A 165,157-nucleotide genomic window follows, 5' to 3' on the forward strand; every position below is an offset into this window, starting at 1 on the left:
TTGACAATGAAACCGGTGATGGTGGGGATATGGATGATAATGTTAGAAATCCAAAAACCAAAGTGGAAGCCAAAGACAATGTAGTAAAAGTGTTAGAAGTAGTACGTGCTACCAAACATTTATACAAATCCAAAGAAATTGTTTTTACCTTAATGGGTAAAATAAATGCTGTTATCAAGGCACACAAAACGGATACTTTATCATTGTTTGGATGTGGAAAAGACCATGACGAACGCTACTGGATGGCATTAATCAGACAAGTATTAGTGGAAGGATTGCTTACCAAAGATATTGAAACTTATGGTATTTTGAAGTTGTCTGAAAAAGGAGCAAATTACATTAAAAATCCTACCTCTTTTTTCATGACCGAAGATCATGAATACAGTGAAGAAGAAGATGAAGCTATTGTAACTGCTTCAAAATTTACCGGAACTGCCGATGAAGCTTTGATGGCTATACTTAAAGACTTAAGAAAAAAAGAAGCCAAAAAATTAGGTGTCCCACCTTTTGTGGTTTTTCAAGACCCTTCACTAGAAGATATGGCTCTAAAATATCCGATATCTATTGAAGAGTTGAGCAATGTTCACGGAGTAGGTGAGGGTAAAGCAAAAAAATACGGCAAACCTTTTGTAGATATAATTGCTCGTTATGTTGAGGAAAATGATATTATTCGTCCGGATGATTTAGTGGTAAAATCAACAGGAGCCAATTCTGCCAATAAATTATACATTATTCAAAACATTGACAGAAAATTGTCTTTAGAAGATATTGCTAAAGCAAAAGGTCTATCTATGGATAATTTGCTGAAAGAAATGGAGCAGATTGTATATTCCGGCACCAAGTTAAATATCAAATATTGGATTGATGAAATTTTGGATGAAGACCAACAAGAGGAAATTCACGATTATTTTATGGATTCACAAACTGATAAAATTGAAGAAGCTTTAAAAGAATTTGACGGAGATTACGATATTGAAGAATTGCGTTTGATGCGGATTAAATTTATTAGTGAAGTAGCGAATTAGTTGACAGTAAGCAGTTTTTAATTGGCGGTGTTGAATACTAAAAACTGCTTACTACTCACTAAAAATCTCCCCTCGATGTGGTTTCAAAGCATCTCGAACAGCAATCATGTTTTCTTCGAATACGACCATAAAAGCACTAGCTTGCATTTCGTGATACACTTCAAATCCGGTTATATTTATTGGTAATTTTTCAGCTTCTATGAATTCTTTTAAATGAATTTCATGATGTTCTGCTGTTTTTGCGGAAGCGGGTCCTCTAAAGTCCCAAATTAATTTTATCTTTCTGGACATTTTTTTATTGCAAAAATAAATTCATTTTTATGAAAAACATCCTAATTGGATTACTTTTATTTACAAACGGAATAATTGCCCAAAAACTTTCTTTGGAACAAGCCAATCATTTGGCAACGCTTCCGCTAAAATGTTTGCAACAAGAATACCCTAACAAATTAGGACAACTGCTTTTGAATGAAACCGAAATTCATTCACCCAAAAAATTACACCCTGCTTTTTACGGTTGTTTTGATTGGCATTCTTCTGTTCATGGTCATTGGAGTTTGGTGTATTTGTTGAATAATTTTCCGGATTTAAATAATAAAGAGGAGATAATTCAAAAATTACAAACCAATCTTTCCAAAGAAAATATTCAAGTTGAAATTGATTATTTCTCTAAAAATCACGAAAAATCATTTGAACGAACCTATGGTTGGAATTGGTTATTGAAATTACAATTAGAATTAGAAATCAGTGCAGCACCTTTTGCAAAAGAACTGGCTCAAAATCTAAAGCCACTGACGGATTTATTAGTTACACGTTATCATGAGTTTTTGCCTAAATTACTTTATCCCGTTCGAGCCGGAACGCATAATAACACTGCCTTCGGACTCACATTTGCATGGGATTATGCTGTCTATTCAAACGATAAAGAGTTTCAATATCTACTAATTGATAATGCGAAACGATTATTTTTATCCGATGAAAATTGTCCAATCAATTGGGAACCCAGCGGCACCGATTTCCTCTCGCCATGCATGGAAGAAATTGGAATAATGTGTCGGATTTTACCGGAGAAGGAATTTTTATCGTGGTTGAAAAAGTTTAGTAAAAACATTTTTAAGAAAGATTTCAGTTGGCAAGTCGCTCGAGTTTCAGACCGAACCGATGGCCATTTAGTGCATTTGGATGGTTTAAATTTTAGTCGTGCCTGGAATTTTTATCATTTGATAACCTTATATCCAAAACAATTTTCTCACTTAAAACCATTAGCAGAAAAACACCTCAATTTTTCACTTCCTTCTGTTGTTGATGGGAATTATGAAGGCGAGCATTGGTTGGCTTCGTTTGCATTGAGAGCGTTTGAGGAAATAAAATAGATTTCTTTTAATTACTTTTGCCAAAAAAATAACAATGCCTAAAGAGCTTCTCATTCAAGTTGCACCCGAAGTTGCTGCCAATGATTTTTTACTAAAAGATCATGTAGCAAAAATCATTCGGACTTCAGTATCAGAAGTTCAACATATTTCCATTCTTAAACGTTCGATTGATGCTCGTCAAAAAGCCATTAAAGTCAATTTAAAATTGCTGATTTTCTTTCAAGACGAACCTTTTTCTGAACAAAAAATCGAATTACCTAATTATCCGAATGTTGCCAATCAACAAGAAGTGATTGTTATAGGTGCTGGTCCGGCCGGACTTTTTGCAGCTCTTCAACTCATTGAAGTTGGTTTAAAACCCATCGTTATCGAACGTGGAAAAGATGTTCGTGGTCGCCGTCGTGATTTAAAAGCCATCAACGTTGATCATATCGTCAACGAAGACTCCAATTATTGTTTTGGTGAAGGTGGGGCAGGAACCTATTCTGATGGAAAATTATACACGCGTTCCAAAAAACGAGGGGATGTGGATAGAATTTTAGCATTATTAGTCGGTTTCGGAGCTTCTCCGGATATTTTAGTAGAAGCACATCCACATATTGGAACTAATAAATTGCCACAAATTATTCAAGATATTCGAGAAAAAATCATTGAATGTGGCGGACAAGTTTTGTTTGAAACCCGTGTCACCGATTTTATTGTCAAAAACAATGAAATGCAAGGAATTGTTACCCAAAAAGGAGAAACAATTTCAGCTAATAAAGTAATTTTAGCCACGGGACATTCGGCTCGTGATATTTTTGAATTATTGGATAGAAAAAAAATACTTATCGAAGCCAAACCTTTCGCATTAGGTGTTCGTGCCGAGCATCCTCAAGAACTGATAGACAGCATTCAATACAGTTGTGATTTTCGCGGGGACTATTTACCACCGGCTCCGTATTCCATCGTAAAGCAAGTAAATGGTCGTGGTATGTATTCATTTTGTATGTGTCCCGGCGGCGTGATTGCTCCGTGTGCCACAAGTCCGGGCGAAGTGGTAACGAATGGTTGGTCGCCATCCAAAAGAGATCAAGCCACCGCCAATTCCGGAATTGTGGTCGAATTAAAATTAGAAGATTTTAAACCATTTGCCAAATTCGGACCGTTAGCCGGAATGGAATTTCAAAAAGCTATCGAACAAAAAGCGTGGCATTTGGCGGGACAAACACAAAAAGTTCCGGCTCAACGGATGATTGATTTTACACAAAATAAAATTTCTTCATCAATTCCCAAAACATCTTATGTTCCCGGAACAACTTCAGTGGAAATGGGTCAAGTTTTCCCCGGGTTTTTAACTCAAATTATGCGAGAAGGATTTTTGCAATTCGGGAAATCAATGAGAGGTTATTTAACTAACGAAGCCATTTTGCACGCACCGGAAAGCAGAACATCATCACCCGTTCGAATTCCGAGAGATACTCAAACCTTAGAACATCCTCAAATTAAAGGTTTGTACCCTTGTGGAGAAGGAGCAGGATTTGCCGGCGGAATTGTTTCTGCAGCTATTGATGGCGAAAAATGTGCGTTGAAAATTAAAGAGTGTTTAACGCAGTAAAATTCTCTTCAACACCCGTTAAACTTTTCACAAATCCATATAAATCCAAATAAAAACGAACTTTTTCATACCTTTGAAGAGCTTAAAAAACGCTATGACAGAAGAAAAAGTAATTTTAGTCAATGAAAATGACGAGCCTATTGGCTTGATGAATAAATTGGAAGCTCACGAAAAGGCTGTTTTGCATCGTGCATTTTCTGTATTTATTTTGAATGATAAAAACGAAGTGATGTTGCAACAACGAGCACATCAAAAATACCATTCACCTTTGTTATGGACCAATACGTGTTGTAGTCACCAACGAGAAGGTGAAACAAATATTCAAGCCGGAACCAGAAGATTATATGAAGAAATGGGTTTTACGGCTGAATTGAAAGAATTGTTTCATTTTATTTACAAAGCTCCCTTTGACAATGGTTTAACTGAACACGAACTCGATCATGTGATGATTGGATATTATAATGATGAACCAAAAATAAATCCCGATGAGGTGGAAAGTTGGAAGTGGATGAGCATTGAAGCCATTAGAGACGATATTCAAACCCAATCTGAAAATTATACCGTTTGGTTTAAAATTATTTTTGACGAGTTTTACCATTACCTTGAAGAACACAAACTTTAAAATATCAAATTCAAAAATCAATTTCAACTTCAAAAAAAAATGAAAGTTACGGTCTCCAGAAAAGCTCACTTTAATGCTGCTCATCGATTGTATCGAAAAGATTGGTCGATGGAAAAAAACGACTTGGTTTTTGGTAAATGCAATAACCCAAACTATCACGGACACAATTATGAATTGATTGTGAGTGTAACCGGTGAAATTGATCCCGAAACAGGTTTTGTAATGGATGTAAAAATTCTGTCTGACCTAATAAAAGAACATATTGAAAATGCTTTTGATCATAAAAACTTAAATTTAGACGTTACTGATTTTGCCAATTTGAATCCGACAGCTGAAAATATTGCCGTTGTAATTTGGAATAAATTGCGTAAACATATCAAGGAATCTTTAGATTTAGAAGTTGTTTTATACGAAACACCACGAAATTTTGTAACGTATAAAGGAAATTAATATGGCTTTAAAAGTTGGAGATATTGTTCCGAATTTCAAAGCAAAAGATTCCAATGGTAACATTTTTGAGAGTTCAGCTGTGATTGGAAAAAAGCCTGCGGTCATTTATTTCTATCCAAAAGATGATACACGGGTTTGCACAGAACAAGCATGTAGTTTCAGAGATTCTTATCAAGATTTTACCGATTTAGGTACCGAAGTTATCGGTGTAAGTGGTGATTCAGCCACTTCGCATCAAAAATTTTCTAAAAAACACCAACTCCCTTTTACCCTTTTATCGGATGATGATAAAAAATTACGCAATTTATTTGGTGTTCCCACGGCTTTATTTGGTCTCATTCCGGGTCGTGTGACCTATGTGATTGACGAAAAAGGAATTGTTCGATTGATTTTTGATAACTTATCAGGCAAAATTCACATTGAAAAAGCATTGCAAATGCTGAAGAAAATAGTATAATTTTTGAGCGACTAAAGTATTAATACAATTGATTATTTTTGCTTAATTAATTAAATATATGAAATCACTTTATCCACTCACGTTTGAACCTATTTTCAAAGAACGCATTTGGGGCGGAACTAAGTTGAAAACGTATTTGAACAAGCCTATTACTTCTAAAATTACAGGTGAAAGTTGGGAATTGTCAACAGTTCCCGAATCAATAAGTGTGGTCAATAATGGTGAATTTAAAGGTAAAAACCTCAATGAATTAATTGATTTATATCCCGAAGAAATTTTAGGAAAGAGAGTTTTCAATCATTTTGGAAAACAATTTCCATTACTTTTTAAATATTTGGATGCTAAAGAAGATTTATCGATTCAATTGCATCCCAATAATGAATTGGCAAAAGCTCGTCACAATTCTTTTGGGAAAACCGAAATGTGGTATGTGATGCAAGCTGATGAAAATGCTCGTTTGATTGTTGGTTTCAAAGAAGATTCATCCAGAGAAGACTATTTACAGCATTTAGAATCCAATTCTATTCTTTCTTTATTGAAAGAAATTCCGGTAAAAAAAGGCGATGTTTTCTTATTGGAAACCGGGACGATTCACGCTATTGGAGCCGGAATTGTGATTGCAGAAATTCAACAAACCAGTGATGTCACTTATCGAATATATGATTGGGATAGGGTAGATGCTACTGGTAAAGAACGTGAATTGCACACCGAGTTAGCGGTAGATGCTATCAATTATAAAACAACTGCTGCTAAAAAAGAATATGCTGCTCCGGAAAATAAAAGTACGCCAATAGTTCATTGCCCTTATTTTAAAACCAATATTCTTCCACTTAACGGAGAAATAGTTATTGATAAAAATGACAACTCATTTTTGGTTTTAATGTGTACTGAAGGTAGTTTTGAATTGCATTTAAAGGATGAAAAATATAGGTATAGAACGGGAGATACTGTTTTATTACCCGCAATACTAACTTCCTTTTTGTTAAAGGGAACGGCAACAGTTCTTGAAATTACGGTTTAGGTTTTTAAAACTAATTCATTTAATTCTAAATTTTTACGTACTTTTGCACCGCAATTAAAATTAAAATAAAAATGGCAAGTATTAGAAATTTGAAAAAGGACATCAATTATGTGATGGGTGATATTATCGAGGCGGTTTATATCCACGAGATGACAACAACAGGAAAACCAACTGATTCTTCAAATGCATTGATTGATGAAGCAATAACAACTTTTGATGCTTTGATCGCTAAAGTTAACGATAAAACAGCAGAAGACAGAAGAGCTCATTTAAAGCAAGTAGAAAAAGATTTGGAAGCGGCTGCGATTCAATTAGTTGAAAAAGTAAACGCACTTTAATCTTTTTTTTTTGATAAAAAAAGTGTTTTTTGTTTTGGAATATTGATTTTCAAAATTATATTTGCACTCGTAATTGAGACGCCGGTGTAGCTCAGCTGGCTAGAGCAGCTGATTTGTAATCAGCAGGTCGTGGGTTCGAGTCCCTCTATCGGCTCAATTGTTAAGGACAACTTTAGGGTTGTCCTTTTTTTATTTTAAGAAGCCAATCTTTCAAACGCAATATAATGAACTAATTTTCCAGAAGAGTCAAATTTTGGATAGGCTTCGATTTCACAATGATATACAGTGCCATCTTTTCTGTAGTTTAAAATAACTTCTTTAAAAGGAAGATTTTTAGCCAGAGCTTTTCTAATGTTGTTTTTTGAAGTTTCAGAAGTTAATTCGCCTTGAAACATATTGGGAGATTTGCCCATTACTTCATTCGGATGGTATCCGTTCATTTGTTGAATGCCATGTGTAGCAAAAACAATTTTAAATTTTGCATCGGTAATTACAATTTCTCTTTTGGGTTTAGAAAGTAGTATGCTTTCAAAAGTAACTTTATCTTTCCATTGATTTTGTAACGAATTAAAAACACTGATTTCTAAATCATTGCTAGAGAAAACATTCCAAGATACAAGAGGTAATGGAAGTAGGTTTAGTTTTCCGTGATATTTTGCAATGGCTTTTTCAAATTCTGCTGTCATAGTATTTCATTTAAAAGTTTTTAAAATGAATAAACCAGACAACCTTTCATTAGTTATGAAAAGTTTTAGGTTTAAGCATTTTCGTGATGCTCAAACAAAACCAATTTTATGTATCTGACTTATTCCTTTTGTATCAGGAAAACACAGTTGCACGACAGTTTAAGATTTTCACTTAATTCCATATTGAAGTAAAATTTACTTCTAAATTGATTTTATTTTAGGAGTCAAATATAGTATTTTTTTACCACAACGTTAGTTTGATTGTTCTTTTCTTCGTTCCTCAATATGTTCTTTTAAAAGCTTACCATATTTGGAAGTTTTTATTTTCTCCGTATAGGAATTATTAATAGAATCCAAATATTTTAAGTTGGCGTCGTAAACATCATACAAAAGCACATAAGGTGAAACTTCATATTCTTTGTTGTTTAAAGCAAAATTAATTACCCGCAAATACCTGCGTTTGGTCATCAAATCTTTTTGTTTAATTAAACTGTCAACAACTGTTTTTTGTTCAAGCTTACTTGCTTTTAATTCATTTTGAATGAGGTCAAGATTAAGATTGACAAATGGTTCGTTTATTTTTTTGTATTCTAAATACAGCTCGTGATTTTTGGAACCGGTAACTTTTACATTTTTGTAAAAAGATTCCAATGTGGTTTCAATCGTCATGTTTCCGGGTTCTGCAAATACAAATAAGCTATTGTCTATAGAATTCGTAACACCTTTGTCCAAATAAAGATAGAGCATTTCCGGGGAGTCAATTGTTAGATGACTTTCAAAAGTTGATTTTCCGTCAATTGCAATAGAATCAACCATTACTAAAGTGGAGTCTGAAAATTTTTGAATGTAAAGCGTTCCTTTTTTTAGTCCTTTGATTGTTCCTGAAAGGTGTAAGTTGGCCTCGGATTTTTTATCGTTGGTACATGATATGCCTACTAGTAAAAGCAATAATCCGAAAAATGTTTGTTTCATGAAGTTGTTTAATTAGGTATAATATAAATTTATAAAGGAGAAGCGATTTCCATAAGATAGGCACAAAGTAACGCACCATAGGTTCCTACTACATAGCCAAAAACTGCTAATAAAACGCCTACACTTGCCAGCGATGGATGGAAAGCAGAAGCGATAATTGGTGCGGAAGCAGCACCTCCTACATTGGCTTTGCTACCAACAGCCAAGAAAAAGAAAGGTGCTTTTATGATTTTGGCAACAATAACCAGTAATAAAACGTGAATGGCCATCCAAACTAACCCTACAACCAAAAGACCGGGATTGCTCAAAACGGAACCTAAATCCATTTTCATACCAATTGATGCGACTAAAATATAGATAAAAACACTCCCTATTTTACTCGCACCAGCACCTTCGTATTGTTTGAGTTTTGTAAACGAAAAGAAGATGCCTAAGGCGGTTGCAAAGGTTACCATCCAAAAGAAGCGATCACCAAATGTAGATACAAAACTAGTAGGGTCGTTAACGGCTTCAAAATTGGCTTTCAGAAAATCAGAAATGGAGTTGCTTCCCCAATGCGAAAGTCCAACTGCCGTAAAGGCAATGCCCAGAATAATCATAAAATCAGTTAAACTCGGATTTCGGGTTACGCTAGCAGCATAATTGGAAACTTTGTTTTTTAGTTCTTCAATCGAACTGTTGTCGGCTTTTAACCATTTGTCAATTCGTTCTTTTCTGCCAATTCCAAATAATAAAACAGCCATCCATATGTTGGCAACCACAATATCTACTAATACCATGGCTCCGTATTTTTCTTGGTTGTATTTGAAGATTTCTAGCATTGCCGCTTGGTTGGCTCCTCCGCCAATCCAACTTCCTGCCAAGGTAGACAATCCTCTCCAAACCGCATCCGGTCCGGCTCCACCAATAGTTTCGGGGGAAAATACAGAAATGATTAATATGGCAATAGGTCCACCAATAATGATTCCGATGGTTCCTGTGAAAAACATGATTAACGCTTTTGGGCCTAATTTAAACATGGCTTTTAAATCAATGCTTAACGTCATTAAAACCAAGGCTGCAGGTAGTAAAAAACGACTAGCCACATAGTAAACCGATGATTTTTTTGTAATGACTTCACCATTTTCTGCAACCTCTTTCCATTCAGGAGCAATAATATTTAACGAACTGAAAATTGAAGGCAACAAATAGCACATTAACAGTGATGGGAAAATCACATAGAATTTTTTCCAAAAACCTTCTTTTTGGGAAGAAGTATAAAAAACAAAACCCAATAAGAGCATTAATAATCCAAAAACTATGGTGTCGTCTGTAAAAAAAGGTGGGTTTTTCATTCGTATATATTTGTGTGCAAAATAATGATTTTTTGAAAAACACAATAGGTTTTTGAAGCTTACTTTTATTCAAAAAAAAATCCCTGAATCTTTAGAATCAGGGATGTAGTATTTTTTAATGATTTTAACCTCTTAACCAAGCTTCCAACAATTCTTTTTTGGACGCATCTGTGGCTTGATAACCATCCATTTCTTCATAAGGAATTTTTACAGTCCCTTTCAAATCCATTTCTTTGTCGTTACGTTTGACTTTAAAAACAATAAGGTCGTTTTCTTTCCAAGACATACTTCCCACCAACATGTCATAAATATTGTCTAAATTATATGCGGTATTGTCAACAGCCAAAATGATATCACCGCCTTGTAATCCTAATTCTTTCATGAACGGATTCAGTTCAATACCCGGAATTATAATGATTTCTTTCGTATTTGGATTTACAGTGATATAAGGAGATTGTCCTTTTAAAAAAACATTGCCGGGAACTTGAATTTTTGATTTAGTCACCCCCATTTTTTCAAAATAGGTTTCATATGGAATTGGCGTTGAACCGGAAACATATGTTTCTAAAAAGGTTCTGATTTCCGGATAGGTTAACGAAACAATTTTGTCAAACAATTCATGGTCTTCAAATGGCTTGGTGTTTCCATATTCTTTTGAAAGTTTTTGCATTAGGTCTAAAATTCCGCTTTCGCCATTACTGCTTTCTCTAATTTGAATGTCTAAACACATGGCAATTAATGCTCCTTTTTCATAAACATTCAAATAAGCGTCTTTGTATTGTTTGCTTAAAATTTCTGCACTCATTTTTGTAAAAGGCATGGTATCATCAAAGCGTTTTGAGTTGTTTACTTTGGTTGCAATGCGTTCAAAAAATTCGGTGTCACTGATTAAATCTTGATTGACTTGAAATAAGTTGGCAAAATATTCTGTAATTCCTTCATACATCCACAAATGTTGTGACATTTTTGGGGTATTAAAATCGAAATAGTGAATTTCTTTAGAATGCACACTTAAAGGAGTCACGATATGAAAAAATTCGTGCGAAACAACATCCACCATGCTTTTGATTAATTCTTCAATTGGCATTGCTTCCGGCATAACGACCACGGTTGACGTGTTGTGTTCTAAGGCTCCAAAACCTTTGGCATCCTCTTTTTCAAAGTCAGATAAATAGAGTAAAATAGCATAACGTTTGGTGTTGTCAATTGGCCCTAAAAATCTTTTTTGAGCGATCATCATGGTTTCCATCGCTTCTTTAAAATCGACCTCTGAGTAGCGATTGTTTGGGGAGTAAACACTCAAGATGATTTCCATATCATCGACCATGAATGTTTTAAACTGCGATTTTGTATATAAGATAGGATTATCCACCAATTCCGCATAACGCGAAGCAAGAAAAACATCTTTTGTTGCACTTTTATCCAAGTTATCCATTGCTGTAGCCCCATGCAAATTTTCAGGTTTTGTAACGGATAAACGATAGGGAAGTTCTTTTAAGTCTTTGAAATACCCCACAAAGGCATGGTTGTTAATTACAAAATTAACGCCTTCTTCGATGTTGGTACCTGCTGGAGAAAAAATATCCCCTTGACCAAATTCGGTACCGGTTTCTGAATCATAAGTATCATTGACTAAGTAGGTTACTTTAGCCAACTTTTTGGCATCTTTTATGACCCAAGAGTTTTCGTCCATTTTTGCTACCGGAAGTTCTTTTCCTTTGGCATCATAGGCTTTGAAGTTGTCCAAATAGCGGCCATAATTATCCTCTGAATAGGTTCCCGGAATTATTTTCGGAACATAAAAAGTGGTTTCATTTGTGTTGATTTTTGGAGGTGTAACAGTCACCGCAACACGATCTTTATTGATGTTAACCAAATCCATTGTCACTTGAATTTCATTGGTTTTAGACTGTCCAAATGAAAAAGAAACCGAAAAAAGCAATAGGCTTGTTAAGTAAAATGAGGCAAAGTAATTTTTCATAGTTATTGTTTTATCTGTATGTATGATTTAGGGCTTTAAAGTTACAAGTAGCTTTAAAAATAGTGTTACAACTTTTTGAACCAATTTATTTTTGAAGCAGTATCCAGTTTTTAATATCTTTTAGAACTTCAGGAGAAAAAGTTTGTTCTAATGTTTCATATTCTTCAATTTTACCGGTTTCGCTTTCTTGAAAAAGGTGGTTCAAATTGGGGTATTCCTTAATAGTGCTATTTTTGTGACCTGCTTTTTTTACTGCTTCAGCAATGGCGGTTAAGTTCGATTCAGCAATAACTTGAAGGTCTTTGTCTCCATTTAAGGCAAGAATCGGGCATTTTATTTTTTCGATATAGTCACTCGGATTGAAACGCATAAAATATCTGAACCAAGGCACCGTAATTCCTTGCGTTTGTTGTGTTAGTGTTTTCTCTTTTTCTTCCGGGCTTTGCATTTGAAACAGCATGTTTTCTTTCAAGTTTTCAGACATCACAGCATTCAATTGAGCTACCAAATCACTTTGGTTCAAATCACTTTTTACTAAATTATAAATAGTTTCATTGGTTTTTCCGGCTTTAACAAGTTCTTCTTCAGTCATTCCGGCAGCTTTACCAATTCGATGAGCTTGTTCTTTCAATAACTCATTCCCTGGAATTCCTGGAGAGGCAAGGAGTACAATAAAAGCGATTGATTTGTCTTTTGAAGCGACAATTTGAGCAATCATTCCGCCTTCACTATGACCAATTAAACCAATTTTTTTTGGGTCAATTTGCTTTTTTGTTTTTAAAAAAGAAATTGCAGCTTCAACATCAGTAGCAAAATCGTTTGAAGTTGCCAGTTTGCGATCACCGGTTGATTTGCCAACACCTCGGTCGTCATAACGCAAAACGGCAATGCCATTTTTGGTCAAATAATCCGCTATCACCCAAAAAGGTTTGTGATGGAAAATTTCTGAATTTCTATCTTGTGGTCCGCTTCCCGAAATTAAAATTACTGTTGGAAAGGATTTTTTATTTTTAGGATAGGTTAGTGTACCTGATAAAGTGGCATTGTCTTTTTTATTTTCAAAAATAACTTCTTCAATGGTATAATCAAAAGGAGCTTTGGGTTCTTGTGGTCTGTTTGGTTTTATTATTTCAGTAAAACCTTTAACTAAAGTTAAATCAAATTCTTGACCTCTTTGAGAAAATTTGCCAACCAGTTCGTTGTTTGCATTTAATTTTGCTGAATAGGTAATGGTTGCATCTTCAATAAAAATATCTAATGTATTGTTTTCAAATTTAACCGCTGTAAGTTGAATTCCCATTGCTTTTTGTTGTGGGACACTCAAATTACCCACATAATTCTCATTGTTTTTTGCAAAGTTGAATTGGAGTTCTAAGTCAGTTCCCATCACTTTTAGTGTTCCTTTCCAGTCTCCAACAATATCTTGAGCAAAAGTGATGTATGAACATAAAAAGGCAAAAAGCACCAATGATTTTTTCATTTTTAAATAGAATTAGGCCATAAATGTACTAAAAATTACATAATAGTTTAGCTCTAAGAAATGGTCTTATCTTTTTGAAATTTTGTTGTGTGTGATTTGTCTTTGCAAAGTACATTTGAATCTGTCAATGCCATTACCACGCAGTTTGGCATGTTTGGTGGTTCTTCCTTGAACGCGTTCTCGCCACATTTTGAAACTGGAAGGTTTCATCTCACGACGCATGATTGCAATGGTTTCTTGTTCAGAAATACCAAATTGGAAGGTTATGGCTTCAAAAGGCGTTCTGTCTTCCCAAGCCATTTCTATAATGCGATCTATTTCAATTTCGGTAAACTCTTTTTTAATTGAAAGCATTAAATTGAATTTTATGCAAAGTAAAGGTTAAAACAAAAAAACTCTTGCTGAACAAGAGTTAAAATTAGTTAATCAAATTTATTTTTAATGTAATATTTACTGTCTAAATCATCAAAATCATCAATAATGGGTTTTGGTTTGGGTTTACTGGCCGTAACTTTCTTTTTCCAAAGTTCAAAATTATCCTTTGAAAGTTTTTTTCTCATTATCTCGGTGACTTCATTTTCGGAAATACCAAATTCCACTTTAATCACCTCAAAAGGTTTTTTTTCTTCTTGAGCCATGCTGACAACGCGTTCTGTTTGTTCGTTATCTAATTCCACTCTTTTACTTTTTTTCATTAGTTCAAAAGCACTGATGTTGTTTTAAAATTTTTAATAGTCAAATTCTAACTCAATATTAATAAAAAAATAAATTACTTTTTAATTACGGTTCTTTTTTTTTGGTTTTTAACTTTTAGGGTTTCTATACTTTTGAAAAGGAATTTTTAAAAGATTTTCCAGTTGGTTGTTTTCTTCCGGTTTCATGTGTGTATCTACACCATAAACAATTTGTTCTCTTTCTAAGTATTTGTAAGTTCCAAAAAGGCGATCCCAAAAAGAAAAAATGTTGCCATAATTGCTGTCCGTATAAGGCAGCTTGTAATGATGATGCACTTTATGCATGTCTGGCGAAATGATAAAATAACTTAAAAATTTATCAATTTTTTTTGGCAAGGGAATATTTGCATGATTAAATTGTGAAAAAACTACAGACAGCGATTGGTATAAGAAAACCATCCACATCGGACTCCCAACAATTAGAACTCCTAAAACCGTAAAAGCAAAACGAATCACACTTTCTCCGGGATGATGGCGGTTTGCCGAAGTGGTGTCAATCCAAGTATCTGTGTGATGTATCAGATGAAATCGCCATAAAAATTTTACTTTGTGTTCTACCAAATGAACAAGATAAGCTCCAATTAAATCTAAAAGCAACAATCCAAGAATGGTATATACCCAGATATTCATAGATGGTAACCATTGTAGAATTCCAATATTTTGTTGAATGGTGAAATCTGCGGCCAACAATAAGATGAATGCCATCACAAAGTTGACCACAATTGTTGTAGCCGTAAAAAAAATATTGATTCCGGCATGTTCAACTTTATTGTATTGCATCTTAAAAAGCGGGAAAGCATTTTCGATAAGCCAAAAAATGGCAATGCCACCAACCAAAATTAAACCTCTGTGGAAAGAGGAAATCGTTTCAAAATAATCAATTATAGCATTCATTGTGGATGAATTATTAAACTAAAATACTAAAATTTAGAATAGAAAAGTTTATTTAACGCAACTTTTAATGTTGTTTATTTTATAATTCTAAAAGTTAAATTAACCCGTTCTTCTATTGGTTTAGCCGTTTTCGGAATTTGATGTTTCCAAAAATGCTGTGTTGTTCCTTTCATTATTAATAAACTACCATGCTCTAAAATTATTTTTTGTTTGGCTTCTTTAATAGCATTGTGTTGTAAGTGAAAACTTCTTTCTGCTCCAAAACTTACAGAAGCAATCACCGGATTTTTGCCTAATTCTTTTTCATTGTCAGCATGCCATCCGTTACTGTCTTTTCCGTCTCGATATAAATTGAGTAAAACAGTGGTAAAGTTTTCTGAACAAATTTCTTCAATTTCATTTTTTATATACAATAGCAATGCGTTCCATTTGTGAGGACGCATGATGATGTTTGAATACGAATATGTTTTTCCGTCATTACCGTATAAAGCGGTAAGACGTGGTTGCAAATGAGTTTTTCCAAAAACGGTGATGTGATCTTGTTGCCAGGGAATTTCGGTTTTTAATTTTTGAAATAGCAAATCTGCTTTTTCAACATCGAAAAATTCGGGATAATACTCGATTTGGGCATCAGGTAAATCAAAAACAATTTTTTCTTTCGGGAATAATGATTTCATGATGTAAAAATAAAAAAAGCAACAGATTTATACTATCGTTTTGAAATGCTATGTTGGAGCTTTTTTATTTATAATTTCCTTTTAGGTGCTGTTAAAGATTTAGAATAGACTAGTGTATTGATAGGCCCAAAAAATCAGACCTAGCTGTAATGGCAATCGGACTAAGCGAAACCACTTTGGTAAACCTAAAGCGGCTTTTTCGTTTTGATACATATATAAATTAGCAGGAAAAACAGCCACTAAGAGTGCAATAATTCCCCATGCTGCGATTGATGTAAATAAAGGAAGGCATAGAAAAATTCCCAGAATTATTTCAAAAAATCCGGAAAGTTTGTTCAATAACTTAGGATTTTTAAAATAAGGGGGAATGATTTTTAAATAAAGTTTGGGATTTCTGAAATGATTTAGCCCTGCTATCACATAAATAGCAGCCATTACATACAAGTGCCAAGGTAAATTCATTGTTGAATGATTGTTTTCAAAACGAATTTATAAAAAAAGAATAATAAAATGCTTATTGTAGAGCTTTAATGGCAGCTTAAGACGTAATTTTTTTACGGAAATTTATGTTCATTATAATAATGGCAATAAGAATTAGAATAATTCCAAGCCATTGTGTAAAGTTAACTATTTCATTTAGAAGAAAATAAGCCATCAAAACGGATACAGGAAGTTCTAATGACGCCACGATGCTTCCTAATCCAATTCCGGTATGTGGGAAACCTGCATTCAACAGCATTGGGGGGATTATCGTTCCGAAAAGAGCTAAAATAATCCCCCATTTCATGAATATTTCAAAACTGAAAGGTGTTGTTTGCGTGCTAAGTGCAAAAATTAAAACAATTACAGCACCACCCAAAAGCATGTACAAGCTTCGTTGAGCAGATGATATTCCTAGTGAAATACGATTGGCGGTAAACATGGTTGTTGTAAACGAGGTGGCGGCCAACATTCCCCAGAGTAAACCTCTCCAATCCAATTCGATTTCATTTTTTAGTAAGTTGGTTGCCAAAACAGTTCCAATTAAAACGATGATAACTGCAACTATTTTTTGAACGGATGGTAGTTTTTTATCCAAAATCATTTCCAGTAAAACGCCCATCCAAACCGTTTGCATTAATAAAACGATAGCAATGGAAACGTCAATATAGCGAACACATAAATAATAAAAAACACTCGTCATTCCCAAAGAAGTTCCGGCAAGCATCAAATGAAAAATATTTTTTTTTGTTGCTTTTGTTGCTGTATTTTTATTTTTAATGCGTTGATAAAAATTAATAATCAGAACACCTAGGATACCTAATATAAATTGTGCAGTAGTTACCTCGGCAGTAGTGTACTTTTCTTGGTAGGCTAATTTTACAAAAGTGGCTAACATGCCATAGCTTGAGGCTCCTAAACCTACAAGAAAAACTCCTTTTAATAGGCTGTTTCCAAACATATTTTAAATTTTAAAAAGCCGGCAAAGATAGGGAAAAGTTGTGAGTTGAAGGTTTCAAGTTTCAGGTTTCAAGTTTTTTTTGAGGTATTATACTAATTTGATTATTTCTCAGTTTAAAAATAAAAAAAGCCAGTGAGAAAATTGTTTGTACTCTTTGTTTTATCTTTTGTGAATTGCAATCATACTGCTCCGCTTGAATTAGCAAAAGAGTATACTTCTATTCATAATGAAGCTTTGGCTTATTGCAAAGCGAACCAATTCAATCAGGATTTTTATTTCTTAATTGATATGAGTATCCATTCAGGTAAAAATCGCTTTTTTATATATGATTTTAAAACTAAAAATAGCATTGATAAAAATATAGTTACCCATGGCACTTGTGATGTTTTTGAAGACAATCCCGAAAAATATAAGAAAGCCAAATTCAGCAATACAATCAATAGTCATTGTTCAATGAAGGGTAAATTTAAGGTTGGGAAACGGGATTACAGTTCATGGGGAATCAACATCAAATACTGGTTACATGGTTTAGAAACCACTAACGCGAATGCGGTGAAAAGAGTAGTGGTGTTGCATTCATGGCTAGCCGTTTCCAACGAAGAAATTTATCCAAGATATTCGCCATTAAGTTGGGGTTGTCCCGCTGTTTCTGATGCATTCATGCAGATTTTGGATGGAAAATTAAAAGCAGTGGACAAACCGGTTTTGATGTGGATTATAGAATAAAATATTAAATCCAAGCAAATTTTTCAGCCATTATTTTATTTTTATTTACCAATAAATAATCAGTAAATGCCTTGGCAACCGGGGATAGGTTTTTTTGCTTTAACCATATCAAACTCCAGGTGGACTTTAATGGTAACCCTTTTATGGGGATGATATGTAAGTCACCATTATTTAATTCGTTTTTGAGTCCTATCAAAGGCATGATGGAGCAGCCAATTCCTGCAATTAATGCTTGTTTTACTGCTTCGTTTGAAGTTAATTCCATTTTTTTGACCAATTGTAATTTATTACTTTCAAGAAATTGTTCCATTACTTGTCTGGTTCCAGATCCTTTTTCTCTATAAATTATAGGGATATTTTCAATTATTGATTTGTTGTTGTGCTCATTTGGGAAGTCAAATTCTTTGTTTCCTACCAAATACAGTTTGTTTTCCATTAGGTCGATTTTTTCTACATCTATTTTTTCAGGAAGTAAGGAAACAAGAGAAAAATCAACATCATTATTTTGTAAACTTTTAATTACTTTTGACTTGTTGGTTACATCAAGTTCCAATTCAACTGCTTTATTTTCTTTTAAAAAATCAGTTATAAAGTAGGGTATAACATACTTGCCGGTGGATACAACAGATATTTTTAGTCGTCCTGTTAATTGGCCTTTGAATGCCATAGTTTTATAGTTTATCTTCTGCAATTCATTTAAAATTTTTTCAGCAGCAATAGCAATTTCTTTTCCAAAATCTGTTACATACAGTTGTCTTCCAATGACTTCCGTTAATGGAATGTCAAATTGATCTTGAAATTTTTTAAGTTGAATGGATATTGCAGGTTGGGTTAGGTGCATCTCCTCTGCAGCCTTGGTAATACTTTTGGTTTCTGTTATTTTCAAGAAAATAAGCAATTGATGTAAGGTGTAATTCATAAGTTTTGTTTATGTATATCATTACAAATATAAATAAAAATATATGAAATAATTTTTTGAGCTTTGCAAAATAAAATTCTAGTCAATGAAAAATATACTTCAGAAATACGGTTTGATTTATGCTACTATATGGTTACTAACCGGTTTTATTGCATCTGTTTTATTTCCTAAAAATATCATTTTTCATTTTTATTTAGGATTAGGAATTTTGTTTACTCTTTATTTTTTGAAATCAAATAATCTAAAAATCAAATAATCTAAAAATCAACAATAATGACAACAAATTTAACTTTCGACCTGATTGATGGATCCTTCAAATCTGCTGAGGCTAAGAGGATCTTATTTACTTTAATTAAGGATAAAATTAATTTTCATGAATTGGAAATGTTCAGTGCTTACGAAAAATATGGTATAGAATTACCGCATTCTAAGAAAAGAATTGTGGCATTAAAAGAAGCTCTAGTAAGCATAGATCGTTTGATAACAGAATCTGCAAAAGATGATTTAGACATTCAAATTTCCGGAGCAATTCAAATTATTTCTGTTGCAAAGAAAGAAACAAATGAAGTTTTTTGAAGGTAGAAAACTTATTATAGCCACCAAGCATCAGAAGGAAAAAGTTATTTCTCCGCTCATTGAAGAGCATTTGGGTTTAGAAGTTTTTGTGCCAAATGATTATGATACAGATAAGTTTGGCACATTTACAGGAGAAATTTCAAGACTGGATAATGCACTAGAAGCAGTACGCAATAAATGCCTTGAGGCTATGGATTATTATGGCTATGATTTGGGAATTGCATCTGAGGGTTCTTTTGGCCCACATCCTAGTATGTTTTTTGCACATGCCGATGATGAGTTAATAGTATTGATTGATAAAAAAAACAATCTTGAAGTTGTAGCCCGTGAATTAAGTATTGAAACTAATTTCAATGCAGAAAAAGTAACTACATTCTCTGAATTACTTGAGTTTGCTAAACAAGCAAATTTTCCTTCGCATGGTTTGATTCTAAAAGATTCTGAAAATGATTTTTCAAAAATAATTAAAGATATTTTGGATTGGGAACAATTAAAATTGAGTTATGAGTCACTCTCTGCACAGTCAGACGAAGTTTGGGTAGAAACGGATATGAGAGCTCATAGAAATCCGACACGAATGAAGATTATTGAGAAAGCAACACAAAAATTAGTAGCTAAGTTAGCAACGCTTTGTCCGAGTTGTCAAACACCTGGTTTTGATATCAATAAAGTTATTAAAGGCCTGCCATGTAAATGGTGTAAATATCCCACAGAATCTACTTTTGCTTTTCAGTATTCTTGTCAAAAATGTAAGCACACCATATTAGAAAAATATCCAAAAGGTAAACATTATGAGTCACCCGAGTTTTGCTACCACTGCAATCCCTAATAAGCGAGGGATAATAACAAAATCTGTCAAAAAAGCCGCTTTTTATATTAATAAAGGGGAGGTTGTTGCTATACCTACTGAAACAGTATATGGATTAGCGGCATCTATCTACAATGAAAATGCCATTAAAAAAATTTTCGAAATCAAGGAAAGACCTTTTTTTAATCCGCTTATCGTTCATGTTGATTCCATCGAATCTTTAGAAAAACTTGCGGTTTCTATACCTGAAAAAGCATATGTGTTGGCACAAAATTTTTGGCCTGGCCCTCTAACTATGATTTTTGAGAAGAGGAAATCAATTTCAGATTTAGTTACCGGAGGTAAAAATACTGTTGCGGTTAGAATGCCTAATCACAAGTTGACTTTAGAATTAATAAAAATGACTGATACCCCCTTAGCGGCACCAAGTGCTAATCCTTTTGGTTCTATTAGTCCTACTTCTGCTAAACATGTAGAAAAGTATTTTAAAAACAAACTAGATGTAATTCTTGATGGCGGTTCTTGTTCAAAAGGAATAGAGTCAACAATTATAGGTTTCAAAAATAATGAAGTTATAGTTTATCGTTTAGGGTCGCTCTCTTTGGAAAAGATAGAAACAGTAGTTGGAAAAGTAAAATTTGTAAAAAACTCTAACAAAAATCCAATAGCTCCTGGTATGTTAGATAAACATTACGCACCTAAAACACCAATGATTCTGTGTGAGAATCCTTTGCAAACAGCTTTCAATTTAATTGGTAAAAATATTGGAATAATTGTTTTTGATAAAAAAGATTTTTATTCTGATTACTTTGTTGAGGTTTTATCACCTAAAAGTAATTTAGAAGAAGCAGCAAAAAATCTTTATGCTGCTATGCATAAACTCGATGAAAAAGGTTTTGATCTATTGATAGCTGAAAAATTTCCAGATGTTGGTATAGGAAAAACTATCAATGATCGACTTACAAGGGCCTGCAAAAAAGAAACCAATTTTACACCTAATAACATATTTATTTAATGAATTTAGATTTATTACTTCAAAATTTAACCAATCCGGCTTTATTGTTTTTTGTATTAGGTATTTTAGCGGTAAAGTTTAAAAGCGATCTTCAAATACCGCCAAATTCTTCAAAATTTATTTCACTTTATCTCTTGTTTTCAATTGGTTTTAAAGGTGGACAAGAATTGGTTCACAGCGAGTTGAATCTTTCAATTTTTTGGGCGTTACTTTTTGGAGTTGTTATAGCTTCTATAATCCCATTATACACCTTTTTTATACTGAAAAGAAAACTTAGCACAGAAAATTCTGGAGCCATTGCGGCAGCTTATGGTTCCGTGAGTGCAGTAACATTTGTTACGGCTGTTTCTTTTTTAGAAATTCAAAACATTCTGTTCAGCGGGCATATGGTTGCTGTAATGGCATTGATGGAAGCACCGGCTATAATTATTGGTGTTATTTTAATTCGTTCATTTGGCACAAAAGAATCTTGCAACAGCTCTATGGGTTCCATAATCAAACATTCATTCACTAATGGAAGTGTATTTTTAATTTTAGGAAGCTTATTGATTGGTTTTTTGACAAGTGACAAAGAGGCCATGGGAATCAAACCTTTTACTACTGATATTTTTAAAGGCTTTTTAGCTATTTTTTTATTAGATATGGGAATTGTGTGCGGTAAAAAAATCAATGATTTTTTAAAGAGTGGATGGTTTACAGCCGTTTTTGCCGTTGTCATACCCTTGTTTAACGGATGCTTGGTAGCGTTACTCAGTCAATTTGTTACCAATGATGTGGGTGATAGATTTATGTTTGCTGTACTGGCGGCAAGTGCCTCTTATATCGCTGTGCCTGCTGCAATGAAAATGGCTGTTCCTAAAGCAAATCCCGGATTGTTCGTTCCAATGGCTTTGGCAGTTTCATTTCCTTTTAATATTACCTTGGGAATGCCAATTTATTTGGCAGTAATAAATTATTTTTAATCCACCAAATCCTTTAAATGTACTCGCAACGCTTTTACGGAAATACTAATTTCCCAAAATGAAATGCCTAACGAAATCAACAATGCCAATAAACTTCCTCCAAAAAGAATAATGCCAAGCAATTGGTATTCAAAAAATAAAACTAACATAGAAAAAACGGATAAAAACAAACTCAACACACCTGCCAATTGCATATAACGAATTAGTGTTAATCGTAAATTTAAATTTGAAATTTCAATCAAAATGCTTTTGTTCTCTTTTTCATCATAGGTCTTTTTTAAACCTCGCACAATTTGAGCAATGGTTAAAAAACGATTCGTATAAGCCAATAAAATCAAAGAGGTGGCAGAAAAGAGTAGGGCGGGTGTGTCAATGGTAAGGGTCATATGAAGGTTTCGGGTTTCGGGTTGCGAGTTCAAAGTTCGTGATTTCTTGAATACATTGATTAAAAGATTTCAGATTTGAACGTTTTTTCAAAACATTACTTGGGCCATTTGACTTCATAACCTTTAAATTCCTTTAAAGTAGGAATTGAAATCACCGTAAAAGGTTTTGAAAAAGTATCCCAGTTGTCGGCATTTGGTTTTAATTGACTAACAGATAATTTGCCGGATTTCAAGTTTAAATACCTGAAGGTTTGTGTGTCATTTTCTCGTATGGATTCTCCATAATACAGCAGTTCAAAATCATTTTCATTGTATTCAAAAAACCAATAATAATTAGTAGCGTCTTTCCTGAAAACCAAATTAAGACTGTTTTCACTAAAAGTAAAGGAATAACAAAGCAGATAATCATCAGAATTGGTTTTGTAAAAAATTATCTTCTCGGTTTTTATTTCATGCAAAATACCTTCGCTTCCCATCAGATGAACTTCAATTTGAATTGAGTCATAATCTGATGATGTTTCTTGGGTTAAATAGGCAATGTCTTCAATGCCATTTTCGTCAAAATCAGCTTTTACTACTTTTTCTAATGATATGCCATCTTGTGCACAACAAATGCCAAACCAAAAAAAACTTAAGATTGTAATAATACATCGCATGCTAAACTCTAATTACAATCTAATTACGTAAAATCTTATAATTTATTGCACAAAAAAAACCTGCAAGTTTGCACTCACAGGTCTTTCCTCTTTCCTCTTTCCTCTTTCCTCTTTCTTCTTTCTTCTATTTTCTATTCTCTCTTACTTAATCATCTCAAAACTTCGCTTCACAAAAGCCGTCAATTCCTCACCTTTCAACAATCCTTGAGAAATTTTTGCCAAATCCATCGCTTGTTTTACTAAATGTTCCTGAGCTGATTTGTCTTCTGTTGTAAGAATGGTTGTGGCTAAATTAGAATTCGTATTCACTACCAAATTATACATCTCCGGGAAGTTACCCATACCAAACATGCCGCCACCGCCGGATTGACTCATTTCTTTCATGCGTCGCATAAATTCCGGTTGTGTAATCATGAATGGTGCCGCATTGCTATCCATAGCTTCCAATTGAACCGTGTAGGTTGCTTTTGGTACCATTTCCTCTAAAACGGTTTTCAATTTGGTTGCTTCTTCTTCTGATAATTTTGAAATTTGTGTGTCTTCTTTTTGGATTAATTTGTCAATATGATCCGAATCGACACGAACAAACGTCAGGTTTTCATTATCCGATTCTAATTTTTGAATTAAATGTGAAACAATCGGACTGTCCAATAACAACACTTCATAACCTTTTTCTTTGGCAATGTCGATGTAGCCATGTTGTGCTTCTTTGTTGGAAGCATATAAAACCACCAATTTTCCGTTTTTGTCCGTTTGATTGGCGGATATTTTTTCTTTTAATTCGGTTAAAGTGTAATATTTCTCATCTACGCTTGGATATAATACAAAATCGCCTGCTTTTTCATAGAATTTAGCTTCCGAAAGCATTCCGTATTCCAAAACGATTTTGATGTCATTCCATTTTTGTTCAAAATCTTCACGGTTTTCGTTGAATAACGATTTTAATTTATCCGCTACTTTTCTGGTAATGTAATTCGAAATCTTTTTCACATTGCCATCCGATTGCAAATACGAACGCGAAACATTCAACGGAATATCCGGCGAATCAATCACTCCGCGTAACATCACTAAAAATTCAGGAACAATTCCTTCTACATTATCGGTTACATAAACCTGATTTTGGTACAATTGAATTTTGTCTTTTTGAATTTGTAAATCCGCAGACATTTTTGGGAAATATAAAATTCCGGTCAAATTAAACGGATAATCCACGTTCAAATGTATGCTGAACAACGGATCTTCAAATTGCATGGGATATAATTCTCTGTAAAATTCTTTATAATCCTCATCTTTCAATTCCGTTGGAGCTTTTGTCCAGGCCGGAGTTGGGTTATTGATGATGTTATCTACTTCAATTTCTTCTGCTTTGTAATCTTCAGGAGCATCTTCCGGTTTTGGAAGTGTTTCTTTTTTGGTTCCAAATTTAATGGGCACCGGCATGAATTTGTTGTATTTTTTCAACAATTCACGGATTTTAAATTCTTCTAAAAATTCTAAAGAATCTTCAGCAATATGAAGGATGATTTCTGTTCCACGGTCAGTTTTATCGCTTGGAACTAACGTGAATTCAGGACTTCCGTCACACGTCCAATGAGCTGCCGGTTCGTCTTTAAACGATTTAGTAATGATTTCCACTTTGGAAGCCACCATAAAGGCAGAGTAGAAACCTAAACCAAAATGGCCGATGATTCCTGAGTCTTTTGCTGAATCTTTATATTTTTCTAAAAATTCTTCTGCACCAGAAAAAGCCACTTGGTTGATGTATTTTTCCACTTCTTCGGCGGTCATACCCAAACCTTGATCGATAATATGTAATTTTTTATTCTCCTTATCGATTTTTACTTCAATAATGGGATTGCCATATTCTACTTTGGCCTCACCAATGCTCGTTAAGTGTTTTAGTTTTAGTGTAGCATCTGTTGCATTGGACACTAACTCACGAAGAAAAATTTCGTGATCGCTGTATAAAAACTTTTTAATTAAAGGAAAGATGTTTTCTACAGAAACATTAATTTTTCCGGTTGTCATATGTATTTTATTTTAGTTAAACGTTTGTTATTTTCTATTGAGCAAAAGCGATACCAAAAATAAATTATGACAAAATGTCGTAAAATTATTCTATAATTATGTAACTTTATGATTCAATTTTGGTGTTATATTTGTAAGTCAAAATTTATAAAAATTTTAAAAACATGAAAAAAGTAATTATTTTAAGTATTTTAAGTGTTGTGATTTTCGCTTGTAAAACCAATACAGCTACAAAATTGGACAACAAGACAGAAGTGGCTATGAAAGGGAATTGGGTAGTTTCTTCAGTAAACTATCCCGGTTCTGAAGTTATCAAAGTTAATTCGTTTGATTTAGCAGATTCCCAATGTTTTGTGGGAAGTACTTGGAGATTTATTTCCAACAATAACAAAGGTGATATGGCTTTGACTAAAATGGGTTGTCCTGCTTTTAGTTCACCAATTACTTGGTTTGTTAATAAAGAAGGAAATTTTGTAATGAAAGTTCTAGACGCAGGAGAAAAAGCTAAAAGAGTGCGTGAAGGTTATGTACTCAAAGTGGCAAATGTATCTGAAAATGCATTTCAATTGGTTGACAGAATTAACGTTGGCGGAACAATTGCTGATGTGGTTTATCAATTTCAAAGAGTTAATTAATACTATAATTAAATATAAATTCATATGAAAAAATCAGTAAGCTTATTATTGACGGGAGTTTTTGCAGTTGCAAGTTTATCAACGGGTTGTGAGGCTGCAAAAAATACAAATAGAACACAACGAGGTGCCGGAATCGGTGCGGTTGCCGGTGCTGTTATTGGTGGTGTTTTAGGAAACAACTTAGGAAAAGGCGGAAATACTGCAGTAGGTGCCGTTATAGGCGGTGTTGTGGGTGGAGCCGTTGGGGGTTCTATTGGTAACAAAATGGACAAACAAGCTCGTGAAATTGAACAAGCGTTACCGGGTGCCGAAGTAAATAGAGTAGGAGAAGGGGTAGTATTGGTATTGGGTGAAAACTCTGTAAACTTTGAAACCAATAAATCAGTTTTGACCAATGTGGCAAAAGCTAATTTAGATAAAGTGGTGCCTGTTTTTCAAAGCTATCCTGATACGGATATTGTGATTTATGGGTATACAGACAGTACAGGAAGATTGGAGTTCAATCAAAAACTTTCTGAAGATAGAGCTGCTTCCGTTAGATCTTATTTGGTAAGCAAAGGATTAGCAACTTCTCGTTTCCAAACGAAAGGAATGGGACCAAACGACCCTATAGCAACAAATGAAACGGTTGAAGGTAGAAGCAAAAATCGTCGTGTTGAGTTTACCATCACGGCAAATGAAAAAATGATTAAAGATACCGAAGCAGAGTTAAAAAACTAAGAAGTATTTTTTGATATTCAAGACCATTGCGAAAGTAATGGTCTTTTTTTTTGAACGATTTTTAACAAATATTTGTTTAATTATTTTTGATAAAGATTAAACAAGTCAGTATCTTTGAATCGGATTTAAATAAATCTATTATGACCACAACCAAGAAAAGTACAACAAAGAAAAAAACAATCACTGACGATCACATTATCAGTGTTTTTATGGACAATGTGTTGCAGCACAATGCAGAGCCCAAAAACGTTTACCTGTTTTGCAAAGACAATAAAATTGATGAGAGTGACTTTTACGCTTTTTACGGTTCGCTAGAAGCCTTGAAGCAAGACATCTGGGTAAAATTCTTTGACAATGTCAAAGGAACCATTGAAGCCGACGAAAATTATTTGACCTATTCGAATAAAAATAAATTGCTCACCCTATATTTTTCTTTAATCGAAATACTGACACTTAACAGAAGTTATGTCATGTTTGCTTTGAAAGAAGAAAAAAATATGTTGAAAAATTTACAACAATTGAAAACTTTTAGAAACCATTTCAAAAGTTTTATCGTAGATATGATAGACACGCAAACTTCTGAAGAGGATTTTAAAGTTAATAAAATTGCAAAACCACTGTATGTAGAAGGTGCTTGGGTGGAGTTCTTATTTATATTGAAATTCTGGTTGGATGATACTTCCAAAGGATTTGAAAAAACAGATGTGATGATTGAAAAAGCGGTGAAAGCTACTTTTGATGTATTGAACACCACACCTTTGGATAGTTTAGTAGATTTGGGAAAATTTGTTTGGAAAGAAAAATTTAAATAAAAGCCATTGAAAACATTAGACAAAATACCGACCAACAAAATTGAAAGAGCCGGACAATTAGTAAAAACCGGTTTAAAAGTGGGCGGAAATTACATTGCTTACTATGGCGAAAAGGTGGTAAACCCATCGCTAACAAAAGATAAGTTAAATGAAAACAATGCAGAAGATATTTATGACGGACTAAAAAACCTGAAAGGGAGTGCGTTGAAAGTGGCTCAAATGCTTAGCATGGAAAAAAACATCATGCCTCGAGCCTATGTAGAGAAATTTTCACTAGCCCAATTTTCGGTGCCACCATTGAGTGCTCCGCTGGTTAGAAAAACATTTAAAAATTATTTGGGAAAATTTCCTGAACAACTATACGATTCGTTCACGCCTGATTCTATAAATGCGGCGAGTATCGGCCAGGTACACAAAGCAACCAAAGATGGGAAAAATTTAGCTGTGAAAATCCAATACCCGGGCGTGGCGGATAGTATTAGTTCAGACTTGGCAATTGTGAAACCTTTTGCAATTAAAATGTTCAACCTCCAAGGAAAAGACTCTGAGAAATATTTTAAGGAGGTTGAACATAAATTAATGGAAGAAACCGATTATGATTTGGAGTTAAAACAAGGAAAGTTTATTGCCGAAGCTTGTTCCACTATTCCAAATTTGCGTTTCCCCATTTATTACGAAGACCTGTCTTCAAAGAGAATTCTAACCATGGATTGGATGGAAGGCGAGCATTTGTCGGAGTTTACGGCCCACAATACCGATAGAGCAAAAGGAGATAAATTAGGTCAAGCCTTGTGGGATTTTTATATGTATCAAATGCACCATTTGCGTCAAGTGCATGCGGATCCGCATCCCGGTAATTTTTTAATAGACAAGGATGCCAATTTGATTGCGATTGATTTTGGTTGTATCAAGCAAGTTCCGGAAGAGTTTTATGTCCCTTATTTCGAATTGGCACGGCCTGAAGTAATTGGCAACCCAAAATTGTTCAATGAAAAGTTATTTGAATTGGAAATATTACGAAGCGACGATTCGCCTAAAGAGATTGCATATTTCACAGGCTTATTTCATCAGTTACTGAGCTTGTTTACAAAACCGTTTCACGGTGATTTCTTTGATTTTTCAGATGAAGAGTTCTTTGGAAACATTGCTAAAATGGGTGAAGAATTTTCAAAAGACACCCAATTGCGAAAAATGAACGGCAACAGAGGTTCAAAACATTTTTTATACATCAACAGAACGTTCTTTGGTTTGTATAATCTCCTGCACGATTTAAAAGCAAGAGTGAACACTAAAGACTTCGAGAAATATATTACTAACTAATGCCATACATTAGTTTTTAAATTAGTTTGTTTATTTATTGGTTAGGTTGATAAGAGCGACACTCCACGTTTGAGTTTTGTCGCTCTTATTCTTTTTAATTATTTTGTATTTAACGCCTCATTTTTTCTCCTTTAGCAACAAACTTTCTAATCTGCTTATGGAGTCCGAACACTTTTTATGTGCGTCAGGATATTTTACCGGAGTGAACACTTTTAATGCATTTTGATAACTACCAATAGCGTTCTAAAGATTCGTAAATTTGTTTTTACTAATTAAAGTAGTTTTGGTGCAGCCAAAACTACTTTTGATTACTACTTTTCATATATTCCAATTAAGTAAGTATCGAACCAACCATCTGGATGATGATAAAATCTTTGAGTACAATCTACACGAATTTGATTATTTGGAAGTATTTTTATGTCTTTGATAATAGGTGATCCATGTAGAAGTTGATATTCCTCATCATTCCCTACACTATAAATAAGCTGATTTTTATTTTTTCTATAAGTAATATAAGCATTATGACCTCTACTTAAATAAGTAATATCATAATCGTTGTATTCTGGATAAAATGAAGGTTTAGGGATGATAATTTCTAATAAATAATCGTTAGGTGCTTCTTTTACTCTCATTGCGGGGTGAAAATAAGTAGTGTAAAAATCTTCCAATTCAGTTTTAAAATCTGTTGTTGCCAAACCATCTAAATTTAGATCTAGTGCTGTGTCTGAAGTTAGGGAAACAAATTTATAGTTTCCCACTAGTTCACTTGTTTGTTCGGTGATTTTATCATTATTATCACACGATAAAAGTAATATAAGTGTAAATAAGATTAAATTTTTCATAATAAAGTGTATTAGTTAAAAGCGTTTAAACGCCCGCTTAAAACATTGTAATATTAAACCATGCAGAATCGAATTCTCATTAAACGAAACCCCCGCTTTTGCAAACCGGATTGTTCAGCGACGTATTTTATTTAATTTTGTTTTTTATATATGTTAAAATTTCGTTTTTCTTTTTCCAAAAACTGTAATATGGCTCTGTACCAATTTTTATACTACTTCCATCATGCAAATCAATTATAATTAATTCCTCTTTTTCATTTTCATAAATGTTTTTTACTTCTTTCCAAAATATTTTAGAAAACTTTTTTCCTGGCTTTTTAATAAACTCTTCACCAAAGTAATAATAATCATAATTATCTTTTTTCCAATTTATGAATGTAGTTACAATCAAAGTTAGAATAAAATAAATATAATCGATATCGTCCAATTCTTTTGTCTTAAGTGGGATATAATAAATAACTGAAAAAATTATTATCAATACAACAAAGGAGTATAAATATCTTAAAAACTGATTATTTTCATATTCTCTTATATAAAATTCAAATTTGTTATTTTCTAATTGTCTTTTAAAATTATTTGTTTCTTTTAAATTAATACATATTAAACCTATTGTTAGAAAACTATAAAAAACAAAAAAATACGGGATTACTATATAGTAGTTCGTAATAAAAATCGCTAGATAGATTAATGATAAAATTCTTAAAAGCATCTATATTAAATTATAATTATTAATTGAAAATTATCTCTGTAAATATTCTCTCCTAAGTTGTTGTTATATATTACCCAACTTTTCATCCCATTCAAAACAACCTATTCTAATTGATGTGAGAGGCTCTCCCTGTCAGTTTCTAGCAGGGCAGTCTACTCGATTACCCAACGTTTTTTATCATTTCCTTTATTCTATTTTCAGCTTCTGTTTTTAAAATTCCGTCGTAATAATCTCGAACAAATGGATGGTCAAAATCTTCGTGAGGAAAAATTTCAGGTCTGTTATTTCCGCTTTTTGTCATTACATCGCAAGGAATTAAAGATGTGTTTCCATATTCAGGAATATTGCTACATAACCAACCAAAATATCCAGTTTTGTGATTCGGATTATTATAATTTTCTTTATAATCTACATAGCTTTTTTCGCTTAATGAAACCCAAAGTCCATATTCCAGAGTTTCACAAGCGTCTTTTAGTTTTTGAGTAAGTGTTACTTTTATAAAACGGTCGATTTGGTCTGTGTAATGAATTTCGCAAAAGTCCGAATCCAGTTTTCCAAGTTCCGTTTTTTCTTTGTCAGACAGAAAGTCGTAATTCGCAGGTGATTTAAAGGTCAAAGCAGGCCATTCCAAATGGACTTGTCCACATTCAGAGCATTTAAATTCCGTTGATTTATTTTTCTTTTTATTCCAGAACATTGTTGGTTTAGTCAAATGTTGGGTAATCACTAAATATCCTCAAATATAACCAACTTTCCCCTCCCTTTCAAAAAATAACCAAGCTTTTTCCTATCTATATCCCTAAAAAACACAAATCAATAACGTTATAATCAATAAACTAAAGAATTAAATAATCTAAATAACCAAAAAACTAAAAGAACTAAAAAAATCAATAAACTAAAGAATCATAAACTTCCTAAAAACAAACAAAAAGTACCACATCAAAATAAAAATTCAAACAGTAATCCCGCAAAATGGTGAAGACAAAATTTAAGCTGCTGCATCTGAAAGAACAAATTCCTACTCAGTAGACAAAAACCCCTAACTCGCAACCCTTAAACGTCCGGTCATTCCGAGGGATGTCGAAGACGAAATTTTATCCCGCCGCGGTGGAAGGAACCTTCGGCGTAGCAGGCAACAACTCACAACACCAAAATCAATCCGCTTCCAAGCTCATTCAATTCGTTTACAAGCCCATCCAATTCGTTCCAAAGCCCAATCGATTCGCTTCCAAGCCCATTCGGTTCGCTCTAAAGCCTAATCGATTTGCTCCAAAGCCCATTCGATTCGCTCGCAAGCCTATCCAATTCGCTCCAAAGCCCAATCGATTCGCTCACAAGCCGATTCAATTCGTTTGCAAGCCCAATCGATTCGCTCCAAAGCCCATCCAATTCGCTCCAAAGCCCAATCGATTCGCTTCCAAGCCCATTCGATTCGCTCACAAGCCGATTCAATTCGCCACCAACCAAAATCTAAATCACCCCAACCACCTCAAAATCCCCCCAATCCGAAGCCAATAAAACAATACCTCACCAAAACCGACAGCCGACAACCGACAACACATAACAGACAACCGACAACAGAAACCAGACAACCGCCATCCAATCCAAAAAAACGTTAAATTTGCACCAAACCACACCAACAACACATGTTAAAAGTCAATAACGCCACATTCTCCTACCAAAAAGCACCCGTCATCAAACAAATCCGCTTTGAACTACCCAAAGCACAAAACCTCGCCATCATTGGAGAAAGCGGCTGCGGCAAAAGCACCCTCCTCAAACTCCTATACGGCCTCCACGACCTCGATAACGGAACCATCTTTTGGAAAGAAACACAAGTGCAAGGCCCAAAATTCCACCTCATCCCCGGAATGCCCTTCATGAAATACCTCGCACAAGACTTTGATTTAATGCCCTTCATCACCGTAGCCGAAAACGTCGGCAAATACCTCTCTAATTTCTACCCCGAAGAAAAAAAGCAACGCATCGCAGAGCTTCTCGAAATTGTAGAAATGACATCGTATGCCAACATAAAAGCAAAATACCTCAGCGGTGGCCAAATGCAACGTGTAGCCCTCGCAAGAGTACTAGCCCTGGAACCTGAAGTCCTCCTCCTCGACGAACCCTTCAGCCACATCGACAATTTCAGAAAAAACAGCCTTCGCCGAAAGCTATTTGCCTATTTAAAACAAAAAGAAATCACCACCATAGTCGCCACTCACGACAGCACTGACGTACTCTCTTTCGCCGATGAAGTCCTCGTCATGCAAAACGGTGCAGTCGCCACCACAGGTCAACCCAAAGACCTCTATAACAACCCAACCGATATATACACCGCCTCCCTCTTTGGGGATATAAACGAAATACCAGGAAAGTACTTCAAGGAAGAAAACACACAATTGCTTTACCCACACCAATTGCAAATCGTAGCAAACGCTCCTTTGAAAGTTACCGTAACCGCAGCCTACTTCAGAGGCAACCACTACCTCATCGAAGCCACATACCCCGACGGAACCCTCTATTTTGAAAATGACACACACCTAGCCGAAGGCACCACCATCCATTTATCCAAAAAATAAACCCCGAAATCTCTCGACTTCGGGGCTATTTCTATTTTTCTATTCTTGTAAATCCCATCTTCCATCTTCCATCTCCAACTACTTCAAATACTTCTCCAAAAACTGATCCTGTTCCCAAAGCAAATGCAGAATGTTATCCTTCGCAGCATAACCATGCGATTCTTTAGGTAAAATAACCATACGAACCGGAGCTCCAAGGTTTTTCAACGCCTGAAAGTAACGTTCCGTTTGTAAAGTAAACGTCCCCGGATTGTTATCCGCTTCGCCGTGTGTTAAAAGCATCGGTGTTTTCATCTTATGAGCATTCATAAATGGCGACATACCGTTATAAATCTGAGGCACATCCCAGTAATTACGTTGCTCACTTTGAAATCCAAAAGGAGTTAACGTTCGATTGTAAGCTCCACTTCTGGCAATACCACAAGCAAACAAATTCGAATGCGTTAACAAGTTAGCCGTCATAAACGCACCATACGAATGGCCGCCAACACCCACTTTATTTCTGTTGATGTACCCTAATTTATCCACCGCATCAATAGCAGCTTCTGCATTGGCAACCAATTGTTCAATAAATGTATCGTTAGGTTCTGTATCACCTTCACCCACAATCGGGAACGCAGCATCATCCAAAACCGCATAACCTCTTGTTACCCAAAACACAAACGAACCATAGTTTGGAAACGTAAACGTATTTGGATTGGCACTTGATTGACCTGCCGTGCTCTTATCTTTAAATTCTCTTGGGTAAGCCCAAATCAACAGCGGCAGCTTCTCTTTCTTCGTTTTATCATAACCTGCAGGCAAATAAAGTGTTCCTGATAATTCCACACCATCTTTACGTTTGTAGTTAATCACTTCCTTGTGCACATTCTTCAAACTTTCAAACGGATTTTTAAAGTTGGTGATTTGCGTTAATTTGTTTTTAGACTTAATGTTGCGGATATAATAATTCGGATATTCGTTTTTAGACTGAAGCATCACCAAAACATCACCGGTTTTTGCATTCATAATGGAATACAAATCTTCTTTTTTATCTTTCAAAGTAGATTGATACAAACGTTTGGTTTGAAGTGTTTTAAAGTTCATTTCATCAATAAACGGAAACTGACCTTCTTTAGTAAAACCATCGCCAATCAAGTGAGCAATATCATTTTCAATAGCAATAACATTTCTGCCAAAATCATTTCTTTTCGTTTCAAAATCTCCCGGATCAGAATAGATATCCTGATAATTTCTATCCGATAATACCTTAGGAGCTTGACTCGGATTGGAAGGATTAATCAAATAAGCCTTGCTGTTTCTTGTGTCATACCATTGGTCAGAAACAATTGCTCTGGTGGCATCTCCCCATTGAATTCCGGCATAACGTTGTTGTGTTTTTACCAAAGAAGTAGGGGCAGCGGTAAACGGTGCATCCCATAAAAACACCTCGTCTCTAAAATCAACCTTTACATTTTGATCACCTTCATCCAAAGCTTCTACATAAACAAGCGTTGCCGGTTTATCGGCTCTCCAGCTCATGCTTCTTTTTCCTTTTCGGGTGGAAGAGAACCCTTTTGGCATTACTTCAACAAGTGGCACATCGTTCACTTCACGGATTAATTTACCATTGGAATCATAGACCGAAGATTTTTGTGGAAACCTACTCAACGGAACGATATAAGAAAAAGGTTTTTCAAGCGTAGTAATCATAACATAAGTGCCATCAGGCGAAAAACTCTCACCGGCATACATGGCGGCACCTTTAAACAATTCTGCTTTTCCGGATAATGAATATTTGTAAAGTTCTGAAGTAACCAAAGTCTCGAAGTTCTTTTCATCCATCGGATTCTTTAACAAATCCTGATACGTTCTGTTTTGAGAAACCGAACCATCACCAACAGAAACTATTGGTCCGGCTGGAAGGTTTTTCTTTTCGTCTAATAAAGCCGGTCTGTTTTTTGGCAACACCCGAACCAACAAATGCTCACTGTCTTTAAACCAACTATACGGACTTCCCATGTTAGCGTTTAAGTTGGCTTCAGTAATTTTTGTGGCTTTTGCTGTAGTTAAGTCAATAACCCAAAGTTCAACTCCGGTAGCTGTAGTATGAGAGAATGCCATTTTTTTCTCGTCAGGCGACATGGCGTAATTACTAATTTTCGGGTTGTCAGGCAAGCCTGTTACTTGAGTTTCCACTTTGTCTGAGACCTTGCGAATCTTTACATTATTGATATACGTAACCGTACTTGAAATGTTCGTAATCGGATTAATTCGAAGTCCGCCCAATCGCATTTCTTCTTGACTTAATTCGTCAAGTGTTTTGTAAGTGTTGCGATAACTTAAAATCATCAACTGCTTTTTACTGTCCATGTTCACAGAAGGAGCACGTTCGTAATCAGCTAAATCGAGAATTTCTTTTGGGGGTTTTTGATAGGAAATGTTTTCTTGAGCAGAAACCATAATTCCTACCAATAGAAATAAAAAAAGGTTAGTTTTCATATAGTTAGTTAATAAGTTTTATTCTTGAATAACAATCAGAGAGGCTTTTATACCGGTGGCTAAATTCCAAACATTACCCATAATTTGATTTCCGTTTTCGTCAATGATTTTAAATTCCGCAGTATTAGGACCGGAAGTACCTTGGTTCAAAGCCATGAATTCAATTTTATTAAATCCGGGGACCAAATCAACATATATTTCTTTGAAAGAAGCCGTAAGGTAAATATCGTTAGCAATAATATTATCGTTTTGGTAAATTCTAACTCGGTCTCCATCAACATATTCATGATCACGGCAAAGGATACGAAGTTTTTTGTGTTTGGTTTTAAAATCACCAAAATATTGACTCTTTTTATAAGCTTCACTTGATTCCGAATCTTTTTCTAACCATTTGGGTTTGTATGTATGATCGGGTTTGACAAAATTATCTTGTTGGGTCATGTCCGGTTTCTTCTCTGGAATTAAAGGTTCAGGAGTAGGGTCTTCCCCAATTTTATATTTAGGAGAAAATTTAATGCCACCATCAAAAGAAGTATTGTTTTTGGGAGCAATTGGCGTGTCTATAGGGCCAATTTTTATGGGACGCAACGTGTTATCCGGCTGAGCAAATGCAAAATGAGTCAGTAGGATAAAAATAAAAACGGTTAGGAATTGACGCATTGGATTTTATTTTTTCAAAAATAAGCATAAACCGTGCTACATTTTCTTAAAAGAACGCTAATTCCTAAAAATCTTAAAAATGAGCACGTTTTTTTTAGGTCAAAATATCAATTTCTAAATTTATCATAAGTTATAGCAGTATATTTTATAAGATTGTTAAATTTGTTATTCAAAAATTAGAAAAACCCACATTATGTATCATTCAAAAATTTCCGGTTTAGGTTTCTATGTTCCTGAAAACATTGTTACAAATGATGATTTGTCAAAACGAATTGAAACCAATGACGAATGGATTCAAGAGCGAACCGGTATTAAAGAACGCAGGCATGTTGTAAAAGGCGATGGAAATACAACTACTACCATGGGAGTAAAAGCCGCTAAAATTGCTATTGAGCGTTCGGGTGTTGCCAAAGAAGATATTGATTTTGTCATTTTCGCCACTTTGAGTCCTGATTATTATTTTCCTGGGCCGGGTGTTTTGGTTCAACGTGACTTAGGTTTACGAACGGTTGGAGCTTTAGATATCAGAAACCAATGTTCCGGTTTTGTATATGCACTTTCCATTGCAGACCAATATATTAAAACCGGAATGTATAAAAATATTTTGATTGTTGGGTCTGAGTTGCATTCCTATGGATTAGACATGACCACCAGAGGTAGGGGAGTATCCGTAATTTTTGGTGATGGAGCAGGAGCAGCGGTGATTTCAAGAGAAGAAGATTTAACCAAAGGAATACTGTCTACACATTTGCATTCAGAAGGACAACATGCCGAAGAACTTGCGGTTATAGCTCCCGGAATGGGTAAACGTTGGGTGACTGATATCATTAAAGATAACGACCCAAACGACGAAAGTTTCTTCCCTTATATGAATGGACAATATGTTTTTAAACATGCCGTAGTTCGATTCAGTGAGGTAATCAACGAAGGATTACAAGCCAATAATTTGAATGTTTCCGATATTACTATGTTGATTCCGCATCAAGCAAATTTGAGAATTTCTCAATTCATCCAACAAAAGTTCAGATTATCAGACGATCAGGTGTATAACAACATTCAAAAATACGGAAATACAACAGCCGCTTCCATTCCGATTGCTTTAACCGAAGCTTGGGAAAAAGGAAAAATTAAATCAGGAGATTTAGTGGTTTTAGCCGCCTTTGGTAGTGGATTTACCTGGGGAAGTGTCATTATAAGATGGTAAATACTAATCACTAATTACTAAAAAAAAAGGTTGTCCATTTCAGACAACCTTTTTTTTGTTATTAAAACAATCCACCTCCTTGGGTTTCGTTTTTATCTCTTTGTTTGCGTTGCATCGCTCTATTTTTTCCGGTTCCGAAACGGTAGTTAAAATTCACGTTCAACATTCGGCTTTCCCAACGGAACTGTCCGTCAACTTGGTCAGGATTTTCACCATAGAAACGAGCTCTCATTTTATTGAAAAGGTCATTATATCGCACACTAATTGAACCTTGATTGTTTAAGATATTGTATCGTACACCTAAATCAGTACGCCACATGTCTCTGCTATTAAACTGTAAATCATCAACGGCACTGCGATACATACTAAACCAAGTGATTCTAAAATCTTTGGTCACATTAAAATCATGATTCATTCGGGCATTGAACGGCACAGATAAAACAGATTTTTCTACTAAATCTCTATCTATATTTTCTACAAAACCGGTTACGTTTCTGAAATAAGCGTCAACTCCAAAGTTAGTACTCCACCATTTTTTAAATTTTAAATTTCCTGACGTTTCTATTCCATATTGTGTAGTGTTGCTGAAATTGGCAAAAGTCATTAACTTTTTGTTTTCGTCATACGGACTTTGGATGAAAACTTGAGTGATAGGATCATTTACAAGTCGGAAAAACACACCCGAAGTTATGGAACCAATTTTGGTAGATCGCGTATAATTTAACTCAACGGAATTGGTAAATTGAGGTGTTAAATTCGGATTACCTTCCTGGTCAATAGTTGGACTACTCCATTCTCGGATTGGGTTCACTTGGTTTAAATTGGGGCGGTCAACCCTTCTCGAAAAACTCAAATTAAAATTGTCTTTTTCAGTATAAGCATAAGTAACAAATGCAGAAGGATACATTGTAAAGATGTAATCTTTAAATTGCCCGTCTTGTTCATCAACTCTTCTGAAATTGGCTTCCACGTCAAAACTTTCTAAACGAACTCCGGCTTGATAGCCCCATTTTCCGGATTGCTTACCTAAGTTAACATAGGCACTTTGAATGGAACGCTTGTAATCAAAATCAGAAAAGTAAGTTAAGTCTCGATCAAACTGGTTGTCTGTTCCGTCAAATCGACTTTCTAAGCCTAATTCTAATTTTGTGGTTTCAGTTATTGGATTTACAAAGTCTATATTGATGATTACATTTTTGCCCAGAGTTTCGATTTGGTTGGTTTGTAATAAATTATTGTTTCCGTCAAAAAACCGACTGTCTTCATCTCTATCATTTTTATTAAAATTTATTTCCGCTTCAAATGTTTTTTGAGGTTTTTCAAATTCGTGTTTATAACCTAAATTATAGACTTGATTTCTATTGGTGTTTTTAGAATCAAATAATTGTGTAATGGCTGGATTTACTCCTGAAAAAAAGTTTACTGTGTTATTGAAAATCCCATCATTTGAATTGAAAATTTGATTGGTAAAAAAAGAAATCGTATTTTTTTCATTCAAATAATAATCTACACCAGCTTTTACAAAGTGGTTCTTATTAAAATTGTCAATATAAAAATCAGAACGATTGCTTCTGTCTTCATTGGTTAAATCAATTGTGTTTAAAAAGCCTTGGTTTATTCTTCTTCCATGGTTCATGGAATAGGTGGTATAAAAATTAAATTTATTCACCCGGTAATTTAAGTCTAAAGAAGTATTTGCTTTAGGAACTATGCCAAAATTAGCACCGGCATTTACGCTACCGTTGAAACCTAAATTGGAATTTTTCTTTAAAATGATATTGATAATTCCACTCATTCCTTCCGGATTAAATTTAGCCGAAGGATTGGTAATCAATTCAATTTGCTTAATAGAGGTTGATGGAATTTGTTGTAAAGCTTGAGATGCCGACATTTGTGAAGGTTTGCCATCAATAAATATTTGCACATTGTCATTTCCTCGTAACGAAACTGAATTGTTTTGTGAATCCACACTAACCGAAGGAATGTTGTTCAAAACATCGGAAGCTGTTGGACCTGCATTTACCAAATCCGGACCAACATTAACAACCTTTCGATCTATTTTTTGTACAAAAGTGGTGCGTTCAGCGGCGACTTCTACTTCAGCCAGCTTAGTAGCTTCTTCTTCTAAATAGATGGTTTTAAGGTTTGTCGTTTTGTTGTCAATGGTAATTTTTGTGGTATAGGATTTAAAACCAATAAATTGAATTTCAAAGTCATAGGTACCATTGGCAATTTTAGTAATGCTAAATTCACCTTTGTCATCTGTAATGCCTCCGGTTATAATTTGATCGTTTGATTTAACGATAATTGAAGCATAAGGAATTGGAGAATTTGTAGTCTTGTCTACAACTTTACCGGTAATTGCACCAATGTTTTCATTAGACGCAAATAAGTTTACGCTCCAAAGTAAGAGCAATGTGATTTTTAGTTTCATGTTTGTTCGTTTTTTTCCGTCAAAAACGGAGATTGATTGATTGATGATGCAAATATAAAATAAATTGCAATACTGTGTATAACAAAGTACCTTATTTAATAAAATTTAACATTTTATTTGATTTTACAATGTTTTTACAAATAGTAGACTTCAAGAATTAGATTTTGTTACAAAAAAAAGTAATAAAAAAAGCCTCCACGTGGGAGGCCATGTCAAAAAATAAAACAACTAAACTATCTTTTCAGAGAAAAGTGTGCCTTAAATTCTTTTGTACGATTATCTTCTTCATAAGTAACCGTAAACCAATAATCTGAAGATGGTAGGGGCTGATTGTTAAACGTGCCATCCCATCCTGGTCCATTAGGGTATATTTGTTTCACTAATTTACCGTATCGATCATAAATATAGATTACGGCATTAGTTTGATTTGCTAAATCTTTGATATTCCAAGTGTCATTATATCCATCTCCGTTAGGGGTGAAAAATTTTGGATAGTTTACAACCAAAACCTCCTCTGTAGAGCTTCCACAACCATTTTTGTCTCTTACAGTAACGGTATGAATACCTGAAGATACATTGTCAAAAGTCGGACTGTCTTGAAACGGACTGTTGTTTAATTGGTATTCATAATTTCCTCCAACACCAACGGCATTAATTGTAATTGAGTTGGTGTTGCTAAATGCCATACTCACTGTAAAAGTTATTGCTGCCGGTTCCGATTGAAAAACTTCAATCATTGTTGGTTCTGAGGAACAGCCGGTTGTTATGTTAGTTGCTACTACAAAATACATTCCAGGAGCTGAAACAGTTAACGTGTTTCCAAATTCACCATTGATTCTAGTTTCATTAAGGTACCATTCAAAATTATGGGTGTTGCTCGAAAGGTTGGCAGCTATAGTAAAGGTACTTAATACAGCTCCAGTTCCGCTTTCCACACAAACATAACCATCTACTGGGGTTGGTTCCGGTAATTTATGAACAATGATTGTCAAAGGTTTAATATCATAACAATTAGGTGCTAAAGTATTGCTAACTCGTATAAATAAATTTTGTAATGTAGTACTTGTAAGTGCGTTAGTGTTACCTGTTGCATCAACTAAACTTGCATGATAGCTTACCACAAATTCAGCACCATTTTGTGAGCCTAAAGCAAGAGCATTAAGCGTAGTTAAATCAAACGAGGTGGTGCCGTCATTTACCCCATCTTCGTCACAAATACGTCTGTTTCCAACGGGTATGTTGTTAACGAAAGGTTGCGGTACTAACGTAATGGTAAACACATGTTCATCAAAACAGTCTGGAGTATAATTGCTATTGGCAAAAACATATAAAGTTTGAGATGTGGTTATAACCGTTCCGGCCATTACTTGACCACCTGTTGCATTCGGACCTCTGTAATACCTTCCAATTGTTAAGGCAGGTAAAGTATAACTGGAGCAAGAAACAACATCTGCCGGTTCGTCAACATTAAATATATTTAATTGAAAACTTTTTTGATCAAAACAATTTGGTATTGTTCCTGTTTCGGCATAAACATAAATCAATTGACTTGTTGTTAATTCGGTTCCTGCTGAAAGCATTGTGCCACCTCCATTTGTTTCGGTATAATAATTTCCAACAGTTAATGCAGGCAAAATATACGAATTACAAACTGAAACTGTTGCAACTGGAGCCACAACCGGAGTTGTATTTACAGTGATGGTAAAAGAGTTTTCATCCACACAAGAAAAGGAAGGACGAATTTGATTCTTTTTGTGAATATATAAGGTTTGTGAGGTAGTGATCACAGTTCCCGGTGTTACGACAGTTCCAAAACCATCTGAGCCGTTTGGAGCGGTATAGTATAAATTATTTTCGGAAAGATTTGGTAAAACATAGCTATCACACACTATGATGTCATCAGATGAATCTGCTTGGATATCAAATACATTAACTTGAAAACTAGTTTCTGAAAAACATCCGTTACCGGTAGCATAAATATAAATTAATTGCGATTCAGTTATTACATGACCACCATTTAGTTGTTGTCCTGTTCCGTTTGGACCAGTAAAGTAATTTCCTAAAGTTAAATTAGTTAATACGTAAGAATTACAGCCATCAATATCACCTCGTGCATCAATTTCAGGTTTTTGATTTGGACTAATTTCAAAGCTTACGCCGTGCTCACAACCATCTCCATTATTCAAATAAATAAATAAAGTTTGTGGACTGGTAATTTCATGACCAGGAGATAAAAGAGTCCCAGTGCCATTAGGTCCAGTAAAATAGTTCCCAACCGGAATGGAGGGTAAAATATAAGCTTCACAGGCTGTAGTCACTGCTGGCACTTCAATTACAGGTAGAGTGATGGTAATTGTAAAATTAAGAGTATCGGTGCAATTAGTTTGTGATTGGCTTTCAGCATAGACATAGATAGTTTGGGTAGAATTAATTACTGTTCCGGCCGCATATGCTGTACCTGTTCCGTTTGGTCCTGAAAAATAGCCGCCTATTGGCAATACAGGTAGCGTATAACTCACACATTCTGTGGTAGAAATTGGGGCATCTAAACCAATGAACACTGTGAAACTTTTTTCTGAAGTACAAGTGTTATTGTGTGCATAAACAAAAATAGTTTGTGTTGCTGTAATGGCAGTTCCTGCAGGAATACTATTTCCTGCCCCATGTGGAGCATCAAAATAATTTCCAACTGAAAGAGTTGGTAAAACATAGGTACTACAATCAAATACATTTTCAAAAGTACCAATCTCCGGATTGGGAACTATCGCAATAGAATAACCTAAATTGATTTCGCAAAAAGGAGCAGCCGTTGATATGAAATAAAAATAGACGTTTTGTGTCTCAGTAATTGCAGTTCCAGGAACAAGTATACTACCGTTACCATTAGGCTGGGTGAAATAATTCCCAAAAGTTAGTGAAGGTAATAAATAGCTTCCACAATAACTTCCGCTTGAAATGGTTAAACTTTCAGGTTTTACAATTGTAACTAAAAAACTACTTTGATTTGGGCAAATTGGCTGCACAGTTGAAATTCTATAGATGTAAATTCTTTTGGTTTCAGTGATTACATTTCCTGCAAATAATGCCTGACCAGTTCCGTTAGGACCGGTAAAATAATTCCCGTTGGTAAGTGTTGGTAATACATAACTATCACATACAATTACATCTTCTAAAATATCAACTATTGGAAGGGCATCCACAACAATATTGACTGTAGTTGTATCGAAACAGCTTGGGTCTGAAATATTTTGAATTCTAATGTATAATGTCCTGCTCAATGAACCATATATAGGAAACGACACAGGATTTGTTCCACTATTTGCCGCTGCTTGTGTTAAATGATAAGTGATCAAATTGTATTCAGCTGATTGACCATTTAAAACCATCGGGTTAATTAGGGCTAAATTGAAATTAGCACGAGTTGGATTATTTATTCTGCCACAAGCATGAAAATCTGTAGGTTGATGTGCAATTGGTGGAGGAGTTACCTGTAATTCAAAGGTTTTAACAATAAAACAAGAGGAATCGTTTTTTTGAATTCTAACATATATCGTTTGACTTCCTATTGAGTTATATACTGCAGGAAGTGGATTGCTGTTTGAAGTAGCATCTTCTGCTGAAGTATGATAAGATACCAGAGTTCCTGTTGGTAAACCTGAAGTGATAATAGGCGTGTTTGAGGCTAAGTTAAATGTATACGAACTTTGTCCGGAATGACATCGGTAAATATTTTTAGGATTTGGAGTTACAAATTGTGTTTGATAGTGCACAATAATTTCGTCAGTAATTGTCTGACATGGAAAAGCGTTATTTGAGTACGTTACAACATACGTCCCGGCTTGATTGATAACCAAAGAAGCTCCTGTTTGACCGTTTAAGATAGTTCCGTTACGTTTCCATGTAAAGGTATAATCTGCGGGATTTAATCCAGTAGTTAAAGTATGAGTAGCACCAAAACATAAACTGGAATTTGTTACATTCGTCAAATCTGGACCCAATACGTTTTGACCAATATTAAAGGCATTGGCAGATAAGAAAATAGCGGAATCAGATTGTGGATCAGCTCTGTCAGCGATAACCAGTTTAATTCTATAAGGAACTCCAGCAGTCAATACAGCTGCAGCATTCATTACTTTAGTCTGTCCGTTGAAATTGATTGGAGCAGAAGCGGCATTGGAACCACCATTAAAAGATCCAAAAAATTGAGAGTTAACTGAGGGACAAGATGAGTTGTAAAGAAAATCTCTTATGGTTACAACTGAAATAGGAGTAGTAGTTGAGGGAACTACAGCTAAATTAGTAGTTACTCCGGTAGCTAAATTGGTTAGTAAAAAGGCAAAAGCATCTGAAAATTGACATTGAAAGTTGCCGTATTCTTCAGAAGCAAATAAAAAGTCAAAATCAAAATGAGGAGATAAAGCCACAAAGTCAAATTCTAAAACAGTTGCGTTAACTGAATTCATTGCAATTCCAGCCTGAGCTAGTACATTTTGTAAATCGGTATCACCAGGCCAATCATTCGTACCATCATTTAACATAGTAGTGTTTGGGCCTTGTGCATTTAATACATTTCCAGTAGAGAGAATAACACCACTTTGTAAGGGGAAATTCGGATTTGTATTTTCAAAATAACCAATACCATTAACCGAACCAAAGTTTGTTCCTGTACTCCAATTAATGTTACTTACTTGCAAACAAGGGGAGTTAACTAAAACATTAATTACTAATTCCGGAATAGTATGATTGTTAGTTGAAACAGAAATACTTTGTGAAAAACCAGTAATTGAACCAAGTATAAGTATGATTAGAAATTTAGTTTTCATTTATAATGATTTTGCAGTGATTAAGATCACTTTTTTTTATTGTTTTGACGATACAAATAAAAGAAATAAAATCGATTAAATGCAAAAAAAGTCGATGAAATACACACAAATGAATTATAGTAAATCTAAATCTTACAAAAAATATGTAATTCATCGATTTTTTTTTACTAGTTTACTAGGTTGTTTTAGAATAATTTCAAATTAAACTAAATTTTAAAGTTCTTTTTCTATTCAATTGTGGGTTTTGAGTTAATCCTTATCTTTGATGACTTAAAAAAAACCATTATGAATGTTTCTGAAATTTTAATTGATCCAATCAAAAAAGCAATTAGTGAGTTGTTTGACACAACTGTTGATAAAGTTGAATTTCAAGCCACACGCAAAGATTTTGAAGGTGATATTACAGTTGTTATTTTTCCTTTTTTAAAAGTGATAAAAGGAAATCCAATGGAGATTGGAAAAGCAATCGGAACATACTTAGTCAACAACGTGCCTATTGTTGAAAAATTCAATGTGGTTTCGGGTTTTTTGAATATTGTAATTGCAGATGCTTACTATTTGCACTTTCTCAACGAGATTAGAACGGAACCGAGTTTTGGATTTAAAAGTACTACAGCGGATGATAAAGCAGTGATGGTGGAATATTCGTCACCAAATACCAACAAGCCACTTCATTTGGGTCACATTAGAAATAATTTATTGGGATTTTCGGTTGCAGAAATTTTAAAAGCTTCCGGTAAAAAAGTATATAAAACCCAAATCATTAATGATAGAGGAATTCATATCTGTAAGTCTATGTTAGCTTGGAAACAATCAAACAAAAATGAGACTCCGGAGTCATCAGGTTTAAAAGGAGATAAGCTAGTTGGAAATTATTATGTGGCTTTCGATAAAAAATACAAATCTGAAATAAACGAGTTAATTGCACAAGGTCAAACCGAAGAAGAAGCTAAGAAAAAGGCTCCTTCAATTTTAGAAGCCCAACAAATGCTCCTTGATTGGGAAGCAGGTAAACCAGAAGTGATGGAACTCTGGAAAACCATGAACCAATGGGTGTATGACGGTTTTGAAACCACATACAAAAACTTAGGTGTTGATTTTGATAGTTATTATTATGAAAGCAACACTTATCTTCTTGGTAAAGAAGTGGTGCAATTTGGTTTGGAAAAAGGTATTTTCGAAAAAGATCCTGATGGTTCAGTTTGGATAGATTTAACCGAAGACGGTTTGGACAGAAAAATCGTTCTTCGTTCAGACGGGACAGCTGTTTACATGACTCAAGATATAGGAACAGCCATTCAACGAGTTAAAGATTTTCCGGATGTTGGAGGGATGGTTTATACCGTTGGAAATGAACAAGATTATCACTTTAAAGTATTATTTTTAATTCTAAAAAAGTTAGGATTTGATTGGGCAGCCAATCTATACCATCTGTCTTACGGAATGGTTGAATTGCCTTCAGGCAAAATGAAATCAAGAGAAGGAACTGTTGTAGATGCCGATGATTTAATGGCTGAAATGACAGAAACTGCCGCAAAAATTTCACAAGAGTTAGGTAAATTAGACGGTTATTCAGACGATGAAAAGCAACGTTTGTATAAAATTATTGGATTAGGAGCATTAAAATATTTTATGCTGAAAGTGGACCCAAAGAAAAACATGATGTTTAATCCGGAAGAATCTGTTGATTTTACCGGAAATACCGGACCTTTTATTCAATATACCTACGCTAGAATTCAGTCAATTCTTAGAAAAGCAAATTTTGATTATTCAGATTTAATTCTAAAAATTACTTTGCATCCAAAAGAAAAAGAACTAATCAAATTGTTAGAAACGTATCCTATTACTATTCAAAATGCGGCTCAACAGCATAGTCCTGCTTTAATCGCAAACTATACGTATGAATTGGTAAAAGAATACAATTCCTTTTATCAATCTGTTCCAATCTTACCGGAAGAAGACCTCACTTTGAAAGCATTCAGAGTGCAACTTTCTCAAAAAGTAGCCGAAACAATAAAATCTGCTTTTAGCTTATTGGGAATTGAAGTTCCGGAAAGGATGTAATCTCTCAATTTTTTTCGTAATTCTTAAAGAAACTTTAATAAGCTAAAGGGTACTATTATTATATTTTTTGCGTTATGAGTGTTGAATGTTTTATGGTTTTAAAATATTCAAAAACAACCAATAAACCTTTAAATTTATAAATTATGAAAAAATTGTTTTTTTTCTCCTTTTTAATAAGCACTTTTATGCTTAGTGTAGTTGCGTGCAGTAGTGATGATGATGCTTCTAACAACCCAAGTATTAGTCAGGTAGTTACAAATGTTAGTAGCGGAACATGGCGTGTAACACTTTTTTCTGAAGGGGGTGTAAATCAAACTTCAGATTTTGCAGGATACAATTTTACTTTTGCTGCAAATAATGTGGTAACTGCTGAAAATGGTAGTAGTACAGTATTAGGTACATGGATAACCGGAACAGACGACAGTACCCTAAAAATGATTTTAAGTTTTGATGTTCTTGCAGGTCCCTTTGAAGAAATTAGTGAAGACTGGCGAATTCTCTCAAGCACTTCAACAAAACTCGAATTAAGACATGTTAGTGGAGGTGATGGAAGTATTGATTTGCTAACTTTTCAAAAAAATTAGTTTAATTTATTAAATTTGAATTAGCCATCCTAAAAAGGATGGTTTTTTTATTGATTTTACTAAGGAACATCCCGTTCAATTTCATAAATTTGCACTTCACAAAAGAAAAAAATTATGTTCAGTAATTTAAGCGAAAAGCTTGATAAAGCCTTACACATATTAAAAGGACATGGAAAGATTACAGAAGTTAACGTAGCAGAAACGTTAAAAGAAGTACGCCGTGCACTTTTAGATGCCGATGTTAATTTTAAGATTGCCAAAGATTTTACCACTACTGTCAAAGAAAAAGCTCTGGGTCAAAACGTATTGACATCTTTGCAACCGGGCCAGTTGATGGTAAAATTGGTCAAAGACGAATTAACCGAATTAATGGGTGGGGAGGAAGTAGGTATTAACCTTTCCGGAGCACCTACAGTGATTTTAATGTCAGGTTTGCAAGGTTCCGGTAAAACTACTTTTTCCGGAAAGTTAGCCAATTTTCTAAAAACCAAAAAAGGAAAAAAACCACTTTTGGTGGCTTGTGATATTTATCGTCCTGCGGCAATAAACCAATTGCACGTTGTTGGAGGTCAAATTGGTGTTGAGGTATATTCTGAACCTGAAAATAAAGACGCTGTATCTATTGCTCAAAATGCGATAAAACATGCTAAAGCCAACGGTTTTAATGTGGTTATTGTCGATACAGCCGGTCGTTTGGCAATTGATGAACAAATGATGAACGAGATTGCAAATGTTCACAAAGCCATTACACCACAAGAAACCTTGTTTGTTGTTGATGCTATGACCGGACAAGATGCGGTGAATACTGCAAAAGCATTTAACGAAAGATTAAATTTTGATGGTGTTATCTTAACAAAATTAGACGGTGATACCCGAGGTGGTGCTGCTCTATCAATTAAATCTGTTGTAAATAAACCAATTAAATTTATAGGAACAGGTGAGAAAATGGAAGCTATTGATGTTTTCTATCCTTCTCGTATGGCTGATAGAATTTTGGGGATGGGTGACGTTATCTCCTTAGTTGAAAGAGCTCAAGAACAATATGATGAAGAAGAAGCTCGAAAACTGCAAAAGAAAATTGCTAAAAACGAGTTTGGTTTTGATGATTTCTTATCTCAAATTCAACAGATTAAGAAAATGGGTAACATGAAAGATTTGGTAGGAATGATTCCTGGTGCCGGAAAAGCTCTAAAAGATGTGGAAATTGAAGACGATGCCTTCAAACATATCGAAGCCATTATTCATTCAATGACACCATTAGAAAGAACAAAACCAACAGTTATCGACGGAAAAAGAAAAATAAGGATTGCCAAAGGTTCCGGAACCAAAGTGGAACAAGTGAATCAATTGATGAAACAATTTGACCAAATGAGCAAAATGATGAAGATGATGCAAGGCGGCGGCGGAAAAAACCTCGCCCGAATGATGGGCGGCATGAAAGGAATGAGATAATTTTCTAGAAAACAGACGCGATTTTTCGCGTCTTATTTTTTTGACACAACTAAAACAACAGATACATGAAATTATTAGACGGAAAGAAAGTTTCGGAAGACATCAAAAATGAAATAGCTGCTGAGGTGCAGAAAATGAAAGATAATGGTGAAAAAGTACCTCATTTAGCCGCTGTGATTGTTGGTAATGATGGTGCTAGTTTAACCTATGTTGGTAGTAAAGTAAAATCTTGCGAGCGTGTGGGTTTTGAAAGTACTTTAATTAAAATGCCAAGTACAACTTCAGAAACTGAATTACTTAAAAAAATTAAAGAGTTAAACGAAGATGATAACATAGATGGTTTTATTGTGCAATTGCCTTTGCCAAAACAAATCGATACCCAAGAAGTATTGATGGCCATTGACCCAAGTAAAGATGTTGACGGTTTTCATCCGGAAAATTTCGGTAAAATGGCTTTGGATATGAGTACTTTTATTCCTGCTACTCCATTCGGTATTTTAGAATTATTAGAACGTTATGGTGTTGAAACACAAGGAAAACATACTGTAGTGATTGGAAGAAGCCATATTGTTGGAAGACCGATGAGTATTTTGATGGGAAGAAAAGGTTTTCCCGGAAATTCAACAGTTACTTTAACACATAGTTATACTAAAAATATTTCTCAAATCACCACTCAAGCTGATATTATTATCACAGCTCTTGGTGTTCCAAATTATTTGAAAGCAGAAATGGTTAAAGATGATGCCGTTGTTATTGATGTAGGAATTACTCGTGTTGCAGATGAAACCACCGAAAAAGGATACCGCATTACCGGCGATGTTGATTTTGATTTGGTCAGTAAAAAAGCTTCTTTTATTACTCCTGTTCCCGGTGGAGTGGGACCTATGACGATTGCGATGCTTCTCAAAAATACGTTGTTAGCCAGAGAGCAAAAACGATTGAAGTTAAAATAAAAAACTAAACCCAAGTGATGAGCTTGGGTTTAGTTTTTTGTAGAAGAGCAAACACTAGTTCCCATTAATTTATCCCAAACTATAAAATAAAAACCATAATTGACTTTGTCATTATAGTGATGATGTAAATCATGGTTTGTAGCAGTATTAAAAATCATATGTGTAGATTTATTTTTAAAAATCTCAAAACCCAAGTGAATTAGAATGTTATAGATTGTCATAATGCTAAAAAAGATGAGTAATATTAAAGGATGTATAGGTATAAAAATTATAATTATAGGGATAAAACCTAATGATATAATTGCTTCAACCGGATGAAATGAAAAGGATGTCCAAGGAGTTGGGTTTTCGGATAAATGATGGATTTTATGAAATCGATACAACCATTTATTTGAATGCATCAATCGATGGGTCCAATAAAAATAGGTGTCGTGAATTAAGATTATTAAAAATAAACTTAAAAATAAATAGCCAATTCCATATTGATAAAGGTCAGTATATATTTTTGTAAACCCTTTTTTATACCAAAATATTAAGATGCCGGTTGATAAACCATAAATAAGCATTGCACAAATTGAGAATAGTATTTCGTGCTTTAGCTGTTTGAAATTCGGGAATTTATCTTGAATTTTTAAGGTTTTTAATTTCTTGAAAAAAAGGATGTAAAACACAAAATAAGCCAAACCTGCCAAAACAAAATACCTCAAGGCAAATGTCATTGCACCGATTAACCATTGATTGATATCAGAGTAAAACAAAATTTTAAGTTTTAATTTGTATATAATTTGGACAACCTTTTGAAATCATGTCAGTAATACAATCATCAAAAGTGTCATTAAATATTGATCCTGATTTCTGATGACAAAAAGGACAGGAATTAAAATCACCGTTAGCATCCAAATAAAAACTTCTATTTCCTGAAGCATAACAACCCTGTCTTCTTTGATAATAGCCATGATTGCTTATTAATGGGAATGATTTATTATTAGAGTCATAATTCATGTTAAAGTAAAAATCATCTAACAAAGCGGTTTTTTCATTTGATAGCACTACATTTTTATCAGCATAATGGCCAACTTCTTTTGGTTCTAATAATTGAATAAAAGAAACACCCCATTCTTTTGCTAGTTTTACATAAGAAATTAAGTTTTCGGTAGATGTAAATTCATTAGTAACACAAATACTCAAAGCAACAACTAGATTGTTATTTATTGCATTTTTGACACCTTCTTTTGCCCAATAAAAAGCATCTTTATAACCTCTGAATGTATTATGTTTTTCCGGATCAAAATGATCTAAACTTATAAAAACTCCGGTTAATCCACCGAGGTGTAGATTTTTGGCATTTTCATCAGTTAGTTTAAAGCCAGAAGTTAACACCCAAAAATCGGTGTTTTTTTTATCACAATGTTCTAGAATTTCTAAAATAGCAGCAATACGAAGTAAGGGTTCGCCACCGGTTAAGTGTATTTGACTTACTCCCTTTTGTTGAATTTTTATAATGTTTGACACAATTACTTCAGTAGAAAGATTGTCTTTAGTATTTAAATTTTCCCATTCATAACAATGTTCACATCGTAACGAACATTTTTTTGTAATAGAAACATAGACATTAATAAATTGATTTACTTTTTTTCTCATTGGAATTATCCGATTCATTTCTGAAGCAATAAAATTTTGAAAGGAATTGCCATTCCAGCCCGGAGTATAAAGTCCCCAGTAATAGCGATTATTTATATGAATTAATTTAAAAAGTCGGTGTTCGCCAATTGCTTTTCTCCTTTTTTTGTCTAATGTAAGCGGTACATAAACCCAATGCCAAGGATTTCGATAGTTTTTTATTGCAATTTTAAAAATGGTTATTCGAAATAAAATTTCAATCCATTCTTTTTTTAAGCCGGTTATTATAGTTCTGTTTTTTTTAATTGAGGCAATTTGGGGTTGATTCAAAATGGATTTTGTATCATTTTGAGTTAAAACAAGCTGATTGTATTTCTGATAATTAATCATTTAAAGTAACAATTTGCTTTTGTTTTAAATTGTTTATGAAATGTAAATATTCGTTTTTTGAATAGATAGAGAGAGCTCCATCTTGTTTAAACTTTTTTAATTGCTTCACTTTAGGTTTGCCTTTATAATCTCTGATGTATTCATAGTAACCTCTATTTTTTAGAAAGACACTTTCTTTTTCCCATTTTGTGTTACTTTCTTTATCGAAAGTGACAATCACTTCGTTGCCAATATTGGGTTGAATTAGTCTTTTCTGATCTTCAAAAAGTAATAAATCTTTGACATCAATTCCGTTTTCATCAATGGCAGAACTAGGGTTGTATTTTTTCACAATCAGATTTTCATTAGGACTGAAATCAATAGCTGCATAATCAATTTCCCAAAACATAAAACCACATTCTAATTTAATTTCAACACTATTTGAATGTATTTTGCTTAAATCAATTGGTACAACTAAATCCCGAAAGGCCATTGGGCCTACTGGGTTTATCCGTTCTATTATTTCCCAAGAGGAATTAGTTTTTAGCAATACGGTTAATGGAATTCCTTGGTTGTTTTGCCAATTTATGTTTTGTTCTGGGGATACATTTTTTTGATTCTTTTGAAATGTTTCAAAATAGGATCCAAAATGTTCATTAAATTTTCCGTAAATTAAATCAAGCCAAAAGGAGTTCTTGGCTTTAAGAATTAATTTTGCAGAAGTTGAGGTTGTCGGTTTTTCAAAACGTAGTGTTAACGAATTCATGTCTGAGTTGCTTTCTGCATCATCAAATAAAAAACAGTTTTCATCTTTATATTCTAAACTGGTTTTGGTATAAATTTTATCATTTTCAAAAAGTTGAACTGGACTTTCTTTTTTAGTTATGGTGTGAAGTTTTCCGTTTTGATCAATAAGAACATCATGAGTTTTTTTGTGATTTACAACTATTAATTCCACTAAATCAGTGTATTGAATTTCCATCAATTCATTGCTGATTTTAATTACAAATTCATTTGAATTGGAATTATAATTGGGAAGTTTTATAAAGTCATCTCTTTCTAAAGTTGGTAAAATGGCACCTGGATATAACTCACCCACAAACTCAAAAGTTTCTCCGTTTTTGACATAAACAAATGGACATGAGCTTTTTGTAGCTGCAATGATAATTGCAATAACGGCAATAGTTCCAAACGTAAATCCTAAAACGTTTGAAAGTGTTCTCCCACTATCCTTATCATATACTTCTACTTTTTCAATTTGATCGTAAGGAATTGTTATTGATTTACCTACTTCAAAAGGAATTTCTTGAGAAGTATAAAAATGTACCTCATTTGTTTTTATTACTTTCTTTTTATCATACTGATAGGCACTTTTCTTCTTGGTAGGGTTGTATAATAAATGCTTTTTTGAAATAGAATCTATTTCTCCCTCAATACTTTTATTGTCTTCATTTAAAACGATATTCTTTAGGTGAAAATCATTGTTGTTTGTGTGCAATACAACATATTTTTCATTTTTGTTGATGGTGTTATAGTTTTCCGAGAAATTTTCAGAACTTGTTGGAAGGTTTTTGACGTTGTAATAGGAGCATGAAATAACTAAATTTAAAAAAATAATTACTTGAAACCATGCTACAATCTGATGGTGATTTTTAATTTTTTTTATCAGATTTTGATTTGTTGATATCTTTATATTTTTCATAAAATATTATTTTAAGTTTAAATAATATGTTAAAAATAAAAGATTCGGAGTGATTAAATTTACAAAATATAATAGTACATCATATCAATTTATTGTAAAATTATATAGAAATTGCTATTTTGTCAATCAATTTTGAGAATTATATTACCTTTTTTTTGGAGTAGATTTAAAGGTTTCCGGCTTCGTATTAATTTTAGGCAAACTCGCTTCTTCCGTTTTGCTTGAAGGTTCAATCAATTGATTTAGTTCATTAATTTCAACTTCTGATAAATCACGATATCTTCCCACCGGAATGTCTAAAGAAATATTGATAATTCGAATACGTTTTAAAGTCGTAACTTCATATCCCAAATACTCACACATTCGTCTGATTTGACGATTTAAACCTTGCGTTAAAATAATTTTAAAAACAAATTTACTAATCTGTTCTACTTTACATTTTCGAGTAACGGTATCTAAAATTGGTACGCCATTTCCCATTCGTTGGATGAATCTATCGGTTATGGGCTTGTCAACCGTGACAATATATTCTTTTTCGTGATTGTTTCTTGCACGAAGAATTTTATTTACAATATCACCATCATTTGTCATAAAAATCAAACCTTCACTGGCTTTATCCAAACGGCCAATCGGAAAAATTCGTTCAGGATAATTGATATAATCAACTATATTATTTCGAACTGTTTGATTGGTGGTACATTCTATGCCGGCCGGTTTGTTAAAAGCCAAATAAACAGGTTTTTCTCTGTTTTCACGAATCAGTTTGCCATCTACTCTGATTTCATCAGTTTCGCTAATTTTTGTACCCATTTCAGGAACTATTCCATTGATGGTTACTCTTCCTTCTGAAATTAATTTGTCAGCTTCTCTTCGAGAACAATACCCCGATTCGGATAAAAATTTATTAATTCGTTTTCCTGAATTTTCCATGATGGCAAAGGTAACTTTTATTCATTAATTTATGAAAATCAATTTTTTAGGATGTCTTTATAAAATTATTAAATTGCAATGATTTTAAAATCAAAAAATTAATTCGGAATTGGATGATTAGAACGGCTATTTTTAATGTTTTATTATTTTGGATTTCTGTTTCGTTTAGTCAAAATCGAAAGGGACAATTTCATTTGAACCAATCAAGTGAAATGCACGAACTATATGTACGATTTTCAGCTACAATAGATTTTTCATCTGGAGATTACATTACTGTTACAAAAAATCAGATTCCGGGTTTTGAAACCTTGCAGAATGAATTTTCCATTTCTTTCGAAAGAGGAATTTTAATGGAAGAGGAGGCACTTTACCGAATGGAACAAAATGCGTTACAGCTTAATAATGACGACGGTTCGATAAAAATTTTAAAAAATATTTTAAAGGTAAACATTTCAAAACCAACCAATGAGAGACTTCTGGAACTCGCTACAAAATTGGAAGAATTATCAAACGTTGACTATTGTAGTCTCATCTCACTCGAGCCCATTCGACCACCATTTGATATTATGCCGGTCACTCCAAATTTTGAAGTAAATCAAAATTATATTGCAGCAAATCCCGGAGTAAATATGCAACACGCCTGGAATTTGGGATTAATCGGAAGTGGAATCAAAATCAGAGATGTTGAATACGGATTCAACAAAAATCACGAAGAATTCCATCAGATAAATGCTTTTTTGGCTACAGGAATGACGGTCAATTCGAATGCTTCTGTTGATTATACAGAACATGGAACTGCCGTTTTTGGAATTGTTTATGCTCACAAAGGCAATTATGGCGTTTCCGGAATGGCATATGGAGCAACTGAAATGATTTTGTTTCCGGAGTGGCAACAAACGGGGTATAATCGAATTTTTGCAATAACGCAATCCATTCAAAATTCTTCGCCCGGAGATATTATTATTTTTGAAATGCAAACCGGCGGTCAAAACGATCAATTTGTTCCGGCAGAATATAACAATGTGGTTTGGGATTTAACACTAGCCGCCTCCAATAGTGGAATTATCATTGTTGCGGCAGCAGGTAACGGAAACCAAAATTTAAATTCAGCTTTTTATCAACCTTACATGAATCGTGGGGATAGTGGTGCTATAATTGTTGGAGCAGGGACTTCTACTTTGGCTCACAATAAAATGTGGTACAGCACCCATGGCACTAGAGTAGATGTTCAAGCTTGGGGTGAAAATGTTTATTCAACTGGTTATGGCGATGCTATTACAATTGGCGGTGATTTTAACCAACGGTATACCAATTTTGCAGGAACAAGTTCTGCAACACCAATTGTTGCCTCTTGTGCGATTGTTTTACAATCCTACCATCATTCCTTAAATGGAAACTATTTGACCGGTCCGCAAATGAGGGAATTATTAAAAGTTACAGGAATCGCTCAGGGAAATCCGGGTGCTGGTGCTATTGGTCCGATTCCAAATATGCAAATCGCTATTCAAAAGATATACGATGATTATGTGTTGTTGAATTTAGCTACGAATGAACTAACTAATTTTTCAGTATTTCCAAATCCCGCTTCTGATAAAATTACTTTGATGGTTTCAAATGATTTGACAAAAAATGCTCAAATAGAAATATTCAATTCTTTAGGGCAAAAAATATATCAGTCATCAGTTCCTGATTCAAGAGAAATCAATATTTCCGGATATAATTCAGGGGTTTATTTTTTGAAAATATCTGATGGTAAATTTTCAACCGTAAAAAAAATCGCTAAGCGTTAGCTTTGTCTTCAAATAAGTAGTTGTAGATTTTTTGATACATTTTTTCATCGTGCATGCTATGACCCAAACCTTGGGTTTCAATGAAAATTGCATTTTTCCAGCTGCTTATAATTTTTTGACTTTCTTTAAATGACACTACATCATCTTCTGTGTCATGAGCCACAATTCCAGATATTTCTAGTGTTGAAGCCATTTTGGCACCACTAAAATCGATAATTTTCAATTTGAATTTTTCTTCAAAATAGTTTTCCAATTGTTTTGAAACACGGTTGTTTAAACCTAAAATTCTTTTAAAATTAAAAATCAAAACATCCAAATCCGAAGGAGAACCAATTAGAATTATTTTTTTTATTGATTCAGGTTTGTAAAAATGTTGGTGAAACAAACAGGCAGAACCACCTATGGAATGTCCGATTATAATAGAAGGTTCAAAATGTTTTACTACCAGATTAATAAACGAAGCATATTTTGGCACGTTGAATTCTACGCCGTTTGATAAACCGTGAGCCGGACCGTCAAGTGCAATTATGGTACTTCCTGATTTTTGCAATTGATGAATTAAAAGTTCCCAACGCGAAGCATTGCTTTCCCAACCGTGAACCAAAATAATTTTAGTAGCATTTCCCGACCAAACATATACTGGAAATTTGTGATTTTCTAATTCAAAAAAATCAAAAGAAGCTTGCTTTAAAATGGTCGGTAAATTTTCATTTTGCAGTCTTCCAGCTCTTGGAGTACTGAAAAATTTATAGGCAATTTCTTTGGCTTTTTTGGGATAGATATAGCTTAAAAAATTTATAAAATTGCCAATGCAAAAAATAATAAATGAATTTAAAAATTGTTTCATAAAAAAAACCCCGATTGGGGTTTTAAAAGATTATATGCTTTTGAATACGTTTTCCATTTTTTCTTTTTCCTCGTTGGCTAAAGCAGCATCAACTAAAATTCTACCACTATGTTCGTCTGTGATAATTTTTTTTCTGGCAGCAATTTCAACTTGGGTTTGTGGTGGAATGGTAAAGAACGACCCGGCAGAAGCTCCTCTTTCTATAGAAACAACAGCCAATCCGTTTTTAACACTGCTTCTGATTCTGTTGTAAGCAGCTAAAATTCTTTCTTCAATTTTACCTTGGTATTCTGCAGAAAGATTCATTAAAAACTCTTCTTCTTTTTGAGTTTCAGACATGATATCGCCTAATTCTGCTTTTTTGTGCTCTAAATGATTTTGTTTAGAAGAAAGTTTTTCTGTTGCTTCAGCAATTTGAACTTTCTTAAATTCAGTAGAAGCTTTCAATTCTTTAATTTGCTTTTCTGCTAACTGAATTTCTAATTCTTGGTATTCAATTTCCTTTGTAAGTGAGTTGAATTCTCTGTTATTCCTAACGTTTTTTTGTTGTTCAGTATATTTTTTAATACCTTCTTTGTGAGCCTCAATAGCGTTTTTCTTTGCTTTAATTTGCTCGTCAATAGTATCTAAATCTACTTTTAATTTCTCTGAACGCGATTTTAATCCTGCAACTTCATCCTCTAAATCTTGCACCTCAAGAGGCAATTCTCCTCTGATATTTCTAATTTCGTCTATTCGCGAATCAATTAATTGCAAATCATAGAGTGCTCTTAACTTCTCTTCTACACTCATTTCTTTAACGTTTGTCATAACTTAAAAGTACTTAACTGGATTTGTATTTTCTTCTGATAAAATGATTGCAAAATTAGGAATTTTTTTGATAAGAAAATCAACAATATAATTTTTTGTGTAGCGTTCGCTTTCATAATGTCCAATATCTGCTAAAAGCAACTGATTTTCAGCTTCATAGAATTGATGGTATTTCAAATCTGCTGTTATAAAAGCATTCGCTCCTTGTTTTATTGCTTCTTTTATGGCAAAACTCCCTGAGCCTCCTAAAACTGCTACTTTTGAGACTTTTTTACCTAAAAAAGCACTGTGTCTTATGCTTTCACATTTCATTTTATCTTTCACCTGTTGTAGAAATTCTGACTCAGAAACAGGAGTTTCTAATTGTCCAATCATCCCCAAACCAATGTTTTGATGTTTGTTTTGCAGTTCATAAATTTCATAAGCTACCTCTTCATAGCAATGATTTTGGAACAAAGCTTTTAAAATTTTTGATTCTAAATGCTTTTCAAAAGTTACTTCTATTTTAATTTCTTCGTTTTCAACAAATTCAAATCGTTCGCCAATTTCCGGATTGCTGTTCTCATTTCCTAAATAGGTGCCAATGCCTTTTGAATTAAAACTACAGTCTTCGTAGTTGCCAATGGTTCCTGCTCCGGCTTCAAAAAGAGCGTTTCTTAATTCTGTATGATTTTCGGGAATGGTATAGGTTACTAACTTTCGAATAAATTTTTCTTTGGGTACTAAAATTTTAGTGTTTTTTAAACCTAAAGCATTGCAAATAATTTTATTAACTCCTTCTTTATGATTATCTAAAGCAGTATGAACGGCATAGATGGCGATGTCATTTTTAATGGCTTTGATGATGACTCTTTCCACATAATTTTTTCCGGTTATTTTTTTTAAACCGGAGAATAAAATAGGGTGAAAGCAAACAATAAGGTTGCATTTTTTAGAAATGGCTTCATCAACAACATTTTCTAAGGCATCGTGACAAACCAGTATTCCGGAAATTTCTTGATTTTCATTTCCGGTTAACAAACCAACATTGTCAAAATCTTCGGCATAAGCTAAAGGTGCAATCTCTTCTAAAACTTGAATAATGTGGTTGAGTTTCATTGTAGTATAATTGATGGATTAGTTTATTTCTTTCAAAGATAAAAATTACCTACTTTCGTAGTATGATTTTAGTTAGAAAATTACTTTTTCCATTTGCAATTTTATATGGTTTTGTGACAGCCATTAGAAACTTTTTATATGATAAAGCAATTTTAAAGTCATTTGCATTCGATATTCCGGTTATTGCTGTGGGGAATTTATCTGTTGGCGGAACCGGAAAAACACCCCAAATTGAATTTTTAATTCGAATTTTGCAAGACAACTACCGTGTTGCTACGTTAAGTCGTGGATACAAACGAAAATCAACAGGTTTTCAATTGGCAGATGCTTCTTCAACCGTAGCCGATTTAGGCGATGAATCGTTTCAGTATCATACAAAATTCCCCAATTTGGAAGTAGCTGTCGATGCCGACCGGGTAAATGGAATTACTCAATTGTTGCATCAAACTATTCCACCTCAAGTGATTTTGTTGGATGATGCTTTTCAACACCGAAGAGTTAAAGCAGGATTTTATGTTTTATTGACTGCTTTTGACGATTTATATATTGATGATTTTATGTTGCCAACCGGTAATTTAAGAGAGTACCAATCGGGAGCAACAAGAGCTTCTGTGGTAATTGTTACCAAATGTCCCATTGATTTGTCTGAAAAACAACGACTTGAAATCGAAAAAAAATTACAAGTAAAAAGCTATCAAAAACTTTTTTTTAGTAGTATTTCCTACGATGAATTTGTGTATTCTGAAACTACAAAAATGGCAATTAAAGAAATTAAAGAATCAGAAAAACTTTTAGTTTCAGGAATTGCAAAACCAAAACCATTCTATGATTTTGTACAAAAGGACTCCGATGAAAAATTGACTTTCAATGATCATCATGATTTTGCTGAAAGTGATATTGCTTTGATTCGAAATAAATCCAAAGGAAAAATTATAGTGACTACCGAAAAAGATTATATGCGGTTAAAAGGAAAATTGAAACCGGAAAAATTATTCTTTTTACCAATTAAAAGCACTTTTATTCAAAACGAATTAGAATTTATAAATACAATTAAAAATTATGTGGAACAAAGTACAAGAAACCGTTAGTTATCTTAAGGAAAAAACAAATTTTACACCTGAATTTGGAGTTATTTTAGGTTCAGGATTGGGTTCGTTTACTCAAGATTTAGAAATAGAATTTACGATTCCTTATGCTGAAATTCCGAATTTTCCGGTATCGACAGTTCAAGGTCACAAAGGTGCTTTGGTTTTTGGGAGAATTGGTTCCAAGAAAGTAGTAGCAATGCAAGGAAGGTTTCATTATTATGAAGGTTATGATATGCAAACGGTTACATTTCCGGTTAGAGTGATGAAATATTTGGGAGTGACCAAACTTATTGTTTCCAATGCTTCCGGAGGTGTAAATGATAATTATGAAGTGGGTGATATTGTGGTGATAAAAGACCACATCAATATGTTTCCCGATCATCCGCTACGAGGTCAAAACGACGAGCGATTCGGACCGCGATTCGTGAATATGAGCGAGGCCTATTCGTTGGACATGATTAAGCAATTGAAAACAATTGCAACGCAAAATGCAATAAGTTTGAAAGACGGAATTTATTTAGGACTTCAGGGGCCCACTTTTGAAACCTTGGCAGAATATAAAATGGTAAAAATTTTAGGTGCTGATTGTGTCGGAATGTCAACCGTTCCCGAAGTTATTGTTGCCCGACATATGAATGTAGATTGTCTTGGAATTTCGGTCATTACCGATATGGGGAATGAGGAATCAATTCATGAAGTAAACCATCAAGAAGTGTTAGAAGCTGCCCGAAAAGCAGAACCTAATGTTAGAAAATTAATTAAATTATTTATAGAAACAATCTAATAAATTTAAAAAATGAAATATTTATATGTGCTTTTTTTAGGATTATTTTTAAGTAGTAATTTGCTAAAGGCTCAAGATTTTTATTTGCATTGTGGAAACATGTTAGATATTCAGAGTGGCAAATTTTTGAAAAATAAAACAATTATTGTTTCCCAAAATAAAATTAAAGAAGTGAAGGATGGATTTGTTTCTAAAGCGAATGCTTCTGATAGTGAAATAGATTTAAAAAATGAATATGTACTTCCGGGTTTGATTGATATGCATGTTCATATTGAAAGCGAAACCAACGCACGAAGTTATATGTCTGATTTTTTGGATAATGAGGCAGATGTGGCATTTGAAGCAGCTCGTTTTGCTGAAATCACATTAATGGCCGGATTCACAACTGTTCGTGATTTAGGCGGAACAGGAGTAAATATTTCGCTTAGAAATGCAATAAACAAAGGAGTTACAAAAGGACCACGAATTTTTGCAGCCGGAAAATCTATAGCAACAACCGGTGGTCATGCTGATCCAACTAACGGAAGAAATAAAAAACTAATGGGTGACCCCGGTCCTTTAGAAGGTGTAGTAAATTCTCCTGAGGATGGAGTAAAGGCAGTACGACAACGTTACAAAGAAGGTGCTGATGTAATCAAAATTACAGCAACCGGTGGTGTTTTGAGTGTTGCTAAAAGCGGAAAGAATCCGCAGTTTACAATTGAAGAAATTAAAGCTATAACACAAACTGCCAAAGATTATAATATGTTGACTGCCGCACATGCGCATGGTGATGAAGGTATGCAAAGAGCCATTTTAGGCGGAATTAAAACTATTGAACACGGAACTTTTATGAGTGATGCAACAATGGAACTCATGAAAAAATTTGATGTTTATTTAGTACCCACTATAACAGCAGGAAAAGAAGTAGCCGAGAAAGCAAAGATCACTGGATTTTATCCTGAGATTGTTCGTCCAAAAGCTTTAGAAGTTGGACCACAAATTCAAGAAACTTTTGGTAAAGCATACAAAAAAGGAGTAAAAATTGCTTTTGGTACCGATGCAGGAGTTTTTCCTCATGGAATCAATGCAAAAGAATTTACTTATATGGTTGAAGCCGGAATGCCTCAATTAGCAGCAATTCAATCGGCAACAATTGTGAATGCAAAACTGTTAGGTGTTGAAAATGAAATTGGTCAATTGAAAGAAAACTTTTTTGCTGATATAATTGCGGTTAACGAAAATCCATTAGAAAAAATAAGCACTTTAGAACAAGTTACTTTTGTTATGAAAGATGGAAAAATTTATAAAAACTAACTTAATTGTTGAGCAATTACTTTATAAAAATTGTCGGGATTAAATGGTTTTGTTATTACATCATTCATGCCAAAAGAAAGTAACATTTCTCTATTCTCATTTAACGAAATGGCAGTTAAAGCAATTATTGGGATTGTTTTGTTGAACGTTCTGATTTTTTCAGTTGCTGTAGTTCCGTTGATTCCCGGTAAGTGAACATCCATTAAAACTAGGTCAAAAGTGTTGTTTTCCACAAGCGTGATTGCTTCTTCTCCATTGTCAACAATCTCACAAATCATGTCTTTGTTTTCAATCATTTTTTTGGTAATCATCTGATTGATTTTGTTGTCTTCAACAACCAGTACTTTTTTAGTGTTAAAAACGGAGTTATCATATTGTTTTACAACTTCAACAAACGTTTGATGTCCAATTTTGAAATCTAATGCAAACGAAAAACTGGAGCCAACATTTACATCACTTTTAAGTTTGATTTCTCCGCCCAATAGATTTACTAAACGTTTTACAATTGCTAAGCCTAAACCGGTTCCTCCATATTTCCTGTTTATTTCAACGGAGCCTTGAGAAAAACTCTCAAAGATAGTTTCTTGATTTTCAGGCGGGATTCCAATGCCATTGTCATTTATATCAAAATAGATTCTGGTTAAATCTTCTTCTTTTGTTTCTGAAAGAATTATTTTTGCACTAACACTTACAGTTCCGTTTTTAGTAAACTTTAAAGCATTGTTAATTAAATTGATAAATATTTGTGATAATTTAGTCGGGTCGCCAATTAAGTTTTCAGGAATATTCTCGTCAATATCCAATACAAAATCATTGTTGTTTTTGCTGGCTAAATCTTTAAAAGAATTTTGTAAATCTTCCAGCAATTGCTTGATGTTTACATTGATTCTCTCAATTTCAATGTTTTCACTTTCAACCCGGTTAATTTCTAAAATATCATTGATAAAGTTTAAAAGATAATCACCGGAAAATTTAAGTGAAGTTAAATATTGCAATTGCGATTTTTTTGGCTTCTCTTCCAATAATAAATGTGTAATTCCATTGATTGCATTAAGTGGGGTTCTTAACTCATGACTTACTGTTGATAAAAATTCTGCTCTGGCTTTTGAAGCTTTTTCTGCTTTGTCTTTAGCCAATTGAAGTTCGGTATTTTTATCTTGAAGCAATTTATTCGTCTGGCTTCTTATAATGTTGTTTTTGTATAATGATAAACTTAGAAGTGATAAAATTGATATTAAAGCGATACTTAACAAACTAATTAATTTAGAAAATTTTGTGGCTTTTGCTTGTGCTTTGTTTTCTTTATCTAATTGTTCTATGGTTTTAAGACGTTCGGTTTCTTTAAAACTCATAAAACCTTCTGCACCAATTTTTTTTTGATTAATTCCTAAAATACTGTCTTTAATCAATACATGATTTTTTAAAAAAGTATATGATTTAGAAATATCAAGAACTTTTTCATACGACTGACTTAAAGCTTTGTAAGTATTTGATTGCACTTCTAAGTTGTTGTTTTTTTTTGCTAATTCAATTGCTCGATTTAAATAATTAATAGCAAGATTATATCTCGAATTTTCTAATTCCATTATTCCTAAAAGGTAGAATGCCTCACCTTTTGTATTAAACGTATCGTCTATATCATTTTTAGCTACAATTGAATTTAAAATTTTAGTTGCCAACTGAAATTCATTCTTGGCTTTATAAACTTTTCCTTTTTGTAAATTAATCAAATCTCGGGCACCTTCAATTTTTAATTCATTATAAATTTGTTCGGCATCTTTAAAATAGTTTTCTGCTTTTGAAAATTCTTTTTTCTCAATATAACAGACACCAAGATTATAAAATGAGTAAGCCATTTCTGCTGAAGGCTCTAAAGTTTGATACAAACTAATACTTTTATTAAACGTTTCAATGGCATCTGAATAACGTTTTAATTCCAAATAAACATTTCCCAAAAGTGAATATGCCGCCGCTTTTGCTTGAATATTAGATGATTTATCTGCTTTTTCAATGGCGTTTTGTAAATTCTCTAACGTTAGACTATAGTTGTTGTTTTTTAAATTAAAGTTAGCCAAATCCATATAATAGGAAGTGCTATCATTTGTAGAATTGATTTGTGCGAAAGATGAAATTGTAACAAATAAAAAGTAGAAAAGTAATTGTTTCATACTTTACGAATTAAGCTTATGTCTATAAAATTAATTATTTATTTGAAATAAATAGGATTAAGTCAATAATTCTTGAAGAATATCCGGTTTCGTTATCATACCAACCCACAACTTTTACCATTTTGTCGATGACTGAAGTCAATTGGGCATCAAAAACACACGAATTTTTATTTCCGATAATATCAACAGAAACGATAGGATCTTCGGTATAAGCTAAAATGCCTTTCAATTCATTATTAGAAGCATTTTTAAAAGCTAAATTCAATTCTTCAATAGTAACATTTCTTTTTACATAACAAGTAATGTCAGTTAATGAACCGTTTGCAACAGGAACTCTAATCCCACTACCTCCAATTTTTCCATTCATTTCAGGAAAAATTTTGGTTAATGCTTTTGCCGCTCCGGTAGTTGTTGGAACAATAGATTGTGCAGCTCCTCGAGCTCTCCTTAAATCTTTATGAGGTTGATCGTGTAAGCTTTGATCTGTGGTATAAGAATGAACAGTTGTGATATAAGCTTGCTCAATGCCACAAAGTTTATTGATGATTTGAATCATTGGTGCCGCATTGTTGGTGGTGCAACTTGCATTGGAAATGATTGTTTCGGAACCATCTAATAATGATTCATTTACTCCCATAACAATTGTTTTGATGAAGTCATCATCAGGAGGTGCAGAAAGAATAACTTTTTTTGCACCGGAATCTATGTGTTTTTGAGCTTCAGCTTGAGTTTTGAATTTTCCGGTTGCTTCAATTACAAAGTCAATAGAATATTTTTTCCAATCAATTTTTTCAATATTTTTTTCTTGAAGATAGGCATATTCTTTGGAATCAATCAGTAAATAATCATTGGCTGCAGTCACATTAAAAGGAAAAATACCGTGAATACTGTCGTATTTTAATAAATGTGCCATTGTTTTAGCATCGGCAATATCATTAATTGCTACAACCTCAATGGCTTCATGTTGGTGTAACAATCGAAACACATTTCTGCCTATTCTTCCAAAACCGTTTATTGCAACTCTAATTTTTGTCATCAGAACAAAAGAGGTTTAACAAAATTAAAGAATATGTTTTTGAGCATGGTAAGAAGATCTAACCAAGGCACCACTTTCAACATGACGGAAACCCATTTCTTTTCCTAAGGTTTCATATTTTTTAAATTGTTCCGGAGTGATGAATTCTTTTACAGGCAAATGCTTTTTGCTTGGTTGCAAATATTGACCAATAGTAACAATGTCAACGTTAACAGAGCGAAGATCCTTCATGGTTTGGATTACTTCTTCTTCGGTTTCACCAAGTCCTAACATGATACCCGATTTTGTTCGGTTGATGCCTTTTTCTTTCAAATAACGAAGCACTTCCAAACTTTTGTCATATTTTGCTTGAATCCGAACTTCACGAGTTAATCTTCTAACTGTTTCCATGTTGTGAGAAACCACTTCTGGATTGGCTTCAATAATTCGATCAATATTTTTTTCGTTTCCTTGAAAATCAGGAATTAAAGTCTCTAATGTAGTAGTTGGATTCATTCGTCGAATGGCCCAAATGGTTTCTTGCCAAATAATAGAACCCATATCTTTCAAATCATCACGGTCAACACTTGTGATAACCGCGTGTTTGATATTCATTATTTTGATAGAACGAGCCACTTTTTCGGGTTCATCCCAGTCCACAGTTTCGGGTCTTCCGGTTTTCACACCACAAAAACCACAGGAACGTGTGCAAATATTACCTAAAATCATAAAAGTAGCGGTGCCTTCCCCCCAGCATTCTCCCATGTTTGGACAACTTCCTGAGGTGCAAATAGTATTTAATTTATATTTGTCCACCAAACCTCTTAGTTCCGTATATTTTTGACCGGTTGGCAATTTTACTCGTAACCATTTTGGTTTTCCAACCGGAGGTTGAACGCTATCTAATACCGTGTTCATAGTGCAATTTTTAGTTTAGCAAAGATAAGAAAAGAAACGAAATACACCATCCGTTAAAATGGATAGAAGTGATAGTGAAATTTGTTTTTCTTATCGAATTATTTTCGCTCAATTATTTCTAAGAGAAGCTTTTTTGCCCGAAGTATTTTAATTTTTACATTGTTTAAAGGTTCATTCAGCGTTTCGGCAATTTCCTGATAACTCATTTCCTGAAAATAACGCAACTGAATTACTTCTTGATAATGTGGTTTTAATTCTTTTATGTATCGCAACAAACGCGAAAGATTTTGCTCTGTAATCAAAATATCTTCAGCAGAAGGTGAACTGTCTGCAATGTTATACGCTTGTCGGTCTTCCTTATCTGTGATGTCAATGTTTTGTTTGGACTTCTTTTTTCTGAGCATGTCAATGTGCACATTTTTTGCAATGGCAATCAACCACGTGTTGAATTGAAACGAATCATTATAATTGGCCAATTTATCAAAGGCTTTTGAAAAAGTTTCAATCGTAATGTCCTCAGCGTCGGTTTCGTTTTCTGTTCTTTTAATCATAAAACCATAGACTTCGTTCCAATACATGTCAAGCAATGTAGTGAAGGCCAATTGATCGCCTTTTTTGGCTTTTTCTATGAGTGGTTTTATTTCCAATGAACCGGTTTTGAAAAAAGATTAGAAAAAAATATATTCAATTGTGTAAAAATTAGTACAAGCTCCAAAAACGGATACCAATACATAACATCAGATTCCTTCAATTTGGTAGCGGCATACCCTAAAGAAATCCAACTAAACAAATACCTTGCTACACAAATCGAGCCAACAGCAATCCAATTGTATTGAAAAACGAATAAAAGTATCGCTAAAATTAGAAAAGAAATTTGACTTAGATAAAAAACAGACAATTGAAAACGATCAAAAAACTTATAGTTTGTTGCTGTTGAAACATGTCTTCTTTTTTGTGTAAACCATTCTTTAAAAGAAGTTTTTGGTTTGGAATACGTAAAACTTTCTTTTGAAAAGCAAATAGTGGTGTTGCTATTGTTTGACGCTTGATTGATGAACAAATCATCATCACCGGATCTAATTTTTATGTGGTCAATAAAACCATTTACATTAAAAAATTCTTCTCTTTTATAGGCTAAATTTCTGCCAACTCCCATATACGGTTTTCCTACTTTAGCCCAACCGAAATATTGGGACGCGGTTAAAAGTGTCTCAAATCGAATTAGTTTGTTGATAAATGAATTGGGATTTTTTTCATAAGCTCCATAACCTAAAACAATTGTTTTTTTCATAGTAAAATGCGAAGTCATTTCCTGAATCCAATTTTCAGTTTCAGGATAACAATCTGCATCAGTAAAGACTAAATATTCGTGTTTGGCGGCTTTTATCCCTAAAGTAAGTGCAAATTTTTTGTTGCCCCAAAAAGCTTCGTTGTTTTTTACTTTGACCAATTTTACATTGGAATGATTCTTTTCAAATTCTTCAAAAATATCCAAGGTGTTATCGTTTGACGAATCGTCAATAAGAACAATTTCAAACTCAGGATACTTTTGTTTTAAAAGTAGTGGTACAAATTTAGCAACGTTTTCAGCCTCGTTTTTTGCACAAACGATTATTGAAACCGGAATTTTTTTAGGGTTAGTTGGTTGTAACTTAGCAAAGGAAAAGTTTCCAAAAATAACTATGTAGTACACAAACTGAATAGCCACTATGCCTATAAAAATATAGAAAAGCAGGTCTAGCATAATTGATTTTGCAAATTAAGAATGAGTGGGTTCAGAACAGTCTTTCATTTCTTCAGGTGATTTGCCACAAAAACTGCAATTTTCGCCGTCTTTGTTCAAAAACGGACTTTGGCTCGCACAAGTTCCGGCAAATTTACCGTCTTTTTTTGCCCAAATTTTAATTGCAATTCCCGCAAATGCTAAGGCTAAAAGACCAATAGTTAATAAAATCAATTTCATTTTTGATGCGTTTTTTTTTGTTGTGCAAAGATAAAAAAACCGATTGTTATTTAACTTTTTAATGGGGTTAATTTTATTTTAAAAAAGTCGAAACTAGATGATGTTTACTTCGGTCTCAATTTTAATTCCATACGTTTTATAAATTGTATCTTGAATGGTTAAGGCAACATCCCAAATTTCTTTTCCGGTGGCATTTCCGTAATTCACCAAAACTAAAGCTTGGTTTTTGTGAATTCCTGCATCACCAAAGCGTTTCCCTTTAAATCCGGCTTGTTCAATTAACCATCCGGCAGGTACTTTTACTTCCGTATCTGAAACCACATAATGGGGTATTTCGGGAAATTTATTTTGAATTTTTTCAAATTCATTTTTTGAAATTACCGGGTTTTTAAAAAAACTACCACTATTTCCTAATTCTTTTGGATCCGGTAGTTTACTTTTTCGGATGGCAATTACGGCATTGCTAACATCTTTAATGGTTGGTTTTGTGCAGTTTTGGAGTTGTAATTCTGTTTCAATAGCACCATAAGAAGTGTTGAGCTTGTGATTTCTTTTGGTCAATTTGAAAATTACAGAGGTGATAATAAACTCATCCTTTACTTCGTTTTTGAAAATACTTTCTCTATAGCCAAACTTGCAAGTTTCGTTTTTAAAAATCAGTAATTCTTGCGTTTCAATATGAATGGCTTCACACAAAACAAAGGTGTCTTTAATTTCAACACCATAAGCCCCAATGTTTTGAATAGGAGTGGTGCCTACATTTCCCGGAATTAAAGAAAGGTTTTCCAATCCGCCAAAATCATGTTCAATGGTCCATAAAACAAATTTATGCCAATTTTCACCGGCTTGGCTTTCAACCCAAACATAATCTTTGTTTTCATCAACAATTTTTATTCCTTTTAAGTTAAGATGAATGACCAAAGCATCAATATCTTGCGTTAATAGCATGTTGCTTCCGCCTCCTAATATAAATTTTTTAGCATCAGAATTAAACGCTAAAACTGCTGTCAATTCATCAATCGATTGAACAGAAACAAACTGCTTTGCTTTGGCTTCAATGCCAAATGTATTGTAATTCTTAAGCGAATAATCGAAATAGATTTTCATAAATAACCTAAAAGTTGAGACAACAAAAGTAAACTAATTTGAATTGGTTTTGGTCAATTATTCTATCTGTAATGCTCTGTTTAAAAATTCATTCAATGGTTTCAAAACCAATAGTTTTTGGGCAATCGTTTCTGCAAAATCACTTTTAAACAAGGCATCGTCATTGATTTTTTGTGTAGCGGTAACACTTTTTAATTTTAAAAATTCAATAGCCGGGTGATCTTTTTCAAAATCTTTTGGAGCCGTTTTTAAAACTTGAGCGGGGTCACGGTCTAATTCGTTAAACTCTTTTTTAAATGTTTTATGAGTAATGATTTCTTGAAATTCATCATAAAAAAAAGCAATTTCTTTTCTGATTTTTTTCAAATCAGAGGGTTCCGGACAATAAAGACCACCAGCTATAAAACTTTTGCCTTTTTCAATATGAACATAATATCCCGGAGCATTTTTTAAGTTTTGATTGGTTGAAAACCAGATTCCCATGTGGGTTTTATAAGGAGATTTATCTTTTGAAAATCTAATGTCACGATTGATTCTAAACGTACAGTTTTTAATTTCCAAATGCTTTAAACTTTCATCTTTTGGTTTCAAATGCTCCAAAATGGAGGCTATTAAACCGTGATAGTTTTTTTTGTAATTTTCATAAGAAGACTTTTGTGAAAGAAACCAATCTCTATTATTGTTCTCTTTTAAATCTTCTAAAAATTGAATGGTGCTATTTGTAATCATATCAAAAATATTTTAACAAAGCTACAGTAAAACGCTGAAATTTTTAAATGAATTGATTTGTAAAAAAAAATTATTTTAAACGAAAGATTTTATACTCTTGATGTGTCATTTTTACGATAGATTCAGTTCGGTCAGGATGTGTGTCACTGATAAATAATTGTCCGAATGAATCATTGTTTACCATTTCAACAATTTTGCTGACACGATATTCATCTAGTTTATCAAAAATATCATCAAAAATAAGAATGGGTTTTTCGCCACTTTGTTTTTTTAAAAAATCAAATTGGGCTAATTTCAAGGCTATCAAATAAGATTTTTGTTGACCTTGTGAACCAAACTTTTTTATGGAATGATTTTCAATTTCAAAAGACAAATCATCTTTATGAATTCCGGCAGAAGTAAACTGTAATAATTTGTCTTTTTGTAAATTTTCTATAAAAAGTTGGTTTAATGAAGCGTCAAAAAGTTGACTTTCATATACCAATTGTACTTTTTCAGCACCTTCAGTAATCGCTTGATGATGCGATTGAAAAATTGGTGTAAAGTTTTCAATAAACTTTTTTCTTTTTTCAAATAGAGCATGAGCGAGCGGTTCGAGTTGCTCATCATAAACTGCTAAAGTGTCTTTTTCAAAAACCCGATTAGAGGCAAAGTATTTTAAAAGGGCATTACGTTGACTAATTATTTTTTGATATTTTATTAAATCTGACAAATAAGAAACATCTGATTGTGAAATGACGCTATCCATAAATTTCCGTCTGGTTTCACTTCCTTCAATAATTAAATCACGGTCTGCCGGTGATATTATCACTAGTGGAATAAAACCAACATGATCAGAAAATTTCTCGTAAATTTTTCCGTTTCGCTTTAAAATTTTCTTTTGACCTTTTTTTAAACTACAGGTAATTAATTCCGTTCTGTCGTTTTTGATAAAATCACCTTCAATCACAAAAAATTCTTGATCGTGTTTAATATTTTGAACAGCTTGCGGATTAAAATAGCTTTTTCCGTAGGCCAAATGATAAATTGCATCCAGAATATTGGTTTTTCCTATACCGTTTTTCCCTACAAAACAATTAATAGTGTTTTGAAACTCATATTGAGCTTCAGAAAAATTTTTATAATTGACTAATGTAATTCGTTTTAAAAACAATGGGATACCAATTAAACGTTGACTTTTTGAGTGTTCTTGAGCGATAAAATTAAAATTTTTCCGTCCTTTAAATTCCAGTGGTGCAAATTATTCAAAAATATCCAAAAAAAGGGCTTTTAAATTTCAATAAAAATTTTATTTTTGCGGCTCATTAAATTTAAAATAAATGGCAACTTATAATAAAAGAGGGTTCAAAGCACCAAAACCAAAAGATATTGAAGATATTGAAGAAAACGTTGATGTTGATGTGAAAAACAGTACAACTGCCGAAGTTTTCAGTACGTTAGATGAAAACGCTTCAAAAGCAGAAGAGTGGGTAGCAAAAAACCAAAAAATCATATTTGGAGTTGTTGGAGTTATTGCTTTTTTAACGGTAGCTTATTTGTTGTACGGTAAGTTTGTAACTGAACCTAAAGAAATTGAAGCAGCAGAAGAAATGTTTGTGGCTCAACAAAATTTTCAACAAGCGGTTGATGCTACTACAGGTCAAGATAGTTTGTTTACACTAGCATTAAACGGTGCTGATGGAAAATATGGTTTTATAAAAATTGCAGAGGAATTCTCCGGTACAGATGCCGGAAATTTAGCTAATTACTATGCCGGAATTGCTTATTTAAACATTGGGAAAAACACAGAAGCAATTGCTTATTTAGATAAATTCAGTTCTAAAGATATTGTTTTAAGTGCTTTGGCAAAAGGAGCTATTGGAGATGCATTTGCTCAGAGAAATCAGTTAAAAGATGCTTTAGAATATTATGAAAAAGCAGCTCGTATGAATTCTAATGAGTTAACCACGCCACGTTTTTTATACAAAGCAGGACAAACAGCTTTGACTTTAGGTCAAAAACAAGAGGCTTTAAACTATTTCACTGAAATAAAAGAAAGTTATGAAGCTGCCCCGGAAGCTAGAAATATAGATGGTCTTATTGGTCTTTCAAAATAAAGAATGGCAACAGAAAATAAAAACTTATCTCAATACGATAAAAACACGCTCCCAAACGTTAGTCAGCTTTCGTTTGGGATTGTTGTTTCTGAATGGAATGATTCCATTACAGAAGGACTTTTTAAAGGAGCTTTTGACACATTAACTGATTGTAATGTTAAGCCTGAAAATATTATCAGGTGGAATGTTCCCGGAAGTTTTGAACTTATTTACGGTTGCAAAAAAATGATGGAAGCCTATCCAAATTTGGCCGGAATTATTGCCATTGGAAGTGTGATAAAAGGAGAAACCCAACATTTTGATTTTGTTTGTGAAGGTGTGACACACGGCATAAAAGATTTGAATTTAGTCGGTAAAATGCCGGTGATATTTTGTGTGCTAACAGATAATAACCTTCAGCAATCCATTGATAGAAGTGGAGGAAAGCACGGGAATAAAGGTGTTGAAGCAGCTGTTGCAGCAATTAAAATGACAGTTTTTTAAATAAAAAATAGTGTTCTGAATAAGAAAGTTAGCCAAATCCATTTGATTTGGCTTTTTTTATGGTTAAAAAGAACCAGATGTTAACAATTTTTAACCTAACAATATGGGCATTGTTTTTGATTTTGAGTACCTTTGAAAACAGTTATAATTATGGGAGCATTTAGTAAAAGAACAAACAAAAAATTCAGTTATCAACCTCGTTATTATCAAAGTGATAGTGAGGGGAGTCCTTTTCGTATTGAACCAAAGTTCGATAAATTCCGAAAAACAGTTGGCGATCAAGGGGGTTTGAAATCAAAGTTTATTTCGGCTTATGATGATTTTAAAACAAATTCGGATTCAAAAACAAATAAAACTATATTGATAATTATAACCATTTTATTACTCTTATTTTTATTCATAATCGATTTCGATTTATCCCTATTTATTAGTAAATAATGTCAAGTGTCATTCAATTACTTCCGGATCATGTAGCCAATCAAATTGCAGCCGGAGAGGTGGTGCAACGCCCTGCTTCAGTGGTAAAAGAATTACTTGAAAATGCCGTTGATGCAAAAGCAACGCAAATAAAGTTGGTCGTTAAAGATGCCGGAAAATCATTAATTCAAGTCATTGATAATGGCGTTGGAATGGGTGTGACTGATGCCCGGCTTTGTTTTGAAAGACATGCTACCTCCAAAATTCGTCATGCCGAAGATTTATTTGCCATTCATACAAAAGGCTTTAGGGGCGAGGCTCTAGCTTCAATAGCTGCGATTGCTCATGTGGAACTTAAAACCAAACAAGAAGGTGAAGAATTAGGGACTCATATCATAATTGAAGGAACCAAAGTAAACTCGCAAGATCCTGCGGTTGTGCCTAAAGGGACTTCTTTTTCAGTAAAAAATTTATTTTATAATATTCCTGCCCGACGCAATTTTTTAAAATCAGAAACGGTAGAATTCAGACATATAGTTGATGAATTTCAACGTGTGGTGTTGGCTCATCCTGCTATCCAATTTTCTTTGATTCACAACGGGAGTGAATTATATAATTTGACTTCATCCAATTTAAGACAGCGAATTGTTGGAGTTTTTTCAGGTAAAACAAATGAAAAATTAGTTCCGTTAAGCGAAGAAACGGAGTTGGTCACGGTTCAAGGTTTTGTGTCTAAACCTGAATATGCTAAAAAAAGTAGAGGAGAACAATTCTTTTTTGTAAATGATAGGTTTATCAAAAGTGGTTATTTGCATCATGCTGTTATGGCCGCTTATGAAGGTTTGCTCAAAGATGGATTGCAACCTTCCTATTTTATTTATTTAACTGTACCGCCAAATAGTATTGATATAAATATTCATCCAACAAAAACAGAAATCAAGTTTGATGATGAACATGCTTTATACGCCATTTTGCGTTCCACAGTTAAACATAGTTTGGGTATGTTTAATGTGGCTCCGGTTTTAGATTTTGAACGAGATCCAAACCTTGATACACCTTATCAGATCCAAAATAAAGAAGTCAATTATCCAACAATACAAGTAGATTCCAATTATAACCCTTTTTCTGAGGATAGTAAACCTAAAAATTTTGGACGTTCAAGTTACAGAGAACATCAAGCCGATACTGCTTCTTGGGAAAGCTTGTATGTCAATTTAAAAACAGATAGTCAAGAAATTGCTTCACATAGTTTTGAAACAGATATTGTGAGCGGTTCTCTTTTTATAGAAAATGAAAATGAAATTGAAGAAACGTCAACAAGAACGTATCAAATTCAAAAAAAATATATTGTTACTCCAATCAAATCAGGATTGATTGTTATTGATCAAAAAAGAGCCCATCAACGGATTTTGTACGAGCAATTTTTAAAAAATATGACGGTGGCCAATGCTTCCAGTCAAAAATTATTATTTCCTGTTTCGCTACAATTTTCTCAAAACGAAATTAATTTAATTCATGAGTTAAAAGGTGCGTTAGAAAATATGGGGTTCATTTTTGATTCCATTTCTAAAGATGTTATTTTGATTTCAGGTATTCCAATAAATAGCAATGAAAGTCAAGTTACTGCAATTATTGAAGCAGTTATTAACGATTTGAACAATGGCACTTCAGATCATAATTTCAGTCAAAATGATACTATCGCGAAATCTTTGGCTCGAAGCATGGCTGTGAAAAACGGCTCATTTTTAGCACAAAAAGAACAAGAAAATATAGTAAATGGTTTGTTTGCTTGCAAAGAACCGGCTACTTCTCCATTTAATAAACCTACTTTTATCACGTTATCAGTTGATGATATCGAAAAACGATTTATGTTATGATGCGAATGACCGAAACCGTAAAGCAATTATTGATTATAAACATCTTATTTTATATTGGTTCAGCGATGACTGCACCCATGTCGTATGAGTTGTTTTCGTTGTATTTTCCTTTGAATGATAAGTTTGAATGGTGGCAGCCCATCACTCATATGTTTATGCACGCACAAATGCCAAATTTAATGCATATTTTCTTCAATATGTTTGGTTTAGTTATGTTTGGTTCAGCTTTGGAACATTTTTGGGGTTGGAAAAAGTTTTTGTTTTTCTATATTTCTTGTGGAATTGGAGCGGCACTCGTTCATAGTGGAATGAATTACTATGAATTCCATAAAGGCGTTGTTTATTTAGAATCCATAGGATATAGTGATCAATTGAAATTCATTTTAGAAACGGGTAGTATAAATTTCAAAAGTGCATCTGAAGATGTAGACATGGAAATTCTAAAAGGAATGTTCCAAGCCTATCACATTCCGGCTGTTGGAGCTTCCGGAGCTTTATATGGAATTTTAGTAGCTTTTGCGTTTATGTTTCCAAATGCCGAATTAATGTTGTTGTTTATTCCGGTTCCAATTAAAGCAAAATATTTTGTTCCCGGTTTAGTGGCTATCGATTTATATATGGGAATCACGGGTTCATCGCTGTTTGGTGGCGGTGGTATTGCTCACTTTGCTCACGTTGGTGGTGCACTTTTCGGATTTTTGATGATGTGGTATTGGAAGAAATCGCAGTTCGACAAGAATCGTTGGGATTAAATTGGAGTGGTAAAAGGTAATGGATAATTGGTGATAGGTAATAAGTAATTGGTAAAAAGTAAGTTTTTATGAATATTTTTAACGAAATCAAACAGCAATATACTATGGGTGGCGTAACTGAAAAGTTAATCTACTGGAATGTTGCCTTGTTTGTTATTCCCTATGTTGTTTTAGGTGTTTTATCTTTATTTGGAATCGATTTTTCTTTTTCCAATTATATCAGTTTGTCTTCAAATCCTGCAGATTTGTTATGGAAACCTTGGTCAATTCTTTCTTATGCTTTTTTCCACATTGGATTTTTACATATTATCTTCAATCTTATTATTTTACATTTTGTTGGCAGATTTTTTTTGACATTTTTTATTCAAAAACAACTGTTGAGTTTGTACCTATTGGGTGGTATTTTTGCCGGTTTTATCTATATTTTAAGTTACTTATTATTTCCGGCATTAATTAATAAGAATGCTGAACTTGTTGGAGCTTCAGGAGCTGTAATGACAATTATGTTTGGTGTTGCAACTTATGCACCTCACATGCAAGTTAGATTGCCATTGATTGGAAATATAAAACTTTGGCACATCGCCATGTTCTATTTAATTATTGATTTAATAAGTTTATCTACAGCAAATACCGGAGGGCATATTGCTCATTTAGGAGGTGCATTGTTTGGATTTTTATTCAGTAGTCAGTTGAAAAAAGGAAATGATATCACAAAATGGTTTTCAGGATTTTTAGATTATTGCATCAATTTATTTTCAGCAAAAAAAACAACACCGTTCAGAAAAGTCCATAAAAATGAGTCGTATTCAAAGCCAAAACCGGTTGTTAAAGATAAATCGCAACAACAAATCGATGAGATTTTAGATAAAATCAGCAAATCAGGATATGAAAGTTTAACTAAAGAAGAAAAAGAATTTTTATTTAAATCCGGAAAAGAGTAAGTTGGCATACATGAAAAAATTAAGTTGGTTCAACAAGTTTATTTTTATATGCAATTTTTTTGTGTTGCTTGTGACTTTTGTGGCTTATTTTTTGCCGTTTCTTGCTCCAAGATTATTTCCTATTTTATCTGTTTTAAGCCTTTTTTTACCGTTGATATTAATCATTAACCTACTGTTTTTTATCTATTGGTTGTTGCAATTCAAAAGGCAGATGTTGCTCTCAGGGATTGTTTTGCTTTTGGGAATTACATTCATCAACAAGTTTTATAAACTTTATGGGAATGAATCCGAAAGCCATAAAAACGATCTTGTGATTATGAGTTATAATGTACGTTTATTTAATTTGTATGATTGGATTAAAAACGAAGATGTAAGTGCCAACATTTCTGAATTTATAAAGGAAAACAATCCCGATGTTTTGTGTATTCAAGAATTTTCGAACACAAACACAATTGATTTTTCTAAATATCCTTACCAACATGTTTTTATTGAAGGCAAAAACACCAAACTTGGACAAGCCATTTTTTCTAAATTTCCGATAGTTGATAGAGGTGTTTTGAATTTTCCGAATTCTACCAACAATGCTGTTTTTGTTGATTTAAAAAAAGACACCACAGTTTTTAGAGTTTACAGTATTCATCTTCAATCGATAAAAATTACTCCTGATGTTCACGAGATTGACGAAAATATTCAGGAAGGTGTCACTAAAACTAGATCAAAAAGAATTTTTTCCAGAACATCTGCTGCTTTCAGAGAACAACAAAATCAAGCTGAAATTGTAAAAAAACACAAAATGGGATGTAGTTATCCGGTTATAATTTGTGGTGACATGAACAATAGTGCTTTTTCTTTTGTTTACAGAAGTGTTAAAGGTGATTTGAATGATACCTTTGAAGAAGCGGGAAGTGGTTTTGGGAAAACCTATAGTTTTAAATATTACCCTGCTCGAATAGATTATATTTTTACAGACAAACAATTTGAAGTGAAAAGTCACAAAAGTTTTTCTGATTTCAAAAATTCAGATCACTTTCCTATTGTTTCTAGGGTTTCGATTTTGCCAAAGGGGAATTAAATCTCTTGTCTTTTCAAATAATCTACAGCATATCTTCCTTCATTGAAAAGTAAATCAAGAATACTTAAGTTATTCAAAAATCCATTTTTTTCTTGAAAAACTTGCGTATAAGGTTCAAATGTAGCTCCGTCTTTTTTGCCGTTGGCAAGACTTCTAAAATCCGAAATATCGTTTACTTCATGAAAGTATTCCATTGTTTTTTCAAATGGTATAGCAACGCCCAAACAATTGCAAACTACAGCTATTGATTCCAAATTTAAATCCATTAAGAACGTATGTTTCTTGTTGAAAATGGTTTGAAGATCATCTTCAAAATATTCAAAAAAGGGTGAGGCTCGATAAGCCGCTTCTAACGATTTTAAATGTTGCTTTTGCCAATTGAAAGCGGTTTCCAAACGCACATCTTTTGTTTTTTGATGTGGAATAGTTGCATGTTTAATTGGGATATTCAAAAGTTGAACTCCGTTCGGACTGTGGATGTACATCCTATTTCTATTGGTTTGTTTTTGAAAATTATCTTCCATTTCAAAAACAACACTATCAGCTTGTAACATTGCCACAAAATGACTTATTGACGGAAAATAGGTTGGATGAAGTAAACTAATCATAGTAATAATTAAGCAGCTTCTTTTTTCTTTTTTCTCTTGCGATAAAAATCAAAACCAAACCATGCGGCCATAATCAATAAGAAATAGCTAAAGTAAGATACCGGTTCTCCATCACCACCAACAGTAGTAAACATTCTTTCCCATCTGATTTTATCAAATAATTTACCCCAAGGCGTGTTTTGATCTAAACTCATCCAAATGAATACGGGCTTACCAACAATGTGATCAGCTGGCACATAACCCCAAAAACGGCTGTCTTCTGAATTGTGACGGTTATCTCCCATCATCCAATAATAGTCTTGTTGAAAGGTGTATGAAGTGGCTATTTCTCCATTAATACGAATTTCATCACCATTTATCATCAAATCATTTTTTTCGTATTCTTTGATAATCATCTCATAAAATGGAATAGTTTCTTTATTTAAAGCTACTGTTTTTCCGGCTTCAGGAATGTAAATGGGTCCAAAATTATCAACATTCCAATTTTTTGTATGTGGAAAAATTTGAGAGTAACCTTCTTTTTCTTCAATTTTTGTGACACTTTGAACTACGGGATTGTTTCGCAATCTGGCTGCATTTTCATCCGTTAAGGCTTTAAATTGAAAGCGAGTAGGAGAAATTTGTCCAAAAGCATCGGTTATTTTTAATTCTTTAATTATATAATCATAGCTAAAACCTGAACCATCTGTTACTACTTCATAAGAATATTGCAACTTTTGACGATCATGAAGTGGCAATATTTTACCATTAACATATACATCTCCATTTTTTATTTGAAGACTATCTCCGGCAATTCCTACGCAACGTTTTACATAATTTGATTTTTTATCGATTGGTTTTCGGATGCCTTTGCTTACTCGATCACCGAAAAATTTAACGGTATCGGTTGGCCAGTTAAAAACAACAATTTCGTTTCGCTCTACTTTTTGTAAAGCCGGAAATCTGAAATAAGGCAATTGCGGAAAATTAAAATATGATTTTTTCTTAAGCAAAGGAATAGTATCATGAACCATCGGAAAAGCGATAGCTGTTGAGGGAGTTCTGGCTCCATAATGAAATTTACTAACAAACAAAAAGTCGCCAACAAGTAAAGATTTTTCTAATGATGAAGTCGGTATCGTATACGGTTGCATCACATAAGTGTGAACCGTTGTTGCGACAACAATCGCAAATAAAATAGAACTTATAAAATCAGCAGTTGCATTTTTTGGATGTAATGAACGTTCTTTTATATGTTGGACATCTTGTGTGTAATTGATATAATAAATGTATAAACCTAAAGTAGCAACTCCTAAAATGGTATCAACAGTAGAATTTTTTCCAAAACTTCGCAAAGTTTCGACCCAAACTACCGGAAACATAATCAGGTTAATAATAGGTATAAATAATAAAAATGTATACCACCACGGACGGTTTATAATTTTCATTAAAATTATGGCATTATAAACCGGAACGGCAGCTTCCCATGATTTTCTACCGGCTTTTTCGTATAATTTCCAAGTTCCTAAATAATGAATAATTTGTACAATCAGAAAAAGTATAAACCATTGATATAGCGTCATTTTAGTCTTTTTTTAAGTGATTCGAACATCCAAATTGATTTCGAAGAATAATTGTATTAGTCTGTAAATTTATTTAAATGTTTCTAATTTTTACTATTTATTTCAAACCCAAAACATCTTTCATAGTGAAAACACCTTTTTTCCCTAAAAGCCATTCTGCAGCAATAACGGCACCAAGGGCAAAACCTTCCCGATTGTGAGCGGTATGTTTAATTTCAATTGTGTCTACCTCTGAAGTATAGAAAATACTGTGAGTTCCCGGAACATTTTCAATTCGTTTGGCATCAATATACAAAGTATCACTTTCATTGGTGTTTTCTAAAGTCCATTTGTTATATGAAGTATTGTTTATAATACCGTTTGCTAAAGAAATAGCGGTTCCGCTTGGAGCATCCAACTTTTGGGTATGATGAATTTCTTCCATTGAAACTTTATATTGATCAAATTTCGACATTAGTTGTGCCAAATGGTTGTTGAGTTCAAAAAATAGATTTACGCCCAAGCTAAAATTAGAACCATATATAAAAGCAACGTTTTTTTCATTGCAAAGCGACACCATGGAGTGGTAATCTTCCAACCATCCTGTAGTTCCTGAAACAACTGGAATTCCTGCATTTAAACAGGTAGAAATATTTTCAATTGCAGCATCGGGAACACTAAAGTCAATAGCAATGTCAGCATTTAGCAAACCTTCAAATGTAGCTTCTTTAGATTTTCGTAAAACAATTTCATGACCTCTTTCTAAAGCAATTCGTTCAATTACTTTACCCATTTTTCCGTAGCCTAATAATGCAATTTTCATTTAAAAGAATAATTTAGTGTGAGTCCAATGTTGTATTTATAGGTCATATCGTCTTGTCTTAGATCAGGTTTCAATGATAAATTATTGTTTACGTTAAATTGAATCAAATGTGCGTCAACATTGGCGTCAACAATATTCAATACATAAATTCCTAAAGTTACCAAGAGCGATATACTTCTGTTTCTTTGAAAAGTTCGTTGAGCGTTGATAACTACATTATCAGAATAAATACCAAAATATTCATCATCGGTAAAACCTTCCAATCGTCTTTTGTAGATATCCCTAAATTCGTTGTACTGTTTGTTGTTATCAACATAAAAATAAATTCCTGTAGCCAAACCTCCATAAACAATTGGAATTTTCCAATATTTTTTATTGTAAGCTTGACCTAATCCGGGAAGAATAGCAGAATAAAAAGCAGCTTTTGACGGAGCTAAAGGATCGATTGCTTTATAAACAACAGAATCTTTTGCTATCAAAACTTCTTCTATTTCAATTTTTTGAGCAAAAACAGTTTGGTTAACAAAAAAAAAGAAAAGTATAACGATTAATCCTTTCACTTACTTTTTGATTAAATTTAATATCCGTTGAAAATCCGCTTCAGATTTAAACGGAATGGTAATCTTTCCTTTGCCTTTTGCGTCAATTTTGATGTCAATTTTTGAACCTAAAACAGTGGCTATTTCTTTCTTTTCTGTTTCAGAAATAATAAATGGCAAAGCAGTTTTTGAAGTGGTTTTTCCTGTTTTTGGTTTTAAATTATCTTGATAATTTTTAACTAAAGTTTCGGTTTCTCTAACAGAAAGATTTTGACTGATAATTTTATGATAAATATCGGATTGTGCATCTTCATCTTCTATTGTAATTAAAGCACGACCGTGTCCCATAGAAATAAAGCCATCTCTAATTCCGGTTTGGATAATTGGATCCAGTTTTAAGAGTCGAAGATAATTGGCAATTGTAGAACGTTTTTTTCCAACTTTATCACTCATTTGTTCTTGAGTAAGTTGCACTTCGTCAATTAAACGTTGGTAAGAAAGTGCAATTTCAATAGGATCTAAATCATGACGTTGGATGTTTTCCACCAAAGCCATAACAAGCGATTCGTTGTCATTGGCAATACGAATATAAGCCGGAATAACATTTAATCCTGCGATTTTAGAAGCTCTTAACCTTCTTTCTCCAGAAATTAATTGGTATTTATTAAATTCTAATTTTCTAACTGTAATGGGTTGAATAACGCCTAATTCTTTGATGGAAGTAGCCAATTCCTGAAGCGTTTCTTCATTAAAATTGCTTCGGGGTTGAAACGGATTTATTTCAATGGCATCAATTTCAAGCTCAATGATATTACCTACAACTTTGTCTGCATTTTTATCATTAACTGATTTAATATCATTATCCGGGTCTTTCAGTAAAGCTGATAAACCTCTTCCAAGAGCTTGTTTTTTAGCGGCTTGTGTCATAAAATCCTAACTGTTTTTTTTAATAATTTCTTCAGCTAAACTCAAATAATTGTTAGCTCCTTTGCTGGTTGCATCAAAGTTAATGATACTTTCTCCAAAACTAGGTGCTTCGCTCAATTTCACATTTCGTTGTATGATGGTTTTAAAAACCATATCGTTAAAATGTTTTTGAACTTCTTCAACCACTTGATTTGACAATCGCAAACGAGAGTCATACATGGTTAACAACAATCCTTCAATGTCTAATTCGGGATTGTGTAATTTTTGTACACTTTTTATAGTATTTAATAATTTGCCCAAACCTTCCAAGGCAAAATATTCACATTGAATTGGGATAACAACGCTATCTGCAGCAGTCAAAGCATTCAAAGTAAGTAGTCCTAATGAAGGAGCACAATCAATTAAAATATAATCATATTGATCACGAACAGACTCCAGAGCCTGTTTTAACATATATTCTCTGTTTTCTTTGTCAACCAATTCAATTTCAATAGCCACCAAATCGATATGTGCCGGAATGACATCAACGTTTGGAGCCGAACAAGAAACGATTGCGGCTGATGGAGGGTGACTGTGTTCCAGAACTTGATAAGAACCAATACTTACACTATCAACATCAATTCCTAAACCGGAACTGGCATTGGCCTGAGGATCAGCGTCAATTAATAACACTTTTTTTTCTAGAACACCTAAAGAGGCCGCAAGATTAACTGTTGTAGTTGTTTTTCCTACGCCACCTTTTTGATTCGCAATTGCAATTATTTTGCCCATTGAGTAGATTAAATTTGAGCCGTAAAATTACGATTATTTATGGTTTTTTCAACTTCAAGTTGTTAACAAAAGTTAATTGTTTTACTCACAAATACTTATTTAATTCGTAAAACAATTTCACCTTTTTTTATTTGTCCTTTTTTGCTTTAATCATGGCTTCTAACATGTCCCACATTTGTTCGGGAATTTGTTCAAGTAAATTAAACTGTCCGGCACCTTTTAACCATTCACCTCCGTCAATGGTAATGACTTCGCCATTTACATAAGCAGAAAAATCGGAAACTAAATAAGCTGCGATATTTGCTAATTCCTGATGATCACCCACTCGTTTTAACGGAACTTTTTTAGCCATATCAAATTTTTCGGCCAAATCTCCAGGTAATAATCTGTCCCAAGCACCTTTTGTTGGAAATGGTCCGGGAGCGATTGCGTTGCTTCTGATTCCATATTTTGCCCATTCTACAGCCAAACTTCTAGTCATGGCTAAAACCCCGGCTTTTGCTGTAGCACTTGGCACTACATAAGCCGAACCAGTCCAAGCATAAGTGGTGACAATATTCAAAATTACCGAACTTTCTTGTTTGGTGTCAATCCAGTGTTTTCCGAAGGCTAGGGTGCAGTTTTTGGAACCTTTCAACACAATATCAATAATGGTGTCAAATGCATTTGCAGATAATCTTTCGGTTGGTGAAATGAAATTTCCCGCTGCATTGTTTAATAAGACATCTACTTTTCCAAAAGTTTTTAAAACTTCTTGAAGCATCGCTTCTACTTGGTCATAATGCCGAACATCACATTGCAATGGTAAACATTTTCCTCCTGTTTCCTTCTCTAATTCAGAAGCTGTTGTTTTTAATTTATCTATATCTCTGGAGGTAATGGCGACTTTGGCTCCTAATTCTAAAAAATATTTTGTCATGGCTTTTCCGAGACCACTACCGCCCCCGGTTACCACAATTACTTTGTCTTCTAAGGCATTATCGCGAAGCATTTTTGCTGAAAAATTCATAATTATATGTTTTAGGTAAAGATACTATTTAAGGGTAATTTTTGATAAATTTTAGCATTAAACTAACAAAATTCTAACAGACAAAGTTGTTGGTTCTTATAATTTTTGTAATCGTTCCGCAGCTTTAGTAAGTGTTGCATCATCTTTGGCAAAGCAAAATCGGATTCTTTTCAAATCAGTTCCGTCACCATAAAAAATGGATAACGGAATTGTTGCCACGCCAAATTCGGTGACTAATCGTTTGGTAAATTCTAAATCATTTTCAGATGAAATGCCTTTGTATGATGCCACTTGAAAATAGGTGCCGTCACAAGGTAATAACTCAAAAGGAGTTGTTTTCATAAGATCTTTGAAAAACTCCCGTTTTGCCAAATAGAGTTTGGAAACGGAGTTGATGTCAAAAACATCAAGGTATTCGCTAATTGCTGCTTGCGATAAACTGTTTACGCTGAAAACTAAAAATTGGTGTACTTTTTTTACTTCTTTCATCAAATGTTCCGGGGCGATGGCATAACCAATTTTCCAACCGGTCATGTGTAATGTTTTTCCAAAGGAAGAAGTGATAACAGTTTTGTCTTTTAATTTGTCTCTGGTATTTGCAGAAATGTGTTTGTTTTCAAAAGTGATATATTCATAGACTTCATCACTTAAAATCAAAACATCAGGATATAGGTCTAACAAATTTTCCAATTGTTGAAAATCACTTTCTGTCCACATTTTTCCTGAAGGATTGTGTGGATTATTGATGATTAATAAGCGTGTTTTGTTTGATAAATGATGAGCTATTCGTTCAAAATTTGGGGTATAATCATCGTTCAAAGAAACCCGAACCGGTTTTGCGTTACACAATAAAATGGGCGTTTCATAACAATCGTAACTGGGATCTAAAATGATAACTTCATCTCCGGATCTTACTAAGGCCTGAAGGGTTGCAAAAATAGCCTCAGTTGCTCCAGCGGTTACCAAAAGTTCTGAAGTTGGATTGACTTTTCTTTTATAGGATTCAAAAGTAAGACGACAAATTTTTTCCATTAATGGAGGATATCCGGCCATTGGCGTATATTGATGCACGTCATCTTTTGCCAATCGCATAGTAATTTCAATCATGCGTTCGTCAATGGGGAAATTTGGAAATCCTTGGGATAAATTTATCGCATTGTGGTCCACAGCCATTTTAGACATGATGGTGAAAATGCTGGTGTTTAAATGAGGTAGTTTGGACATGGTAGCTATTTCAGTCCTAAAAATAGACAATTTGTGTTAAGATTTAAAATCTAAGGAATTTTATTTTTGTTTTTTGAAATTTCTCTTTAAGAGGGTGTAAATTACAGAATCTAAAAATTGGCCATCCCAAAATACATTTTCAACAAAGTGAGCTTCTTTTACAAAGCCGTTTTTTTCTAATACTTTGGCAGAGGCATAATTTTCAGGATCAATAACACCTTCAACAGAATGAAAATTCAATACGTTGAAACCATAATCTAAAACCATATTTATGGCTTCACTGGTAATGCCTTTATTTTGATATTTAGGTAAAATCATATATCCAATTTCTGAACGAAAATTTTCAGGTTGAATGCGATAATGGCCAATGACACCCAACAATTTCGGATTTCCTTTTAACGTAATTCCCCAATTGATTCCCGTGTTGCTTTCAATTTTTTCAGTAATCATAGCAACGTGTTCCAATGCCATTTCAAGAGAAGTAACCAACGGTCGCGGAATGAATTTCATCGTTTCGGGATTGCCGCGAAGTTCCATTATTTCGTTGATATCATCAAAAGTAACTGCTCGCAACAGCAAACGATTGGATTCGAGGATTGGGAAAGGGGTGAAGGAGAGGGTGAGCATTTTTTTGTTTTTGTAAATATAAAAAAAACACCAATCTCTCAGTCAGTGTTTTCAAACATATAATTTATATATTACTCTTCAAGTAAAACCTCCAAAATACTAATCGCCGCCTCACTAATTTTCGTTCCAGGGCCAAAAACAGCAACTGCTCCGGCATCAAACAAAAATTGGTAATCTTGTGCGGGAATTACACCGCCTACAATGACCATAATATCTTCGCGACCGTATTTTTTAAGTGCTGATATGACTTGTGGCACCAAGGTTTTGTGTCCGGCAGCCAAGGAAGAAACGCCTAAAATATGTACGTCATTTTCCACGGCTTGTTTGGCGGCTTCGGCAGGTGTTTGAAAAAGTGGGCCAATGTCTACATCAAAACCAACATCGGCATAACCGGTTGCGACTACTTTTGCTCCACGATCGTGACCGTCTTGTCCCATTTTTGCAATCATAATGCGGGGACGACGACCGTCTTTTTTGGCAAACGCATCGGCTAATTGTTTCGCTTTTTCAAAGCTTTCGTCGTTTTTAATTTCTTTACTATACACGCCGCTAAAGGTTCTAATTTGTGCTTTATATCGTCCGAAAACTTCTTCTAAGGCATCACTGATTTCGCCAAGAGTTGCACGGTTTCGGGCTGCTTCTACGGCTAAAGATAATAAATTTTCCTGACCTGATTTTGCAGATGCAGTCAATTTTGCCAAACTGGCTTTTACTTTTTCCGTATCACGAGACGCTTTTATTTGAGCCAATCGTTCCAATTGTTGCTTGCGAACCATTTCGTTATCCACATCCAAAATCATCAACGGATCTTCTTTCTCCAAACGGTATTTGTTGACGCCAACAATAATGTCTTGTCCGCTATCAATTCGGGCTTGCTTTCTGGCAGCTGCTTCTTCAATTCGCAATTTCGGAATTCCGGCTTCAATGGCTTTGGTCATGCCACCTAATTCTTCTACTTCTTCTATTAAAGTCCACGCTTTTTGAGCAATTTCATTTGTCAAACTTTCCACATAGTAACTTCCTGCCCAAGGATCAACGGTTTTGCAAATTTTAGTTTCTTCCTGCAAAAATATTTGCGTATTTCGAGCAATTCGAGCCGAGAAATCAGTAGGCAAAGCAATCGCTTCATCCAAGGCATTGGTGTGCAGCGATTGTGTTCCGCCAAAGGCAGCTGCAGCCGCTTCAATACACGTTCGAGCCACATTGTTGAACGGATCTTGCTCGGTTAAACTCCAACCCGAAGTCTGACAATGCGTACGCAAAGCCAATGATTTTTCATCTTTCGGATTGAATTGTTTCAGTAATTTTGCCCATAACATTCGAGCCGCACGCATTTTGGCAATTTCCATAAAATGATTCATCCCAATTGCCCAGAAAAAAGAGAGGCGAGGAGCGAAAGTGTCAATGTCCATTCCAGCTGCTAATCCGGTTCGGATGTATTCTAAACCATCGGCTAAGGTATAAGCCAATTCAATATCGGCGGTTGCTCCGGCTTCTTGCATGTGATAACCTGAAATCGAAATCGAATTGAATTTAGGCATATTCTTGCTCGTATATTCAAAAATATCAGCAATAATTTTCATCGAAGGAGTAGGTGGGTAGATGTAGGTATTTCGCACCATAAACTCTTTCAAAATATCATTCTGAATCGTTCCCGAAAGTAAATTCGGAGCCACACCTTGTTCTTCGGCAACGACAATATAAAAAGCCATAATAGGCAAAACCGCTCCGTTCATAGTCATCGAAACCGACATTTCATTTAACGGAATTTGATCAAACAAAATCTTCATATCTTCCACCGAATCGATGGCGACACCTGCTTTTCCAACATCGCCAACCACGCGTTCGTGATCGGAATCATAACCTCTGTGGGTTGCTAAATCAAACGCTACTGAAAGTCCTTTTTGACCAGCAGCTAAATTTCTTCGGTAAAATGCATTACTTTCTTCGGCGGTGGAAAATCCGGCATATTGTCGAACTGTCCAAGGTCTGCGAACATACATTGTGGCATAAGGACCGCGAAGATTGGGAGCAAATCCGGCACCAAATTCAATATGTTCTAACTCTTTGATTTCATCTTTAGAATAAAAGGGCTTTAATTCAATACTTTCAGCCGTTAGAAAATTATCTTTTTGTGAATTTTCTACTTTCTGAATGCTACCTTCTAATTTAATATGTTGGATGTTTTTTCTCATGAATTTTCTTTTAAAATTTTTTCAAATTCATTTACTGTAGGTATGTTTTTTTCGTAAATTTTTGGCAGTTGTTCAGTGAAAGTATATTCACTTACACCTATTGGTTTGTTTATGTCTTTTAAAGCATATTCTACTTCAATTCCATCTTTGCCATTGCATAATAAAATGCCGATTGAAGGATTTTCATTTTCAGTTTTCAATATATCGTCAACAGCAGATAAGTAAAAATTTAGTTTTCCAGCAAATTCTGGTTCAAATTCTACTGTTTTTAATTCAATAACAATATAGCATTTTAAATTAATATGATAGAAGAGTAAATCCAAGGAGTATGATTTTTTGCCTATTTCTATAGGATATTGTCTCCCAACAAAAGCAAAACCTTTTCCAAGTTCTAATAAAAACTTAGTGATATTTTCTGTTAGTTGTTTTTCTATTTCTAATTCGTGAACTTTTGCTTCTAAAGTTAAAAAATCAAAATTATAAGGATCTTTTAATAATTGATTGACTAGTTCTGCTTGATTAGTTTTTAGTGTTTTATCAAAATTATTTATGGATTTTCCTTGTCGTTCAAAGAGGTTTTGTTTTAGTTGTAATGCTAAAATTGCTCTGCTCCAATTGTTTTTAATTGTTTCATTTATATAAAAAAAAGCCTCTTCTTTTGTTTTCGTTTTTTCTAATATCAAAACATGATGTCCCCATGGAATTAAGACAAATCTTTCTAGTCCAACAGCTTGTTGGATTGATTCTATTTGATTCAGTCCAACAAGCTGTTGGATTGAATTTTCAACATAAAAAATATAAAATTTTCTTATATTGAATAGATTTGTTCTTGAAAAGCCTGAAATATGCGGGAATTCAGATTTAATATCTTTTGAGAGTTGGTCAATGTAATTGTTTCTTCCTTCAAGAAGTGACTGGTTTTCAAAAATCATTTTACCAATATTCCAATACAGTAAAATCAACTCTTTATTGACTGATAAAGCTGCTTTTTGTTGAGAACTTAAAATTTGATTTTTAATTTCAACAATTAAATCTTGGTATTTTGAAAACTGTAAATTCATTTATTCATCTTTCAACCTTTCCTGTTCCAATTTCTCAGCCAATCTCCTTTCAATAATCGGCGTTACCAATGTTTTTCTCGGATTATTTTTTACAAAAGGAAATAATTCCAACTCATTTGACATTCTATCATTTTTGTTTGGATATTTATTAGTTCCCAGCAAAACTTCTTTTCCGGAATCAAAAAGTTCTTGTTCTTTTTGAGCACTTTCGTTTATTTTTCGTTGAATCGTGCCTTCCATCAATTGGGTGATTAATCCACCGTTTGCTTCGATATCTTTGAACAATTCTAATGCTTTTTCAGCTAATTGTTCGGTTAAGGTTTCAATGTAATAGGCTCCATCAGATGGATTACTTACTTTGTCAAAATAACTTTCTTTTTTTAAAATCAATAATTGGTTACGTGCAATACGATCGCCAAATTCATTGTCTTTATGATAAATCGCATCATAAGCCAAATTAGAAATGGCATCGGCTCCACCCAAAATCGCACTCATGCATTCAGTTGTGGTGCGAAGCATGTTTACATTGTAATCGTATAATGTTTTGTTTCGTTTTGTTGGAGTTGCAATAATATGACATTCAAAATCATGATTGTATTCTTTGGCTAACGAATTAAATAGCAAACGAAAAGCTCTTAATTTTGCAATTTCAAAGAAATAATTTGTGCCAACTGCCACTTCAAAAGTAATTGGCGATGAAATAGTTTCAATTCGATTGAAATATTCATTCACATGAGCTAACGAATAAGCCAATTGCTGAACGATATTCGCTCCTGCATTTTGATACAAATCCATTTTGCAACTTAAAAAAGGAATTTTTGAATCCGAAATTAATTTCAATTCACTAAAATCTTTTTCTAACGAAGAAAACCAGTTGCCATCATTGGCTAATTGACCCACAGCATCTTGTAAAACAATTATATTGAATTGATTTTTAGTGGCAAAAGTTGTTATTTTCTTCAAAAAATCAGCAGAAAGAAATAACAAGTTGAAATAATAAATAACCTGTTCCTTAGGAAGATTTTTTAGTAATTCGTCTAATGAAATCGTATCATTTTCAATAGTAAAGCGAATGGATTCTGCTCCGCGATTTAAGGAATCTAAAGCTCTTTCGTTTGATTTTTTCACATCATAAACATAGATGTTTTGTGTGATTGAAAACCCGTTTGAAGTTAGCACTTCATGTTTTAATTCCGTTTCGTCAAAATGATAAAAAGGTTTCACTTTAATGCCTTCCGGACTTTCCCAAACGAGCGTTTCGTTATAGTCAGCTCCTTTTAACTCAAACTGAATTTGTTGTTTCCATTGTTTACTGGAAATTGAATCGAATGATGAAAATAATTTTTTGGTCATTCTTATTTGTTTTTGGTTTTGCTATCATTTGGTGAATTTTTTTCAAATTCAATGATATAAATGTCTTCACTATCTCGTTTCATATAGTATTTTTCACGAGCATATTTTTCAATATAATCAAGGTTTTTTAAACGTTTAATCTCTAAACAATCATTTTTAATTTCTTCCTGATAATATTTTTTATTGGTTTCTAATTCATCCAATTGTTTATTTAAAATTCGATGTTCTAAATAAGAGTAGTTGTCTAAAAAAAGCATCCAAACGGCAAAGAAAGCCAAAACCAAAACATATCGATTCCCAACAAATCTAAACCATGGATATTTGTCTTTTAAACGTTGAATGAATTTCATAGTTATAGAATTCGTTGGTTAATTACAGCACGAACCACATCAATTGCTACGGTATTGTATTTATCATTTGGAATGATAATATCGGCAAAAGCTTTTGTGGGTTCGATAAATTGTTGGTGCATTGGTTTTAAAGTTGTTTGGTATCTATTCAACACTTCGTCCATGTCTCTGCCGCGTTCAGCAATGTCTCTTTTTAGTCGTCTGATTAACCGTTCGTCAGAATCAGCATGAACATATACTTTTATGTCAAACATATCTCGTAACTCTGAGTTTGCTAAAATTAAAATTCCTTCAACAATCATAACTTTTCTAGGATGAGTAATCACGGTATCATCAGTTCTGTTGTGCGTTACAAAAGAATAAACAGGTTGTTCAATTATATTTCCTTTTTTTAATTGTTTAAGGTGCTCTGTTAAAAGTTCAAAATCAATTGCTCTCGGATGATCAAAATTGATTTTTGTTCGTTCTTCATAACTCAAATTGTTTGTTTCTTTATAGTATGAATCTTGGGAGATGATACCGACTTCTGTTTCCGGGAGTTCGTTCATAATTTGGTGAACCACTGTAGTTTTTCCACTTCCTGTTCCACCTGCAATTCCGATGATAAGCATTTTGTAAAATTGATTGTTTAGGTTCAACAAAAATAGAAATTATAAACGGAGGATGGAATATTTTTGATTTTAATTTTCAGATGATTCATCATTCTTTTTCTTTCGTTTCCAGATATAATACAGAATCAGTATAACAATAGGAATTACGATATAGAGTATAACATCATTTAAAGAGTTTAAAGATATGGTGCCGGTATCACCAGGAATTCCTGAAGGTCTTTGTGCAAAAAGAATTGCAGGAAAAAGAATAGTCAGTAGCATTATTTTAATTTTCATAACTTAAAATTTGATTACAATTTACAAAATTTAAAATTGATAATCAATTAATTATGAAAAGCATAAGTTTTTAAAGTGAGATTTACTGGATTATTTCATGATCCGGAGTTAAGGAAATGTTGCTCACCAAAATCTTTTGAGCTTCGCTCTGAGTTATTTTTTGGTTTCAATCCTTACAAGCAAGCTTGACGGCTTTAAACCAAAAAATCCCTCCCACTTGCGTGGAAAGGATTTTTGTGGTCGGGGTGGCAGGATTCGAACCTGCGGCCTCCTGCTCCCAAAGCAGGCGCGATAACCGGGCTACGCTACACCCCGAAAAAAGTAAAATAAACTTACTCTTTTAGAGGGTGCAAATATAGAACTAAAATTAGTTTTACCAAATCAAATTTTCAAATAAAATACTTCTATTTGAAAATTATTAAAACTAATCAACAATTAAGATATAATTTTCATTAAAAAGTTACATTTGCATCACAATTAAGTAAACTAGCATTATGTCAGATACAATAGAAAAAGTAAAATGTTTAATTATAGGTTCCGGTCCTGCGGGATATACTGCAGCAATATATGCAGCGAGAGCCAATATGTTTCCTGTATTATATCAAGGAACACAACCTGGTGGACAATTGACTACTACTAATGAAGTAGAAAATTTTCCGGGTTATCCGGACGGGGTTACCGGACCGGAGATGATGGTTCAATTGCAAGAACAAGCCAAACGTTTCGGAACAGATATACGAGATGGTTGGGCAACTAAAGTTGATTTTTCAGGGCCTATCCATAAAGTTTGGGTAAATGACACGAAAGAAATTCATTGTGAAACAGTTATTATTTCTACCGGAGCTTCTGCTAAATATTTAGGATTGCCTTCGGAGCAACATTATCTTCAAATGGGTGGAGGTGTTTCTGCTTGCGCTGTTTGCGACGGATTTTTCTACAGAAATCAAGAAGTAGTAATTGTTGGAGCAGGAGATTCGGCTTGTGAAGAAGCTCATTACTTATCTAAACTTTGTAGAAAAGTTACGATGTTGGTTAGAAGCGAAAAATTCCGTGCTTCAAAAATCATGGAAGCTAGAGTTCGCAAAACTGAAAACATTGAAATTTTATTAAATACAGAAACCGTTGAGGTTAAAGGTGACGGACAAGTGGTTAGTTCTGTTTTAGTAAAAGAGAGAACAACCGGTGTTGAAACTGAAATTCCGGCCACCGGATTTTTCGTTGCGATTGGTCACAAACCAAATACTGATATTTTTGCGGATTATTTAAATTTAGACGAAACCGGATATATCATTAATGTTCCTGGAAGAACGTTGACAAACGTTGAAGGTGTTTTTGTTGCAGGTGATGCCGCAGATCATGTTTATCGTCAAGCTATTACAGCTGCCGGAACCGGTTGTATGGCTGCTTTGGATGCTGAGCGATATTTAGCAAGTAAAGAGTAACAAAAATCCCGGCATGCCGGGTTTTTTTATTTTATTTTTTTATTGATACTGGCTTCATCGCTAAATCTTTTTATTTCCAATTTTCCTTCACCATAGAAGTTGAATTCTGATTTGCCGGAGGCTTCTAAAATCAAACGAGTTGCCACATTAAGACTGCTTTTTGAAGCTCCTTCTAAAATTAAAGAAGCATTTTTGGTGACTAATTTTTTGCCTGTAAAGTTAGCATTGTTATCTAATCGCAATTTTATGTCCTCAACATCACCTTCAATTACAGCTGCTGATTTTTGATACATATCACATTTGAGTTTGTTTGACGCAATCAGTGCTTTTACGGAGGAATTTTTATTGAATTCTAAAACAGCATCTTGTGATTTTAAATTTAATTCTACTTTTGATTTGTCGTTAGTTATTAATGTGAAATTGTGTATATCTGCATTCAAAAATAATTTGGAATCATCATAACTTTTGAATGTCATTTCGTTTATTTTAACTTCTGACAAAGCTGTTAAGCTTGCGTTGTCACGTAAAATAACCATTTTAAAATTATCAGTATAAGTAACTCTAAGGCTCGTTTTTTTTGCTCCTGAAATATCTTTTGTAGTTCGTAAGCGTAATGTGTTGTTTTTTAAATCTACTTCAATAGCATCATGTAAATTATCATCGGCTTCTACTTCTACAGCACACTTATTTCCTTTAACTAAGAAAACTTCTAAATCGTCATACACTTCTAAATTGTCAAAGTCGCCAATTTCAACTTGTTCAATGGATACTATTTTTGAACCTTTTATTTTTTCCTTCTTCTGACTATACGATAAGGAAATAATAAAAAAGAACGCCAGTAGGATAAGCTTTTTATTCATTTTAGAAATGGATTTAATTACAAATATAAAAAAAACATCCCAACTATTAGTCAGGATGTTTTTTTAGATTGCGATTAAAAGCTTTCTGATAAGTTTGATTATTTAGATTTTACACTACCTCCGGAAGTTGCTTTTTTAATTATTGAATTGGGTTCTTTATAATAAAAAATAGAACCACCACTTGATGCTTTAGCATTTAAACTCAAAATTGGATAAACTTGAATTGAACTTCCGCTTGACGCAGTTGTGATTATGTTGTTTGTTAGAAGTTCTTTGGCTTTTATGTCACTACCACTTGAAGTTGAAGCTTCTAAATTTATGGCTTTTCCGGATAAAAAGATGGTACTTCCACTACTGGCTTTACAACTTATATTTTCAACTTCTACTTTAATATCAATTTCACTTCCGCTGCTTGAATTTAAATCTAGTGAAGGTATTATTAAGATGTTTTTACTCACAACAAAAGAGCCGCTCGAAGTGCTAATTGCATCTAATTCTTTAAAAGTAACTTTAACTTTTTTTTCTTCAGCTCTTTTTATGTTTTTTGTGGTTGTAATTTTTAATTTTCCATTGTCTATAGATGTTTTAATATACTCGTGTAAATTTTCATCGGCCTCAATGGTTATTGCGTTTTCGCTTCCTTGATAAATTTCTACATCCAATCCTCTGCTTACTTGAATTTTGGTAAAGGATTCAGAAGTAGTTCTCGTTGAAGTAACCACATTTTTATTACCACTAACCGAGTCTAAACCATCAATTTTAATTTCACAAGAAGTGGCCAATAATGCTACAACAACTGAAATAACTATTTTCACAAAATTCAGAATAAATTTTATCATAATTTCTTAGTTTTTAATAATTACACCATCTTCATTTATTTGCAATCCTTTAAAATCATTGGAGTTTCCTTCTTTGATTTGTATGCCGCTTTTGTTTATTGTTACAGTTGTTGACGTGGAATCATTTTCTTCTGATTTGTCATCTTCTTTACAATTCACACATTTTAATTTTTTATCTTTTACAAAATAGGTTTTGTTATCAAATCCATTTTCAAAATTCATGTCACTACCATACCATTCGATACTTGTGTTCAAGGTGTAATCCGGTTTTATATAATATCCATCAGGAATATACAATCGAACTGTTACACGTTGATCTCTGTATTTTTGTTTGATATCAGTGAAAAAATAGTTGTTTAAAATTAAGGTATTATTTTCAAACAATAGTTTATAATCAATGTTTTCTGCACGTTTTTTTGCATTGCTCAATGAATTTCCATCTGCTTTTTTATCAATGATATAATACGGTTTGTTTTCTGATGTGTGATTGATTTGAAAACGTACGTTGTTTGAAAACATTTTCTCTTCACCATTTTCGTCTTCTACAAATGTGAAATCATACTTTCTTGAAACAGAGCTGGTGAAATTTTCATTGTTTTGAAATTTTACAAACAAGGTGTCATTTTGATTCAATTCAAAAAACTCTTTTTGCGTACTGTTTGCATCAAAAGCACTTTCTGAGGCTTGACGAACTCCAAAGGTTATTAATAATGCAATTGCAATAATCCATATCGCTAACAAACTGTATTTTGCAATATTACCAATAGATTTCATGTTGGTTATTAAAAGCTTCAAACCTAAAATCATCAAAAAGAAAAATGGTATTCCAATTGCAAAAAAGCAAATCAAACCTAATACCCAAACAGGAACTTCGCTCGTAATTACTGCATTCACATATTCCTGCCAAGGTTGTCCGAAAATGGTTCCTATGAAAACACTAACAATTAATCCTGCCAAAGTTGAAATGGAAACTATTACAATTATAGCACCTAAAAACTTTGCAAAAACATTAAAAATGGCTAAAAATAGTTTGCCAATTGTTGAGCCAATTTCTTCGGCACCTGATTTAACTTGGTTTCCCATTTTTTCATAATCTGCATTTTCTACTTTTTCTGAAAACGAGGCAAATTCTTCACGAACTTTTTTTTCGATATTTGAAAGATTAGCCGGTTCTCCGGTCATTTCTAATTTTTCAACTGTAGTAATTGCTTTTGGAATTAATACCCAAAGCAAAATGTAAACAAAAATCATTGTTCCGGCACTAGCAAATAATAACAATATCAAGGCTAATCGTAACCATAAGGCATCAACACCTAAATAATGACCAAATCCTGCCGCAACACCACCTAGTATGTTTTTATCTATGTCACGATACAGTTTTTTAGATGATTTTGATGCCGAAAACGACTGAGTTGATTCTCCGTTTTCTTCTTCTAACCTATAATCTTCCGGTTGTCCCATGATTGCAATCATGGCATCAACATCTTTTAAATTGATTACATGTTTATCTGATTTTTTGTTTTCAGAAAAAATCTCAGATATTCTCACTTCAATGTCTTTCATGATTTCATCCTGACCATTTGCATTGGACAATGAACGTTTGATAGCATCAAAGTATCGACTTATTTTTTGAAAAGCGTCTTCATCGATATGGAAAAAAAGACCGCCTAAATTTATATTAACTGTTTTGTTCATGACTGTTATTTTTTTATTGTTATTGTGTTCACAGCGTTTGACAATTCACTCCAAGTAGTGTTCAATTCTGTTAAAAATTGCTTTCCGATTTCGGTTAGACCATAATACTTTCTTGGTGGTCCCGAGGTTGATTCTTCCCAACGATAGTTGAGTAATCCATCATTTTTTAGTCTGGTGAGCAACGGATAAACTGTTCCTTCAACCACTAACAACTTTGCTTCTTTAAGGGTATCTAATATTTCAGATGTATAGGCTTCTTTTTCTTTGAGAACTGAAAGAATGCAAAACTCTAAAACCCCTTTTCTCATCTGGGCTTTTGTGTTTTCAATGTTCATAATTCATTTTTTTAATTTTTTAATTACTGTTCGTTTTTGATTGATGATTGTCACTCCTTTATACAATGACAGATGATTGATTGATTGATTGATTGATTGATTGATTGATTGATTGATTGATTGATTGATTTTTATTTTATAAACGGTATGGTTAAAGGATATTTATATACTGAACCATTTCCTGCTTTTATAGTTCCAATAAGAATTAATATAAATTCTGTTATAGACCACACTATTAAGGTTAATCCGGTTATGATTGCAACGGTTATCAAATTCACCGGAATAACATCGATACCTTGGTTTTCAAATTGAACAATTTCAATGATTGAATTGATAAAAAAGACACCAAAAATGATTGCAATAATGATACTATATAATAGTAGGCTCAAATTAAAGTTAATTACTGATTTTCCATTCTCGTCCACAAATTGAGAATCGGTCTTCTTGCTTTGCCAAATAATAATTGGAACAATTATTCCTGCAAACGGAACTAAATACTTAGCTAATGAACTTAAATGGATAGCTACGGCTGTGTTTTTTTCGCTTTGTGTTGTCATAATATAAATGTATATAATAATATCTTATACAAATATATGTCTAAAAGAAGGTATTGTGTTACGCATAGTACTAATATTTAACATAAAATTAACATATTGTCAATTCATAAATTAATTCTATTTTTACTAAAAATTCAGTATCCATGCAGATTACAGCCCGAAAATTAAACAGTTTCTTATTTTTTAAATTACCTTCCGCTTTTTGGTGTGGAGTTCGTGTAAAAACGATTGATTCAAACCATTGTGTGGTTACAGTAAAACACAAATGGATTAATCAAAATCCGTTTAAATCAATGTATTTTGCAGTTCAAGCGATGGCCGCTGAATTAACAACCGGATCTTTGGTGATGTTGCAAATAAAGAAAAGCGGCAAAAATATTTCTATGCTTGTGGCCAATAATAATGGAAATTTTACCAAAAAAGCAACAGGACGAATTACTTTTACGTGTAACGATGGTCATTTAATTGAAGATGCCATCAAACAAACTATTGCAACAGGAGAGGGACAAACTTTTTGGATGAAATCTATAGGAATTGATGAAAAAGGCGATCAGGTTTCAGAAATGAATTTTGAATGGAGCATTCGTATTAAGTAGTAGAACGATTTTAAATTCAATGAATTAAACAATTCCCAATTAACTTTTCTTTTGAAGCAAGAGGGTCTAAATTTGTATAAAAAAATAAAAATGACACTATTAATAACTGGGGCAACAGGTTTGGTTGGAAGTGAAATTGTTTCATTACTTTTAGAAAATAATCATACGGTTCATTATTTAACTACTTCAAAAGATAAAATAATTGATAAACCAAATTATAAAGGGTTTTATTGGAATCCGAAGCAAGGTGTTTTAGATGAGAGTTGTTTGAATGATGTGGAAGTAATTATTCATTTAGCCGGTGCATCCGTTTCAAAAAGATGGACATCTAACTACAAACAAGAAATTATTGAAAGTAGAATTGATACTTCAAATTTATTGTTTAAAGCATTAAAACAGCATCCTAATCAAGTAAAGCAAATTGTTTCAGCTTCTGCAATAGGTATTTATAAAGATAGTTTGACTGAAGTATATCATGAAGATTCAAAACAATTTGGCGATGATTTTTTAACCAATGTTGTGCTAAAATGGGAGGAAAGTGTTGATAAATTCAGTCTATTACATTTAAAAGTATGTAAATTAAGAATTGGTTTGGTTTTGTCTGATAAAGGTGGAGCTTTATCAGAAATGATAAAACCTATCAAGTTAGGATTAGGTTCTCATTTTGGTTCGGGTTTACAAATGCAATCATGGATTCATATTTCAGACTTAGCTCAAATGTTTTATTTTGCAACCCAAAATCAATTGGAGGGGGTTTACAACGCCGTAGCTCCAAATCCGGCTACGAATAAAGCGTTAACAAAGTCAATTGCTAAAGTGTTGAACAAACCTCTTTTTATGCCGGCAATTCCTAAGTTTGCTATGCAATTGGTGTTGGGAGAAATGCATCAATTGCTTTTTTCAAGTCAAAATGTAAGTTCTAAAAAAATTGAAAATCAGCGTTTTGAGTTTCAATTTGAAGATTTAGAACCTGCTCTAAAAGATTTATTGAATACATAATATTTTCTTAAACAATTGCTAATTATTTTTTACAGAGATAATTAGTAGAATTTTTAAAATATATTTGAGGATTATAACTAATCTCTCAACTATGATAAAACAACTTTTAGTAGCAGCAACACTTTTGTTGCTTTTCTCTACAACTGACGCATTTGCTCAAAAAAAGAAAAAAGATTCTAAAAAAAACACAACAACCACGGCAACAATCACTCCTCCGGATGCCAAAAAACCGGATGTAAAAAAACCAAAACCCTACAATAAAGTAATTGATTCAAGTGCCGTTACTCAAAAAGGATTAATTGATGTACATAAAGTTGGCGATAAATATCTTTTTGAAGTGGCTGATTCATTGCTTGGAAAAGAAATAATGTCAATTACAAGATATTCAAAAACTCCGGCCGGAGGTGGAATATTTGGAGGAGAAGAAGTGAATAGACAAGTGATTAAGTTTGAAAAAGGCTTAAACGATAATATTTTACTGCGTTCTGTAACTTACGTAATCACAACACCAAACGAAGATTCGCCGATAACGAAAGCAGTAGAAAATTCTAGTGCCGATCCAATAATTGGTAATTTTGATGTAATGGCTTATAACAAAGATGGGAAAAACATCAAAGGTTATGTATTTGATGTAACCCCTCTTTTTGATGCTGATTTACAAGCTTTTTCATTGGATCCTATCCGGAAGCAATTGCTAAATATTGTTGCCTTTCAAAAGGACAAGTCGTTCATACAAACAATGAAATCATTTCCGGTTAATACGGAAATTCGTTCAGTAAAAACGTTTTCTACAAAACCAAGACAAATTTCTCTAACACCAACTCCAACTATTGGAACTAATTTTCCAGCTGGTTTAGATGCAGGTGTTGTAACTTTTGAATTGAACACTTCCTTCATTTTATTACCTCAAAAACCTATGCGAAAAAGAGCTTTTGACAAGCGAGTTGGTTATTTTGCAAATGGTTATAGTGTTTTTGAAGAAAACTCTTTAAAAGCAGAACGAGATGTTTTTGCTGTTCGTTGGAGATTGGAACCTAAAAATGCTGAAGATGCAGAAAAACAAAAAAGAGGGGAACTAATTGAACCTAAAAAACAATTAGTTTATTATATTGATCCTGCCACTCCAGATAAATGGAAACCTTTTATAAAAGCCGGTATTGATGATTGGCAAGAAGCTTTTGAATTCGCCGGATGGAAGAATGCTATTAGAGGAGAATATTGGCCAGAAAACGATCCGACGATGAGTTTGGAAGATGCTCGTTTTTCAGTTTTAAGATATTTTGCAGCTGATATTCAAAATGCATACGGACCAAATGTTCATGATCCAAGAACAGGAGAAATTTTAGAAAGTCATATCGGTTGGTACCACAACATTATGAGTTTGTTGCGAGATTGGTATTTAATTCAAACAGCAGCAGTTGATCCTCAGGCTAGAACCATTAAATTTAATGATAAGTTGATGGGTGAACTGATTCGATTTGTTGCGGCTCACGAAGTTGGTCATACTTTAGGTTTACGTCACAATATGGGAGCCAGTCATGCTACTCCGGTTGAAAAGTTGCGAGATAAAGAATTCCAAAAACAATTTGGACACACGTCATCCATCATGGATTATGCTCGATTTAATTATGTGGCACAGCCAGAAGATGGTGTGACTGATTTGTTTCCAAAAATTGGTGATTATGATAAATGGGCCATCAGATGGGGTTATGCGTATTTTCCGGATGCCAAAGATGAAAAGGAAGAAAAAGCATTGTTAAACTCCATGACAAAAGAGGCTTATAAAAATAAACGCTTACATTTTGGAACAGAGACCAGTCCTTTTGATCCTAGATTTCAAACCGAAGATTTAGGTGATAATGCTATGAAAGCTTCAGAATATGGAATAAAAAATCTGAAAAGAATTTTACCTCAATTGATTACTTGGAGTAAAGAAGATGGCGAGGATTATTCAGAACTTGACGGACTTTATAATTCACTTACCGGACAATTTAGACGTTATATGGGACATGTTACCAAAAATGTAGGTGGTATTTATGAAGATCCAAAAACTGCAGATATGGAGGGTGATTTGTATGAAGTTGTGCCGTCAAGTATTCAAAAAGAAGCTGTTGCGTTTTTGAACGAACAATTATTTAAAACGCCGGTTTGGTTATTAGATCAAGATATTTTAAACAAAATCAAACCTGAAAGTGGGGTTGAAGCCATGAAATCATTACAAGGTGGAACTTTGAACAGTTTGTTTTCAGGTGATCGTTTGATTCGTTTGATAGAAACTTCTTCACTTAATAAAAAGAATTATACGGTAGATGAGTTATTTAGTGACATCAGAAAAGGTGTTTTTTCTGAATTACGAATCAATGCACCTATTGATGTTTATCGAAGAAATCTTCAAAAACTGTTTGTAAATAATCTTATTGAAGCTCTAGATAACGATGGAAAGAAAACCGCAATGGGATTGAACAGAAGACCAGTAAAATATAGTGAAACTGACATTCCATCAATTGCCAGAGGACAATTAACAGAATTGAAAAACCAGCTGAAATTAGGTGCAGCTTCATCAACTGACAGATTGAGTAAATTTCATTTAGCAGATTTAGTTTCAAAAATTGATACCGCTTTGAACCCAAGGTAAGTATTCAAAATAGTCTATAAAAAAAACGCTGATGAAAATCAGCGTTTTTAGTTTCTAGTAAGATGAGTAAAAATTATTTTGAAGCTTTAACCGAAATTTTCAATTCGATAGCATCATTTATGAATTTATCTCCTAAGTTATCAAAGATAGATTTTGAACCATAATTTACATTCCAATCTGTTCTGTTGATTGTAAATGTTTCTGTAGTTAACATTAAACTATCACCATCAAGAGCTAAAGTTGCAGGGAATTTTACACTTTTTGTAATTTCTTTAAGCGTTAAATTACCTTCAATTGTAGTTTGTCCGTCAACTGTATTTACTGAAGTAATTTCAAACACCCCTTCAGGATATTTATTTGTGTTGAAAAAATGATCAGCATCTTCTGCTTTACCCAAACCTTTTAGGTGTCCTTCCAAATCTTCTTTACCATCACCTGCAGCTAAGTCTAAAACAGTAATTGAAGTCATGTCAATCGTAAATTTACCACTTTCAACTTTACCGTTGTTTAAATAAACCTCACCCGCAGAAATAGCAATAGTTCCATTGTGCTTTCCTGTTGGTTTTGACCCAACCCATTCTATTGTAGAGTTTGCAGTATCCACAACATAACCATTAGCATCATCTGAAGTTGTTGCAACTTCTTGAGCGTCACCGGCTTCAGTTTTGTCGTTTTTACAAGAATTTAATGTTAGTAATCCACCAACGAAGGCAAAAATTAAAAAAGATTTTTTCATAATATATTTGATTTTTTGTTGATTCAAAATTAAATTCTTTTAAACAAATCCTTCTTAAATTTATACTAAAATTTATTTGAACAATAGAAATTGGACTTTTTACAAAAGTGAAATTATTGTAATTTAGAAAATTTTGTAATTAAAAAATCACAATATTTTGCTGACAATTTGACATTTTTAAACAAATGGCAGTACTTTTGCAATCCAAAATCCAACAATAAATGTTCAAAAAATTTTTTAAGAATATGAACCAGGAGTCTACAGAAAATATAGAAAAGGAAATCATTGAAAACGAAGCAACAATAGAGCAGAATCAAGAAAATGCAGAAGCTCCAACTGTTGAAATATCCAATGAAGAAAAGTTAGAAGAGGATTTAGCAAAAGAAAAAGATAAATTCTTGCGATTATTTGCTGAGTTTGAAAATTATAAAAAGCGTACAACCAAAGAGCGAATTGATTTATTTAAAACAGCAAATCAAGAAGTTTTACAAGCAATGCTTCCTATTTTAGATGATTTTGACCGAGCAATGATTGAAATTTCTAAAACTGACGATGAGAATTTGATTACCGGTGTCAACTTAATTCATGAAAAGCTAAAAAACACTTTAGTTTCAAAAGGATTAGAGCAAGTAGAAATTAATCCGGGTGATGATTTTAATGCAGATTTTGCAGAAGCAATCACACAAATTCCGGCTCCATCTGCTGATTTGAAAGGTAAAATTGTAGATGTTATAGAAAAAGGATACAAGTTAGGCGATAAAATAATCCGCTTTCCAAAAGTTATAATTGGAAATTAAAAGTTTATGAAAAAAGATTTTTACGAAATATTAGGCATTTCAAAAAATGCTACTGCCGAAGAAATTAAGAAAGCGTATCGCAAGAAAGCAATCGAATTTCACCCCGACAAAAACCCCGGAAATAAGGAAGCAGAAGAAAACTTCAAAAAAGCTGCTGAAGCTTATGAAGTATTGAGTGACCCAAATAAAAAAGCCAAGTATGATCAATATGGTCATGCAGCTTTTGACGGTCATGGCGGATTTGGTGGCGGTGGCGGAATGAATATGGATGACATCTTCAGTCAATTTGGCGACATTTTTGGTGGCGGTGGATTTGGCGGTTTTGGTGGATTTGGCGGTGGCGGAGGTCAACGCAGAATGAAAGGGAGTAATCTTCGTATAAAAGTGAAACTCACTTTAGAGGAAATTGCCAATGGTGTTGAGAAAAAAGTTAAAGTAAAACGTAAGGTTCAAGCTGCCGGAGTGAGTTATAAAACTTGTGGAACATGTAATGGTTCCGGTCAGGTTTTGAGAGTAACCAATACCATTTTGGGAAGAATGCAAACGGCAACCACCTGTCCAACTTGTGGTGGTGCGGGTCAATCTATTAGTTCCAAACCAAATAATGCCGATGCTCAAGGAATGATTTTAGAAGATGAAACCGTTTCTATCAAAATTCCTGCAGGTGTTGTTGATGGCATGCAATTAAAAGTTTCCGGAAAAGGAAATGATGCTCCGGGTAACGGAATCCCCGGTGATTTAATTGTTGCCATTGAAGAAGTGGAGCATGAATTTTTAAAACGCGAAGGTGAAAACCTTCATTATGATTTATATATAAGTGTTGCAGAAGCCGCTTTGGGTGTTTCCAAAGATATTGAAGCCATTGGTGGAAAACTGAGAATTAAGTTAGAAGAAGGTATTCAATCAGGTAAAATCTTACGTCTAAAAGGAAAAGGAATTCCTAATATAAATTCCTATGGAAATGGCGACTTATTGGTTCATATTAATGTCTGGACACCCAAGAAATTAGACAGAGAACAAAAGGAATTTTTTGAAAAAATGCTTACTAACGAAAACTTTATTCCTAACCCTGAGAAATCAGATAAATCTTTTTTTGAAAAAGTTAAAGATATGTTTTCATAGTTTATAAAATTTTTTTACATTTGAATCATACTAGGCAACTAGTATATTCTTTTTCATAGCAATTTTTCCCATCCTTGTGTAACTATAAGGGTGGGTTTTTTTTGTAACAAATTTCTAAAACCACTACCAATTGGCTATATTTACGTTTTTATAAAAATCTATGAGTACAATTCTTCAAATAAATGATTTAGTTAAACAGTACGGAAATTTTACAGCTCTAAACAAAGTATCTTTAAGTGTCCCAACCGGAAGTATTTATGGGCTTTTAGGTCCAAATGGAGCCGGAAAAACTTCGTTAATTAGAATTATCAATCAAATCACAATGCCCGATAGTGGTAGTGTATTTCTTGATGGTGAAAAATTGAAATCCGATCATATTGCTCACATTGGTTATATGCCGGAAGAACGCGGTTTATATAAATCCATGAAAGTTGGTGAACAAGCGTTGTATTTGGCTCAATTAAAAGGTTTGAGTAAAAAAGAGGCTAAAATTCAATTGGATTATTGGTTTCAAAAATTGGAAATTGAAGGTTGGTGGGACAAAAAAATTGAAGAACTTTCAAAAGGAATGGCACAAAAAGTGCAGTTTGTTGTTACCGTTTTACACAAACCTAAATTATTAATTTTTGATGAACCTTTTTCAGGATTTGATCCCGTGAATGCCAACATTATCAAAGATGAAATTTTAGAATTACAAAAAAATGGAGCAACCATAATTTTTTCAACCCATAGAATGGAAAGTGTTGAAGAGCTTTGTGACCATATTGCATTACTTCATCAATCCAATAAATTAATTGAAGGTAAATTATCTGATGTAAAAAGACAGTTTCGAACAAACACCTATAAAGTTGGAATTTTAACTCAAGATGTAGAAGGTTTAATGGTTCAATTGACTCAAAAATATACAATTGCTCAAACTAATTTTAAATCGTTAAATGATGATTTGAAGTTTGAAGTTTCCTTGGGAGAAAGTTCACCAAATGAGCTCCTTCAGTTATTACTTCAAAAAGGTCAAGTTACCCATTTTGAAGAAAATATTCCAAGTGTAAATGACATTTTTATTAAAACAGTAAGTCAATAATTTTCAATACAGAATCAAATTATGAGTGTAGTTTCATTAATTATTAAAAGAGAATTTATTGCAAAAGTTCGCAACAAATCATTTATAGTAATGACTTTTTTGAGTCCGTTACTGTTTGTTGCTATTGCTGTTTTGGTAGGTTATCTGGCTTCAATGAAAGCGGAAACCAAAAAAATTGCCATACATGATGAAAGTGGAAATTTTATTCCAGTCTTTAAAAATTCGGATGCTTATTCCTATCATGATTTATCAGCAATTGATTTGCAATTTGTGAAAGACAGCATCTTAAATACAAAATACGAAGGATTGTTATACTTTCCTAAAGTAGCTAGTTTACGTGATTATGAATCAAAAATTCAGTACATTTCTAATGAAAGTCCGAGTATGAATTTCATTGGAACTATTGAAAGTTTAATTGGAAAAAAAATCACTGAGCAAAATTACATCGTTGCCGGTTTAGATACTTTAGCTATTAAAAATTCAGTTTCAAAAGTCAGTGTCAATTTAGCAAAATCTTCAGGTGAAGAAACTGTAAAAGGTTTAAACGAAATAAAAATTGCCATTGGAGGAGCGTTTGGCTATTTGATTATGATGTTCATTATAATTTATGGAAATTTAGTTATGCGTAGTGTGATTGAAGAGAAAACCAATCGAATTATTGAAATTATTATTTCTTCAGTGAAACCCTTTCAATTGATGATGGGCAAAATCATTGGTACTTCTTTAGCCGGAATTTTACAATTTTTAATTTGGGCCATAATTGGGTTTATTTTATTCTTTGGAATTTCTACTTATTTTGGTGTTCAAATGGGAGCCACTCCCGCACTTGATGCCGGAATGATTGAAGCCGGTCAAGCGGAAATGGGTTCAAAAATGCAACTCTACATCAAAGAATTTTTAACCTTACCAATAGGAACTTTATTGGTTTCATTTGTATTATATTTTATTGGAGGTTACTTTTTATACAGTTCATTTTATGCTGCAATTGGTGCTGCTGTTGATAACGAAACCGATTCACAGCAATTTTTATTACCTATAATTATGCCTTTGGTTTTAGGGGTTTATATTGGTTTTTTTACAGTGTTGAATGATCCACACGGAACAGTTGCGACTGTTTTTTCCATCATTCCATTAACTTCACCAATCGTGATGTTAATGCGAATTCCGTTTGGCGTTCCAATTTGGCAGCTGGTTTTATCAATTGTTTTGTTGTTTTCTACTTTCTTCTTGGTCGTTTGGTTTGCTTCAAAAATATACAGAGTCGGGATTTTAATGTATGGAAAGAAACCAACTTGGAGAGAATTGTTTAAATGGATGAACTATTAGCCTATGGAAATTATTGAAAAATTAAAAGACATTTTAGGACTAAGTCTAATAAAAACTGAAGATGTTAATCTGACATTAGGAGCTATTATTGCATTGATAGTAGCCTTTTTAATTACAAGTTACTTACTAAAATTTATTAGAAAAGTTATAACAAGGAATCTTCCGGATGAAGATAAAAACAAGTTTGTCAGTATTTTTCAATTTGTTCAATATTTAGTTTATCTTTTTGTTATCATGTTTACACTCAATGCATCCGGTGTAAACATAAGTGTCTTGCTTACCGCCTCTGCAGCAATATTTCTTGGATTAGGTTTTGCATTACAACAACTTTTCCAAGATTTGATTTCCGGAATTTTAATAATTTTGGATCAATCATTACGAGTGGGTGATATCATTGAAATAGATGGAAAAGTTTGTAAAGTTGAAAAAATAAGCCTTCGATCTACCAAAGCGGTTACCAGAAATCAGCGTGTAATGGTGATTCCCAATCATAAATTTTTAACCGATATTTTGTTTAATTGGACGCAAAACAGCAACATCATTCGCGAAAATATTGAAGTTGGAGTAGCTTATGGCTCCGATACGGAATTGGTAAAACAAATCTTGATTGCTTGTGCGACTAAACATGAAAGTGTTTTAAAAATTCCTGAACCTGTTGTGATGTTTGAAGATTTTGGCGATTCGTCATTAGATTTTGCGGTTTACTTTTTTGTAGATGATGCCTTCACAGTTCCAAGAGTTAAAAGCGAACTCCGATTTGAAATTGACAAACAATTTAGAGCCAATAAAGTTTCTATTCCGTTTCCACAACGCGATGTTCATTTATTCCAACCCAAATTTTAAAATAAAAACAGAATTATGCCAAAAATATTAATCATAGAAGACGAAGCAGCCATCCGAAGAGTGTTAACCAAAATTCTTTCGGAAGAAAATGATACGTATCAAGTAGAAGAAGCCGAAGACGGACTTTCGGGTATTGAAAAAATTAAAAATGAAGACTACGATTTAGTGCTTTGCGACATCAAAATGCCTAAAATGGATGGGGTAGAAGTGCTCGAAGCCGTTAAAAAAATTAAACCTGAAATTCCGATGGTCATGATTTCAGGTCATGGTGATTTGGAAACGGCAGTCAATACGATGCGATTGGGAGCGTTTGATTATATCTCAAAACCACCGGATTTGAATCGATTATTAAACACGGTTCGAAATGCATTAGACAGAAAGCAACTGGTTGTTGAGAATAAAATTCTAAAAAAGAAAGTTAGCAAAAATTATGAGATGATTGGTCAATCACAGCCAATTAATCATATTAAAGAGATGATTGAAAAAGTGGCTCCAACAGAAGCCCGTGTTTTGATTACCGGCCCAAACGGAACAGGAAAAGAGTTGGTAGCTCATCAATTGCATGAAAAGAGTGAACGTGCTGCTTTTCCAATTGTGGAAGTGAACTGTGCGGCCATTCCATCTGAATTAATTGAAAGTGAATTATTTGGTCATGTAAAAGGAGCCTTTACTTCTGCGGTTAAAGACCGTGCCGGAAAATTTGAAGCTGCTGATGGCGGAACGATTTTTTTGGATGAAATTGGTGATATGAGTTTAGCCGCTCAAGCCAAAGTATTGCGAGCTTTACAGGAAAATTTAGTGCAAAGAGTCGGAGCTGATAAAGACATCAAAGTGAATGTTCGAGTGATTGCTGCAACGAACAAAGATTTACAAAAAGAAATTACAGAAGGTCGTTTTCGTGAAGATTTGTATCATCGTTTGGCAGTTATATTAATTAAAGTTCCTGCTTTGAATGAAAGAAGAGATGATATTCCGTTGTTGATTGAGCATTTTGCCACCAAAATTTCAGAAGAACAAGGCAACGTGGCGAAACAATTTACTCCAGCTGCAATTAAATTATTGCAAGAATACGATTGGACGGGAAATATTCGCGAACTTCGCAACGTGGTAGAACGTTTGATTATTCTTGGCGGAAGTGAAATTTCGGAGAATGATGTGAAGCTTTTTGCGAGTAAATAGAAAGAGTGATTAGTGAATAGTAATTAGTGATTAGCTGCTAATTACTATTCACTAATTACTAATCACTTTAAAAATATATGCAACTAAAAAAAATAAACCTAAAACTTCAACAAGCCCTTATCGAATGTGGTTTGACTGAAGCGAATGAAATACAACAGGCAACTTTTTCTACATTAAAAAGTGGAGCAGATGCGGTTATTCAATCTCCAGCCGGAAGTGGAAAAACAACGACTTTGGTGCTTAATGTTATTCAACGATTAGAAAAAGCAGTCGGCGAAAGTACAAGAGCTTTAATTGTTGTAGAAAACCGCGATAAAGTAACCGAAATGGTTGATTTATTTGAAAAATTTGGTGACTTTTTAGATTTACGTGTCATTGGTGTTCATGAAAGAGGTGATATTGATTTTGATAAAAACCAAATTTCGTTAGGAATGGATGTTTTGATTGGCACGCCAACTAAGATTAACGATATGTTTGCATCTGCCGGATTCAATATGAATACCATTAAAATATTTGTGGTGGATGATGCCGAAGTGATGTTTAGAAACCGAATGGATGCCATCATTCTTAGACTTTCATTAAGTGTAGAAAAAACACAACGGGTTTTCTTCTGTTCAACCATAACCGAACGAGTAGAAGTATTAGCCGATAAAATCATGATAGAACCCGTCTTTTTTGAAGCAGAATAGTTCACCGAATTATAACTCGCAACTCGCAACTTTTAAACCTTAAAACCGAATCCTATGGGCATGATGAAAATATTTTCCGGAAGTGAAATTTTAGCTTCCGCATTAAAAGAAAAAATAGAAGAAATTGGCGTAGAAGTGCTCCAGAAAGATAACATTCAATCTGCTCGTTTGGGTGGTTTTGGCAATTTAGATTTAGCTGTAGAATTGTTTATTGATGAACGACACTTTGGTAAAGTAGCAGAAGTTGTGGAGAAGTTTAGGATGAGTATTTAAAATTTACTTTTGGACCTGACAGGTTTAAATTTATATCACCTAAAAATCTTCAAATAATAAGCCAAAACCGAAATAAACACGCCAAAAACTCCAATAAAAGCAAACGAATACCTCAAGCTGGTTAGTTCAGCAATATGTCCGATAATTGGTGGTCCCATTAAAAATCCTAAGAAACTAATTCCGGTTACAATGGTTAAAGCTTCGCTTGTCGGTAATGTTGTAATTCGTCCTGTTGTGCTGTAAACGATTGGAATGACATTCGAAACGCCAAACCCAACCATCATAAATGCAATGGTACTCGGAATTAAAAATGGAAAAGCAACAGCAGTATACAATCCCAAGGAAATAGTGATTCCACTGACAAGGAGTATTTTTTGTGCTCCGTATTTTTTAACTAAAATATCACTCAAAAATCGTCCGGAAGCCATTGTAATCATAAATGAAGTATAACCTAAAATAACCAAAGACCCGGGTGCTTTTACTACATCTTTGAAATAAACACCGCTCCAATCAAACATAATTCCTTCACTAGCTAAACAACAAAATCCAATTACACCAAGCCAAATCAACGATTTATCCGGCATTCTGAATTTTGGTTTTGCAATATCAATTGCTTGTTGAACTGCTTTCACCTTAATTAAAAAACGATAATTGATAAAAATGATTAAACCCACAACTCCAAAAACAATAATGAAATGTTGATAAGGAGAAAGTTCAAAAGCCATCATCACCAAACCAACTAACGCTCCAAAAAAACCGGCTAAACTCCATGAACCGTGAAACGAACCCATAATTGGCTTTCTGAAAATTTGTTCTGTATAAACACCTTGTGTGTTGATGGAAATATTACTGAAATTTCCGCAAACTCCAAACAAATACAACCCCAATGCTAATTGCCAAGTTTCTTCTGCCAAGCCAATATTGGTTAAACAAAATGCATAAAATGGTAAGGCAAACAACAATACTTTTCTACTTCCAAAACGCGTAACTATTTTTCCTGAAAAAGGCATAGCTGTTAATTGCCCGATTGGAAGAGCAAATAAAATAGTGCCTAATTCTCCTTCACTTAAATCCAAAAATGATTTGATATCCGGAATTCTACTTGCCCAAGAAGCAAAGCAAAATCCCATCCCAAAATAAAAAAAAGACATCGCCAAACGAATTCTGTTCAAATACGTTTGTTTCGCTTTCCGATAGCTTTTTTTATGCTTTTGTTTCGGAATAATCTTCCCTAGAAAGCTGTAGTCAAATAAAGGCATAGGTTTATTGGCTGATTGAGACCGTAAAATTAAATAAAAAAACAAGGTCTGAGCTTGATTATGATTACATTGGCTTACTTAGTATCTATTTCTCAAGAATAGTTCAAGCAATTTATCAATACCAAAAATAATTGTCATACTAATTATCATTTTCAAACTTCAAGATTCCACAAATCGATTATATTTGCACCTTGAAAATTTGAACATTCGAAAATCCAAAAATCGAATAATCTAAAAATCCAACAATCTAAAATGATTACAGTAAACGATATCTCCGTTCACTTTAGCGGAACCACTTTGTTCAGCGATGTTTCTTTTGCCATCAATGAAAACGACAAAATTGCCTTGATGGGAAAAAACGGTGCCGGCAAATCGACACTTTTAAAGATAATTGCAGGAGAAAGTAAACCGTCCACCGGAAATGTTTCTGTACCAAGAGATGCCGTGGTTGCCTATTTGCCTCAACATTTATTGACGCAAGACGGTTCGACTGTCATGGAAGAAGCTTCAAAAGCTTTTGGAGAAATCTTCAAAATGAAAGCTGAAATCGACGAAATTAATGAGCAGTTAACCATCCGAACCGATTATGAAAGTGATGATTACATGAAGTTAATTGAACGAGTTTCCGATTTGAGCGAGAAATTTTATGCCATTGAAGAAATCAATTATGAAGCCGAAGTTGAAAAAATATTAACCGGATTAGGATTTGAAAGAACCGATTTCACACGTCAAACTTCCGAATTTTCCGGAGGTTGGAGAATGCGTATTGAGTTAGCCAAAATCCTTCTACGCAAACCCGACTTGATTCTTCTCGATGAGCCAACCAATCACATGGATATCGAAAGTATTCAATGGTTAGAAGATTTTTTAATCAATTCAGCCAAGGCAGTTGTGGTCATTTCACACGATAGAGCTTTTGTAGATAACATCACCAATAGAACCATCGAAGTGACGATGGGACGTATTTATGACTACAAAGCAAAATATACCCATTATTTAGAACTCAGAAAAGACCGAAGAATTCACCAACAAAAAGCCTACGACGAACAGCAAAAAATGATTGCCGATAATCAAACGTTTATCGATCGTTTTAAAGGCACTTTTTCTAAAACAGATGCTGTTCAATCACGTGTAAAAATGCTTGAAAAACTCGTTTTAGTTCAAGTTGATGAGGTCGATACCTCGGCATTAAAATTAAAATTTCCTCCTGCCATTCGCTCAGGTCAATATCCTGTAATCGTTAAAGATTTAGAAAAATCGTATGGCGATAAATTGATTTTTAAAGATGCCAATATTGTGATTGAAAGAGGCGACAAAGTTGCTTTTGTGGGTAAAAATGGCGAAGGAAAATCAACCATGATCAAAGCCATCATGAAAGAAATCGAAATCAACGGAGGAAGCGTAGAAATCGGTCACAACGCACAAATTGGTTATTTTGCTCAAAATCAAGCCTCGTTATTAGACGAAAATGCAACCATTTTTGAAACCATTGACGACATTGCCGTGGGCGACGTGCGGACGCAAATAAAAAACATACTTGGAGCTTTTATGTTTCATGGAGACGATATCACCAAAAAAGTAAAAGTGCTTTCCGGTGGCGAAAAAACCCGCTTGGCCATGATAAAATTATTGCTTGAACCGGTGAATTTGCTTATTCTTGATGAGCCGTCCAACCACTTAGATATGAAAACCAAAGACATCATTAAAGATGCGTTGCGAGATTTTGATGGTACGTTAATTCTCGTTTCACACGACCGTGATTTTCTTGATGGCTTGGCGACCAAAGTCTTTGAATTTGGCAACAAACGCGTCAAAGAACATTTTGAAGATATCAAAGGATTCTTGGCTATGAAAAAAATGGAAAACCTTCGCGAAATTGAAAAATAATTTCTGGAATAAAATTATCAAAACTGTCATCATTTTTAATGTTGGCAGTTTTTTTATTGATGTAGTGTCAGTTTGTAAATAGTAGATTCTAATAGATTAGCATCATTATCTTCACACAATAAAAACTCTAAAACGCTATCTTGTTTTCTAAAAAATGTTATGCCTTCAAACTTGTGAGTATCTGAAATTTTTTTAGTAAAATTAATTTCTAAACTCTCAGGGGTTAAGCTCCCGATAATGCTTCCCACAACTTCACCATCGTCAAAAGTGGAATTGGAATTTTCTGCAGCAGCTAAAAAATAAATAGTATTTGAAACCAAAACAGCATCAGTAAAAGTAGCTGCAACACCATTAATTTTTGGTAAATCAATTGGTTGAAAACGCACCTCTTTTTTTTGTTCATCCAATATAAAAACGCCATTTTTTGCTCCAATACCATTTCCTCGTTGGAATAATAATGTTTTATTTTGATAATAAACGACACCTTCAATATTGAAATCTTCTGCCGAAATTCCCGATTTAATTTTCAAACTATCGTGTTGAATTTTAATATTTCGTTCTTTAACGGTTTCGTTTTTCAAATTATAAATATAAAGTGCGTTGCGATTTTCACTCGATCCCGAACCAAAAATATAAAGTTGATTGTTGAATAAAGTGATTGACTCAAAATCGGGTTTTTCTTTTTTTGGTATATTTTCTGAAGCATTTTCAATCAAAGCAATTTTATTGAGTTTCTCATCTTCAAAGGAATAATTGTATAAATAAGAACTATTGTCTGAGATTAAAAAAAGTTCGTTTTGAGTAAAAACTAAACCTGAAGCGGCTCCAATTCCTAAAATATGTAAAAAAACTTCTAACTGAAAGTTCTGCATAATTTTTCGTATTTTGGTATAAATTTAAACATTATAATTTGTTTTACTATGAAAAACATTAATCCGCACCAATTTAAAGTTGCGGCACCCATACATCTCAAAGACGTTCCAACCTTTTTTAATGTTGAAACCTCTGAAAAGAAAAAAGAAAAAGAAATCCAAAAAGTGCGTGAAAAGTTAAGTAAACTTCAAGACATAATGTATGCTCACAATCGCTATGGCGTTTTGATTTGCTTGCAAGGAATGGATACTGCCGGAAAAGACAGTTTGATTCGCGAAGTTTTCAAAGAAATCAATGCCAGAGGTGTTGTGGTTCACAGTTTTAAAACACCGCATTCCACAGAGTTAGAACACGATTTTTTGTGGCGGCATTACTTGGCTTTGCCCGAAAAAGGAAAGTTTTCAGTTTTTAACAGAACCCATTATGAAAATGTTTTAGTGACGCGAGTGCATCCCTATTATATTATGAATGAAAATATTCCGGGTATCGAATCGGTAGACGACATAACTCCTGAATTTTGGGAGAAAAGATTTGAAAGCATCAATGATTTTGAAAAACACATTACCAGAAATGGCGTTGTGATATTGAAGTTTTTTTTACATTTAAGCAAAGAAGAACAGCGTGAACGATTGATTCGAAGATTAGAAACCGAGAAGCACAATTGGAAATTTTCGCCCGGTGATTTGAAAGAAAGAGCTCTTTGGGATGACTACCAAAAATGTTATGAAGAAGCCATCAACAAAACCTCAAAACCACATGCTCCTTGGTACATTGTTCCGGCCGATAACAAAGAAACAGCCCGATATATTGTTGCAAAAACAATTCTTGATGAATTATCAAAAATAACAGACATCAAAGAACCTGAATTAGACGATAAAGTCAAAGAAAATATTGCCATGTATCGTGATATGTTGAAGGCTGAAAAGTAATTTTTTTGGCCGCACAACTAGGATTTCCGCTGCTAACCCTGAAGGAAAGCGTGCCATCAATAATTTCCAATCATTAAGAAATTCTATAACAAAACATTATAATTCTATAAACATTTATGCTGTCAGAAAACTATCTTTGTTAGGTGTGTGATTTTTTCTAATAGAAAATACCACCAAAAGCATCTTTAACCAAATCGGCAAATTTTGAAAAAGAATTTTAGAAAAGTACTAAAAATATTCCTTTGGATACTGGGTTCCATTGTGTTTATTTTTTTGCTTTTGGTGATTTTGCTTCAAGTTCCTGCTGTGCAAAATTTTGTTAAAGAAAAAGCGGTTTCCTACCTTGAAGACAAAATTCAAACCAAAGTTTCCATTGATAAAATTGAAATCGGTTTACCAAAAAACGTAATCGTAGAAGGAATCTATCTTCAAGACCAACAAAAAGATACACTTTTATATGCCGAAAAAGTATTGGTCAACCTTAGTTTATTCAAACTCATCCGTAGCAAAGTTGAAATAGAAAATGTTGAACTAACCGGCATCGTTTCCAACATCAATCGAAATGAAAAAGGGGAATTCAATTTTGATTACATCATCAATGCTTTCGCTACTGAAGAACCTAAAGAAGAATCAAAATCAACTGAAATTCTTTTAGATAAAATTAATTTGAATAACATTCAATTCAGTTTCAAAGATGCGTTAACAAAAAACGATTTCAACCTTACATTAGGTCATTTTGATACAAGAGTTAAATCTTTTGATTTAGAAAATTTGGATTTTGAAGTGCCAAAAATAGTGGTTGAAAACTTAAACTTAAAGTTAAAACAAGGTGTCGGCCAAGTGCTTCAAAATACTAAAGAAGTGGCTGAAGATGCAAAAAAAGAACCCAACCTAAAATTAAGAATAGGCGAAGTCGATTTAAGAAAAATCGATATTCGTTTTGAGTATGAATCCAATTATCTGGAAACCGGATTAGCTTTTGAAAAATTACTGATCAAATTCAACGAAATTGATTTAAAAAAACAATTTATCGATATCGCTTCATTCGATTTAAAGCAAACAAAAGCCAACCTTGTTTTTGGAAAAATTGAGGAACAAGTGACAAAAGAATCAGTAACTGAAAACACTCCCAACAATTGGAAATTGAAACTGGATAAAATTTTAATTGAAAAATTAGACTTTCAATTCGACGACGAAAAATCAATACCAATCGCAAAAGGAATCGATTATAGGCATCTTCATCTTCAAAATCTAAATCTCGATGCTTCAAAGCTAAGCTATGCCGCCGAAGACATGGCTGCTACTATTCATTCGTTTCAAGTAAATGATAAGAGCGGTCTGGAAATTCAATCGTTTTCAACTGATTTTAAGATGACGCCAACCGGTATTTCACTTGAAAAATTGTTCATCAAAACACCAAAAACCGAAATTAAAAATAAGTTGGTTTTAGGTTTTTCCTCGCTGGAATCAATGACTGAAAATACGAGTGAGATTGCGATAAGTGCCAAACTGATACAAACCAAAATAGCCTTTCAAGATTTATTGCTTTTTGCTCCGCAATTGGCTCAGGATAATCCGTTTAAAAGTCATCCAAATGCTATTTTGTTATTAAATACCGAACTTTCAGGAAAAGTTGGCAATCTACAAATTCCCTTTTTTCAAATCAGCGGAATTGGTCAAACCAATGCATCACTTTCCGGAACAATCGTTGGTTTACCCGATATTGAAAAAACGTATTTTGATCTTTCAATTGATCAATTTCAGTCTACTTCCAATGATGTGTTAACGTTTGTTCCGTCAAATACAATTCCAACCAACATTCAGCTACCTTCTATTTTCAATATAAATGGGAATTTCAAAGGATTAATCAATGATTTTGAAACCAATTTAAATTTGAAAAGTAGTTTTGGTGATGCAAAAGTGGTCGCACATTTCGATCAATCCCAAAAAGGAAACGAACGTTATGATGCTCAAATTGATTTAACAGAATTTGATTTAGGTAAGTTGATTAAAAATGATTCCATCGGAAAGCTGACTTTAAAAACCGATGTAAAAGGAGTTGGTTTAGAACCCAAAACCGCTTCAGCTGATGCGAATTTAGACGTTATCAAAGCGACTTTCAATTCTTATACGTACCAAAATGTTTCATTAAAAGGAGCAATCCAAAATGGGGATTTTGAAATCACAACTGCCAGTCAAGATCCAAATATCACCTTTGACGGAATTGCTTCAGGAAGTTTTAAAACCGAATATCCAACCGGAAAACTAACGTTAAATTTAGAAATGGTCGATTTGCAAAAACTTAATTTCATGGATAAACCATTCCGATTCAAAGGAATTGTTGAAGCCGATATGGCATCGACCGACATTGATTTTTTGAATGGCGATGTTGTTTTGCATGAATTTGTTTTGGCCAACGAAAAGGAGCAATTTACATTAGACTCTATCAAAATTTCGGCAACATCAACCGCTGAAAATAATAGTATACAAGTCGAATCTCAATTTTTGGATGCCGCCATTTTAGGGAAATACAAATTATCAAAAATAGGAACATCACTTTCAAATTCTATTCAAAAATATTATAATTCACCTGAAACTGTAACCGTAAAAAATATAGAAGAACAACATTTTACCTTTAATGTAGCCGTAAAAAACACACCAATACTGCAAAAAATAATTCCCGATTTAACCGGTTTAGAACCTATTTCTATCGATGGAAGATACAACATAGTGAATGATTCCATTGTCATGAAAGGAAAAATTCCATTGATTAAATATGGAGAAATTACAATTACAAATGCTGTAATCGATTTGAATACCGTAGAAAATGCACTAGTTTATAGCGTGATTGTGGATGATATTCAAAATGAACAATTTCAAATTCCACATACCAGTTTAACCGGAAAGGCAGAAAATAATGTAATAGAATATGCTTTACAATTGCAAGATGATAAAGGAAAGGAACGCTATTTTGTAGCCGGAACATTGGAAGCTAAAAACGGTTTAAACGAAGTGAGTTTAGATTCAGAAAAACTTGTTTTAAATTACAACGAATGGCAAATGGCAGCGGATAATTTAATTCGTTTTGGACAACAAGGCATTAATGCCTCCAACTTTGATCTTTCAAAAGGTGAAAACAAACTAACTATTCAATCGGAATCCAGTAATTTGAATGCTCCAATTGCGATTGATTTTGATAATTTTGAGATAGAAACGTTAACTAGTTTTGCTCAAAGAAGTCAGTTAGAAATGACCGGAAGAATCAATGGGAATGCCAATATTAGAAACATTAATTCAACCCCAATTTTTACTTCCGATTTAACTATAGAAAATTTCACTTTCAAAAAGGATACAGTTGGTGATGTTAAATTAAAAGTGAATAACGAAACCGCTGCTACTTTCAACGCAGAAGTATCGATTACCAGCCAAGATAATAAAGTGGATTTGAATGGTTTTTATCGCACGAGCGACAGTAGTTTTGATATGAAATTAGCCATTGATAAATTGAATTTAAAAAGTATTCAAGGATTTACAATGGGAAATTTGACGAATGGAAAAGGTTTCTTTACAGGAAATTTTGATATTTCAGGAACAGTTGATAAGCCCAAAGTAATAGGAACATTAGACTTTAATGAAATCGGATTTAAAGTCACCTCACTTAATTCCAGTTTTAAATCCATTACTGATCAAATCAAATTTACCGGTGAATCCATCGTGTTTGACAATTTTGAAATTAAAGATGAAAAAGACAATGATTTGAATATCAATGGTAGCGTTCTAACTTCAACCTATCGTGATTTTCGATTTGATTTAGCGGTCATTGCCAATAATTTTAAAGCAATTAATTCAACTGCTAAAGACAGTGATTTATATTATGGTGAGTTGTATGTTGACACTAGATTAAACATTCGTGGCGACATGAATAGTCCGGTAGTGAATGGAACTTTGAGGGTAAATGAAGACACAAAATTTACGGTTGTTTTACCACAATCGGATCCTTCCATTGCTGATCGTGAAGGAATTGTGGAATTCATTGATCCAAATACGGTGAAATTATTTGATGATTCTTTAGCCTTGAGAGATTCATTAAATACAAGTTCCATTCGTGGAATTTTAGCTTCAGTCAACATCGAAATTGATAAAGAAGCAGAGTTTTCTATCATTATTGATAAAGCAAATGGAGATTTTTTAAAGTTAAAAGGCGAAGCTCAATTAAGTGGTGGAATTGACCCTTCCGGAAAAACAACTTTGACAGGAAGATATGAGTTTACTGAAGGAAGTTATGAAATGAGTTTTAATTTAATCAAAAGAAAGTTTGATATAAAAAGTGGTAGTTATATTCTTTGGACAGGTGAACCAACTTCGGCGAATATTAATATTACGGCAATTTACAAAACTGAAACTTCGCCTCTTGATTTGGTGAGTGATCAATTGGGAGCGGTTACAGCCGATGTTAGAAATCGTTACATGCAACGAATTCCGTTTGAAACGGAACTAATAATGACCGGAGATTTAATGAAACCTGATATTGCATTTAACATTGTGCTTCCGGAAGGAAACAACAGTGTTTCAACCGACATTATCAATATGACACAAACCAGATTGGCTCAACTTCGTCAGCAACCTGATGAAATGAACAAACAGGTTTTTGCATTACTTTTATTGAACCGTTTTGTGGGAGAAAATCCGTTTGCCTTATCAGGTGGTCCAACTGCTTCTTCGTTAGCAAGAGAGAGTGCAAGTAAAATTTTATCGCAACAACTGAACAATTTAGCCGGAGATATTATCAAAGGTTTTGAATTGGAATTTGATTTAGATTCCTCCGACGATTTTACCACCGGCCAACGCGAAACCCGGACCGATTTGAATGTGGCACTTTCTAAAAAATTATTAGACGATCGCTTAAAAATTAACGTAGGAAGCAGTTTTGGATTGGAAGGGCCACAACAAGAAAATCAAGATGCTTCAAATATTGCAGGCGATATTTCTGCAGAATATCAATTGTCAAAAGATGGACGTTATCGTGTCAGAGCTTATCGAAGAAACCTTTATCAAGTGGCACTTTTAGGTGAAGTGGTTGAAACCGGTGTGGCATTTATTGTCACCATTGATTATAATAAATTCAAAGAAATTTTCAGTAAGAAAAAAGAAGAGCACTCAAAAAAGTAATCCGATGAACAATTTCAAAAACATAGTTATTCTATTCACAATTGCATTTTTTGCTTCTTGTAGCAATACTCGTTTTTTGCCCGATGGTGAATTATTATACACCGGTGGAAAAGTAAAAATTGAAGGAGACAGTATTTCAAGAAATGAGAAAAAAGAATTAAAAAATCAATTAGAAGGCTTACTTCGCCCCAAACCCAATTCGTCCATTTTAGGTTTAAAACCAAAATTGTATTTTTATAATCTTGCCGGCGAACCAAAAAAGGAAAAAGGATTTCGTCATTGGTTGAGAAACACAGTTGGAGAAGCACCGGTTTTGTTTAGTCAAGTGGATCGACAATATAACCAAGATGTTTTGCAGAATTATGTTGAAAACAGTGGTTATTTTAATGCACAAACCGCTTCCGATTCTACTAGAAGAAATAAAAAAGCAAGCGTAGTTTATACGGTTACACCCAAAAAGAAATACATCATTAGAAATGTGACTTTTCCGGATGATTCTACACAATTGGCAAAAGATATTAGAGATGTAACCAGACGAAGTAGATTACGCCCAAAACAAGGCTATAGTTTAGAAACCATTAAAGAAGAGCGAATTCGTATTGATACCCGTTTAAAAGAAAAAGGATATTATTATTTTAATGCTGATTATTTATTGGTTCAAGCCGACACAACTGTGGCACCACATCAAGTAGATTTATTTTTGAAGATAAAAGAGGAAACACCTGATTTAGCTAAAAAGCAATTTCGGATAAAAGACATTGTGGTTTATCCCAATTATACCATTCAAAATGATAGTGTTCGAATTACCTCGGATTCAATCGTTAAACATAATGATTTTACTATAATCGATTCAGAGAATTTATTTAAACCTCGCATTTTTGACCGGACTTTGTATTTCAAAAAGAATGATTTGTATAACAGAACAGATCACAATTTGTCATTGAATCGTTTGGTAAGTATGGGAACTTTTAAGTTTGTGAAAAACGAATTTAAAGTAGCAGATACCACCGGGAATTATCTGAATACTTTTTATTATTTAACACCGATGCCTAAAAAATCCATTCGAACAGAATTGTTGGCTAAAACCAATTCAGCCAATTACACCGGAACGGAATTAAATATTAATTGGAGTAACAGAAATACTTTCAGAGGTGCAGAATTGTTAACTATCTCTGCCTTTGGCGGGATGGAAGTACAAGTTTCAGGACAAAATAATGGTTTCAATGTTTATCGTGTAGGAACTGAAGCCAGTTTGGTTTGGCCAAGAATTATTGCACCGTTTAAATTTGTTTCATCAAGTGGATTTGTGCCTAGAACAAAAGCAACCATAGGTTATGAGTATCAAGAACGCAGAAAATTGTATGCTCTTCAAACGTTCAAAGGTTCTTTTGGTTATTTATGGAAAGAAAATGAGCGAAAAGAACACCAACTTATGGTTTCGGACATAACCTATACGAGTCCACAAAATGTCACACAATTGTATCGGGATCAAATTGATTTAAATCCGTCCTTAGAAAGAATTATCGAGAAACAATTGATTTTTGGACCCACTTATTCTTACACTTATACCAACACCATGCAAAGAAGAAAAAAGAATACTTTTTACTTTAAGGGAAGTGTTGATTTTTCAGGAAATATTACCGGTTTACTTATAGGAGCCGATGTCAAAAACGATAAACAAGTTGAAATTTTTAATGTTCCATTTAGTCAATTTGTCAAAATTGAAAATGAATTTCGTCATTATTTAAAACTAGGAAAAGAATCACAATTGGCTAGCCGAATCATTGTTGGAGCCGGATTTGCCTACGGAAATTCAGAAGAAATGCCATTTATTAAACAATTTTTTATTGGCGGGACTAACAGTATTCGTGCCTTCAGAGCTCGATCTATTGGTCCGGGAACTTACGATAATACGCTTAATGCAGGCGTTTTTTTGCCGGATGAATCAGGTGATATGAAATTGGAATTCAATACAGAATACCGAACTCAAATTTATAATTTCATAAAAGGTGCGGTGTTTGTTGATGCCGGAAATATTTGGTTGATGAATGACAATCCTAACAAACCGGGGTCCAGATTTTCAAAAGATTTTTTGAACGAAATCGCGGTTGGGACGGGAGTTGGACTTCGATTTGATTTTTCATTTTTAGTACTGCGAACCGACTTTGCTTTTCCTATCCGAAAACCCTATTTGCCGGACGGTCAACGTTGGGTTTTGGATGATATCAATTTTGGAAGCAGTAGCTGGCGAAAAGAAAATTTGATATTTAATTTAGCCATTGGTTATCCGTTTTAATTTCAATTTTAGCTTAATTTTAGGACATGTTCTTTGCGTTTTTATGTACTTTTAAAAAAAATAATTATGATACGACCACTTATTTTACTGCTACTTTTTACACTTTTCAGTTGTAAAGCCCAAGAAAAAGCAAATGATGTTGTTTTGCAACCTGAAGAAATTAATTATACTTTTGAAACAATAGCAACCGATATTTCCATTCCATGGGGAATGACATGGTTACCTGATGGGTCGATGTTGGTGACTGAAAAATCAGGAGCAATTTATCACATCAAAGACAAAACAAAAGCAGAAATTTCAAATGTACCAAAAGTGGTTGCAAGAGGTCAAGGCGGATTGTTAGATATCACCGTTCATCCCAATTATGATAAAAACGGATGGATTTATATCACTTACTCTTCGGAAGAAGGTGAAGAAAAAGGAGCACACACTCAACTTGTTCGTGCCAAACTAGAAGGACAAAGTTTAACTCAAATTCAAACACTTTACAAAGCAACACCAAATACAACTAGAGGTCATCATTTTGGTTCAAGAATCACTTTTGACAATGAAGGTTATCTTTATTTCACAATTGGAGATCGCGGTAATCATCCTGAAAATCCACAAGATATAACTCGCGATGGCGGGAAAGTGTATCGTTTGCATGATGATGGCAGAATTCCGGCAGACAATCCGTTTGTTGGACAAAAAGGGGCAAAAGAAGCTGTTTTTTCTTATGGTCACAGAAATCCACAAGGTATGACAAAGCATCCCGTTACCGGAAAAATTTGGACACATGAACACGGACCAAGAGGAGGCGATGAAATCAATATTATTAAAAAAGCAGCCAATTATGGTTGGCCGGTTATTACTTATGGAATTGATTATAACGGTTCAATTATTTCTAATCTAACCGAAAAAGAAGGAATGGAACAACCACTTTATTATTGGATTCCTTCAATTGCTCCGAGCGGAATGACATTTGTTACGGGTGATATTTATCCAAATTGGAAAGGACACTTATTAGTGGGTTCTTTGGTTTTTCAATATTTGGAATTGGTTAAATTAGATGGCGAAAAGGTGATTGGACGTCAAAAAATAGGAACTGATATTGGCAGATTGCGTGATGTAAAACAAGGTCCGGATGGTTACATTTATATGGCTGTGGAAGGAAAAGGAATTATCAAAATTGTACCAAAAAAATAATGAAAGGATTTTATATAGTAATTGTAACCATTGGAATTTTGATTTTTGGAGATGAAAATTCATCTTATCAACCATTAAATCAATCAAATAATGAGTTGACAAAAAGCATTCAACGCGGTAACGAAGTTTATGCCGATTTTTGCATTCAATGCCATCTTGGTAATGGAAAAGGAAGCGAAACTGTGCCTCCTTTAGCAGGTTCAGATTGGTTGGTCAATAAACGAAAGGAAAGTATTCACGCGGTAAAATACGGGCAGTCAGGTCCAATAAAAGTAAATGGAAAAAATTATAACGGCATGATGTCACCCATGGGTTTGACCGATGAAGAAGTGGCAGATGTGATGAATTATATCATGAATTCGTGGGGGAATAAACACACCAAAATGGTTACCGTTTCAGAAGTTCAAGCGGTTAAAAAGTAATTATTGAAACTGATACGTTAGATTTATTCCGCCATAATAATTTCTCGGATTTCCTGGATAAAAATACCTTGGAAGTGCATTTCCAAAACCAACAGCATTAGGCAAAATGCTAGCGGCATATTTTTCATCCAAACTATTTTGAATTCCAAATTGAATAGTAGCATTTAAGTTTTTCCAAATAGAAAAAGTATAATTTGTATTGATATCCAACAATTGATAAGGTTGTGAAGAAAGTGAATTTGCATCATTCAAAAACATTTTGCCAACCGTTCGATACGAAGTTGAAAAAGTGAATGATTTTGCAGTTAAATCCAAACCAAAATTCCATTGAAATTCCGGCACACTTGGCAATTGATTTCCAGAAAAATCATTGTCATTGTCTATAAAATCTACAAATTCAAAATGATTTAAACTTCCTGAAAAATAGGAATTTAATTGAATTTTTTCAGTTGAAAGCAATTTGCCATTTATCAAAAATTCAATTCCCTGATGAAGACTTTCTCCGGCATTAATTCCAACATATTGATCTTCGGCTATTCTTCGGGCAACCAGTAAGTTTTTAATTGTGGTCACATAAATATTTACTTCTGTATACATTTTATTCTTCAAAAAGTTTCCTTTAAACCCGATTTCATAATTGATACCGATTTCCGGCAAAATATTAGAATTCAATTGACCTTCAGGAGTTAATGTTTCGGCTACCGTTGGATGTGAAAATCCTTTACTAACTGAAAAATAGAGATTTTTTCCTTTTGAAAATTGATAAGATAAACCAATTCTTGGCGACAAAATGGCATCAAAGGAATACTTTTCTTTCGTAGTTGAATCTGTATCAAATTCGTCTTTTTGAGTATAATTCGTCTGATTAAAAGCAATTCCGGATTCTAAATTTAACTTACTTGACAATTGCACTTCCATCTGCCAAAAAAGATTGACATAATTTCTGTTCTGATTCGCATCACTAAATTTATCTCCTTGAATACTTCCTTGATCTGGTTGGGTTTGGTATAAATTTTCATATAAAGAAAAAGTATATTTTTCTCGCAATAACTCTGTTCCAACACTCATTTTTGTGGGTAAGGAGAATATTTTATCTGAATAATTTAATTTACTTCGAACACCAAAATTCACGATATTATCTTCTAAAATATCAAAGGGACGTGGTTCGTATGCTTCTTTAAAATTAGAAAACACAGTTGAATTCCAATTCCATTTTTCTGAAAATGTATGATCATAACCCATTCCCAATAGCAATTTGTCATACGATTCAAAACCTCTAGCCGCAGCCCAATTGGCAGCTGCAATTTCAGGAGAAGTATCAAAATCGGTTTGGTTTAACGAACTTGGAATAAAAGCTTTCAATCGAGTGGCAATTCCAATAAAGTTCAATTTTCCTTTTTCCGAAAGTTGATGTTTTCCAAATAAATTAATTGATTGTCTGTCATAACTGCTGTTTGCTCTAAAACCTTCGCTTTGCAAATTGCTGTAATTGGCATATAAATTTGTTTTGGAATTTGACATTTGACCGGAAAACGAATTTTTAATCAAACCAAAGCTACCAACTGTTGTAGATGATTTGATAAATGAATTTTCTTCCGAAAATTGATTTCCAAACAAACTAATTACACCTCCCAAACCCGCACCAAAACTACTGGAATTAGGTCCTTTGATGATTTCAATTGTATTCAAAACACTTAAATCAATATCTTCCAAAGTCGTTTCACCTTCTCCTGTTGAGAGTGGAATTTCTTCAAAATAAGCTTTCACTCGGTTGGTGCTAAATTGCGAACGAGCTCCAATGCCACGAATCGTGATTCGATTTGTATTCAAAGCACCTTGTTGCATATAAACGCCAGCCGTTTTGTTGAGAAGCGGAGTCAAAATCACACCATCGGTTTGACTGATTTCCTTGGCAGAAATTAGTGCAACCGACGAAGACACTTTTTGCATTGTATTTTTTATCGGCGAACCAATCAAAATCACTTCAGAAAGAGCAGTGGTGTCTTTTGCAGATTGTGATTTTCCTTCATAATACGCTAGAAAAAGAAATCCGAAAAGAACAAATGAAGTTGACAGTTTTTGCAAGGGATATTTTTATGGATAAAATTAGCGTTTTCTTTTTACCAAGCCAAAGATGTTACTGTCCTTAACTTTTTCTTTTCATTTTATCAGTCCAAATGATGTACTTTTGCCGTCGATAATAAAATAGCATGACATTTCAAACCTATACCAAAGAATTTAGCTATAACATGCGGTTGGCTTATCCCATCATCATTGGAATGTTGGGTCACACTGTTGTGGGTATTGTTGATAATGCGATGGTGGGTCAACTCGGACCAAAAGAATTGGCAGCTGTTTCGTTAGGTAATAGTTTTGTTTTTATTGCAATGTCGCTGGGAATTGGTTTTTCTACAGCTATCACTCCAATTGTTGCCGAAGCTGATGGCGAAAACTCCATAGAAAAGGGGAGGAGTGCATTTCACAATGGTTTGTTTTTGTGTACCTTATTAGGTGCGATTTTGTTTCTACTTATCTTTTTTGCTAAACCAATCATTAGTTTTATGGGACAGCCAGAAGAAGTGGTGAATTTGGCAAAACCATATTTGGATATAGTAGCATTTTCACTCATTCCGTTGATTATGTTTCAGGCTTACAAGCAATTTGCTGACGGAAAAAGTGAAACTAAGTATTCAATGTGGGCAACTATTATTGCTAACATTGTGAATGTGGTTATCAATTATTTTCTAATTTTTGGAATTTGGATTTTTCCGGAAATGGGTATAATTGGAGCAGCCATCGGAACAATTACTTCGCGAATTGTGATGCTTGCTTTTATGCATTACGTGATGGTGAAGAAACCTAAATTTCATCCCTATTTTGAAAAATTCAGTTGGGATGAAATTTCGAAAACAACGATTAAAAAAATTGTCAACTTAGGAACACCTTCGGCAATGCAGATGTTTTTTGAAGTAGCATTGTTCACAGGAGCCATTTGGCTTTGTGGAATGATTGGCACAACGAGTCAAGCCGCCAATCAAATTGCGTTGAGTTTGGCTTCACTAACTTTTATGTTTGCGATGGGATTGAGTGTCACAGCAATGATTCGTGTGGGAAATCAAAAAGGTTTGCAAGATTATAAAAAGTTGCGAGTTGTGGCCATTTCTATCTTTTTATTGGCGACTATTTTAGAGATTTTCTTTGCATTAATTTTTGTCGTTTTCCATAAAGTTTTACCGCTTCCGTTTTTAGATTTAGAACAAGCAGTTTATTTGAAAGATAATTTAGAAGTTGTTGCAATAGCTTCCAATTTGTTGTTGGTGGCAGCTTTGTTTCAAATTTCAGACGGATTACAAGTGGTTGTTTTAGGAGCTTTACGTGGATTGCAAGATGTGAAAATTCCAATGTATATTACGTTTGTGGCGTATTGGATTATTGGTTTTCCTATTTCTATCTATTTAGGATTATATACTGATTTAAAAGCAATTGGCGTTTGGATTGGCTTGTTGGCTGGTTTAACCGTGGCTGCTTTATTTTTGTTTTATCGCTTTAATTTATTAACCAAAAAACTCATCATTCAAAATAAATAACAATGGAAATAAAACCAAAATTCGGATATGATAAACTTCTTTTTGGAATGAAACAAAAAGATGCTGAAGCTATTTACGGCAAAGCAAATCATACTTTTAAAGATGAAGAAGATAATTTTATTATGATGTATAATGCATTGAAAGCTCGCTTAACTTTTTATGCGGAAGAAGATTTTAAGTTAGGCTACATCATCATTTCAAACCCAAATGCGATTTTATTTGGAGAAAAAATTATCGGTAAAAACGCAAATGAGTCCAAAGAATTTTTATCTAAAAAAGGATTAAAATCATTTGAAGTTGAAACCTTTGATTCTTTCTCAAATTTATTCAATGAAGATTTTTGGACAGTGTTACAAACCGAATTTGATGAAGTAGTCAAAGTAGAAATCGGTGCTGTAATTAAAAATGAGGATGAATTTGATTGGAAGTTCTAAACATAAAAAAACCAACTTGCGAAAGTTGGTTTTTTTATAGTATATATTTTGAAATTACACATGCAAAGCTCTATTATCCGTAGCCGCTAAAGCTGCTTCTTTTACCGCTTCTGCAAACGTTGGATGAGCATGACTCATTCTCGAAATATCTTCGGCACTGGCTCTGAATTCCATTGCTGTAACGGCTTCTGCAATTAAATCAGCACAACGTGGACCAATCATGTGAACACCTAAAACTTCATCAGTTTTGGCATCGGCTAAGATTTTCACAAATCCGTCTGTATCGCCACCGGCTCTTGCTCTTCCTAATGCTTTGAAGGGGAAACTTCCTGATTTGAAAGTTACACCTTCTTCTTTTAATTGCTCTTCTGTTTTTCCAACAGCGGCAACTTCCGGCCAAGTATAAACTACACCCGGAATCAAATTATAATCAATATGTGGTTTTTGTCCGGCTAAAATTTCGGCAACCATCACACCTTCTTCTTCGGCTTTGTGAGCTAACATGGCTCCACGAACCACATCGCCAATGGCATAAATATTTGAAGCTGATGTTTGCAAATGATCGTTCACTTCAATCTGACCTCTATCAGTAACTTTTACACCTGCTTTGTCGGCATTCAAACCATCGGTATAAGGTCTTCTTCCCACAGAAACTAAGCAATAATCGCCTTCCAAAGATAAAATTTCTCCTTTTGGTGTTTCCGCTTCAACAGTAACGGCTTTCCCTTTTCGGTTAACCGATTTTACTTTGTGTGAAGTGTAGAATTTCATGCCTTGCTTTTTCAACACTTTGGTCAATTCTTTAGATAATGAAGCATCCATTCCGGGAATAATTCTGTCCATAAATTCCACTACAGAAACTTGTGCACCTAATCGAAGGTACACTTGACCTAATTCAATTCCAATTACACCACCACCTATAATAACTAAATGTTTCGGAACTTCTTTTAATTTTAATGCTTCAGTAGAAGTAATTACGCGTTCTTTATCTAATGTAATAAATGGCAAATTTGACGGTTTTGAACCCGTTGCAATAATAGAATATTTGGCTTCAATCGTTTCAGAAGAACCATCGTTTTTGGTCACTTTCACGTGAGTAGCATCTTCAAAGGAACCAATTCCTTCAAAAACAGTGATTTTATTTTTATCCATCAAAAACTTGATTCCTCCGGTAGTTTGATCCACCACAGCTTGTTTTCGACCAATCATTTTTTCAAGGTTAAGTTTTACTTTTCCAACCTCGATTCCGTGCTCTTCAAAGTGAGCTACTGCATCGTGGTAATGATGGGAAGAAGCAAGCAAAGCTTTAGAAGGAATACAGCCAACATTTAAACATGTTCCACCTAAAACCGAATATTTTTCTATAATAGCCGTTTTAAATCCTAATTGTGCACAACGGATGGCTGCAACATATCCGCCTGGTCCTGAACCGATAATGGCCACATCAAATTGACTCATATATTTTTTTTTAGTAGTTGAAAATCAGTTAAACGATTGCAAAATTACGAAAGTTTTAGAGGACTTTAATGCATTAACTTATTAAACTTTAGCTAAATTAATATAGCTGAATCAATGAGTTGTCAATGCTTTGAAAATCAATAATTAACAAAGAAAACGTTTTCGTAGATTTATAGGAAAAGTGATATTTATCAGGTTTATTTTGAGTGATAAATCGGAAATTTGATACATAGATAAATGAAATTACAATCTTTAAATATCCATCATTATGAAAAACATTAAAGTCATTCAGGAACTACATGATTTAGGCATCACGGGCTATCATGAAGTGGTTTATAATCCATCTTATGAAGTGTTGTTTCAAGCTGAAACTTCTCACATGAGAAAAGGATATGAAAAAGGTGCATTAACCGATACTGGAGCAGTGGCTGTGAAAACAGGTGTTTTTACGGGACGTTCTCCCAAAGACCGATATATCGTTAAAGATGATGTTACAAAAGACACCATTTATTGGGATGATAAAGTAAACTTTCCAACAACGCAAGCAGTTTATAGTGAACTGAAATCATTGGTTTTAAAACAGCTTTCTACTTCCAAAAAATTATATGTTGTTGATGCTTTTTGTGGAACAAACCCTGACACAAGACTAAAAGTTCGTTTTGTAATGGAAGTGGCTTGGCAAGCTCATTTTGTGACCAATATGTTTATCAGACCGTCCATCTATGAGTTAGAGAATTTTGGTGAACCCGATTTTATTGTGATGAATGGTTCAAAAATAACCAATCCAAATTGGAAGGAACACGGTTTAAATTCTGAGAATTTCGTGGTATTCAATTTAACAGAAAAAATTCAAATTATTGGCGGAACCTGGTATGGTGGCGAAATGAAAAAAGGAATGTTTGCCATGATTAATTATTATCTTCCTTTGAAAGGAATGGCCTCTATGCATTGTTCTGCTAATGTGGGTGAAAATGGTGATGTTGCGATTTTCTTCGGATTATCCGGAACAGGTAAAACTACCTTATCTGCCGATCCAAAACGTTATCTCATTGGTGATGATGAACACGGTTGGGATACTAATGGTGTTTTTAATTATGAAGGTGGTTGTTATGCCAAAGTAATTGATTTAAGTGAAGAAAACGAACCCGATATCTGGAGAGCGATTAAACGAGACGCTTTGTTAGAAAATGTAGTGGTGAATGAGTATGGCGAAGTGGATTATTACGATCATTCCATCACCGAAAATTCAAGAGTTTCTTATCCAATTTATCACATCAATAAAATCGTGCTTCCATCCAAAGCGGGTCACGCTAAGAAAATTATTTATTTGTCTGCCGATGCATTTGGGGTGTTGCCTCCGGTTTCTATTTTAGATGACGACCAAGCTCAATACCATTTCTTATGCGGTTATACATCAAAATTAGCCGGAACAGAACGAGGAATTACTGAGCCACAACCGTCGTTCTCTCCAGCTTTTGGTGAAGCTTTCTTGACCTTGCATCCAACGATGTATTCTAAAACATTAATTGGAAAAATGAAAGAACACGGAGCAAAAGCGTATTTGGTGAACACAGGTTGGAACGGAACCGGAAAACGAATTTCACTCAAAAATACGCGTGCCATCATCGATGCCATCATTAGTGGTGAAATTGATCAAATGGAAACCAAACACATTCCTTTCTTAAATTTAACGATTCCTGTTGAACTTCCAAATGTTGACAAAGCAATTTTGGACCCAAGAGATACTTACAAAACGGAAGAAGAATGGGAAATAAAAGCCAAAGATTTAACGGCTCGTTATATCAAAAATTTTGAACAATATACAAATACTGAAGAAGGCAAACGTTTGGTTTATTCCGGACCTACTTTAGAAACTGTTTTAGCATAGCTCAATTCAAACCTTAAATTATTCAGAACCCGACACATTTGTGTTGGGTTTTGTGTATAAATAACTTAAAATTAACCCTTCTACTCCCATAAATCACAAATAAGTAATACCTTTGCGGGCTATTAAAAAAATAATGAGATTACACAGAAATTTAGTTTACACCACTATTGATTCGTTGAATGCTATATTCAATGAAGGAGAATATGCAGATAAAGTGGTGGCAAGAGCTTTAAAAAAGGACAAACGTTGGGGAAGTTCTGACAGAAAGTTTGTTGCAGAAACCATCTACGAAATTGTAAGATGGAAGCGTTTATACGCCGAAATTGCCGAAGTTAAAGAACCCTATGATCGTGATGATTTATGGCGAATGTTTGCCGTTTGGGCAGTTCTACGAGGCTACACCATTCCGGATTGGAGACAATTGGAAGGAACGCCACAACGCAAAATCAAAGGTCGTTTTGATGAATTATCTAAAATCAGAAAATACCGTGAATCTATTCCCGATTGGATGGATGAACTGGGTGTAAAAGAATTAGGCGAAGAACTTTGGTCTAAAGAAATTGCCGCTCAAAACCAACAAGCACAAGTAATTTTACGAGTAAATACATTAAAAACCACCAAACAAAAGTTGCGTGCCATTTTGATGGATTTAAACATCGAAACGGATTATTTGGAAAGTCAACCCGATGCTTTGGTTTTAAAAGAAAGAGCTAACGTGTTTTTGACTGATGCGTTTAAAGATGGTTTTTTTGAAGTACAAGATGCTAATTCACAATTAGTTGCTGCCTTTTTAGATGTAAAACCCGGAATGAAAGTGGTAGATACATGTGCCGGAGCAGGTGGAAAAACATTACACATGGCTTCGTTAATGGAAAACAAAGGTTTGTTGATTGCAATGGATTTATATGAAAGTAAATTAAAGCAATTGAAACTTCGAGCCAAACGAAATGGTGCTTTCAATATTGAATACAGAATTATTGATTCTACGAAAGTGATCAAAAAATTATACGACAAAGCAGACCGAATTTTAATTGATGCTCCTTGTAGCGGTTTGGGTGTTTTAAAACGAAATCCGGACAGTAAATGGAAATTACAACCCGAATTTATTGACAATATCCGAAAAGTGCAAGCCGAAGTCTTAGAAAATTATTCCAGAATTGTAAAGCCCGGCGGAAAGTTAGTTTATGCTACTTGTTCGGTCTTACCCTCTGAAAATCAAGAACAAGTAAAACGTTTTTTAACAACAGAAAATGGTAAAAACTTCACCTTTGTTCAAGATAAAAAAATCCTAGCCTCCGAATCAGGTTTTGATGGGTTTTATATGGCCTTATTGGAACGAAAATTAGAATAATTATGAAATTGAAAATTACTTTACTTGCTGTTTTTTATATCATTTTATTAAATGCTCAAGCACCTGCGGGTTATTATAATGCCGCTAACGGATTGAGTGGTTATCCGTTAAAAACAGCTTTGCATCAAATTATAACTAACAGTCATATTCCTCAAGCTTATAGCACGCATTGGTCATTTTTTGAAACAGCTGATGTAAAACAAGACGGAACTGTTTGGGATATTTATGCTAATTGTGGATTCATTTTTGGATTACCAATCAATGGTGGAAATCAAGATGTTGGAACCGGAGGAAATGTTGAATGTCAATTTTTTAATCGTGAGCATAGTTTTCCAACTAGTTGGTTTGGAGGTAATGTTGAACCGATGCGTTCAGATGTAGTACACATTTATCCTGCGGATAAATTAGTAAATAATGAAAGAGGGAATTTGGCATTTGCAAATGTAAATTTAGTTTCTTTTTTAAGTAGTAATGGGAGCAAAAAAGGCTCAAGTGCAACAACCGGCATAACAGGAAATGTTTTTGAAGTGGCAGATGAATACAAAGGAGACATTGCTCGGTCGTTGTTTTACATGGCAACACGCTATCAAGATATGATTGCAGGTTGGGAAACAAACAACCCTGATGGAGATAAAATGTTAAATGGCACTTCGAATCAAGTTTTTGAAACATGGGCATTACAACTATTATATTCTTGGCATATTAACGACCCGGTTTCTCAAAAAGAAATCAACAGAAATAATGCAATTTATGCCTATCAAGGAAACAGAAATCCTTTTGTTGACAATCCGGATTACGTTTGTAATATATGGAATGTATCAAACTGTACGTTATCTGTTCCGGAAATCAACTTTGAAAACGCAATTACCGTTTACCCAAATCCATCAAACAATCAAACGATATCAATAGAAAGTAGTATCGAACTTGATGAAATTCAGTTAATTTCTATTAACGGTCAATTATTGCAAGTGATTCAAAAAGAAAATATAACAGCAAACCAATTGCAAATCAACTCAATACCATCAGGTTTTTATTTATTGAAAGTAAAATCGAACAATCAATACCTTGTTAAAAAAATAATCATCAACTAATAAGTTGGATTAAACATCAGCAAACCTTCTCAAATTGAGGAGGTTTTTTTATTTCTAAGTTTATTTTTGATTATTTTTGAAACTAAATCAAGAATTCATTTAATGAAGACTTTACTTCTTATTTTTTTAGGTGGCGGCATTGGTAGCGTATTTCGATATGCTACGTCACTATTTGTTCAAAAATTCTACACGGGAATAATTCCGTATGCTACTTTCATTACCAATATTTTAGGGTGTTTTTTAATTGGATTATTTGTTGGGTTTCTTGAAAAAAAACACGGACTTAATTCTGATTTAAAATATTTATTTATTACAGGATTTTGTGGAGGTTATACCACTTTTTCTGCTTTTGGAATTGAAAATTTTAATTTATTACAAACTCAAAACACAGCCATAGCTTTTGTTTACATTGGCTCAAGCATACTGTTTGGCTTAGTAGCGGTTTGGCTAGGACTTTTTATCATGAAATGAGTTCATTTTATTAAAAAAATGTAACTTCGCATCCTATGAATAAAAATCAAATTGAACAGACCAAAAGTCTTCTGGAAAACCCCAAAAAAATTGCTATCATTCCTCATCGCAATCCTGATGGCGATGCAATGGGATCTACTTTAGCATTGTATCATTTTTTAAAACAACAAAATCATGATGTTTTTGTGATGGCTCCCAATGATTTTCCATCTAATTTGGCATTTCTTCCTGGATCGGAACAAGTTTTGATTTATGAAAATGATAAAGAAAGTAATTTAAAAAAATTAGAAGAAGCTGAGTTGCTATTCACCCTAGATTTTAATGCTTTACACAGAACCGGCGAAATGGGTCAGGTTTTAGAAAAACTCTCAGCTCCATTTGTCATGATTGACCATCATGAAGCTCCATCAGATTATGCAACAGTTACATATTCTGATACTTCATTTGGTTCAACCTGTGAAATGATTTACAATTTTATTCTTTTTTTAGATGGAAAAGACAAAATTAATTTAGATGTTGCCACTTGCTTATATACCGGAATTACAACAGATTCAGGTTCGTATCGTTTTCCTAAAACCACTCCAGCAACACATAGAATTGTGGCTGAACTTTTAGAAAAAGGAGTAAAAAACTACGAAGTACACAATTTGTTATTTGACAACAATTCATACAATAGCTTACAATTATTAGGAAGAGCTCTTCAAAATATGAAAATCATACCGGAGCTAAAAACGTCCTATATCACTTTATCTCAAAAAGAATTGGATGAATTCAACTATGTTAAAGGTGACACAGAAGGCATTGTAAATTATGGGTTATCATTAAAAGGAATTATCTTTACAGCTATTTTTATTGAAAATAAAGAAGAAAATATTATTAAAATTTCTTTTAGATCACAAGGCGATTTTGATGTAAATAAATTTGCCAGAGAACATTTTAATGGTGGAGGTCACATCAATGCAGCAGGTGGTAAATCCTATGAAAATATGAATAATACGATTAGTAAGTTTATAAAAATTATTAATGCAACAACTCAATTGGAAAACTAATGCAAAAATCTATTTTATTATTATTTGTTGTTGGCATAATTTTAGTTATGGGTTGCAAGGAAAATAAAGCCCGAAGACCTGTTTCAAGATCGGGAGGGACATTTATTAAAGAATCTATTGTTCGAAATAAAAAGTTGGTTGGAAATGAGGAGAAAATCATTGATTCTATTATAAAAAGCACACCTGAAATAAAATATTATTCTTCCAAAAAGGGATTTTGGTATTTTTATGAAACAAGAAATGAAAAAGACACATTGACTCCAAAAAAAGGAGATGTTGCTTATTTTGATTATGAAATTAACGATTTATACAATAATGTAATTTATACCGAATTGGAACTTAGACCACAAACGTATTATGTGGATGAACAAGATATCATGATGGGACTTCGATATGGTATTAAGTTAATGCGTAAAAATGAAAAAGTTACTTTTTTGTTCCCATCTCATATAGCTTATGGCTATTTGGGGGATAAAAACCGAATAGGACCAAATGTTCCTTTGCGATGCACTGTTCTTTTGAGAGATTTTAAAAAAAATGAATAATTTTAACTAAGAAAAATGAAAATTAAATTAATCTGTGGTATTCTAATAACCACGCTACTTATTTCTTGCTCCTCTAAATTTGATCAATTGGGAGATGGCATGTTTGCAGAAATTAAAACAAACAAAGGAAGTATCATTCTTCAATTAGAACATGAGAAAACACCTGTTACGGTTGCCAATTTCATAACCCTTGCTGAAGGCAAAAACACTATGGTTACTGACGAAGCAAAAAAAGGAAAACCTTTTTATGATGGGTTGACTTTTCATAGAGTAATTCCAAATTTTATGATTCAAGGTGGTGACCCGGAAGGAAACGGTTCAGGGGGACCGGGGTATAAATTTAAAGATGAAATTACTGATTTATTACATGACAAAGGCGGTATTTTATCAATGGCTAATTCAGGTCCGGCAACTAATGGGTCACAGTTTTTTATTACGCATAATGAAACACCTTGGTTGGACGGAAAGCATACTGTTTTTGGTCATGTTGTTGAAGGAATGGAAGTTGTGAACTCAATTGTTCAAGATGATATTATTGAAAAAGTAACGATCATCAGAAATGGTGAAGTGGCTAAAAAGTTTGATGCCGTTAAAATTTTTACAGAAGATTTTAAAAATGAAGCTGAACTCCAAAGTAAGGTAGCTGAACAAGAACGCATCAAAAAAGAAGCTTTCTTAGCTGAATTCAAAGAAACAATTGATGCCAAATTGAAATTTTTTGAAGACATTAAAAAGTCAGCAACCAAAACACAGTCCGGACTAGTTTATAAAATAACTGAAAAAGGAAGTAATAAAAAACCTGCTGTTGGTTCAACAGTTTTTTTTAATTATACCTTATTTTTAGAAAATGGTGAATTAGTTCAAACCAGTGTTGCAGAAGTAGCAAAAACTTTCGGAAAATTTGACCAACGCCAATTTGATATGAATGGATACCAACCTTTCCCTTTTGAATATGGACAAAAAACAGGTTTAATACCCGGATTTTTAGAAGGAGCAGAAAAAATGAATCTTAATGACAAAGCAGTTTTATTCATTCCTTCCTATTTAGGATATGGAGAAGCAGGAATGGGTGAGGCAATTCCCGGAAATTCAAATTTAATATTTGAAATTGAAATGCTTGAAAACGCTCCACAATAATTTTAAAATTTTAGAATAAAATGAAAAAACTATTTTTAATCTTACTTCCTTTTTTAGCAATGAATTTGTTTGCTCAAGATGAAGAAGGAATTTATGCAGAAATTCAAACCAAAAGAGGAAAAATTTTGATTCAATTGGAATATGAAAAAGTTCCCGTTACAGTAGCAAATTTTGTTTCTTTAGCCGAGGGGACAAATCCAAGTGTAACCGGTGATTTAAAAAACAAACCGTATTATGATGGTTTGAAATTTCACCGTGTGATTTCAAAAACAAATGGAGATGCTAATGATTTTATGATTCAAGGTGGCGATCCAACAGGTACAGGTTCCGGTGGTCCGGGATATAAATTTGATGATGAAATTACAGATTTAAAGCATGATTCACCTGGTGTTTTATCCATGGCAAATTCAGGTCCGGCAACAAACGGTTCTCAATTTTTCATTACTCATATTCCAACACCTCATTTAGATGGTAGACATACTGTTTTTGGAAAAGTTGTCAAAGGCTTTGATGTTGTTAACGCAACTTTAAAAGATGATGTGATGGAAAAAGTCACTATTATTAGAAAAGGTGAAAAAGCTAAAAAATTTGATGCTTCAAAGATTTTTGAAAATCGTACAAGTTACCTTGATGAGATAAAAAAGAAAAAAGCTGCAGAAGAAGCTGAGAAGAAGAAAACTGCATTAGCTCCTTATAAAAAAGTAATGGATGCAAAAGTAGCCTTTTTTGCAAAGAATAAAAAAGATGCTCAAACAACACCAAGTGGTTTACAATATAAAGTGTTGACCAAAGGAAGTGGTGTAAAACCTGCAGATGGTACAACAGTTTATGTTAATTATGCAGGATTCTTTGAATCTGCAGAATTATTTGACAGCAGCTATGAAGATGTTTCAAAAACTTTTGGAAAATTCAATCAACAAAAAGCTGATGCAAAAGGTTACAGACCGTTTCCATTTCAATATGGTAACAAAGGCGGTTTGATTGCCGGATTTTTAGAAGCTTTAAACATGATGAATGTTGGTGATAAATACTTGATTTATATTCCGTCTAATTTAGGATATGGCCCTTCAGGTTATGGTGGTGTAATTCCTCCGGATACTAATTTGATTTTTGAATTAGAGCTTTTGGACAAACAACCGGAATAATACGTTAAAATAGGATTTGAATTTACGCTTTGTAGATAAGTTTAAAAAAGTTTGAACTTATCTACAAAGCGTTTTTTTTATCTAGGACTGTCCCATTCTTTTTCGAACAAATCGATATATTGGGCATATTGAGAATTTGGTTTTGCATATTGTCTTGTTATTTTAGCCCATTCATCAAATTTCTTTCTGTTTTTTGATTGAAAATAACCTTGAGCCATATTTAATGCCATCTCACTTTTTTCAAAATCATTGTCAGACATTTTTATTCCTTTTACATATGTTTTTTCTGCTAAAGGAATTTTATTTTGCTTCACATAAGCAAATCCTAACTCTCTAAAAAAGTAATAATTTTTAGGATTGTTAGAAATAGCTTTATCTAAAATAGGAATAGCTTTTTCATATTGTCCCAAATGGTTGTAAGCATAAGCTAATTCAAATTCCAATCCATCAAAATGAGGATTAATTTTATAAGCTTTTTCTAAATAAATTAATGCTTTTTCGCATGCTCCTACGTGATTGTAATTAAAACCATAATCTTTCAATGTTTGAATATTTTCATTGTTAGTTGGTTGATAGTATTTTAACCAATCTGGAGTGTTTGTTAACCCAAAATTTTCAATTATTTTATCTGGAATAATATAAACATCAGCAGTTTTGTATGGTTCTAATCTATACTTAACCATTCCATCACTATTGTTTTTATAAAGTTTGAAAGTTCCATCATTTTTAATAACAACAGTTCCTTCAAAATTTAAAGTAAATCCGGCTTGCATATCAAGATATATAAAACCAAAAGGATGAATGCTATCAGTATCTTTTTTTGGAAAAATGACCCACTTATCTTTTGCATCATAATATTTCACATTAAATGCAGATTTATCATTTGTAGTTTGAGAAAATGAATACTGAAATAGACAAACAAAAAAGGTAATTAAAATGATTTTTTTCATGTTTTAAATGTTTATAAATCAAATATAATAATTTTCTTTCGCTAATTTTGTAGAATATAAAATTGAATTTAATGTCAACTATTTTAGCCTTCGCAGGAAGTAATTCTTCCACTTCTATAAATCATCAGCTAGTAACCTATTTAACTACGCAATTAAAAGAGACTTCGTTTGAATTGTTCAAATTATCCGATATGGACCTGGTAATTTACAGTGAAGATGAAGAAAGAGATAATGGTTTTCCAACTTCTATAAGTCAAATTTATAAGCATATTCAGGCTTCTGAAGGATTGATTGTTTCTGTTAATGAGCATAACAGTAATCCATCAGCTTTTTTTAAAAATGTCTTGGATTGGTTATCCCGATTGGATCGAAAATTTTTAGAAGGAAAGAAAGTCTTTTTATTAAGTACTTCAAACGGATCTCGCGGTGGAATAGGTTCTTTGGAAGTAACTAAAAATATGCTTCCTCGCTTTGGTGCAGAAATAGTTGATACGTTTTCTTTTCCGTCATTCAAAGAAAATTTTTCTGTGGAAGATAAAAAAATTTCCAACGAAGCAATTAAAAATGAAATTTTACAGAAGCTTCATCAATTTGAAATAGCATTAAAATAATTTTTGTCTAAAAATGCTCAGAGTAAAAAAAGTCTTTTCAATTGAAAATCCTGAAATCTTCAAACAAAAATTGTTGATTTGGGGTAATCAGTTTAGAGAGGTTGTTTTTTTGGATACCAATAATTATCATCAAAAGTATTCTAATTATGATGCGGTTTTGGCTGTGGATGCTTTTACTTCCATCAAAACCGATTATTATAATGCTTTTGAAGACTTACATCAATACCAAACGCATACAAAAGATTGGTTGTTCGGCTATTTGTCTTATGATTTAAAAAATGATACAGAAGCCTTACAATCTAAAAATTTTGATGGATTAGAATTTCCTGATTTGTTTTTCTTTCAACCTAAAAAGTTGTTTTTTTTGAAAGAAAATCAAGTTGAAATGCAGTATCTTAATTTGTGTGATGATGAAGTGGATGATGATTTTGAGGATATTGGAAGAGGGAAGAGGGAAGAGGGAAGTTTGGAGTCTGGAGATGAAAGTGAGACTAAAATCCAACAACGCATTTCAAAAGAAGCGTATCTTCAAAAAGTGTCTAAAATGCTTGAATACATTCATCATGGCGACATTTATGAAGCGAATTTTTGCATGGAGTTTTTTGCGAAAGACGCAACAATTGATCCCATCGAAATTTATCAAAAACTCAACGCCATTTCGCAACCACCTTTTGCTGTTTATTTCAAGAATAATCATCAGTTTTTACTTTCTGCTTCGCCTGAACGCTATTTAAAAAAGGAAGGAACTAAAATTATTTCCCAACCCATTAAAGGAACAGCCCGACGTGTTTTTGATGTCGAATTAGACGAACAATCCAAATCGGATTTAGCTGTAAATCCGAAAGAACGTGCCGAAAACATTATGATTGTGGATTTGGTTCGAAATGATTTATCTAAAACTGCCATAAAAGGTTCTGTGGAAGTAGAAGAATTATGCCAAATTTATACGTTTAAACAAGTGCATCAACTAATTTCGACGGTAGTTTCTCAAGTGGAAAATACGACTTCTCCTGTTGAAATTATCAAAACTACTTTCCCAATGGGAAGTATGACCGGTGCTCCCAAATTTTCTGCAATGAAAATCATCGAAGAGTTGGAAGAAACAAAACGTGGTTTATACAGCGGAGCAATCGGCTATTTTTCTCCTGAAGGTGATTTTGATTTTAATGTTGTGATTCGAAGTATTTTATACAATTCCAAAAATCAATATTTGTCTTTTTCCGTGGGAAGTGCCATTACTTCCGAAGCTACTCCCGAAGGCGAATATGAAGAATGTTTGTTGAAAGCGAAAGCAATGTTTGAGGTGTTGAATTAGTTATGTAATTTCAAATTAAATTTTATGTATTTTCAAAATAAAATCTATGTAATTTAAAAATAAACTTTATGTAATTTCAAAATAAAGTATTTGTATATTCAAAATAAATTTATATATTTGTTTTATAATTAGAGTTTTATGCCTGTAAATAGAAAAATAATTGAGCAATTAAAAATATATAAAACGAAATATCCGATTCTAGCTTTAACCGGGCCTAGGCAATCAGGAAAAACAACTTTATTAAAAGAACTTTTTTACGATTATACCTATTTAAGCTTAGAAAATCCGGATTTAAGAGCTTTTGCTGAAAATGATCCAAATGGTTTTTTTGAAAAGTATAGTCAATTTTGCATTTTTGATGAGGTACAGCGAGTACCACAATTATTTTCTTATTTACAAACGATTGTTGACGAGAAAAAAATTATGGGACAATTCATTTTGTCGGGTTCGCAAAACTTTCATTTAATGAAGAATATCACACAAAGTTTAGCCGGTCGAGTTGCTCTTTTTAAGCTATTACCTTTTGATTTTGGCGAACTCCATTCAGCAGATTTAATGGAAGATGATTACACAAAAGCGATGTTAAAAGGATTTTATCCTGCAATTTATGACCGTTCAATTCCGTCGCAAGTGTTTTATTCAAATTATATTCAAACCTATGTAGAACGAGATATTACTGAGTTAGTAAACATTCGTGATATGCGTACTTTTCGTGTCTTTTTGAGTTTATGTGCTTCGCGTGCCGGACAGTTATTGAACTTAAATTCATTGGCAAACGAATGTGGAATTACGCAACCCACAGCAAAAGCTTGGATTTCGTTATTAGAAAGTAGTTACATCATTTTTTTGTTGCAACCCTACCATAAAAATTTTGATAAACGCGTCATAAAAAGTCCGAAGATATATTTTTATGATACTGGTTTACTCTGTCATTTGTTAAAAATAAAAGATACCGATCAAATAAAATTTAATTCATACAAAGGAAATTTATTTGAAAATATGATTGTTGGCGAGTATGTTAAGCAAAATTTTCATCAAAATAAAATGGAAGAATTGTGGTTTTGGAGAGATTCCAATGGTCACGAAGTAGATTTGATTCGTCAAGATGACGATTTGTTGAATGTCATCGAAATTAAATCAACCAAAACAGTTACAACCGATTTATTTAAGGAAATTAATTATTTTGAGAGCTTAGCCAAAGATGAAATTAAATCAAAAAGTTTGGTTTATGCCGGGGATGACAATCAAAAGCGAACAAATGTTAACGTACTTTCGTGGAATCAAATGAAATAAGTACTTTTGAAAAATGCTAACCAAATTCCAAAAAAGTATCAACACTAATTTTCCTTTTCTTCAAAAGGCGAAAATTCTAATCGCGGTCAGTGGTGGTTTGGACAGTATGGTTTTATTGGATTTAATTTCAAAAACGAAAATAGAATTTGCTGTTGCTCATTGCAATTTTCAACTTCGAAATGATGAAAGTAATGAAGACGAATATTTTGTGAAATCCTTTTGCAAAGAAAACTCCATTCAAGGTTTTTTTCAAAAATTTGATACGAAGCAATTTGCCGAAGACGAAAAATTATCGATCCAAGTCGCAGCCCGACAGTTGCGATACGAATGGTTTTATGAATTGTTGGAAACTGAAAAGTTTGATTTTGTTGCAACTGCTCATCATTTAGACGATCAATTGGAAACATTTTTAATCAATTTTTCTCGCGGAACCGGTTTAGATGGATTATGTGGAATTCCATCCCAAAACGATAAAATTATTCGCCCCTTATTAATTTTCTCCAGAGCAGAAATTGAAATTTTTGCCAAAGAACATAACATCTCTTGGAGAGAAGATTCTAGTAATGCTTCCGATAAATATCTTCGAAATAAAATTCGCCATCACGTTGTTCCGATTTTAAAGGAATTTAATCCGAGTTTTTTAGATTCGTTTGAAAATACCATTCAAAACCTCAATCAAGCTCAATCGTTGGTGGATGATGCTTCGCGAATTGTGTATCGAAAAGTAGTGCAAGATGTTGATAATCAAAAGATAATTGATTTAAATAAATTATTGCAACTTCCTAATTATCAAGCGTATTTGTATCAATGGTTGATGCCTTTCGGATTTTCAGCTTGGCAAGACATTTATGATTTAGTGCAAGCTCAATCCGGAAAGCAAATTTTTTCGGAGCATTTCAGATTGGTTAAAGATAGAGAAACACTGATTGTTGAACCAAAAGCGGACAAAATTTCTGACGAATATTTTATTACTATAAATCAATCAGAACTTAATTTTCCCTTAAAGTTGACGTTTTGTAACACAAGTGACATTACTATATCCGATGCAAAAACTATCTTTGTGGATGCAGATGCGTTAAAGTTTCCTTTAAAACTTCGTAAATGGCAAGAAGGTGATTATTTTTACCCTTTTGGAATGAACGGAAAAAAGAAGTTGAGTAAATTTTTTAAAGACGAAAAATTTTCCATCATCGATAAAGAAAATACATGGCTTTTATGCTCTGATAATCAAATCGTTTGGCTTGTTGGGAAACGTATGGACGACCGATTTAAAGTAACCGAAAACACACAAACTATTTTAAAAATAGAAGTAATATAATGAAGAATTTAATTTTTACACTCCTTACCCTTTTTGCTTTTACTTTTTCACAAGCTCAAATTTTAGATCCGGTAAAATGGAAAACTTCCATTGAACAAAAATCGGACACGGAATTTCTATTAAAATTTGATGCTACCATTCAAAAGGATTGGCATATTTTTTCACAATTTACACCGGAAGGTGGCTCGCTTCCAACCATTTTCATTTACGAAAATTCTAAAGGTAATTACCAATTGGTAGGTAAAACAACTGAAAGTAAGTATAAAGTAAAATTTGAAGAAGTTTTTGGAGTTGATGAGTACTTGTTTGAAGGTTCTGCACAATTTCAGCAGTTAGTAAAAGTGACAAATCCTGCTTTAAAATCAATCAAAGTAGAAGTTGAATACCAGGCTTGTTTGGAACAATGTATTCAACAATACAAAACTTTTGAATTTATTTTGCCGAATAGTAAGGTGGTGCTTTCAGATTCAGTAGAGGACGCAAGTTTATCTAACATTACGCTAACTTCTACTGAAGTGGATTCTACATCTACTAAAGTAGCAGAAGAAAAGTTAAAAAAAGCGGAGAAAAAAGAAGAAAAAAAGGATCTCTGGACTATTTTTATCGTCGCATTTTTTTCTGGTTTTTTAGCTTTACTGACACCTTGTGTGTTTCCAATGATTCCAATGACAGTGAGTTTCTTCACTAAACAGAGTAAAGACAGGTCGAAAGGAATCAAAAATGCCATTATTTATGGTATTTCAATTATTGTAATCTATGTGCTTTTAGGTACTGCCATTGTAGCCATATTTGGTCCTGACTCCTTGAATGAACTTTCGACAAGTGTAACATTTAATTTAATTTTCTTCGCATTATTAGTTCTTTTTGCTGCTTCTTTTTTAGGTGCGTTTGAAATTGTTTTACCAAATTCTTGGGCAAATAAAGTAGACCGTCAAGCGGATAGAGGCGGAATCATCGGCATCTTTTTTATGGCATTAGCATTAGCTATTGTATCATTTTCTTGTACGGGACCAATTGTAGGAACGTTGATTGTTGAGTCAGCTTCCAAAGGTGGAATTGCTCCAATCGTGGGTATGTTAGGCTTTTCATCAGCTATTGCTTTACCATTTATGTTATTTGCTTTATTTCCAGGTTGGATGAATTCCTTACCAAAATCAGGTGGATGGTTAAATACCGTAAAAGTTTCACTTGGATTTTTAGAATTGGCTTTTGCATTCAAATTTTTATCGAATGCCGATTTGGTTTTGCAATTGCATTGGTTTGAAAGAGAAACCTTTTTAGCGATTTGGATTGCTGTTTTTGGAGCTTGGGCATTGTATTTATTTGGTAAATTAACGTTGCCACACGATAGTCCGCTTACTCATATTTCCGTAGGAAGATTATTTATGGGATTGTTTGTGTTGAGTTTCACCATTTATATGGTTCCCGGACTTTGGGGTGCTCCGTTAAAGATAATTTCCGGTTTTCCACCTCCGTTGCATTATAGCGAAAGTCCAAATGGAGTTGGTGGCAGCGGAAGTGCATTAGAATTAGGAATCTTACCCAAAGGTGCTCATTCCGGACCGCACGGAATCATGGCTTTTCACGATTATAAATATGGTTTAGCTTATGCAAAAGAAGTGAATAAACCCATATTGCTTGATTTTACCGGATATGCTTGTGTGAACTGTCGCAAGATGGAAGATTATGTTTGGTCTGATCCAAAAATACTTTCTATTTTGAAAAATGAAGTGGTTTTAATTTCGTTATATGTTGATGACAAAAAGGAATTAGCCGAAAACGAAAAATATGTATCAAAAGAGACCGGCAAAAAAATCAAAACCATTGGTAATAAATGGAGCGATTTCCAAATTACCAAATATAAAGCCAATGCTCAGCCGTATTATTTGATTTTGGATACAGATGGCAATACCATTTCAGATGAGCCGGCAAGTTATGATCCAAATATCGATGTATATGAGAAATGGTTACGAAGTGGAATTGACAAGTTTGTAAAATAACAGAAAGGAGCCTAACGAGCTCCTTTTTTATTCCACAATTTTTTCAATATAATCAGAATTTAAAAGTTGCAAAGCTCCCATATATTTCAATTTGAAAGAAATCAAATCGCCAACAGAATACTGATTTTCTGAATTAGAAATATCAACTACTAACATATCCGAACTAGCATCCACGATCGTGATATTTTCATCTTCAACTTCTAAATATTTAGGTTGCATATCCAACAAACCAATGTCCAAAATAGCTCTAAGTGATGTTCCGCCTAAATCTTCAATATTTGCAATTGAAAATGAATTTCCAGCCACATTTTCGCCTAATTCACCATCAGGAATGTTCGGTTTTTGAGTGATTTCGATGATTTCGGCATATAATTTAAAAACATCGTTATGCATGTTTTCAATCGTTTCACCGGTAAATAAATCTTTTCCAAAAAACAACGCTTCACCAACTCTAAAATGATTCACCGCCATCGGTCGTGCATTCTTTAAAATCAAAGGAACCGCCACTGAAGTTCCTCCTGAAACCCAAGGAATAGAAACGTTGAATTTGGCTTCAATCAATTGTTTGTATAAACTTAATTGAATCAATTTGTCTTGCGTTGGCATTACGCCACTCAAACAATTTAAATTCGTACCAATTCCGCGAACTTCTATGTTTGGTAGTTGTAAAACTTCGCCATAAAATTGGATTAATTCTTCGCCCATTACACCTTCACGCAAATCGCCCATTTCAATCATAATGATGATTTTATGGATTTTATTTTGTCTAATCGCTTCTTCTGAAAGAAGTTTTATTGTGAAAATTTCGGTGTTAAAACTCACATCAGCAAATTCAACAATTCGTTTAATACTTAACTTTGCCGGCGGTTTGATGTAAACGGTTTGAATAGCCGGATTTAGTTTTTTTACTTTTTTTAAATTACTGATTCTGGAATCGTGAATTTCAGTTGCACCAAGAGCAATTAACTCTTTCAAATAGATTATATTTCCACACAATAATTTGGAAACAACGCCCCATTCTATATTTCTGGATTTGAATAAATCGTCAAGAAAACTATAATTTTCTTGAAGTTTTGATCGATATAATTTGATAAATGCCATTAGATTAAAATTTTTCTGGGAATTGATTTTGAAATTCTCGTTAGTAATTCATAATTTAATTGATTACTGTTTTCGCTAAACGAAGCTACAGAAACATCAATTTTTTCTTGGCTTCCGATGAGAATTACTTCATCGCCAATTTGAATGGAAGGAATATCCGAAACATCCACCAACATCATATTCATATTGACCGTTCCCACCACCATACATCGCTGTTGATTTATAATCACTCGACCTTTATTACTCAGCGAACGACTGTAACCGTGTGCATAACCAATTGGAATGGTGGCAATTTTCATTTTTTCTTTCGCCATAAAACTCGTTCCGTAACCAATGAATTCGCACGCATCAATTTTTTTGATACTCATCACTTGACTTTTCCAAGATATGACTCTTTTTAACGGATCAATTTTCTTCTTTTTGGAGGAAATATAACTGGCAAAAACCTCAGGACTTGGCCATAATCCATATTGCATAATTCCGATGCGAACCATGTCCATTCTGGTTTCAGGAAACATAATTGAAGCGGCTGAACAAGCGGAATGTTTTATTTTTGGGATTAAATTTTTTACACAGAAATAAGCATATATTTTTTCAAATCGTTCAATTTGTTGTTTGACTCTAAAGTAATTTGACATACTTTCGGCTCCGGCAAAATGTGTGCATAATCCTTTGAATTCGATATGATTTTCTTCTTTTTTTAGTAAAGAAATTAGGCTGTTTAATTCATTTTGAACAAAACCGGTTCGATTCATACCGGTTTCAACTTCAATGTGAATGATGGCTTTTTTATTTAACTTTTTACTGATTTTAATGGCTGAGTCTAATCTTTTTTTATCAAATACAAAAAATTCAATGTCGTTTTGAATAACCCATTCCATTAGTTCATCCGAGACAAATCCCATAATCAAAATGGTAACTTTTTTAGGAAGTTGTTTTTTAACGAGTTGAGCTTCGGCAACATCAAAAACAGAAAAATGTGCAACACCAGATTTATGAGCCATTGTCACAAATTCTTCAATGCCATGACCATACGCATTTCCTTTTACAACAGAAGAAAGAATGACATCTTTGCCATACATTTTCTTTAAAAAAAGTAAGTTGTTTAGATAGGAATCTGAATTAAGTTCTATAATAGAATTAGTATGCATTATTGATTTCTTTACTGATTTGATGAAATAATTTTACGCCGGTTGCCATAATTTCATCCGGAAAATCATAATCCGAATGATGCAAAGCCGGAATTTCTTTTCCAGCTCCAAGTCCAAACATTGCTCCTTTATGTAGTTGTGTGAACAATCCAAAATCTTCGCCCCAACTAAAAGGAGTTTCTTTTTCAAGTACATCCAATCCTAAAATTTTTGATGCATTTTTGATGAAATTGTTCGCATCAGCATTATTTTCATTGGCTTGGAAAGATTCCGTCCATTTAATTTTATATTCTAATTGATGATTTTTTGAAATTTCTTCGGTCAAGTTTTCCAATTCTTTTGAAAGTTTATCCATTTCTTTATTAGTTTGACAACGAATAGTGAAATGAACTTCGCCTTTGCCAGCTGAAACACCATACGCTTTTTCACCTAACGAAATGTAAATAGGAGTAAGGATTGAAAAGTTAGGTTTCGTTTTATCCATTTGATTTTTCTCATCAAATTGTTGAATGATTGATGCAATTGTCAATGCCGGATTAATGCCATTTTCAGGTTCGGCAGCATGAGCAATTTTTCCTTTCAATCGAATAATCATACTTTTTACAGCACACGAAAAAGTGCCGTCTTTCACAACAATTTGATTTTTATCAAATCCGGGTAAGTTGTGCAAAGCAAAAACATAATCGGGTTTGTACTTTTTAAAATTATCATCATTGGCTACTTTTTCTGCACCTGAACCATTTTCTTCGGCAGGTTGAAACAATAAAATTACGTTTCCTTTTTCCGGTCGTTGATGATGTAATTCGGTCGCCAATCCGCACAAAATAGCCATATGACCATCGTGTCCGCACTTATGTGAAATAGTATTTTTTAAAGATTTATGTTCAAATGAATTTGTTTCTTTAATGGGTAACGCATCCAATTCACATCGAAATAAAATTGATTTTCCTTCTTCAGCACCTTTGTAAAGGGCAATAATTCCGGTTCCGCCTACATTGGTTTGCATTTCATCGGGTGGATATTGTTCTAAAAATGAAACAATTCTTTTTGCAGTTTCTATCTCTTTTCCTGACAATTCAGGGTTTTTATGTAGTTCTTTTCGAAAACGAATGAGTGATTCCAGTCGTTGGTTTAAATTTTCCATAACGATTATTTGGTTAACCTCATTTCTAAATATTTGTTGGTAAACCCCATCTTTTTATACAAATGAAAAGCCGGATTATCGGGTTCAACATGCAGTGCAATGGAACCAGTAGTGGAATCAATCGCTTTTTGCATTAATTTTTTGCCATAGCCTTTTCCGCGTTGTGAATTATCAACAGCTATGTAGACAAGAATATTTTCCGGAATGTAATCTTTCATGCCGGTGTTGTTCAAAATAACGACGCCAACGATTTTATTTTCATCCAAACCAATAACTATGGTGCCGCCTTTTGCGGGATTCATTACAAAGTCGATGCATTTCAAAATAGCTGATGTTTTATCGCCATATTGTTCCAAATGAGTGAATAAAAATTCAGCAATAACTTTTGGAGAATAAGTTGGATGATTTCCTGTTTGAGTGGTAATGAGTATAAATTCCATAATTCATTTCTATTAAAAATTCAAAGACAAAATGCCTTTTTTATTTTTTTTAAATTTGATTATTTATGCCGTAATTGGGATTTTCCCAAGGCAGATGAACAGTTAAAACTGTTACTTGATTTTAAGAAGATTTCCTTCGTTGGAAATCAAAAATTTGGATTAGTAGAATGAATGAAAATAGCAATAAGTTAATCCAAACAAATCAATTTGACGGTTGCAAAGGTACGAAATAAAAAAGGAATGATATTTTTTGACTAAAATCAATCAGGAATGATTACTCTGTTGGATTGTTTTTTTTAGTTAAATCAAAATTATGAAATACCAACAATTGAAGGTTGTGATTCATTCTAAAGCTAAATTCGGTATTCGATTCAATTAGTTGATTCATATAGGCTAATTGAAATGTCATGTTCTTTGTTTGATAGCCAAAACCAAGCGAAATTCTGTTTTGGTCCAATCGGAAATTGTTTTTAATTTCATGTCCGGCATTAAACAAAATTTCATCAGAAGCAACCGCAAACCAGTTACCGGTTTTATCTTTTGTAAAGAAATAGCGTGATTGAAATAAATATCGAAATCTGTAATTAAAGTTGAATTCATTTTGTAAAAAATCATCAACTATTACACCTCTAAATCTGGCTTCGTATCGTATTCTATGAAAGAAATTAAACGATTTTTTTTTGTGACTAAAAGTTGTTTGTCCAAAAATACGGTGTTCGGGTCTATAGGTGTCATTTCCTTCGGAAGGATAAAACCAAGCATGAGCATAACCAAGCGTAGTGGTAGTTTTTAATTTATTGTCAAAATGATAAGTCAATCCGGTTCTTGCAATAAAAAAACTTTCAGGAACCCAATGAAAATCATTCCAAATTGAAATTGGTTTTGAGATTTTTGTTTGCGTAATATATCCTACCCAAATTTGTCTTTTTTCGTCAGTAATTTTTTGTGAAAAAACAATTTGTGAAGTAATTAAGAAGACTGCTAAAATTGAAATTTTACACAATTTCATGATTTAGTTAAAAATATTTTTCAAAAATACTTCTTTTCTATCAATGAATTTGTGATATTTGTCATAGATAAATTTATACGCCATGTTAGTTAAAGTATTTGGAAGTGCCGTTTTTGGTGTGGAAGCCACAACCATTACCGTAGAAGTAAACATTGATAAAGGAGTGGGCTACCACTTGGTAGGATTGCCCGACAATGCCATCAAAGAAAGCAGTTATCGCATTGCTGCAGCTCTCAAGAACAACGGATATTATTTACCCGGAAAAAAAATTACCATTAACATGGCACCGGCCGATTTACGAAAAGAAGGTTCTGCTTATGACCTTACTTTGGCTGTTGGTATTTTGGTAGCTTCAAGTCAAATTAAAGTTGAAGAATTAGACCGTTATGTCATAATGGGTGAACTCTCATTAGATGGAGGTTTGCAACCAATTAAAGGTGCTTTGTCAATTGCTATAAAAGCGAAAGAAGAAGGTTTCAAAGGCTTTATTCTTCCCATTCAAAATGTAAAAGAAGCCGCTATTGTTGAAGGTTTAGATGTTTATGGTGTTGAAAATGTTTTGCAAGTCATTGATTTTTTTGAAGGAAGAGGTAATTTGCAACCCACAATTATTGATACACAAACCGAATTTTCTCGTACGCTTGAATTTCCTGAATTTGATTTTTCGGATGTAAAAGGACAAGAAAGTATTAAGAGATGTATGGAAATTGCCGCTTCAGGCGGACATAATATCATTCTTATTGGTCCTCCGGGTTCGGGGAAAACAATGCTAGCCAAAAGATTACCAAGTATTTTGCCACCCATGACAATGAAAGAAGCTTTGGAAACAACAAAGATTCATTCGGTTGCTGGAAAAACAAAAGAAGCCGGTTTGATGAGTCAGCGACCGTTTAGGAGTCCGCATCATACGGCTTCAAGTGTTTCTTTGGTTGGCGGTGGAAGTTATCCACAACCGGGCGAAATTTCATTGGCACATAATGGTGTTTTGTTTTTGGATGAATTGCCGGAATTTAAACGAGAAGTTTTGGAAGTAATGCGTCAACCGTTAGAGGATAGAGAAGTGACCATCTCTAGAGCTAAATTTACAATTACTTATCCTTCATCGTTTATGTTGGTTGCTAGCATGAATCCTAGTCCGGGAGGTTATTTTAATGACCCTGATGCTCCGGTGAGTTCATCTCCGGCTGAAATGCAACGGTATTTGAGTAAAATTTCGGGTCCGCTATTAGATCGAATTGATATTCATATTGAAGTTAATCCGGTTCCTTTTGAAAAGTTAACTGAAAAGCAAAAAGCAGAGAGTAGTGTAGAAATTAGAAAACGGGTTACACATGCCAGAGAAATACAATCGCAACGCTTTGAAAATTTTGAAAATCTTCATTACAATGCTCAAATGGGAAGCAAACACATCAGAGAATTTTGTGTGTTGGATGATGCTTCATTAAGCCTTTTAAAAACAGCAATGGAACGTTTGAATTTATCAGCCAGAGCGTATGACCGAATTCTGAAAGTGGCACGAACTATTGCAGATTTAGAAGCTTCGGAGCCTATTAAACCGAATCATATTGCTGAAGCAATTCAATATAGGAGTTTGGATAGAGAAGGGTGGTTGGGGTAGTTTACTTTACATATTCATAATACCTTGCTCCAACCAAAACCGGATTATCTCTTTCAATCGATTTTAAAACAAATTCATTTTTTGGTTCTAAAACAGAATGTTGCACTTCTTTTTTATGCAGTTTTTCATAAGTTTCAAAATCTATAGAATGACATCGTTCTAAAGTTTCAAAGAAAAGAGTTTGGTTGATGACTGATTTCCAGTTTTCGCCCATTGTAGCTTCAAATACTTTTGATTTGGAACCGCTACCATAGGCTATGAAACCCACTTTTTTATTTGCAATATCATTATTTTGTTGTGAATGATAGCATAAAGTGGAAAGTAATCCAATAAAAATGGAACCGGTATAACAATTGCCAATTTGACCCGAAGCTATTTCTGAAGGGTAGATTTTTTGGTTGATGAGTTCTAAATATTGCGGACTTTTAGTCAAGGCTTTTAATTTGTCTTTTTCAGTTTCACCGATTTGTCTGTTTAATAATTCCGGATTTTCTTTAGCAAAAATTTCAATAAAAGTTCGTCTACCTTGAAAACAGTAGGGTAGATGCATCAGGATAGCTGCCCAGTTTTCATAAACTTTACCGGATTGTTGACTTTCTTTTTTAAAGTGATTGTAAGCTTCGGTAATTCGAATGATGTAGCATTGGTTTGAATACTGTCCGTCAAAAACGGGTTGTTCTTTGTAAATTGAAATTTCATTTTCTAAAACACCTAACCATTCCTGGTTTTCGGATGAATTGGTAATTTCAGCTTTTGTAAAATTTCTTCTGGGTTTAAAAAAGTCAAAAACACCCTCTGTTGAAACACCAACATTATTAGAAAAACTTAAAATTCTTGGATTTGAAGTAATCAACATGGCAACAGCACCGGCTCCTTGCGTATATTCTCCTGTTGATTCTAAATCATATTTTGCATTATCAGACGCAATTACAATTGCTTTTTTGGTTGGATTTAATCTAACGTAGTCCAAGCAATTTTGCAACGCATCCACACCACCAATACACGCGAAAGTTAAATCTACAACGTCACAATTTCGAAAAGAACCTTCACCTAATTTATTTTCCAATAACGATAAAACATAAGAGGCAATAGGTTTTGAACTATCCACGCCACTTTCTGAGCCAATATAAATTCGAGCAATTTCTGAAGGATTGATGTTTTCCTGTTGAATTAATTTTAAGCCTGCATTGGCAGCAAAAGTCACCACATCTTGGTATTTGTCTGGAAAACTCATTTTATGCAATCCCAAACCTTTAATTAGTTTATCAGGTTCAATATTTCTATGGATTGCAAGTGTTGAAATAGGTAAGTATATTTTAGGAATATCAAAAGAAATGCTATCGATGCCAACGTTCATTTTTAATGTTTTAGGAAAACAAATGTATAAAAGTGAACACCAATTTGATATGAACATTTCATAAAAAATCCCTTAAATAAAACGAATTATGAATGTTTTATAAAAGGGAACTTTTAATTTAAGAAAAGATATTTTTTTATTGAAATACTGAATTTAATTCAAAATTGGTATGTAGCGATTTGTTTAAAATTATTTCACCCAAGTAGAAATTATTTGTTCTAACGAACCTTTTATGATAGGTTTTGACAAATAATCATTCATTCCCATTTCGAGACATTTTTCTTTTTCTCCAATTACCGTTCCTGCGGTTAAAGCAATTATTGGAATAGACTTATAATTTATAATTTTTCTAATTTCTATTGTTGCTTCATACCCATTCATAACCGGCATTTGAATGTCCATAAAAATTATATCAAAAATGTTACTTTGGCAATTTTCAATGGCTTCGATTCCGTTGGAAGCTATATGAATTTTACTATTTGGTATTATTTTTCTGATTAGGGTTTTTGCGAGTAATGAGTTAATATTATTGTCTTCAACAATCAAAACATTAGGTTCTTTGTCAGAAACAAATGTTATTTCACTTCCTTCAATATTGATGAAATTCAAATCGGGATTATCTTTTGATGATGACTGAACCACCAAATCAAAAAAGAAAGTACTTCCTTGATTTGGGAAACTTGTCAATTGTAGTTTACTGTTCATTAAGGCTAGTATTTTGTTGGAGATGCTCAATCCTAAGCCAGTTCCTCCAAATTGTCTTGTTGTTGAACTATCTTCTTGTGAAAAAGCTTCAAATATTTTGGATTGGTTCTCTTCTTTAATTCCAATACCGGTATCAATTACGGAAAATCTTACAACTGATTGATGTGTGTCAATTTTATTTAGTGTAGTAATTTTAAGTTTTATTTTTCCTGTTGCAGTAAATTTTACTGCATTTCCTAATAGGTTGATTAATACTTGTTTTATCCTGATAGGGTCAATCCAAATTCGAATAGGTACATCAGCATTGATATGTAAATCTACGTCTAATTTTTTCTGAATAGCTTCAAATTTAATGGTATCAATAACTTCTCTTGTTAGATCTGACAACTTTACTTCTTCAACATTTAGTTCTAAATTACCAGATTCGATTTTAGAAAAATCAAGAATATCATTAATTAAACCCATCAGTGATTTTGCAGACTGATTAACGGTTTTCATGTATTTATTTTGTTGTTTATTCAGATCAGACTGCATTAAAAGTTCTGTAAAACCAACAATACCGTTTAAAGGTGTTCTAATTTCATGACTCATATTTGCTAAAAACTCTGACTTGGCTTTATTTGCAGCAATCGCCATTTCCTTTTCTTTGATAGCATCTTCTTTGAGTTTTTGTTCTGTAATGTCAATGAAAATTCCTTCAATGAAATCAATTTCATCCCCTTTTTTAACGATATCTCCAAATTCTTCGACCCATGCAATCTCTCCGTTTTTCTTAATAATCCTATATTCTTGATGAATTTTAAGACCTTTTTCTAAAGCTCTTTTTTGATCATAAATTACTTTGACTTTGTCATCTGGATGAATTAAATTTATAAACAAAATTTCGTTGCTTAGAAATTCTTCCTTTGAATAGCCGGTTAAATTTTTTACTTCATCATTTATATATAGTTTTGTCCATTTTTCATCGTTTTTAGATAAATAAACGGTACCTGGGATATTTTCAGCTAATAACCTAAATCTTTCTTGGCTTTCATGAATGATTGCTTCATTTTGCATTCGTTCTACAGATGAAGAAATATAGTTGACTAGCGTTTGTAAAATTGAAATTTCATCATCAGACCAGATTCGTTCAATAGTACAATCATCAAAACCAATAAATCCAATAGTTTTGTTTTGAACTTGAAGTGGAATAACCAAAACTGAAAGTATATCTTGTGATTTCAATAACTCTTTATAATCACATTCATAAATATCTTTAACCAGTTTTTTGTATAATTTTTTTGCCTTTAATGGAACAATTATATCTAATATTAATTCATAAGGAACGTTTTGTAAATTTGGATTGTCAATTTGAGGAACTATGTTTTCATTAACCCATTCAAATTTTTGGCAGGCTGTTCTGCTAATTTCATTATTTTCAAAATAATAAATTCTATCAATATTTGTGACTTTACCTATCGCTTCAAATATGGCATCAAATTCGTTGTATATGTTTTTAGAAATTAATATTTTCTCTGAAATTTTACTAACAACTGTTAAAAATTCACTTTTATATTTTAGATTAAATTCAATTTCTTTTCTCTTTAAAGTCTCTAAACCGATTGAGATTATTTCTGAAATGGAACGAGCAAAATTGATATCTTCATTATCCCAAAAACGAATAGAGTCAGTAATTTCTAAACTAAGTATTCCAAAAAGTTTACCTTCAATAAACACTGGATAATCAAGTAATGATTTAATGTTGTGTATCTTAAAATAGGTTTTGTTGAATTCAATAGTTTCAAAATGATTGATTACATCTGAAGCAATAATCATTTTTTCTTTTTCAATGCTTTCAAAATAGATAGGATAATCTTTTTTATATAAAATAGTTTCTTCTTGTTGATGAGTTTGATTTAAAGTATACAAATGAATACATTTTAAATAATCATCATTATATTCCCAAAAACTAATTCTATTACAATTTGAAGATTTTGCTGCATTTTCTAATACAATTTGAAGCAAAGTAAGTGTTGTATCAAATTTTGAAAATTTTAAAACCGATAATTTTGTTGTAACATCATTGTATTTTTTAATTTTTTCCTGACGTTGTATGTTTTCAATTTCTATTGTTTTTACCAAGGTAATGTCTCGGCTGATTCCGGAGTATCCAATTATTTCATTGTTGTCATTTCTCTTTATTGAGATTTTTTGAGAAATCCATATAATTTCTCCATTTTTCTTATAAATTGGAAATTCAACAATAGCTAAATTTTTAAGGTTTTTGATTTCATCAGTATAATATGAAATAATCTTATTTTTATAATCATCATGGATTAATTCTCCAAAATAAATTTCTTTTAATTCTTCAATATCATAACCCAATAATTCACTTGTAAAACTATTTATGTATATAAATTTTCCATCAGAATCTGTTTCAAAAATAATATCTCGGGCAGATTCAATCAGATTTTGGTATTGATTTTCAAGATTAATTTTTTCGGTTATATCATGACCAATTCCAACAAATAAATTTTCACCAAATTGTTTGTCAACCCATTGAATGTATTTGTAATCTCCGTTTTTGCATTTTAACTTTCTGGTATACAAACGGTCTCGAACAAAAGTGGAATGATAAGCTTCACCAATAAATTCAGGGTCTTTGGTTAATTCCCAAAATTTCATTCCCAAAACTTCTTCACTTGAATAACCTAAAATTGTAGCAATCGTTTCGCTACAAAACACTACATTTCCTTTTCTTTCTGTAGCAATAATCAATGAATTCCCTTTGTTTACAATTTCATTGGTAAACAAAAACTTATCTTTTCTCCTTATGGATGAAATAAATCGGGTATAGTTTACAGATAAAATTACCAAACTAAAAACAACAAAGATAATGGTTACTTTTTGTGGTAAATAGTTTAAAAAATAACCCAAAATTATAGCTAAAGTTGCAAGAAAAACATAAACGAGATAATGATAGAAATTTTTAAAAACGATGTATGCTAAAAATAGTGTAGTAATGAATCCTGTAAAAGTTACCAATTCAAATTCTCTTAAAAATAGATTTTTTAGAACTGATAAATTGAATAAAATGAAACCAAAAATAAATATTTCATAGATGTATTTATTAACCCAATTTACAGTTAAACTCAAGTAGTAAATTGATAAAAGAGAAATTCCCATTAAACAACTTTGCAGAAAAATTGAATGGCTTCTTATTTCAAAAATTTCGAAGAAAAAATCAGCAAAAGGGATAATAATTCCTAAGAAAAGAAAGTATAACTTATAGTGTTCTCTGTTTAAGTAATTCTCAGAATAATAACTTAAAATGGATTTGTTGAACGAAACAATTTTTAAATAAATTAAATAAAAAAATAAGGAGAAAAGAGCAAATAGAATAAGTATCAACCACCATTTTTCTATAAGTAAGTTTAAGAATATAGAAATATATTCACTTTTAAAAATTAAAAATTTTTGAAAATATTCGATTTTTAAATCGTAGTTTAATTGTAATACAACCCGTAAAATAAAATCGATTAAATGTTTCATTAATAGGTTATTTGATATATGAGTTTTTTATAAGTCAAAATTATTGTTTAATACGATTGATTTTCCTTAAATGGATTTTCTTCTTTGCTTGAATCCGGTAAAATAGCATCATAAATCATATAAATCATTGAATAATAGAAGGGTAAAGTAAAAAATATACCAATACAAAAAGCAATAAATCCTACCATACTTAATAGTATAGAAACTACTAATAATCCTAATATAATCAATGGTTGTTTAATAACTAATTGGATGCTGTAATGTATTGCATCCGTTCCGCTGAGATTAGAAAAAATAATTAGCGGTATAGTTAAAAATGTAAAAAAACTTAATAATAATGAAAATAGCGTTCCATAAATTTGAACACCATTATACTCTAATAATGTAGTTACTCCAATACCAATAAAAGAAAGTATAAAAGCAGCAGAAAAAAGCTGGAGAAAGTGATTTGTTTTGTAATAATCAAAAGCGTTTCCAATTGAAAAAGGGTTGTTTTTTTCTGCTAAATGGATAATTTTAAATAAACCGGCTGTCATTGGGCTTGCTAATCCTGAAATTAAGCTGATTCCAAAAATATAAATCATCATACTTGTAGTAGATTCATAGATGGGGTTTATAGAAGTGGCGATGTTTTCAAGATCATCTAATTCAACAAACATAATTATAGTTGAAAAAGTCACAATAACTGTAATTATTGTAATAATTATAAATAATAAGCCGATAATTACTGCTACTTTTTTGTAATTTTCAAAAGCTTTTTCAAACAGTTTGCTAAAATCAAGTTCATAGCCATTTTCTAAGATTTTATCAATTAAATTTTTATGATTCTCCATTGTTTATTATATGATTTTTAAGTAAGCCAAGATATAACTTTTTTAATAAAATTTGATTTTTTGTTGTAAGGTGCATACCTAATCGGATTGTCTCCCCAATTGGGTCGTTTTACTATTGTTTTTTTATGAGAAAAAGTATCAAAACCTAGTTTTCCATGATAGGCTCCGATGCCACTATTTCCAACTCCGCCAAAGGGTAATCTTTTATTAGCAAAGTGAACCATACAATCGTTCACACAACCACCGCCAAATGAAAACTTAGTTATCATTTTTTCTGCAAATTTTTTATTATCTGAAAAAACATAAAGAGCGAGTGGTTTTTCAAATTTATTGATAATTGATTGCAGTTCATCTTCAGTAGCATATGAAATAATTGGCAATATAGGACCAAATATTTCATCTTTCATCAACTCACTATTCATCTCAAGTTCGTCAATAAGTGTTGGACTGATATATTTATCGTTTTCTGAAGTTATTCCACCAAAAATCACTTTTGAAGGTTCAATTAAATCGGAAAGTCGTTTCCAATGTTTACTTGAAATTATTCGAGCAAAATCCTTTGATTCTTCTTGATTTTCGCCATAAGCTGCGATGATTTCTTTTTTTACTAATTCTATAAAATCGTATTTTTCTTTTGCTTGAATTAAAATATAATCGGGAGCGATACAGGTTTGACCTGCATTGACAAATTTACCCCAAACTATTCGTTTTGCGGCAACTTCCAAATTGGCTCCTTCATCAATTATACATGGGTTTTTTCCGCCTAATTCTAAAGTTACCGGTGTTAAATGTTTTGCGGCAGCTTGTGCTACAATTTTACCAACGGCCACACTTCCCGTAAAAAAAATATAGTCCCATTTTTTTTCAAGAAGTGATTGTGCGAATTCCGGACCGCCATGAACGACCACGGCTTCTTTAACATCAAAAACTTCTTCTACAATTTTTGTAATAATTTGAGATGTTTGAAATGACAATTCAGAAGGTTTTAAAACAACTGTGTTCCCGGCAGCAATAGCTGCTATCAAAGGACTAAATGCCAATTGAAATGGATAATTCCATGGAGCAATAATTAAAACCCTTCCATAAGGTTCTGAATAAATAAAATCAGAAGATGGAAACGTCATTATTGAAGGCCAAACGCGTTTTGGTTTTGCCCATTTTTCAATATTTGAAATGGTATATTTCAAATCTGAAATAACATAATTGATTTCAGTTAAAAAAGTCTCAAAAGGTGGTTTCTTGAAATCTTTATATAACGCTTCAGTTACTTCATCTTCATGTTTTTTGATAGTTATCAAAAGTTTTCTGAGAAGTAATTTCCTTTTATGAACGGGAATAGTTGAATTCATTTTTCTCTGCTTGAATGTATTCAAATGTAGTGAGAAAAATTAACTTTTTCCAATGCCAAATCGAAATCCAAAATAAAAATCGGCATGTTTACTGTCATTAATCAAAGTTGTGATTACTGAACCTGAACCCACAAAAAATCCACCGGCTCTAAAGCCAATTCCGCCATTAAAACCCGAAATTTCATTTTGAGTCCAAGGTGAAAAAACTTCAAAATGTTTTAGCGAAAATCGTGGCGTAACAGTAAATGTATTTTGAGTTGTAATTTGATCATTTGAGCTGTCATTGTTCAATTTTTGTTGTAAAAAAAGGGAAACATATAAAGTTGGAATAACTCTTAAATCTGCATAAGCGTTTAAAACAGTTGGTAATTTTGCCTTAAAATCTCTGTTGGATGAAGTAGCGGTTAAAAAGCCACTGTCCAATAAAATTTGTTCCACTTCTTGTAAACTATCAACGCCGTCAAATTGACTTAAATTTAAGCTTTCATTTCCTTGAATAACTAAGGAATAGTTTGTAGAGGAATTGTTTTCATCTTTAAATGTCATGCTTCCAATATTTCTAACGGATAAACCCGAGTTGAATTTATATCCTTTGTCAGAATCAGTGTCTTTGATTAAAAAATTAGCACCAAAATCAGCACCAACACCATTCAATCCTCCAAAAACAGATCCTGTATAATTATCAAAATCTGAAAAACTGTTACCTAAATTGCCGGAATATGCAATGTTTAAGTTTGCATTGGTATCCGAAAGAAATGAGTTGCCTGCAACTGTTGTGATGGTTCCGTTCATTTTATCAGCACCAAAATTTGCATAAGAACCAGGGAACAATAGTTTTATAGTAGCACCACCATTTAATTTGTAATTTTCTGTTTCCCAAAGATTTCTACCTGCCGAAAAACCGATTTCACCATAAGTGGTTCCGTTTAAGCGTTGGTTATAATTTCCGTTTAAAGTGGTAGAATTTAACAAGGAGTTTAATCCGCCATTACTAATTGCATCTCCAATATTTACATCAATATCTACTAGATTTAATTTTCCATATGCTTTTGAAGTAATTGCAAATCCCCAATTTTTATGACGAAAGGCAACACTTGGCCCAAGTATTTCAACATCAAGTCGAAGGTTTGCCGGTTCAGAACCCACAAAAATGAGTTCTTCGAGATTGGTATCACCTGTTAAATCACTAAAACCGATTTTATTGTTAGCAACTGTTGTGCTTAATGCAAAAACATGTACTTCAACTTTAGAGCTCAAATTAGCCAATTCAGCCGGATTGATTGTTCCATTTAAAACGCCAATTCGTCTGGAAGTACTAATTCCTGAAAAATGATCTTGAGCAAAAAAAGCCTTGGAGCTCAGTAGTAAGAATAGAAAAATTATTTTTTTCATAATTATTAAGTTTTTAAGTAACAAGTGAAATGGTTTTTTACTTCGAAATATATAAACGAAAAATATGTAATTTTAGTTTTTTAAATAGAATTCCAAATGACATCATCAGGTAACGGAGCAATCAAATTAATTTGTTCTTTTGAAACAGGATGAATGAATGATAACTTTCTGGCATGTAAATGTATTCCACCATCCGGGTTACTTCTGTCAAATCCATATTTCAAATCGCCTTTGATAGGACAACCGATAGCTTGTAATTGTGCTCTGATTTGATGGTGTCTTCCGGTATGTAACGCAACTTCCAGAACATAATAGGTGTTTAAAGTTGCAATTATTTTATAGTTTAAACTCGCTTTTTTGCTATCAGGAACTTCTTTACTATGAGCTTTGGAAGTGTTGTTTTGTTGATTTCTTTTGATGAAATGAACCAATGTATCTTCTTCTTTAGGCGGTTTGTTTTTCACCACTGCCCAATAGGTTTTTTGCGTTTCACGTGAACTGAACAAATCGTTCATTCGGGTTAATGCTTTACTGGTTTTGGCAAAAACGACGATTCCAGTTGTAGGTCGATCAAGCCGATGAATCACACCTAAAAAAACATCACCGGGTTTGTTGTATTTTTCTTTAAGGAATTCTTTAACAATGTCAGGCAATGGTTTATCTCCGGAAGTATCGCCTTGTGCAATGTCTCCAACTCTTTTGTTTACTACAATCAGATGATTATCCTCATGAAGAATCTGTAAATTATCTTTTGTAGTAACTATTTTCATTCTCAAATTATCTCATTGATACATTGACACATTTCCCAATTGTCACATTAATACTGTTCATTCGCATTCGGAAAATCTAAGGCTTTTACATCCGATACATATTGTCCGATGGCTTTGGTCATGTCTTCGTATAAATTCATGTATCGTCGCAAGAATCGAGGACTAAATTCATGTGTCATTCCAATCATATCGTGCAGAACCAATACTTGACCATCAACTCCATTTCCGGCACCAATTCCAATTACCGGAATCGAAATACTTTCTGCCACTTTTTGAGCTAATTTGGCAGGAATTTTTTCTAAAACTAAGGCAAAACAGCCAATTCGTTCTAACAATTTGGCATCTTCTACTAATTTTTCGGCTTCGGCTTCTTCTTTGGCACGAACGGTGTAAGTTCCAAATTTATAGATGGATTGTGGTGTTAATCCCAAATGTCCCATCACAGGAATTCCGGCATTCAATATTTTTTTAATCGAATCTTTAATTTCACTTCCGCCTTCTAATTTTACGGCATGTCCGCCACTTTCTTTCATAATTCGAATGGAAGAACGCAAGGCTTCTTTTGGATCGGATTGATAGGTTCCAAACGGTAAATCAACAACAACCAAAGCTCTTTCACATGCACGAACAACGCTACTGGCGTGATAAATCATTTGATCTAATGTGATGGGTAAAGTCGTTTCGTGACCGGCCATTACATTACTGGCAGAATCACCTACTAAAATCACATCGATTCCAGCAGCATCTACAATTTTTGCCATTGTGAAATCGTAAGCCGTAAGCATTGATATTTTTTCGCCATTAGCTTTCATATCAAAAAGTGACTTGGTTGTAATGCGTTTGTAATCTTTTTTTGCTGTTGACATACTACTTATATTTAGAGATGTAAAAATACTATATTTGATTTAATTTGTAACATAAAGTTAAACATTGAAACCAATATAAAAAGTAAAAACAATGATTAAATATTTTTTACTGATGATTGTCTGTTTTTCAACTACAATTATTCAAGCTCAAAACCAAGAAATTGAAGCAACTATAAAACTTTTTTTTGAAGGTTTTCACCAACGTGATTCCACAAAAATTAAAGCTGTTTGTTCAGAAAACTTGGTTTTACATTCTATTTCTGAATCGGAAAAAGGAAGTAAATTTTCTATTGAAAAAGCATCCGGTTTTTATAAATCGATAGCTTCCATTCCTACCACAGTAAAAATTGAAGAAAAGATTCTAAGCCATACCATTCAAGTTGATGGCTCAATGGCTCACGCTTGGACGCCGTATGAATTTTATGTCAATGATAAATTAAGTCATTCCGGAGTGAATTCTTTTCAATTGTATAAAGAAAATGACGTTTGGAAAGTGGTTTATATTATTGATACGAGGCGGAAATAATCATGAAGTTTCCGGTAACGTTTGGATTTGAATCCGTTGAACCCGTTCATTACTTTTTTGAAGTATTGGCTTTTTTTGTGGGTGTTCGATTATATTATTATTTAAAAAAACGAACCGTTGATCCAATTTCAAACATCAATCGACTTTGGATTTTGGTAGGAGCTATGCTTGGAGCTTTATTAGGTTCTCGAATTTTAGCCGCTTTGGAAACTCCTTCACAACTTTATGAAATGACATGGCTCACTTTTTATCAAAATAAAACGGTGGCTGGTGGTTTTTTGGGCGGATTATTTGGTGTTGAACTCATCAAAAAAATAATCGGTGAAAAATCATCTTCCGGTGATTTGTATGTTATTCCAATTGTTGTTTCTGTTTTTATTGGAAGAATTGGTTGTTTTTTTGCCGGAATTACAGAACCAACGCATGGTATTGAAACCACTTTTTTTATGGGAATGGATTTGGGCGATGGACTAAAAAGACATCCTACTGCCTTGTATGAAATGCTATTTATGTTATTTCTTTTATTCCTTTTTTGGAAAATTAAGAACGTTAAATTACAAAACGGTGACCGATTTAAACTTTTTATGGTGCTCTATTTTTTGTATCGTTTTGGCATTGAGTTTTTGAAACCCATTGAACCATTGTTTTTGGGTTTGAGTAGCATTCATTGGTCAGCTTTATTTATATTTGTGTATTATGTTCCTTTTTTAAATCGAATTGCAAAGAAATTTAAAACATGAAAACCAGAGATTACATTTATTACGATTACACCAAAAGTTTGTGTCCGGAATGTTTGCATACGATTGATGCTAAAATTGTATTTCAAGATAATCAGGTTTTTATGCTTAAGCACTGTCGTACACATGGCGATTCAAAAGTTATGATTGCCGATGATGTGGAGTATTACAAGCAAATTCGAAATTACAATAAGCAATCCGAAATGCCTTTAAAATTCAACACAAAAGTGCATTATGGTTGTCCGTACGATTGTGGTTTATGCACCGATCATGAGCAACATTCGTGTTTATCTATTGTTGAAGTAACGGATCGATGTAACTTAACATGTCCGACCTGTTATGCCAGTTCAGGGCCAAATTACGGTCGTCATCGCACCTTAGAAGAAATTGAAAAAATGTTTGATGTGATTGTAGCCAACGAAGGTGAACCTGATGTAGTTCAAATTTCCGGAGGAGAACCTACTGTGCATCCTGATTTTTTTAAAATTTTAGATATTGCTAAAACAAAACCAATCAAACATTTGATGGTTAACACCAACGGAATTCGAATTGCCAAAGATGAAAAATTTGTGCAGAAGTTAGCAGATTATATGCCGGATTTTGAACTTTATCTTCAGTTTGACAGTTTTAAACCGGAAGTTTTAGAAAAACTAAGAGGCGAAGATTTAACCGAAACACGAAAAAAAGCAATAGAATATTTAAACAAATATAATCTGTCAACAACGTTGGTTATTACGTTACAAAAAGGTGTAAACGATGATGAAATAGGCGAAATTCTCAACTATGCGTTACAACAGAAATGTGTTCGAGGAGTTACTTTTCAACCCACGCAAGTAGCCGGAAGAAATCAAAATTATAATGATGGGGAAGGAAGAATAACGTTAACTGAAGTTCGTCGAAAAATTTATGAGCAATATCCGCTTTTTACACCACAAGATTTAATTCCGGTACCTTGTAATCCCGATGCACTTTGCATGGCTTATGCACTCAAAGTAGATGGAGAAGTTTTTCCAATGACACATTTAATTAATCCGGAAGATTTGTTGAATAACTCAAAGAATACGATTGTTTTTGAACACGATGAAAAATTAAAATCACACATGTTAAATCTTTTCAGCACGGGTGTTTCAGTAGATTGTGCTGAGGAAACGTTTGGCGAATTGATGTGTTGTTTGCCAAGAGTTCAATCGGATAATTTGAGTTATAGTAACTTATTCCGAGTACTGATAATGAATTTTATGGATCCGTATGATTTTGATGTTCGTGCTGTCAAAAAATCATGCGTTCATATTGTTAGCGATAAAATGAAAATGATTCCGTTTGAAACCATGAATATTTTCTATAGGGATAATAAGATTGATGAAATTAGAAAACAATTAAACTATTAGAAATGTTTATATTTTTTTTTATTACAATATTAGTTTGTGGTTTTATGTTCCTTATTGGATTAATACAATTGTTTGTTGAGAAAGATAAAAAGGAAAATGCATTAAAGTTAATGATGTATGGTTTAATAGGTCTTATTATTGGATTTGGTTCTTGTTTTGCAATTATTTACAGCTAAAAGATAGTATTATGGATGAATTTTTTGTTGGTTTTGGAATGATTGTCGCAATACTGAGTTTAATCAGTTTTGTAATTGGTTTTATATTGTTGTTTTTTGAATCAAAACGAAAGTTGGGTTTAAAGATGATGGTGATTTCAATTATCTCGTTTATTATGAGTATGCTCAATAAACTGTGTC

150 protein-coding genes and 2 tRNA genes are annotated in these 165,157 nt (G+C 33.3%); 73 read left to right on the forward strand and 79 right to left on the reverse strand.

Annotated features, from left to right (window positions below):
• The coding region (locus B3L86_RS12875) for an RQC domain-containing protein (protein ID WP_291119946.1) at nt 1-1,025 on the forward strand (1,025 nt) is incomplete at its 5' end.
• 51 nt (nt 1,026-1,076) lie between these two features.
• Here B3L86_RS12875 and B3L86_RS12880 read toward each other — a convergent pair.
• Nucleotides 1,077-1,316 (reverse strand): hypothetical protein, encoded by a 240-nt coding sequence (locus B3L86_RS12880; RefSeq protein WP_291119949.1) that lies wholly within the window; start codon nt 1,314-1,316, stop codon nt 1,077-1,079.
• Nucleotides 1,317-1,345: 29 nt separating this feature from the next.
• On the opposite strand from B3L86_RS12880, the gene B3L86_RS12885 reads away from it, so the two are divergent.
• The 8 genes from B3L86_RS12885 to B3L86_RS12920 all read left to right on the forward strand — a co-directional run bounded on the left by B3L86_RS12885 (nt 1,346) and on the right by B3L86_RS12920 (nt 7,037).
• Complete coding sequence (locus tag B3L86_RS12885) at nt 1,346-2,398, forward strand: DUF2891 domain-containing protein (protein WP_291119952.1); 1,053 nt, start codon at nt 1,346-1,348, stop codon at nt 2,396-2,398.
• 34 nt (nt 2,399-2,432) lie between these two features.
• Nucleotides 2,433-3,995, forward strand: a complete 1,563-nt coding sequence (locus B3L86_RS12890) for an NAD(P)/FAD-dependent oxidoreductase (protein WP_291119961.1) — start codon at nt 2,433-2,435, stop codon at nt 3,993-3,995.
• A gap of 94 nt (nt 3,996-4,089) precedes the next feature.
• Complete coding sequence (idi, locus tag B3L86_RS12895) at nt 4,090-4,617, forward strand: isopentenyl-diphosphate Delta-isomerase (RefSeq protein ID WP_291119963.1); 528 nt, start codon at nt 4,090-4,092, stop codon at nt 4,615-4,617.
• A gap of 39 nt (nt 4,618-4,656) precedes the next feature.
• Nucleotides 4,657-5,067 carry a 6-pyruvoyl trahydropterin synthase family protein gene (locus B3L86_RS12900; RefSeq protein WP_291119966.1) on the forward strand — a complete coding sequence of 137 codons (411 nt, stop codon included), beginning with the start codon at nt 4,657-4,659 and terminating at the stop codon, nt 5,065-5,067.
• Between the two features lies 1 nt (nt 5,068).
• On the forward strand, nt 5,069-5,524 hold the full coding sequence (locus tag B3L86_RS12905; RefSeq protein WP_291119969.1) for a peroxiredoxin: 456 nt from the start codon (nt 5,069-5,071) through the stop codon (nt 5,522-5,524).
• Between the two features lie 58 nt (nt 5,525-5,582).
• On the forward strand, nt 5,583-6,545 hold the full coding sequence (locus B3L86_RS12910; protein WP_291119972.1) for a type I phosphomannose isomerase catalytic subunit: 963 nt from the start codon (nt 5,583-5,585) through the stop codon (nt 6,543-6,545).
• Nucleotides 6,546-6,616: 71 nt separating this feature from the next.
• Nucleotides 6,617-6,883 (forward strand): hypothetical protein, encoded by a 267-nt coding sequence (locus B3L86_RS12915; RefSeq protein WP_188360717.1) that lies wholly within the window; start codon nt 6,617-6,619, stop codon nt 6,881-6,883.
• An 80-nt stretch (nt 6,884-6,963) separates the two neighbouring features.
• Nucleotides 6,964-7,037 (forward strand) — tRNA-Thr (locus B3L86_RS12920).
• Between the two features lie 40 nt (nt 7,038-7,077).
• On the opposite strand, the gene B3L86_RS12925 is transcribed toward B3L86_RS12920, so the two are convergent.
• From B3L86_RS12925 to B3L86_RS12975, 11 genes are all read right to left on the reverse strand, one after another.
• Entirely contained in the window at nt 7,078-7,569 is a 492-nt protein-coding gene (locus tag B3L86_RS12925) for a PAS domain-containing protein (protein ID WP_291119977.1), read from the reverse strand.
• Nucleotides 7,570-7,821: 252 nt separating this feature from the next.
• Complete coding sequence (locus B3L86_RS12930) at nt 7,822-8,541, reverse strand: DUF4369 domain-containing protein (RefSeq protein ID WP_291119980.1); 720 nt, start codon at nt 8,539-8,541, stop codon at nt 7,822-7,824.
• A 29-nt stretch (nt 8,542-8,570) separates the two neighbouring features.
• Nucleotides 8,571-9,875 carry a DUF819 domain-containing protein gene (locus tag B3L86_RS12935; protein ID WP_291119982.1) on the reverse strand — a complete coding sequence of 435 codons (1,305 nt, stop codon included), beginning with the start codon at nt 9,873-9,875 and terminating at the stop codon, nt 8,571-8,573.
• Between the two features lie 124 nt (nt 9,876-9,999).
• The gene (locus tag B3L86_RS12940; protein ID WP_291119993.1) at nt 10,000-11,856 is read right to left on the reverse strand and encodes a peptidase M61; all 1,857 of its coding nucleotides are present in this window, start codon (nt 11,854-11,856) and stop codon (nt 10,000-10,002) included.
• An 85-nt stretch (nt 11,857-11,941) separates the two neighbouring features.
• On the reverse strand, nt 11,942-13,336 hold the full coding sequence (locus B3L86_RS12945; RefSeq protein WP_291119996.1) for an alpha/beta hydrolase family protein: 1,395 nt from the start codon (nt 13,334-13,336) through the stop codon (nt 11,942-11,944).
• A 66-nt stretch (nt 13,337-13,402) separates the two neighbouring features.
• A complete protein-coding gene (locus B3L86_RS12950) occupies nt 13,403-13,690 on the reverse strand; it encodes a TIGR03643 family protein (RefSeq protein WP_291119999.1) in 288 nt (95 codons plus the stop codon).
• A 68-nt stretch (nt 13,691-13,758) separates the two neighbouring features.
• Complete coding sequence (locus B3L86_RS12955) at nt 13,759-14,031, reverse strand: TIGR03643 family protein (RefSeq protein ID WP_291120002.1); 273 nt, start codon at nt 14,029-14,031, stop codon at nt 13,759-13,761.
• Nucleotides 14,032-14,139: 108 nt separating this feature from the next.
• Nucleotides 14,140-14,964: a sterol desaturase family protein gene (locus B3L86_RS12960; RefSeq protein ID WP_291120005.1), complete on the reverse strand. Its 825-nt coding sequence runs from the start codon at nt 14,962-14,964 to the stop codon at nt 14,140-14,142.
• Nucleotides 14,965-15,038: 74 nt separating this feature from the next.
• A complete protein-coding gene (locus B3L86_RS12965) occupies nt 15,039-15,641 on the reverse strand; it encodes an alpha-ketoglutarate-dependent dioxygenase AlkB family protein (protein ID WP_291120008.1) in 603 nt (200 codons plus the stop codon).
• Between the two features lie 99 nt (nt 15,642-15,740).
• A complete protein-coding gene (locus tag B3L86_RS12970; protein WP_291120011.1) occupies nt 15,741-16,103 on the reverse strand; it encodes a DoxX family protein in 363 nt (120 codons plus the stop codon).
• Between the two features lie 76 nt (nt 16,104-16,179).
• Nucleotides 16,180-17,082, reverse strand: coding sequence for an EamA family transporter (locus B3L86_RS12975; RefSeq protein ID WP_291120014.1), 903 nt, complete (start codon nt 17,080-17,082; stop codon nt 16,180-16,182).
• 132 nt (nt 17,083-17,214) lie between these two features.
• Between B3L86_RS12975 and B3L86_RS12980 the strand changes: the two genes are divergently transcribed.
• Entirely contained in the window at nt 17,215-17,808 is a 594-nt protein-coding gene (locus B3L86_RS12980; RefSeq protein ID WP_349679493.1) for a murein L,D-transpeptidase catalytic domain-containing protein, read from the forward strand.
• Nucleotides 17,809-17,812: 4 nt separating this feature from the next.
• Here B3L86_RS12980 and B3L86_RS12985 read toward each other — a convergent pair whose 3' ends face one another.
• Nucleotides 17,813-18,727: a LysR family transcriptional regulator gene (locus B3L86_RS12985; RefSeq protein WP_291120017.1), complete on the reverse strand. Its 915-nt coding sequence runs from the start codon at nt 18,725-18,727 to the stop codon at nt 17,813-17,815.
• A gap of 85 nt (nt 18,728-18,812) precedes the next feature.
• Here B3L86_RS12985 and B3L86_RS12990 point away from each other — a divergent pair, with 85 nt between their 5' ends.
• From B3L86_RS12990 to B3L86_RS13010, 5 genes are read left to right on the forward strand one after another with little or no spacing between them, the layout of a single operon-like run.
• Complete coding sequence (locus tag B3L86_RS12990) at nt 18,813-18,983, forward strand: hypothetical protein (RefSeq protein WP_291120020.1); 171 nt, start codon at nt 18,813-18,815, stop codon at nt 18,981-18,983.
• Nucleotides 18,984-19,000: 17 nt separating this feature from the next.
• On the forward strand, nt 19,001-19,303 hold the full coding sequence (locus B3L86_RS12995; protein ID WP_291120027.1) for a hypothetical protein: 303 nt from the start codon (nt 19,001-19,003) through the stop codon (nt 19,301-19,303).
• A complete protein-coding gene (locus B3L86_RS13000) occupies nt 19,290-20,132 on the forward strand; it encodes a DUF6671 family protein (protein ID WP_291120033.1) in 843 nt (280 codons plus the stop codon). Before B3L86_RS12995 ends, B3L86_RS13000 begins: the two co-directional genes overlap by 14 nt.
• Entirely contained in the window at nt 20,095-21,126 is a 1,032-nt protein-coding gene (locus B3L86_RS13005) for an L-threonylcarbamoyladenylate synthase (protein WP_291120036.1), read from the forward strand. The genes B3L86_RS13000 and B3L86_RS13005 overlap by 38 nt, the downstream gene beginning before the upstream one ends.
• The gene (locus tag B3L86_RS13010; protein WP_291120039.1) at nt 21,126-22,088 is read left to right on the forward strand and encodes a sodium-dependent bicarbonate transport family permease; all 963 of its coding nucleotides are present in this window, start codon (nt 21,126-21,128) and stop codon (nt 22,086-22,088) included. The genes B3L86_RS13005 and B3L86_RS13010 overlap by 1 nt, the downstream gene beginning before the upstream one ends.
• Here the strand turns inward: B3L86_RS13010 and B3L86_RS13015 are convergent.
• The 3 genes from B3L86_RS13015 to htpG all read right to left on the reverse strand — a co-directional run bounded on the left by B3L86_RS13015 (nt 22,085) and on the right by htpG (nt 25,158).
• Nucleotides 22,085-22,474, reverse strand: coding sequence for a DUF2721 domain-containing protein (locus tag B3L86_RS13015; protein WP_291120042.1), 390 nt, complete (start codon nt 22,472-22,474; stop codon nt 22,085-22,087). The two genes, B3L86_RS13010 and B3L86_RS13015, sit on opposite strands and share 4 nt — an antisense overlap.
• Nucleotides 22,475-22,569: 95 nt before the next feature.
• On the reverse strand, nt 22,570-23,130 hold the full coding sequence (locus B3L86_RS13020; RefSeq protein WP_291120045.1) for a hypothetical protein: 561 nt from the start codon (nt 23,128-23,130) through the stop codon (nt 22,570-22,572).
• A gap of 141 nt (nt 23,131-23,271) precedes the next feature.
• Nucleotides 23,272-25,158 carry a molecular chaperone HtpG gene (htpG, locus tag B3L86_RS13025; RefSeq protein ID WP_291120047.1) on the reverse strand — a complete coding sequence of 629 codons (1,887 nt, stop codon included), beginning with the start codon at nt 25,156-25,158 and terminating at the stop codon, nt 23,272-23,274.
• A gap of 164 nt (nt 25,159-25,322) precedes the next feature.
• On the opposite strand from htpG, the gene B3L86_RS13030 reads away from it, so the two are divergent.
• The 4 genes from B3L86_RS13030 to B3L86_RS13045 all read left to right on the forward strand — a co-directional run bounded on the left by B3L86_RS13030 (nt 25,323) and on the right by B3L86_RS13045 (nt 28,645).
• A complete protein-coding gene (locus tag B3L86_RS13030; RefSeq protein ID WP_291120050.1) occupies nt 25,323-25,793 on the forward strand; it encodes a lipocalin family protein in 471 nt (156 codons plus the stop codon).
• A 24-nt stretch (nt 25,794-25,817) separates the two neighbouring features.
• Nucleotides 25,818-26,513: an OmpA family protein gene (locus tag B3L86_RS13035; RefSeq protein WP_291120053.1), complete on the forward strand. Its 696-nt coding sequence runs from the start codon at nt 25,818-25,820 to the stop codon at nt 26,511-26,513.
• Between the two features lie 140 nt (nt 26,514-26,653).
• Nucleotides 26,654-27,325 carry a TetR family transcriptional regulator C-terminal domain-containing protein gene (locus tag B3L86_RS13040; RefSeq protein WP_291120056.1) on the forward strand — a complete coding sequence of 224 codons (672 nt, stop codon included), beginning with the start codon at nt 26,654-26,656 and terminating at the stop codon, nt 27,323-27,325.
• Nucleotides 27,326-27,331: 6 nt separating this feature from the next.
• A complete protein-coding gene (locus B3L86_RS13045) occupies nt 27,332-28,645 on the forward strand; it encodes an ABC1 kinase family protein (RefSeq protein WP_291120066.1) in 1,314 nt (437 codons plus the stop codon).
• Nucleotides 28,646-28,956: 311 nt separating this feature from the next.
• On the opposite strand, the gene B3L86_RS13050 is transcribed toward B3L86_RS13045, so the two are convergent.
• The 4 genes from B3L86_RS13050 to B3L86_RS13065 form a co-directional block, all read right to left on the reverse strand.
• On the reverse strand, nt 28,957-29,487 hold the full coding sequence (locus B3L86_RS13050; protein ID WP_291120069.1) for a hypothetical protein: 531 nt from the start codon (nt 29,485-29,487) through the stop codon (nt 28,957-28,959).
• A 127-nt stretch (nt 29,488-29,614) separates the two neighbouring features.
• On the reverse strand, nt 29,615-30,196 hold the full coding sequence (locus B3L86_RS13055; RefSeq protein ID WP_291120072.1) for a hypothetical protein: 582 nt from the start codon (nt 30,194-30,196) through the stop codon (nt 29,615-29,617).
• Nucleotides 30,197-30,356: 160 nt separating this feature from the next.
• A complete protein-coding gene (locus B3L86_RS13060; protein ID WP_291120075.1) occupies nt 30,357-30,893 on the reverse strand; it encodes a DUF2199 domain-containing protein in 537 nt (178 codons plus the stop codon).
• Nucleotides 30,894-31,380: 487 nt separating this feature from the next.
• Entirely contained in the window at nt 31,381-31,518 is a 138-nt protein-coding gene (locus tag B3L86_RS13065) for a hypothetical protein (RefSeq protein ID WP_291120078.1), read from the reverse strand.
• A 30-nt stretch (nt 31,519-31,548) separates the two neighbouring features.
• Between B3L86_RS13065 and B3L86_RS13070 the strand changes: the two genes are divergently transcribed.
• Nucleotides 31,549-31,815, forward strand: a complete 267-nt coding sequence (locus tag B3L86_RS13070) for a hypothetical protein (RefSeq protein WP_291120081.1) — start codon at nt 31,549-31,551, stop codon at nt 31,813-31,815.
• A 27-nt stretch (nt 31,816-31,842) separates the two neighbouring features.
• Entirely contained in the window at nt 31,843-32,775 is a 933-nt protein-coding gene (locus B3L86_RS13075; RefSeq protein WP_291120083.1) for an ABC transporter ATP-binding protein, read from the forward strand.
• 78 nt (nt 32,776-32,853) lie between these two features.
• On the opposite strand, the gene B3L86_RS13080 is transcribed toward B3L86_RS13075, so the two are convergent.
• Together B3L86_RS13080 and B3L86_RS13085 are read right to left on the reverse strand one after the other, a co-directional pair.
• Complete coding sequence (locus B3L86_RS13080) at nt 32,854-35,256, reverse strand: prolyl oligopeptidase family serine peptidase (RefSeq protein WP_291120086.1); 2,403 nt, start codon at nt 35,254-35,256, stop codon at nt 32,854-32,856.
• 18 nt (nt 35,257-35,274) lie between these two features.
• Nucleotides 35,275-35,916, reverse strand: a complete 642-nt coding sequence (locus B3L86_RS13085) for a hypothetical protein (RefSeq protein WP_291120092.1) — start codon at nt 35,914-35,916, stop codon at nt 35,275-35,277.
• Nucleotides 35,917-36,109: 193 nt separating this feature from the next.
• Here B3L86_RS13085 and B3L86_RS13090 point away from each other — a divergent pair, with 193 nt between their 5' ends.
• On the forward strand, nt 36,110-37,120 hold the full coding sequence (locus tag B3L86_RS13090) for a 3-oxoacyl-ACP synthase III family protein (protein WP_291120098.1): 1,011 nt from the start codon (nt 36,110-36,112) through the stop codon (nt 37,118-37,120).
• Between the two features lie 61 nt (nt 37,121-37,181).
• On the opposite strand, the gene B3L86_RS13095 is transcribed toward B3L86_RS13090, so the two are convergent.
• Both B3L86_RS13095 and B3L86_RS13100 read right to left on the reverse strand, forming a co-directional pair.
• The gene (locus B3L86_RS13095) at nt 37,182-39,554 is read right to left on the reverse strand and encodes an outer membrane beta-barrel protein (RefSeq protein ID WP_291120101.1); all 2,373 of its coding nucleotides are present in this window, start codon (nt 39,552-39,554) and stop codon (nt 37,182-37,184) included.
• Nucleotides 39,555-39,787: 233 nt separating this feature from the next.
• Entirely contained in the window at nt 39,788-44,377 is a 4,590-nt protein-coding gene (locus tag B3L86_RS13100; protein ID WP_291120104.1) for a T9SS type B sorting domain-containing protein, read from the reverse strand.
• Between the two features lie 285 nt (nt 44,378-44,662).
• On the opposite strand from B3L86_RS13100, the gene argS reads away from it, so the two are divergent.
• From argS to B3L86_RS13120, 4 genes are all read left to right on the forward strand, one after another.
• On the forward strand, nt 44,663-46,441 hold the full coding sequence (argS, locus tag B3L86_RS13105; protein ID WP_291120107.1) for an arginine--tRNA ligase: 1,779 nt from the start codon (nt 44,663-44,665) through the stop codon (nt 46,439-46,441).
• A 143-nt stretch (nt 46,442-46,584) separates the two neighbouring features.
• The gene (locus tag B3L86_RS13110) at nt 46,585-47,025 is read left to right on the forward strand and encodes a hypothetical protein (protein WP_291120110.1); all 441 of its coding nucleotides are present in this window, start codon (nt 46,585-46,587) and stop codon (nt 47,023-47,025) included.
• A gap of 114 nt (nt 47,026-47,139) precedes the next feature.
• Nucleotides 47,140-48,477, forward strand: a complete 1,338-nt coding sequence (gene ffh, locus B3L86_RS13115) for a signal recognition particle protein (protein ID WP_291120113.1) — start codon at nt 47,140-47,142, stop codon at nt 48,475-48,477.
• A 65-nt stretch (nt 48,478-48,542) separates the two neighbouring features.
• Entirely contained in the window at nt 48,543-49,430 is an 888-nt protein-coding gene (locus B3L86_RS13120) for a bifunctional 5,10-methylenetetrahydrofolate dehydrogenase/5,10-methenyltetrahydrofolate cyclohydrolase (protein ID WP_291120116.1), read from the forward strand.
• A gap of 29 nt (nt 49,431-49,459) precedes the next feature.
• Here the strand turns inward: B3L86_RS13120 and B3L86_RS13125 are convergent, their stop codons facing one another.
• The 4 genes from B3L86_RS13125 to rluF form a co-directional block, all read right to left on the reverse strand.
• Nucleotides 49,460-50,188, reverse strand: coding sequence for a sterol desaturase family protein (locus B3L86_RS13125; RefSeq protein ID WP_291120121.1), 729 nt, complete (start codon nt 50,186-50,188; stop codon nt 49,460-49,462).
• A 4-nt stretch (nt 50,189-50,192) separates the two neighbouring features.
• The gene (locus tag B3L86_RS13130; protein ID WP_291120128.1) at nt 50,193-51,440 is read right to left on the reverse strand and encodes a radical SAM protein; all 1,248 of its coding nucleotides are present in this window, start codon (nt 51,438-51,440) and stop codon (nt 50,193-50,195) included.
• Nucleotides 51,433-53,121 carry a hypothetical protein gene (locus tag B3L86_RS13135; RefSeq protein ID WP_291120131.1) on the reverse strand — a complete coding sequence of 563 codons (1,689 nt, stop codon included), beginning with the start codon at nt 53,119-53,121 and terminating at the stop codon, nt 51,433-51,435. The genes B3L86_RS13130 and B3L86_RS13135 overlap by 8 nt, the downstream gene beginning before the upstream one ends.
• A gap of 144 nt (nt 53,122-53,265) precedes the next feature.
• Nucleotides 53,266-54,051 carry a 23S rRNA pseudouridine(2604) synthase RluF gene (rluF, locus tag B3L86_RS13140; RefSeq protein WP_291120134.1) on the reverse strand — a complete coding sequence of 262 codons (786 nt, stop codon included), beginning with the start codon at nt 54,049-54,051 and terminating at the stop codon, nt 53,266-53,268.
• A 113-nt stretch (nt 54,052-54,164) separates the two neighbouring features.
• On the opposite strand from rluF, the gene B3L86_RS13145 reads away from it, so the two are divergent.
• On the forward strand, nt 54,165-55,841 hold the full coding sequence (locus B3L86_RS13145) for a S8/S53 family peptidase (RefSeq protein ID WP_291120137.1): 1,677 nt from the start codon (nt 54,165-54,167) through the stop codon (nt 55,839-55,841).
• On the opposite strand, the gene B3L86_RS13150 is transcribed toward B3L86_RS13145, so the two are convergent.
• From B3L86_RS13150 to B3L86_RS13160, 3 genes are read right to left on the reverse strand one after another with little or no spacing between them, the layout of a single operon-like run.
• On the reverse strand, nt 55,831-56,688 hold the full coding sequence (locus B3L86_RS13150; protein WP_291120140.1) for an alpha/beta hydrolase: 858 nt from the start codon (nt 56,686-56,688) through the stop codon (nt 55,831-55,833). The two genes, B3L86_RS13145 and B3L86_RS13150, sit on opposite strands and share 11 nt — an antisense overlap.
• A 30-nt stretch (nt 56,689-56,718) precedes the next feature.
• Nucleotides 56,719-57,498 (reverse strand): zinc ribbon domain-containing protein, encoded by a 780-nt coding sequence (locus B3L86_RS13155; protein WP_291120146.1) that lies wholly within the window; start codon nt 57,496-57,498, stop codon nt 56,719-56,721.
• A gap of 3 nt (nt 57,499-57,501) precedes the next feature.
• Nucleotides 57,502-58,596: a Nif3-like dinuclear metal center hexameric protein gene (locus B3L86_RS13160; RefSeq protein WP_291120155.1), complete on the reverse strand. Its 1,095-nt coding sequence runs from the start codon at nt 58,594-58,596 to the stop codon at nt 57,502-57,504.
• A gap of 62 nt (nt 58,597-58,658) precedes the next feature.
• On the opposite strand from B3L86_RS13160, the gene lpxK reads away from it, so the two are divergent.
• From lpxK to B3L86_RS13175, 3 genes are read left to right on the forward strand one after another with little or no spacing between them, the layout of a single operon-like run.
• Entirely contained in the window at nt 58,659-59,684 is a 1,026-nt protein-coding gene (lpxK, locus tag B3L86_RS13165; RefSeq protein WP_291120163.1) for a tetraacyldisaccharide 4'-kinase, read from the forward strand.
• Nucleotides 59,656-60,468 (forward strand): purine-nucleoside phosphorylase, encoded by an 813-nt coding sequence (locus tag B3L86_RS13170; RefSeq protein ID WP_291120166.1) that lies wholly within the window; start codon nt 59,656-59,658, stop codon nt 60,466-60,468. Before lpxK ends, B3L86_RS13170 begins: the two co-directional genes overlap by 29 nt.
• Before the next feature lie 12 nt (nt 60,469-60,480).
• Complete coding sequence (locus B3L86_RS13175) at nt 60,481-61,764, forward strand: metal-dependent hydrolase family protein (protein ID WP_291120170.1); 1,284 nt, start codon at nt 60,481-60,483, stop codon at nt 61,762-61,764.
• On the opposite strand, the gene B3L86_RS13180 is transcribed toward B3L86_RS13175, so the two are convergent.
• The 9 genes from B3L86_RS13180 to recF all read right to left on the reverse strand — a co-directional run bounded on the left by B3L86_RS13180 (nt 61,761) and on the right by recF (nt 70,817).
• A complete protein-coding gene (locus B3L86_RS13180) occupies nt 61,761-63,932 on the reverse strand; it encodes an ATP-binding protein (protein ID WP_291120173.1) in 2,172 nt (723 codons plus the stop codon). The two genes, B3L86_RS13175 and B3L86_RS13180, sit on opposite strands and share 4 nt — an antisense overlap.
• Before the next feature lie 34 nt (nt 63,933-63,966).
• A complete protein-coding gene (gene gap, locus B3L86_RS13185) occupies nt 63,967-64,968 on the reverse strand; it encodes a type I glyceraldehyde-3-phosphate dehydrogenase (RefSeq protein ID WP_291120176.1) in 1,002 nt (333 codons plus the stop codon).
• 24 nt (nt 64,969-64,992) lie between these two features.
• Nucleotides 64,993-65,865 carry a lipoyl synthase gene (gene lipA / locus B3L86_RS13190; RefSeq protein WP_291120179.1) on the reverse strand — a complete coding sequence of 291 codons (873 nt, stop codon included), beginning with the start codon at nt 65,863-65,865 and terminating at the stop codon, nt 64,993-64,995.
• A 98-nt stretch (nt 65,866-65,963) separates the two neighbouring features.
• The gene (locus B3L86_RS13195; protein WP_291120182.1) at nt 65,964-66,512 is read right to left on the reverse strand and encodes an RNA polymerase sigma factor; all 549 of its coding nucleotides are present in this window, start codon (nt 66,510-66,512) and stop codon (nt 65,964-65,966) included.
• Nucleotides 66,503-67,609 (reverse strand): glycosyltransferase, encoded by a 1,107-nt coding sequence (locus tag B3L86_RS13200; protein WP_291120185.1) that lies wholly within the window; start codon nt 67,607-67,609, stop codon nt 66,503-66,505. The genes B3L86_RS13195 and B3L86_RS13200 overlap by 10 nt, the downstream gene beginning before the upstream one ends.
• Nucleotides 67,610-67,624: 15 nt before the next feature.
• Nucleotides 67,625-67,828 (reverse strand): membrane or secreted protein, encoded by a 204-nt coding sequence (locus B3L86_RS13205; protein WP_291120188.1) that lies wholly within the window; start codon nt 67,826-67,828, stop codon nt 67,625-67,627.
• Between the two features lie 93 nt (nt 67,829-67,921).
• Nucleotides 67,922-68,935 (reverse strand): UDP-N-acetylmuramate dehydrogenase, encoded by a 1,014-nt coding sequence (gene murB, locus B3L86_RS13210; protein WP_291120191.1) that lies wholly within the window; start codon nt 68,933-68,935, stop codon nt 67,922-67,924.
• Between the two features lie 57 nt (nt 68,936-68,992).
• Entirely contained in the window at nt 68,993-69,664 is a 672-nt protein-coding gene (locus tag B3L86_RS13215; RefSeq protein ID WP_291120194.1) for a DUF2461 domain-containing protein, read from the reverse strand.
• Between the two features lie 70 nt (nt 69,665-69,734).
• The gene (recF, locus tag B3L86_RS13220) at nt 69,735-70,817 is read right to left on the reverse strand and encodes a DNA replication/repair protein RecF (protein WP_291120198.1); all 1,083 of its coding nucleotides are present in this window, start codon (nt 70,815-70,817) and stop codon (nt 69,735-69,737) included.
• Between the two features lie 166 nt (nt 70,818-70,983).
• Between recF and B3L86_RS13225 the strand changes: the two genes are divergently transcribed.
• From B3L86_RS13225 to B3L86_RS13255, 6 genes are all read left to right on the forward strand, one after another.
• The gene (locus tag B3L86_RS13225) at nt 70,984-71,760 is read left to right on the forward strand and encodes a tetratricopeptide repeat protein (protein WP_291120201.1); all 777 of its coding nucleotides are present in this window, start codon (nt 70,984-70,986) and stop codon (nt 71,758-71,760) included.
• Between the two features lie 3 nt (nt 71,761-71,763).
• Nucleotides 71,764-72,243 carry a 6,7-dimethyl-8-ribityllumazine synthase gene (gene ribH, locus B3L86_RS13230; protein ID WP_291120202.1) on the forward strand — a complete coding sequence of 160 codons (480 nt, stop codon included), beginning with the start codon at nt 71,764-71,766 and terminating at the stop codon, nt 72,241-72,243.
• Nucleotides 72,244-72,680: 437 nt separating this feature from the next.
• On the forward strand, nt 72,681-74,537 hold the full coding sequence (mutL, locus tag B3L86_RS13240) for a DNA mismatch repair endonuclease MutL (RefSeq protein WP_291120207.1): 1,857 nt from the start codon (nt 72,681-72,683) through the stop codon (nt 74,535-74,537).
• Complete coding sequence (locus B3L86_RS13245; protein WP_291120209.1) at nt 74,534-75,289, forward strand: rhomboid family intramembrane serine protease; 756 nt, start codon at nt 74,534-74,536, stop codon at nt 75,287-75,289. The genes mutL and B3L86_RS13245 overlap by 4 nt, the downstream gene beginning before the upstream one ends.
• A gap of 68 nt (nt 75,290-75,357) precedes the next feature.
• Nucleotides 75,358-76,230 carry a rhomboid family intramembrane serine protease gene (locus B3L86_RS13250; RefSeq protein ID WP_291120212.1) on the forward strand — a complete coding sequence of 291 codons (873 nt, stop codon included), beginning with the start codon at nt 75,358-75,360 and terminating at the stop codon, nt 76,228-76,230.
• A gap of 10 nt (nt 76,231-76,240) precedes the next feature.
• Complete coding sequence (locus B3L86_RS13255) at nt 76,241-77,302, forward strand: endonuclease/exonuclease/phosphatase family protein (RefSeq protein WP_291120215.1); 1,062 nt, start codon at nt 76,241-76,243, stop codon at nt 77,300-77,302.
• On the opposite strand, the gene B3L86_RS13260 is transcribed toward B3L86_RS13255, so the two are convergent.
• From B3L86_RS13260 to B3L86_RS13335, 16 genes are all read right to left on the reverse strand, one after another.
• Complete coding sequence (locus B3L86_RS13260; protein ID WP_291120219.1) at nt 77,299-77,910, reverse strand: WbqC family protein; 612 nt, start codon at nt 77,908-77,910, stop codon at nt 77,299-77,301. The genes B3L86_RS13255 and B3L86_RS13260 overlap by 4 nt on opposite strands.
• An 8-nt stretch (nt 77,911-77,918) precedes the next feature.
• Nucleotides 77,919-79,472 carry a signal peptidase I gene (gene lepB / locus B3L86_RS13265; RefSeq protein WP_291120222.1) on the reverse strand — a complete coding sequence of 518 codons (1,554 nt, stop codon included), beginning with the start codon at nt 79,470-79,472 and terminating at the stop codon, nt 77,919-77,921.
• A 97-nt stretch (nt 79,473-79,569) separates the two neighbouring features.
• Nucleotides 79,570-80,274, reverse strand: coding sequence for a 4-hydroxy-tetrahydrodipicolinate reductase (gene dapB / locus B3L86_RS13270; RefSeq protein ID WP_291120224.1), 705 nt, complete (start codon nt 80,272-80,274; stop codon nt 79,570-79,572).
• Nucleotides 80,271-80,834, reverse strand: coding sequence for a DUF5683 domain-containing protein (locus B3L86_RS13275; protein WP_291120227.1), 564 nt, complete (start codon nt 80,832-80,834; stop codon nt 80,271-80,273). The genes dapB and B3L86_RS13275 overlap by 4 nt, the downstream gene beginning before the upstream one ends.
• The gene (locus B3L86_RS13280; RefSeq protein WP_291120229.1) at nt 80,835-81,740 is read right to left on the reverse strand and encodes a ParB/RepB/Spo0J family partition protein; all 906 of its coding nucleotides are present in this window, start codon (nt 81,738-81,740) and stop codon (nt 80,835-80,837) included.
• A gap of 6 nt (nt 81,741-81,746) precedes the next feature.
• The gene (locus B3L86_RS13285; protein ID WP_188360792.1) at nt 81,747-82,511 is read right to left on the reverse strand and encodes a ParA family protein; all 765 of its coding nucleotides are present in this window, start codon (nt 82,509-82,511) and stop codon (nt 81,747-81,749) included.
• 127 nt (nt 82,512-82,638) lie between these two features.
• Nucleotides 82,639-83,520 (reverse strand): SDR family oxidoreductase, encoded by an 882-nt coding sequence (locus tag B3L86_RS13290; RefSeq protein ID WP_291120235.1) that lies wholly within the window; start codon nt 83,518-83,520, stop codon nt 82,639-82,641.
• Between the two features lie 96 nt (nt 83,521-83,616).
• Complete coding sequence (locus B3L86_RS13295; protein ID WP_291120238.1) at nt 83,617-84,744, reverse strand: methionine aminotransferase; 1,128 nt, start codon at nt 84,742-84,744, stop codon at nt 83,617-83,619.
• Between the two features lie 60 nt (nt 84,745-84,804).
• On the reverse strand, nt 84,805-85,371 hold the full coding sequence (locus B3L86_RS13300) for a GNAT family N-acetyltransferase (RefSeq protein ID WP_291120241.1): 567 nt from the start codon (nt 85,369-85,371) through the stop codon (nt 84,805-84,807).
• A 71-nt stretch (nt 85,372-85,442) separates the two neighbouring features.
• Nucleotides 85,443-87,566 carry a methylmalonyl-CoA mutase gene (scpA, locus tag B3L86_RS13305; protein ID WP_291120244.1) on the reverse strand — a complete coding sequence of 708 codons (2,124 nt, stop codon included), beginning with the start codon at nt 87,564-87,566 and terminating at the stop codon, nt 85,443-85,445.
• Nucleotides 87,563-88,627 (reverse strand): PDDEXK nuclease domain-containing protein, encoded by a 1,065-nt coding sequence (locus B3L86_RS13310; protein ID WP_291120247.1) that lies wholly within the window; start codon nt 88,625-88,627, stop codon nt 87,563-87,565. Before B3L86_RS13310 ends, scpA begins: the two co-directional genes overlap by 4 nt.
• Nucleotides 88,628-89,980 carry a methylmalonyl-CoA mutase subunit beta gene (locus B3L86_RS13315; protein ID WP_291120249.1) on the reverse strand — a complete coding sequence of 451 codons (1,353 nt, stop codon included), beginning with the start codon at nt 89,978-89,980 and terminating at the stop codon, nt 88,628-88,630.
• 2 nt (nt 89,981-89,982) lie between these two features.
• Nucleotides 89,983-90,330 carry an FtsB family cell division protein gene (locus tag B3L86_RS13320; protein WP_291120252.1) on the reverse strand — a complete coding sequence of 116 codons (348 nt, stop codon included), beginning with the start codon at nt 90,328-90,330 and terminating at the stop codon, nt 89,983-89,985.
• Nucleotides 90,331-90,332: 2 nt separating this feature from the next.
• The gene (udk, locus tag B3L86_RS13325) at nt 90,333-90,941 is read right to left on the reverse strand and encodes a uridine kinase (RefSeq protein WP_291120255.1); all 609 of its coding nucleotides are present in this window, start codon (nt 90,939-90,941) and stop codon (nt 90,333-90,335) included.
• A 69-nt stretch (nt 90,942-91,010) separates the two neighbouring features.
• Nucleotides 91,011-91,217, reverse strand: a complete 207-nt coding sequence (locus B3L86_RS13330; RefSeq protein WP_291120258.1) for an adenylosuccinate synthetase — start codon at nt 91,215-91,217, stop codon at nt 91,011-91,013.
• 237 nt (nt 91,218-91,454) lie between these two features.
• Nucleotides 91,455-91,532: transfer RNA gene (locus tag B3L86_RS13335), tRNA-Pro, on the reverse strand.
• Nucleotides 91,533-91,711: 179 nt separating this feature from the next.
• On the opposite strand from B3L86_RS13335, the gene trxB reads away from it, so the two are divergent.
• Nucleotides 91,712-92,659, forward strand: coding sequence for a thioredoxin-disulfide reductase (gene trxB / locus B3L86_RS13340; RefSeq protein WP_291120261.1), 948 nt, complete (start codon nt 91,712-91,714; stop codon nt 92,657-92,659).
• 26 nt (nt 92,660-92,685) lie between these two features.
• Here trxB and B3L86_RS13345 read toward each other — a convergent pair whose 3' ends face one another.
• The 5 genes from B3L86_RS13345 to B3L86_RS13365 all read right to left on the reverse strand — a co-directional run bounded on the left by B3L86_RS13345 (nt 92,686) and on the right by B3L86_RS13365 (nt 96,945).
• Complete coding sequence (locus B3L86_RS13345; RefSeq protein WP_291120264.1) at nt 92,686-93,519, reverse strand: GIN domain-containing protein; 834 nt, start codon at nt 93,517-93,519, stop codon at nt 92,686-92,688.
• Between the two features lie 98 nt (nt 93,520-93,617).
• Complete coding sequence (locus B3L86_RS13350; RefSeq protein ID WP_291120266.1) at nt 93,618-94,358, reverse strand: head GIN domain-containing protein; 741 nt, start codon at nt 94,356-94,358, stop codon at nt 93,618-93,620.
• Nucleotides 94,359-94,364: 6 nt separating this feature from the next.
• The gene (locus B3L86_RS13355; RefSeq protein WP_291120268.1) at nt 94,365-96,053 is read right to left on the reverse strand and encodes a PspC domain-containing protein; all 1,689 of its coding nucleotides are present in this window, start codon (nt 96,051-96,053) and stop codon (nt 94,365-94,367) included.
• A gap of 5 nt (nt 96,054-96,058) precedes the next feature.
• Entirely contained in the window at nt 96,059-96,388 is a 330-nt protein-coding gene (locus B3L86_RS13360; RefSeq protein ID WP_291120271.1) for a PadR family transcriptional regulator, read from the reverse strand.
• A 131-nt stretch (nt 96,389-96,519) separates the two neighbouring features.
• Nucleotides 96,520-96,945 (reverse strand): DUF4870 domain-containing protein, encoded by a 426-nt coding sequence (locus B3L86_RS13365; RefSeq protein ID WP_291120274.1) that lies wholly within the window; start codon nt 96,943-96,945, stop codon nt 96,520-96,522.
• Between the two features lie 143 nt (nt 96,946-97,088).
• On the opposite strand from B3L86_RS13365, the gene B3L86_RS13370 reads away from it, so the two are divergent.
• From B3L86_RS13370 to B3L86_RS13380, 3 genes are all read left to right on the forward strand, one after another.
• Nucleotides 97,089-97,541, forward strand: coding sequence for a DUF4442 domain-containing protein (locus tag B3L86_RS13370; protein WP_291120276.1), 453 nt, complete (start codon nt 97,089-97,091; stop codon nt 97,539-97,541).
• Nucleotides 97,542-97,631: 90 nt separating this feature from the next.
• The gene (locus tag B3L86_RS13375) at nt 97,632-98,540 is read left to right on the forward strand and encodes a TIGR01777 family oxidoreductase (protein ID WP_291120279.1); all 909 of its coding nucleotides are present in this window, start codon (nt 97,632-97,634) and stop codon (nt 98,538-98,540) included.
• Between the two features lie 91 nt (nt 98,541-98,631).
• Nucleotides 98,632-101,175 (forward strand): zinc-dependent metalloprotease, encoded by a 2,544-nt coding sequence (locus tag B3L86_RS13380; protein ID WP_291120282.1) that lies wholly within the window; start codon nt 98,632-98,634, stop codon nt 101,173-101,175.
• A gap of 73 nt (nt 101,176-101,248) precedes the next feature.
• On the opposite strand, the gene B3L86_RS13385 is transcribed toward B3L86_RS13380, so the two are convergent.
• Nucleotides 101,249-101,911, reverse strand: coding sequence for a YceI family protein (locus B3L86_RS13385; protein ID WP_291120285.1), 663 nt, complete (start codon nt 101,909-101,911; stop codon nt 101,249-101,251).
• A 245-nt stretch (nt 101,912-102,156) separates the two neighbouring features.
• On the opposite strand from B3L86_RS13385, the gene B3L86_RS13390 reads away from it, so the two are divergent.
• From B3L86_RS13390 to B3L86_RS13425, 8 genes are all read left to right on the forward strand, one after another.
• On the forward strand, nt 102,157-102,708 hold the full coding sequence (locus B3L86_RS13390) for a nucleotide exchange factor GrpE (protein WP_414655136.1): 552 nt from the start codon (nt 102,157-102,159) through the stop codon (nt 102,706-102,708).
• Between the two features lie 6 nt (nt 102,709-102,714).
• A complete protein-coding gene (gene dnaJ / locus B3L86_RS13395; protein WP_291120291.1) occupies nt 102,715-103,830 on the forward strand; it encodes a molecular chaperone DnaJ in 1,116 nt (371 codons plus the stop codon).
• 160 nt (nt 103,831-103,990) lie between these two features.
• Nucleotides 103,991-104,911, forward strand: coding sequence for an ABC transporter ATP-binding protein (locus B3L86_RS13400; RefSeq protein WP_291120294.1), 921 nt, complete (start codon nt 103,991-103,993; stop codon nt 104,909-104,911).
• 21 nt (nt 104,912-104,932) lie between these two features.
• Complete coding sequence (locus B3L86_RS13405) at nt 104,933-106,237, forward strand: ABC transporter permease (RefSeq protein WP_291120297.1); 1,305 nt, start codon at nt 104,933-104,935, stop codon at nt 106,235-106,237.
• A gap of 3 nt (nt 106,238-106,240) precedes the next feature.
• Nucleotides 106,241-107,080 carry a mechanosensitive ion channel family protein gene (locus B3L86_RS13410; protein ID WP_188360814.1) on the forward strand — a complete coding sequence of 280 codons (840 nt, stop codon included), beginning with the start codon at nt 106,241-106,243 and terminating at the stop codon, nt 107,078-107,080.
• 15 nt (nt 107,081-107,095) lie between these two features.
• Nucleotides 107,096-108,259 (forward strand): sigma-54-dependent transcriptional regulator, encoded by a 1,164-nt coding sequence (locus B3L86_RS13415; protein WP_291120303.1) that lies wholly within the window; start codon nt 107,096-107,098, stop codon nt 108,257-108,259.
• 77 nt (nt 108,260-108,336) lie between these two features.
• Nucleotides 108,337-108,948, forward strand: coding sequence for a DEAD/DEAH box helicase (locus tag B3L86_RS13420; protein WP_291120305.1), 612 nt, complete (start codon nt 108,337-108,339; stop codon nt 108,946-108,948).
• Nucleotides 108,949-109,002: 54 nt separating this feature from the next.
• Nucleotides 109,003-109,221, forward strand: a complete 219-nt coding sequence (locus B3L86_RS13425; protein ID WP_291120308.1) for a putative signal transducing protein — start codon at nt 109,003-109,005, stop codon at nt 109,219-109,221.
• Between the two features lie 35 nt (nt 109,222-109,256).
• On the opposite strand, the gene B3L86_RS13430 is transcribed toward B3L86_RS13425, so the two are convergent.
• Nucleotides 109,257-110,480 carry an MFS transporter gene (locus B3L86_RS13430; RefSeq protein WP_291120310.1) on the reverse strand — a complete coding sequence of 408 codons (1,224 nt, stop codon included), beginning with the start codon at nt 110,478-110,480 and terminating at the stop codon, nt 109,257-109,259.
• Nucleotides 110,481-110,732: 252 nt separating this feature from the next.
• Between B3L86_RS13430 and B3L86_RS13435 the strand changes: the two genes are divergently transcribed.
• Nucleotides 110,733-112,367 carry an ABC-F family ATP-binding cassette domain-containing protein gene (locus tag B3L86_RS13435; RefSeq protein WP_291120312.1) on the forward strand — a complete coding sequence of 545 codons (1,635 nt, stop codon included), beginning with the start codon at nt 110,733-110,735 and terminating at the stop codon, nt 112,365-112,367.
• Nucleotides 112,368-112,420: 53 nt separating this feature from the next.
• Here B3L86_RS13435 and B3L86_RS13440 read toward each other — a convergent pair whose 3' ends face one another.
• Nucleotides 112,421-113,239: a DUF6929 family protein gene (locus B3L86_RS13440; protein ID WP_291120313.1), complete on the reverse strand. Its 819-nt coding sequence runs from the start codon at nt 113,237-113,239 to the stop codon at nt 112,421-112,423.
• A 48-nt stretch (nt 113,240-113,287) separates the two neighbouring features.
• Between B3L86_RS13440 and B3L86_RS13445 the strand changes: the two genes are divergently transcribed.
• The 5 genes from B3L86_RS13445 (at nt 113,288) to B3L86_RS13465 (ending at nt 123,241) form a co-directional block, all read left to right on the forward strand.
• Nucleotides 113,288-114,169 (forward strand): PPK2 family polyphosphate kinase, encoded by an 882-nt coding sequence (locus tag B3L86_RS13445; protein ID WP_291120315.1) that lies wholly within the window; start codon nt 113,288-113,290, stop codon nt 114,167-114,169.
• Nucleotides 114,170-114,373: 204 nt separating this feature from the next.
• Entirely contained in the window at nt 114,374-119,338 is a 4,965-nt protein-coding gene (locus B3L86_RS13450) for a translocation/assembly module TamB domain-containing protein (RefSeq protein ID WP_291120317.1), read from the forward strand.
• Nucleotides 119,339-119,342: 4 nt separating this feature from the next.
• Nucleotides 119,343-121,634 carry a BamA/TamA family outer membrane protein gene (locus B3L86_RS13455; RefSeq protein WP_291120319.1) on the forward strand — a complete coding sequence of 764 codons (2,292 nt, stop codon included), beginning with the start codon at nt 119,343-119,345 and terminating at the stop codon, nt 121,632-121,634.
• Between the two features lie 66 nt (nt 121,635-121,700).
• The gene (locus tag B3L86_RS13460; protein ID WP_291120321.1) at nt 121,701-122,819 is read left to right on the forward strand and encodes a PQQ-dependent sugar dehydrogenase; all 1,119 of its coding nucleotides are present in this window, start codon (nt 121,701-121,703) and stop codon (nt 122,817-122,819) included.
• Nucleotides 122,819-123,241, forward strand: coding sequence for a c-type cytochrome (locus tag B3L86_RS13465; protein ID WP_291120323.1), 423 nt, complete (start codon nt 122,819-122,821; stop codon nt 123,239-123,241). The genes B3L86_RS13460 and B3L86_RS13465 overlap by 1 nt, the downstream gene beginning before the upstream one ends.
• Here the strand turns inward: B3L86_RS13465 and B3L86_RS13470 are convergent, their stop codons facing one another.
• Nucleotides 123,242-125,326, reverse strand: coding sequence for a TonB-dependent receptor (locus tag B3L86_RS13470; protein WP_291120325.1), 2,085 nt, complete (start codon nt 125,324-125,326; stop codon nt 123,242-123,244).
• Nucleotides 125,327-125,451: 125 nt separating this feature from the next.
• On the opposite strand from B3L86_RS13470, the gene B3L86_RS13475 reads away from it, so the two are divergent.
• Together B3L86_RS13475 and B3L86_RS13480 are read left to right on the forward strand one after the other, a co-directional pair.
• The gene (locus B3L86_RS13475) at nt 125,452-126,828 is read left to right on the forward strand and encodes an MATE family efflux transporter (RefSeq protein WP_291120327.1); all 1,377 of its coding nucleotides are present in this window, start codon (nt 125,452-125,454) and stop codon (nt 126,826-126,828) included.
• Between the two features lie 2 nt (nt 126,829-126,830).
• Nucleotides 126,831-127,262 (forward strand): hypothetical protein, encoded by a 432-nt coding sequence (locus B3L86_RS13480; RefSeq protein WP_291120329.1) that lies wholly within the window; start codon nt 126,831-126,833, stop codon nt 127,260-127,262.
• A 54-nt stretch (nt 127,263-127,316) separates the two neighbouring features.
• On the opposite strand, the gene lpdA is transcribed toward B3L86_RS13480, so the two are convergent.
• On the reverse strand, nt 127,317-128,720 hold the full coding sequence (gene lpdA / locus B3L86_RS13485) for a dihydrolipoyl dehydrogenase (RefSeq protein ID WP_291120331.1): 1,404 nt from the start codon (nt 128,718-128,720) through the stop codon (nt 127,317-127,319).
• Between the two features lie 268 nt (nt 128,721-128,988).
• Between lpdA and pckA the strand changes: the two genes are divergently transcribed.
• The 8 genes from pckA to B3L86_RS13525 all read left to right on the forward strand — a co-directional run bounded on the left by pckA (nt 128,989) and on the right by B3L86_RS13525 (nt 137,397).
• Nucleotides 128,989-130,608: a phosphoenolpyruvate carboxykinase (ATP) gene (gene pckA, locus B3L86_RS13490; protein WP_291120332.1), complete on the forward strand. Its 1,620-nt coding sequence runs from the start codon at nt 128,989-128,991 to the stop codon at nt 130,606-130,608.
• A gap of 133 nt (nt 130,609-130,741) precedes the next feature.
• Nucleotides 130,742-131,959: an RsmB/NOP family class I SAM-dependent RNA methyltransferase gene (locus B3L86_RS13495; protein ID WP_291120334.1), complete on the forward strand. Its 1,218-nt coding sequence runs from the start codon at nt 130,742-130,744 to the stop codon at nt 131,957-131,959.
• A gap of 2 nt (nt 131,960-131,961) precedes the next feature.
• A complete protein-coding gene (locus B3L86_RS13500; RefSeq protein ID WP_291120337.1) occupies nt 131,962-133,050 on the forward strand; it encodes an endonuclease in 1,089 nt (362 codons plus the stop codon).
• A 102-nt stretch (nt 133,051-133,152) separates the two neighbouring features.
• Nucleotides 133,153-133,521, forward strand: a complete 369-nt coding sequence (crcB, locus tag B3L86_RS13505; RefSeq protein ID WP_291120340.1) for a fluoride efflux transporter CrcB — start codon at nt 133,153-133,155, stop codon at nt 133,519-133,521.
• A gap of 35 nt (nt 133,522-133,556) precedes the next feature.
• Nucleotides 133,557-134,570: a DHH family phosphoesterase gene (locus B3L86_RS13510; RefSeq protein ID WP_291120343.1), complete on the forward strand. Its 1,014-nt coding sequence runs from the start codon at nt 133,557-133,559 to the stop codon at nt 134,568-134,570.
• A complete protein-coding gene (gene gldI / locus B3L86_RS13515) occupies nt 134,570-135,115 on the forward strand; it encodes a gliding motility-associated peptidyl-prolyl isomerase GldI (protein ID WP_291120346.1) in 546 nt (181 codons plus the stop codon). Before B3L86_RS13510 ends, gldI begins: the two co-directional genes overlap by 1 nt.
• 15 nt (nt 135,116-135,130) lie before the next feature.
• Entirely contained in the window at nt 135,131-136,252 is a 1,122-nt protein-coding gene (locus B3L86_RS13520) for a peptidylprolyl isomerase (protein WP_291120349.1), read from the forward strand.
• 20 nt (nt 136,253-136,272) lie between these two features.
• Nucleotides 136,273-137,397: a peptidylprolyl isomerase gene (locus B3L86_RS13525; RefSeq protein WP_291120351.1), complete on the forward strand. Its 1,125-nt coding sequence runs from the start codon at nt 136,273-136,275 to the stop codon at nt 137,395-137,397.
• Between the two features lie 77 nt (nt 137,398-137,474).
• Here the strand turns inward: B3L86_RS13525 and B3L86_RS13530 are convergent, their stop codons facing one another.
• The gene (locus B3L86_RS13530; RefSeq protein ID WP_291120354.1) at nt 137,475-138,347 is read right to left on the reverse strand and encodes a tetratricopeptide repeat protein; all 873 of its coding nucleotides are present in this window, start codon (nt 138,345-138,347) and stop codon (nt 137,475-137,477) included.
• A 71-nt stretch (nt 138,348-138,418) separates the two neighbouring features.
• Between B3L86_RS13530 and B3L86_RS13535 the strand changes: the two genes are divergently transcribed.
• The 5 genes from B3L86_RS13535 to B3L86_RS13555 all read left to right on the forward strand — a co-directional run bounded on the left by B3L86_RS13535 (nt 138,419) and on the right by B3L86_RS13555 (nt 144,884).
• Nucleotides 138,419-138,958 carry an NADPH-dependent FMN reductase gene (locus B3L86_RS13535; protein ID WP_291120357.1) on the forward strand — a complete coding sequence of 180 codons (540 nt, stop codon included), beginning with the start codon at nt 138,419-138,421 and terminating at the stop codon, nt 138,956-138,958.
• A gap of 13 nt (nt 138,959-138,971) precedes the next feature.
• Entirely contained in the window at nt 138,972-140,273 is a 1,302-nt protein-coding gene (locus tag B3L86_RS13540; RefSeq protein WP_291120360.1) for an anthranilate synthase component I family protein, read from the forward strand.
• 138 nt (nt 140,274-140,411) lie between these two features.
• Nucleotides 140,412-141,566, forward strand: a complete 1,155-nt coding sequence (locus tag B3L86_RS13545; RefSeq protein ID WP_291120363.1) for an ATP-binding protein — start codon at nt 140,412-140,414, stop codon at nt 141,564-141,566.
• Nucleotides 141,567-141,579: 13 nt separating this feature from the next.
• The gene (gene tilS / locus B3L86_RS13550; protein ID WP_291120367.1) at nt 141,580-142,884 is read left to right on the forward strand and encodes a tRNA lysidine(34) synthetase TilS; all 1,305 of its coding nucleotides are present in this window, start codon (nt 141,580-141,582) and stop codon (nt 142,882-142,884) included.
• Nucleotides 142,884-144,884 carry a protein-disulfide reductase DsbD family protein gene (locus B3L86_RS13555; RefSeq protein WP_291120371.1) on the forward strand — a complete coding sequence of 667 codons (2,001 nt, stop codon included), beginning with the start codon at nt 142,884-142,886 and terminating at the stop codon, nt 144,882-144,884. Before tilS ends, B3L86_RS13555 begins: the two co-directional genes overlap by 1 nt.
• A gap of 27 nt (nt 144,885-144,911) precedes the next feature.
• Here B3L86_RS13555 and B3L86_RS13560 read toward each other — a convergent pair whose 3' ends face one another.
• The 5 genes from B3L86_RS13560 to B3L86_RS13580 all read right to left on the reverse strand — a co-directional run bounded on the left by B3L86_RS13560 (nt 144,912) and on the right by B3L86_RS13580 (nt 149,729).
• Nucleotides 144,912-145,985 (reverse strand): alanine/ornithine racemase family PLP-dependent enzyme, encoded by a 1,074-nt coding sequence (locus B3L86_RS13560; RefSeq protein ID WP_291120373.1) that lies wholly within the window; start codon nt 145,983-145,985, stop codon nt 144,912-144,914.
• Nucleotides 145,985-147,136, reverse strand: coding sequence for an alanine racemase (gene alr, locus B3L86_RS13565; protein WP_291120376.1), 1,152 nt, complete (start codon nt 147,134-147,136; stop codon nt 145,985-145,987). The genes B3L86_RS13560 and alr overlap by 1 nt, the downstream gene beginning before the upstream one ends.
• A complete protein-coding gene (locus B3L86_RS13570; RefSeq protein WP_291120379.1) occupies nt 147,126-148,280 on the reverse strand; it encodes an amidohydrolase in 1,155 nt (384 codons plus the stop codon). The genes alr and B3L86_RS13570 overlap by 11 nt, the downstream gene beginning before the upstream one ends.
• 5 nt (nt 148,281-148,285) lie before the next feature.
• Nucleotides 148,286-148,720 (reverse strand): GNAT family N-acetyltransferase, encoded by a 435-nt coding sequence (locus B3L86_RS13575; RefSeq protein ID WP_291120382.1) that lies wholly within the window; start codon nt 148,718-148,720, stop codon nt 148,286-148,288.
• Nucleotides 148,721-148,994: 274 nt separating this feature from the next.
• Entirely contained in the window at nt 148,995-149,729 is a 735-nt protein-coding gene (locus B3L86_RS13580; protein WP_291120385.1) for a DUF2490 domain-containing protein, read from the reverse strand.
• Nucleotides 149,730-149,811: 82 nt separating this feature from the next.
• On the opposite strand from B3L86_RS13580, the gene B3L86_RS13585 reads away from it, so the two are divergent.
• Nucleotides 149,812-151,347 (forward strand): YifB family Mg chelatase-like AAA ATPase, encoded by a 1,536-nt coding sequence (locus B3L86_RS13585; protein ID WP_291120388.1) that lies wholly within the window; start codon nt 149,812-149,814, stop codon nt 151,345-151,347.
• Nucleotide 151,348: 1 nt separating this feature from the next.
• Here the strand turns inward: B3L86_RS13585 and B3L86_RS13590 are convergent, their stop codons facing one another.
• The 7 genes from B3L86_RS13590 to panB form a co-directional block, all read right to left on the reverse strand.
• On the reverse strand, nt 151,349-152,704 hold the full coding sequence (locus tag B3L86_RS13590; RefSeq protein ID WP_291120391.1) for a hydroxymethylglutaryl-CoA synthase family protein: 1,356 nt from the start codon (nt 152,702-152,704) through the stop codon (nt 151,349-151,351).
• A gap of 189 nt (nt 152,705-152,893) precedes the next feature.
• Nucleotides 152,894-156,574 carry a PAS domain S-box protein gene (locus tag B3L86_RS13595; protein ID WP_291120394.1) on the reverse strand — a complete coding sequence of 1,227 codons (3,681 nt, stop codon included), beginning with the start codon at nt 156,572-156,574 and terminating at the stop codon, nt 152,894-152,896.
• 413 nt (nt 156,575-156,987) lie between these two features.
• Complete coding sequence (locus B3L86_RS13600; RefSeq protein ID WP_291120397.1) at nt 156,988-157,773, reverse strand: hypothetical protein; 786 nt, start codon at nt 157,771-157,773, stop codon at nt 156,988-156,990.
• 17 nt (nt 157,774-157,790) lie between these two features.
• Nucleotides 157,791-159,122 carry an aldehyde dehydrogenase gene (locus B3L86_RS13605; protein ID WP_291120399.1) on the reverse strand — a complete coding sequence of 444 codons (1,332 nt, stop codon included), beginning with the start codon at nt 159,120-159,122 and terminating at the stop codon, nt 157,791-157,793.
• Between the two features lie 39 nt (nt 159,123-159,161).
• On the reverse strand, nt 159,162-160,514 hold the full coding sequence (locus tag B3L86_RS13610) for a hypothetical protein (protein WP_291120401.1): 1,353 nt from the start codon (nt 160,512-160,514) through the stop codon (nt 159,162-159,164).
• Nucleotides 160,515-160,594: 80 nt separating this feature from the next.
• Complete coding sequence (locus B3L86_RS13615; protein WP_291120404.1) at nt 160,595-161,284, reverse strand: RluA family pseudouridine synthase; 690 nt, start codon at nt 161,282-161,284, stop codon at nt 160,595-160,597.
• Between the two features lie 47 nt (nt 161,285-161,331).
• The gene (panB, locus tag B3L86_RS13620) at nt 161,332-162,150 is read right to left on the reverse strand and encodes a 3-methyl-2-oxobutanoate hydroxymethyltransferase (RefSeq protein ID WP_291120407.1); all 819 of its coding nucleotides are present in this window, start codon (nt 162,148-162,150) and stop codon (nt 161,332-161,334) included.
• Between the two features lie 91 nt (nt 162,151-162,241).
• Here panB and B3L86_RS13625 point away from each other — a divergent pair, with 91 nt between their 5' ends.
• From B3L86_RS13625 to B3L86_RS13635, 3 genes are read left to right on the forward strand one after another with little or no spacing between them, the layout of a single operon-like run.
• Entirely contained in the window at nt 162,242-162,676 is a 435-nt protein-coding gene (locus tag B3L86_RS13625; protein WP_291120410.1) for a nuclear transport factor 2 family protein, read from the forward strand.
• A 2-nt stretch (nt 162,677-162,678) separates the two neighbouring features.
• Nucleotides 162,679-163,416 (forward strand): prolipoprotein diacylglyceryl transferase family protein, encoded by a 738-nt coding sequence (locus tag B3L86_RS13630; protein ID WP_291120412.1) that lies wholly within the window; start codon nt 162,679-162,681, stop codon nt 163,414-163,416.
• Nucleotides 163,413-164,801: a radical SAM protein gene (locus tag B3L86_RS13635; protein ID WP_291120414.1), complete on the forward strand. Its 1,389-nt coding sequence runs from the start codon at nt 163,413-163,415 to the stop codon at nt 164,799-164,801. Before B3L86_RS13630 ends, B3L86_RS13635 begins: the two co-directional genes overlap by 4 nt.
• Nucleotides 164,802-165,157 lie beyond the last annotated feature (356 nt).

Source organism: Flavobacterium sp. UBA6135 (assembly GCF_002428305.1).
Taxonomy (GTDB): domain Bacteria; phylum Bacteroidota; class Bacteroidia; order Flavobacteriales; family Flavobacteriaceae; genus Flavobacterium.

Bases quoted from the DNA above. Each gene is read 5' to 3' on its own strand.
- B3L86_RS13055 (WP_291120072.1), bottom strand. From the start codon at position 30,196: ATGCTTTTAAGAATTTTATCATTAATCTATCTAGCGATTTTTATTACG.
- B3L86_RS13130 (WP_291120128.1), bottom strand. From the start codon at position 51,440: ATGATTAATTATCAGAAATACAATCAGCTTGTTTTAACTCAAAATGAT.
- B3L86_RS13575 (WP_291120382.1), bottom strand. From the start codon at position 148,720: ATGGAATTTATACTCATTACCACTCAAACAGGAAATCATCCAACTTAT.
- dapB (WP_291120224.1), bottom strand. From the start codon at position 80,274: ATGAAAATTGCATTATTAGGCTACGGAAAAATGGGTAAAGTAATTGAA.
- B3L86_RS13300 (WP_291120241.1), bottom strand. From the start codon at position 85,371: ATGCTCACCCTCTCCTTCACCCCTTTCCCAATCCTCGAATCCAATCGT.
- B3L86_RS13560 (WP_291120373.1), bottom strand. From the start codon at position 145,985: ATGGCATTTATCAAATTATATCGATCAAAACTTCAAGAAAATTATAGT.
- rluF (WP_291120134.1), bottom strand. From the start codon at position 54,051: ATGGAAAATTCAGGAAAACGAATTAATAAATTTTTATCCGAATCGGGG.
- B3L86_RS13530 (WP_291120354.1), bottom strand. From the start codon at position 138,347: ATGAAAAAAATCATTTTAATTACCTTTTTTGTTTGTCTATTTCAGTAT.
- B3L86_RS13545 (WP_291120363.1), top strand. From the start codon at position 140,412: ATGCCTGTAAATAGAAAAATAATTGAGCAATTAAAAATATATAAAACG.
- lpxK (WP_291120163.1), top strand. From the start codon at position 58,659: ATGATTTTAGTTAGAAAATTACTTTTTCCATTTGCAATTTTATATGGT.
- alr (WP_291120376.1), bottom strand. From the start codon at position 147,136: ATGCATACTAATTCTATTATAGAACTTAATTCAGATTCCTATCTAAAC.
- B3L86_RS13425 (WP_291120308.1), top strand. From the start codon at position 109,003: ATGGGCATGATGAAAATATTTTCCGGAAGTGAAATTTTAGCTTCCGCA.
- B3L86_RS12950 (WP_291119999.1), bottom strand. From the start codon at position 13,690: ATGCTTTCAATTAAAAAAGAGTTTACCGAAATTGAAATAGATCGCATT.
- scpA (WP_291120244.1), bottom strand. From the start codon at position 87,566: ATGAGAAAAAACATCCAACATATTAAATTAGAAGGTAGCATTCAGAAA.
- B3L86_RS13315 (WP_291120249.1), bottom strand. From the start codon at position 89,980: ATGACCAAAAAATTATTTTCATCATTCGATTCAATTTCCAGTAAACAA.
- B3L86_RS13465 (WP_291120323.1), top strand. From the start codon at position 122,819: ATGAAAGGATTTTATATAGTAATTGTAACCATTGGAATTTTGATTTTT.
- B3L86_RS13430 (WP_291120310.1), bottom strand. From the start codon at position 110,480: ATGCCTTTATTTGACTACAGCTTTCTAGGGAAGATTATTCCGAAACAA.
- B3L86_RS13255 (WP_291120215.1), top strand. From the start codon at position 76,241: ATGAAAAAATTAAGTTGGTTCAACAAGTTTATTTTTATATGCAATTTT.
- B3L86_RS12960 (WP_291120005.1), bottom strand. From the start codon at position 14,964: ATGAATGCTATAATTGATTATTTTGAAACGATTTCCTCTTTCCACAGA.
- B3L86_RS13365 (WP_291120274.1), bottom strand. From the start codon at position 96,945: ATGACAACACAAAGCGAAAAAAACACAGCCGTAGCTATCCATTTAAGT.
- B3L86_RS13100 (WP_291120104.1), bottom strand. From the start codon at position 44,377: ATGAAAACTAAATTTCTAATCATACTTATACTTGGTTCAATTACTGGT.
- B3L86_RS12900 (WP_291119966.1), top strand. From the start codon at position 4,657: ATGAAAGTTACGGTCTCCAGAAAAGCTCACTTTAATGCTGCTCATCGA.
- B3L86_RS13635 (WP_291120414.1), top strand. From the start codon at position 163,413: ATGAAAACCAGAGATTACATTTATTACGATTACACCAAAAGTTTGTGT.
- B3L86_RS13145 (WP_291120137.1), top strand. From the start codon at position 54,165: ATGATTAGAACGGCTATTTTTAATGTTTTATTATTTTGGATTTCTGTT.
- B3L86_RS12915 (WP_188360717.1), top strand. From the start codon at position 6,617: ATGGCAAGTATTAGAAATTTGAAAAAGGACATCAATTATGTGATGGGT.
- B3L86_RS13370 (WP_291120276.1), top strand. From the start codon at position 97,089: ATGCAGATTACAGCCCGAAAATTAAACAGTTTCTTATTTTTTAAATTA.
- B3L86_RS13435 (WP_291120312.1), top strand. From the start codon at position 110,733: ATGATTACAGTAAACGATATCTCCGTTCACTTTAGCGGAACCACTTTG.
- B3L86_RS13410 (WP_188360814.1), top strand. From the start codon at position 106,241: ATGGAAATTATTGAAAAATTAAAAGACATTTTAGGACTAAGTCTAATA.
- B3L86_RS12880 (WP_291119949.1), bottom strand. From the start codon at position 1,316: ATGTCCAGAAAGATAAAATTAATTTGGGACTTTAGAGGACCCGCTTCC.
- B3L86_RS13135 (WP_291120131.1), bottom strand. From the start codon at position 53,121: ATGAAAAATATAAAGATATCAACAAATCAAAATCTGATAAAAAAAATT.
- lpdA (WP_291120331.1), bottom strand. From the start codon at position 128,720: ATGAGTCAATTTGATGTGGCCATTATCGGTTCAGGACCAGGCGGATAT.
- B3L86_RS13555 (WP_291120371.1), top strand. From the start codon at position 142,884: ATGAAGAATTTAATTTTTACACTCCTTACCCTTTTTGCTTTTACTTTT.
- B3L86_RS13570 (WP_291120379.1), bottom strand. From the start codon at position 148,280: ATGGAAAATTTAAACCAACGACTGGAATCACTCATTCGTTTTCGAAAA.
- B3L86_RS13095 (WP_291120101.1), bottom strand. From the start codon at position 39,554: ATGAAACTAAAAATCACATTGCTCTTACTTTGGAGCGTAAACTTATTT.
- crcB (WP_291120340.1), top strand. From the start codon at position 133,153: ATGAAGACTTTACTTCTTATTTTTTTAGGTGGCGGCATTGGTAGCGTA.
- mutL (WP_291120207.1), top strand. From the start codon at position 72,681: ATGTCAAGTGTCATTCAATTACTTCCGGATCATGTAGCCAATCAAATT.
- B3L86_RS12985 (WP_291120017.1), bottom strand. From the start codon at position 18,727: ATGAATTACACCTTACATCAATTGCTTATTTTCTTGAAAATAACAGAA.
- B3L86_RS12970 (WP_291120011.1), bottom strand. From the start codon at position 16,103: ATGAATTTACCTTGGCACTTGTATGTAATGGCTGCTATTTATGTGATA.
- gldI (WP_291120346.1), top strand. From the start codon at position 134,570: ATGCAAAAATCTATTTTATTATTATTTGTTGTTGGCATAATTTTAGTT.
- panB (WP_291120407.1), bottom strand. From the start codon at position 162,150: ATGTCAACAGCAAAAAAAGATTACAAACGCATTACAACCAAGTCACTT.
- B3L86_RS13290 (WP_291120235.1), bottom strand. From the start codon at position 83,520: ATGAATTTTTCAGCAAAAATGCTTCGCGATAATGCCTTAGAAGACAAA.
- B3L86_RS12965 (WP_291120008.1), bottom strand. From the start codon at position 15,641: ATGAAATCATTATTCCCGAAAGAAAAAATTGTTTTTGATTTACCTGAT.
- B3L86_RS13010 (WP_291120039.1), top strand. From the start codon at position 21,126: ATGAATTTAGATTTATTACTTCAAAATTTAACCAATCCGGCTTTATTG.
- B3L86_RS12945 (WP_291119996.1), bottom strand. From the start codon at position 13,336: ATGAAAAAATCATTGGTGCTTTTTGCCTTTTTATGTTCATACATCACT.
- B3L86_RS13150 (WP_291120140.1), bottom strand. From the start codon at position 56,688: ATGAAACAATTTTTAAATTCATTTATTATTTTTTGCATTGGCAATTTT.
- B3L86_RS12910 (WP_291119972.1), top strand. From the start codon at position 5,583: ATGAAATCACTTTATCCACTCACGTTTGAACCTATTTTCAAAGAACGC.
- B3L86_RS13595 (WP_291120394.1), bottom strand. From the start codon at position 156,574: ATGGGAATTTCTCTTTTATCAATTTACTACTTGAGTTTAACTGTAAAT.
- B3L86_RS13355 (WP_291120268.1), bottom strand. From the start codon at position 96,053: ATGAACAAAACAGTTAATATAAATTTAGGCGGTCTTTTTTTCCATATC.
- trxB (WP_291120261.1), top strand. From the start codon at position 91,712: ATGTCAGATACAATAGAAAAAGTAAAATGTTTAATTATAGGTTCCGGT.
- udk (WP_291120255.1), bottom strand. From the start codon at position 90,941: ATGCTTATCATCGGAATTGCAGGTGGAACAGGAAGTGGAAAAACTACA.
- B3L86_RS12995 (WP_291120027.1), top strand. From the start codon at position 19,001: ATGACAACAAATTTAACTTTCGACCTGATTGATGGATCCTTCAAATCT.
- B3L86_RS12890 (WP_291119961.1), top strand. From the start codon at position 2,433: ATGCCTAAAGAGCTTCTCATTCAAGTTGCACCCGAAGTTGCTGCCAAT.
- B3L86_RS13015 (WP_291120042.1), bottom strand. From the start codon at position 22,474: ATGACCCTTACCATTGACACACCCGCCCTACTCTTTTCTGCCACCTCT.
- htpG (WP_291120047.1), bottom strand. From the start codon at position 25,158: ATGACAACCGGAAAAATTAATGTTTCTGTAGAAAACATCTTTCCTTTA.
- B3L86_RS13385 (WP_291120285.1), bottom strand. From the start codon at position 101,911: ATGAAAAAATCTTTTTTAATTTTTGCCTTCGTTGGTGGATTACTAACA.
- gap (WP_291120176.1), bottom strand. From the start codon at position 64,968: ATGACAAAAATTAGAGTTGCAATAAACGGTTTTGGAAGAATAGGCAGA.
- B3L86_RS13205 (WP_291120188.1), bottom strand. From the start codon at position 67,828: ATGAAATTGATTTTATTAACTATTGGTCTTTTAGCCTTAGCATTTGCG.
- B3L86_RS13375 (WP_291120279.1), top strand. From the start codon at position 97,632: ATGACACTATTAATAACTGGGGCAACAGGTTTGGTTGGAAGTGAAATT.
- B3L86_RS13405 (WP_291120297.1), top strand. From the start codon at position 104,933: ATGAGTGTAGTTTCATTAATTATTAAAAGAGAATTTATTGCAAAAGTT.
- B3L86_RS13080 (WP_291120086.1), bottom strand. From the start codon at position 35,256: ATGAAAACTAACCTTTTTTTATTTCTATTGGTAGGAATTATGGTTTCT.
- B3L86_RS13245 (WP_291120209.1), top strand. From the start codon at position 74,534: ATGATGCGAATGACCGAAACCGTAAAGCAATTATTGATTATAAACATC.
- B3L86_RS13440 (WP_291120313.1), bottom strand. From the start codon at position 113,239: ATGCAGAACTTTCAGTTAGAAGTTTTTTTACATATTTTAGGAATTGGA.
- B3L86_RS13445 (WP_291120315.1), top strand. From the start codon at position 113,288: ATGAAAAACATTAATCCGCACCAATTTAAAGTTGCGGCACCCATACAT.
- argS (WP_291120107.1), top strand. From the start codon at position 44,663: ATGAATGTTTCTGAAATTTTAATTGATCCAATCAAAAAAGCAATTAGT.
- B3L86_RS13200 (WP_291120185.1), bottom strand. From the start codon at position 67,609: ATGCTAGACCTGCTTTTCTATATTTTTATAGGCATAGTGGCTATTCAG.
- B3L86_RS13500 (WP_291120337.1), top strand. From the start codon at position 131,962: ATGAAATTGAAAATTACTTTACTTGCTGTTTTTTATATCATTTTATTA.
- B3L86_RS13060 (WP_291120075.1), bottom strand. From the start codon at position 30,893: ATGTTCTGGAATAAAAAGAAAAATAAATCAACGGAATTTAAATGCTCT.
- B3L86_RS13310 (WP_291120247.1), bottom strand. From the start codon at position 88,627: ATGAATTTACAGTTTTCAAAATACCAAGATTTAATTGTTGAAATTAAA.
- B3L86_RS13170 (WP_291120166.1), top strand. From the start codon at position 59,656: ATGTGGAACAAAGTACAAGAAACCGTTAGTTATCTTAAGGAAAAAACA.
- B3L86_RS13580 (WP_291120385.1), bottom strand. From the start codon at position 149,729: ATGAAATTGTGTAAAATTTCAATTTTAGCAGTCTTCTTAATTACTTCA.
- B3L86_RS13155 (WP_291120146.1), bottom strand. From the start codon at position 57,498: ATGACAAACGTTAAAGAAATGAGTGTAGAAGAGAAGTTAAGAGCACTC.
- pckA (WP_291120332.1), top strand. From the start codon at position 128,989: ATGAAAAACATTAAAGTCATTCAGGAACTACATGATTTAGGCATCACG.
- B3L86_RS13120 (WP_291120116.1), top strand. From the start codon at position 48,543: ATGAAATTATTAGACGGAAAGAAAGTTTCGGAAGACATCAAAAATGAA.
- B3L86_RS12940 (WP_291119993.1), bottom strand. From the start codon at position 11,856: ATGAAAAATTACTTTGCCTCATTTTACTTAACAAGCCTATTGCTTTTT.
- B3L86_RS12955 (WP_291120002.1), bottom strand. From the start codon at position 14,031: ATGAAAAAAAGTAAAAGAGTGGAATTAGATAACGAACAAACAGAACGC.
- B3L86_RS13360 (WP_291120271.1), bottom strand. From the start codon at position 96,388: ATGAACATTGAAAACACAAAAGCCCAGATGAGAAAAGGGGTTTTAGAG.
- B3L86_RS13175 (WP_291120170.1), top strand. From the start codon at position 60,481: ATGAAATATTTATATGTGCTTTTTTTAGGATTATTTTTAAGTAGTAAT.
- B3L86_RS13320 (WP_291120252.1), bottom strand. From the start codon at position 90,330: ATGAAATTCATTCAACGTTTAAAAGACAAATATCCATGGTTTAGATTT.
- lepB (WP_291120222.1), bottom strand. From the start codon at position 79,472: ATGACGCTATATCAATGGTTTATACTTTTTCTGATTGTACAAATTATT.
- B3L86_RS13520 (WP_291120349.1), top strand. From the start codon at position 135,131: ATGAAAATTAAATTAATCTGTGGTATTCTAATAACCACGCTACTTATT.
- B3L86_RS13000 (WP_291120033.1), top strand. From the start codon at position 19,290: ATGAAGTTTTTTGAAGGTAGAAAACTTATTATAGCCACCAAGCATCAG.
- B3L86_RS13075 (WP_291120083.1), top strand. From the start codon at position 31,843: ATGTTAAAAGTCAATAACGCCACATTCTCCTACCAAAAAGCACCCGTC.
- B3L86_RS13250 (WP_291120212.1), top strand. From the start codon at position 75,358: ATGAATATTTTTAACGAAATCAAACAGCAATATACTATGGGTGGCGTA.
- B3L86_RS12885 (WP_291119952.1), top strand. From the start codon at position 1,346: ATGAAAAACATCCTAATTGGATTACTTTTATTTACAAACGGAATAATT.
- B3L86_RS13350 (WP_291120266.1), bottom strand. From the start codon at position 94,358: ATGATAAAATTTATTCTGAATTTTGTGAAAATAGTTATTTCAGTTGTT.
- idi (WP_291119963.1), top strand. From the start codon at position 4,090: ATGACAGAAGAAAAAGTAATTTTAGTCAATGAAAATGACGAGCCTATT.
- B3L86_RS13420 (WP_291120305.1), top strand. From the start codon at position 108,337: ATGCAACTAAAAAAAATAAACCTAAAACTTCAACAAGCCCTTATCGAA.
- B3L86_RS13035 (WP_291120053.1), top strand. From the start codon at position 25,818: ATGAAAAAATCAGTAAGCTTATTATTGACGGGAGTTTTTGCAGTTGCA.
- tilS (WP_291120367.1), top strand. From the start codon at position 141,580: ATGCTAACCAAATTCCAAAAAAGTATCAACACTAATTTTCCTTTTCTT.
- B3L86_RS13480 (WP_291120329.1), top strand. From the start codon at position 126,831: ATGGAAATAAAACCAAAATTCGGATATGATAAACTTCTTTTTGGAATG.
- B3L86_RS13535 (WP_291120357.1), top strand. From the start codon at position 138,419: ATGTCAACTATTTTAGCCTTCGCAGGAAGTAATTCTTCCACTTCTATA.
- B3L86_RS13525 (WP_291120351.1), top strand. From the start codon at position 136,273: ATGAAAAAACTATTTTTAATCTTACTTCCTTTTTTAGCAATGAATTTG.
- B3L86_RS13005 (WP_291120036.1), top strand. From the start codon at position 20,095: ATGAGTCACCCGAGTTTTGCTACCACTGCAATCCCTAATAAGCGAGGG.
- B3L86_RS12905 (WP_291119969.1), top strand. From the start codon at position 5,069: ATGGCTTTAAAAGTTGGAGATATTGTTCCGAATTTCAAAGCAAAAGAT.
- B3L86_RS13225 (WP_291120201.1), top strand. From the start codon at position 70,984: ATGGCAACTTATAATAAAAGAGGGTTCAAAGCACCAAAACCAAAAGAT.
- B3L86_RS13040 (WP_291120056.1), top strand. From the start codon at position 26,654: ATGACCACAACCAAGAAAAGTACAACAAAGAAAAAAACAATCACTGAC.
- B3L86_RS13455 (WP_291120319.1), top strand. From the start codon at position 119,343: ATGAACAATTTCAAAAACATAGTTATTCTATTCACAATTGCATTTTTT.
- B3L86_RS12990 (WP_291120020.1), top strand. From the start codon at position 18,813: ATGAAAAATATACTTCAGAAATACGGTTTGATTTATGCTACTATATGG.
- B3L86_RS13050 (WP_291120069.1), bottom strand. From the start codon at position 29,487: ATGAAAAATTTAATCTTATTTACACTTATATTACTTTTATCGTGTGAT.
- B3L86_RS12925 (WP_291119977.1), bottom strand. From the start codon at position 7,569: ATGACAGCAGAATTTGAAAAAGCCATTGCAAAATATCACGGAAAACTA.
- ffh (WP_291120113.1), top strand. From the start codon at position 47,140: ATGTTCAGTAATTTAAGCGAAAAGCTTGATAAAGCCTTACACATATTA.
- B3L86_RS13605 (WP_291120399.1), bottom strand. From the start codon at position 159,122: ATGAATTCAACTATTCCCGTTCATAAAAGGAAATTACTTCTCAGAAAA.
- dnaJ (WP_291120291.1), top strand. From the start codon at position 102,715: ATGAAAAAAGATTTTTACGAAATATTAGGCATTTCAAAAAATGCTACT.
- B3L86_RS13295 (WP_291120238.1), bottom strand. From the start codon at position 84,744: ATGTCCAAACTACCTCATTTAAACACCAGCATTTTCACCATCATGTCT.
- B3L86_RS13510 (WP_291120343.1), top strand. From the start codon at position 133,557: ATGAATAAAAATCAAATTGAACAGACCAAAAGTCTTCTGGAAAACCCC.
- B3L86_RS13495 (WP_291120334.1), top strand. From the start codon at position 130,742: ATGAGATTACACAGAAATTTAGTTTACACCACTATTGATTCGTTGAAT.
- B3L86_RS13085 (WP_291120092.1), bottom strand. From the start codon at position 35,916: ATGCGTCAATTCCTAACCGTTTTTATTTTTATCCTACTGACTCATTTT.
- B3L86_RS13540 (WP_291120360.1), top strand. From the start codon at position 138,972: ATGCTCAGAGTAAAAAAAGTCTTTTCAATTGAAAATCCTGAAATCTTC.
- murB (WP_291120191.1), bottom strand. From the start codon at position 68,935: ATGAAAATCTATTTCGATTATTCGCTTAAGAATTACAATACATTTGGC.
- B3L86_RS13630 (WP_291120412.1), top strand. From the start codon at position 162,679: ATGAAGTTTCCGGTAACGTTTGGATTTGAATCCGTTGAACCCGTTCAT.
- B3L86_RS13400 (WP_291120294.1), top strand. From the start codon at position 103,991: ATGAGTACAATTCTTCAAATAAATGATTTAGTTAAACAGTACGGAAAT.
- B3L86_RS13280 (WP_291120229.1), bottom strand. From the start codon at position 81,740: ATGACACAAGCCGCTAAAAAACAAGCTCTTGGAAGAGGTTTATCAGCT.
- B3L86_RS13020 (WP_291120045.1), bottom strand. From the start codon at position 23,130: ATGCGATGTATTATTACAATCTTAAGTTTTTTTTGGTTTGGCATTTGT.
- B3L86_RS13390 (WP_414655136.1), top strand. From the start codon at position 102,157: ATGAACCAGGAGTCTACAGAAAATATAGAAAAGGAAATCATTGAAAAC.
- B3L86_RS13585 (WP_291120388.1), top strand. From the start codon at position 149,812: ATGTTAGTTAAAGTATTTGGAAGTGCCGTTTTTGGTGTGGAAGCCACA.
- B3L86_RS13460 (WP_291120321.1), top strand. From the start codon at position 121,701: ATGATACGACCACTTATTTTACTGCTACTTTTTACACTTTTCAGTTGT.
- B3L86_RS13160 (WP_291120155.1), bottom strand. From the start codon at position 58,596: ATGAAACTCAACCACATTATTCAAGTTTTAGAAGAGATTGCACCTTTA.
- B3L86_RS12935 (WP_291119982.1), bottom strand. From the start codon at position 9,875: ATGAAAAACCCACCTTTTTTTACAGACGACACCATAGTTTTTGGATTA.
- B3L86_RS13590 (WP_291120391.1), bottom strand. From the start codon at position 152,704: ATGAACGTTGGCATCGATAGCATTTCTTTTGATATTCCTAAAATATAC.
- B3L86_RS13345 (WP_291120264.1), bottom strand. From the start codon at position 93,519: ATGAATAAAAAGCTTATCCTACTGGCGTTCTTTTTTATTATTTCCTTA.
- B3L86_RS13330 (WP_291120258.1), bottom strand. From the start codon at position 91,217: ATGAAAATTAAAATAATGCTACTGACTATTCTTTTTCCTGCAATTCTT.
- B3L86_RS13610 (WP_291120401.1), bottom strand. From the start codon at position 160,514: ATGAAAAAAATAATTTTTCTATTCTTACTACTGAGCTCCAAGGCTTTT.
- B3L86_RS12975 (WP_291120014.1), bottom strand. From the start codon at position 17,082: ATGTTTGGAAACAGCCTATTAAAAGGAGTTTTTCTTGTAGGTTTAGGA.
- B3L86_RS13600 (WP_291120397.1), bottom strand. From the start codon at position 157,773: ATGGAGAATCATAAAAATTTAATTGATAAAATCTTAGAAAATGGCTAT.
- B3L86_RS13090 (WP_291120098.1), top strand. From the start codon at position 36,110: ATGTATCATTCAAAAATTTCCGGTTTAGGTTTCTATGTTCCTGAAAAC.
- B3L86_RS13285 (WP_188360792.1), bottom strand. From the start codon at position 82,511: ATGGGCAAAATAATTGCAATTGCGAATCAAAAAGGTGGCGTAGGAAAA.
- lipA (WP_291120179.1), bottom strand. From the start codon at position 65,865: ATGAACACGGTATTAGATAGCGTTCAACCTCCGGTTGGAAAACCAAAA.
- B3L86_RS13110 (WP_291120110.1), top strand. From the start codon at position 46,585: ATGAAAAAATTGTTTTTTTTCTCCTTTTTAATAAGCACTTTTATGCTT.
- B3L86_RS13260 (WP_291120219.1), bottom strand. From the start codon at position 77,910: ATGATTAGTTTACTTCATCCAACCTATTTTCCGTCAATAAGTCATTTT.
- B3L86_RS13380 (WP_291120282.1), top strand. From the start codon at position 98,632: ATGATAAAACAACTTTTAGTAGCAGCAACACTTTTGTTGCTTTTCTCT.
- B3L86_RS13475 (WP_291120327.1), top strand. From the start codon at position 125,452: ATGACATTTCAAACCTATACCAAAGAATTTAGCTATAACATGCGGTTG.
- B3L86_RS13215 (WP_291120194.1), bottom strand. From the start codon at position 69,664: ATGATTACAAATAGCACCATTCAATTTTTAGAAGATTTAAAAGAGAAC.
- B3L86_RS13415 (WP_291120303.1), top strand. From the start codon at position 107,096: ATGCCAAAAATATTAATCATAGAAGACGAAGCAGCCATCCGAAGAGTG.
- B3L86_RS13180 (WP_291120173.1), bottom strand. From the start codon at position 63,932: ATGAAACAATTACTTTTCTACTTTTTATTTGTTACAATTTCATCTTTC.
- B3L86_RS13615 (WP_291120404.1), bottom strand. From the start codon at position 161,284: ATGAAAATAGTTACTACAAAAGATAATTTACAGATTCTTCATGAGGAT.
- B3L86_RS13030 (WP_291120050.1), top strand. From the start codon at position 25,323: ATGAAAAAAGTAATTATTTTAAGTATTTTAAGTGTTGTGATTTTCGCT.
- ribH (WP_291120202.1), top strand. From the start codon at position 71,764: ATGGCAACAGAAAATAAAAACTTATCTCAATACGATAAAAACACGCTC.
- B3L86_RS13625 (WP_291120410.1), top strand. From the start codon at position 162,242: ATGATTAAATATTTTTTACTGATGATTGTCTGTTTTTCAACTACAATT.
- B3L86_RS12930 (WP_291119980.1), bottom strand. From the start codon at position 8,541: ATGAAACAAACATTTTTCGGATTATTGCTTTTACTAGTAGGCATATCA.